Source organism: Pantoea sp. SYBGC1, from assembly GCF_057197005.1.
Genome location: NZ_JBXUNM010000003.1, coordinates 164167 through 362443, shown reverse-complemented (window position 1 = coordinate 362443; position 198277 = coordinate 164167). Strand labels below are relative to the sequence as shown.

At 57.4% G+C, this 198277-nt stretch carries 192 protein-coding genes, 2 tRNA genes, 1 other RNA gene, 3 pseudogenes and 1 other annotated feature; of the genes and pseudogenes, 102 read left to right on the top strand and 96 right to left on the bottom strand.

Going from position 1 to position 198277, the window contains the following annotated elements:
- Positions 1-266: 266 nt before the first annotated feature.
- Both AC2CF9_RS09040 and AC2CF9_RS09035 read right to left on the bottom strand, forming a co-directional pair.
- On the bottom strand, positions 267-1637 hold the full coding sequence (locus tag AC2CF9_RS09040) for an amidohydrolase (RefSeq protein WP_484556798.1): 1371 nt from the start codon (positions 1635-1637) through the stop codon (positions 267-269).
- Positions 1638-1726: 89 nt separating this feature from the next.
- Complete coding sequence (locus tag AC2CF9_RS09035) at positions 1727-2587, bottom strand: LysR family transcriptional regulator (protein ID WP_484556797.1); 861 nt, start codon at positions 2585-2587, stop codon at positions 1727-1729.
- Positions 2588-2674: 87 nt separating this feature from the next.
- On the opposite strand from AC2CF9_RS09035, the gene AC2CF9_RS09030 reads away from it, so the two are divergent.
- From AC2CF9_RS09030 to AC2CF9_RS09010, 5 genes are all read left to right on the top strand, one after another.
- Positions 2675-3847, top strand: coding sequence for a cyanate transporter (locus tag AC2CF9_RS09030; RefSeq protein WP_484556796.1), 1173 nt, complete (start codon positions 2675-2677; stop codon positions 3845-3847).
- A gap of 217 nt (positions 3848-4064) precedes the next feature.
- Positions 4065-5714: an L-lactate permease gene (lldP, locus tag AC2CF9_RS09025; protein ID WP_484556795.1), complete on the top strand. Its 1650-nt coding sequence runs from the start codon at positions 4065-4067 to the stop codon at positions 5712-5714.
- Positions 5711-6475: a transcriptional regulator LldR gene (gene lldR, locus AC2CF9_RS09020; protein ID WP_223810701.1), complete on the top strand. Its 765-nt coding sequence runs from the start codon at positions 5711-5713 to the stop codon at positions 6473-6475. The genes lldP and lldR overlap by 4 nt, the downstream gene beginning before the upstream one ends.
- A complete protein-coding gene (gene lldD, locus AC2CF9_RS09015; protein ID WP_071668602.1) occupies positions 6475-7665 on the top strand; it encodes an FMN-dependent L-lactate dehydrogenase LldD in 1191 nt (396 codons plus the stop codon). Before lldR ends, lldD begins: the two co-directional genes overlap by 1 nt.
- 60 nt (positions 7666-7725) lie before the next feature.
- Positions 7726-8154, top strand: coding sequence for an OsmC family protein (locus AC2CF9_RS09010; RefSeq protein ID WP_150017739.1), 429 nt, complete (start codon positions 7726-7728; stop codon positions 8152-8154).
- A gap of 64 nt (positions 8155-8218) precedes the next feature.
- Here AC2CF9_RS09010 and AC2CF9_RS09005 read toward each other — a convergent pair whose 3' ends face one another.
- Positions 8219-8458, bottom strand: a complete 240-nt coding sequence (locus AC2CF9_RS09005; RefSeq protein WP_039382924.1) for a hypothetical protein — start codon at positions 8456-8458, stop codon at positions 8219-8221.
- Between the two features lie 111 nt (positions 8459-8569).
- Entirely contained in the window at positions 8570-8740 is a 171-nt protein-coding gene (locus AC2CF9_RS09000; protein ID WP_190314986.1) for a hypothetical protein, read from the bottom strand.
- Between the two features lie 213 nt (positions 8741-8953).
- On the opposite strand from AC2CF9_RS09000, the gene AC2CF9_RS08995 reads away from it, so the two are divergent.
- The 5 genes from AC2CF9_RS08995 to AC2CF9_RS08975 all read left to right on the top strand — a co-directional run bounded on the left by AC2CF9_RS08995 (position 8954) and on the right by AC2CF9_RS08975 (position 12862).
- The gene (locus tag AC2CF9_RS08995) at positions 8954-9136 is read left to right on the top strand and encodes a hypothetical protein (protein WP_039382925.1); all 183 of its coding nucleotides are present in this window, start codon (positions 8954-8956) and stop codon (positions 9134-9136) included.
- Between the two features lie 246 nt (positions 9137-9382).
- Positions 9383-9691, top strand: coding sequence for a PTS sugar transporter subunit IIB (locus AC2CF9_RS08990; protein WP_150017737.1), 309 nt, complete (start codon positions 9383-9385; stop codon positions 9689-9691).
- An 88-nt stretch (positions 9692-9779) separates the two neighbouring features.
- A complete protein-coding gene (locus AC2CF9_RS08985; RefSeq protein ID WP_484556794.1) occupies positions 9780-11096 on the top strand; it encodes a PTS sugar transporter subunit IIC in 1317 nt (438 codons plus the stop codon).
- On the top strand, positions 11096-11413 hold the full coding sequence (locus AC2CF9_RS08980) for a PTS lactose/cellobiose transporter subunit IIA (RefSeq protein ID WP_484556793.1): 318 nt from the start codon (positions 11096-11098) through the stop codon (positions 11411-11413). Before AC2CF9_RS08985 ends, AC2CF9_RS08980 begins: the two co-directional genes overlap by 1 nt.
- Before the next feature lie 9 nt (positions 11414-11422).
- Entirely contained in the window at positions 11423-12862 is a 1440-nt protein-coding gene (locus tag AC2CF9_RS08975; protein WP_484556792.1) for a glycoside hydrolase family 1 protein, read from the top strand.
- Here the strand turns inward: AC2CF9_RS08975 and AC2CF9_RS08970 are convergent.
- Complete coding sequence (locus AC2CF9_RS08970) at positions 12856-13878, bottom strand: LacI family DNA-binding transcriptional regulator (protein WP_039382930.1); 1023 nt, start codon at positions 13876-13878, stop codon at positions 12856-12858. The genes AC2CF9_RS08975 and AC2CF9_RS08970 overlap by 7 nt on opposite strands.
- Positions 13879-13969: 91 nt before the next feature.
- Positions 13970-14617: a CPBP family intramembrane glutamic endopeptidase gene (locus AC2CF9_RS08965; RefSeq protein ID WP_150017727.1), complete on the bottom strand. Its 648-nt coding sequence runs from the start codon at positions 14615-14617 to the stop codon at positions 13970-13972.
- A 37-nt stretch (positions 14618-14654) separates the two neighbouring features.
- Between AC2CF9_RS08965 and AC2CF9_RS08960 the strand changes: the two genes are divergently transcribed.
- The 3 genes from AC2CF9_RS08960 to AC2CF9_RS08950 all read left to right on the top strand — a co-directional run bounded on the left by AC2CF9_RS08960 (position 14655) and on the right by AC2CF9_RS08950 (position 15835).
- On the top strand, positions 14655-14957 hold the full coding sequence (locus AC2CF9_RS08960; RefSeq protein ID WP_484556791.1) for a hypothetical protein: 303 nt from the start codon (positions 14655-14657) through the stop codon (positions 14955-14957).
- 94 nt (positions 14958-15051) lie between these two features.
- On the top strand, positions 15052-15351 hold the full coding sequence (locus AC2CF9_RS08955) for an I78 family peptidase inhibitor (protein ID WP_484556790.1): 300 nt from the start codon (positions 15052-15054) through the stop codon (positions 15349-15351).
- A gap of 169 nt (positions 15352-15520) precedes the next feature.
- Complete coding sequence (locus AC2CF9_RS08950; protein WP_150017721.1) at positions 15521-15835, top strand: hypothetical protein; 315 nt, start codon at positions 15521-15523, stop codon at positions 15833-15835.
- Between the two features lie 8 nt (positions 15836-15843).
- Here the strand turns inward: AC2CF9_RS08950 and AC2CF9_RS08945 are convergent, their stop codons facing one another.
- Both AC2CF9_RS08945 and AC2CF9_RS08940 read right to left on the bottom strand, forming a co-directional pair.
- Entirely contained in the window at positions 15844-16098 is a 255-nt protein-coding gene (locus tag AC2CF9_RS08945) for a biofilm development regulator YmgB/AriR family protein (protein ID WP_094112121.1), read from the bottom strand.
- 152 nt (positions 16099-16250) lie between these two features.
- Entirely contained in the window at positions 16251-19343 is a 3093-nt protein-coding gene (locus tag AC2CF9_RS08940) for a beta-galactosidase (RefSeq protein ID WP_484556789.1), read from the bottom strand.
- A gap of 254 nt (positions 19344-19597) precedes the next feature.
- On the opposite strand from AC2CF9_RS08940, the gene iraP reads away from it, so the two are divergent.
- From iraP to AC2CF9_RS08925, 3 genes are all read left to right on the top strand, one after another.
- Complete coding sequence (gene iraP, locus AC2CF9_RS08935; protein WP_094112120.1) at positions 19598-19852, top strand: anti-adapter protein IraP; 255 nt, start codon at positions 19598-19600, stop codon at positions 19850-19852.
- A gap of 79 nt (positions 19853-19931) precedes the next feature.
- Positions 19932-20240 carry a PsiF family protein gene (locus AC2CF9_RS08930; protein WP_484556788.1) on the top strand — a complete coding sequence of 103 codons (309 nt, stop codon included), beginning with the start codon at positions 19932-19934 and terminating at the stop codon, positions 20238-20240.
- Positions 20241-20374: 134 nt separating this feature from the next.
- Positions 20375-21901, top strand: coding sequence for an FAD-dependent oxidoreductase (locus AC2CF9_RS08925; RefSeq protein WP_484556787.1), 1527 nt, complete (start codon positions 20375-20377; stop codon positions 21899-21901).
- 68 nt (positions 21902-21969) lie between these two features.
- Here AC2CF9_RS08925 and proC read toward each other — a convergent pair whose 3' ends face one another.
- The gene (gene proC / locus AC2CF9_RS08920; protein WP_113654941.1) at positions 21970-22782 is read right to left on the bottom strand and encodes a pyrroline-5-carboxylate reductase; all 813 of its coding nucleotides are present in this window, start codon (positions 22780-22782) and stop codon (positions 21970-21972) included.
- A gap of 142 nt (positions 22783-22924) precedes the next feature.
- Here proC and AC2CF9_RS08915 point away from each other — a divergent pair, with 142 nt between their 5' ends.
- Positions 22925-23368: a YaiI/YqxD family protein gene (locus AC2CF9_RS08915; protein ID WP_039382940.1), complete on the top strand. Its 444-nt coding sequence runs from the start codon at positions 22925-22927 to the stop codon at positions 23366-23368.
- Here AC2CF9_RS08915 and AC2CF9_RS08910 read toward each other — a convergent pair whose 3' ends face one another.
- A complete protein-coding gene (locus tag AC2CF9_RS08910; protein WP_150017713.1) occupies positions 23369-24031 on the bottom strand; it encodes a DUF2076 domain-containing protein in 663 nt (220 codons plus the stop codon).
- A gap of 283 nt (positions 24032-24314) precedes the next feature.
- On the opposite strand from AC2CF9_RS08910, the gene aroL reads away from it, so the two are divergent.
- The 3 genes from aroL (at position 24315) to ppnP (ending at position 25570) form a co-directional block, all read left to right on the top strand.
- Complete coding sequence (aroL, locus tag AC2CF9_RS08905; protein ID WP_150017711.1) at positions 24315-24839, top strand: shikimate kinase AroL; 525 nt, start codon at positions 24315-24317, stop codon at positions 24837-24839.
- 111 nt (positions 24840-24950) lie between these two features.
- Positions 24951-25142: a YaiA family protein gene (locus AC2CF9_RS08900; RefSeq protein WP_150017709.1), complete on the top strand. Its 192-nt coding sequence runs from the start codon at positions 24951-24953 to the stop codon at positions 25140-25142.
- A 143-nt stretch (positions 25143-25285) separates the two neighbouring features.
- Positions 25286-25570 carry a pyrimidine/purine nucleoside phosphorylase gene (gene ppnP, locus AC2CF9_RS08895; RefSeq protein ID WP_039382944.1) on the top strand — a complete coding sequence of 95 codons (285 nt, stop codon included), beginning with the start codon at positions 25286-25288 and terminating at the stop codon, positions 25568-25570.
- 56 nt (positions 25571-25626) lie between these two features.
- Here the strand turns inward: ppnP and rdgC are convergent, their stop codons facing one another.
- Complete coding sequence (gene rdgC / locus AC2CF9_RS08890; RefSeq protein WP_150017707.1) at positions 25627-26538, bottom strand: recombination-associated protein RdgC; 912 nt, start codon at positions 26536-26538, stop codon at positions 25627-25629.
- 147 nt (positions 26539-26685) lie between these two features.
- Here rdgC and mak point away from each other — a divergent pair, with 147 nt between their 5' ends.
- Entirely contained in the window at positions 26686-27609 is a 924-nt protein-coding gene (gene mak / locus AC2CF9_RS08885) for a fructokinase (RefSeq protein ID WP_484556786.1), read from the top strand.
- On the opposite strand, the gene AC2CF9_RS08880 is transcribed toward mak, so the two are convergent.
- From AC2CF9_RS08880 to sbcD, 3 genes are all read right to left on the bottom strand, one after another.
- Complete coding sequence (locus AC2CF9_RS08880) at positions 27604-27993, bottom strand: cell envelope integrity TolA C-terminal domain-containing protein (protein WP_484556785.1); 390 nt, start codon at positions 27991-27993, stop codon at positions 27604-27606. The genes mak and AC2CF9_RS08880 overlap by 6 nt on opposite strands.
- 103 nt (positions 27994-28096) lie before the next feature.
- Positions 28097-31774 (bottom strand): AAA family ATPase, encoded by a 3678-nt coding sequence (locus AC2CF9_RS08875; protein WP_484556784.1) that lies wholly within the window; start codon positions 31772-31774, stop codon positions 28097-28099.
- The gene (gene sbcD / locus AC2CF9_RS08870) at positions 31771-32988 is read right to left on the bottom strand and encodes an exonuclease subunit SbcD (RefSeq protein WP_484556783.1); all 1218 of its coding nucleotides are present in this window, start codon (positions 32986-32988) and stop codon (positions 31771-31773) included. Before sbcD ends, AC2CF9_RS08875 begins: the two co-directional genes overlap by 4 nt.
- 192 nt (positions 32989-33180) lie before the next feature.
- On the opposite strand from sbcD, the gene phoB reads away from it, so the two are divergent.
- The 6 genes from phoB (at position 33181) to proY (ending at position 40607) form a co-directional block, all read left to right on the top strand.
- The gene (gene phoB / locus AC2CF9_RS08865) at positions 33181-33870 is read left to right on the top strand and encodes a phosphate response regulator transcription factor PhoB (RefSeq protein ID WP_039382949.1); all 690 of its coding nucleotides are present in this window, start codon (positions 33181-33183) and stop codon (positions 33868-33870) included.
- 15 nt (positions 33871-33885) lie between these two features.
- The gene (gene phoR / locus AC2CF9_RS08860) at positions 33886-35196 is read left to right on the top strand and encodes a phosphate regulon sensor histidine kinase PhoR (RefSeq protein ID WP_150017697.1); all 1311 of its coding nucleotides are present in this window, start codon (positions 33886-33888) and stop codon (positions 35194-35196) included.
- Between the two features lie 68 nt (positions 35197-35264).
- A complete protein-coding gene (locus AC2CF9_RS08855; RefSeq protein ID WP_484556803.1) occupies positions 35265-36185 on the top strand; it encodes a PstS family phosphate ABC transporter substrate-binding protein in 921 nt (306 codons plus the stop codon).
- Positions 36186-36354: 169 nt separating this feature from the next.
- Entirely contained in the window at positions 36355-37461 is a 1107-nt protein-coding gene (locus AC2CF9_RS08850; RefSeq protein WP_150017695.1) for a cobalamin-independent methionine synthase II family protein, read from the top strand.
- A 401-nt stretch (positions 37462-37862) separates the two neighbouring features.
- Entirely contained in the window at positions 37863-39182 is a 1320-nt protein-coding gene (gene brnQ / locus AC2CF9_RS08845) for a branched-chain amino acid transport system II carrier protein (RefSeq protein ID WP_145339265.1), read from the top strand.
- A 69-nt stretch (positions 39183-39251) separates the two neighbouring features.
- Positions 39252-40607, top strand: a complete 1356-nt coding sequence (gene proY, locus AC2CF9_RS08840) for a proline-specific permease ProY (protein WP_150017693.1) — start codon at positions 39252-39254, stop codon at positions 40605-40607.
- A 284-nt stretch (positions 40608-40891) separates the two neighbouring features.
- Here the strand turns inward: proY and AC2CF9_RS08835 are convergent, their stop codons facing one another.
- The 3 genes from AC2CF9_RS08835 to AC2CF9_RS08825 all read right to left on the bottom strand — a co-directional run bounded on the left by AC2CF9_RS08835 (position 40892) and on the right by AC2CF9_RS08825 (position 43668).
- Positions 40892-42121, bottom strand: a complete 1230-nt coding sequence (locus tag AC2CF9_RS08835) for a histidine-type phosphatase (protein WP_484556782.1) — start codon at positions 42119-42121, stop codon at positions 40892-40894.
- A complete protein-coding gene (locus AC2CF9_RS08830; protein ID WP_039382955.1) occupies positions 42118-42924 on the bottom strand; it encodes an inositol monophosphatase family protein in 807 nt (268 codons plus the stop codon). The genes AC2CF9_RS08835 and AC2CF9_RS08830 overlap by 4 nt, the downstream gene beginning before the upstream one ends.
- A gap of 162 nt (positions 42925-43086) precedes the next feature.
- Positions 43087-43668, bottom strand: coding sequence for an ACP phosphodiesterase (locus AC2CF9_RS08825; protein ID WP_484556781.1), 582 nt, complete (start codon positions 43666-43668; stop codon positions 43087-43089).
- 103 nt (positions 43669-43771) lie between these two features.
- On the opposite strand from AC2CF9_RS08825, the gene queA reads away from it, so the two are divergent.
- The 5 genes from queA to secF all read left to right on the top strand — a co-directional run bounded on the left by queA (position 43772) and on the right by secF (position 49257).
- Positions 43772-44851 carry a tRNA preQ1(34) S-adenosylmethionine ribosyltransferase-isomerase QueA gene (queA, locus tag AC2CF9_RS08820; protein ID WP_145339263.1) on the top strand — a complete coding sequence of 360 codons (1080 nt, stop codon included), beginning with the start codon at positions 43772-43774 and terminating at the stop codon, positions 44849-44851.
- A gap of 71 nt (positions 44852-44922) precedes the next feature.
- Entirely contained in the window at positions 44923-46047 is a 1125-nt protein-coding gene (tgt, locus tag AC2CF9_RS08815; RefSeq protein WP_039385736.1) for a tRNA guanosine(34) transglycosylase Tgt, read from the top strand.
- 25 nt (positions 46048-46072) lie between these two features.
- Positions 46073-46405, top strand: a complete 333-nt coding sequence (yajC, locus tag AC2CF9_RS08810) for a preprotein translocase subunit YajC (protein WP_039382958.1) — start codon at positions 46073-46075, stop codon at positions 46403-46405.
- A 25-nt stretch (positions 46406-46430) separates the two neighbouring features.
- Positions 46431-48278, top strand: a complete 1848-nt coding sequence (secD, locus tag AC2CF9_RS08805; protein WP_150017683.1) for a protein translocase subunit SecD — start codon at positions 46431-46433, stop codon at positions 48276-48278.
- 10 nt (positions 48279-48288) lie between these two features.
- On the top strand, positions 48289-49257 hold the full coding sequence (gene secF / locus AC2CF9_RS08800; RefSeq protein ID WP_065649969.1) for a protein translocase subunit SecF: 969 nt from the start codon (positions 48289-48291) through the stop codon (positions 49255-49257).
- Between the two features lie 49 nt (positions 49258-49306).
- On the opposite strand, the gene AC2CF9_RS08795 is transcribed toward secF, so the two are convergent.
- Positions 49307-49858 (bottom strand): SadB/YajI family lipoprotein, encoded by a 552-nt coding sequence (locus AC2CF9_RS08795; RefSeq protein WP_484556780.1) that lies wholly within the window; start codon positions 49856-49858, stop codon positions 49307-49309.
- A gap of 15 nt (positions 49859-49873) precedes the next feature.
- Positions 49874-50311 carry a peptidoglycan-binding protein LysM gene (lysM, locus tag AC2CF9_RS08790; protein WP_039382962.1) on the bottom strand — a complete coding sequence of 146 codons (438 nt, stop codon included), beginning with the start codon at positions 50309-50311 and terminating at the stop codon, positions 49874-49876.
- Positions 50312-50483: 172 nt separating this feature from the next.
- Here lysM and nrdR point away from each other — a divergent pair, with 172 nt between their 5' ends.
- From nrdR to pgpA, 6 genes are all read left to right on the top strand, one after another.
- A complete protein-coding gene (nrdR, locus tag AC2CF9_RS08785) occupies positions 50484-50933 on the top strand; it encodes a transcriptional regulator NrdR (protein ID WP_039382963.1) in 450 nt (149 codons plus the stop codon).
- A gap of 3 nt (positions 50934-50936) precedes the next feature.
- Positions 50937-52040, top strand: coding sequence for a bifunctional diaminohydroxyphosphoribosylaminopyrimidine deaminase/5-amino-6-(5-phosphoribosylamino)uracil reductase RibD (gene ribD / locus AC2CF9_RS08780; protein ID WP_484556779.1), 1104 nt, complete (start codon positions 50937-50939; stop codon positions 52038-52040).
- 94 nt (positions 52041-52134) lie between these two features.
- Positions 52135-52605 carry a 6,7-dimethyl-8-ribityllumazine synthase gene (gene ribH / locus AC2CF9_RS08775; RefSeq protein WP_039382965.1) on the top strand — a complete coding sequence of 157 codons (471 nt, stop codon included), beginning with the start codon at positions 52135-52137 and terminating at the stop codon, positions 52603-52605.
- Between the two features lie 19 nt (positions 52606-52624).
- The gene (nusB, locus tag AC2CF9_RS08770; protein WP_039382966.1) at positions 52625-53044 is read left to right on the top strand and encodes a transcription antitermination factor NusB; all 420 of its coding nucleotides are present in this window, start codon (positions 52625-52627) and stop codon (positions 53042-53044) included.
- A gap of 45 nt (positions 53045-53089) precedes the next feature.
- Positions 53090-54067: a thiamine-phosphate kinase gene (gene thiL, locus AC2CF9_RS08765; protein WP_484556778.1), complete on the top strand. Its 978-nt coding sequence runs from the start codon at positions 53090-53092 to the stop codon at positions 54065-54067.
- A complete protein-coding gene (gene pgpA / locus AC2CF9_RS08760) occupies positions 54054-54545 on the top strand; it encodes a phosphatidylglycerophosphatase A (RefSeq protein WP_065649963.1) in 492 nt (163 codons plus the stop codon). The genes thiL and pgpA overlap by 14 nt, the downstream gene beginning before the upstream one ends.
- A 731-nt stretch (positions 54546-55276) precedes the next feature.
- Here pgpA and AC2CF9_RS08755 read toward each other — a convergent pair.
- From AC2CF9_RS08755 to xseB, 4 genes are all read right to left on the bottom strand, one after another.
- Complete coding sequence (locus AC2CF9_RS08755) at positions 55277-56251, bottom strand: aldo/keto reductase (RefSeq protein WP_484556777.1); 975 nt, start codon at positions 56249-56251, stop codon at positions 55277-55279.
- Between the two features lie 68 nt (positions 56252-56319).
- A complete protein-coding gene (dxs, locus tag AC2CF9_RS08750) occupies positions 56320-58185 on the bottom strand; it encodes a 1-deoxy-D-xylulose-5-phosphate synthase (protein WP_065649961.1) in 1866 nt (621 codons plus the stop codon).
- Positions 58186-58204: 19 nt separating this feature from the next.
- Positions 58205-59104 (bottom strand): (2E,6E)-farnesyl diphosphate synthase, encoded by a 900-nt coding sequence (ispA, locus tag AC2CF9_RS08745; protein WP_484556776.1) that lies wholly within the window; start codon positions 59102-59104, stop codon positions 58205-58207.
- The gene (gene xseB / locus AC2CF9_RS08740) at positions 59104-59346 is read right to left on the bottom strand and encodes an exodeoxyribonuclease VII small subunit (protein ID WP_039382972.1); all 243 of its coding nucleotides are present in this window, start codon (positions 59344-59346) and stop codon (positions 59104-59106) included. Before xseB ends, ispA begins: the two co-directional genes overlap by 1 nt.
- Before the next feature lie 234 nt (positions 59347-59580).
- On the opposite strand from xseB, the gene thiI reads away from it, so the two are divergent.
- On the top strand, positions 59581-61029 hold the full coding sequence (gene thiI / locus AC2CF9_RS08735; RefSeq protein ID WP_150017672.1) for a tRNA uracil 4-sulfurtransferase ThiI: 1449 nt from the start codon (positions 59581-59583) through the stop codon (positions 61027-61029).
- A 527-nt stretch (positions 61030-61556) separates the two neighbouring features.
- On the opposite strand, the gene yajL is transcribed toward thiI, so the two are convergent.
- Together yajL and panE are read right to left on the bottom strand one after the other, a co-directional pair.
- Positions 61557-62168, bottom strand: a complete 612-nt coding sequence (yajL, locus tag AC2CF9_RS08730; RefSeq protein ID WP_150017670.1) for a protein deglycase YajL — start codon at positions 62166-62168, stop codon at positions 61557-61559.
- Positions 62122-63042, bottom strand: coding sequence for a 2-dehydropantoate 2-reductase (gene panE, locus AC2CF9_RS08725; RefSeq protein ID WP_484556775.1), 921 nt, complete (start codon positions 63040-63042; stop codon positions 62122-62124). Before panE ends, yajL begins: the two co-directional genes overlap by 47 nt.
- 124 nt (positions 63043-63166) lie before the next feature.
- Here panE and AC2CF9_RS08720 point away from each other — a divergent pair, with 124 nt between their 5' ends.
- Entirely contained in the window at positions 63167-63658 is a 492-nt protein-coding gene (locus AC2CF9_RS08720) for a YajQ family cyclic di-GMP-binding protein (protein WP_039382976.1), read from the top strand.
- Between the two features lie 97 nt (positions 63659-63755).
- On the opposite strand, the gene AC2CF9_RS08715 is transcribed toward AC2CF9_RS08720, so the two are convergent.
- From AC2CF9_RS08715 to AC2CF9_RS08680, 8 genes are all read right to left on the bottom strand, one after another.
- Complete coding sequence (locus tag AC2CF9_RS08715) at positions 63756-65120, bottom strand: MFS transporter (protein ID WP_150017664.1); 1365 nt, start codon at positions 65118-65120, stop codon at positions 63756-63758.
- A 202-nt stretch (positions 65121-65322) separates the two neighbouring features.
- Positions 65323-66210 carry a heme o synthase gene (cyoE, locus tag AC2CF9_RS08710; protein WP_039382978.1) on the bottom strand — a complete coding sequence of 296 codons (888 nt, stop codon included), beginning with the start codon at positions 66208-66210 and terminating at the stop codon, positions 65323-65325.
- Positions 66211-66223: 13 nt separating this feature from the next.
- Positions 66224-66553 carry a cytochrome o ubiquinol oxidase subunit IV gene (locus tag AC2CF9_RS08705; RefSeq protein ID WP_039382979.1) on the bottom strand — a complete coding sequence of 110 codons (330 nt, stop codon included), beginning with the start codon at positions 66551-66553 and terminating at the stop codon, positions 66224-66226.
- Positions 66553-67167: a cytochrome o ubiquinol oxidase subunit III gene (locus AC2CF9_RS08700; RefSeq protein ID WP_039382980.1), complete on the bottom strand. Its 615-nt coding sequence runs from the start codon at positions 67165-67167 to the stop codon at positions 66553-66555. The genes AC2CF9_RS08705 and AC2CF9_RS08700 overlap by 1 nt, the downstream gene beginning before the upstream one ends.
- Positions 67167-69149 (bottom strand): cytochrome o ubiquinol oxidase subunit I, encoded by a 1983-nt coding sequence (gene cyoB / locus AC2CF9_RS08695; RefSeq protein WP_065649951.1) that lies wholly within the window; start codon positions 69147-69149, stop codon positions 67167-67169. The genes AC2CF9_RS08700 and cyoB overlap by 1 nt, the downstream gene beginning before the upstream one ends.
- A gap of 4 nt (positions 69150-69153) precedes the next feature.
- The gene (cyoA, locus tag AC2CF9_RS08690; protein WP_150017662.1) at positions 69154-70077 is read right to left on the bottom strand and encodes a cytochrome o ubiquinol oxidase subunit II; all 924 of its coding nucleotides are present in this window, start codon (positions 70075-70077) and stop codon (positions 69154-69156) included.
- A gap of 436 nt (positions 70078-70513) precedes the next feature.
- Positions 70514-72001 carry a muropeptide MFS transporter AmpG gene (gene ampG, locus AC2CF9_RS08685; protein ID WP_484556774.1) on the bottom strand — a complete coding sequence of 496 codons (1488 nt, stop codon included), beginning with the start codon at positions 71999-72001 and terminating at the stop codon, positions 70514-70516.
- 55 nt (positions 72002-72056) lie between these two features.
- On the bottom strand, positions 72057-72635 hold the full coding sequence (locus AC2CF9_RS08680) for a lipoprotein (protein ID WP_039382984.1): 579 nt from the start codon (positions 72633-72635) through the stop codon (positions 72057-72059).
- A gap of 265 nt (positions 72636-72900) precedes the next feature.
- Between AC2CF9_RS08680 and bolA the strand changes: the two genes are divergently transcribed.
- The 10 genes from bolA (at position 72901) to AC2CF9_RS08630 (ending at position 83281) form a co-directional block, all read left to right on the top strand.
- A complete protein-coding gene (gene bolA / locus AC2CF9_RS08675; protein WP_039382985.1) occupies positions 72901-73215 on the top strand; it encodes a transcriptional regulator BolA in 315 nt (104 codons plus the stop codon).
- Positions 73215-73421, top strand: coding sequence for a hypothetical protein (locus AC2CF9_RS08670; protein WP_150017658.1), 207 nt, complete (start codon positions 73215-73217; stop codon positions 73419-73421). The genes bolA and AC2CF9_RS08670 overlap by 1 nt, the downstream gene beginning before the upstream one ends.
- Positions 73422-73516: 95 nt before the next feature.
- Positions 73517-74821 carry a trigger factor gene (tig, locus tag AC2CF9_RS08665; protein WP_094111500.1) on the top strand — a complete coding sequence of 435 codons (1305 nt, stop codon included), beginning with the start codon at positions 73517-73519 and terminating at the stop codon, positions 74819-74821.
- Positions 74822-75156: 335 nt separating this feature from the next.
- Positions 75157-75780: an ATP-dependent Clp endopeptidase proteolytic subunit ClpP gene (gene clpP, locus AC2CF9_RS08660; RefSeq protein WP_010616837.1), complete on the top strand. Its 624-nt coding sequence runs from the start codon at positions 75157-75159 to the stop codon at positions 75778-75780.
- A 129-nt stretch (positions 75781-75909) separates the two neighbouring features.
- Positions 75910-77181, top strand: a complete 1272-nt coding sequence (clpX, locus tag AC2CF9_RS08655; protein WP_039382987.1) for an ATP-dependent protease ATP-binding subunit ClpX — start codon at positions 75910-75912, stop codon at positions 77179-77181.
- A 189-nt stretch (positions 77182-77370) separates the two neighbouring features.
- Entirely contained in the window at positions 77371-79725 is a 2355-nt protein-coding gene (gene lon, locus AC2CF9_RS08650; protein WP_039382988.1) for an endopeptidase La, read from the top strand.
- Positions 79726-79935: 210 nt separating this feature from the next.
- Positions 79936-80208, top strand: coding sequence for a nucleoid-associated protein HU-beta (gene hupB / locus AC2CF9_RS08645; protein ID WP_039382989.1), 273 nt, complete (start codon positions 79936-79938; stop codon positions 80206-80208).
- Positions 80209-80443: 235 nt separating this feature from the next.
- A complete protein-coding gene (gene ppiD / locus AC2CF9_RS08640) occupies positions 80444-82312 on the top strand; it encodes a peptidylprolyl isomerase (protein WP_484556773.1) in 1869 nt (622 codons plus the stop codon).
- Positions 82313-82451: 139 nt separating this feature from the next.
- Complete coding sequence (locus AC2CF9_RS08635) at positions 82452-82775, top strand: ComEA family DNA-binding protein (RefSeq protein WP_484556772.1); 324 nt, start codon at positions 82452-82454, stop codon at positions 82773-82775.
- Positions 82776-82876: 101 nt separating this feature from the next.
- Positions 82877-83281, top strand: coding sequence for an acyl-CoA thioesterase (locus AC2CF9_RS08630; protein ID WP_484556771.1), 405 nt, complete (start codon positions 82877-82879; stop codon positions 83279-83281).
- A 42-nt stretch (positions 83282-83323) separates the two neighbouring features.
- Here AC2CF9_RS08630 and queC read toward each other — a convergent pair whose 3' ends face one another.
- Positions 83324-84019 carry a 7-cyano-7-deazaguanine synthase QueC gene (gene queC / locus AC2CF9_RS08625; protein ID WP_039382992.1) on the bottom strand — a complete coding sequence of 232 codons (696 nt, stop codon included), beginning with the start codon at positions 84017-84019 and terminating at the stop codon, positions 83324-83326.
- Positions 84020-84023: 4 nt separating this feature from the next.
- A complete protein-coding gene (locus AC2CF9_RS08620; protein WP_484556770.1) occupies positions 84024-84254 on the bottom strand; it encodes a hypothetical protein in 231 nt (76 codons plus the stop codon).
- A gap of 157 nt (positions 84255-84411) precedes the next feature.
- Here AC2CF9_RS08620 and cof point away from each other — a divergent pair, with 157 nt between their 5' ends.
- Complete coding sequence (gene cof, locus AC2CF9_RS08615; protein ID WP_150017646.1) at positions 84412-85233, top strand: HMP-PP phosphatase; 822 nt, start codon at positions 84412-84414, stop codon at positions 85231-85233.
- A 35-nt stretch (positions 85234-85268) separates the two neighbouring features.
- Here cof and AC2CF9_RS08610 read toward each other — a convergent pair whose 3' ends face one another.
- Positions 85269-86303: a PLP-dependent cysteine synthase family protein gene (locus AC2CF9_RS08610; protein WP_484556769.1), complete on the bottom strand. Its 1035-nt coding sequence runs from the start codon at positions 86301-86303 to the stop codon at positions 85269-85271.
- A gap of 115 nt (positions 86304-86418) precedes the next feature.
- Here AC2CF9_RS08610 and AC2CF9_RS08605 point away from each other — a divergent pair, with 115 nt between their 5' ends.
- From AC2CF9_RS08605 to amtB, 5 genes are all read left to right on the top strand, one after another.
- Positions 86419-86880 carry an Lrp/AsnC family transcriptional regulator gene (locus AC2CF9_RS08605; RefSeq protein ID WP_484556768.1) on the top strand — a complete coding sequence of 154 codons (462 nt, stop codon included), beginning with the start codon at positions 86419-86421 and terminating at the stop codon, positions 86878-86880.
- A 22-nt stretch (positions 86881-86902) separates the two neighbouring features.
- On the top strand, positions 86903-88687 hold the full coding sequence (locus tag AC2CF9_RS08600) for a SmdA family multidrug ABC transporter permease/ATP-binding protein (protein ID WP_484556767.1): 1785 nt from the start codon (positions 86903-86905) through the stop codon (positions 88685-88687).
- Positions 88680-90443 carry a SmdB family multidrug efflux ABC transporter permease/ATP-binding protein gene (locus AC2CF9_RS08595; protein ID WP_484556766.1) on the top strand — a complete coding sequence of 588 codons (1764 nt, stop codon included), beginning with the start codon at positions 88680-88682 and terminating at the stop codon, positions 90441-90443. Before AC2CF9_RS08600 ends, AC2CF9_RS08595 begins: the two co-directional genes overlap by 8 nt.
- A 232-nt stretch (positions 90444-90675) precedes the next feature.
- Entirely contained in the window at positions 90676-91014 is a 339-nt protein-coding gene (gene glnK / locus AC2CF9_RS08590) for a P-II family nitrogen regulator (RefSeq protein ID WP_003850469.1), read from the top strand.
- A 32-nt stretch (positions 91015-91046) separates the two neighbouring features.
- Entirely contained in the window at positions 91047-92336 is a 1290-nt protein-coding gene (gene amtB, locus AC2CF9_RS08585) for an ammonium transporter AmtB (RefSeq protein WP_484556802.1), read from the top strand.
- A 41-nt stretch (positions 92337-92377) separates the two neighbouring features.
- On the opposite strand, the gene tesB is transcribed toward amtB, so the two are convergent.
- Positions 92378-93241, bottom strand: a complete 864-nt coding sequence (gene tesB / locus AC2CF9_RS08580) for an acyl-CoA thioesterase II (RefSeq protein ID WP_039382999.1) — start codon at positions 93239-93241, stop codon at positions 92378-92380.
- 202 nt (positions 93242-93443) lie between these two features.
- Here tesB and AC2CF9_RS08575 point away from each other — a divergent pair, with 202 nt between their 5' ends.
- Positions 93444-94001, top strand: coding sequence for a YbaY family lipoprotein (locus AC2CF9_RS08575; protein WP_484556765.1), 558 nt, complete (start codon positions 93444-93446; stop codon positions 93999-94001).
- Between the two features lie 36 nt (positions 94002-94037).
- Here AC2CF9_RS08575 and AC2CF9_RS08570 read toward each other — a convergent pair whose 3' ends face one another.
- Positions 94038-94349 carry an MGMT family protein gene (locus AC2CF9_RS08570; protein WP_484556764.1) on the bottom strand — a complete coding sequence of 104 codons (312 nt, stop codon included), beginning with the start codon at positions 94347-94349 and terminating at the stop codon, positions 94038-94040.
- A 157-nt stretch (positions 94350-94506) separates the two neighbouring features.
- On the opposite strand from AC2CF9_RS08570, the gene ffs reads away from it, so the two are divergent.
- Positions 94507-94603, top strand: an RNA gene (ffs, locus tag AC2CF9_RS08565) — signal recognition particle sRNA small type.
- A 103-nt stretch (positions 94604-94706) separates the two neighbouring features.
- On the opposite strand, the gene AC2CF9_RS08560 is transcribed toward ffs, so the two are convergent.
- The 3 genes from AC2CF9_RS08560 to AC2CF9_RS08550 form a co-directional block, all read right to left on the bottom strand.
- Positions 94707-94925 (bottom strand): HHA domain-containing protein, encoded by a 219-nt coding sequence (locus AC2CF9_RS08560; RefSeq protein WP_039383002.1) that lies wholly within the window; start codon positions 94923-94925, stop codon positions 94707-94709.
- A gap of 24 nt (positions 94926-94949) precedes the next feature.
- Positions 94950-95327 (bottom strand): Hha toxicity modulator TomB, encoded by a 378-nt coding sequence (tomB, locus tag AC2CF9_RS08555; RefSeq protein ID WP_039383003.1) that lies wholly within the window; start codon positions 95325-95327, stop codon positions 94950-94952.
- Between the two features lie 145 nt (positions 95328-95472).
- Positions 95473-95826, bottom strand: coding sequence for a hypothetical protein (locus AC2CF9_RS08550; RefSeq protein ID WP_150017632.1), 354 nt, complete (start codon positions 95824-95826; stop codon positions 95473-95475).
- Between the two features lie 318 nt (positions 95827-96144).
- Here AC2CF9_RS08550 and AC2CF9_RS08545 point away from each other — a divergent pair, with 318 nt between their 5' ends.
- The 3 genes from AC2CF9_RS08545 to AC2CF9_RS08535 are packed head-to-tail and all read left to right on the top strand — an operon-like array spanning position 96145 to position 98522.
- The gene (locus tag AC2CF9_RS08545) at positions 96145-96786 is read left to right on the top strand and encodes a metal ABC transporter ATP-binding protein (protein WP_484556763.1); all 642 of its coding nucleotides are present in this window, start codon (positions 96145-96147) and stop codon (positions 96784-96786) included.
- Positions 96783-97622, top strand: a complete 840-nt coding sequence (locus tag AC2CF9_RS08540; protein WP_484556762.1) for a metal ABC transporter permease — start codon at positions 96783-96785, stop codon at positions 97620-97622. Before AC2CF9_RS08545 ends, AC2CF9_RS08540 begins: the two co-directional genes overlap by 4 nt.
- 21 nt (positions 97623-97643) lie before the next feature.
- Positions 97644-98522 (top strand): metal ABC transporter substrate-binding protein, encoded by an 879-nt coding sequence (locus AC2CF9_RS08535; RefSeq protein ID WP_484556761.1) that lies wholly within the window; start codon positions 97644-97646, stop codon positions 98520-98522.
- A 219-nt stretch (positions 98523-98741) separates the two neighbouring features.
- On the opposite strand, the gene ykgO is transcribed toward AC2CF9_RS08535, so the two are convergent.
- The 4 genes from ykgO to AC2CF9_RS08515 all read right to left on the bottom strand — a co-directional run bounded on the left by ykgO (position 98742) and on the right by AC2CF9_RS08515 (position 103641).
- Entirely contained in the window at positions 98742-98882 is a 141-nt protein-coding gene (gene ykgO, locus AC2CF9_RS08530) for a type B 50S ribosomal protein L36 (protein ID WP_071668939.1), read from the bottom strand.
- Positions 98883-98894: 12 nt separating this feature from the next.
- Positions 98895-99152 carry a type B 50S ribosomal protein L31 gene (locus tag AC2CF9_RS08525; RefSeq protein ID WP_150017624.1) on the bottom strand — a complete coding sequence of 86 codons (258 nt, stop codon included), beginning with the start codon at positions 99150-99152 and terminating at the stop codon, positions 98895-98897.
- A 123-nt stretch (positions 99153-99275) separates the two neighbouring features.
- Positions 99276-102428 (bottom strand): efflux RND transporter permease subunit, encoded by a 3153-nt coding sequence (locus AC2CF9_RS08520; protein WP_150017622.1) that lies wholly within the window; start codon positions 102426-102428, stop codon positions 99276-99278.
- A gap of 16 nt (positions 102429-102444) precedes the next feature.
- Complete coding sequence (locus AC2CF9_RS08515; protein ID WP_039383010.1) at positions 102445-103641, bottom strand: efflux RND transporter periplasmic adaptor subunit; 1197 nt, start codon at positions 103639-103641, stop codon at positions 102445-102447.
- Between the two features lie 143 nt (positions 103642-103784).
- Between AC2CF9_RS08515 and acrR the strand changes: the two genes are divergently transcribed.
- Positions 103785-104420 (top strand): multidrug efflux transporter transcriptional repressor AcrR, encoded by a 636-nt coding sequence (acrR, locus tag AC2CF9_RS08510; RefSeq protein WP_094111511.1) that lies wholly within the window; start codon positions 103785-103787, stop codon positions 104418-104420.
- On the opposite strand, the gene rsmS is transcribed toward acrR, so the two are convergent.
- Genes rsmS through priC form a run of 3 tightly spaced genes read right to left on the bottom strand, consistent with a single transcriptional unit; the run spans position 104417 to position 105383 of the window.
- Positions 104417-104572: a pleiotropic regulatory protein RsmS gene (gene rsmS / locus AC2CF9_RS08505; RefSeq protein WP_484556760.1), complete on the bottom strand. Its 156-nt coding sequence runs from the start codon at positions 104570-104572 to the stop codon at positions 104417-104419. The two genes, acrR and rsmS, sit on opposite strands and share 4 nt — an antisense overlap.
- Positions 104573-104580: 8 nt before the next feature.
- A complete protein-coding gene (locus tag AC2CF9_RS08500; RefSeq protein ID WP_039383012.1) occupies positions 104581-104826 on the bottom strand; it encodes a GlsB/YeaQ/YmgE family stress response membrane protein in 246 nt (81 codons plus the stop codon).
- A 44-nt stretch (positions 104827-104870) separates the two neighbouring features.
- Complete coding sequence (priC, locus tag AC2CF9_RS08495; RefSeq protein WP_484556759.1) at positions 104871-105383, bottom strand: primosomal replication protein PriC; 513 nt, start codon at positions 105381-105383, stop codon at positions 104871-104873.
- 52 nt (positions 105384-105435) lie between these two features.
- Between priC and AC2CF9_RS08490 the strand changes: the two genes are divergently transcribed.
- The 6 genes from AC2CF9_RS08490 (at position 105436) to htpG (ending at position 111683) form a co-directional block, all read left to right on the top strand.
- On the top strand, positions 105436-105813 hold the full coding sequence (locus AC2CF9_RS08490) for a DUF454 family protein (RefSeq protein ID WP_150017616.1): 378 nt from the start codon (positions 105436-105438) through the stop codon (positions 105811-105813).
- A gap of 153 nt (positions 105814-105966) precedes the next feature.
- Positions 105967-106518 (top strand): adenine phosphoribosyltransferase, encoded by a 552-nt coding sequence (gene apt / locus AC2CF9_RS08485; protein ID WP_150017615.1) that lies wholly within the window; start codon positions 105967-105969, stop codon positions 106516-106518.
- A 225-nt stretch (positions 106519-106743) separates the two neighbouring features.
- On the top strand, positions 106744-108723 hold the full coding sequence (gene dnaX / locus AC2CF9_RS08480; RefSeq protein WP_484556758.1) for a DNA polymerase III subunit gamma/tau: 1980 nt from the start codon (positions 106744-106746) through the stop codon (positions 108721-108723).
- Positions 108068-108129 (top strand) — a sequence feature (DnaX frameshifting element). It overlaps the preceding gene by 62 nt.
- A 50-nt stretch (positions 108724-108773) precedes the next feature.
- A complete protein-coding gene (locus tag AC2CF9_RS08475) occupies positions 108774-109103 on the top strand; it encodes a YbaB/EbfC family nucleoid-associated protein (RefSeq protein ID WP_031377860.1) in 330 nt (109 codons plus the stop codon).
- Positions 109103-109708: a recombination mediator RecR gene (gene recR, locus AC2CF9_RS08470; protein ID WP_039383019.1), complete on the top strand. Its 606-nt coding sequence runs from the start codon at positions 109103-109105 to the stop codon at positions 109706-109708. Before AC2CF9_RS08475 ends, recR begins: the two co-directional genes overlap by 1 nt.
- A gap of 100 nt (positions 109709-109808) precedes the next feature.
- Positions 109809-111683 carry a molecular chaperone HtpG gene (gene htpG, locus AC2CF9_RS08465; RefSeq protein WP_484556757.1) on the top strand — a complete coding sequence of 625 codons (1875 nt, stop codon included), beginning with the start codon at positions 109809-109811 and terminating at the stop codon, positions 111681-111683.
- 59 nt (positions 111684-111742) lie between these two features.
- On the opposite strand, the gene AC2CF9_RS08460 is transcribed toward htpG, so the two are convergent.
- The gene (locus AC2CF9_RS08460; protein ID WP_150017609.1) at positions 111743-112612 is read right to left on the bottom strand and encodes a LysR substrate-binding domain-containing protein; all 870 of its coding nucleotides are present in this window, start codon (positions 112610-112612) and stop codon (positions 111743-111745) included.
- Between the two features lie 185 nt (positions 112613-112797).
- On the opposite strand from AC2CF9_RS08460, the gene AC2CF9_RS08455 reads away from it, so the two are divergent.
- The 4 genes from AC2CF9_RS08455 (at position 112798) to AC2CF9_RS08440 (ending at position 116852) form a co-directional block, all read left to right on the top strand.
- A complete protein-coding gene (locus AC2CF9_RS08455; RefSeq protein WP_484556756.1) occupies positions 112798-113619 on the top strand; it encodes a DUF6024 family protein in 822 nt (273 codons plus the stop codon).
- Positions 113620-113770: 151 nt separating this feature from the next.
- A complete protein-coding gene (gene adk / locus AC2CF9_RS08450; RefSeq protein WP_150017605.1) occupies positions 113771-114415 on the top strand; it encodes an adenylate kinase in 645 nt (214 codons plus the stop codon).
- Between the two features lie 114 nt (positions 114416-114529).
- Entirely contained in the window at positions 114530-115489 is a 960-nt protein-coding gene (hemH, locus tag AC2CF9_RS08445) for a ferrochelatase (protein ID WP_484556755.1), read from the top strand.
- Between the two features lie 61 nt (positions 115490-115550).
- Entirely contained in the window at positions 115551-116852 is a 1302-nt protein-coding gene (locus AC2CF9_RS08440) for an inosine/guanosine kinase (protein WP_039383027.1), read from the top strand.
- Positions 116853-116905: 53 nt separating this feature from the next.
- Here the strand turns inward: AC2CF9_RS08440 and ybaL are convergent, their stop codons facing one another.
- Positions 116906-118594: a YbaL family putative K(+) efflux transporter gene (gene ybaL / locus AC2CF9_RS08435; protein ID WP_039383029.1), complete on the bottom strand. Its 1689-nt coding sequence runs from the start codon at positions 118592-118594 to the stop codon at positions 116906-116908.
- 408 nt (positions 118595-119002) lie between these two features.
- Here ybaL and ushA point away from each other — a divergent pair, with 408 nt between their 5' ends.
- The gene (gene ushA, locus AC2CF9_RS08430) at positions 119003-120697 is read left to right on the top strand and encodes a bifunctional UDP-sugar hydrolase/5'-nucleotidase UshA (protein ID WP_484556801.1); all 1695 of its coding nucleotides are present in this window, start codon (positions 119003-119005) and stop codon (positions 120695-120697) included.
- A 45-nt stretch (positions 120698-120742) separates the two neighbouring features.
- Here the strand turns inward: ushA and AC2CF9_RS08425 are convergent, their stop codons facing one another.
- On the bottom strand, positions 120743-121174 hold the full coding sequence (locus AC2CF9_RS08425) for a multidrug/biocide efflux PACE transporter (protein WP_150017601.1): 432 nt from the start codon (positions 121172-121174) through the stop codon (positions 120743-120745).
- Between the two features lie 90 nt (positions 121175-121264).
- Here AC2CF9_RS08425 and AC2CF9_RS08420 point away from each other — a divergent pair, with 90 nt between their 5' ends.
- A complete protein-coding gene (locus AC2CF9_RS08420; RefSeq protein WP_484556754.1) occupies positions 121265-122137 on the top strand; it encodes a LysR family transcriptional regulator in 873 nt (290 codons plus the stop codon).
- Here AC2CF9_RS08420 and ybaK read toward each other — a convergent pair.
- The 3 genes from ybaK to copA all read right to left on the bottom strand — a co-directional run bounded on the left by ybaK (position 122134) and on the right by copA (position 126209).
- On the bottom strand, positions 122134-122613 hold the full coding sequence (gene ybaK, locus AC2CF9_RS08415; RefSeq protein WP_039383036.1) for a Cys-tRNA(Pro)/Cys-tRNA(Cys) deacylase YbaK: 480 nt from the start codon (positions 122611-122613) through the stop codon (positions 122134-122136). The genes AC2CF9_RS08420 and ybaK overlap by 4 nt on opposite strands.
- Before the next feature lie 207 nt (positions 122614-122820).
- The gene (locus AC2CF9_RS08410) at positions 122821-123630 is read right to left on the bottom strand and encodes a TraB/GumN family protein (RefSeq protein ID WP_150017597.1); all 810 of its coding nucleotides are present in this window, start codon (positions 123628-123630) and stop codon (positions 122821-122823) included.
- Positions 123631-123701: 71 nt separating this feature from the next.
- On the bottom strand, positions 123702-126209 hold the full coding sequence (gene copA, locus AC2CF9_RS08405) for a copper-exporting P-type ATPase CopA (protein WP_484556753.1): 2508 nt from the start codon (positions 126207-126209) through the stop codon (positions 123702-123704).
- Positions 126210-126303: 94 nt separating this feature from the next.
- Between copA and cueR the strand changes: the two genes are divergently transcribed.
- Entirely contained in the window at positions 126304-126720 is a 417-nt protein-coding gene (gene cueR / locus AC2CF9_RS08400) for a Cu(I)-responsive transcriptional regulator (RefSeq protein ID WP_071668947.1), read from the top strand.
- On the opposite strand, the gene AC2CF9_RS08395 is transcribed toward cueR, so the two are convergent.
- From AC2CF9_RS08395 to tesA, 5 genes are all read right to left on the bottom strand, one after another.
- A complete protein-coding gene (locus AC2CF9_RS08395; RefSeq protein WP_071668948.1) occupies positions 126696-127154 on the bottom strand; it encodes an NfeD family protein in 459 nt (152 codons plus the stop codon). The two genes, cueR and AC2CF9_RS08395, sit on opposite strands and share 25 nt — an antisense overlap.
- Positions 127154-128068 carry an SPFH domain-containing protein gene (locus tag AC2CF9_RS08390; RefSeq protein WP_484556752.1) on the bottom strand — a complete coding sequence of 305 codons (915 nt, stop codon included), beginning with the start codon at positions 128066-128068 and terminating at the stop codon, positions 127154-127156. The genes AC2CF9_RS08395 and AC2CF9_RS08390 overlap by 1 nt, the downstream gene beginning before the upstream one ends.
- Positions 128069-128126: 58 nt before the next feature.
- Positions 128127-128981: a co-chaperone YbbN gene (locus AC2CF9_RS08385; RefSeq protein WP_150017589.1), complete on the bottom strand. Its 855-nt coding sequence runs from the start codon at positions 128979-128981 to the stop codon at positions 128127-128129.
- A 79-nt stretch (positions 128982-129060) separates the two neighbouring features.
- Positions 129061-129834: an SDR family oxidoreductase gene (locus tag AC2CF9_RS08380; RefSeq protein WP_150017587.1), complete on the bottom strand. Its 774-nt coding sequence runs from the start codon at positions 129832-129834 to the stop codon at positions 129061-129063.
- A gap of 25 nt (positions 129835-129859) precedes the next feature.
- Positions 129860-130492 (bottom strand): multifunctional acyl-CoA thioesterase I/protease I/lysophospholipase L1, encoded by a 633-nt coding sequence (gene tesA / locus AC2CF9_RS08375; protein ID WP_150017585.1) that lies wholly within the window; start codon positions 130490-130492, stop codon positions 129860-129862.
- Between tesA and ybbA the strand changes: the two genes are divergently transcribed.
- Positions 130460-131146 carry a putative ABC transporter ATP-binding protein YbbA gene (gene ybbA / locus AC2CF9_RS08370; RefSeq protein WP_039383054.1) on the top strand — a complete coding sequence of 229 codons (687 nt, stop codon included), beginning with the start codon at positions 130460-130462 and terminating at the stop codon, positions 131144-131146. The two genes, tesA and ybbA, sit on opposite strands and share 33 nt — an antisense overlap.
- The gene (ybbP, locus tag AC2CF9_RS08365; RefSeq protein ID WP_484556751.1) at positions 131143-133560 is read left to right on the top strand and encodes a putative ABC transporter permease subunit YbbP; all 2418 of its coding nucleotides are present in this window, start codon (positions 131143-131145) and stop codon (positions 133558-133560) included. Before ybbA ends, ybbP begins: the two co-directional genes overlap by 4 nt.
- A gap of 36 nt (positions 133561-133596) precedes the next feature.
- Here the strand turns inward: ybbP and purK are convergent, their stop codons facing one another.
- The 4 genes from purK to ppiB form a co-directional block, all read right to left on the bottom strand.
- Positions 133597-134661 carry a 5-(carboxyamino)imidazole ribonucleotide synthase gene (purK, locus tag AC2CF9_RS08360; protein ID WP_484556750.1) on the bottom strand — a complete coding sequence of 355 codons (1065 nt, stop codon included), beginning with the start codon at positions 134659-134661 and terminating at the stop codon, positions 133597-133599.
- Complete coding sequence (gene purE / locus AC2CF9_RS08355) at positions 134658-135167, bottom strand: 5-(carboxyamino)imidazole ribonucleotide mutase (protein ID WP_039383061.1); 510 nt, start codon at positions 135165-135167, stop codon at positions 134658-134660. The genes purK and purE overlap by 4 nt, the downstream gene beginning before the upstream one ends.
- Before the next feature lie 131 nt (positions 135168-135298).
- The gene (locus AC2CF9_RS08350) at positions 135299-136015 is read right to left on the bottom strand and encodes a UDP-2,3-diacylglucosamine diphosphatase (RefSeq protein ID WP_484556749.1); all 717 of its coding nucleotides are present in this window, start codon (positions 136013-136015) and stop codon (positions 135299-135301) included.
- A complete protein-coding gene (ppiB, locus tag AC2CF9_RS08345) occupies positions 136015-136509 on the bottom strand; it encodes a peptidylprolyl isomerase B (RefSeq protein WP_039383066.1) in 495 nt (164 codons plus the stop codon). The genes AC2CF9_RS08350 and ppiB overlap by 1 nt, the downstream gene beginning before the upstream one ends.
- Before the next feature lie 215 nt (positions 136510-136724).
- On the opposite strand from ppiB, the gene cysS reads away from it, so the two are divergent.
- Entirely contained in the window at positions 136725-138110 is a 1386-nt protein-coding gene (cysS, locus tag AC2CF9_RS08340) for a cysteine--tRNA ligase (RefSeq protein ID WP_484556748.1), read from the top strand.
- A gap of 33 nt (positions 138111-138143) precedes the next feature.
- Here the strand turns inward: cysS and ybcJ are convergent, their stop codons facing one another.
- Together ybcJ and folD are read right to left on the bottom strand one after the other, a co-directional pair.
- Complete coding sequence (ybcJ, locus tag AC2CF9_RS08335) at positions 138144-138356, bottom strand: ribosome-associated protein YbcJ (RefSeq protein ID WP_039383070.1); 213 nt, start codon at positions 138354-138356, stop codon at positions 138144-138146.
- On the bottom strand, positions 138356-139222 hold the full coding sequence (gene folD / locus AC2CF9_RS08330; protein ID WP_484556747.1) for a bifunctional methylenetetrahydrofolate dehydrogenase/methenyltetrahydrofolate cyclohydrolase FolD: 867 nt from the start codon (positions 139220-139222) through the stop codon (positions 138356-138358). The genes ybcJ and folD overlap by 1 nt, the downstream gene beginning before the upstream one ends.
- Positions 139223-139398: 176 nt before the next feature.
- Here folD and AC2CF9_RS08325 point away from each other — a divergent pair, with 176 nt between their 5' ends.
- Positions 139399-139902, top strand: a complete 504-nt coding sequence (locus AC2CF9_RS08325) for a DUF1198 family protein (protein ID WP_039383074.1) — start codon at positions 139399-139401, stop codon at positions 139900-139902.
- 95 nt (positions 139903-139997) lie between these two features.
- Positions 139998-140074: transfer RNA gene (locus tag AC2CF9_RS08320), tRNA-Arg, on the top strand.
- A gap of 193 nt (positions 140075-140267) precedes the next feature.
- Here the strand turns inward: AC2CF9_RS08320 and AC2CF9_RS08315 are convergent.
- From AC2CF9_RS08315 to AC2CF9_RS08295, 5 genes are all read right to left on the bottom strand, one after another.
- Positions 140268-141692: a hypothetical protein gene (locus AC2CF9_RS08315; RefSeq protein ID WP_484556746.1), complete on the bottom strand. Its 1425-nt coding sequence runs from the start codon at positions 141690-141692 to the stop codon at positions 140268-140270.
- Positions 141693-141947: a PAAR domain-containing protein gene (locus AC2CF9_RS08310; protein ID WP_484556745.1), complete on the bottom strand. Its 255-nt coding sequence runs from the start codon at positions 141945-141947 to the stop codon at positions 141693-141695.
- 50 nt (positions 141948-141997) lie between these two features.
- The gene (locus tag AC2CF9_RS08305) at positions 141998-142750 is read right to left on the bottom strand and encodes a T6SS immunity protein Tli3 family protein (RefSeq protein ID WP_484556744.1); all 753 of its coding nucleotides are present in this window, start codon (positions 142748-142750) and stop codon (positions 141998-142000) included.
- Positions 142744-144795, bottom strand: a complete 2052-nt coding sequence (locus tag AC2CF9_RS08300; protein WP_484556743.1) for a T6SS effector phospholipase Tle3 domain-containing protein — start codon at positions 144793-144795, stop codon at positions 142744-142746. The genes AC2CF9_RS08305 and AC2CF9_RS08300 overlap by 7 nt, the downstream gene beginning before the upstream one ends.
- A 90-nt stretch (positions 144796-144885) precedes the next feature.
- Positions 144886-147423 carry a type VI secretion system Vgr family protein gene (locus tag AC2CF9_RS08295; RefSeq protein WP_484556742.1) on the bottom strand — a complete coding sequence of 846 codons (2538 nt, stop codon included), beginning with the start codon at positions 147421-147423 and terminating at the stop codon, positions 144886-144888.
- A gap of 437 nt (positions 147424-147860) precedes the next feature.
- Between AC2CF9_RS08295 and AC2CF9_RS08290 the strand changes: the two genes are divergently transcribed.
- From AC2CF9_RS08290 to AC2CF9_RS08245, 10 genes and pseudogenes are all read left to right on the top strand, one after another.
- Entirely contained in the window at positions 147861-149552 is a 1692-nt protein-coding gene (locus AC2CF9_RS08290; RefSeq protein ID WP_484556741.1) for a ShlB/FhaC/HecB family hemolysin secretion/activation protein, read from the top strand.
- Between the two features lie 2 nt (positions 149553-149554).
- A complete protein-coding gene (locus tag AC2CF9_RS08285) occupies positions 149555-150082 on the top strand; it encodes a toxin-activating lysine-acyltransferase (RefSeq protein ID WP_484556740.1) in 528 nt (175 codons plus the stop codon).
- 12 nt (positions 150083-150094) lie between these two features.
- On the top strand, positions 150095-158773 hold the full coding sequence (locus tag AC2CF9_RS08280) for a two-partner secretion domain-containing protein (protein WP_484556739.1): 8679 nt from the start codon (positions 150095-150097) through the stop codon (positions 158771-158773).
- A 9-nt stretch (positions 158774-158782) separates the two neighbouring features.
- The gene (locus tag AC2CF9_RS08275; protein WP_108569680.1) at positions 158783-159130 is read left to right on the top strand and encodes an immunity 8 family protein; all 348 of its coding nucleotides are present in this window, start codon (positions 158783-158785) and stop codon (positions 159128-159130) included.
- 85 nt (positions 159131-159215) lie between these two features.
- A pseudogene (locus AC2CF9_RS08270) lies at positions 159216-159362 on the top strand (VENN motif pre-toxin domain-containing protein); the annotation flags it as partial.
- Between the two features lie 414 nt (positions 159363-159776).
- A pseudogene (locus tag AC2CF9_RS08265) lies at positions 159777-160097 on the top strand (hypothetical protein); the annotation flags it as partial.
- A 5-nt stretch (positions 160098-160102) separates the two neighbouring features.
- A complete protein-coding gene (locus AC2CF9_RS08260) occupies positions 160103-160486 on the top strand; it encodes a CDI toxin immunity protein (RefSeq protein ID WP_484556738.1) in 384 nt (127 codons plus the stop codon).
- A pseudogene (locus tag AC2CF9_RS08255) lies at positions 160483-160851 on the top strand (VENN motif pre-toxin domain-containing protein); the annotation flags it as partial. The gene AC2CF9_RS08260 and the pseudogene AC2CF9_RS08255, both read left to right, overlap by 4 nt.
- 657 nt (positions 160852-161508) lie before the next feature.
- Positions 161509-161757 carry a hypothetical protein gene (locus AC2CF9_RS08250; RefSeq protein ID WP_484556737.1) on the top strand — a complete coding sequence of 83 codons (249 nt, stop codon included), beginning with the start codon at positions 161509-161511 and terminating at the stop codon, positions 161755-161757.
- A gap of 80 nt (positions 161758-161837) precedes the next feature.
- Positions 161838-162488 carry a hypothetical protein gene (locus AC2CF9_RS08245; RefSeq protein ID WP_484556736.1) on the top strand — a complete coding sequence of 217 codons (651 nt, stop codon included), beginning with the start codon at positions 161838-161840 and terminating at the stop codon, positions 162486-162488.
- 282 nt (positions 162489-162770) lie between these two features.
- On the opposite strand, the gene AC2CF9_RS08240 is transcribed toward AC2CF9_RS08245, so the two are convergent.
- Entirely contained in the window at positions 162771-163874 is a 1104-nt protein-coding gene (locus tag AC2CF9_RS08240) for an AI-2E family transporter (RefSeq protein WP_071668968.1), read from the bottom strand.
- 131 nt (positions 163875-164005) lie between these two features.
- Here AC2CF9_RS08240 and AC2CF9_RS08235 point away from each other — a divergent pair, with 131 nt between their 5' ends.
- From AC2CF9_RS08235 to AC2CF9_RS08225, 3 genes are all read left to right on the top strand, one after another.
- The gene (locus AC2CF9_RS08235) at positions 164006-164236 is read left to right on the top strand and encodes a DUF1272 domain-containing protein (protein WP_484556735.1); all 231 of its coding nucleotides are present in this window, start codon (positions 164006-164008) and stop codon (positions 164234-164236) included.
- 588 nt (positions 164237-164824) lie between these two features.
- Entirely contained in the window at positions 164825-165244 is a 420-nt protein-coding gene (locus tag AC2CF9_RS08230; protein ID WP_484556800.1) for an RcnB family protein, read from the top strand.
- Positions 165245-165347: 103 nt separating this feature from the next.
- Positions 165348-166172, top strand: a complete 825-nt coding sequence (locus AC2CF9_RS08225) for a Cof-type HAD-IIB family hydrolase (protein ID WP_484556734.1) — start codon at positions 165348-165350, stop codon at positions 166170-166172.
- Positions 166173-166191: 19 nt separating this feature from the next.
- Here AC2CF9_RS08225 and AC2CF9_RS08220 read toward each other — a convergent pair whose 3' ends face one another.
- On the bottom strand, positions 166192-167337 hold the full coding sequence (locus AC2CF9_RS08220) for an iron-containing alcohol dehydrogenase (RefSeq protein ID WP_484556733.1): 1146 nt from the start codon (positions 167335-167337) through the stop codon (positions 166192-166194).
- A 275-nt stretch (positions 167338-167612) separates the two neighbouring features.
- Between AC2CF9_RS08220 and gntT the strand changes: the two genes are divergently transcribed.
- The gene (gene gntT, locus AC2CF9_RS08215; protein ID WP_039383106.1) at positions 167613-168929 is read left to right on the top strand and encodes a gluconate transporter; all 1317 of its coding nucleotides are present in this window, start codon (positions 167613-167615) and stop codon (positions 168927-168929) included.
- 39 nt (positions 168930-168968) lie between these two features.
- Here gntT and AC2CF9_RS08210 read toward each other — a convergent pair whose 3' ends face one another.
- On the bottom strand, positions 168969-169214 hold the full coding sequence (locus AC2CF9_RS08210; protein ID WP_039383108.1) for a hypothetical protein: 246 nt from the start codon (positions 169212-169214) through the stop codon (positions 168969-168971).
- Between the two features lie 255 nt (positions 169215-169469).
- On the opposite strand from AC2CF9_RS08210, the gene AC2CF9_RS08205 reads away from it, so the two are divergent.
- The 6 genes from AC2CF9_RS08205 (at position 169470) to tatE (ending at position 172985) form a co-directional block, all read left to right on the top strand.
- Positions 169470-169553: a small membrane protein YohP gene (locus AC2CF9_RS08205; RefSeq protein WP_446676465.1), complete on the top strand. Its 84-nt coding sequence runs from the start codon at positions 169470-169472 to the stop codon at positions 169551-169553.
- A gap of 628 nt (positions 169554-170181) precedes the next feature.
- Positions 170182-170730: a lipid IV(A) palmitoyltransferase PagP gene (pagP, locus tag AC2CF9_RS08200; RefSeq protein ID WP_083429514.1), complete on the top strand. Its 549-nt coding sequence runs from the start codon at positions 170182-170184 to the stop codon at positions 170728-170730.
- A gap of 150 nt (positions 170731-170880) precedes the next feature.
- Positions 170881-171090 (top strand): transcription antiterminator/RNA stability regulator CspE, encoded by a 210-nt coding sequence (gene cspE, locus AC2CF9_RS08195; RefSeq protein ID WP_010615627.1) that lies wholly within the window; start codon positions 170881-170883, stop codon positions 171088-171090.
- 347 nt (positions 171091-171437) lie between these two features.
- Positions 171438-171863 (top strand): GNAT family N-acetyltransferase, encoded by a 426-nt coding sequence (locus AC2CF9_RS08190; RefSeq protein WP_094112225.1) that lies wholly within the window; start codon positions 171438-171440, stop codon positions 171861-171863.
- 24 nt (positions 171864-171887) lie between these two features.
- Positions 171888-172682 (top strand): deaminated glutathione amidase, encoded by a 795-nt coding sequence (locus AC2CF9_RS08185; RefSeq protein WP_484556732.1) that lies wholly within the window; start codon positions 171888-171890, stop codon positions 172680-172682.
- A gap of 99 nt (positions 172683-172781) precedes the next feature.
- Positions 172782-172985, top strand: coding sequence for a twin-arginine translocase subunit TatE (tatE, locus tag AC2CF9_RS08180; protein ID WP_039383119.1), 204 nt, complete (start codon positions 172782-172784; stop codon positions 172983-172985).
- Positions 172986-173083: 98 nt separating this feature from the next.
- Here tatE and lipA read toward each other — a convergent pair whose 3' ends face one another.
- The 13 genes from lipA to leuS form a co-directional block, all read right to left on the bottom strand.
- Positions 173084-174049, bottom strand: a complete 966-nt coding sequence (gene lipA / locus AC2CF9_RS08175) for a lipoyl synthase (RefSeq protein WP_484556731.1) — start codon at positions 174047-174049, stop codon at positions 173084-173086.
- Positions 174050-174225: 176 nt separating this feature from the next.
- On the bottom strand, positions 174226-174876 hold the full coding sequence (gene lipB, locus AC2CF9_RS08170) for a lipoyl(octanoyl) transferase LipB (RefSeq protein ID WP_484556730.1): 651 nt from the start codon (positions 174874-174876) through the stop codon (positions 174226-174228).
- Between the two features lie 69 nt (positions 174877-174945).
- Complete coding sequence (gene ybeD, locus AC2CF9_RS08165; RefSeq protein ID WP_039383125.1) at positions 174946-175209, bottom strand: DUF493 family protein YbeD; 264 nt, start codon at positions 175207-175209, stop codon at positions 174946-174948.
- Between the two features lie 95 nt (positions 175210-175304).
- Positions 175305-176516, bottom strand: coding sequence for a D-alanyl-D-alanine carboxypeptidase DacA (gene dacA / locus AC2CF9_RS08160; protein ID WP_039383127.1), 1212 nt, complete (start codon positions 176514-176516; stop codon positions 175305-175307).
- A 124-nt stretch (positions 176517-176640) separates the two neighbouring features.
- A complete protein-coding gene (rlpA, locus tag AC2CF9_RS08155) occupies positions 176641-177720 on the bottom strand; it encodes an endolytic peptidoglycan transglycosylase RlpA (RefSeq protein ID WP_484556729.1) in 1080 nt (359 codons plus the stop codon).
- A gap of 10 nt (positions 177721-177730) precedes the next feature.
- On the bottom strand, positions 177731-178843 hold the full coding sequence (gene mrdB, locus AC2CF9_RS08150) for a peptidoglycan glycosyltransferase MrdB (RefSeq protein WP_150017751.1): 1113 nt from the start codon (positions 178841-178843) through the stop codon (positions 177731-177733).
- An 8-nt stretch (positions 178844-178851) separates the two neighbouring features.
- Complete coding sequence (gene mrdA, locus AC2CF9_RS08145; RefSeq protein WP_071668977.1) at positions 178852-180756, bottom strand: peptidoglycan DD-transpeptidase MrdA; 1905 nt, start codon at positions 180754-180756, stop codon at positions 178852-178854.
- Positions 180757-180789: 33 nt separating this feature from the next.
- Complete coding sequence (gene rlmH, locus AC2CF9_RS08140) at positions 180790-181260, bottom strand: 23S rRNA (pseudouridine(1915)-N(3))-methyltransferase RlmH (protein ID WP_071668978.1); 471 nt, start codon at positions 181258-181260, stop codon at positions 180790-180792.
- A 3-nt stretch (positions 181261-181263) separates the two neighbouring features.
- Positions 181264-181581, bottom strand: coding sequence for a ribosome silencing factor (gene rsfS / locus AC2CF9_RS08135; protein WP_071668979.1), 318 nt, complete (start codon positions 181579-181581; stop codon positions 181264-181266).
- Between the two features lie 111 nt (positions 181582-181692).
- Complete coding sequence (nadD, locus tag AC2CF9_RS08130; protein ID WP_484556728.1) at positions 181693-182361, bottom strand: nicotinate-nucleotide adenylyltransferase; 669 nt, start codon at positions 182359-182361, stop codon at positions 181693-181695.
- Positions 182354-183385, bottom strand: a complete 1032-nt coding sequence (gene holA, locus AC2CF9_RS08125; protein WP_484556727.1) for a DNA polymerase III subunit delta — start codon at positions 183383-183385, stop codon at positions 182354-182356. The genes nadD and holA overlap by 8 nt, the downstream gene beginning before the upstream one ends.
- Positions 183382-183981: an LPS assembly lipoprotein LptE gene (gene lptE, locus AC2CF9_RS08120; RefSeq protein WP_039383142.1), complete on the bottom strand. Its 600-nt coding sequence runs from the start codon at positions 183979-183981 to the stop codon at positions 183382-183384. Before lptE ends, holA begins: the two co-directional genes overlap by 4 nt.
- A 14-nt stretch (positions 183982-183995) precedes the next feature.
- The gene (gene leuS / locus AC2CF9_RS08115; RefSeq protein WP_484556726.1) at positions 183996-186578 is read right to left on the bottom strand and encodes a leucine--tRNA ligase; all 2583 of its coding nucleotides are present in this window, start codon (positions 186576-186578) and stop codon (positions 183996-183998) included.
- Between the two features lie 301 nt (positions 186579-186879).
- Here leuS and AC2CF9_RS08110 point away from each other — a divergent pair, with 301 nt between their 5' ends.
- Entirely contained in the window at positions 186880-187362 is a 483-nt protein-coding gene (locus AC2CF9_RS08110; protein WP_150017543.1) for a zinc ribbon-containing protein, read from the top strand.
- A gap of 58 nt (positions 187363-187420) precedes the next feature.
- Here AC2CF9_RS08110 and AC2CF9_RS08105 read toward each other — a convergent pair whose 3' ends face one another.
- The 9 genes from AC2CF9_RS08105 to miaB all read right to left on the bottom strand — a co-directional run bounded on the left by AC2CF9_RS08105 (position 187421) and on the right by miaB (position 196690).
- Positions 187421-188146, bottom strand: coding sequence for an amino acid ABC transporter ATP-binding protein (locus tag AC2CF9_RS08105; RefSeq protein ID WP_150017541.1), 726 nt, complete (start codon positions 188144-188146; stop codon positions 187421-187423).
- Positions 188147-188824: a glutamate/aspartate ABC transporter permease GltK gene (gene gltK / locus AC2CF9_RS08100; RefSeq protein WP_039383151.1), complete on the bottom strand. Its 678-nt coding sequence runs from the start codon at positions 188822-188824 to the stop codon at positions 188147-188149.
- The gene (locus AC2CF9_RS08095; protein ID WP_039383152.1) at positions 188824-189564 is read right to left on the bottom strand and encodes an amino acid ABC transporter permease; all 741 of its coding nucleotides are present in this window, start codon (positions 189562-189564) and stop codon (positions 188824-188826) included. The genes gltK and AC2CF9_RS08095 overlap by 1 nt, the downstream gene beginning before the upstream one ends.
- A 160-nt stretch (positions 189565-189724) precedes the next feature.
- Entirely contained in the window at positions 189725-190618 is an 894-nt protein-coding gene (locus AC2CF9_RS08090; RefSeq protein WP_150017539.1) for a glutamate/aspartate ABC transporter substrate-binding protein, read from the bottom strand.
- 404 nt (positions 190619-191022) lie between these two features.
- Positions 191023-192549, bottom strand: coding sequence for an apolipoprotein N-acyltransferase (lnt, locus tag AC2CF9_RS08085; protein WP_150017537.1), 1527 nt, complete (start codon positions 192547-192549; stop codon positions 191023-191025).
- Between the two features lie 4 nt (positions 192550-192553).
- Positions 192554-193435, bottom strand: a complete 882-nt coding sequence (gene corC, locus AC2CF9_RS08080; protein ID WP_484556725.1) for a CNNM family magnesium/cobalt transport protein CorC — start codon at positions 193433-193435, stop codon at positions 192554-192556.
- Positions 193436-193516: 81 nt separating this feature from the next.
- Complete coding sequence (gene ybeY / locus AC2CF9_RS08075; RefSeq protein ID WP_484556724.1) at positions 193517-193990, bottom strand: rRNA maturation RNase YbeY; 474 nt, start codon at positions 193988-193990, stop codon at positions 193517-193519.
- Positions 193987-195060: a PhoH family protein gene (locus AC2CF9_RS08070; protein ID WP_094111648.1), complete on the bottom strand. Its 1074-nt coding sequence runs from the start codon at positions 195058-195060 to the stop codon at positions 193987-193989. The genes ybeY and AC2CF9_RS08070 overlap by 4 nt, the downstream gene beginning before the upstream one ends.
- A gap of 205 nt (positions 195061-195265) precedes the next feature.
- Positions 195266-196690, bottom strand: a complete 1425-nt coding sequence (gene miaB, locus AC2CF9_RS08065; protein WP_484556723.1) for a tRNA (N6-isopentenyl adenosine(37)-C2)-methylthiotransferase MiaB — start codon at positions 196688-196690, stop codon at positions 195266-195268.
- Positions 196691-196929: 239 nt separating this feature from the next.
- Between miaB and ubiF the strand changes: the two genes are divergently transcribed.
- Positions 196930-198102 (top strand): 3-demethoxyubiquinol 3-hydroxylase, encoded by a 1173-nt coding sequence (ubiF, locus tag AC2CF9_RS08060; RefSeq protein WP_484556722.1) that lies wholly within the window; start codon positions 196930-196932, stop codon positions 198100-198102.
- 98 nt (positions 198103-198200) lie between these two features.
- Here ubiF and AC2CF9_RS08055 read toward each other — a convergent pair.
- A tRNA-Gln gene (locus tag AC2CF9_RS08055) sits at positions 198201-198275 on the bottom strand.
- Positions 198276-198277 lie beyond the last annotated feature (2 nt).

Here is a 198277-nt window from a genome sequence, read left to right as displayed (position 1 = left end):
CGCGCAGCGGCGGACGGGGCTGGCGCAGGGCCGGGGAGTGCAGAGGGCGCGGCCAGGCGTCCTCTGCCCGGTCGCCGCGCCGGGACACAGGCTGCTGCCGCAGCTGACGGCGAACGGAACCGGCGCCATACCCCGTGGCGAACGGAACCGGCATCAATGCCAGCCCCGCCGCGCCGGGGCAAAGGCTGCCGCCGCAGCTGACGGCGAACGGAACCGGCGCCATACCCCGTGGCGAACGAAACCGGCGCTTAACCCGTAACCGGCGCTTAACCAGCAAAAAACACCACTTTGCCCCGCTGAAAGGTGGCCTGCACCGGCGCAATCCGCGCCACGGCTTCAGCAGAGCAGCTGGCTGACACCAGCATCATACTGGCTTCATCCTGCAGCGCAGGCCACTGCCGCACGCCCTGATTAGAGAGCGGCAGAATACCCCCGGTTGCAATATGCAGCGCGCGGCTTAGCCCGTACTCATCAGAGCCGCGGTAAAGCTGAGCATAAAGATTCGCTTTTTCCAGCATGCTGCCGGTGCCAAAAGGGGACCAGTGATCGACCACACTGTCAGTGCCGGTCATGACGTTGACGCCTGCTGCCTGCAGCTGCGGCAGCGGCATGTTCAGTCTGCCGATCGGAATGGTGGACGCCAGGCTAATCTGCTGCTCCGCCATGCCCGCAATCATCCGATCCAGCGCACTTCCCTCCAGCGTGGCCAGTGCAAAGCCGTGGCTCAGCGTTACGCGTCCTTTAAGCTGTGGATGACGGGCAACGGTATCAATCATGTACTGAATAGCCGCTACGCCCGCCGCGCTGGTCTCGTGCAGATGAATATCCACGCCGCGCTGAAAGTCGAGCGCTATCTGAAACATTGCATCAAGCGACGCTTCCATTGCGCCATCAACGCTGGTCGGATCGAGGCCGCCCACATGCGTGACGCCTGGCTGCATCGCCTCGCGCATCAGCCGATCAACCTTAGAGTGCAGCAGGCCGTGTTGCGGAAAGGCGACAATCCCGCAGCGGAAATCGGGATGCTGCGCCAGCGCCTGCTGCAGGTGCGCCAGGCTCTGCAGGCCGCTGACCGGATCGATGTTGCAGTGGCTGCGCGCTTCGGTAGTGCCTTTGCTCTGCAGCAGGGCAATCAGTGCTTCGGCCCGCGCCTGTGAAGTGGGGAGCAGCTGCGGGATCAGCACCTCTTCCCGGGCGATCATATCCATAATGGTTTTGCCCTGACGCGGGCGCGGAGCCTGCCACGGGCCGCCATAAAACGTCTTATCGAGATGGATATGCATATCGCGGGTGCGGGGCAGCAGCAGCGCGCCCTGTGCATCCCACTGCGGCAGCGCAGCGTTACGTGGTGTACTGGCTGGCTCAATCGCGACAAACAGCTCCTCTTTAATCGTGAGGTTATAGTACGCGGTGCGGGTGGCAATCACCTCGCCGCCTTCGCGTTCAAACGCCTCTTCAAGGCGCACGTTGCAGAGCTGATAATGGGCAGCGTCAGGCGGGGGTACCGCGGTCTGACAGGCTGGAAAGGCGGGTAACGGCGCGGCGCGACTCATACCGGCAGCCAGCAGGCTTCCGGCGGCGGTCAGACGAACGCCCTGGCTGAGAAAAGAACGACGGCTGGCAGAGGTAACGGGCATAGAAGGCTCCGGATCGCAGGGAAAACCCTAATCTGACAAATCTGCCGCGCCGCCGCTGCGATATTTGCCACTGCCCGGCAGTGGAAAAATCACTGCCACTGCAGATGGCAGAACTCAGCCAGCGCCTGCGCCAGCGTCTGCTGCAGCGCATCCTGCGGCAGTCGGCAGAACAGCGCCAGCTCAAAATGCGTAACCGGCGGCAGGCCCTCGGCGACGCCCAGCACGCGATGGCCGGGAAGACGGCAGCTGGCGGGCAGCAGCGTCAGGCCCAGTCCGGCTTCGCTGGCGCTGGCGAGCGCCGCCAGGCTGGCGCTGCTGTAGCTGATGCGCCAGCTGCGCGCCAGCTGGTCCAGCGCCTGACACATCTCTTCCCGGTAGAGCCCCTGCTGCGGAAACACCACCAGCGGCACCGGCGCGCGGGTAAAACAGGGATGAGCCTGGCTATCGAGCCAGAGCAGCGGTTCAGGACGCGAGGCGAGGGGGCGCTCGCCGCCGGGCTGCTTGATGAGCATGATATCCAGCTCTTCGCGCAGCCATGCACGGTGCAGATCAACATACATGCCGCTCATGACATCAAGACGCAGCTGCGGATGCGCCCGACTGAAATCCGCCAGCAGCCCGGCGGTCGGTGCTGCAAAATCCTCCGGTACACCAAGCCGCAGAACGCCATCTCGCCAGGTATCGCCCATGACATCCCACGCTTCACCGTTGAGCGTAATGATGCGGCGCGCGTAGGCCAGCATCTTTTCACCCTCTTCGGTCAGCGTAACCTGATGTGAGGTGCGTACCAGCAGCGCTTTGCCAAGCATCTCTTCCAGCCGGCGCACCTGCTGGCTGACGGTGGACTGAGAAAGATGAACCCGCCCGGCGGCACGGGTAAAGCTGGCGGTTTCGCATACGGCAACAAAGCTCAGCAGCTGCTGAGGCGTGAACATAGGCTGACGATTCATTTTTCCACTGTTCGCTATGGCATTATTTTATTTCCCAATAGTAATCGCTGCTGCGATGCTGGCAACCTTTTCACACTGAGAGTGTTTATGAACAGAAACTCCCTGTGGCTGACGCTGGCCGCCCTGATCCTGGCCGGGCTGAATATGCGTCCGCTGCTGACGTCAGTCAGCCCGCTGCTCGGTCAGCTGCGCCGGGCGATCGGCCTGTCACCGCTGGTGGCGTCGCTGCTGCCGGCGGTGCCGATGATCATGATGGGCGCGGTGGCGCTGCTGAGCGCATCGCTTTTGCAGCGTATTACGCTGCAGCGCCTGCTGCAGGCAGGATTGCTGCTTCTGCTGCTGGCGCTGCTGGCGCGTGCGGCTACCGGCAGCGGCAGCGGGCTGGTCGCCAGCGCACTGGTTGCGGGTCTCGGTGCTGGCGTGGTGCAGATGGCGATGCCGGGTGTGATTCGCCAGCGTTTTGCACAGCGCAGCGCTGCCGTAACCGGGCTGTGGGCGGGCGCACTGATGGGCGGCGGCGGGGTGGCGGCGGCGCTGACGCCCTGGATCAGCACCAGAATTGGCTGGGCGCTGGCGCTAAGCAGCTGGGCCTTACCGGCACTGCTGGCTCTGCTGCTCTGGCTGCGGGTAAGGCTGCCAGCGACGACGGCGCAGCCGGCTCCGGCGTTGCCCCCGCTGTGGCGCATGCCGCGCGCCTGGTCGCTGGCGCTCAGCTTTGGCCTGGTAAACGGCGGCTACGCCACCTGCGTGGCGTGGCTCCCGGACGCGTATCAGCAGGCCGGCTGGAGTGAACAGGCGGGCGGTTCACTGCTTGGCGTGATGATCCTGTGTCAGGTTATCGGTGCGCTGCTGATGCCGCTGCTGGCCCGCCGCACCGACCGGCGTCCGCCGCTGATTTTCAGCCTGCTCTGTCAGCTGACGGGTATGGCGGGCCTGCTGGTTGCGCCGCAGTTCGCCCCCTGGTGCTGGGCCGCAGTGGCCGGGTTTGGTCTTGGTGCCGCGTTTCCGCTGACGATAGTGCTGGCACTTGATCATCTGCCACACCCGCAGACGGGCGCGCGCCTGGTGGCATTTATGCAGGGCGCCGGGTTTATCATTGCCGGCTGCATGCCGTTTGTCGCCGGCCAGCTGCAGGCGTTCAGCGGCAGCTTCTCCAGCGTCTGGCTGATGCAGAGCACAATTACGCTGGGCCTGATTGCGCTGAACCTGCGTTTTCATCCGCACAGCTATAGCGGAGCATTTACGCATGTCTCACGCTGATTGGTCCTACCAAAAGCGTTAAAACCCTTTTGTCGAGTCACACTGCTGCAAAATTCTCCCGCAATGCGTTGCTTTCAGTTAACAACGCATTAACTATCTGACGCCATAAGCCCGGTTTACTGAATGCGGTCCGACCACTTTCAGCGCGTCACGGGCACTGTCGCACGGTGCATGTTCTGCTGCACCGTGCCGGTCTGGATACTCTGGAGAAAACGGCATGCAGGTATGGCAGCAAAACTATGACCCGCTTAATAATCTGTGGCTATCCAGCCTGGTCGCAGTGGTCCCGATTGTTTTTTTCTTTTTTGCGCTGATTAAACTCAAGCTTAAAGGCTACCAGGCGGGCACAGCGACCGTTGTGCTGGCGTTGCTGGTGGCACTGCTGCTGTATGGCATGCCGGTGGGGCAGGCGCTGGCGTCGGCGGTGTATGGTTTTTTCTATGGCCTGTGGCCGATCGCCTGGATCATCATTGCCGCCGTGTTTGTATATAAGATCTCGGTTAAAACCGGCCAGTTTGACATTATCCGCGCGTCGATCCTGTCGATCACGCCGGATCAGCGTCTGCAGATGCTGATCGTTGGCTTTGCCTTTGGCGCCTTCCTGGAAGGGGCTGCGGGATTTGGTGCCCCGGTGGCGATTACCGCTGCGCTGCTGGTCGGGCTGGGCTTTAAACCGCTCTATGCAGCGGGCCTCTGTTTGATTGTCAATACCGCACCGGTGGCGTTTGGCGCGATGGGGATTCCGATTATTGTGGCCGGTCAGGTTACCGGACTGGACAGCTTTCAGATTGGCCAGATGGCCGGGCGGCAGCTGCCGTTTCTGACGCTGATTGTGCTGTTCTGGATCATGGCGATTATGGATGGCTGGCGCGGGGTGAAAGAGACCTGGCCGGCGGTGATGGTGGCGGGAGGATCGTTCGCCATTGCTCAGTTCCTGAGTTCCAACTTTCTCGGGCCGGAGCTGCCCGATATTATCTCATCGCTCGCTTCATTGATCTGTCTGACACTGTTTTTACGCCGCTGGCAGCCGGTCCGCATATTCCGTTTTGAAGAGCGCGATGCAGCTGACGCCATGCCCGGGGCGCAGCGCTATACGCTGGCGCAGGTTGTGCGCGCCTGGATGCCGTTCCTGTTCCTTACTGCGACGGTGACGCTGTGGAGCATTCCGCCGTTCAAGGCGCTGTTTGCCAAAGGCGGCGCGCTCTATGACTGGGTCTTTACCGTGCCGGTACCGCTGCTGCATGAGCTGGTGGCGCGGATGCCGCCGGTGGTGAGTCAGGCCACGCCGTACGCTGCGCTGTTTAAATTTGATGTGGTTTCAGCAACCGGCACGGCGATTCTGGTTGCGGCGCTGCTGTCGATCCTCTGGCTGCGGATGAAACCGCGCGCGGCGCTGCAGACGTTCGCAGAAACGCTGAAAGAGCTGGCGCTGCCAATCTACTCTATCGGCATGGTTCTGGCGTTTGCCTTTATCTCTAACTACTCCGGTCTTTCCGCTACGCTGGCGCTGGCGCTGGCGCACACCGGGCAGGCGTTTACCTTTTTCTCACCGTTTCTCGGCTGGCTGGGCGTGTTTCTGACCGGATCGGACACCTCCTCTAACGCGCTGTTTGCCGCCCTGCAGGCGACCACGGCTCAGCAGATCGGCGTATCCGATATTCTGCTGGTGGCCGCCAATACCACCGGCGGCGTAACCGGCAAGATGATATCGCCGCAGTCGATTGCGATCGCCTGCGCGGCGGTCGGGCTGGTGGGGAAAGAGTCCGATCTGTTCCGCTTTACCGTGAAACACAGCCTGATATTTACCTGTATGGTCGGGGTGATCACCACGCTGCAGGCCTACGTGCTGACGTGGATGATCCCGTGAGCGCGCCGCTGCGCGAACGTCTTAGCGCCTGGATCAGCGCGCAGCAGCTGACGCCCGGCATGCGGCTGCCGGGCGAGCGCCAGCTGGCGGCGCTGCTGGGCGTTTCGCGATCCTCCCTGCGCGAGGCGATTCAGCAGCTGATTAACAGCGGCGTGCTGATCAGCAAACGCGGCGGCGGCACCTGGCTGTGCCAGCCGCCGGAGCCCTGGTCAGAACAGCGTATCGTCGAGCCGATGCGCCAGCTGCTGGCGGCCGATCCCGACTACCGCTGGGATATTCTGGAGGCGCGTCACGCTATCGAGGCCAGCACCGCCTGGCACGCCGCGCTGCGCGCAACGGAAGCGGATAAAGAAAAACTGCGCTACGCCTTTGATGCGCTGCTGCGGCTGAACGACTGCGGCGATCCCGATCTCGCCGCGCAGGCCGATCTGCGTTTTCATCTCGCCATCGCAGAGGCTTCACACAATCTGGTCTTACTGCAGACCATGCGCGGCTTTTTCGATTTGCTGCAGTCATCGGTACTGCACAGCCGTCAGCGCATGTATACCCAGCCGGTGATTTTTAACCGCCTCAATGAGCAGCATCAGGCGATGTTTGATGCGGTGATGGCAGGCGATGCCGCCGCCGCGCGTCAGGCGGCGATGGATCACCTCGGCTTTGTCCATACCACGATGAAAACGCTGCATGAAGATGAAGCGCGTCAGGCGCGCATCACCCGCCTGCCGGGTGAAACGGCAGCGACCCGTAAGGAGAACACCTGATGATTATTTCTGCTGCCAGTGACTATCGCGCCGCAGCGCAGCGCATTTTGCCTCCGTTCCTGTTTCACTATCTTGATGGTGGTGCTTACGCTGAGCATACGCTGCGGCGCAACGTGGCCGATCTCTCTGACGTCGCGCTGCGTCAGCGGGTGCTGAAAAATATGTCCGCGCTGAGTCTGGAAACCCGGCTGTTTAATGAGACGCTGGCGATGCCGGTGGCGCTGGCGCCGGTGGGGCTGTGCGGCATGTATGCGCGCCGGGGGGAGGTACAGGCGGCGCGGGCGGCGGCACAGAAGGGAATCCCCTTTACCCTCTCTACCGTCTCGCTCTGTCCTATCGAAGAGGTGGCGCCAGCCATCAACCGGCCGATGTGGTTTCAGCTCTATGTACTGCGCGATCGCGGATTTATGCGTAACGCCCTGGAGCGCGCCAAAGCAGCCGGCTGCACCACGCTGGTGTTTACGGTCGATATGCCCACGCCGGGGGCGCGCTATCGCGATGCACACTCCGGCATGAGCGGGCCGCACGCCGCGCTGCGCCGCTACTGGCAGGCAGCAACCCACCCGCAGTGGGCGTGGGACGTCGGGCTGCACGGCCGGCCTCACGATCTGGGCAACATTTCAGCTTATCTCGGCAAGCCCACCGGTCTGGAGGATTACATTGGCTGGCTGGCTAACAACTTCGATCCCTCTATCTCCTGGCAGGATCTGGAGTGGATCCGTGATTTCTGGGAGGGGCCGATGGTGATTAAAGGCATCCTGGATGCGGAGGATGCGCGCGATGCGGTGCGCTTTGGCGCTGACGGCATCGTGGTCTCCAACCACGGCGGACGGCAGCTCGATGGCGTGCTCTCGTCAGCGCGTGCGCTGCCGGCCATCGCCGATGCGGTTAAAGGTGATATCACCATTCTGGCAGACAGCGGCATTCGCAGCGGTCTGGATGTGGTGCGCATGCTGGCGCTCGGTGCCGACAGCGTGCTGCTGGGACGCGCCTTTATCTATGCGCTGGCGACGCACGGGCAGCGCGGCGTGGAGAATCTGCTGACGCTGATTGAAAAAGAGATGCGGGTCGCGATGACGCTGACCGGCGCAAAATCGATCGCGGATATCACACAGGATTCGCTGGTGCAGGCTAACGCCCTGCTGAGCGAGGCGGGTTTACAGCCTGCACGTCCGCGCGCGGTGCGCTGAGCCAGGCAAAACAGAGCGGGTTGTCTATACTCAGTGCTGTCCACTAACAGGAGGAATGACATGACCATTCACAAGAAAGGATCGGCCCATTGGGAAGGTGACATCAAAGGTAAAGGTACCGTCAGCACAGAGAGTGGCGTACTGAATCAGCAGCCGTATGGTTTTAATACGCGCTTTGAAGGCGAGAAAGGAACCAACCCGGAAGAGCTGATTGGTGCCGCACACGCTGCCTGTTTCTCCATGGCGCTGTCGCTGATGCTGGGCAACGCCGGCCATAAGCCGGAGAGCATCGACACCACCGCCGATGTCTCGCTGGACAAAAAAGGCGAAGGCTTTGCCATCACTAAAGTGGCACTGACCAGCACCGTGTCGCTGCCGGGCGTGGATAAAGATGCCTTTGACGAGATTATTCAGAAAGCGAAAGCAGGCTGCCCGGTATCGCAGCTGCTGAATGCGGAAATCACGCTGGATTACACGCTGAATAACTGATTGCGTCACGCGCAACGGTCAATGTTTTAACGATGCGCCTGCGGGCGCATCGTTGTTTCTGCACTCAGGCATACTCTGCATCATGCAGCGCTTCGCGTACGTTACGCAGGCTGCTGCGCGCAATACGATACGCCTTGCGCGGATCGCCCGCCACAAACTCAAACGTGGGTGAATAGTAGAAGGGAAGCCAGCCATCGAAGCCATTTTCCCACTCCCAGCGCACCGGGCAGGGCCAGAGGATACCGTCATACAAAATGTAATAAACCCAGCGTCCGGCAGGACGGCGGGGGCGCGATTTCTTCATGGGATTCACAACGATGATAGTGTAAAACAGCTTATATTTTGAACCTTATTGCCAGCGCTTGCAATGGCGACTGGCTAAAATGTGAGCAGTATAGTAAATCCTGGCCTCAATTCAGCGATGAACCTCGCCACACAGCAAGACCACGTTGGGACGGACTTTATAGATGCGATTGGCCATGGTTTCACAGGCCGCTTTTGTCGGATAAATACGCTCTGATACCGGCAACGCGTCACAGGCATCGTGCCCGCAGGCACTCACTAATAAAACAAAACCAATCAGCATAACCGGGCTCCTTTAACACCTTCGCGCTGGTACGGAATGTGTGGCTGTGTGTTCCCTTTTTTGATCCAGTATAGACAATTGGCTCACAGGTCAATGAACACCCCGAGCGGCTTTTTTATCCGAACGGTCTGCCAGCAGCGCGCTGCGCATCCAAACCCGGCATAATCCAGGCTAAACTGTGCAGCTGACCCCTTTTAAACGAGTGAGAAAAGCATGTCTGATATTGCCCATCCTGCCAGCAGTCCAAAACAGGCTGCTCTGCAGCTGGTTATCGAACTGGTCCGTGCCGGAAAATTAAGCCCTCTGCATGGCGATGCGTCAAATATGATCTCCATTTATGAGCAGTTCAAGAGTCACTTTGAAGCGGATAAACATAAAGATTCTGCTATCTCCTGACAAACTCAGCCGTCCGGCACGTTCTGCTGCAGCGAACCAACGCTGCGGCACCGGCCAGACGGCTGTTTCATACGATTATGCCCCTGGCCCTGTATAATCACTCTCCTGCACTATTTCTCTGCCAGTTAATTTATCCGGATTGAGTTTTGATATTTCTCACACTTTCTGTATCCAGATCTGAAACCGGTTGCAGAAAATCTTCTGGCTGTGTATTCGTTAATTAAACATCATTCAAAGGAAACGATCATGCCAAAGATTTTACTGTGCTGTGCCGCCGGAATGTCCACCAGCATGGTGGTGCAGAAAATGGAAAAAGCGGCAAAAGAGCAGGGTGTTGATGTTGAGATAAAAGCCGTAGGTATAGAGGAGTTTAATGAAGAAATTCAGGGTGTTGATTGCTGCCTGCTGGGCCCGCAGATCAAATATAAACTGGCTGATTTCGCTCCAATAGCCCAGCAGCTTAATAAGCCTATCGCCGTCATAAATAGCATGGATTACGGCATGATGAACGGCGAAAAAATATTAGCCGATTCATTAAAGCTGATTCACGCCTGAAAATAACGCCCGCACTCAAATAATTCTTCCGCCTGCGCAGCTGCTGCGCAGGTTAATTCTCTTGTTGCCTGTCGCAAGGAGCTTGCTCATGAGCAGCATCAGTGAATCTTTATTTGGCGTCATTGAAAACCGTATCAGTCCATTCGCCGGACGCCTCTCCAGCCAGCGTCACGTTATCGCGATCCGCGATGGCTTTATCGCTTCTATGCCGTTTCTGATTGTCGGCTCGTTTATGCTGCTGTTTGCTCATCCGCCATTCTCTGCCGACAGTTCATGGGTTTTCGCACAGTGGTGGCTGGGTATGGTGCAGGCGCATGAAGCGCAGATCATGATGCCCTACAACATGACAATGGGCATTATGGCGCTCTATATCGCCAGCGCTATCGCCTATAACCTGGCCACCAGCTACAAAATGAATGGTTTTATGGCGGCGAGCCTGTCGCTGATGGCTTTTCTGGTGGTGGCCGCTCCCCAGAGTGATAAGACACTGCCGGTAGGCTCGCTCGGCGGGGAAGGGATCTTCACCGCGATTCTGGTGGCGCTGTTCGCCACGGAAATGATGCATTTCCTGCAGAAACACCATATCGGCTTTAAGCTGCCCGAGCAGGTTCCGCCGAAAATCCGCCAGTCGTTCGATCTGCTGATCCCAATTGTCGCCATTTTCCTTACGCTGTTTCCGCTCAGCCTGTGGGTGCAGGCGCAGTTTGGCATGCTGCTGCCACAGGCGATTATGGCCATCTTCGCGCCGGTCATCTCCGCATCTGATTCACTGCCTGCAGTACTGATTGCGGTGCTTTTGTGCCATATGCTGTGGTTTGCCGGCATTCATGGTGCGGTGATCGTAGGAGGCATTCTGCAGGCGTTCTGGCTGACCAATCTCGGGCTGAATCAGCAGGCGCTGAACGCCGGTGAGCCGGTCATGCACGTGTTTATTGAACCTTTCTGGCAGTTTTTCATTGTGATAGGCGGATCGGGTTCCACTATGGGGCTGGTGCTGCTTTATCTGCGCAGCCGTTCAGCGCACCTGCGTTCAATTGGCAAACTGAGCATTGTGCCCAGCATGTTTAACATCAACGAGCCGGTGATATTTGGCTCACCGGTGGTGATGAACCCTATTCTGTTTATTCCGTTTCTGCTTGCGCCGCTGGTTAACGCCGTAATCGCCTGGACCGCCACCAAAACTAATCTGATTAATCATGTTATCTCACTGGCGCCGTGGACCACGCCCGCTCCGATTGGCGCCGCCTGGTCAACCGGCTGGGACTGGCGCGTGATCGTGCTGATTGCCGTGCTGGTGGCGATTGCCACGCTTATTTACTACCCGTTTTTCAGGATGTATGAGCGCCAGCTGCTGCAACAGGAGCAGGAGCAGGCCGCCGCGGCACAACTGGCTAAGGAGTCATAATGGAAATTGATGAAACCACGGTAATGGAGCTGATTATTCAGGCGGGAGAGGCGCGCTCCTGCGCCATGCAGGCGCTGCGTGCGGCGCGTAAGCAGGCGTGGAGTGAAGCGGACGCACAGCTCACGGCCGCTACGCAGGCGGCGAAAGCGGCGCACCGTATCCAGACCGAACTGATTGGTGCTGATGAGGGCTGCGGCAAAATTCCGGTCAATTTAATTATGGTACATGCCCAGGATCATCTGATGAACGCCATGCTCTGTCGCGAACTGGCAGAAGAGATCATTCAGCTGCGTCGTGAACTGGCGGCGCAACACTAAGGAGCAGCTATGCAGCATCATAATCCCGGTGCGTTTCCGGATGGATTTCTCTGGGGCGCATCAACGTCGGCGTATCAGGTTGAGGGCGCATGGAATACGGATGGCAAAGGGCCGTCAGTCATCGACCACGCGCGCTTCAGCGATAACGTCACTGACTTTACCGTCTGCAGCGATCACTATCACCGCTTTAAAGAGGATATTGCGCTGCTGGCTGAAATGGGACTAAAAACCTACCGGTTTTCAATTGCCTGGAGTCGTCTTTATCCCGACGGCGACGGCGAGCTTAATCCGGCCGGCGTGGCGTTTTACCAGCAGCTGATTGATGAAATCTGCCGGCACGGCATTGAACCGCTGGTCACGCTCTACCACTTTGACCTGCCGTGGGCGCTGCAGCAGGCGGGCGGCTGGTCAAACCGGCGCACCGTCGCAGCGTTTGAGCGCTTTGCCGTCACCTGTTTTGAACACTATGGCAAGCAGGTAAAATACTGGCTGACCATCAATGAGCAGAACATGATGATCCTCAAGGGCGAGGTCATCGGCACGCTGGCAGTGGGCACCGAAGATGTGCAGCGCACCCTTTATCAGCAGAATCACCATATGATGCTGGCGCAGGCGCAGGCGATGATCGCCTGTCATCAGCGTCTGCCGGGCGCAAAAATCGGTCCGGCACCGAATATCTCCTGCGTTTACGCCGCCAGCTCACGGCCGGAGGATGTACTGGCCGCCGATAATTTTTCAGCTATTCGTAACTGGCTCTATCTCGATCTTGCGGTGCACGGACGTTACAACGCGGTAGTGTGGGCCTTTTTACAGCAGCGTGGCTGGCTGCCGGAGATTGCGGCGGATGATATGGCGATCATTGCAGCGGGCAAACCCGATTTTATCGCGTTCAACTACTACGCCTCCGCTACCGTCAGCGCTGACCTGCCGGATGCGGCACGCGGTGAACTCAACAGTAAGCAGAAAGCGGATCAGCAGATGGCGGGCATCGACAGCACGGTGTATGTCGGCTGCAATAATCCGCATCTGGCGCAGAATCAGTTTGGCTGGTATATCGATCCGGTCGGCTTTCGCATCACCGCCCGCGAGATCTACGCGCGCTATGCGCTGCCGCTGATTGTCACGGAAAATGGCCTGGGCGCCTTTGATACGCTGGAGGCGGGCAACAAAGTACATGACGATTATCGTATCGCCTACCTGCGCGATCATCTGCGGCAGCTGCGGCTGGCGATTGCGGATGGCGTAGTGCTGTTTGGCTACTGCCCCTGGTCAGCGATCGATCTGGTCAGTACCCATCAGGGGATCGGTAAACGCTACGGCTTTATTTATGTAAACCGCGATGAGCATGACCTGAAAGATCTGGCGCGCTATCGTAAAAAGAGCTTTTTCTGGTATCAGCAGCTTATTGCCAGCAACGGCGCTACGCTCGACGACGCGGTCAGCTACTGATCGCGCCGCGCGGGTCCGTCAGCAACCGACGCGCGTTCAATCAGCCGCCCGCTAAAGGGCGGCAACACGCTGACCGGTTTCCCCTCCAGCATGGCGACCAGCTGCGCCAGCGTGTGCTGGATCATTTCAGCAACCGGCACATGTACCGTGGTCAGCGGCGGCAGAAAAAAGGCGGCCATATTGATGTCATCGAAACCCACCAGAGAGACATCCTGCGGCAGCCGTTTTCCAGCCTCGTGCAGCGCCAGTGCTGCGCCCATCGCCATATCGTCATTACTCGCCATCAGCGCGCTGAACGCGATCTGCGACGCCAGCAGCTGCTGCGTGGCCAGCTGACCGCTGAGCGAGGTCCACGCGCCCTGGATGACCCGGCCAGGCTCAAAAGGCAGCTGATGGGCTGCCAGCGCCTGCTGATAGCCAGCCAGCCGCGCGGCCGCGGTGGGCGAGCCCGGCAGGCCAGTAATAAACGCGATATCCTGATGCCCGCGCTGGATCAGATACCGCACGGCATCAAAGGTATTCTGCTGATGGGTGGCCCAGACGCAGTGTTCTGCATGCTGCGTCAGCTGCCGGTTCACCACCATAATCGGAATGGCGTGCTGCTCAATCAGCGCTTCCAGCGCGGCCGTATCCAGAAAGCGTGGATAGATAATGATCGCGTCGCAGCGCAGATCGAGCAGAAATTCAATGGCCGCCCGCTCATCGTCGGCGCTGGTCTTACCGTCAGCCAGAATCAGCTGCCGCCCGTAGTTATTGGTCAGGGTGGCGGTCTGGTAAAGCAGCTCGCTGAAGTAGGGGCCGTTGAACAGGGAGTGGGTGACAATCAGACCAATATTCTGTGACTTCTGCGTTGCCAGGCTGCGTGCCAGCAGGTTAGGACGATAGCCGGTCTCTTCGATCGCCTGAAACACTTTCTGCTGCGTCGCTTTACTGACGTAGCGCGTCCCCGCCAGCACGCGCGATACGGTGGCTTTAGAGACGCCGGCTTTCCGGGCCACATCCAGCATTGTAATCATTTTTCCGTCCCATCATCCCTTTACGTGTAAGCGTGATAGTAACTGAAAATGCGCGGCGGCAGAGGAGCGCTCAGGTAAACAGTGAAGCCGATCAGGCAAAGAACCAGGCGGGCAGTATCGCAATCAGATTATTCAGCGTATGCAGGAAGATAGGCAGGGCCAGGTTATTACTGCGCAGGCGCGCATAGCAGAGCAGCAGCGAAAAGAGCGTCAGCGCCACCAGCGTTTCCCAGTGCACATATTGCGTATGCAGCGCCGCAAACAGCAGCGACGTCAGCAGCATGCAGGCGAAGCGGCTGCGGGGCGCCCACAGCAGAAACGCCTGCAGCAGGAAGCCGCGAAACAGCACTTCTTCAAATACCGGCGCCAGCAGGACTGCCGTCAGCAGCAGGATCAGCATTGAGTTGCGCCCCTGCTGGCTCTGCTCAATCAGCCAGCCTTCCGGCTGTAAAAACTGCGTCTGAGCCACCATCAGCAGAAACAGGGCACCAATAAACAGCAGCGTCTGCAGAGGGCGCAGGGCTCCCAGCGGAATATCGTTGCGCCGCTGACAATAAAAGCGGTAGAGCGGATAGATCACGGCGAATTCAAACAGGCAGAGCACCGGCACCAGCAGGCCATCATTACGCAACGCACTATAGTTAGGAAAGAGCGTAATCAGCATCGTTACGAGGTAGTAGACAACAAAGCAGCCCGCGTAAAACAGGGTTAAGGTAACTTTGTCGGATTGAGTATCCATAGGCGACTCAGCGGGCAGGGGGAATGGCATAGTAGCAATGGCGCTGGGTGCTGTCGAGGTGCGCGATCTCAGATTTCAGTACCACCTGAGCTTTACAGTGAAAACCAGGCACGGCGGGCAGATACCCGACGGGTGTGCCTGGCAGTCACCAGCCAGCGCGTTAGCGAACGCGCACGGCGACAAACGTCATCAGAATGGCGCAGCCGATAAAAATCATGAGTTCCATAGTAAGCCTCCTCAGATGATTCTTAGAAATGATAGTTTTTTTCTGAGCAAAAGTGAGTCATTTAGTGCGATTAATCCTAAACTGGCCGCGGAAAATAGCCGTTTCCGGCGCTGAAACGGGCATTTTTTTCGGCCGGTAGCGTTCGTTTACGCGCCGTGCTTTGCTACTCTCAGAGGCGACGTTGTTATCTGTTCAGAAGGAGAGAGTTGTGACGCATTGTGGAAAAGTCCTGTTGCTAACGGCTGCCATGGCCTTGAGCGCCTGTCAGTCTGCCGGAAAAACCCGTAGCCAGGCTGCGGCCAGCGTGGACCCGGAAACCGATCAGTGCCGTGCATCGCAGTATCAGCACTTTATCGGCCAGCCGCTGACTGCGATCGGTAGCCAGAAATTTGCGGGTCCGGTACGCGCAATCCCCTGGAACGGTGCCGTCACCATGGACTTCAATCTGCACCGGCTCAATTTTATGGGCGATAAAGAAGGAAATATCACCCGCGTCTACTGCGGCTGACACCAGACGGACACATGACTGTCATCGGGTTGTCATGCCCGACGGCGAGGATACTCTGACAAACAGAGATCGCCTCGTCATATCAGACATGCACTGTTCGTCTTGTTTCTTCCCGCTGCGGCGGGAATTTTTTTAACGGGCAAACGCACGACGGCAACGAGAGGTGATAATGAGAAAAGTTTCAGGTTTTCTGCTGGCTGCGCTGCTCTCCCCGCTGGCGCATGCATCCGGCGAAGCCGCCTGGCAGCAAAATGAGCAGCAGGGCCGCCAGGCGTGTCTGCTGGCCAGTACGCTGGCGCAGGCGAAAATTGTGGGTAAGCCGGTACAGTTTGATGACCGCGCCGGTTATGACGCTCTGCTGCTGCAGGGGCGCTATCCGCAAAAGCACATGAAAAATCGCACCGGACGTGAGCTCTGCCTCTATCATCGTCAGAGTGGCAGAGCCGTGGTCAGTGAGGCCGATCAGCTGCGGATAGCAAAATAAACAGTGGCTCAGGCGCCTGGCTCGCTGCTGCCCAGTAGCTGTGCCAGCAGCGTCCGGTAGCTCTGCAGACGCTGCTCATCGCCCTCAAACTCCAGCTTCTCAATGACCCGCGCCACAACCGCTTTACTGGTCGCAGGCTGCCCTTCGGCCATCAGTTCCCGCATAATAGCTGCCAGCAGATCGCTCTCATGCGGCAGGTGCCAGGCAGGCGTGTTGAAATAGTCGGTAATCGCCCGACTGGCGCTGTCAGGATAGGTTCTCATGGCTGACCTCCGCAGAGACAACATGGCGTGCCGCCAGAAGGCGGCAGCAACAGAACCTGAACGGCATGCCCGCAAACGTGGCCGCGCGTCTGGTTATTTTTTAAACATAGTTGCGCCCCCTGAGCTTGTCAGTAACGCTTCGTCATATTTTTTCACAATTGCCGATTGTCCTGACGCAGCGTCAGCGTCATCTGCCAGCGCTGCTGCGTCAGCAGAAACTCCGGACTGACGCTGGGGCTCCAGGAGTCATCGCCGCCGACTCCCATATGAAAACCATCAAGATGCAGCCAGCAGCCCGCCTCCGGTTGCAGCAGATGACGATGCGACGTATCGCGCAGCTGCTCAAGACTGTAGCGGCTGAGTGAAAAGGCAAAATCACCGCCGATCTGCCAGCTGCCGCTGTCGAGCTGACGGGTGCCGCAGCGCAAACCATTTTCCCCGGGGAAAACATAATGGGTGGTGAGTTCGGCAAGCGGCAGCTGCCAGCGGGAGAACTGCGCTGCCAGCTGGCGATCCGGATAGTTTTCGTGAGGACCCAGACCCAGCCAGCTGACCTGCTCCGGCGAGTGCGCCAGCTGGCAGCGCCAGCCGATACGCGCCGGCGGTGGTAATCCGGCGGCCTGCTCCACCGTCAGGGAAAGCGTAACCTCACCGCGGGCGCTGATAAAGTAGCGCTGGTGCGTGGTAAAGCAGACCTGCTCCTGCGCGCGCCACTGATGCCAGCTTTCAATCTGTACCCCGTGCGACAGGCTGTCGGCCTGCATCGCCAGCAGCTCCGGTTCAAGCTTTTCGTAGCCGGCGCGCCGCCAGCGCTCGACCCAGGCGTTGGGATCCACGCTGGCTGCTTCACTGGTGCCGATATCGTTGTCAATTGGCGCGCGGACAAAGCAGGGCTGCAGCGGTGTCAGCAGGGTCTGCTGCTCACCCACCAGCCACGCAGTCAGTTCACCGCTCAGGCGTGAGAAGCGCCAGCGCTGCTGCGCGATCGCCACTTCAATCTCCTCCGGCTGCATAAGCAGCTGCGGCGCACTGTCGCCGATCGCCGGCAGGCGCAGCGGCAGCGCGGCAGGCAGCTGCCACTGATCCCACGCCACGCGGGCATCAGCGTCGGACCAGGCGGTAGCTTCCGGCTGGTGCACCGCAACATTCAGCCACGCGGCACCCTGAAGGCCTGACGGCAGCGCAATCTCAATCTGCTGACTGCCCTGCGGCGCAATATCGAGCGGCACCGTGCCGGTCGCGACCGGCACGCCATCCTGCTCAATGCACCAGCGCAGCTGCTCGTTATCGCTGTGCCGGAACAGATATTCACTGGTAACGGTGATGCGGCCCGGCTGCGTGACGTCGTGCTCAAAGCGGAAAAACTGCTGCGCGCGCTGCGCCTCAAACAGGGCGGGGTGCGGCGAGCGGTCAGCATAGACCAGACCATTCATGCAGAACTGACGATCGTTAGGGGTGTCGCCAAAATCGCCGCCGTACGCCTGCCAGGCATTACCGCTGCTGTCGTAGCGCGTCAGGCTCTGATCGGCCCAGTCCCAGACAAAGCCGCCCTGCAGACGCGGAAATTCACGAAACGCCTGCCAGTATCTGGCAAAGCCGCCAAAGCTGTTCCCCATCGCGTGCGCATACTCACACAGAATCAGCGGGCGCTGTTCACCCGGCAGGCCAATCCATTTTTTCAGCGACCACTTGGGCACGGCCGGGAAGGGCTGATCCTGATCGACCCGCGCATACATCGGGCAGATAATATCGGTTGCATTGCTGTCTGCGCCGCCTCCCTCATACTGCACCGGACGCGTTGTGTCGCTGCTTTTAACCCAGCGGTAGAGGGCGTCATGCGTGCTGCCATGTCCGGATTCGTTACCCAGCGACCAGATAATAATGCAGGCATGGTTGCGGTCGCGCTGTACCATGCGCGTCACCCGCTCGCTGAAGGCGGCAAACCAGCGCGGATCGTCAGAGAGCCGGTTCATCGGCTGCATACCGTGCGTTTCAATATTTGCCTCATCTACCACATAGAGGCCGTAGCGATCGCACAGGCGATACCAGAGCGGATGGTTAGGGTAGTGGGCGCAGCGCACCGCATTGAAGTTATGCCGCTTCATCAGCACGATATCGCGGCGCATGCTGGCCTCATCCACCACCTGACCGCGTTCCGGATGGTGTTCATGGCGGTTAACGCCGCGAATCAGCAGCGGCTGACCATTCAGGCAGAGCTGGCCCTGCTCAATGCTGACGCGCCGGAACCCGATATCATACGCTTCCGCTTCCAGCACCTGATGCTGCGCATCCAGCAGGGTGACCACCGCGCGGTAAAGGTGGGGCGTCTCCGCGCTCCAGAGCCGTGGCTGACTCACCGGCAGCCGTAGCGTGGCCCGCTCCGGATAGCGTCCGCGCTCATCGATGATGGCGCTGCCGGGCGCCTGCTCCTGCGTGCCGACGCAGGTATCGCCCAGCCACAGCGAGACGCGAATATGGCAGCCTGCCAGCGCGGTCTGACTGGCATCAAGCTTTACGCTGACGCGCAAATCGCCCTGCGAATACTCCGGGCTGAGCGCGGTTTCAAGCTGGATATCCGCGAAGCGGACGTCAGGTTTATGCAGCAGCGTCACATCGCGGAAAATGCCGCTCATGCGCCACATATCCTGATCTTCCAGATAGCTGCCGTCACACCAGCGCAGCACCATCACCGCCAGGCGATTTTCGCCTGCCTGCAGCGCAGCGCTGAGGTCAAACTCCGCCGGCAGACGGCTGTCCTGAGAGTAGCCAAGCCAGTGTCCGTTACACCACACAAAGCAGGCCGAATTAACACCGTCAAAAATAATGCGCGTCTGGCCCCGCTGCAGCCACTGCTCATCAACGGTAAATGTGAGCGAATAGCAGCCGGTAGGGTTGGCCTGCGGCACAAACGGCGGATTAACCGGAATAGGGTACTGCACGTTGGTATAAACTGGCGCATCATAGCCGTACAGCTGCCAGTTAGCCGGTACCGGAAGCGCCGCAGCATCCGACAGATCCTGCTGCAGCCAGCTCTCCGGCACCGCTTCAGGCTGGGTAAAATAGCTGAACTGCCAGTCACCGTTCAGCGACTGCAGGGAGGGCGACGGGCGATCATCGCGGGCGGCCTCTTCATCGCGCCAGCTGGCAAAGGGCGGATGGGTATCGAGACGGTGCAGGCTGGTGATAACCGGATTTTCCCAGTCGCGACGCGCCAGGATAGCCGCTAAAGAGAGCGCAGAAGTCATGATGATATCTCTGAAATTGTAATGCGCTCACATTGATGCAAATAGCATCAGCTGTAAAGCGTTGGTTGCTGAAACCGTGACAAAAAAGCAGAATCTGCAGCAGGCTGCCGGCAGCAGCAAAACGTTTCGCCCTTAGATGTTGAATTGTTACGCTTTTTTAAGGCTTATTTATTCACAAAAGTGAGGAAAAGCGCTTGTTGTTTTCTTCTGCTCAGTGCTAACGTCAGCACTCCTTTCCTTATCGAGTTCATTGCATGAAAAATCTGATTGCAGAACTCCTGCTCAGGCTGGCGGAGAAAGAAGAGGCGTCCAAAGATCTGGTGGTACAGATCGAGGCGCTGGAGATCGTGCTGACTGCCATGCTGCGCCAGCTGGATGCGGAACAGCACCATCAAATCGCCAGCGCGATTAAAAATGCGATGCCGCCCGCCGCGCCGGTTGCTGAGAGCGCTGATGCGGTACTGCTGCGAAATTACATCGAAAAATTACTCAAATATCCTCGCCAGTGAGCCTGCGTAAGCGATTTGCCGCTGTTTCGCTGATTTTCGTGCCAGACTGATAAAGTCCCCCTACATGGAGATCCCGGCAATGAAATATTCGTTACTGACTCTGACTGGCGCTGCTCTGCTGTTTACCGTTAGCAGCGCAGGCGCCGCTGAAAAAACGCCGCAGCAGGAAAAGATGACGCGCTGTAATCAGCTCGCCGCCACGCAAAATCTGAAAGGCGATGAGCGCAAAACCTTTATGAGCGACTGCCTGAAAAAAGAGAGCAAGCTCGGCAATATGACGCCGCAGCAGCTGAAAATGAGAAGCTGTAACAGTGCAGCCGGGGAAAAGGATCTCTCGGGTGATGCGCGCAAAACCTTTATGAGTAGCTGCCTGAAAAAAAGCGCCTGATAATAAAAGCGGCATCTGATTAATGACTTAGCTGCCGCTTGCTTTATTTTTCCTGCCAGTTTCCCACGCTTTGCCACACTTACTCTTTGCAGGGGTTTGTCATCCCGCATCCGAAAATAATAAAGGAGCAAGGTGTGAGCTATCAATCTATCACAGAGCTTAACGCGCTGGCGCAGCAGCAGCCCGTGCCGTTCAGCGTGGGCGAGACCGACATTATTTTGATCCGCGAGGGCGATCAGGTGCAGGCGTTTCAGGCCAAATGCCCGCACGCCGGCGCGCCGCTGGCGGAAGGGGCGGTCTGTGACGGCAAACTGATCTGCCCGTGGCACAAAGCGGTATTTCAGCTGCAGGATGGCAAAATGTGTGAACCGCTGGCGCTGACCAACCTGACGCGTTATCCGGTGCGGATCGAGCAGGGCAAGGTGCTCGTCAGTGAGCAGCCGCTTCCTGAGGCATCCGCACCCGCTGCGGCAGATAGCGAGCCGGTCTATGTCATTCTCGGCAGCGGAGCGGCGGGCGCCGCGGCGATCTGGACGCTGCGCGATGAGGGATTCAGCGGACAGATTATTCGTATCGAGCGCGAGGCCGCGGCCCCGTATGATCGTACCGCGCTCAGCAAGTTTGTGCCGTCGGGCAAAATGGCTATCGATGATGTCCCTGCGCTGCTGCAGCAGGATGTGCTGGGGCCGGTCGAACTGCTGCAGGATGAGGTGGTGCAGCTGCAGGCGCGTGCAAAGACGCTCACGCTGAAAAGCGGAGAGCAGGTGAGGTTTGACCGGCTGCTGGTGGCGACCGGTGGCGTGCCGCAGGCGCCGGATATTCCCGGCCGGGATCTGGCCGGCGTTCACCTGCTGCGTTCGCGCGATCAGGCTGAGGCGCTGCTGAACGATGTTGATGAAACGCAGGAGCTGGTGATTGTCGGCAACAGTTTTATCGGTATGGAAGTTGCCGGAGCGCTGCGCAGTCGTGACGTAAAGGTCACCGTGGTCGCCCGCCAGCGTCTGCCGTTTGTAAAACAGTTTGGCGAAGAGATAGCGGAGCATTTTTATGCGCTGCACCGCAGTAACGGCGTTATCTTTGAGCAGGGCGAGCCGGAGGCGCTGGAGGGAGAGCGTGAAGTCACCGTGCTACGCCTGAAAGGAGGCAAAACATTGCCCGCGCGGCGGGTGCTGCTCGGTACCAGCGTCAGCCCCGCAACCGGGTTTGTGCATGACTTAACGCTGCAGGAGGATGGCAGCCTGCTGACCGATCGCCAGCTGCGGGTGACGGATAGCGTCTGGGTCGCCGGCGATATTGCCACCTATCCCACCGCTGATGGCGAACAGCGCATCGAGCACTATCGTGTGGCTCACCAGCAGGGGCGGATTGCCGCGCTGAATATGCTGGATAAGCAGATTGAGTACGACCGCGTACCTTTTTTCTGGACGGCGCACTACGGCACCCGTTACGAATATCTCGGGCATGCTGAAGAGTGGGATGAATATCGTCTGCTGGGTTCGCTGGATGACCAGAGGTTTATTGCGTTCTACTGCCAGCAAGGGAGAATTGCAGCGGTCTGCTCGGCCGGATTATACACGCTTACCGCTGCGCTAATCGAACAGATGCAGCAGCCGCTGACGCTGGCGCAGGGCGTGGCGCTCTATGAGCAGTATACCGCGTAACTGCCCGGCTTAATTCCGGTCCTCAGTTCAGAAAAGAGGACCGGGACGACGGCAGAAGAGGACTGCGATTACGCTTTGCTCAGCGCCTCTGACTTCGCCATGCAGCGCTGCATGGCGTTCATCACCGCCGCGCGAAAACCATTCTCTTCCAGCGCTTTTACCGCCTCAATCGTCGTGCCACCGGGCGAGCAGACCTGATCTTTCAGCTCAGCAGGATGTGTGCCCGTCTCGATGACCATCTGCGCAGCACCTTTCACCGCCTGCGCGGCAAACTCATACGCCTGCGCGCGCGGCATGCCGCCCAGCACGGCCGCGTCGGCCATCGCTTCAATAAACATAAATACATATGCCGGAGCCGAGCCGCTGACGCCCACAACTGCGTGGATCAGATACTCATTGACCACGGCGGCTTTCCCGAAGCTTTCAAAAATAGCGACGATATCGTCCACTTCCTGCGGCTCCACCAGCACGTTAGGTGTTACCGAGGTCATGCCCTCATTGACCAGCGCCGGCGTATTGGGCATCACCCGCACAATTTTGCGATCGTGACCCAGTACGCCAGCCAGCGAATCCAGCGTCACGCCTGCGGCAATTGAAACTACCAGCGCATCTTTTTTCATCACGCCCGCCAGATCGCTGAGCACTTTCAGAATCACATTAGGTTTGACCGCGCCAAACAGGATATCCGCCTCGCGCGCCAGTGCTTCTGCGCTCTCCGCCGCGCTGATCCCGTACTGCTGCGCCATCTGCTGGTTGGTTTCCGCTTTGCGGTCCCATACCAGAATATTGGCGGGGGCGATAAGCCCGCTGTTGACCAGGCCGCTGATGATCGCCCGGGCCATATTGCCGCAGCCGATAAAGCCGATTTTTTTCTCCAGCATCGCTCTCTCCTTAATCATATTGATTTCGCTGCGGGTTAGCTTACGTCAGCGGTCGTGAATAACAAGTGCCGGTAAAATATCGATTGCCTTTCCTGACCAGCGCGGCAAGATTGCGCCTGTTATTCATTACAGGGAAACCATTATGTCAATCTGGGTCGATGCTGACGCCTGTCCGGTGGTCATTAAAGAGGTACTTTACCGCGCTGCCGAACGGACAAAAGTGACGGTGACCTTTGTCGCTAACCAGCCGCTGCGCGTGCCGCCTTCACCCTTTCTGAAGACGCTGCAGGTCGCGGCCGGTTTTGACGTGGCGGACAATGAAATTGTGAAGCGCGTGCAGCCCGGCGAGCTGGTGATCACCGGCGACATTCCGCTGGCGGCGGAAGTGCTGGAAAAAGGGGCTGCTGCGCTGAATCCGCGTGGTGAGCGTTACTCGCCTGATACTATCCGGCAGCGCCTGACCATGCGCGATTTTATGGAGACGATGCGCGCCAGCGGCATTCAGAGCGGCGGCCCGGCGGCGCTGAGCCCGCGTGACCGCCAGCTGTTTGCCAACGAACTCGACAAGTGGCTGCGTCAGCGCTGATCAGACAAAGCTGTCATCATCATCAAAGCCGCCGTTGTCAAAATCATTCAGATCGCTGTTGTCGGCAAAGCTGTTGTCATTCCAGCTGCTGTTGTCATTGAGAAACGCACTGCTGCTGTCGTTGCCGTTGAACGTATCCAGGTTCTCATCCACCTGCGGCAGCGCCGGTTCGTTGATAATATTCACGATCTCTTCCGGCTGCGAATGATGAAACAGGCTGGTGAGCATATCCGCCATCACCACGCCACCTGCCACGCCTACAGCCGTCTGCAGCGCGCCGCCGAGAAAGCCAGTGCCGCGGGCCGGTGCGGCCGGCTGCTGCGCATATTGCGGGGGCGGGCTGTTCCAGCCAGACTGCTGCTGCTGCGGTTGCTGCTGACGCGAACCGCCGCCAAATAAACCGGAAAGAAAGCCGCCGCTCTGCTGCGGAGCCTGCTGCTGTGCCTGGTTGTTTTCCAGCTCGGTGATGCGGGCATTCAGCTTTTTCAGTGCAGCCTCCTGAATCAGAATCGCCTGGGCCATGTAGTAGGGCGCGTCGGGCTGGTTCTGCAGATGCTGACGGATAAGCTGTTCCGCACCCGCATCGCGCGGGCCACTCTGCTCACCGGCCTGTTTTAACCGGCTAAAGAGATTTTCAATGAGTTGCTGTTCCTGATTTTGCATGGTGAACCTCCGTTGGCGTTAAGGCTATCTATATGCGGGCAGGGCGCGCGAAAGTAAATCACTGACGTGGTAAGCAAATGTTGCCCGCGTACACCGCCCGGGTGATGCACAAAATGCGCATGCTTTTTCGCTGTAAATTCAGTGAGCTAATTATAGCAGCCGCCAGAGTGCGCGTAATTTGTGCTTCGAAACTGGCTGCTGAAATAAAATCCGGATATTATGCGACGCATTATTGACCTGATCGCCTGCCGGCGCGGCAGAGCACGGCGGAGAATAAGCCCGGATGTCATTACCCATCTATCTTATCGGCGCACGCGGATGCGGCAAAACCACTATCGGCCAGGTGCTGGCGCGCATGCTGAATTACACCTTCTGCGATACCGATCACTACCTGCAGCAGGCCGCGCAGCGCAGCGTGGCTGAAATTGTTGCCAGCGAAGGCTGGGAGAGCTTCCGCGCGCGCGAAACCGAGGCGCTGCGCGCCGTCACCACGCCGGCAGCGGTGATTGCCACCGGCGGCGGGATGGTGCTGGCTGAAGTAAACCGCCGCTTTATGCGCGAGCAGGGACATGTGATCTGGCTCAGCGCACCGGCGGAAGCGCTGGCGAACCGGCTGCAGCAGCAGCCTGAAACCGCGCAGCGGCCCACGCTTACCGGCCAGCCAATTGCCGAGGAGATGGATGAGATCCTGCGCCTGCGCGCGCCGCTCTATCAGCAGGCGGCCCACTATCAGGTTGATGCCATGCAGCCGCCGGAGCAGGTTGCAGAACAGATCATACGTTCGCTCGCGCTGGCCCGCGCCAGCTGATTTTTATCAGAAAACTCCCGCTTTGCTGGCATCAATGCATGCTGGTCTATACTCAGTAACAGGCAGCGGATCGCCACTGCCGTGTGGAACACTGATAAGAGAGGGAAAACGATGCCATCCAGACCACCCTATCCGCGTGAAGCCCGTGTCGTGGCCGTCGAAAAAGGGCCAGAAGGTAAAAAAGTTACCTGGTATGAACTGCGTGCCGATCATCCTAAAGAGAACTCCCTGATCAGCGAGCATGAATCTGAGCAGGAAGCACTGGACGCGAAAGATCGCTACGAAGATGTGGAAAAAGAATAAGCCGCACTGGCAGGGACGCCAGTGAATTCTCCGCACTCTCCTGAATTTTCCTGCCGCTGCGCCAGCAGCGATTTATTTGCGTGACACCCTGAGGGCTTCCCTTGTAATCTGCTGATAACCTTCATGTGCTGCGAGGAAAAAGCATGCTCAATGTCAGTGATTATTTCGACGGAAAAGTGAAATCGATCGGGTTCGACAGCGTGACCATCGGCCGCGCCAGCGTAGGCGTTATGGCTGAAGGCGAGTACACCTTTGGCACCGGCCAGCCGGAAGAGATGACGGTGGTGAGCGGCGCACTGAAAGTGCTGCTGCCGGGTGAGGCGGAGTGGAAGTGGTATGAGGCGGGCAGCACATTTAATGTCCCCGGCCACAGTGAGTTTCATCTGCAGGTAGCTGAGCCTACCTCCTATCTCTGCCGCTACCTGTAAACGGCGCAAGAGAGACAGAGCTGCAACCTTCAGGCTGCAGCTTTTTTTATGCCTGATTAACGCGGTGCTTCGCCGCCGAGCGCGTCGGTCAGGCTGGCGATCAGCGCCGCGAGTTCGCCGGTCATCAGCGTAAAGTCAGCGTCAAAGCGCAGAGCGAAATCCTCGCGATCGATATCATCATTCTGTTCACGCAGCGTATCGCTGAATTTCAGGCGCTTTACTGAACCATCATCAGCAATCACAAACTGAATTCGCTCCTGCCAGTCGAGCGCCAGTCTGGTCACCACTTTGCCCGCTTCAATGTGGTTGGCGATCTCATCGGAGATCAGATCCTGCTTTTTGCAGCGGATCACACCGCCATCCTCCAGCAGCGCTTTCAGCTCCGCCTCATCCATCAGGGCGTAGCCTGCAGGCAGGTCGCCGCCGCGCACCCACTCCGTCAGCGTCAGCTCAATCGGCTTCTCCATGGTCAGCGGCACGACCGGCAGCGAGCCGAGACTTTTGCGCAGCAGCGCCAGCGTATCTTCCGCTTTTTTGGCGCTGGCGCAGTCAACAGCGATCAGGTTATTGACCGTATCGATCCACATAAAGGTCTGGCTGAAACGGCTGAAAGCGCGGGGCAGCAGGCTGTGCAGCACTTCATCTTTCAGCGAATCTTTTTCAGTTTTCTTCAGCTTGCGGCTCTGCTCCGCCTCCAGCTTCTCAATTTTGGCATCCAGCGCCTGCTTCACGACCGGTGAAGGCAGAATTTTCTGTTCGGTGCGGGCGCAGATCACTATCTGTCCGTTGACCTCATGGGCCAGCGCTTCCCCGCGGTTACCCATCGGCGATACCCAGCCGGTCTGAGCCATATCCTGACTTCCGCACGGTGAGAACGTAAATGCATCAAGCTGTTTTTCCAGATCGTCTGCGGACAGCGGAAGGTCACGATTCAGACGATAAACCATCATATTTTTAAACCACAACATCGGGATTCCTTACCGTGGGTGCGATCGGGCGCACAAGTCTCAAACAGGGAGCGCGCATGATAGCGAAACCTGCGCCGGGTTTCATTGCCTTTCCCGAATCGCCCCTCTACTGTATCTCCACCCCATGTGAATAATGAGGAATAACCCGTGCGTATCGGTATCGATTTAGGCGGCACCAAGACAGAGGTTATTGCTTTATCGGATGACGGCACGCAGCTGTTCCGCCATCGTGTGAATACCCCGCGCAACGACTACGCTGCCACGGTCGGCGTGATGGCGGATCTGGTTCGTCTGGCCGAAGCGCAGACCGGAGAGCGGGGCAGCGTCGGGGTCGGAATTCCCGGCTCAATTTCGCCCTATGCGCAGCGGGTGAAAAATGCCAACTCCACCTGGCTGAACGGCCAGCCGCTGGATAAGGATCTGGCGCAGGCGCTGAGCCGGGAGGTGCGCATTGCCAATGATGCAAACTGTCTGGCGGTTTCTGAAGCCACGGACGGCGCCGGCGCCGGTCAGCCGCTGGTGTTTGCGGTGATCATCGGCACCGGATCCGGCGCGGGGATCGCCATGAACGGCGTGTCGCGCATCGGGCTCAATGGCAACGCCGGCGAGTGGGGGCACAATCCGCTGCCGTGGATGAATGCCGATGAGCAGCGCTTTCAGCAGGAGGTGCCGTGCTACTGCGGCTTACGGGGATGTATTGAAACCTTTGTCTCCGGAACCGGTTTTGCCACTGATTACCAGCGGTTAAGCGGGCAGACGCTCAGCGGTGCGGAGATTATGCAGCTGATTGCGCAGCAGGATCCGCTGGCGGAGCAGGCGATGAGCCGCTACGAACAGCGGCTGGCGAAAGCGCTGGCGCAGGTGGTGAATCTGCTCGATCCCGACGTGATTGTGCTGGGCGGCGGAATGAGCAATGTGGACCGTCTGTACCAGACGCTGCCCGGCCTGATGCAACCCTGGGTGTTTGGCCGCGAGTGTGAAACGCCGGTGCGTAAAGCGCTGCACGGCGACTCCAGCGGCGTTCGCGGCGCAGCGTGGCTCTGGCCGCTGGAGGGACAGGCGACGTTATGACTTATGCGGCGCAAAGCCAAACCACGCCGGCTGGGTGCGATCGGGCGGCGGCGGCAGCGCGGCGGACTGGCCAACCAGCTGCCAGGCGCGCAGGCACAGCGCCTCATCACCCTGCGTCTGGGTAACGGCAAAGCGCCCGCTGGCCTGCCACTCCAGCCGCAGCCAGCACTGCTGTCCGGCGTAGTGCGCCGCATCGCGAAACTGCTGGTTAAGCTGATGCTGAACGCTGCGCGTCCAGTGGCAGGAGGCGCTTTCCGGTGCCACGTCCGGCTCGCACAGGTTGCTTAATGCGGCTGGCGGGGCGGCAGGCGTACGGGCGCAGCCAGTCAGCGTCAGCGCTGCCAGCAGCAGACCGCCTGCGGCGGCGATAAAATCTATTCTCATAACAGAGCCTGAAAAACGGGAGCCAGCCGCTGAGTCTACCGCGCGCCGGGCGGAAAGCTATGGCATTCCTCTGACTCTCTGCAGAACCAGAATCAGTCGCAGGTTACGCTCCCGGCAGCTGCAGCTTGCTGTATCCCAGGCCATTCATTTTCCGTACCCGGATCTGGACCGGAATACGCTCTTTCATCGCCTCTACGTGGCTGATCACGCCAATGGTTTTCCCGCTGGCGTTAAGCGCATCCAGCGCGTCGAGCGCGGTATCGAGCGTCTCAGCATCCAGCGTGCCAAACCCCTCATCAAGGAACAGAGATTCGATGCGGGTTTTGTGACTGACCAGATCGGAGAGCGCCAGCGCCAGCGCCAGACTCACCAGAAAACTCTCACCGCCCGAAAGCGTTCGGGTATCGCGGGTTGCGTCCGCCTGCCAGGTATCCACCACCTCAAGCTCCAGCTCATCGCTGAGGCGTCGCTGCAGCAGATAGCGTCCATGCAGGCGATCAAGCTGACGATTCGCCAGCCAGACCAGATGATCCAGCGTTAACCCCTGCGCAAACCGGCGGAACTTGTCACCTTTGGCTGAACCGATCAGATCGTTGAGGCGGCTCAGCTGCACCAGCTCAGCCTCATCGGCGGCGATCTCTGCCAGCAGCGCCTGCTGCTGCTGGCGCAGAAGCGCATCACTCTGCAGCTGCTGCTGCGCCTCTCCCTGCTGGCGCGCGTTATCACGCAGCGCCAGGCGTAATGTCTCCAGCTGCTGGCTGAGGGCGGCAGCCTGTTCATTGCTGAAGCCGGCGGGGCGCTGCTGCTGATGCTGCGCCAGCCGCTGGTCCAGCTGTTCATAGCGGGCAATCTGCTGTAAACGCTGCTGCTCCAGCTGCTGCAGCCGGGCGCGCAGCTGCAGCAGCGCCTCTTCCGGCAGCAGCGCCGCGTGCAGTGCCGCTTCATCAGCAAACTCGCTCTGCCGCAGTGCCTGGCTGAACTGCTGTTGCGCCTGCTGCAGGCGCTCCGTCAGGGCGGCCTGCTGGCTGTACGTCTGCGCCAGCTGACCCTGCAGGCTATGCAGTCCGCTTTGCGCCTGCTGCCACTGCTGCAGCCCCCCTGCCAGCGCCTGGTCCAGCTGCTGCAGTAGCGTGTGCTGTTGCCGGCGCGCCTCCGTTACGCTGCGCGTGCCAAACAGCTGGCTGCGCTGCTGCTGCAGATCCTGCTGCTGCTGCTGCATCAGCGTCAGAGCGTGCTGCAGGCTCTCCTGCTGCTGCCGTTCACGCTGCAGCGTCTGCTGCAGGTTATGCTGTTCACTTCCCGCTCTGGCGATCTGCGGCTGCAGAGAAGTCAGTAACTGCTCACTCTCTTGCCAGCGCTGCCAGCGCTGCTGCTGTGCGGCAAACCAGCTGGCGCGTGCGGCGGGTTCCGGCAGGCGAAGCTGATGGGCCGCGAGCTGCTCCGTCAGGCGCGCCGCAGCGTGCTGCAGCGCCTGCTGCTCATCTCTGAGCCGCTGCTCCAGATCGGCCAGCTGCTGCTGTGCGCTCTCCCGCTGCTGCTGTGCAAGCTGCTGCTCCTGCAGATGCTGCTGCCACCGCTGCTGCTGCTGCAGATAGGCATCTTTAGCCTGCTGCAGCACTGCTGCTGCCTCTTCACGCGCCTGCAGCTGCTGTTGCTCCGTCAGCTCCTGCGCCTCCAGCTGCTGCTGCCAGGCGGTGAACTCTGCATGCTGCGCCGGCGTAAAGTTCAGTCCCAGCGGAGTGCACAGCGCCTGCCACCGGGTATCAATGGTGGCCAGCTGGCGATCCAGGTCAGCCAGCTCCTCTTCCAGCGCCTGCTGCTGCTGCAGAGAGAGTTTCTGCTGTTCGCCCTGTGCCGTGCCTGCCTCTTTCAGCTGCGCCACTGCCGTCTCCAGCGCGGTCAGCCGCTGCTGATTCTCATCCGGCCGGAGCTGCTGATAGTCCGCTACCGCCGGGTGCTGACAGGAACCACACAGCGGGCAGGGGGTGTCAGGTTGTAATCTGGCGCGCTCATCAGCCAGCCGGGCAATAGTCCGCTCCAGTTCGCACAGGCGACGCAGATCGAGCAGCGCCTGATGCTCACGCTTCCAGCTGTCGCGCAGCTTCTGCAGCGTCTCTTCACCCTGCCGGTAACTCTGCTGCAGCTGCGTCAGCCTGGCAGCCCGCTGTACGCGCTGCGGTTGCAGCGATTGCCACTGCGCGGCCAGCAGCGTCAGCTGCTGACGCGGGGCGCGCTGCTGCTGGTAGCGGGCAAGGGCATTGCGCAGATCGGCGCTGCGCTGCTGATTTTCCAGAGAGGTCAGCGCCTGCTCAGCCTGTTCGCGCTGCTGGCGGCTCTCCGCCTCCGCCTGCGCTAATGGCTTAGCCGCCTGTTCACGCGCTGCCAGCGTCTGCTGCAGCTGCGCCAGCTGCTGCTGTTGTCGCTGCTGCTGTCCGGCAAGCTGCGCCGCCGCCTGTTCACGCTCCTCAAGGTGTCCGATGTCAGCCTGCCAGCGCGCCAGCTCCGGTCCCCAGCCGGCGGTCGCCGCTTCGCGCGTGCGCCACGCCTGCTGTTCAGCCAGCTGCAGCTGTAAGCGTTCACTCACCTGTTGCTGCTGCTGCAGCGCCTGTTCGCTGCGGCCGACCGCATGCTGCTGCTGCGTCAGCTGCTGCTGCTGTTCACTCAGCTGCTGCGCGGTGCGCGCTATCTGCTGATCGAGCGGCAGCACCTGCTCTGTCAGCAGCGTTTCGAGCTGCTGTCCGGCTTCCACCGCCTCATCACGCCTCTGCAGCGCCTGCTGATAATCGCGTTCCGCCTGCTGCAGCGTGGTTTCAGCCTGTTGCTGCTGCGCCTGCAGCTGCCGGACCAGCTGCTGCTGTGCATCATTGTCCCGCTGCAGCTGTTCACGCAACTGCAGTCCGGCGCGCAGCTTCTCTGCCGGCTCGGCGCGCGCCAGCTGCTGGCGCTCTGCGGACGCCTGCTGCCACGCCTGTTCCGCTGCCTGGCGCGCCGCGTCAGCGTGCTGCTGCTCCTGCGTCAGCTGCTGCGCCTGCGCCAGCCACTGCTGCTGCGTCTGCGCCTGCGTAAGCTGTGCATTCAGCGCGCGCTCCTCCGCGCTTAAAGTCTCCAGCTGCTCTGTGAGCGACGCCCGCTGCGTCTCATCCAGCAGCGTAATGCCGCCGGCGCGGGCGCGCAGCGTCTCAAGCGCGCCGCGCGCCGCGCGCCAGCGTTCAAAAATATGAATGGAGATATCGCCATAAATCTCGGTACCGGTCAGCTCCTCCAGCAGTTCGGCGCGCTCGCCGGGGCGGGCGTTCAGAAATGCGGCAAACTGACCCTGTGACAGCATCATTGAGCGGGTGAAGCGGGCAAAATCGAGCCCGGAGAGCGACTCTATGGCTTTCAGCTTATCGCCGACTTTATCCGCCACGATCTGATTATCAGCGACCCGCGCCAGCTCCACGCGCGGCGCCTGCAGCTTGCCGTCAGCCTGACCGCGCGCCCGGTTCTGGCTCCAGAAGGCGCGCCAGGCTTCACCTTTAATTTCAAACTCAACTTCAGCCAGACACTCGGCGGTGTCGCGCGTCATCAGCTGATTCTCACTCTGCGACAGCCCGCCAAGGCGCGGCGTCTGGTGATAGAGCGCGAGGCAGATCGCATCCAGCAGCGTGGTTTTGCCGGCGCCGGTAGCGCCCGTGATGGCAAACAGACCGTTGCTGGCGAACGGCTCCTGGCGGAAGTCGATCAGCCATTCACCGCGCAGTGCGTTGAGATTTTTAAAACGTAGCGTCAGAATTTTCATGCGGACGGATCCTCCAGGGCGGCCAGCGCGCTGCGAAACAGACGGGTCAGTCCGTCACTCTGCTGCGCATCCAGCTCTGACTCCTGAGCCAGGCGACGGGCAAAAACCTCTTCGACTTTCAGCTCGCTCAGCGTCTCATTTGTCAGCCGTTCCAGGCTGCGCTGACGCAGCGCGCGACTGCGGCGCACCAGCAGCACCTCTACCGGCAGCGTGGCCGTGAGCTGTTCAATACGCCGCTGCAGATCGGTGAGGTACTCCTGCGTGGTGATCTCGATATCCAGCCATACCGGCAGCAATCCCTCATAGCGGGCAAACTGTGCCAGCTGCGCCTCAATCTCTGCCATCGATCCTTTTAGCATCTGCATCGGCTGAAAGGCGGGTATGGTCAGCGCGGTTACGCTCTCCAGCGTGTGGCCAAAATCGAGCAGCCAGACGCTTTTATCACGTCCGCTCTCATCAAAACTGAGCGGGATCGGTGAGCCGCTGTAGCGAATATGTTCCGTGCCGGCAATCCGCTGCGCGCGGTGAATATGGCCGAGTGCAATGTAGTCTGCGGGCGGAAATGCCTGCGCCGGAAACGCATCCAGCGTGCCGATATAGATATCACGTACCGCGTCGCTTTTGGTCACGCCCACGGTAGTGAGGTGGCCGGTAGCGACGATTGGCAGCGGCTTATCCAGCCGCTCTCTTTCTGCCACGGCGGCGCTATAGCAGTGCTGATAATGCTGCTCAATCGCCTGCAGCAGCGATAACTGCTTGTCGCGCCCGGACTGACCGGCCCGGCTGCGCAGAATATCGCGCGGGCGCAGATAGGGAATGGCGCACAGCAGCGCGCCCGGCGATCCGTCACGCTGCGTCAGCGTCAGCACCTGCTGTTCGCCGCCGGGGGTGGCGCTGGTGATCACCCGGGTGTTAAGGCAGGCCAGCAGTTCGCGCGACTCATTCAGCGTGGCGACCGAATCGTGATTGCCCGCCAGCACAATTAGCTGACAGCCGCTGGGCTGCAGCGCGACCACGAACCGGTTAAACATTTCACGGGCGTAACTGGGGGGCGAACCGGTATCAAACAGATCGCCTGCCACGATCAGTGCATCAACCTGATGCTCAGCAATTTGCCGGAGCAGCCAGTCAAGAAAAGCCTGGTGTTCGGCGGCGCGACTCTTGCTGTAAAAAAACTGACCGAGGTGCCAGTCTGCGGTATGAATAATGCGCATGGGGTGTCCTGCCTGAAAGCTGGCGGCCAGTATAACGGCTTCGGGCACAAAGGAAAAAAGACGTTTTTGCCGGTGCGGGGGTGGTTTTTATCTCTTGCTTACCCGCCGGGTTTTTCATAAAAGTGTCATAAAACTGACGCATAATGACGCCGCATATCCCAGTGACATCCCGTCACACTCGCAGGAGCAATAATGGCCAAGCGCATTTTGGTTGTGGAAGATGAAGCGCCCATCCGGGAAATGTTATGTTTTGTGCTGGAACAGAACGACTACCAGCCCATTGAAGCGGAAGATTATGACAGCGCGATTAGCCGGCTGATTGAACCCTGGCCCGATCTGATTCTGCTGGACTGGATGCTGCCCGGCGGCAGCGGCATTCAGTTTATTAAACATCTGAAGCGCGAGGCCATGACGCGCGATATCCCGGTCATGATGCTGACCGCGCGCGGTGAGGAAGAGGATCGCGTGCGCGGGCTGGAAGTGGGCGCAGATGATTACATCACCAAGCCGTTCTCACCGAAAGAGCTGATGGCGCGTATTAAAGCCGTCATGCGGCGCATCTCCCCGATGGCGGTCGAAGAGGTGATTGAGATGCAGGGGCTGAGTCTCGATCCCTCCTCACATCGCGTGATGTCGGAGACCACGCCGCTGGAGATGGGGCCAACCGAATATAAGCTGCTGCATTTCTTTATGACGCATCCGGAGCGGGTCTACAGCCGCGAACAGCTGCTGAACCACGTCTGGGGCACCAACGTCTATGTCGAAGATCGCACCGTAGATGTGCATATTCGTCGCCTGCGTAAAGCACTGGAAATCTCCGGCCACGATCGTATGGTGCAAACCGTACGCGGAACAGGGTATCGTTTCTCTGCCCGCTACTAAACGGAGCCTGCTACCGTGCTGGAACGCCTCTCCTGGAAGCGATTACTGACCGAGCTGGCGCTGGCCTGTCTGCCTGCGCTGCTGCTCGGCCTGCTGTTTGGTTATCTGTCGTGGTGGCTGCTGGCAGCCGTCTCAGGCGTTCTGGCCTGGCACTTTACTAATCTGATGCGGCTCTCCCACTGGCTGTGGGTCGACCGATCAATGACGCCGCCCACCGGGCGCGGCAGCTGGGAACCGCTGTTTTATGGCCTCTACCAGATGCAGCTGCGTAACCGCCGCCGCCGCCGCGAGCTGGGAAACCTGATCAGGCGCTTTCGCAGCGGTGCGGAGTCGCTGCCGGATGCCGTGGTGCTGACCACTGAAGAGGGAACCATTTTCTGGTGCAACGGCCTCGCCCAGCAGCATCTGGGGCTGCGCTGGCCGGAGGATAACGGCCAGAATATTCTCAACCTGCTGCGCTATCCCGAATTCTCCCGCTATATCCGCCAGCGCGACTTTGCCCGGCCGCTGACGGTAGTGCTGAATAATCAGCGGCACATGGAGTTCCGCGTGATGCCTTACAGCGAGGGGCAGTGGCTGATGGTGGCGCGCGATGTGACCCAGATGCATCAGCTGGAGGGCGCCCGCCGCAACTTTTTTGCCAACGTCAGTCATGAACTGCGTACGCCGCTCACGGTGCTGCAGGGCTATCTGGAGATGATGGACGATGAGGCGATGAATGCGCGAACGCGCAGCAAAGCGCTGGGCACGATGCAGGAGCAGACCCGGCGCATGGACAGCCTGGTCAGGCAGCTGCTGACGCTGTCGCGTATCGAGGCGGCTCCGGCGCTCGATCTTAAAGAGCGGGTTGATGTACCGGCCATGCTGCATCTGCTGCAGCGCGAAGCGGAAACGCTGAGCCAGGGGCGCCATGTTATTCACTTCCATACCGATCCTCACTTACGCGTACTGGGAAATGACGAGCAGCTGCGCAGCGCTATCTCTAACCTGGTCTATAACGCGGTTAACCACACGCCGGAAGGCACGCATATCCATATCAGCTGGCTGCGCACGCGGCAGGGAGCGGAGCTTAAAGTCTGCGATAACGGTCCCGGCATCAGCGAAGAGCATCTGCCGCGCCTGACGGAGCGCTTTTACCGCGTTGATAAAGCGCGGTCGCGTGCCACCGGGGGCAGCGGACTGGGGCTGGCGATCGTCAAGCATGCGCTGAGCCATCACGGTGCACGGCTGGAGATCAGCAGCCGGCCGCATCAGGAGACCTGCTTTCGCTTTCTGCTGCCGTCGCGTCTGATTGTGGAAGAGGCCGCGCAGGAGCGGGCGGGGTAATCTGCGTTGCGCCGTTTTCGCAGGCTTGCCACAATAGCGCTCTTCTTCTCTCTGACGGCGGCTCCATGCTGAAATCTCTGCTGTTCACACTTCTGCTGCTCTTCTCTGTGCTGGCGCAGGCGCAAAAAGCGATGCTGACCGGCAACCTCAGCAGCGCCGGGTCAGATACGCTGGGCTACCTGATGACGCTGTGGGGGGAAGATTTCAGCCTGCAGGCGCCCGGCGTCAACGTTCAGGTACAGGCGGCGGGCTCTTCAACCGCGCCAACGGCGCTGGCTGCGGGTGCCGCACAGCTGGGCGCGATGAGCCGGCCGATGCAGAACGATGAACGACAGCTGTTCATTGCCCGCTACGGCTATCCGCCGCTCGCCGTACCGGTCGCCATGGATGCGCTGGTCGTGGTGGTGAACCAGGCTAATCCGCTGCAGCGTATCAGCCAGCCGCAGCTTGATGCGCTCTATTCTGTTACCCGCCTGTGCGGCGGCACGCAGGTTCCGCAGCGCTGGGGCGATACGGGCGTGACAGACGATAACTGGGCGCAGCGGCGCATTCAGCGCTTTGGCCGCAACTCCGCCTCCGGCACCTGGGGGTTCTTCAAACAGCAGGCGCTCTGTCGCGGCGATTTTCGCGCTGACGTGGCGGAGTTTCCCGGTTCAGCTGCCGTAGTGCAGGCGGTTGCGACCACGCCAGAGAGTATCGGCTACGCCAGCTTTGGCTTTCATCTCAGCGGCGTAAAGATAGTGCCGATTGTGACGCGAACCGGCGAAAGCATCATGCCGGATGCCGATACCATCCGCAGCGGCCGCTATCCCTGGTCCCGGCCACTCTATATCTACGTGAATAAACCGCCGGGCAAGCCGCTGCCGCTGCTGGTGGCGGCGTTTCTGCATCAGGTACTGTCGTCGCAGGGCCAGCGGCGAGTGGCGGAAGCGGGCTATTTACCTCTCTCCGATGCGCAAATCTCCGCTGCGCGGGCGGCCATTGAGTAAGCAGGAAGCAGGGACACAGGAAAATGAATTTTCTTCATGCCTGCTGAAAATTCTTCCGTTGCCCCGCGCGCGGAAGCGTGGCACTCTTTGGACATATAGCCATCCAGATGGCTGAAATAACCAGAAGAAATTATACCTGACCGCAACTACCGGTCTGCAAGGAGAATCTATGCCCGCTCAGCACGCCCCGTTCCGCGCCGATACCGTCGGCAGTTTTCTGCGTCCCGCTGCGATCAAACAGGCGCGCGAACAGCACGCCCGTGGTGAGATTGGCGCGGAGCAGCTGCGCGAAGTGGAAGACCAGGCTATTCGCGATGTTGTCGCGCAGCAGCGTGCCAATGGCCTGCAGGTTGTCACCGACGGCGAGTTCCGTCGCGCCTGGTGGCACTTCGATTTCTTTGGCGATTTGAATGGCGTAGAGCTGTTTGAAGCGGAGCAGGGGATCCAGTTCAACGGCGTGCAGACCAAAGCGCACGGTGTAAAAGTCACCGGTAAAGTCTCGTTTAATCCGGCGCATCCGATGCTGGACCACTTCCGCTTTCTGCAGAGTATCGCCGGCGACGCGGTCGCTAAAATGACGATTCCCAGCCCGAGCGTGCTGCATTTCCGCGGCGGTCGCAAGGTTATCGACGCCACGGTTTACCCCGATCTGGATGCCTACTTTGCCGATCTGGCGCAGACCTATAAAGACGCCATTGCCGCATTTTATGCTGCCGGCTGCCGCTATCTGCAGCTCGACGATACCGTCTGGGCCTATCTCTGCTCCGGGGAGCAGCAGGAACAGATCCGCGCACGCGGCGACGATCCGCAGGCGCTGGCCCGCACTTATGCGCAGGTGCTGAACGCGGCGCTGGCAGATAAACCGGCCGATCTCACCGTCGGGCTGCACGTGTGCCGCGGTAACTTCCGTTCTACCTGGATATCAGAAGGCGGCTATGAGCCGGTAGCGGAGATCCTGTTTGGCGGCGTGAATATCGACGCCTTTTTCCTGGAGTATGACAACGAACGCTCCGGCGGATTTGAGCCGCTGCGCTTTATTAAGCCAGGTCATCAGAAAGCGGTACTGGGTCTTATCACGACCAAAACCGGCGCGCTGGAAGATCCTGAACAGGTCAAAGCGCGGCTGCAGGAAGCGGCGCAGTATGTCAGCCTCGATCAGATCTGCCTCAGCCCACAGTGCGGCTTTGCTTCCACCGAAGAGGGTAATAGCCTGAGCGAAGCGGAGCAGTGGCAGAAGATCCGTCTGGTGGTGGATATCGCTAAACAGGTGTGGTGAGAGTGTAAAGTTGTGCAGACAGGCGCGTAAATCGCGCCTTTTGTGCATCCGGAACCGCACTTATGCAAGAACAACTTTCGCTTTGTCTGAATTTTAAACAAATCATCTGGGGCGTTTAGCGGCTATTTCGCCCATATTCACTGCCTGCATACGCTTATGCGCGATATCCTTCTGGTTTTTCGATCCTGTATTGTCTTTCTCCGCTATAAACGTTTTAATTTGCGCCGTTGTCGATTCATCCCTCTGTGAACAGAAGAAAAGCAGATTAAATCACCTGCGCTGTCTCGATTCGGCCCGCATTTCGCACTGGATAATCCAGCTAAGCCATTGTTATCGCGCAATCAGGGGACAACACAAACTCAACTTCCACCGCAACATCAGCTACAGGCACGACAGAAGTTATGACATACCGTTTAACCTCGAGGGACATCCTTGCGCTGGGCTTTATGACCTTTGCCCTGTTCGTTGGCGCAGGCAACATTATCTTTCCACCAATGGTGGGAATTCAGTCTGGTGAACACGTCTGGGTCGCCGCACTCGGCTTCCTCGCGACCGCGGTCGGCCTGCCGGTCATGACCGTGATCGCGCTGGCGCGCGTTGGCGGCGGCATCGATGCGCTCAGTTCGCCAATCGGTAAAGCAGCGGGTCTGCTGCTGGCAACGGTCTGCTATCTGGCCGTGGGCCCACTGTTTGCGACGCCGCGTACCGCGACCGTTTCGTTTGAAGTCGGTATCGCTCCGCTGACCGGTGACGGCCCGCTGCCGCTGTTTATCTATAGCCTCATCTACTTTGCGCTGGTGATCGGGATCTCCCTCTATCCGGGCAAGCTGCTGGATACCGTCGGGCACGTGCTGGCGCCGCTGAAAATTGTCGCGCTGACCATACTCGGCGTTGCCGCGCTGGTCTGGCCGGCGGGCGGTATTGCGCCTGCGACGGCAGACTATCAGCGCGCGGCGTTCTCTACCGGTTTTGTAAATGGCTATCTCACCATGGATACGCTGGGCGCACTGGTGTTTGGTATCGTGATTGTGAATGCGGCGCGTTCCCGCGGCGTTGAAGATGCGAAACTGCTGACGCGCTACACCATGCTGGCTGGCCTGATCGCCGGTGTCGGACTGACGCTGGTCTATCTCAGCCTGTTCAAGCTCGGCTCCGGCAGTGCCGGCCTGGTTGACCAGAATGCCAACGGCGCCGCCATTCTGCACGCTTACGTACAGCAGACGTTTGGCAGCATGGGCAGCTTCTTCCTCGCTGCGCTGATCTTTATCGCCTGCATGGTAACGGCCGTTGGCCTGACCTGCGCCTGCGCTGAGTTCTTTGCACAGTATCTGCCGCTCTCGTACAAAGCGCTGGTGTTTATCCTGGGCCTGTTCTCGATGGTGGTGTCAAATCTGGGGCTGAGCCATCTGATTCAGATCTCCATCCCGGTGCTGACAGCAATTTATCCGCCCTGTATCGTGCTGATAGTGCTAAGCTTCACCCTCAACTGGTGGAACCGCAGCTCGCGTATTATTGCGCCAACCATGCTGGTCAGCCTGCTGTTTGGCATTGTGGATGCAATCAAAACCACCAGCTTTAAAGAGATACTGCCGCTGTTCAGCCAGCATCTGCCGCTGGCCGACCAGGGACTCGCCTGGCTGCCGCCTTCGCTGGCAATGATGGTGATTGCTGCCGTGGTAGATCGCGTTAAAGGACCACAGCAGGTCGTTGTCCGGCAGTAAACGACACGGCTGTTCATTCCGACCACGGGCTTGCCCGTGGTTTTTTCATTTTCACAGGACCTGTTTGTTATGCAAGAAACCAACACGCTCAAACGCGGACTGAGCACGCGCCATATTCGCTTTATGGCGCTGGGATCGGCAATCGGCACCGGGCTGTTTTACGGCTCGGCGGATGCTATCAGGATGGCGGGACCCAGCGTTTTGCTGGCCTATATTATTGGTGGCGCGGTGGCCTATATCATCATGCGCGCGCTGGGGGAGATGTCGGTTAACAATCCGCAATCCAGCTCCTTTTCGCGCTATGCGCAGGATTATCTCGGTCCGCTGGCGGGCTACATCACCGGCTGGACCTACTGCTTTGAGATCCTGATTGTGGCGATCGCGGACGTCACCGCGTTTGGCATCTATATGGGCGTCTGGTTTCCGGATGTGCCGCACTGGATCTGGGTGCTGTCGGTAGTGCTGATTATCGGCGCCATCAACCTGATGAGCGTGAAGGTGTTTGGCGAAGTAGAGTTCTGGTTCTCCTTCTTTAAGGTCGCCACCATTATCATCATGATTGTGGCGGGCTTTGGCATGATTTTCTGGGGCATCGGCAACGGCGGAACGCCGACCGGGATCCATAATCTCTGGAGCAACGGTGGCTTCTTCGCTCACGGTATTGTGGGTATGCTGCTCTCGCTGCAGATGGTGATGTTTGCCTATGGCGGTATCGAAATCATCGGTATCACCGCCGGTGAAGCGGATGAGCCCGCCAAATCGATTCCGCGCGCGATCAATTCGGTGCCGCTGCGTATCCTGGTGTTTTATGTGGGTACGCTGTTTGTCATTATGTCGATCTATCCGTGGAATCAGGTCGGTACCGAGGGCAGCCCCTTTGTGCTGACGTTCCAGCACCTGGGTATTGCAGCGGCGGCGTCAATTCTTAACTTTGTCGTGCTGACCGCTTCGCTATCTGCCATCAACAGCGATGTCTTTGGCGTGGGGCGTATGCTGCACGGTATGGCGCAACAGGGCCATGCGCCTAAAGTGTTCCAGAAAGTCTCTTCGCGCGGCATCCCGTGGGTGACGGTGGTGGTGATGATGTTTGCGATGCTTATCGCCGTCTATCTGAACTACCTGATGCCGGAAAAAGTCTTCCTGGTGATCGCCTCGCTGGCGACCTTTGCCACGGTCTGGGTATGGATCATGATCCTGCTGTCGCAGATTGCATTCCGGCGCAAAATTGGCAAGGCGCAGGCGGCGCAGCTGCAGTTTGCCGTACCGGGCGGCAGTGCCACCACCTGGGCAGGCGTGCTGTTTCTCGCCTTTATCATTGCGCTGATTGGCTATTTCCCTGATACGCGAATTTCACTCTACGTGGGCTTTGCCTGGATTGTGCTGCTGCTGCTGGCGTGGCCGCTGGTGAAAAGGCAGAAACGCTGAGCGTCAGGCTAAAAAGAAAAGAGTCGCCCTGTGTGGCGACTTTTTTTATGGGAAAAAAAGTATTCGGCGCATCCTGTCGCCGAAAAATAGAACCAAAACGGAAAAATAGGTCAAAACTAAGGGATGATTGACGCACTCAGAATACGCTAAATTTCATAGCGTTATGTCACAGCGGACAAATATAGAATTATCGCAGTTCAGCCCTAAAAACGCTTCAGCAGAACGAAGAGACGGCCGGGAAACTGATAAGCCCGCATGGCGGGCTGAACAAAGGTGCAACTGATTCAGGGAGCCCACGTGACGGGGGCGAGGGCGCTGCTGTCGATTTCTTTTCTGAGCTGAGCCAGCGTCGATTGATAAGGACAGAGCGTGCCGATAGCGCTGTCGTGACAGTCTGGCTGATGCCACTCTGCCTGCAGTAAAGGGTGCTGGCGATCCACCGGCGCGAGCTGGCGCAGCGCATCCAGGCTCTGCGCCTGAAAATAAATGCGCAGCCGGCGGCTGTTATCACGCGTATTGCGCCAGCGCTCAAACACCAGGCTGCTGCCCGGCGGGATATTACCGCGCGCGTAGCCCGGCAGCTGCCAGCTGAAATGCATCAGGGTGCGCACCATCGCGATATTGGTATCGTGGGCCACCAGCAGCAGCCAGCGGGTATCGGGCGAGCCGGGGCGATCTTCGAGCGCCGCAATCGCCGCATCGAGCAATAGTGAGCCGCGCTTTTGTGCCAGATAAGGGACATCGTTACTCAGATCGTAATTGGCGGTGAGCAGCGGTAGCAGCGCCGTAATCTGCTGCGCGCTGTTCAGGCGCCCCTGCGCCAGCGCCTCCGGCGGCAGATTTTCACTCCAGCCGAGACGCAGCGTTTCCACCATGCTCGCCATCACGCTTAATCCCTGAATATAGCTGTGGCCGCTCCGGGTCTGCTTCAGCTGCCACGGGCGCGAAAAAAAGCGGCAATCGCCGTCGCAGACCGCCGCATTCAGCTGCCGGATCGCCGGCTGCAGCCGCTGCTGCAGCGCAGCAAGGTCGCCAGCCCGTGCGGCAATCGCTGCCTGCTCGCGGGCAGGATCGGTCCGGGCAAACGGAAATTTATCGCTCTGAAACAGAGGGTCCGGCCCATCAGCGACAACGTGCACCGGCACACCGCAGCCGGGAAACGCGCCGTCAGTCAGCGCCTGAGCCGTGGCCCGCGTGCGCTGCAGCGGGCTGGCGCGCACATAAATTTGCCGGCTGTCAGGGCAGCCCGCGTGGAGCAGGCCCGCCTGACGGTAATAGTTACCCTGCCAGCGTCCTTTATTCACTACCGCGCTGTAGCCGTGACCGGTAAGTTCACCATCTGCCGTGCTCCAGCGCGGCCAGGGGCGCTGCGTGGCCGCTTCAATCTCTGCCCGGTTAGCCGCCGTCGGAGGACGTACGCTGTGCCGGCCGATCTCCACCACCTTTTCCAGCTGCCAGGGATCGGCTGCGGTGGCGAGCAGCGGCAGCAGCAGCAATATCAGCAGCGATTTCACGTCAGCGGCTCCGCCAGCAGCGCATTGATCTGCGGCCAGAGCGTGGCGTTAGCCAGCAGTACCGGATTGCCCTGCGTCAGGCCATTGTTCTGCTCATAACGGTTGGTCTCTCCACCCGCTTCCCGCATCAGTACGATGCCAGGCAGACCGTCCCACGGCTGCATACGCGCTTCGTAATAGCCGGTCAGCCGCCCGGCGGCCGCCCACGCGCTCATCAGCGCACCGGAACCGTTGCGGATAAACATGCCGCCCTGCTGCAGCAGCGCGCTGATAAAGTCGAGCAGCGGAGCCGCAGGCTGACTGGTGGAGCAGCCCAGACCAAACAGCCCCTGGCTCAGCTGGCCGGCGCTGTGTGCCCGGATACGCTGCTCATTCATCCATGCGCCCTTGCCCCGGCAGGCGTGAAAGATCTCCTGATGATTGGGATCGCAGACCACGCCAATAACCGGTTCGCCTTCACACACAATCGCCAGCGCCACGCACCAGTTGTGCAGCCCGCTGAGAAAGTTGCTGGTGCCATCAATCGGGTCAACAACCCAGATAAAGCGTGCCTGTCCGGCGTCTCCGCCGCTCTCCTCACCGATAACCGCGTCTTCAGGAAAGCGTTCAAGGATAAGGTGCCGGATTAACTCCTCAACGTTGCGGTCAGCTTCACTGACCAGATCCTGTAAATCCTTCTTATATTCTGCAACCAGCTGGTTACGCTGCTGATACCACGACATGGCGCGACTGCCAGCGGCTCTGGCGACCTCGCAGGCAAACTGATAGCGCGCCTCTAATTCAGTTAACGTAGCTGATGACATGTTTCCCTCTTATCATTTTCTGGCTGGTGTAGTAACCAGACGTGCCTGAACAGGCGGAATGGTGGTGTGGCCGGGTCTGGTAAAGTTAAGAAAGGCTTCATTAAGCCGCAGATATATGCGGCTGGCAAGAGGGGAGAAGAGGTATTGGCGCGGATTACGGATTCAGAGGCGCTGCGCGCGAGCATCCGCCATCAGACGCGGATAGAAAGCAAAAAACAGCGCTTCCAGCGCGTCGTAGTGTTCAACAAAATCCTGATAGGAGTCGCGCAGTGCCGCAAGACGGGGACGGCGATATGCCATGCCGCGCAGCACCCGCTCCAGCCGCGCCGGTTCTGCATAGTGTTCAAACCAGCGTTCGCGCCACATCACCGCGTTGAGCTCAATAAAGCTTTCTGGCGTTCCCGCCAGCTGCGGCACAATGTGCTGCTGCGCGGCCTCGCTAAAGGCGGCGAGTGAGATATCGGGCTGGAACTGCTGCCAGTGGCGCGCAAGAAAATGATCCCAGATCACATCAAGCGTAATCGGGGCTACGCGCCGCGTTTCCGGACGAAACCACTGCCGGGCGGTACGTACTTCAGGCAGGTTGTCCGTCAGCACATCGATACGGCGGTGCAGAGCGATCCCCGCTGCGACCGGTGCCGGCCACTGCGCCTGAACGTTGCCGCGCACAAAGTCGGCCAGCAGGTTGCCCAGCAGCGAGCTTTCTGCCAGCGTGGCAAGATGAAGGTGAGCAAGAAAATTCATGCGCTATTATAGGCAGAATCGCGTCTCTGCAGCCAGTTGTTCAGAATTTCCCACTTTTCCGCTAAACTATGCCGCCTGTTTTTGAGTCCGGAAAAAGTTATACATGCGTGTCGCCGATTTTAGCTTTGAGTTGCCCGAATCCCTGATTGCCCACTATCCCCAGGCGCAGCGCAGCGGATGCCGTCTGCTATCCCTTGATGGCCCGAGCGGCGCCCTGACGCACGGTGTCTTTACCGATGTGCTGGAGAAGCTTAATCCCGGCGATCTGCTGGTGTTCAATAATACGCGGGTGATCCCGGCGCGCGTCTATGGACGTAAAGCCAGCGGCGGCCGGATTGAGATGCTGGTAGAGCGTATGCTGGATGACAAGCGGGTGCTGGCGCACGTGCGCGCCTCAAAGGCGCCAAAGCCGGGCGCTGAGCTGCTGCTGGGCGATGATGAGAGCGTAAAAGCGACCATGGTGGCGCGGCACGACGCGCTGTTTGAGATCGCCTTTACCGATGAACGCGCGGTGCTCGATATTCTCAATAGCGTAGGCCATATGCCGCTGCCGCCCTATATCGATCGCCCGGATGAAGAGGCCGATCGCGAGCTTTACCAGACGGTATACAGCGCCCGTCCTGGCGCGGTGGCTGCGCCAACCGCCGGGCTGCACTTTGATGAACCGCTGCTGGAGGCGCTGAAAGCCAAAGGGGTGGAGATGGCGTTTGTGACGCTGCACGTTGGGGCGGGGACCTTCCAGCCGGTGCGCGTTGAAAATATCAATGACCATATCATGCACTCGGAATATGCAGAGGTGCCGCAGGATGTGGTTGACGCGGTGCTGGCCTGTAAAGCACGCGGTAATAAAGTTGTCGCGGTGGGGACCACATCGGTACGCTCGCTGGAGAGCGCCGCGCAGGCGAGTCAGGATGCGCCACTGGCGCCTTTCTTTGATGATACGCAGATCTTTATCTATCCGGGCTATCGCTACCAGATTATCGATGCGCTCATTACCAACTTCCATCTGCCGGAATCGACGCTGATCATGCTGGTTTCTGCGTTTGCCGGTTATAAAAACACCATGGCGGCGTACCAGAGCGCGGTGGCCGAGCAGTACCGTTTCTTTAGCTACGGGGATGCGATGTACATCACCCGTAATCCGCACGCTCCTGACGAACCTGTCGGAAGCACACACCCTTAATGTTCCGGTGCCGCCTGCGGGTGGCGCGGGTTCAGCCGGGTAAATCAGACTGTTTCTCTGATGAGGTTAATGTGAAATTTGAATTAGATACCACAGACGGACGCGCGCGTCGCGGACGTCTGGTTTTCGATCGCGGCGTGGTTGAAACCCCGGCATTTATGCCGGTGGGCACGTATGGCACCGTTAAAGGCATGACGCCGGAAGAGGTGAAAGAGACCGGTGCGCAGATCCTGCTGGGCAACACCTTCCACCTCTGGCTGCGTCCGGGTCAGGAGATCATGAAGCTGCACGGCGATCTGCATGACTTTATGAACTGGCAGGGGCCGATTCTGACCGATTCGGGCGGCTTCCAGGTATTTAGCCTGGGTGATATCCGTAAAATCACCGAAGCGGGCGTGCATTTCCGCAACCCCATCAACGGCGATCCGATCTTCCTCGATCCGGAAAAATCGATGGAGATCCAGTACGATCTCGGCTCCGATATCGTGATGATTTTCGACGAGTGCACGCCATATCCGGCTGACTGGGATTATGCAAAACGTTCGATGGAGATGTCGCTGCGCTGGGCACAACGCAGCCGCGATCGCTTTGATTCGCTCGGTAATAAAAATGCGCTGTTCGGGATTATCCAGGGCGGTGTTTACGAAGATTTACGAGATGTCTCCGTCAAAGGTCTGGTAGAGATTGGCTTTGATGGGTACGCTGTGGGCGGCCTCGCGGTGGGTGAGCCTAAAGAGGATATGCACCGTATTCTGGAACATGTCTGCCCGCAAATTCCGCAGGATAAACCGCGCTATCTGATGGGCGTCGGAAAGCCAGAAGATCTGGTGGAAGGCGTACGCCGCGGTATCGATATGTTTGACTGCGTTATGCCTACCCGCAACGCGCGCAACGGTCATCTGTTTGTTACCGACGGCGTGGTGAAAATCCGCAACGCGAAGTATAAAGATGACACCGCACCGCTGGATGCGGAGTGTGATTGTTACACCTGTCGCAATTACAGCCGCGCCTACTTGCATCATCTTGATCGCTGTAACGAAATACTGGGCGCACGCCTGAATACGATTCACAATCTGCGCTATTACCAGCGTCTGATGGCGGGTTTACGCCAGGCCATCGAAGAGGGTAAATTAGAGCACTTTGTTAGCGAGTTCTACCTACGGACGGGCAAAGCGGTTCCACCGTTAAACGTCTGATTATTCTATCAATGAGGGAAATTAAATGAGCTTTTTCATTTCTGACGCCGTCGCAGCAGCGGGCGCTCCGTCACAGGGAAGTCCGTATTCTCTGGTGATCATGCTGGTGGTTTTTGGTCTGATTTTCTACTTCATGATCCTGCGTCCGCAGCAGAAGCGCGCCAAAGATCATAAAAAGCTGATGGACTCCATCTCGAAAGGGGATGAAGTGCTGACCAACGGCGGCCTGGTGGGTCGTGTCACTAAAGTTGCTGATACCGGTTATATCGCTATCGCCCTGAACGACACCACTGAAGTAGTGATTAAACGTGATTTCGTGGCCGCCGTCCTGCCGAAAGGGTCGATGAAGGCGCTGTAATTTTATTTTCCCGAAGGGAACTGCCGTGTTAAACCGTTATCCTTTGTGGAAGTACATCATGCTGGTCGTCGTTATTCTCATCGGCCTGCTGTATGCGCTTCCTAACCTTTATGGTGAGGATCCGGCCGTTCAGATCACTGGTGCGCGCGGAAGCGCCGCCAGTGAGCAGACGTTGGATCAGATCCAGAACGTACTCAAACAAGACAACATTCAGAGCAAATCCCTCGCACTGGAAAATGGCGCTATTCTGGCGCGTTTCGATAACACCGATGTGCAGCTGCGCGCGCGCGAAGCGCTTACGACTGCGCTGGGTGACGATTTCGTGGTAGCCCTCAACCTCGCTCCGGCCACGCCGCGCTGGCTCACCCTGCTGGCAGCGGAACCGATGAAACTCGGCCTGGACCTGCGGGGCGGGGTGCACTTCCTGATGGAAGTGGATATGGATACCGCACTGGGCAAGCTGCAGGAGCAGAATGCAGACGGCCTGCGCAGCGATCTGCGTGAAAAGAATATTCCTTACACCAACGTCAGCAAACTCGCTAACTACGGTGTGGAAGTGCGTTTCCGCGACGCCAAAAGCCGCGATGACGCGATCGGCTACCTGACGCCACGCCACCGCGATATGGTATTCACCAGTGCGGGCAGCGATGCAATGCGCGCGGTGATGACCGATGCGCGCCTGAGCGAAGCGCGGGAATATGCGGTACAGCAGAATATTAATATCCTGCGTAATCGTGTTAACCAGTTGGGCGTTGCCGAGCCGCTGGTACAGCGTCAGGGTGCCGACCGCATCGTGGTTGAGCTGCCGGGGATCCAGGATACCGCGCGGGCGAAAGAGATCCTTGGTGCCACCGCGACGCTGGAGTTCCGTCTGGTTAACACCAGCGTGGATCCGGGTGCTGCGGCAAATGGACGCGTACCGGGTGACTCAGAAGTGAAGAAAACGCGGGAAGGGCAGCCGGTTGTGCTCTATAAGCGCGTCATTCTTACCGGCGATCACATCACCGATTCCACGTCCAGCATGGATGAGTACAACCAGCCGCAGGTGAATATTTCACTGGATGGCGCGGGCGGTAACATCATGTCGAACTTCACCAAGGACAACATCGGCAAGCCGATGGCGACCCTGTTTGTGGAGTACAAGGACAGCGGTAAGAAAGATGCCAACGGCAGAGCGATTCTGGCGAAGCAGGAAGAAGTGATCAACGTGGCGAACATTCAGTCACGGCTGGGTAACAGCTTCCGCATCACTGGTATCAGCAACCCGAACGAAGCGCGTCAGCTGTCGCTGCTGCTGCGTGCCGGTGCGCTGATTGCGCCGATTCAGATTGTCGAAGAGCGTACCATTGGCCCGACCATGGGTCAGCAGAACATCACCCAGGGTCTGGAAGCCTGCCTGTGGGGTCTGATCGCCTCGATCATCTTTATGGTGGTGTTCTACAAAAAGTTTGGTCTGATCGCGACCAGCGCGCTGCTGTGTAACCTGGTGCTGATTGTCGGCATCATGTCGCTGCTGCCAGGCGCCACGCTCACCATGCCGGGCATTGCCGGTATCGTGCTGACGCTGGCGGTTGCCGTAGATGCCAACGTGTTGATTAACGAACGTATCAAAGAAGAGCTGCGTAACGGACGCTCGGTACAGCAGGCGATTCATGAGGGCTACAAAGGCGCCTTCTCCAGTATCGTCGACGCCAACGTCACCACGCTGATTAAAGTCATCATTCTTTATGCGGTTGGTACCGGCTCCATCAAAGGCTTTGCAATCACCACCGCTATCGGTATTGCAACCTCGATGTTTACCGCTATCGTCGGCACCCGTGCCATCGTTAACCTGGTGTACGGCGGCAAACGCATCAACAAGCTGTCTATCTGAGGAGTGCGTTGTGGCACAGGAATATAGTATTGAACAGCTGAACCACGGGCGTAAGGTCGTAGACTTTATGCGCTGGGATACGCTGGCGTTTATCATCTCGGGTCTGCTGATCGTGGCGTCCATCGCCATTATCGGCGTGCGCGGGTTTAACTGGGGACTCGATTTCACCGGCGGTACGGTGATTGAGATTAACCTGGAGAAGCCTGCAGACCTCGATGCGCTGCGCGAAGGGCTGGTAAAAGCGGGCTTTGACGAGCCGCTGGTGCAGAACTTTGGCAGCAGCCGCGACGTGATGGTGCGGATGCCACCTGCGACTGGCAATGCGGGTCAGGAGCTGGGCAACAAGGTGTTGTCCTCTATCAACCAGACCACGCAGCAGAACGCAACGGTAAAACGCATTGAGTTTGTCGGACCAAGCGTAGGTAGCGACCTGGCGCAGGCGGGGGCGATGGCGCTGCTCTCTGCGCTGATCGCCATTCTGATTTACATCGGGTTTCGCTTTGAATGGCGTCTGGCGCTGGGCACCGTACTGGCGCTGGCGCATGACGTTATCATCACCTGCGGCCTGCTGGCGCTGTTCAGCATCGAAATCGATCTGACCATCGTTGCCTCGCTGATGTCGGTAATTGGTTACTCGCTTAACGATAAGATTGTGGTTTCTGACCGTATTCGTGAGAACTTCCGTAAGATCCGTCGCGGTTCTTCTTACGATATCACCAACGTGTCGCTGACCCAGACGCTGAGCCGTACCCTGATCACCTCTATCACCACGCTGGCGATGATCCTGATCCTGTTCATCTTTGGCGGCGCGCTGCTGAAAGGCTTCTCGCTCACGATGCTGATTGGTGTGACCATCGGTACGATCTCATCCATCTACGTCTCTTCAGCGCTGGCGCTGAAGCTGGGGATGAAGCGTGAGCACATGCTGGTGCAGAAAGTGGAAAAAGAGGGCGCCGATCAGCCTTCTATTCTGCCGTAAGCCCGGCGCTGACCGATGCAAAAAGGCCCTTCTCCGGAAGGGCCTTTTTTTATGGCGCGGCGTCTGCCGTTACCTCATGTACGCGCACATAGCCGAGCCGATCCGGTGTCAGATCGCTCAGGCGCAGCGGCACCGTTACCGTGCTGCGCGGCACCAGGCTGGCGGGCACGCTGATGCGCTGACTCAGGCTGTCGGCGGCCAGCGGCTGACCGCTGGCGGGATCGCTTTCACCCCACACCACGGTCGCGCTCAGCGCCGGTAGCGACTTGTCATCAGCAGAGCGGATAACCAGGCTGGCCTGGCTGCCATTAGCTTCTGCACTCACCTTCAGCAGTGAGAGACGCAGCGTACCCAGCTGCGTCTCCAGATCAACCGGCGTTGCGGAACCGGGCACCAGCCATGCGCCCTGAGTGGAGCGGCTGTTAAGCTGGCCCTGCTGCTCCAGCGCGCTGGCGCGGCGGGTGAGATGACGCATCTGCTGATTGAGCTGGCTCACCTCCTGATGCAGCTCTCTGACCTGCGGGGCAGGAGGCGGGGTGCTGCAGCCGCTCAGCAGCAGCAGCGACAGCACTGCCGGAACCGGTAAGCTCCTGAGTCTCATGCTCTCTCCCGCACCTTATTCCGGAATACGCAGTACCTGGCCCGGATAGATTTTGTCCGGATGGCTCAGCATCGGCTTGTTAGCTTCAAAGATTTTGTTGTACTGATTCGGATCGCCGTAGACCTGTTTGGAAATAGCGCTCAGGGTGTCGCCTTTCTTCACTGTGTAGAGGTTGGCTTCGCGTGCGGTATCGCTGACGGTAACTTTATCATCCACTTTAGTGATGCCGGCAACGTTACCCGCTGCCACCAGAATCTTCTCTTTAAGCTCCTGTGAAATGCCGTCGCCGCTGACGGTCACGGTATCACCCTGCACATTGACGTTGACTTTATCGCTGTCTGGCAGGCCGAGCTTGTTAATGTGGTCCTGCAGCTTTTTGCTGGAGTCATCACCGCCTGTCACGCTGTCCCACAGTTTCTCTCCTGCTTCTTTGACGAAGTTAAACAGACCCATAGTTCCTCCTGTGATTGTGCCGGATTGGCTCTTTAAGCGTAGTGCGTTTTTAAAATTTTCCGGCAGAAGCGGTTATGAGCGCTGAAAAAATCGCCAGGCAGGCGGCCTCTGTTTTGTTAAATGTGAGTTCGCGTTACACTGTGTGGCCCAAAATCTCGCGACAGGAAACGTCATGCATTGCCCATTCTGTTCCGCTGTGGATACCAAAGTGATCGACTCACGCCTGGTCAGTGAAGGTTCCTCGGTGCGCCGCCGCCGTCAGTGTCTGGTTTGCCATGAGCGCTTTACCACATTTGAGATGGCGGAGCTGGTGATGCCGCGTGTGGTAAAAAGCAACGACGTGCGTGAGCCTTTTAACGAAGATAAGCTGACCAGCGGCATGATGAAGGCGCTGGAGAAGCGTCCCGTCAGTGCTGATGCGGTCGATAGCGCAGTCAATCACATTAAAACCCAGCTGCGTGCGACCGGCGAACGTGAGATTGCCAGCAAGCTGATTGGCAACCTGGTGATGGAAGAGCTAAAAAAACTGGATAAGGTCGCCTATATCCGCTTCGCCTCGGTCTACCGCAGCTTTGAAGATATTCGCGACTTTGGCGAAGAGATCGCCCGCTTACAGGACTGAATCATGACCGATGCTCGCTATATGGCGCGCGCGCTGGAACTGGCGCGACGCGGTCGTTTCACTACCACGCCAAACCCCAATGTCGGCTGCGTGATCGTGCGTGACGGCACAATTGTCGGCGAAGGCTGGCATCAGCGCGCGGGTGAACCGCATGCTGAAGTGCATGCGCTGCGCATGGCCGGAGAGCAGGCGCGCGGCGCAACCGCCTACGTTACGCTGGAGCCGTGCAGCCATCATGGCCGGACGCCACCCTGCTGCGATGCGCTGATTGCCGCTGGCGTCAGCCGCGTGGTAGCCGCCATGCAGGATCCTAACCCGCAGGTTGCAGGACGCGGTCTCTGGCGCCTGCAGCAGGCGGGAATTGAGGTGAGTCACGGGCTGATGATGGCGGAAGCAGAAGCGCTCAATCGCGGTTTTCTCAAGCGTATGCGCACCGGGTTTCCCTGGATTCAGCTCAAGCTTGGCGCTTCACTGGATGGGCGCACAGCGATGGCGAGCGGTGAGAGCAAGTGGATCACCTCGGCGGCCGCCCGCCGGGATGTGCAGCAGTTCCGCGCGCAGAGTTCCGCCATTCTTACCAGCAGCGCCACCGTGCTGGCCGACGATCCATCACTCACGGTACGCGTGGATGAACTCAGCGACAGCGTTCGCCGGCAGCTGGATACGCAGACTCTGCGGCAGCCGGTGCGGGTGGTGGTTGACAGCCAGCAGCGCGTGACGCCGCAGCACCGGCTGATTCATCAGCCGGGTGAGAGCTGGCTGATGCGTACCGCTCCTGATGACGCCGCGTGGCCGGAGGGCGTAACGCAGATTGCGGTGCCGCCGCGCGGCGAACAGCTTGATCTGGTTGCCATGATGATGCTGCTTGGTCAGCGCCAGATTAACAGTGTCTGGGTCGAGGCGGGAGCGGGCCTGGCGGGTGCGCTGATTCAGGCCGGACTGGTAGATGAACTGATTGTTTATATCGCACCGGTGCTGCTTGGCGACGCCGGACGCGGGCTCTGTACGCTGCCCGGGCTGGAGGCGCTGAGCGCTGCGCCGCGCCTCGATTTTCGTGATGTGCGCAAAGTGGGTGACGATCTGCGTCTTACCCTGACCCTGCGTTAAGCATGCACGGAAAAGCCTGAGCGCCGGGCTAAAGAGTATGATAGAATCCGCCCCCTTCTGCGGGGGCTATAAAACACACACCCAAAGGATATGTATGAACGTTATCGAAGCTGCTGTTGCCACGCCTGATGCTAAAATTGCCATCGTGATTGCGCGTTTTAACAACTTTATCAATGACAGTCTGCTGGATGGCGCGGTAGATGCGCTGAAGCGTATCGGTCAGGTTAAAGCTGAAAACATTACTGTGGTCTGGGTGCCGGGCGCCTATGAGCTGCCGCTGGCCGCACGCGCGCTGGCGAATACCGGTAAGCACGACGCGATTGTTGCGCTGGGCACGGTGATCCGTGGCGGCACTGCCCACTTCGAATATGTGGCAGGTGAAGCGAGCTCCGGTATCGCTAACGTGGCAATGAGCTGCGAAATCCCGGTCACCTTCGGCGTTCTGACCACCGAAAATATCGAGCAGGCGATTGAACGCGCCGGCACGAAAGCGGGTAACAAAGGCGCAGAAGCCGCGCTGACCGCACTTGAAATGATCAACGTATTGAAAGCCATTAAAGCCTGATTTTTGTAAGGGGAATTTTGTGAAACCTGCTGCTCGTCGTCGCGCCCGTGAGTGCGCTGTCCAGGCGCTCTACTCCTGGCAGTTGTCCAACAACGACATTGCCGATGTGGAATACCAGTTTCTGGCGGAACAAGACGTCAAAGACGTCGATATTAGCTATTTCCGCGAACTGCTGGCCGGTGTGGCGACCAACAGCGCGTACCTGGATGGCCTGATGAAACCCTGGCTGTCGCGCCAGCTTGAAGAGCTGGGTCAGGTAGAAAAAGCGATCCTGCGCCTCTCGCTCTATGAGCTGAGCAAGCGTGCGGATGTGCCCTATAAAGTCGCCATCAACGAAGGTATTGAGCTGGCAAAAGTGTTTGGCGCTGAAGACAGCCATAAGTTTGTCAACGGCGTGCTGGATAAAGCCGCTCCGCAAATACGACCAAACAGAAAGTAGTGCAGAAGGCCGGGTGACCGGCCTTTTTTCATTGAGACCTGATTTATGTCCTGTGGTGAATTTGAACTGATCGCACGCTATTTCAACCGTGTAACCAGCTCCCGTCGCGACGTGGAGAAGGGCATTGGTGATGACTGTGCGTTACTGAACGTTCCTGACAAACAGACCCTCGCTATCAGCACCGATACGCTGGTAGCGGGCGTCCATTTCTTACGCGATATCCATCCGGCCGACCTCGGCTATAAGGCGCTGGCGGTAAACCTCAGCGATTTAGCTGCGATGGGCGCCGATCCGGCATGGCTGACGCTGGCGCTGACGCTGCCTGAGGTCGATGAGACCTGGCTGGCGGGCTTCAGCGACAGCCTGTTTGAGCTGCTCGACTACTACGATATGCAGCTGATTGGGGGCGACACTACGCGTGGTCCGCTCAGCCTGACGCTGGGTATTCACGGGCTGGTGCCTGTCGGGCGCGCGCTGAAGCGCTCCGGTGCAAAGCCGGGTGACTGGATCTACGTTACCGGCACGCTGGGTGACAGCGCGGCGGGACTGTCGCTGCTGCAGCATCATCATCGTCTTGACGATCCGGCGGTGCATGAGGTGCTGATCAAGCGTCATCTGCGTCCAATGCCGCGCGTGCTGCAGGGCCAGGCGCTGCGCAACCTTGCGACATCGGCAATCGATATCTCTGATGGCCTGATTTCCGATCTTGGCCATATTCTGACGGCCAGCCGGGTTGGCGCACGCCTGAATCTCGACGCGCTGCCGCTCTCCGCTACGCTGCGCGATCACTTTGCGCCAGAGCAGGTGCTGCGCTGGGCGCTGAGCGGCGGTGAAGATTATGAACTCTGCTTCACAGTGCCTGAAGTAAACCGCGGCGCGCTGGATGTGGCGCTGGGCCGGCTTGGCGCACCTTATACCTGTATCGGGCAGATTGCCCCGGAAGCGGAAGGGTTAACGCTGCTGGAGCACGGTAAGCCGCGCCGCTTTAACCATAAAGGATTTGACCATTTTGACGCGCGATAAAGATGTAGCGAAAAGTCGCCTGCGGATGCGCAATCCCTGGCATCTGCTGGCAACCGGTTTTGGCAGCGGATTAAGCCCTTTTATGCCAGGCACCGTAGGCTCGGTGGCCGCGATCCCGTTCTGGTGGCTGATGACGTTTCTGCCGCTGCAGCTCTATTCACTGGTGGTGCTGGTGGGTATCAGCGTGGGCGTCTATCTCTGTCATCGCACCGCGCGTGACATGGGCGTACACGATCACGGCAGCATCGTCTGGGATGAGTTTATCGGCATGTGGATCACGCTCATGGCGATCCCGGTGCTCAACGGCTGGTGGGTGCTGGCTGGCTTTGTCATCTTCCGGATTTTTGATATCTGGAAACCGTGGCCTATTCGCTGGTTCGACAAGAACGTTCATGGCGGAATGGGCATTATGGTCGACGATATCATCGCCGGCGTGGTCTCCGCAGCCGTATTATACGGCGCCGGCCTGCTGCTGTAGGGGTGGCCAGGGGCGCATGATGCGCCCCCTACGTTATGTTTTTGTAGGGGCGGCATTTATGCCGCCCTGGTTTCAGGCGCATCGATACGTATAACTGCGATATATGATTCGGCCAGGGGCGCATTAATGCGCCCCCTACGTCATGTTTTTGCAGGGGCGGCATTTATGCCGCCCTGGGTTCAGGCGCATCGATACGTATAACTGCGATACATGATTCGGCCAGGGACGCATGAATGCGCCCCCTACGTCATGTTTTTGCAGGGGCGGCATTTATGCCGCCCTGGTTTCAGGCGCATTGATACGTATAACTGCGATACATGATTCGGCCAGGGGCGCATGAATGCGCTCCCTACGTCATGTTTTTGCAGGGGCGGCATTTATGCCGCCCTGGTTTCAGGCACATAAATGCGTATAACCGCGATATATGATTCGGCCAGGGACGCATGAATGCGCCCCCTATGTTATGTTTTTGTAGGGGTGGCATTTATGCCGCCCTGGTTTCAGGCGCATGAATGCGTATAACCGCGGTATATGATTCGGCCAGGGGCGCATGAATGCGCCCCCTACGTTATGTTTTTGTAGGGGCGGCATTTATGCCGCCCTGGTTTCAGGCGCATAAATGCGTATAACCGCGGTATATGACGCGGCCAGGGGCGCATGAATGCGCCCCCTACAAATTATGATGTAGGGGCGGCATTTATGCCGCCCTGGTTTATGCGGATATCAATTGCTTACTCATACCCTACAGCCGGATGCGGCTGATAGACCATCTCCAGCTCGGCGATATCTTCCGCACTCAATTCAACGTCAACTGCTTTGACCAGCTCGGCAAACTGCTGCTCACGTGAAGCGCCGATGATAGGGGCAGTCACGACGGGTTTATGCAGCAGCCATGCCAGCGCGACCTGCGCGCGCGTCACCTTTTTCTCCGCAGCAATGGTAGCCAGTCGCTCTGCAATCGCGGCGTCGTTCTCTTCGGTGCCGGTATAAAGCTTCTCCATCACATTATCAGAGACCGATCGCGCGGTGGTTTCCCCCCAGGGGCGCGTCAGTTTGCCGCGCGCCAGCGGGCTCCACGGCAGCACGGCGATGCCCTCACGCTGACAGAGCGGGTGCATCTCTTTCTCCTCTTCGCGCTGGATCAGATTGTACTGATCCTGCATGCTGACAAAGCGCGCCCAGCCATGATCTTGCTGCAGCTGCAGTGCCTGAGCAAACTGGGAGGCGTGCATGGAAGAGGCGCCGATATAGCGCGCCTTACCCGCTTTCACGACCTCATCCAGCGCCTGCAGCGTCTCTTCAACGGGCGTGGCATAGTCCCAGCGGTGGATCTGCAGCAGATCCACATGATCCATGCCGAGTCGCATCAGGCTGTCATCGATCGACTGCAGAATATTCTGCCGCGACAGGCCCTGCGACAGGTTGCTGAGCGGGAAGTAAACTTTGGTCGCGACCACCACGTCATCGCGCCGCGCGAAATCTTTCAGCGCGCGTCCGAGGATCTCTTCGCTGCTGCCGTCAGAATAGCTGTTGGCGGTATCAAAAAAGTTGATCCCCGCGTCCAGCGCCTGTTTGATCAGCGGCTGGCTGCTCTCTTCCGGCAGCGTCCAGGCGTGGTTGCCGCGCATCGGATCGCCATAAGTCATGCAGCCTAAGCAGAGTCGGGATACCTGGAGATCGGTCTGGCCTAAACGAACGGTTTTCATTGAGAGCTCCTGCTCTTATGCGTGGGAAAATGATTCCGTAAGCATAGCAGCAGGAGCGAAGAGGGGAGTTACTGCGCGAGCCAGGCCGCGATTTGCTGCTGAATGCCGGCAGCATCCAGCTGATAGTCGTGACGCACCTCTTCCTGAGTACCCTGCGGAATAAACTCATCCGGCAGGCCAAGGTTGAGCACCGGCACGGCCAGGCGTTTCGCCATCACAAACTCATTTACGCCGCTGCCGGCCCCACCCATGATGGCACCTTCTTCCAGCGTTACCAGCGCCTCATGGCTCTGCGCCAGCTCGCGAATCAGGGTTTCATCCAGCGGTTTCACAAAGCGCATATCTACCAGCGTGGCGTTTAGTGCTTCGGCCGCGGCCTGCGCATCCGGCAGCAGCGTGCCGAAGTTGAGGATCGCCAGTTTTTCACCCTGACGCTTCACCACCCCTTTGCCCAGTGGCAGACTGGTGAGCGGCTCAAGCGTGGCACCGGTACCGGTACCGCGCGGATAGCGCACCGCGCTCGGGCCCGCCTGATAGTGATAACCGGTATAGAGCATCAGGCGACACTCATTCTCGTCGCTTGGCGTCATAATCACCATGCCGGGCACGCAGCGCAGATAGGCGATATCAAATGCGCCCTGATGCGTCTGACCATCCGCGCCGACAATACCGCCGCGGTCGATAGCAAACAGCACCGGCAGCTGCTGAATCGCCACATCGTGGATCACCTGATCGTAAGCGCGCTGCAGGAAGGTGGAGTAAATCGCCACGACCGGCTTGTAGCCGCCAATCGCCATGCCGGCAGCAAAAGTCACAGCGTGCTGTTCAGCAATCGCCACGTCAAAATATTGCTGCGGATAGGCGCGCGAGTAGCTCACCATGCCGGATCCTTCACGCATTGCCGGCGTGACCGCCATCATGCGCGGATCGTCAGCGGCGATCTCGCTCAGCCAGTCGCCAAAAATCTTCGAGTAGCTCGGCAGACCGGGCACGCTTTTTGGCAGCGCACCGCTGGCCGGATCAAACTTCGGTACGGCATGCCAGGCGATGGGATCCTGCTCGGCAGGGGCATAGCCTTTGCCTTTTTTGGTCATGATATGCAGGAACTGCGGACCTTTAAGATCGCGCATATTCTTTAGCGTGCTGACCAGCGTCAGCACATCATGTCCGTCAACCGGACCGATGTAGTTAAAGCCCAGCTCCTCGAACAGCGTGCCGGGTACCACCATGCCTTTCAGATGCTCTTCGGTGCGCTTCACCAGCTCTTTGATAGGCGGCAGACCGTCCAGCACGCGCTTGCTGCCTTCGCGCAGGCGCGAATAGGTTTTACCGGAGAGGATCTGCGCCAGGCGGTTATTCAGCGCGCCAACGTTCTCCGAGATCGACATCTCATTGTCGTTGAGGATCACCAGCATATCGGGCTTGATATCGCCGGCATGGTTCATCGCCTCAAACGCCATTCCGGCGGTAATGGCGCCGTCGCCGATGATACAGGCGGTGCGGCGACCTTTGCCTTCCCGTTCAGCGGCCACCGCCATGCCGAGACCGGCGCTGATAGAGGTAGAAGAGTGTCCAACGCTCAGGACGTCATATTCGCTCTCACCGCGCCATGGAAACGGATGCAGGCCGTTTTTCTGCCGGATGGTGCCGATGCGATCGCGGCGTCCGGTCAGAATTTTATGCGGATAAGCCTGATGGCCTACGTCCCAGACCAGATGGTCAAACGGGGTGTTGTAGACGTAATGCAATGCGACGGTCAGCTCGACAACGCCCAGACCCGACGCAAAGTGGCCGGATGAGCGGCTGACGCTATCCAGCAGATACTGACGCAGCTCGTCGCACAGGGCCGGAAGTTTCTCTTTCGGCAGTAAACGTAATTCCTGCACCGTGCCTGCTAACGCCAGTGTCGGGTATTTTGCAATATCAAAACTCATCAGAGACTCATTATGAAAGTTATTTATCGCGTTCAATTATGAAGCTTGCCAGCGCTTGTAATACGCTTGTGTCATAGCCCTGACCGGCGAGGATCTCCAGCGCCCCCAAAGCTTCCTGATAGAGCGCCTGCGCTTTTATACGCGCGCCCTCAAGCCCTAACAGGGCCGGGTAGGTACTTTTGCCCAGCGCCTGATCGGCGCCCTGGGTTTTGCCCAGCACGGCGGTGTCGCCGGTGACATCCAGAATGTCATCCTGCACCTGAAACGCCAGGCCGATAGCATCAGCATAGGTGTCCAGCAGCGGCAGCGCCAGGCGAGCCGGCTCGCCTGCAGCCAGCGCGCCCAGACGCACGGCAAGACGGATCAGCGCGCCGGTTTTGTGGCGATGGATCTGCTCAAGCTGCGTCAGATCGATCTGTTTGCCTTCGGCCGCTAAATCCAGCGCCTGGCCGCCGCACATACCGGCAACGCCGCTGGCCTGCGCCAGTTCAGAGATCATTCTCACGCGCGTCGCCGCGCTGACGCCCGGCATTGGTTCATCAGCCAGAATAGAGAAGGCCAGCGTTTGCAGCGCATCGCCCGCCAGAATGGCCGTATCTTCACCATAACGAATATGACAGGTAGGCTGTCCGCGGCGCAGCGCGTCATCATCCATCGCCGGCAGATCGTCATGAATCAGCGAATAGGCGTGGATACACTCTGTGGCGGCGGCAGGCGCATCAAGGCTGGCTGCGTCGGCGTTAAGCATTTCACCGGTGGCATAGACCAGAAAAGGACGCAGACGCTTACCTCCTAATAGTGCCCCATAATGCATGGCATTCACCAGCGGGGAACTCTGAAAAGGCAGTGGATCTATTAAACGTGTCAGCGCCTGATTTACGCGCTCATAATAGGTTTGCTGTAGCTGGACAAAATCCATTAGTCGTTATCCGGCGTAAAAGGGGTAAGGTCGGCCGTTTTATCATCGCTCAGCAGGATCTGTACGCGCTGTTCAGCCTGCTGCAGCGTCTGCTGACCACTGCGCGCCAGCTGCACACCGCGCTCAAACTCATTCAGCGCCTCTTCCAGCGGCAGTTCGCCGCTTTCCAGCCGGCTCACAATCTGTTCCAGCTGCTGCAGGGCGGTTTCAAAACTCACAGGCGCTTCGGCTTTTTTCGGCATAATCAGTGTCGACTCACAGTTTGGGACATCTTCGTGCAATCGGTCATGGTAGCCGACAGGGAATAATAAGCAAAATGTTGAATGTGATTGCGGTAGCAGAAGCAGTCACGCGGTAAAGGTGGTATACTTTTGCGCCTCGGATGCGGACGCTCTCGCGATCCCCGCAATATTATGATCTTACCAGCTAAGTGCTGATGATTTTAGCACTTATTTGCCCAACGAAGCTGTGTCGCCATGAAGTTTATCATCAAGCTCTTCCCTGAAATCACCATCAAAAGTCAGTCGGTGCGGCTGCGCTTTATCAAAATTCTTACCGGCAATATCCGCAATACCCTGCGTTCTCTGAATGAGGATATCAAGGTGGTGCGTCACTGGGATCACATTGAAGTACGCGCTAAAAATGAAGCGCTGCGTGAAATCATTGTGGATGAGCTGACGCGTATTCCCGGTATTCATCATGTGCTCGCCGTTGAAGATCGTGCTTACACCGATATGCACGATATCTTTGAGCAGACGCTGGCGCTGAATCGTGAGCGCCTGGAAAATAAAAGCTTTAGCGTGCGCGTAAAACGTCGCGGCACCCACAGCTTCAGTTCGCAGGATGTGGAACGCTATGTAGGCGGCGGCCTGAATCAGCATATCGCCAGCGCGCGCGTACAGCTGAAGCAGCCGGATGAGACGGTTAATCTGGAGATTGAAGACGACCGTCTGCTGCTGATTACCGGTCGTTTTGAGGGGCTGGGTGGCTTTCCAATCGGCACGCAGGAAGATGTGATGTCGCTGATCTCCGGTGGTTTTGATTCCGGTGTTTCCAGTTACATGCTGATGCGACGCGGCTGCCGCGTGCACTACTGCTTCTTTAATCTTGGCGGTGCGGCACATGAGATTGGCGTGCGTCAGGTGGCACACTATCTGTGGAATCGTTTTGGCCGCTCACACCGCGTGCGCTTTGTTGCCATCAATTTTGAGCCGGTCGTCGGTGAGATTCTGGAAAACGTTGATGACGGACAGATGGGCGTAGTGCTGAAGCGCATGATGGTTCGCGCCGCGTCAATGATTGCTGAGCGCTACGGTGTACAGGCGCTGGTGACCGGCGAAGCGCTGGGCCAGGTATCGAGCCAGACGCTGACCAACCTGCGCCTGATCGATAATGCATCCGATACGCTGATCCTGCGTCCGCTGATTTCACACGATAAAGAGCACATTATTAACGTGGCGCGGCAGATCGGTACGGAAGATTTCGCCCGCACCATGCCGGAATACTGCGGCGTGATCTCAAAGAGCCCGACGGTTAAAGCGGTGAAAGGCAAAATTGAAGCGGAAGAGCAGAATTTCAACTTCGATATTCTCCATCGCGTGGTGCAGGAAGCGACTAATCTCGATATCCGTGAGATTGCTGAACAGACCGAAGAGGAAGTGGTGGAAGTTGAGACCGTGGACTCTTTTGGCGCTAATGATGTGGTGCTCGATATCCGTGCCGCTGACGAGCAGGATGCCTCCCCGCTGGATCTCAGCGGCGTGGAAGTGAAATCGCTGCCGTTCTATAAGCTCAGCACGCAGTTTGGCGATCTGGATCAGAACCGGACCTGGCTGCTCTATTGCGATCGTGGCGTGATGAGCAAACTGCAGGCGCTCTATCTGCATGAGCAGGGTTTTACAAACGTAAAAGTTTATCGCCCATAGTACGTCAGGGGCGCCACCGGGATTATCCGCAGGGATATCACCGGAATTTATTGGGGCGCCATTTATGGCGCCCTGGTTTATGTGCGGTACCTGATTTGACTGAGGGGCGCATTAATGCGCCCCCTACGTCTGGCTCCGTAGGGGCGCCATTTATGGCGTCCGGGTTTATGCGCGGTATCTGATTCGGCCCAAGGGCGCATTAATGCGCCCCCTACGTCTGGTTCCGTAGGGGCGCCATTAATGGCGCCCGGGTTTATGCGCGGTACCTGATTTGACTGAGGGCGCATTAATGCGCCCCCTGCGTCTGGTTCCGTAGGGGCGCCATTAATGGCGCCCGGGTTTATGCGCGGTACCTGATTTGACTGAGGGGCGCATTAATGCGCCCCCTGCGTCTGGTTCCGTAGGGGCGCCATTTATGGCGCCCCTGGTTTATGTGCGGTACCTGATTTGACTGAGGGGCGCATTGATGCGCCCTCTACGGTGAAACCGGAATTAATTTCGCACAACGGAATTCGCAGGGGCGTACTTTATTCGCGCTCATCGAACTCCTGATAATTATAAATGCCTGCCGCCAGCACCAGCTGTGAAGCGACTTCGCGTGCAGTCTCTCTATCCTGCAGCAGGTCCACCAGCTTTAATGCAAAATCAAACGCTGTACCCGGCCCCTGGCTGGTGAGCAGGTTTACGCGCGGATCCCATACCACGCGGCGCTCCATCCATTTCGCATCCGGGATTGTCTCTTTCAGGCCCGGAAAGCCGGTCATATTCCCGACCGGAAAGAGATCGTGCGGCACCAGTACCGTGCCTGGCGCTGCACAAATAGCCGCCACAATTTTTCCTGTCAGATGAAACTGGCGCACCGTTTCCACCAGCAGCGGGCTGTCGCGGAACGTCTCTGCACCTTTCAGACCACCCGGCAGAACAACGGCGTCAAAATCGTTATCTGCCACTTCTGCCAGGGGGGCATCAGCCAGCAGGCGCACGCCACGCGAGCATATAATTTCCCGCGTGCCGTCACTCTCTGCGCTGGCAGTGGTAACAGTAATGCCGCCGCGCACCAGCACGTCGATGGTGGTGACCGCTTCGGTCTCTTCACTGCCATGAGCGAGGCATACCAGTACGGATGGGCTGGCGTTCATATTGTGACTCCTTGCGTTTTACCAGATCATAAAGGCGGCTATTCTCCGGCAGCGTAATGCCCTGACTGCGCGCGCGGCGCAGCAGATAGCCGGTAATATAATCGATTTCAGTTTGTCGCTGCATACGGATATCCTGCAGCATAGAAGAGACGTTGGCGGCAGTCGTGTCGATAACGTCATAAATGATGGCACGTAACGTCTCTGCGTCCATATGCTGACCTTCACGCGTCAGCAGCAGCGCCAGCTCGTCGCACAGCGTATTAATCTGCTCCGGCCAGGCGCGCAGCGCGCCGTTCAGGCACTCATGCTCTACCGTTAGCGGATTAATAACGCAGTTCACCGCCAGCTTGCGCCAGCAGGCGGAGGCGATATCATCATGCCAGGCAACGTCAGGTAATGCCCGGTGCAGCAGATCCGCGAGATGGCTCAACGGCGCGGCGTCACGGCTGACCGGTCCGATATGCGTAATGCCAGCCGCCACATGGCGGATCACCGTCCCGTCATGCATCGCCGCATGGGTGGTGATGCCGCGCAGCAGCGGCTGCGTCAAATCGCGCAGCTCCTCCAGCGTTCCCATACCGTTGTGCAGCAGCAAAACCGGCATCTCCGCGCGCAGCACGCTCTGAAGATTTTTAATCGCCGGCGAAACCTGCGGCGCTTTCAGGGTAACCAGTAACAGGTCGCTGCGCGCCAGAAACAGCGGATCGTTGGCGATAAAAGTGTGATTGCTCACTTCGCCCTGCAGATCGGTGACGTTAACGGAACAGTAGGGCTGCGGCACGCGCAGCCAGCCCTGTACGTCGTGACCCTGACGGGCCAGCGCAGTCAGCCAGACCTGCCCCAGCGCGCCGCAACCCAGCACGGTAATTTTCATTCTGCCTCCTGCTGGCGGGGTATTTTCACATCACATACTCAGTATAGCTTTGAGCTGCCGCGTGTTTTATTAGCGCAGCAAGACGCGTATTATGCATGTCACTTTAGTATCAGGAGAAGAAAAGATGCCATCTTTCGATATCGTTTCCGAAGTCGAGCTGCAGGAAGTCCGCAACGCGGTAGAAAACACCAACCGTGAACTCTCAACCCGCTTCGACTTTCGTAATGTCACCGCCAGCGTTGAGCTGAATGAGAAGAACGAGACAATTAAAATCACCACCGAGTCCGATTTTCAGGTGAAGCAGATTGTCGATATTCTGCGTGAAAAGCTGCTGAAGCGCGGTATTGAAAACGCTGCGATTGAAGTACCGGAAGAGATTGAACACAGCGGTAAAAGCTGGAGCGTAGAAGCCAAACTGAAGAAAGGCATTGAAAGCGACGTTGCCAAAAAGCTGGTGAAGCTGATTAAAGACAGCAAGCTTAAGGTGCAGACGCAGATTCAGGGCGACGAACTGCGCGTGACCGGCAAATCGCGCGATGATCTGCAGGGCGCGATGGCGCTGGTGCGCGGTGGCAACCTCGGACAGCCATTCCAGTTCAAAAACTTCCGCGATTAATCCTCTCTGGCGCACGCCGTACAGCGATAGATCGACAGCGCCTCATGCCGGATAGATCGCTGTAAAAAAAGCCCGACGCAGCGGTCGGGCTTCTGATTCAGCAGCTGGCGAGCAGCGCCTCTATCTCAACGCGGCTCGTGACTTTGCTGTCGATTTTGATATACGCGCTTTTCTCTTCCGGCACGATAAATACCGATGCCACGCCAGGCTGAGCCTTCAGACGTTTTTCCAGATTCGGCACGGCCAGTACGGCGTCGCTCAGTACCAGCCGCAGGCTGCTGACGTAAGGCGGTTCCTGCATCGACATGGCGACAAACAGCCAGGCCGCAGCGATAATTGCTCCGACGAGAAATACCGTCTGCGCATCAATATGACCAAAAATCCAGCCGCCAAGACTGCCGCCAATCGCCACCCCAAGAAACTGGCTGGTGGAGTAGATACCCATGGCGGTGCCCTTATAACCAGCCGGTGACTCTTTGCTGATCAGCGAGGGCAGAATAGCCTCCATTACGTTAAACGCGAGGAAAAAGAGCTGAACGCCAGCCACCAGCGTCCAGAAGTGACCCTCTGCTCCCCAGAGAACGATTTCCGCAATGATAATCAGCGCCACGCAGCTGACAAAAACCCGCTTCATACGACGCTTTACTTCGGCATAGATAATGACCGGCACTACGGCGACAAAGGCAACCAGCATGGTCACCAGATAGATTTTCCAGTGCTCCGCTGCCGGGAGGCCTGCCAGTTCAAACTGGCCGGGCAGGGCGACAAAGCTCGACATCAGCAGCACGTGCAGACAGAGAATGCCGGTATTAAGCTTCAGCAGTCTGGGATTGGCCAGCACGGCGCGAATGCTGCCTTTTACCATCCCGGACTCGCGGTTCAGCACGTGACCGCGCGCGTTCGGCACGACCAGCAGCGTGATAACGATACCCAGCGTTGCCAGCAGCGCAATCATCCAGAACAGCGCATGCAGCCCCAGCGCGTGCGTGACAATGGGTCCGGCCACCATGGCAATCGCAAAGGTCACGCCAAAACTGATACCGATAAACGCCATCGCTTTAGTGCGGTTCTGCTCACGGGTGAGATCGGACAGCAGCGCCATTACGGCAGCGGCAATAGCGCCGGAGCCCTGTAACGCGCGACCAAGAATAATGCCCCAGATTGAGGTGGTCGTGGCGGCAATCACGCTGCCAAGGACAAACAGCAGCAGGCCGCCGACGATCAGCGGCTTGCGTCCGATACGATCGGAGAGCAGCCCGAACGGGATCTGAAAAATGGCCTGTGCCAGGCCATAAATACCAATTGCCAGACCAATCAGGGTTTCGCTGGCACCCTGTAACGCCATGCCGTAAGTGGTAAGTACCGGCAGAACCATAAACATTCCGAGCATACGCAGGGAAAAAACGGTACCTAAACCCCATGTAGCGCGCAGCTCTACCGGCGTCATTTTATTGTCGTTCATTCCAACCTCTGTAAGTGTCTGCCTGTCATGCACCATGCTGCAGCAGCCAGTAACACTCTGTTGCTGCAAACTGATTTATTTCGGGCATTTAGCGCCCATTTTAGGGAGCAGGGGAGGGCGGGTAAAACATTTGTTTTTAAGCAGTGGTAACAAAAAGAAAGGGCGCGAAAATCGCGCCCTTTCTCAGAGTGACGGTGCCCGCTTACCAGACGTAAGTGAGCAGGTCTTTGGATGCGGGAGCCATGAAGTCAACTGACATCATGACGCTCAGCGCGGTGATGGCGATGATAGAGAACACAAACAGTTTACGCGCCCAGACTTTATCGTTTGAGGTTTTGTAACCTGAGAGTGCCATACCCAGCCACCAGACGCTGACCGCCGCAGCCACGATCAGATATTTGTAGCCCGCATAACCACCCAGCGAGAGCATCAGCGTGGCAATCATAAACGCCAGAATGTAGAGCGTAATATGGTTTTTCGCCACAGAGATGCCTTTCACCACCGGCAGAACCGGAATGTTGGCGGCCTGGTAATCTTTAAAGCGGAAGATGGCAATCGCGTAGGAGTGCGGCATCTGCCACAGGCTAAAGATAGCCAGTAAAATTAATGCGCCAGCATCAAACTCATTGGTGACTGCGCAGTAGCCAATCACCGGTGGCGCAGCACCGGAGAGGCTGCCGATCAGCGTTCCGTAGACCGAATGACGCTTCATATAGAGGCTGTAAACGCCAACATAGACCACGAAGCCCATGACCGCCAGCCACATGGCCAGCGGGTTGGCGCCGAAATACAGCAACGCAAAGCCAGCAATACCCAACGCAGTGGCATAAACCAGGCTTACTTTCGCCGAGATCAGGCCTTTGACCAGAACCCGGTTCCGCGTTCTCTCCATTTTGATGTCGATATCACGGTCAATCACATTGTTGAATACACAACCTGATGCGACCACCAGCGACACGCCAGCCAGCGCGGTGAGAAACAGGGGATAATCGATGCTGCCTTTAGAGGCCAGCAGAAATCCACCGATGACAGAAATTAAATTTCCGAAAATAATTCCTGGTTTTGTTACTTGCAGGTATTGCTTAATCATTACGCGTGACTCTTTAGTGGGCCATCATGTTGTAGTTGAGGTTCCACATAATCCACAGTGAACCGATCACAACAATCAGAATGATGATTGCTGAGAAGACAATGGCCACCATGTTCCAGCCACCCTCTGACTTGCTGTCCAGATGCAGGAAGTAGACCAGGTGCACCAGCACCTGAACCACTGCACACACCAGAACCACACCCAGGATGGTGCCGTGTGAGGCACTGCCATCCATTACCATCCAGAACGGGATTGCCGTCAGAATGATAGAGAGGATGAAGCCGATCATGTAAGACTTCACGCTACCGTGTGATGCACCATGTTCGTTTACAGAATGACTCATTACATGGCCCCCATCAGATAGACAACGGTGAATACGCAGATCCACACCACATCCAGGAAGTGCCAGAACAGGCTCAGGCACATGATACGGGTACGGTTGCTCTCAGTCAGACCACGTTTAGCGATCTGGAACATCAGAACCGCCATCCAGATCAGACCAGAGGTAACGTGCAGACCGTGCGTACCAACCAGAGTAAAGAAGCCAGAAAGGAAGCCGCTACGGTTTGGACCGAAGCCTTCCGCGATCAGGTGATGGAATTCATAGATTTCCATCCCGATAAATCCGGCACCGAACAGGAAGGTCAGGGCCAGCCAGCCAATGACCGAACCTTTGTTCTGGTTGTTCATCGCAATCACTGCCATTCCATAAGTGATGGAGCTCAGCAGCAGCAGCGCGGTTTCAACCAGCACAAACGGCAGTTCGAAAATATCTTTACCTGCCGGGCCACCGGCAGTGTTGTTGACCATTACTGCATAGGTCGCAAACAGCGTTGCGAAGATAATGCAGTCACTCATCAGGTAGATCCAGAAGCCAAAGACTTTATTGGCTCCTGCATCGTGATGCCCATGCTCCGCATGGGCGTCGTGGTGGTGTTTTACGGTTTGAGTCGACATTATTTCAGACCTGCTTTGCTGATGTCATCAAAGTGCTTCTTCTCGATCTGCTCGATTTCAGCAACCGGAACGTAGTAATCCACGTCCTCATCGAAGCTCTTCACGATCCAGGTCACGATGGTGCCCAGGAAAGTGAGACCCGCCAGCCACCAGATATGCCAGATCATGGCGAAACCGAAGACTGTTACGAATGCAGCGATAACAATGGCCGCGCCGCTGTTTTTCGGCATATGAATTTCTTCATATTTTTCTGGCTGCTTGTACGCTTCGCCTTTCTCTTTCATTTCCCAGAACGCATCACGCTCGTGGATATGAGGGATAACAGCAAAGTTGTAGAACGGTGGTGGTGAAGAGGTTGCCCACTCCAGCGTACGACCGCCCCACGGGTCACCAGTCAGATCGCGGTTCTGATCGCGGTCACGTACCGATACCCAGAACTGAACCAGCTGGCACAGAATACCGCAGGCAATCAGCGCCGCACCGCCAGCTGCAACAACCAGCAGCGAGTGGAACTGTGGATCGATATCCTGGCTCAGACGACGGGTCATACCCATGAAGCCCAGTGCGTACAGCGGCATAAAGGCAACAAAGAAGCCGATGATCCAGAACCAGAAGGCGCGTTTACCCCAGGTTTCGTTCAGCGTGAAGCCAAATGCTTTCGGGAACCAGTAGGTCACACCGGCCATGCAACCGAAGACAACACCACCGATAATAACGTTATGGAAGTGTGCAATCAGGAACAGGCTGTTGTGCAGGACAAAGTCTGCGCCCGGTACGGCCAGCAGTACGCCGGTCATACCACCGACTGAGAAGGTCACCAGGAAGCCGATGGTCCACAGCATCGCTGAGTTAAACTCAATACGACCCTGATACATGGTGAACAGCCAGTTAAAGATTTTCACCCCGGTCGGAATCGCGATGATCATCGTCATGATACCGAAGAAGGCGTTAACGTTAGCGCCCGCACCCATGGTGAAGAAGTGGTGCAGCCAGACGATGAACGACAGTACGGTAATGGCGATGGTTGCCCACACCAGTGAGGTGTAACCAAACAGACGCTTTTTCGAGAACGTCGCGGTAACTTCAGAGAAGACACCAAAGACCGGCAGAACGAGGATGTACACTTCCGGGTGACCCCAGACCCAGATCAGGTTGACGTACATCATCATGTTACCGCCCATATCATTAGTAAAGAAATGGAAGTCGAGGTAACGATCAAGCGTCAACAGTGCCAGCGTCACGGTCAGAACCGGGAACGCAGCGATGATCAGGACGTTGGTGCAGAGTGATGCCCAGGTAAAGACCGGCATTTTGAACAGGTCCATGCCCGGCGCACGCATCTTCAGAATGGTCACGAAGAAGTTGATACCAGTCAGCGTGGTCCCGATCCCTGAAAGCTGGAGACTCCAGATCCAGTAGTCGACCCCGACGCCAGGACTATATTCCGCGCCAGAAAGCGGCGGATAAGCCAGCCAGCCAGTCTGCGCGAACTCGCCCACACCCAGAGAGATGTTCACCAGGATCACACCGACCGCGGTAAACCAGAAGCTCAGGTTGTTCAGGAACGGGAACGCAACGTCACGGGCACCGATTTGCAGCGGAACCGCGATGTTCATCAGACCTACAACAAATGGCATTGCCACGAAGAAGATCATAATCACGCCGTGAGCGGTGAAGATCTGATCGTAGTGGTGCGGAGGCAGAATACCCGCCTCACCGGCAGAAGCCATAACCTGTTGGGTACGCATCATTACTGCATCGGCAAAGCCGCGCAGCAGCATGACGAATGCCATGATGATATACATGATACCCAGTTTTTTGTGGTCAACGGAGGTAAGCCATTCTGACCACAGATACTTCCACTTACCAAAATAGGTGAGGGCGGCAACCAGCGCCAGACCACCAATGATGATAGCGGCGACCGTAACCATGATAATAGGCTCATGGTACGGCACTGCATCCAGTGTTAATTTTCCGAACATCGTATTATTCCCCGGTTCCCGCAGCAGCGGCGTGATTCATGTCCATGCCTTCGTGTGACATGTCCATTTTCCCGTGGCTCATCTTGAACTTATCAATAACCTGCTTGAAGAGTTCAGGATTCGCAGTTGAGAAATATTCCACCGGATGATTCTCACTTGGCGAAGCCAGTTTCTCAAACTCATCCATGGTGGTCAGCGTGTTAGGTGCCGCTTTAACTTTGGCAACCCACTGCTGGAATTCCGCATCATCTTTAGTTGCAATGGCCTTGAACTTCATGCCAGAGAAACCGCGACCACTGAAGTTTGATGAGATACCGTCAAACGTTCCTGGCTCATTGGCGATCAGGTGCAGTTTGGTCTGCATGCCCGCCATGGCGTAGATCTGGCTGCCGAGCGTAGGAATGAAGAACGAGTTCATCACGGAGTTAGAGGTGATTTTGAAGTTAACTGGCGTATTTGCCGGGAAGGCAATCTGGTTAACGGTGGCAATACCCTGTTCCGGGTAAATGAACAGCCATTTCCAGTCCAGTGCAACCACATCGATCTCAACAGGCTTGACGTCAGAGACCAGCGGCTTAGCCGGCTCCAGCGCATGCGTTGATTTCCAGGTCAGCACGCCGAGGAAGATGATGATCAGGATCGGAATGGTCCAGACCACGGCTTCCACTTTGTTAGAGTGTGACCAGTTAGGGCTGTACTTCGCTTCGGTATTGGTCGCCCGATATTTCCAGGCAAACACAACAGCCATTAAGACTGCCGGAATAACGACAATCATCATCAAGCCAAAGGCTGTCAGAATCAGTGAACGTTGCTCCATTGCAATCTGTCCCTTGGGATTTAACAACGCACTATCGCAGCCGCTGAGTAATACAGCGCCTGCGATTAATGACAAAATCCCCAAACATTTATTGTATTTCATGAGTCTCATTTAACGACCTCAATGACAAGGGCTCTATTGTCGTTTAAGTGTGCGCGCATTTTACGGTAAGGTTTATGCAGTGTAAACCAGCTTAAGGATGTGTCAGAAGGGTGTTGACACCTTTTGCTAAGGGAGTCACAGATGTTACGCAGAGTGACAAATTATTAACCGCGACAAGCAGTTGGCGGCAATATAACAAAAAGCAATGACAGAAACCGCAGAAAAAACAGGGAAAGCATAAACCGTACTTTTAATGCTCACTTATTTAACAATTATGCATCATTTGAGCGATAATTTTTCCACAAACTGATTGCTCACCGGATTTAAATATCGCCCAATGTTGTTAAATTAATGTTTTTATTTCGCGATGAAAAAAATGCTATTTGCGCGAATTCGCAGGCGCTATTTTTAAACAAAATAAATAGCGCCTGCAAATAGTGTCTGGCTATCGTTCAGTGAGCCGGTGGGTTTTCCTCAGCGCCAGGCAGTCGAGTACCACGCCCAGCATAACGGCCAGAACGGCAACGCTGATGCCCGCCTCAAACAGCGGCGTCAGCAGTGCAGTCAGCGATTCTGCGCCTGCAGCCGTTAGCGCCAGCGTCAGCAGCCAGCAGGCCAGTAACGCACAGCCTGCGGTAAACAGGCGGACAATCCAGCGATAGCCCACAGGCCAGCGGGTGCGCGTAATAAACGTGCCGCTCTGCTGCATCTGAAGAAGCGTGGTGCGGCTAAGCCACAGCAGCAGCAGTCCCGGCAGCGCAGCCACAACGGTAAACGCATAGAAAGCGGACCAGCCCCATAGTTCAACCAGCCAGCCGGCGGCCGGGCCCACGTAAACGCGGCCAACAGCAGCCAGCGCTGAGAGCAGAGCGAACTGGGTGGCCGAGAACGCTTTATTACACATGGTCATCAGCAGCGCCACAAAGGCCGCTGTTCCCATGCCACCACACAGATTTTCAATAAACACCGCGCTGGCCATGCTCCAGAGGTGGGGCGGAGTGACCGCCAGCAGCCAGTAAGCGGCGTTCGACACGGCCTGCAGAATGCCAAACAGCATCAGGGCGCGAAACAGGCTCAGACGCTGCATCAGCACGCCGCCATAGAGTGCGCCGATAATTGTCGCCAGTAGCCCCAGCGTTTTATTCACCAGGCCAACATCGCCCGCGCTGAAGCCGACGCCGCGGATAAGAAAGGTTGTCGTCAGCGACGCCGCGAAGGCATCTCCCAGCTTATAAAGGATGATCAGGGTGATGAGCAGCCAGGCATTGTTACGCTGAAAAAAGTCCGCCAGAGGAAACGTAACGGCCTGGCGCAGCGTATGCGGCTCGCGTTTAGCCGCAGCGGGCTCGCGAGCCAGCAGCGTGGCGATCAGCCCCGGAATCATCAGCAGCGCCATCAGCCAGTAGGTTGCGCGCCAGCCCAGATAGCGATCGGCAAGCCAGAGTGCCAGCCCGCCGGAGATAAGCATTGCCAGACGATAGCCCAGCACCGTAATCGCTGCGCCGCTGCCGCGCTCTTCCGGCGGCAGGATATCCGTTTTCCACGCATCAAAGACGATATCCTGAGAGGCGGAGCAGAAGGCGACCAGCACGGCGATGGCCGCCAGCAGCGTTAAATCCTGAGCCGGATGCATAAAACCGAGCGCGACAATACCGGCAATCAGCGCCAGCTGAGTCAGCAGTAACCAGCCCCGGCGACGTCCCAGAAACGGCGGCGTATAGCGGTCCATTACCGGCGACCAGAGAAACTTGAAAACGTAAGCCTGTCCTACCAGAGAAAAGAAACCAATGGTTTTGAGATCGACATTCTCTACGGTCATCCATGCCTGCAGCGTGCCCGCGGTCAGCGCCAGCGGCAAGCCGGAAGCGAAGCCAAGCAGCAGCAGTACCGCCGCGTTACGTTGGGTAAATATTCGCAGATAGTGAGAGGTCATAGCCAGCCTGAGGTAGTGCCCGGCACAGACGGCCGGGCAGATGACAGCGGAGCGGTTAGCGTGCGTTCTGTTTAATGAAGTTGTTTACGCTGGTGTCCTGCGCCATATCGGCGATCACATCGCTCAGCGTCGCATTCACAGCGTTGGTGATTTTGTCGTTAGTGGCATTGAAAGCGCCTTCAATGCTGTAGGTCTGACGGTAGTTTTTCACCTGCTTATTGCCGTTTTTCGCCGTGGCAATAATAGAGATATCCGCTTTTGTGGTGATGCTGTAGCGCACGTTGCCCTGCGTGACGTCAGCGTAAAGGCCGTTCACCACAATCTGCAGATCCACGGCGCCGTTCGGGCCGATCATATATCCGCGGGAGGTCATCTGCTTCTCCAGCACTTCCTGCAGCAGGAAACGCAGGTCGCGTGACGGCGTCAGCGTAACCAGCTGTCCATCGCGGTTCACCTTCGCCAGCGCCTGATCGCTGCGCTGATCGGCACCGTTTACGCTGACGGTAACGCCCATCAGGCTCGGATCCTGCTGTGGCAGCTGGATTTTTGGCTGAATGTTTAGGGTTGTACTGTTGCTGGCACAGCCGGCTAAAACAAAAGCAGCCAGCAGAGGGAATAACAGTTTCTTCAACATACTCATTCTCGTTAGCGTTAGGTTAGGAGATAAATCCGGCATCATCATAGCATTGCAGCGAGGTGAAAAAAGCCCCAGCCATCGGGAAATTGATTGTAAAGGCTTTTTTCAGCCCGGAGGAAAACCCGCAGGTTGACCCGCCCGGATTGCCGGTTATGATGCGCTGCAGAGCGGGAATATTTTCTGATTTTTACCGGGCAGTAATGCAAAACCTACTAATATTTAAACAGATGGGGCACAGCGCTCGCCGGAGAGGGTGTAAACAATGATTCGCGAACAAATAGAAGAAAAGCTGCGCAACGCTTTCACACCTGCACACCTCGAAGTGCATGATGAAAGCTATCGTCATAACGTGCCTGCCGGTTCTGAAAGTCACTTTAAAGTGGTGATTGTCAGCGATCACTTTACCGGCCAGCGTTTTTTACAGCGGCATCGCGCCATCTATGGCGAACTGTCTGCGGAACTGGCAGGCAGCGTACACGCGCTGGCGCTGCATACTTACACGCAAAAAGAGTGGCACGGGCTGCAGGATACGGTCCTGGCTTCGCCTAACTGCCGGGGTGCCGGTACGCTTGCCTGATGCTGGCATCTTTAACCTTTCCTGAAACGGCCTGCGGGCCGTTTTTTCGTTTCTCAGACGCTAAACGCGATCTGCGGCGCAAAAAAGCAGCAAAGTCGTTAAAAAGTGGTGAGTTTGCAGCCTCGACTCATTCCGGCGATGCCGCTATAATGCGGCGTCTATTTTTCCGGAATGTCTTCGGGACGCTTCTGGTGACAGGGATGTGATTCTGCCCGCAGAGGCCGTCCCGGTTATTGGATACGGCGCATTAATTGTGTGGTGTCTGAAGTTGACCGAGCACGTGATTTTTTGAGGTAACAAAATGACAGTTTCAGTAGAAACCACCCAGGGTCTGGGCCGCCGCATTTCGATTACTATTCCAGCTGACAGCATTGACGCTGCAGTTAAGAAAGAACTGATTGAAGTGGCTAAGAAAGTCCGTATCGATGGTTTCCGTAAAGGGAAAGTGCCATCGCATATCATCAATCAGCGCTACGGCGCCTCTGTTCGCCAGGATGTGCTGGGTGAGCTGATGACGCGTAACTTCGTTGACGCCATCATCAAAGAGAAAATCAATCCAGCGGGCGCGCCTGACTATGTGCCGGGTGAGTACAAAGAAGGCGAAGACTTTACCTATGCGGTTGAGTTTGAAGTCTATCCGGAAGTGGAATTGCAGGGTCTGGACGCAATCGAAGTTGAAAAACCGGTTGTTGAAGTGACCGATGCAGACGTTGATGCGATGCTGGATACTCTGCAGAAGCAGCAGGCTACCTGGAAAGAGACTGACGCAGCGGCTACCGCTGAAGATCGCGCTACCATCGATTTCAACGGTTCTGTTGATGGCGAAGAGTTTGAAGGCGGTAAAGCGTCTGACTTCGTTCTGGCGATGGGTCAGGGTCGTATGATCCCTGGTTTTGAAGAGGGCATCACCGGTAAGAAAGCGGGTGACACCTTCACTATCGACGTTAAATTCCCGGACGATTACCACGCAGAAAACCTGAAAGGGAAAGATGCGAAGTTTGATATCGTTCTGAAGAAAGTTGAAACCCGTGAGCTGCCAGAACTGACCGCTGATTTCATCAAGCGTTTCGGCGTAGAAGATGGTTCAGTTGATGGCCTGCGTGCAGAAGTGCGTAAAAACATGGAGCGCGAGCTCAAAGGCGCTATCCGTAACCGCGTGAAGTCTCAGGTTCTGGATGGTCTGGTTGAAGCGAACAACATCGACGTACCGGCCGCTCTGATTGATGGCGAAATCGACGTGCTGCGTCGTCAGGCTGCTCAGCGCTTTGGTGGCAATGAGAAGCAGGCGCTGGAACTGCCACGTGAGCTGTTCGAAGAGCAGGCAAAACGTCGCGTGGTTGTCGGTCTGCTGCTGGGCGAAGTGATCCGCATCAACGAGCTGAAAGCTGACGAAGATCGCGTTAAGACGCTGATCGAAGAGATGGCTTCTGCGTATGAAGATCCGCAGGAAGTTATCGAGTTCTACAGCAAGAACAGCGAGCTGATGAACAACATGCGCAACGTTGCACTGGAAGAGCAGGCGGTCGAGGCTCTGCTGGCGAAAGCCAAAGTCGCCGACAAAGCGACCTCTTTCCAGGAGCTGATGAACCAGACCTCTGCGGCCTGATTAATCACTTAACGGAATGTGCTCAGCCCGCGACCTCCTGTCGCGGGCTTTTTTATAGTTATGATAAAACCCCCCTTCCTGCACCGCTATTTGACTAATTAAGCGGCAAATTATCCGTTATGCTCTTTTTCCAGGTTAGCGAATAGAGAAAAGGTTGTTATGCTTGAAACAACCGGGCAGCATCCCCAGATAGAGGAAGAATGCGAGAGAACCGTGAGGCTGGCTGATTAACCGTCCTGAAATGTCGGAACGAGGCGGCTGTGCATAGTTTTCGCAGCGCGTCTCACGTAGAATCGGTACAGAATGTTGCCAATGAAATTTATCAGGAGACGGTAATGTCATACAGTGGCGATCGTGAATTTACTGCACCAACTAATGCGCTGGTGCCAATGGTGGTCGAACAAACCTCGCGCGGCGAGCGTTCTTACGACATCTATTCCCGCCTGCTTAAAGAGCGCGTTATCTTTCTGACCGGTCAGGTTGAAGATCACATGGCGAACCTGATTGTGGCGCAGATGCTGTTTCTGGAAGCAGAGAATCCGGAAAAAGATATCTATCTCTACATCAACTCACCGGGTGGCGTGATTACGGCTGGTATGTCGATCTATGACACCATGAAATTCATCAAGCCGGACGTCAGCACCATCTGTATGGGTCAGGCGTGCTCAATGGGCGCGTTTTTGCTGACGGCAGGAACCAAAGGTAAACGTTTCTGCCTGCCTAACTCCCGCGTGATGATTCACCAGCCGCTGGGCGGCTATCAGGGACAGGCAACGGATATTGAAATTCACGCGCGTGAAATTCTGAAAGTAAAACAGCGCATGAATGAGCTGATGGCTGAGCATACCGGCAAATCACTGGAGCAGATTGAGCGCGATACCGAACGCGATCGTTTCCTCTCTGCCAGCGAAGCGGTAGAGTATGGTCTGGTTGACTCTATCCTGACACACCGTCAATAAGACGCACCTGCCTGGCCCTTACGCTATAGTTAACGGGGGGCAGGCAGGTGAGTTGCATGCATACCGGCCGTTGTTGTACGGCCAGTGCCGTACACCAGAGTAGGTCTGAGAACGAAAAGAGGTTAGCTGATGACAGATAAGCGCAAAGACGGTTCAGGTAAGTTGCTGTACTGCTCTTTCTGCGGCAAAAGCCAGCATGAAGTCCGTAAGCTGATTGCCGGGCCGTCAGTCTATATTTGCGACGAATGTGTCGATTTATGTAATGACATCATTCGTGAAGAGATTAAAGAGGTTGCGCCCCATCGCGAGCGTAGCGCTCTGCCAACGCCACATGAAATTCGTCACCATCTCGATGACTATGTTATTGGTCAGGAAAAGGCGAAAAAAGTGCTGGCGGTTGCCGTTTACAACCACTACAAACGCCTGCGCAATGGCGATACCAGCAACGGTATCGAGCTGGGCAAAAGTAACATTCTGCTGATCGGCCCAACCGGTAGCGGTAAGACACTGCTGGCAGAAACGCTGGCGCGCCTGCTGGATGTGCCTTTTACCATGGCGGACGCCACCACGCTGACCGAAGCGGGTTATGTGGGCGAAGATGTGGAAAACATCATTCAGAAGCTGCTGCAGAAGTGCGACTATGATGTGCAGAAGGCGCAGCGCGGGATTGTCTACATCGATGAGATTGATAAAATCTCCCGTAAGTCTGATAACCCTTCTATTACGCGTGATGTGTCAGGCGAAGGCGTGCAGCAGGCGCTGCTGAAGCTGATCGAAGGCACCGTTGCCGCTGTCCCGCCTCAGGGTGGTCGCAAACATCCGCAGCAGGAGTTTCTGCAGGTTGATACATCGAAAATCCTGTTTATCTGCGGCGGTGCATTTGCCGGCCTTGATAAGGTGATTTCGCAGCGTGTAGAAACCGGATCGGGTATCGGCTTTGGCGCGACAGTAAAAGGCAAATCGCAAAAAGCCAGCGAAGGCGAACTGCTGTCACAGGTAGAGCCGGAAGATTTGATCAAGTTTGGTCTGATTCCGGAATTTATCGGTCGTCTGCCAGTGGTCGCCACGCTGAACGAGCTGAGCGAAGAAGCCCTGATCCAGATCCTGCGCGAGCCGAAAAATGCGCTCACCAAGCAGTATCAGGCGCTGTTCAACCTGGAAGGCGTTGAGCTGGAGTTCCGCGACGAAGCGCTGACGGCTATCGCTAAAAAGGCGATGTCGCGCAAAACCGGTGCGCGCGGTCTGCGTTCTATCGTTGAGGCAGCCCTGCTGGAAACCATGTATGACCTGCCTTCAATGGAAGATGTTGAGAAAGTGGTTATCGATGATTCGGTGATTGATGGCGAGTCCGATCCAATGCTGATTTACGGAAAGCATGAAGCACAAGCTTCTGGCGAATAAATAAGCAGCCAAATCACGTTGTTATCTTAAAAAAGGGGAATTCTATTCCCCTTTTACTTTTCTCACTCCTGTGACATTGAATGTCGGACAAGCATCCCCATATACTCATAATCCTGTGGGTTTAACTGCATACAGCCTGTATTACGCGGTACCCATCACCTGGCGGACATTAAACTAAGAGAGAGCTCTATGAATCCTGAGCGTTCTGAACGCATTGAAATCCCCGTGTTGCCGCTGCGCGACGTGGTGGTTTATCCGCACATGGTAATTCCGTTGTTTGTTGGTCGGGAAAAATCGATTCGTTGCCTGGAAGCAGCAATGGATCATGACAAGAAGATCATGCTGGTTGCCCAGAAAGAGGCTTCAACGGATGAACCTGGAATTAACGATCTCTTTGCCGTAGGGACAGTGGCGTCCGTACTGCAGATGCTGAAGCTGCCTGATGGCACAGTTAAGGTGCTGGTGGAGGGCCTGCAGCGTGCCCGCATTACCACGCTATCTGACAATGGCGATCACTTTGTCGCTCAGGCTGAATATCTGACTTCGCCAGAAATTGAAGAGCGCGAGCAGGAAGTGCTGGTGCGCACCGCGATTAATCAGTTTGAAGGCTATATCAAGCTGAACAAAAAGATCCCGCCTGAAGTGCTGACGTCGCTGAACAGCATTGATGATGCGGCGCGCCTGGCCGATACCGTGGCGGCGCATATGCCTCTGAAGCTGGCGGATAAACAGTCCGTGCTTGAGATGTCCGACGTTAACGAGCGTCTGGAATATCTGATGGCGATGATGGAATCGGAAATTGACCTGCTGCAGGTTGAAAAACGTATTCGCAATCGCGTCAAAAAGCAGATGGAAAAAAGCCAGCGCGAATATTATCTGAACGAACAGATGAAGGCGATTCAGAAAGAGCTGGGCGAGATGGATGACGCACCAGACGAGTATGAAGCGCTGAAGCGTAAAATCGACGCGGCTAAAATGCCGGCTGAAGCGCGTGAAAAAGCGGAAGCTGAGCTGCAGAAACTGAAGATGATGTCGCCGATGTCGGCAGAAGCGACGGTGGTACGCGGCTACATCGACTGGATGGTGCAGGTTCCATGGAACGCGCGCAGTAAGGTGAAGAAGGATCTGCGCAAAGCGCAGGAGACGCTTGATACCGATCACTTTGGTCTTGAGCGCGTCAAAGATCGCATCCTTGAGTATCTTGCGGTGCAGAGTCGCGTCAGCAAAATCAAAGGCCCAATCCTCTGTCTGGTTGGCCCGCCGGGTGTGGGTAAAACCTCTCTGGGACAGTCGATTGCGAAAGCGACCGGACGTAAATATGTGCGTATGGCGCTGGGCGGCGTGCGTGATGAAGCAGAAATCCGCGGACATCGTCGCACCTATATCGGTTCAATGCCGGGCAAACTGATCCAGAAAATGGCGAAAGTGGGCGTGAAAAACCCGCTGTTCCTGCTGGATGAGATTGATAAAATGTCGTCTGATATGCGCGGCGATCCCGCTTCGGCACTGCTGGAAGTGCTGGATCCGGAACAGAACATCGCGTTTAACGATCACTACCTGGAAGTCGACTACGATCTGTCTGACGTAATGTTTGTCGCGACCTCCAACTCCATGAATATTCCGGCACCGCTGCTGGATCGTATGGAAGTGATCCGCCTGTCGGGCTATACCGAAGATGAAAAACTCAATATTGCAAAGCAGCATCTGCTGCCAAAACAGATTGAGCGCAATGCGCTGAAAGAGAAAGAGATCAGCGTTGACGATAGCGCAATCATCGGCATCATTCGCTATTACACGCGTGAAGCAGGCGTACGTAGCCTGGAACGTGAACTCTCTAAGTTATGCCGTAAAGCGGTTAAAGCGCTGCTGATGGATAAAACTCAGAAGAGCATCACAATTAATGGCGACAACCTGAAAGATTTCCTCGGCGTACAGCGTTTTGATTACGGTCGCGCTGACAGCGAAAACCGCGTAGGGCAGGTGACCGGCCTGGCGTGGACCGAAGTGGGCGGCGATCTGCTGACCATCGAAACCGCATGTGTACCGGGTAAAGGCAAGCTGACCTATACCGGTTCTCTCGGCGAGGTCATGCAGGAGTCGATTCAGGCTGCATTAACCGTGGTTCGCGCCCGGGCAGAGAAACTGGGTATTAACGGCGACTTCTATGAGAAGCGTGATATCCACGTGCATGTGCCGGAAGGGGCTACACCGAAGGATGGTCCGAGTGCCGGTATTGCGATGTGTACGGCGCTGGTCTCCTGTCTGACCGGTAACCCGGTCCGTTCCGATGTGGCGATGACCGGCGAGATCACGCTGCGTGGTCAGGTACTGCCTATCGGTGGTCTGAAAGAGAAACTGTTGGCAGCACATCGTGGCGGGATTAAAACTGTACTGATCCCGGATGAAAACAAACGCGATCTGGAAGAGATCCCGGCAAACGTGATTGCCGATCTCAGCATTCATCCGGTTAAACGCATTGAAGAGGTGCTGAATCTGGCCCTGGAAAATGCGCCATCCGGTATGCAGGTTGTGACGGCAAAATAGCGCTAAGCAGCAAACGCGGCTAAAAAGCGAAGCTGGCAGGTCAAATCAGGCTTGCCAGCTTTTTTTTGCCTGTTAAGTTAGAGGGCTGCTGGATCTGCGATTAAGATGAATACCGTTGTTTCAGCACCACAGGCTTGTTATAACTGGCAGCGCGTTTGCTCCGGCATCAAGAGCGGGGCAAAGTGAATAATAAAAGAGGGGATGAAGAGAGTGAATAAGTCACAGTTGATCGACAAAATCGCTGCAGAAGCGGATATTTCAAAAGCAGCAGCCGGACGTGTACTGGAAGCATTTACCGAATCTGTTTCTGGCGCGCTGAAAGAGGGCGATGAAGTAGCCCTGGTGGGTTTCGGTACTTTCTCTGTGCGCGAGCGCGCTGAGCGTGCCGGCCGTAATCCACAAACCGGTAAAGAGATCACTATCCCGGCTGGCAAAGTACCGGGATTCCGCGCGGGTAAAGCGCTGAAAGACGCCGTTAATTAAGCCAGTCAGGATTAACCAGTGAAGCATTTTCTTCTCTGGATTGAGGACGAAAAAGCCGTTCTCATGTAACATACGGGCACATCATTACTGATGTGCCTTTTTTATTTGATGCGTAGCTTAAGCCAGTGGCTTCAGTCTCCGCATGGTTGCCAGCTGCCAGCCTGAACTGCAGCTGCACGATGATGGCATCGTGTCTGAGCTTTACATTCACACTACAGCGGAGTGTTGTCATACCATGATGGACAATTTACGCGCGGCGTCGAATCATGTCGTGCTCAAGGTTATTCTGGGATTGATTATCCTGTCCTTTGTGCTTACCGGGGTGGGCAACTACCTGATAGGTGGCAATGGCGATTACGCTGCGAAAGTTAACGGCCACGAAATCAGCCGGGCTGAGCTGGAGCAGGCGTTTAACAGCGAGCGCAACCGTCAGCAGCAGATGCTGGGCGATCAGTTCTCGCAGCTGGCGAGCAATGATGGATATATCCAGCAGATGCGCCAGCAGGCGCTGTCACAGCTGGTGGATCAGGCGCTGCTGGATCAGTACATCAGCGAGCTGCATCTCGGCATCAGTGATGAGCAGGTAAAGCAGGCCATTTTCAACCAGAAAGCGTTTCAGACCAACGGCAAATTTGATAATGCCAAATATAACGGTCTGATCACCAGCATGGGCTTCTCAGCCGATCAATATGCAGAAGCGCTGCGCAAGCAGTTGCTTAATCAGCAGCTGATCAACGCTATCGCTAACACTGATTTTATGCTGAAAGATGAGACCACGAAGCTGACAGATTTAGTCTCACAGCAGCGGGAAATTCGTCAGGCGGTGATTAACGTGGATGCGCTGGCAGCGAAGCAGACGGTTAATGACGACGAGATCGCGCAGTATTATCAGCAGCATCAGAACAGCTTTATGGCCCCGGAGCAGTTCCGCGTCAGCTACATCAAAATGGATGCAGCAGCGATGCAGCAGCCGGTCAGCGAAGCGGACATTCAGAGCTGGTATGATCAACACAAAGCGGACTATTCACAGCCGCAGCGCAGCCGTTACAGCATCATTCAGACCAAAACCGAGGCGGAAGCCCGGTCAGTACTGGATGCGCTGAAGCAGGGCGGCGATTTTGCCAGCCTGGCGAAAAGCAAATCTGCCGATCCTATCTCCGCGCGTAAAGGCGGTGATATGGGCTGGCTGGAGCCTGCAACCACGCCGGATGAGCTGAAAAATGCCGGCCTGACGCAGAAGGGCCAGCTTTCAGACGTCATCAAATCCTCCGTAGGTTTCCTGGTGGTACGTCTGGACGATATCCAGCCGGAGCAGGTGAAGCCGCTGGCGCAGGTGCACGACGTTATCGCGGATAAAGTTAAGCAGGAGAAAGCGCTCGACGCGTTCTACAAGCTGCAGCAGAAAGTCAGCGAGGCCGCCAGCAACGACAATGAGTCGCTGGCGGGTGCAGCCCAGGCATCGGGTCTTAAGGTCAGTGAAACAGGCTGGTTTACCCGCGATGATATGCCTGCCGACCTCGACTTTGACGCGGTTAAACAGGCGGTCTTCAGCGGTAGCTTAATCGGGCAGAACGGCGCGCCGGGTAGCAACTCCGATATTATCAGCGTGGATGGCGATCGCGCATTTGTACTGCGCATCAGCGCACACAAACCGGAAGCGGTAAAACCGCTTGACCAGGTGAAAGCACAGGTTACCGATCGCATCAAACACGATAAGGCGACGCAGCAGGCTAAAGCGCAGGCAGATAAACTGCTGGCCGAGCTGAAAGCGGGCAAGAGTGAGGCGCTTAGCGCGGCAGGACTGACGCTGAGCAGCAGCAAAGTGGTTGATCGTAACGCACAGGATCCGGTCGCCCGGACCGCATTTTCACTGCCGCAGCCCGCAGAGAATAAATCGTCCTGGGGCATAAGCGAAGATATGCAGGGCAACGTTGTGCTGGTCGCACTGGATAAAGTCTCTGCCGGCAGCCTGCCGCAGAACCAGGTCGATGAGATGATCAAAGGCGTGACGCAGAATAATGCGCAGATCGCGTTTGAAGCGCTGCTGGAGAATCTGCGCAAAGAGGCGAAGATCAAATACGGGGCAGCGGCACAAACCCAGTAAGCCTCACAAAATCAGGTAATATTCTGCAACAATCAAAGGCCGCTTCTGCGGCCTTTTCCATCTCTGCGCTTCGCCTTTTGCTGGACATCCCCTGCTGTGACACGCTGCTGATGCTGTCAAACACAAGGAGAAAAACAGCATGAACAAATCTACTTTTCACGCATTTTGTCTGACACTGGCGCTGGGCGGCGCACTCTGCAGCAGCAGCCTTGCGCTTGCGGCGGCAGAGCCTGCGGAAGCGCAGTCGAAGCCGCTATCGCTGACGGCCGGGCCGGTCAGCATCAACGACGCTACTGCGGAGCAGCTGGCGAGCGCCATGAATGGCATCGGGCTGAAAAAAGCGCAGGCGATTGTCAGCTATCGCGATGAGTACGGGCGCTTTACCGCGCTGGATCAGCTCAAAGAGGTGCCGGGTATTGGCAGCGCGCTGGTAGAACGCAACAGCGATCGGCTCAAACTGTGAAGCACTTCGCGACGCTGAAGAATCCGTGAAGACCGGCAACAGGCTGTGCTATGCTCAACAGGTCCAACCAGTTAGTAATTTCAGCCTGTTCAGGAGCGTTGATGCAAACCACAATAAAAGTGCGCGGTTATCATCTGGATGTTTATCAGCACGTTAACAACGCGCGCTATCTCGAATTTCTGGAGGAGGCGCGCTGGCAATGGCTGGAAGAAGCGGACGCCTTTAACTGGCTGATGGCGCAAAAACTGGCGTTCGTGGTGGTAAACATCAATATCAACTATCGCCGGCCTGCGGTTCTGGGCGATTGTCTGGTCATTGAGAGCGATGTGTCACAGCTCAGCAGCCGCAGCGGGATCATCGCACAGCGTGTGCTGCTTGCAGAAGATCGCACTGTGGTGGCTGACGCTCTGCTGACGTTTGTCTGTATCGACTTACGGACGCAAAAAGCGGTGCCGCTGGAGGGAGAACTGCGCGAACGCCTGGCCGCTCTCATGACCGGACGGTAAACCGTGGCGTCACCGCTGACGCCACGCCAGCGGCATGCTGACTTAGCGCAGGCCGCTTTTTTGCTTCATTGCCGTCATTATCGCGGCGGCATTGTCCTGATACTCCGCCAGCCCGCGGGCACGTAAATGACAGGCGGCGCAGGTTCCGCAGCCATCCCCTTTGATGCCGTTATAGCAGGTCAGCGTTTCCGTCCGCACCAGCGGCAGCTGCTGCCAGTAATCCGCGAGCGCCCAGGTCTCTGCTTTGTTCAGCCACATCAGCGGCGTCTCAAAGCGAATTTCGCGAGCCATGCCAAGGCTGACCGCGTGATTTAACGCTTTAACAAACTCATCGCGGCAGTCGGGATAGCCGGAGAAGTCGGTCTCGCAGACGCCGGTGATAACGGCTTCAGCTTCTACCTGATACGCGTAGACAGAGGCGAGCGTCAGAAACAGAATATTACGGCCCGGAACAAAGGTGCTGGGTAATCCGCTGGCATCAGCCTCATAGGCCGGTACCGGGATGTTATCGCGCGTCAGGCTGCTTATCGCCAGTTCGTTAAGCAGGGTAACATCCAGTACTTTATGCGCGCGCGCGCCCAGTTTGTGCGCCAGCTCCGCTGCCACTTCGATCTCTTCTCGGTGGCGCTGGCCATAATCGAAGGTGACGCAGTGAACTTCATCATAGTGCTGCAGAGCCTGAATCAGGCAGGTGGTGGAGTCTTGTCCACCACTGAAAACGACAACGGCGCGTTTCATTAACTTATCTCTCCTGGTGTGGTGCCTTATGGTACTGCGTCAGCGCCAGAGTGAACAGGGCAGGTGGCGGGATCCATGCCCGGGTAAAGCCAGACCAGCCCGGTGAAGTCAGCCGCACACCTTCAACGCCCGCGGGCGCCCATACCTGATAACGCCAGTGGAACAGTGGCAGCAGATAACTTTTGCTCACTGGCGTATGGAAAAGTTGCTGAGCGGCGGACGATCCTGCGCTCACGGGCGATCTGCTGAAAGCTGCCGCGCAGCCGCTAAAACTGGCTGACACGATGAAGTTCACGCATAGTTAAACCGGGAACCGTTTTCAAAAAGTATTCACTTTTTGTTCCGCAATGACCAGGCGATAGTAAAAGGCATCCCCCGACAGGAGAACAGGCATGGCTCGTCTTGCAGCATTTGATATGGACGGCACGCTGCTGCTGCCCACGCATCAGTTAGGTAAAGAGACGCTGGAAACCCTGCACGCGCTGCAGCAGCGCAATGTGATTCTGGCCTTTGCCACCGGCCGCCATCTGCTGGATATGCAGGTGATCCGTACACAGATCACGCTGCCTGCGTGGCTGATAACCGGTAACGGCACGCGGATTCACGACCCGCAGGGCAACCAGCTGTATGGCTGCGATCTGCCGGCGGACGTCGCAGAGCAGGTCATGCGAACCCGCTGGGAAACGCCAGCCTCCATTCATCTGTTTACCGACGAGGGCTGGTTCACTGATAAGCCGCTGCCTGGCGCGCTGGAGGCGCACTCGCTCAGCGGGTTTAGCTATCAGCTGTGCGATTTGCAGCGGATGTCAGGAAATAACATCACCAAAATCTGTTTTATCGCACCCCACGAGATGCTGCTGGCGCTGCAGGAAGAGCTGCAGCAGGCGCTGGGCGCGCGTGCCACTATCTGTTTTTCCGCCTGGGACTGTCTTGAGGTTCTGCCGACAGGTTGCCATAAAGGCGCGGCGCTGGCGCGACTGTGCGAACATCTCGATCTGCCGCTGGCGGAGTGTATGGCCTTTGGCGATGCGATGAACGATCGCGAGATGCTGGAGCAGGTAGGTAAAGGCTTTGTTATGGGCAACGCGATGCATCAGCTTAAAGCCGCGCTGCCGCATTTGCCGGTTATCGGCCATTGCGAGACACAGGCGGTGTCTCACTATTTAAATCACTGGCTGACCACGCCCCACCTTGATTACTCCCCCCGGGGCTGAGTCTTGCCGTGAGCCGGACCGGATGTCCGGTTTTTTTATTGCAGCGCCTGCAGCCAGGGCTGAATATCGCCAATCTGCGCCGCAACCCACGCCGGGTTGTAATAAGTGTCAGGATAGCGTTCGCCGCTGTCACAGAGTAGCGTAACCAGCGCGCCCCGTTCACCGCTGGCGCGCATGCGTTTCGCCACCTGCATCATGCCCCAGAAGTTGGTGCCGGTTGAAGCGCCGGGGCGCCGCCCGAGGATCTGTTCCAGCCGCAGCATAGCCGCCAGCGTGGCGCCATCGGGGACTTTGATCATCTCATCAATCACGTCGGGCATAAAAGAGGGTTCGACGCGCGGGCGGCCGATTCCTTCAATCAGGCTGCCGCGTGCATTGCGCAAACTGCTGTCCCGGCTGTGCCAGTAGTCAAAAAATACCGAATGCTGCGGGTCAGTAACCAGCAGGCGGGTGGAGTAGCCCTGATAGCGGATATAGCGGCCCAGCGTGGCGGAAGTGCCGCCGGTGCCGGCGCTCATGATCAGCGTATGCGGCACCGGAAACGGCTCATGCGCCATCTGCCGGAAAATGCTTTCCGCAATATTATTATTGCCGCGCCAGTCCGTCGCGCGCTCGGCATAGGTAAACTGATCCATAAAGTGGCCATTGAGTTCACGCGCCAGGCGCTCAGACTCCGCGTAGAGCTGGCACGGGTCAGCCACAAAATGGCACTCTCCGCCGTAAAAACGGATCATCTCAATTTTGCGCTTTGCGGTGCTGACCGGCATAACCGCAATAAATGGCAGGCCGAGCAGCCGGGCAAAGTAGGCTTCCGACACGGCGGTACTGCCAGATGACGCTTCGATAATTGGGGTCTTTTCACCGATCCAGCCATTAGCCAGCCCATACAGAAACAGCGAACGTGCGAGGCGATGTTTCAGGCTGCCGCTGGGGTGCGTGCTCTCATCTTTGAGGTAAAAAAAGATGCCCGGAAAATCGTCCAGCGTAAAGCGGATCAGGTGTGTGTCAGCCGAGCGCTGGATATCAGCGTTGATCTCATTAATGGCGTAGCGGATCCAGGGGGTTTGCATGGCGATTCTCTCCGGTTTTCATTGTCGCCAGTGTACGGCACGGGCAGGAAAAAGAGGTTGCTAAAACCAGGGTATAATCGGTTATTCAGAGAAAAATATTCTCCGGTGAGGCGTGATGATAGATAAAATTGACCGCAAGCTGCTCGCCCTTCTGCAGAAGGATTGCACGCTATCGCTGCAGGCGCTGGCAGAGTCGGTCAATCTGACCACCACGCCCTGCTGGAAGCGCCTGAAAAAGCTTGAAGATGATGGCATCATCCGGGCGCGCGTAGCGCTGCTGGATGGTGAAAAACTCGGTCTGTCCCTGACCGCGTTTATGCTGATCAAAACGCAGCAGCACAGCAGCGAATGGTTCAGGCAGTTTGTCGCCGTGGTTGAGCCAATGCCGGAAGTTATGGCGTTCTACCGTATGGCCGGTGAGTATGACTATCTGCTGCGAATACAGGTTGCGGATATGAAGAGCTACGACGCGTTTTATAAGCGGCTGGTTAATGGCGTGCCGGGTCTGATAGATGTCACCTCCAGCTTTGCGATGGAAGAGATTAAATATTCAACCGCGCTGCCCGTTGTGCCCTGAAGCGTAAATAAAGAGAGAGATTGTGCGATTATTCAGCCAGCTTAGTTGGTATTTCCTGCGTGAGTGGCGCCGCTATGCCGGTGCTGTCTGCCTGCTTATTATCATCGCCTTACTGCAGCTGATCCCGCCGCATCTGGTCGGCGTAATTGTCGATGGCGTCACGCAGCAGCGGCTCTCTGCCGGGCAGATTATGATGTGGATCGGCGTTATGTTGCTGACCGCCATTATCGTTTATCTGCTGCGCTATGTCTGGCGCGTGCTGCTGTTTGGCGCCTCATATCAGCTGGCGGTAGAGCTGCGCGAGGACTTTTATCGTCAGCTGAGCCGGCAGCATCCTGCGTTCTATCTGCGCCATCGCACCGGCGATCTCATCGCACGCGCAACGAATGATGTCGACCGCGTTGTGTTTGCGGCGGGGGAGGGAGTGCTGACGCTGGTGGACTCCCTGGTCATGGGGCTGGTGGTCCTGGCGGTCATGAGTACGCAGATAAGCTGGCAGCTGACGCTGCTGGCGCTGATCCCGATGCCCTTTATGGCGCTGGCGATCCAGCGGGATGGTTCCCGGCTGCATCAGCGTTTTAAAGTTGCGCAGGCGGCGTTCTCCAGTCTTAACGATCAGACGCAGGAGAGCCTGACCAGCATCCGTATGATCAAAGCATTTGGACTGGAAGATCACCAGTCGCAGCAGTTTGCTGACATCGCCAGCGATACCGGACGTAAAAATCTGCATGTTGCGCGGGTAGATGCGCGATTTGATCCCATTATTTACGTCGCCGTTGGCTTCTCCAACCTGCTGGCGATCGCAGGCGGCGGCTGGATGGTATGGCACGGTATCCTGACGCTGGGCCAGCTCACCAGCTTTGTGATGTATCTGGGGCTGATGATCTGGCCGATGCTGGCGCTGGCGTGGATGATCAACATCGTGGAGCGCGGCAGTGCGGCCTGGAGCCGTATTCGCGCGCTGCTGGCTGAAGCGCCGGCAGTGGCTGACGGCACCCTGACGTTACCGCCTGAGCCGGCTGTGCTGCAGCTCGCCATCGACGCCTTTCACTACCCGGGGACAGAAAATGCCGTACTGCAGGATATCCATGCGAAGCTGCAGCCAGGGCAGATGCTGGGATTATGTGGCCCGACCGGCTGTGGTAAAAGCACGCTGCTCAGTCTCATCCAGCGCCACTTCGATATCGATCGGGGAGAGATCCGCTACGGCGAGCTGCCGCTGGCGCAGCTGCAGCTGGACAGCTGGCGCAGCCGCCTGGCGGTAGTGAGTCAGACGCCGTTTCTGTTTTCTGACAGCGTGGCAAACAATCTGGCGCTGGGACGTCCCGACGCCACGCAGCAGCAAATTGAGCAGGCGGCAAGAATGGCCTGCGTGCATGAGGATATTCTGCGCCTGCCGCAGGGCTATGAGACAGAGGTTGGAGAGCGTGGGGTCATGCTTTCGGGCGGGCAGAAGCAGCGCATCGCGATTGCCCGCGCGCTGCTGCTGGAGGCGGAGATCCTGATTCTGGACGATGCGCTCTCCGCGGTAGATGGACGTACCGAACATGACATCCTGCATAACCTGCGCATCTGGGGGCAGAACCGTACGCTGATTATCAGCGCGCACCGTCTCTCGGCGTTAACGGAAGCGAGTGAAATTCTGGTGCTGCAGCAGGGGCGCGTTGCGCAGCGTGGCGAGCATGACCAGCTGGCGGCGCAGCCGGGCTGGTATCGCGATATGTACCGCTATCAGCAGCTGGAAGCGGCGCTGGATGATGAGAGTGAAAACAAAGATGAAACCGCAACAGGAGCGCAGCATGGCTAAGTCGCAGCGGCTGTGGCCGACGCTGAAACGGCTGCTGGCATACGGAAAACCCTGGCGCCGCTCGCTGTGGCTGGCAACCGGTATGCTCTGGCTGGCGGCGGCGGCCGAGGTGACCGGCCCGGTGCTGGTCAGCTATTTTATCGATCGCCTGATCGCCAGACATCAGATGCCGTGGGGCATCGTGGCGGGATTACTGGTGAGTTTTATCCTGCTGCAGCTCATGGCGGCGGCGCTGCACTATTTTCAGGCGCTGCTGTTTAACCGTGCGGCAATCGGAGTGGTGCAGCAGCTGCGCGTTGATGTCATGAACGCGGCGCTGCGCCAGCCGCTGAGCGCGTTCGACACCCAGCCGGTAGGGCAGATTATTTCGCGCGTCACTAATGACACCGAGGTTATTAAAGATCTCTATGTCACCGTAGTCGCCACCGTGCTGCGCAGCGCCGCGCTGATTGGCGCGATGCTGGTCGCCATGTTTTCGCTTGACTGGCGTATGGCGCTGGTGGCGCTGGTTATTTTCCCGCTGGTGCTGACCGTGATGCTGATTTATCAGCGCTACAGTACCCCGATTGCCCGCCGGGTTCGCAGCTATCTGGCGGATATCAACAACGGCTTTAACGAAGTGATCAACGGCATGAGCGTGATCCAGCAGTTCAGGCAGCAGGCGCGTTTCGGGGCCCGCATGAGCGAAGCGAGCCGCGCCCACTATATGGCGCGCATGCAGACGCTGCGGCTGGACGGATTTCTGCTGCGCCCGCTGCTTAGCCTCTTTTCTGCACTGATTTTGTGCGGCCTGTTACTGCTATTCAGTTTTGCTTCACCCGGCGCATTTGAAGTCGGCGTGCTTTATGCCTTTATCACCTACCTGGGCCGGCTGAATGAGCCGCTGATCGAACTGACGACGCAGCAGTCGATGCTGCAGCAGGCGGTGGTATCGGGTGAACGCATCTTTGAACTGGTTGATGCGCATCAGCAGGGGTATGGCAGCGAAAGTGCTCCGCTGCGTTCCGGCGAAATTGCGCTGCACGACGTCAGTTTCGCCTATCGCGACGATCGCGACGTGCTGACCAATATCTCCTTTACCGTGCCGTCACGGGGCTTCGTTGCGCTGGTCGGGCATACCGGCAGCGGCAAGAGCACGCTGGCAAACCTGCTGATGGGTTACTATCCGGTAAAGCACGGGTCGATTGTGCTGGACGGGCGTCCGGTCTCTTCGCTCTCGCACGATGCGCTGCGCACCGGCATTGCCATGGTGCAGCAGGATCCAGTGGTGCTGGCCGATACGCTGCTGGCTAACGTACAGCTGGGGCGGGCGATCCCTGAAGAGCGGGTGTGGCAGGCGCTGGATAGCGTGCAGCTCGCTACGCTGGCCCGTGCGCTGCCGGAGGGTATTCATACGCGGCTGGGAGAGCAGGGCAATACGCTGTCGGTCGGGCAGAAACAGCTGCTGGCGCTGGCTCGTGTGCTGGTCGCGCCGCCGCAGATCCTGATCCTCGATGAAGCTACCGCAAACATCGATTCCGGCACCGAGCAGGCGATTCAGCAGGCGCTGCGCACCCTGCGCCAGCACAGCACGCTGGTGGTCATTGCGCACCGGCTCTCGACGATTATGGAGGCGGAACAGATCCTGGTGTTACATCGCGGCCATATTGCCGAGCGTGGTACGCATGCAGAGCTACTGGCGCAGCAGGGGCGCTACTGGCAGATGTATCAGCTGCAGCAGGCTGGCGAGCAGCTGGCGGCCGGCGCATCCGCCTGAGGTGCACCTTTTTTGTTCATGCTGACCCGTTCCTTTCTCACTTCTGCACCTCTTTGACGCCCTGAGCACCAAAGAGGTGCAGACCTCCGCACCGTTCTTTCTCTCCGGCGATGCCGCCCCGCGCTGAGCCTGTACCGCCGCCGCGTTAAAACGCGTTTTGCACTTCTGGCACACCCTTTGCTTCAGCCACTGCGTATACATCGCGCAGTTGTGTTTAATCCGGAGGGGACGTATGAAGCTGGTTACCGTGGTAATCAAACCATTCAAGCTGGAGGATGTCCGTGAGGCACTATCCTCCATTGGCATTCAGGGGCTGACGGTATCTGAAGTTAAAGGGTTTGGCCGTCAGAAAGGACATGCCGAACTCTATCGCGGGGCCGAGTACAGCGTTAACTTCCTGCCAAAAGTAAAAATTGATATCGCGATTGCAGATGACCAGCTGGATGAAGTGGTTGATGTCATCAGTAAAGCGGCTTACACCGGCAAAATCGGCGACGGCAAAATCTTCGTTGCTGAGCTGCAGCGGGTGATCCGTATCCGTACCGGTGAAACTGACGAAGCGGCGCTCTGATCCGGGTTCTGACTTGAGATGGGATGAATAAAATGAAAAAAATGATGATGAAACTGGGCCTTGCCAGCCTGGCGCTGTTACCCACTCTGACGCTGGCTGCTGCCCCTGCGGTCGCAGATAAAGCGGACAACGCCTTTATGATGATTTGTACCGCACTGGTACTTTTTATGACAATTCCCGGCATCGCGCTGTTTTATGGCGGCCTGATCCGCGGTAAAAATGTCTTGTCCATGCTCACACAGGTTGCCGTAACCTTTGCCCTAGTCTGCGTATTGTGGGTTGTATATGGCTACTCGCTGGCCTTCAGCGAAGGCAACGCCTTTTTCGGCAACTTCCAGTGGGTGATGCTGAAAAACATTGAGCTGAAAGCCGTCATGGGCAGCTTCTATCAATATATTCACGTCGCGTTCCAGGCGTCGTTTGCCTGTATTACCGTCGGATTGATCGTAGGCGCGCTGGCTGAACGTATTCGCTTCTCAGCGGTGCTGATTTTCGTCGGCGTCTGGCTGACACTCTCCTATCTGCCGATTGCGCATATGGTGTGGGGCGGCGGTTATCTGGCGCAGGATGGCGCGCTGGACTTTGCCGGCGGTACCGTGGTGCATATCAACGCCGCTGTCGCGGGGCTGGTAGGCGCGTATCTGGTCGGAAAGCGTGCCGGTTTTGGCAAAGAGGCGTTTAAACCGCATAACCTGCCGATGGTGTTTCTCGGCACGGCCATTCTCTACGTCGGCTGGTTTGGCTTTAACGCCGGTTCAGCGTCATCGGCGAACGAAATTGCTGCGCTGGCGTTTGTAAACACCGTTGTCGCTACCGCAGGTGCAGTGCTCTCCTGGGTCTTTGGTGAGTGGGCGCTGCGCGGTAAGCCTTCGCTGCTGGGTGCCTGCTCCGGCTTTATCGCCGGCCTGGTCGCCATTACGCCAGCCTGTGGCTACGTGGGCGTTGGCGGCGCACTGATCATCGGTCTGGCGGGCGGACTCGCGGGCATCTGGGGCGTTACGACGCTGAAAAGATGGCTGCGCGTCGATGACCCCTGCGATGTGTTTGGCGTGCACGGCGTGTGCGGTATCCTCGGCTGCATCCTGACCGGCGTCTTCGCCTCCAGCTCGCTGGGTGGCGTTGGCTATGCGGAAGGCGTCACTATGGGGCATCAGGTCTGGATCCAGATATTCAGCTGTATCGTCACCGTGGTCTGGTCCGGTGTGGTGGCCTTTATCGGCTTCAAGCTGGCGGATGTGATTGTCGGCCTGCGCGTACCGGAAGAGCAGGAGCGTGAAGGCCTGGATGTAAACAGCCACGGCGAAAACGCGTATAACCAGTAAGCTAAAAACGAAGAGAAGGGGCGACCAGGTCGCCCCTTTTTTTATGCGTCGCGCTGACGCATAACACCTTCCTGTACCGTGGTCGCTACCAGCGTACCCTCCTGCGTATAGAACTCGCCGCGTACAAAGCCGCGCGCACCAGAGGCAGACGTACTCACCACGCTGTAAAGCAGCCATTCTGAGAGATCAAACGGGCGGTGAAACCACATCGAGTGATCGATCGTGGCCACCTGCATATCCGCCTCCAGAAACCCTTTACCGTGCGGCTGCAGCGCCACCGGCAAAAAGTTAAGGTCGGAGGCGTAGCCCAGCACATATTGATGGATGCGGCGATCGGCAGGCATCTGGCCATTAGCGCGCACCCAGACCTGGCGAACAGGCTCAGCCACGTGGCCCTTAAGCGGATTGTGGATCTGAACCGGACGGATATCCAGCGGCCGCTCAGCGAGAAACTTCTCTTTAAGCTTCAGCGGCAGATGCGCGGCGAGTTTTTGCGCCAGATCGCGTTCAGAAGGCAGCTCATCCGGCCCCGGCACCGGGGGCATACTGTTCTGATGCTCAAACCCGGTTTCAGGCGCCTGAAAGGAGGCGGTCATATAGAAAATAGGCTGGCCATTCTGGACAGCGCTGACGCGGCGCGCGCTGAAGCTTTTGCCGTCGCGCAGCGTTTCGACATCGTAAATAATCGCTTTATGGCTGTCGCCGGGACGCAGAAAATAGCTATGAAATGAATGAATAATGCGATCTTCCGGCACCGTCTGTTTAGCGGCATAGAGCGCCTGGCCCACCACCTGACCGCCAAACACCTGACGCAGACCGAGATCTTCACTCTGCCCGCGGAACAGGCCTTCTTCCAGTTTTTCCAGATTTAATAGCGTAAGCAGGTTAGTCAGCGCCTGGCTCATAATCATGTCCTCATCAGCAGATATGGCGCAAGTGTGAAAGATCCGACCAGTTTGCGCAACGGATTTGCGCTGATTTCTGATGACGGGTGAGGCTCCAGGCGCAATGCGGATTTCTGTGCCAGAATTAAGAGCAATCGGCGGTTGAAATGCCAGCTAAAAATTAACCGCCGACAATCATAGTGTTCATAAGGAGACGACATCGATGAAACTCTGGCAGGTTATTAGCGGTATGACACTGGCGGCGGCGATTACAGGGTGTGCTGACCACAGCAAACCGGTTCCGACGCCTACGCTTGGCTCGGCGGTTGCCGGCCAGCAGTCGGCCATCAAGCAGCCTAACGTAAGCGGTTCTGTTTATATCCGTCAGCGCATCGCGCTGCCGCCGGATGCAGTACTGACCGTTACGCTGGCAGATGCGTCGCTGGCGGACGCGCCTTCTAAAGTGCTGGCACAGCGTGCCGTGCGTACCGAAGGCAAACAGTCACCGTTCCAGTTTATTCTGCCCTTTAACCCGGCAGACATTAAGCCAGACGCGCGCATTCTGCTGAGCGCAGCCATCACTATGGATGGCAAACTGGCGTTTGTTACGGACACGGTGAAGCCAGTGATCAATCAGGGTGGCACCAAAGCTGAATTGCTGCTGGTGCCGGTTGCCAATCGCGCAATGTCGACGCAGCCAGGTGCCGCGACCACGGTTCCGTCGACGTCACCTACTCAGGTAACGCCATCGGCTTCCGTACCGGCGCCGACCAGTCTGTAATCTGCAGCATCAGCAGGCCCGTTGCGGGCCTGCTGATTAAATCTCCCAGCGATAGCGTGCCATATCAATCCCGCCTTCCTCACTGACAATGACCCCTTCAGCCTCCAGCGCATCACGCTGACGCAGCAGATCGTCACCCTGCAGGGAAATCTGTCCGTAACGGTTGACAACGCGATGCCAGGGCAGCGTACTTTCCGGCGGCAGGCGACGCAGTACACCGCCTACCTGACGCGCAGCGCGCGGTGAACCGGCGAGTAAAGCGATATCACCGTAGGTGGTTACCTGACCGCGCGGTATTGCGGCTACAATGTGCCAGACGCGTGCGGCAAAATTCAGAGAATCATTCATTATCGGGAGTAAGAAACAGAGGGAAACCTGAAGCAGGGTAGCTGACAGAGTACGCCTGTTCAAGAAAACAACGGTTGTCTGGCTCACCCTTGCAATTGCACAGGCGTTCGCTGATAATGCCCCCGCTCTCTGATAAGAGAGCACTCAATGGAGGCCCTGTTGGTTCTCCCGCAACGCTAACTTGTGAACTCGGTCAGGTCCGGAAGGAAGCAGCCGCAGCAGGCGACGCGTGTGCCGGGATGTAGCTGGCAGGGCCTCCACCCATTTTGGGCCAGCAACCAGCCGCGCCTCTTCAGAGTTTTACGGCACTCCCTTGCCTTTTTCCGCTTCAGTCACTCAACAGCACTGCACGCTGTATCAGCGAACATATTTCCACACAGAGCCTGGCACTTTATCGTAAAGCTTGTTCATGGTCAGTTCAGCAAGGCGATGATCTGCTGCTGAATAGAATACTGCCAGTTCGCTATCCGGTAATTCATACTTATTTTTTTCGATGACCCGTTCAAGGGTATCAATTGAACGACAACGACGCAGACGCATCAAATAGTCGGTCTTGGTCAGGGTTTGATTGCTCATGAAAAAAATTTTCTCACTCTGATGCTAAAAGGAATGGCTCGGTTGCTGAAGATAAGCACACTCTTCGGCGAAAATATTAAATAAGCGTTTAGCGGATCGCTGCCAGCGCTGAAGATCCTTTGCATTGATACTGTAACTGCTAAAAAGCATAAAGGTATCATCAAGATATTCATCAATTTGAGAAATCAGCGACTCATCTTCCGTATGCTTAATTTTGTAATTCATTGTGAAAGAGGCTATATGCTCAATAAAATCGTTGAGCTGTAAATTAGCAGAGGAGGCAGGGTCATTAACCCAGTCGCGATGATTTTCACTCAGGGTAGCCATACTCTCGTCATACAGGTTTTCACATAAGAATTTAAGCTGGGCAATATCATGCCGTTTCGGTGAGTATTCGTCCATCTTTTTCCCTCCATAGCGAGCACAGGAGCCGCAGCGCGGCGAGATTTAAAAGAGCTACCAGGGAGCGATCACGAATAAAAATAATTCAGCGACCTGTTAAATGTAATCCACAATCATTAGTTTTGCTCACCTCAATTACCAAATATTACAATTCATCAGCAGGGGAGAGGCGCGTATTGTCAATCACATCAAACACCAGCGCGCCGGGCTTTACGTGGAACATAACTTCTTCATGTCGGGTAAATGTTTCGTTCAAATCGAGGCAGGGATTAAATAAATCCCAGGAAAATTCATAAAGCATTTTAAAACTATCTGGATTAATGGTTTTAATAGATAGTACCTGAAAACTTTCAGGAACTAATTGAGCACTCTGCGAATACCAGTCTAACTCTCCGGCCAGCGCTTCAGCTATTTTAAGAATATTCCCCTGAATGACGCTGCGAAGTTTGTCACAGTCATGTTCATCTGCCGCAACGTCCACATTAATAATAGCCTGCATAGCGTATTCCGTAAAAAAAGATCGTACCGCTATCATTGAGTCTTGCTGGTTGTAATGCAAGCAGGTGATTGACGCTACCAGCGATTATTGCGATGGGTAATGCCACTGGCGATCTGCCCGGGGGCACGGACGATCAATTTTTGAAACACTTCTCTGCACGCGCTTTGCCGTTAAATTCGTTAGTGTATTGTTATGTTATAACATAATGGTGAATGCGATGCGCAACAGCGATCTGTTACTTTCCGTCGGCAGTCGTCTGATGGTTATCATGATACTTATTACTCTGCTGATGCTCTGCGTCTTCTGGGGCACCTCGGCATGATCCACTTTAATCGGCTCCTGGTCGGCTATCGCGGGCAGGCGATAACCGCGATCCCCGACGGAAAACTGGCTGCCGGCAGTATGACCGCGCTGACCGGCGCAAACGGCAGCGGCAAGTCAACGCTGCTGAAAACGCTGGCTGGCGTGATTGCGCCGGTCTCCGGCTCCTGCCCGATCGGCGTGCCCGCCCGTGCTATTGGCTGGCTGCCACAGCGTAGCGAACTGGAGACGCGTTTTCCGCTTACGGTATATGAGCTGGTTGCTACCGGCTGCTGGCCGCGCTGCGGCTGGTTTGGCGGTATTAACCGGGCGCTGCACAGAGAGATCGACGCCGCGCTGGACGCCGTACAGATGCGGGCATTTGCCGATGCGCAGCCCGCTACGCTCTCTGGCGGCCAGCTGCAGCGGGTCCTTTTTGCCCGGCTTCTGATGCAGCAGAGCCGGGTCTGGCTGCTGGATGAACCTTTCAGCGCTATCGATGCATCCACCACTACTCTGCTGATGGCGCTGCTCCGGCAGCAGCATCAGCAGGGCACGACGCTGCTGGTGGTCCTGCACGACAGGCCGCTGGTCAGCCGCTACTTCAGCGCAGAATTATCGCTGGATCACTCACCAGAGAGCGTGCAGGTGACGTCATGACGCTGCTGCAGCCTTTTATCGAATTTGGCTTTATGCGCCGCGCGCTGGTGGCCTGTATTGCGCTGGCGCTGAGCGCCACTCCGTTAGGCGTGTTTTTGTCACTGCGCCGGATGAGTCTGATAGGCGACGCGCTATCGCATGCGATATTGCCGGGTGCAGCGGTTGGCTATCTGCTCTCAGGTCTGTCGCTGGTGGCAATGGGGGCAGGCGGACTGCTGGCGGGGCTGGTGGTGGCGCTGCTCTCCGGCGCTGTCAGTCGCTATACCCCGTTAAAAGAGGATGCCAGTTTTTCCGGATTTTATCTTGGCTCGCTGGCGCTGGGGGTCACGCTGGTTTCGCTGCGCGGCTCCAGTGTGGATCTGCTGCACGTGCTGTTTGGTTCACTGCTGGCAGTCGACACTCGTGCGCTGGTTCTGGTTGCCGCTATCGCCGCGTTCACGCTGCTGACGCTGGCGCTGATTTTCCGCCCGCTGGTCATTGACGCCTTCGATCCCGACTTTTTGCGGGTGCAGAACCGCTGGAGCGCACCGCTGGTACAGGGGCTTTTTCTGCTGTTGGTCGTACTGAACCTGGTTGCTGGCTTTCAGATTCTGGGAACGCTGATGTCCGTCGGGCTGATGATGCTGCCCGCTACCAGCGCCCGCTTCTGGAGCCGTCGGCTCACCCCATTGCTGTTTATCGCTATGCTGCTGGCAATCGCTGCTGCGCTAAGCGGTCTGTTGCTCTCCTGGTACTACTCACTGCCTGCCGGACCCGTCGTGGTGCTGAGTGCTGCCGGGCTGTTTCTGCTCTCTGTTCTGACAGGGCCATGCGGCGGCGTGCTGCGTCGTCGTTAATATACTGATAAGGGGATACAAATGAAGTTTATTGCACTGAGCCTGATAACCAGCGCGATGCTGGTCAGCCCGTTTACGCAGGCCGGTACTATCAACACGGTAGCCAGTTTTACCGTGCTGGCCGATATCGTAAAACAGGTTGGCGGCGATCATGTGCGTGTCACCTCGCTGGTCGGGCCGGATGGCGATCCGCATACCTTTGAGCCTACGCCACAGGACAGCCAGGCGCTGGCGCAGGCCAGCGTGGTGTTTGTCAGCGGTCTCGGTCTGGAAGGGTGGATGGATCGGCTGATTAGGGCTTCAGGCTATCGCGGCGATGTGGTGGTGGCGTCCAGCGGCATCAGCACGCGTACTATGGAAGAGGAGGGCAGTACCGTCACCGATCCGCACGCCTGGAACAATCTGCAGAACGGTGAAATTTATGCGCGTAACGTAATGCAGGCGTTGATAAAAGCCGATCCGCAGGACGCCGCCGACATCCGGCGCAGCGGCGAGCGTTATATTCAGCAGCTGCAGCAGCTCGACAGTTGGGCTAAATCTGCATTTAACGCCGTGCCGCGCAGCGCACGCAAAGTGCTGACCAGCCACGATGCTTTTGGCTACTTCGGACAGCGTTATGGCGTTACCTTCCTGGCTCCGGTCGGCTTTTCTACCGAAGCAGAAGCCAGCGCCAGTGACGTTGCGCAGATTATCAAGCAGCTCAGGCGTGAGCATATTCACCGCTACTTTATTGAAAATCAGACCGACCCGCGCCTGGTTAAACAGATAGCCAGTGAATCGGGGGCGCAGCCCGGCGGCGAACTCTATCCGGAGGCGCTCTCCGCTGCTGGCGGTCCGGCTGCGACCTATACGGCAGCATTCCGGCATAACGCGGAAGCGATGCTGAAAAGCATGCATTGACTGCTCCCCGCCCTAAAGGGCGAGGATTCCCACTTCAACGCAACCTACCTGAGCCGCATTACGCGGCTTTAGGGTTTACAGTCGCTCCGTGGGCTAACGCGGTCAGCCCGGCCGCTTTTATATGTTACCGCGCTTATATCCCCGCCCGATTGGGCGAGGTCTTACGCGCAAATTGATAAAAAAGGCCGGGGAGCATCCCGGCCAGACTCTCACAACGCATTAACGCTTTTTCTTTCTTCCCTGAACCGCTTTGAAACGTGGATTGGATTTGCAAATCACATAAATACGGCCTTTACGTCGTACCACTTTGCAATCCCGGTGGCGGGTTTTAGCCGACCGAAGTGAACTCACGACCTGCATCGTACTGCTCCTTTATCTGGTGCGCGTCAGGAAGCTGCCAAAGCGCTTGTTGAAGCGCGCCGCGCTGCCCTCTTTGGCAAACTCTTTTTGTTTGCCGGTATAATAAACGTGCGATTTGGAGGAGACATCCAGCGTCACGTAAGGCAGAACCTCGCCTTCAAACTCGATGGTGCGTTCAGTCTTAATGGTTGATCCCACTTTAAAATACTCATCAGCGGTGGTGTCATGGAACAGAACCGGACGATAGTGCGGGTGGATATCAGGCTTCATATGAAGGCTCCTATGTAATGTTATAATATTACATTATTATGCGCCCGTTATGGCGCGATTGCAACTGTCATCAGGCACCATAAAAAAAGGCCGCATCTGCGGCCTTTTTCATTAAGGAGTCAATCAGTGTTTCGCGTGTTCAGCCGGATGGCTGCCTTCAAGCTCCGCTTTATGCTTACTGAAGCGGCGACGCACCACGACGAAGAAGACCGGTACAAAGAAGATCGCCAGCGCGGTAGCAGTGACCATTCCTCCCATTACGCCGGTGCCTACTGCGTTCTGAGCGCCGGAGCCGGCACCGCTGCTGATCGCCAGCGGCAGTACGCCGAGGATAAACGCCAGTGAGGTCATCAGAATCGGGCGCAGACGCATACGTACCGCTTCCAGCGTCGCTTCCACCAGGCCTTTGCCCTCTTTATCCATCAAATCTTTCGCAAATTCGACGATCAGAATGGCATTCTTAGCGGAAAGCCCAATCGTGGTCAGCAGCCCGACGACAAAGTAGACGTCGTTACTGAGCCCGCGCAGGGTGGTGAAGATCAGCGCGCCAATAACGCCGAGCGGCACGACCAGCATTACCGAGAACGGAATAGACCAGCTCTCATAGAGTGCCGCCAGGCAGAGGAAAACGACAATCAGCGAGATCGCATAGAGCGCCGGGGCCTGGTTACCTGACAGACGTTCCTGATAGGACATGCCGGTCCAGTCGTAGCCAATACCGGTTGGCAGTTTCGACGCCAGCTCCTCCATCATATCCATCGCATCACCCGAGCTTTTGCCCGGTGCAGCCTGACCGAGGATCTCCATGGAAGGCAGACCGTTGTAACGCTCCAGGCGCGGTGAGCCATACTGCCATTTCGCAGAGGAGAAGGCGGAGAAGGGCACCATATTGCCGGCGCTGTTACGCACATACCATTTGCCAATGTCATCCGGCAGCATGCGCGCATCCGCTTTACCCATAACGTACACTTTCTTCACGCGACCGCGATCGATAAAGTCGTTGACGTAGGATCCACCCCAGGCGGCGCCCAGCGTAGTGTTGATATCAGAGAGCGATACCCCCAGCGCCTGCGCTTTTTCCTGATCGATAATCAGCTTGTACTGCGGCGTATCTTCCAGGCCGTTCGGACGTACGCCAACCAGCGTATCTGAATGCTGGGCGATCATGCCAAACAGCTGATTTCGCGCTTCGGTCAGCTTTTCATGGCCCAGGTTGCCCTGATCAATCAGCTGGAAGTCAAAACCGGTGGCGTTACCCAGTTCGATAATGGCCGGCAGGTTGAACGGGAAGACCATGGCATCTTTAATCTGACCCAGTGCGCCCATGGCGCGTCCGGCGATAGCGGGTACTTTCAGATCGGCGCTGCCACGCTCATCCCACGGCTTCAGGCTGACAAACGCGATACCGGTGTTCTGACCACGACCGGCAAAGCCAAAGCCGTTAACGGTGAACACGGAATTGACGCTATCTTTCTCTTTGGTCAGGAAGTAATCCGTTACCTGATCCAGCACTTTCTGAGTACGTTCCTGGGTTGCACCGGCTGGCAGCTGCGCCTGCGCCAGTAACAGCCCCTGATCTTCTTCCGGCAGGAAGGAGGTCGGCAGTTTCAGGAACAGCCACGCCATGCCAAGAACAATGACCAGATAGATTACCAGATAGCGGCCGGTACTGCGGATAATATGGCTGACGCTGTCGACATAGTGATTGGTGCTTTTGTCGAACATGCGGTTGAACCAGCCAAAGAAGCCGGTGGTTTTACCATGCTCACCTTTTTTAATCGGTTTGAGCATGGTGGCACAGAGGGCAGGGGTGAGGATCAGCGCGACCAGCACCGACAGCGCCATCGCTGAAACGATGGTAATCGAGAACTGACGGTAGATAACCCCGGTCGAACCGCCAAAGAACGCCATGGGAATAAATACCGCAGAGAGCACCAGCGCAATACCGACCAGCGCGCCCTGAATCTGCTCCATGGAGCGTTTGGTCGCCTCTTTCGGCGGCAGTCCCTCTTCTGCCATAACGCGCTCAACGTTCTCGACGACCACGATGGCGTCATCAACCAGCAGGCCGATGGCGAGCACCATACCAAACATCGTAAGCGTGTTAATGGAGTAGCCAAAACCATTGATGATAGCGAAGGTACCCAGCAGCACCACCGGTACGGCGATGGTGGGGATCAGCGTGGCGCGGAAGTTCTGCAGGAACAGATACATAACCAGGAACACCAGCACAATCGCTTCGAACAGCGTTTTAACCACTTCGAAAATGGAGATTTTTACAAACGGAGTCGTGTCATACGGGTAGACGGTCTTCATGCCTGACGGGAAGAACGGCTCCAGTTTACCCAGCTCTGCTTTAACCGCTTCTGCGGTATCCAGTGCGTTAGCCCCGGTCGCCAGCTTGATACCGATACCGGATGCAGGCTTGCCGTTGTAACGGGCAATAACTTCGTAGTTTTCACCACCCAGTTCAATTTTTGCCACGTCGCGCAGACGCACCTGCGAGCCATCCTGGTTCACCTTGAGCATGATGTTGCCAAACTCATCGGTTGAGGTCAGGCGGGTCTGAGCAATAATAGAGGCGTTAAGCTGCTGGCCTGGCACCGGCGGTGTACCGCCTAGCTGACCGGCGGCGACCTGGGTATTCTGCGTCTGCAGCGCACTGATCACGTCAACCGGCGTCAGCTGATAGTTGTTCAGCTTGTGCGGATCGAGCCAGATACGCATCGCATACTGTGCACCAAACACCTGGGTATCACCTACGCCTGTGGTACGGCTGATAGGATCTTTGATATTAGAGGCGACATAGTCCGCAATGTCGTTCTGCGTCATGCTGCCATCATCACTGACAAAACCGGCTACCATCAGGAAGCTGCTGGAGGATTTTTTAACCTGAATCCCCTGCTGCTGTACTTCCTGCGGCAGCAGCGGCATCGCCAGCTGCAGCTTGTTCTGCACCTGTACCTGCGCGATATCCGCGTCGGTACCGGACTGGAAGGTCAGCGTCAGCGTTAGCGTACCGGATGAGTCACTGCTCGAGGACATATACATCAGCCCGTCGATGCCGTTCATATTCTGTTCAATAACCTGCGTAACAGAATCCTGCAGCGTTTTTGCATCCGCACCCGGATAAGATGCCTGGATCTCAACCGCCGGTGGCGCAACATTGGGATATTGCTCAATCGGCAGGCTGATGATCGACAGCGCACCCGCCATCATAATGATGATGGCAAGCACCCATGCAAAAATGGGGCGATCGATAAAGAACTTAGCCATGTATCAACGGCTCCTGTTATGACGACGATTTAGCAGACTGAGATTCCTGGGCTGCTTTAGCATCATCTGAGACCTCTTTTGGCGTAACCTGCGCACCCGCTTTCGCGCGCTGAATACCGACGGTAATCACGCGGTCGCCCTCTTTCAGACCATCGGTAACCAGCCATTTGTCACCAAATGCCTGATTTGCAGTGATCTTACGTACTTCTACTTTGTTATCTGCGCCAACAACCATCGCGCTGGCATCGCCGGTTGGCGTACGGGTCACGCCGGTTTGCGGCACCAGCAGCGCGGTTGGGTTCACGCCTTCATCCAGACGCGCACGCACAAACATACCCGGCAGCAGACGGTTATCCGGGTTTGGGAAGATAGCGCGCAGCGTAATCGAACCGGTGGTTTCATCAACGGTGACATCGGAAAATTCCAGTGTTCCCGACTGCTTGTAAGGGCTACCATCCTGCATCAGCAGCGTAACGTTAGCTTTACCATCGGTCTGTTTCAGCTGACCCGCTTCCAGCTCGGCGCGCAGGCGCAGAAAATCGTCACTGGACTGCGTTACATCGACGTACATAGGATCCAGCTGCTGCACGGTCGCGAGCGCGTTAGTCTGACCATTGGAGACCAGGGCACCTTCTGTCACAGAGGATTTGCCGATACGGCCGCTGATAGGCGAGGTAACTTTGGTGTAGGCGAGGTTGATACGGGCAGTTTCAACGTTAGCCTGGGCGGCCTGTACAGCAGCCGCGGTCTGAGCCGCAGTGGCCGCTGCGTTGTCGTAATCCTGCTGACTGATATATTTGGTGCCGAGCAGCGGTTTATAACGTTTGATGGTGAGCTGCGCTACGCGGGCATTAGCCTGCGCCTGCGCTAAATCCCCTTTAGCACTGTCGTAAGCTGCCTGATAGGTGGCAGGATCGATCTGATAAAGCGACTGACCCGCTTTAATATCACTGCCTTCAACAAAATTACGCTTCAGAATGATACCCGACACCTGAGGGCGGACTTCTGCTACGCGAAACGCGGAAGTGCGACCGGGCAGTTCAGTCGTGACCTTCAGGGGTTCAGCTTTTAATGTGACCACCCCGACTTCCGGCGGTTGCTGCTGCTGCTGGCCGGCTTGCTGAGATTTATCATCATCACATCCTGTTAACAAAAAGCTGCCTGAAAGCATCACGGCGGCCGCCAGAGGCACTAACCCTCTGTTTTTATTCATAAATAAAACCTCTAGTGTCCGATATCAAATGATCAATGGATCACAAACCGATAAACCCATTGCTGCGTTAAAACACGGGTCATGCTATGGTACATACATTCACAAATGTATGTAAACTTGCCAGTTTGTAAAAACAGCTCCCTATGGCACGAAAAACCAAAGCGCAAGCACTTGAAACGCGTAATCAAATTCTTGATGCCGCATTAGCACACTTTTCTGAACAGGGTGTGGCCGCCACGTCGCTGGCTGATATCGCCGCAGCGGCTGGTGTCACGCGCGGTGCCATTTACTGGCACTTTAAAAATAAAGCCGATTTGTTACAGGAAATCTGGCTGCGCTGCGACGCCGGGCTGGACGATGTGGAACTTGAGTATCAGACAAAATATCCGGACGATCCACTTTCTGTAATGCGTTCGATGCTGATCTATATCCTTGACGCCACGGCAAAGGATGCGCAAAGACGCGCACTTATGGAGATTATCTTCCATAAATGTGAGTTTGTGGGCGAAATGTCGACGCTGGTAGCGATGCAGCAGGGTTTACTGCAGGCGTGTTATGACCGCATTGAAACCGTGCTGCGCAGCTGTATTGAGGCGGGGCAGCTGCCCGGTGCGCTGAATACTCGCCAGGCGGCGCTGCTGATGCGCGGCTATATCAATGGCATGATGGAGAGCTGGCTGTTTAATCCGCACAGTTTTGACCTGGCAGCGGAAGCGCCGCAGATCGTTGATGCGTTTCTCGATATGCTGCGGCTGAGCCCGACCCTGAGCGCGCGTTAATCTGTATGCGCGGCGGCCAGCTTCTGTTCATAGTCGCGCCGGACGATCGCCAGCGCGGCCAGCACCGTCGCGGGCGGCACCCGGTTCTCCTCCAGCAGCTGAATCAAGTCTACCGCCAGCTTAATCTCATCCGGTGCGCTCTCAAGCGACATACTCTCTCCTAAATCCGTAGTTTTATTGCAACCAGCAGCATCAGCACTGCGCCCGCCAGGGCGGCAGCCACGCCGGCGATATGCAGCGTGCCGATTTCGCCATTCATAAAGTAAGTGGCAATATAGCCGCCAATCAGCGCGCCAATCGCGGCCAGTACCAGCCCGGGGATCATCCCGCCGGGCCTGCCGGGCAGCAGCAGGCGCCTGAGCCAGCCCGCGGCCAGGCCCGTTACTATCCAGATAATCAGCGTCACCGTTTCCTCCTTCTGGCTTATGCGTTGAGTATAGAAGTGCGGCGCTACGCCTGCGCGGCGGGCAGTTCGAGCTGATAAAGCGCCGCGCGACAGCGGCTTAATCGCGCCTGCAGCTGTTCTACTTCCCGCATCAGCTGCTGCTGCACGCTCAGCGTTTCTGCCTGCGCAAGATGCGCCTCACGCTGGCGCAGCATAGCGAGTAGCCGCGTCTCATATCCCTGATACTCAACACGCTTCTGCTGGCGGGTATCCCGCCGCGGCTGCTCCCGCCACGGCCGCAGCTGCTGGCTTTCGCATTCGCGCTGAAGCGCCGCCAGCTGATCCAGCACCCGCTGCGCCAGCCACTGCTGCTGCACGGCGCTGTGCTGTTTTTGCTGCAGATGGTGCAGATTTCGCTCCAGCTCCTGCAAATAGTCGCTCAGGCGGGTGCCTTTAGTCTGAAACAGGGCGGCATCAAAGCGCGGCACTCTGCAGGCGCCGTCCGGCTGCTGTGCTATACGCTGGCGCAGCGTTTCAACGATTTTTTGCAGCCGCTCAGGCGCGGAAAGGAGAGGCATCACTTCGGTTCCATGTTAACGTAAGAGCATATTCAGTATTCAGGCATCTGGCATGCAGCGTTTTTTACTGTTGAGCCTTGGCTGGCTGGCGATAGTGCTGGGCACGCTGGGCATTGTATTACCTTTACTCCCGACAACGCCATTTGTGTTGCTGGCCGCCTGGTGTTTTGCCCGTTCATCGCCGCGCTTTCACCACTGGCTGCTGTGGCGCTCGCCGTTTGGCCGCTATCTGCGTCACTGGCAGCGTCATCGGGCCATGCCGCCAGGCGCTAAGGGGCGGGCAATAGTGCTGATTATCATCACCTTTGCGTTTTCGCTCTGGCTGGTAAAGCTGTTCTGGCTGCGTCTGCTGCTGCTGGTGTTGTTAGCAATACTGCTGCTCTTTATGTGGCGTATTCCGGTAGTAGAAGAAGAGACAACGCAACATTAACCGCGTCAGGGTTGCATTTAGGCTGCTGTTTGCTTAGATTTGGGCATCTTCGTGCGTGGCTTCCCTCTGTGAAACGACTTCGCTTAACCCGGTCTCCGGGTATTGGCGCTGTTGAAGCGGCGCGTTTTAGATATTTTTCCAGGCGTAACCTTTATGACCGCAACTGCGCAGCAGCTTGAACTGATCAAAAACAGCATCAAAAGTATTCACGACTATCCGAAGCCGGGCATTCTGTTCCGCGACGTAACCAGCCTTATGGAAGATCCGCAGGCCTATGCGGCGGCAATCTCCATTCTGGTTGAGCGCTATCGTGACAAAGGCATCACCAAAGTAGTGGGTACAGAAGCGCGCGGCTTCCTGTTTGGTGCACCCGTAGCGCTGGGGCTGGGCGTAGGGTTTGTACCGGTGCGTAAACCGGGCAAGCTGCCGCGTGAAACCTGGCAGGAGCGCTATGAGCTGGAGTACGGTACGGATGCGCTGGAGCTGCATAAAGATGCGATTAAACCTGGCGATATCGTGCTGGTCATCGACGATCTGCTGGCAACCGGTGGCACCATTGAGGCGACGGTAAAACTGATCCGCCGCGCGGGTGGCGAAGTCAATGATGCCGCTTTTGTGATTAATCTGTTTGATCTCAGCGGCGAAGCGCGCCTGACCGCGCTGGGCGTTAACTGCTACAGCCTCGTCAGCTTCCCCGGCCACTAAGGCCTGCTGCGCTCTGCTGTTTTGCGGAGCGCAGTGCTTACCCCTTACGTTACTCTGCCTGCGCCTGCCCGAGACGGGTATAGGCATATTTCGCTGTGGCTGGTAAACTACTGCCCAAATACACAGGGTTTGCGAAGCTGCATTTTTTCCCTTTTTCTGACGGTGGCTGCCGGCTGATTGCCGCGCTGCTGTGCCAACTCAATACAATCCAGTGACCACATCCACATGAGCTATCAGGTACTTGCGCGAAAATGGCGTCCCCAGGCCTTCGCAGACGTAGTGGGTCAGGAACATGTGCTGACTGCGCTCGCCAACGGGTTATCACTGGGACGTATTCATCATGCCTATCTTTTCTCCGGCACCCGTGGCGTAGGGAAAACCTCTATTGCCCGCCTGCTGGCGAAAGGGTTGAACTGCGAAACCGGTATTACCGCTACGCCCTGTGGCAAGTGCGACAACTGCCGGGAAATTGAGCAGGGCCGCTTTGTTGACTTAATTGAGATCGATGCGGCTTCCCGTACCAAAGTGGAAGACACGCGCGATCTGCTGGATAACGTGCAGTACGCGCCGGCGCGTGGTCGCTTTAAGGTCTATCTGATTGATGAAGTGCACATGCTGTCGCGCCACAGCTTTAACGCATTGCTGAAAACGCTGGAAGAGCCGCCGTCCCACGTTAAGTTTTTGCTGGCCACTACCGATCCGCAGAAGCTGCCGATCACTATCCTGTCGCGCTGCCTGCAGTTCCATCTGAAGGCGCTGGACGTTGAACAGATTCAGCAGCAGCTGAGCTATGTGCTCGAGCAGGAGCAGATTGCCGCGGAGCCACGTGCGCTGCATCTGCTGGCGCGTGCTGCCGATGGCAGTATGCGTGATGCGCTGAGCCTGACCGATCAGGCGATCGCCAGCGGGCTGGGCAGCGTCACGCGCGACACCGTCGCGCAGATGCTCGGTACGCTGGATGACGAACAGCCGCTGGCGCTGATTGAAGCGCTGGCAGAAGGCAGCGGCGAACAGGTAATGGCGCGCCTGAATCAGGCCGCTTCGCGCGGTGTAGAGTGGGAAGCGCTGCTGGTTGAGATGCTGCGGCTGCTGCATCGCATCGCAATGGTGCAGCTGCTGCCTGGCTCCCTGAATGATGAAGAGTTCAGTGAAGCGCAGCGCCTGCGTGAGCTGGCGCGTACCCTGCCGCCCGCTGACGTGCAGCTCTACTATCAGACGCTGCTGATGGGACGCAAAGATCTGCCGCTGGCGCCCGATCGGCGCCTGGGCGTGGAAATGACGCTGCTGCGCGCGCTGGCTTTCCATCCACAGGCTACACTTGCTGAACCGGTGGCGCGTCCGTCGCTGGCACCGCAGGCGGCGCCGCAGGTACCTGCCGCCGCCCCGGCTGAGCAGCCCGCTGCGGCTACGCAACCGCAGATGGCGCCGGCTACGCAACCGCAGATGGCGCCGCCCGCTGCGCCGGCTCCGGCAGAACCGCAGGCACCGCCTGCCGGCAATCTGCCGGACACCACCAGCCAGCTGCTGCAGGCGCGTACGCAACTGCTGCGTCAGGGGGCAGGTAAAGTAAAAAAGAGTGAGCCGGCAGCGCGTCCCGCGCGGCCGGCAAATCAGGCGCTGGAGCGTCTGGCTACGGTGACGGAGCGCGTTCAGCAGCGCGCACCCGAAGCCGTGAGCGCGCCGGTAAAACCGGAGGCGTACCGCTGGAAAGCGCAGCAGCAGAGTGAGGAGAAAGCGGAGCCGGTCGCAACGCCAAAAGCCTTGCGTTCAGCGCTGGAGCATGAGAAAACGCCGGAGCTGGCTGCGCGGCTGGCCGAGGAAGCACAGCAGCGTGATGCCTGGACCGCTGAAATTGCCCGGCTGACGCTGCCAAAGCTGGTGCAGCAGGTGGCACTCAACGCGTGGAAAGAGCAGCATGAACAGAGCGTGACGCTGCATCTGCGCAGCAGCCAGCGACACCTCAATTCTGCGGCAGCCCGGCAGGCCATTCAGGCTGCGCTAAGCCAGGCGGCGGGTCAGGAAGTTGAACTGACCATCGTGGAAGATGATAATCCGGCGGTGCTGACGCCGCTGGAGTGGCGACAGGCCATCTATGAAGAGAAGCTGGCGCAGGCGCGCCAGTCGCTCGCAAGTGATACCCACATTCAGATGCTGCAGCAGTTTTTTGATGCCGATCTGGATGAAGAGAGTATCCGACCCGTATGATCACGCTGTCGCGCAGAGGTTGCGCGCAGCCCCAGCAGAGAGAGAAAACTATGTTTGGTAAAGGCGGATTGGGCAACCTGATGAAACAGGCCCAGCAGATGCAGGATAAAATGGCCAAGGTCCAGGAAGAGATCGCCGCGCTGGAAGTTACGGGCGAATCGGGTGCGGGTCTGGTTAAAGTCACCATCAACGGCGCGCACAACTGCCGTCGCGTGGAAGTCGATCCCAGCCTGCTGGAAGATGACAAAGATATGCTGGAAGATCTGATTGCTGCAGCCTTTAACGATGCGGCGCGTCGCATCGATGAGACGCAGAAAGAGAAGATGGCTTCTGTCTCTTCCGGTATGCAGCTGCCGCCCGGCTTCAAGATGCCGTTCTGATGCAGACCAGTCCACTGCTTGAAACCTTAATGGAGTCACTGCGCTGTCTGCCGGGTGTAGGCCCGAAGTCAGCGCAGCGCATGGCGTTTCACCTGTTGCAACGCGATCGCAGCGGTGGAATGCGTCTGGCTCAGGCGCTGACGCGCGCGATGTCGGAAATCGGCCACTGTGCCGATTGCCGTACCTTCACCGAACAGGAGATCTGCACCATCTGCGCTAACGCCCGTCGGCAGCAGAACGGGCAGATTTGCGTGGTGGAAAGCCCGGCAGATATTCACGCCATTGAGCAGACCGGCCAGTTTGGCGGGCGCTACTTTGTGCTGATGGGACATCTGTCGCCGCTGGATGGGATTGGTCCGCAGGATATCGGGCTCGATCGCCTGGAGCAGCGTCTGGAACATGAGACGCTGCAGGAGGTAATCCTGGCGACCAACCCCACGGTAGAGGGTGAAGCGACCGCCAACTATATCGCTGAGCTGTGCGGTCAGTATGGCGTTGACGCCAGCCGTATCGCGCACGGTGTGCCGGTAGGTGGCGAGCTGGAGATGGTTGATGGCACCACGCTGTCGCACTCTCTTGCCGGGCGTCATAAGATTAAATTCTAAGCACTCGCCGGTTTCATTCACTGAAACCGGCTTGAAAATTTTCCCGCCATCCCCATCTCTTCCTCAACGTTCGATCAACCCCGATTCTGTTGAGGTAGCAATGACCATGAAAGGACAAGAGACGCGTGGCTTCCAGTCAGAGGTAAAACAACTTCTGCACCTGATGATCCATTCCCTCTATTCAAACAAAGAGATTTTCCTGCGTGAACTGATCTCCAACGCCTCTGATGCCGCTGATAAGCTGCGCTTCCGCGCGCTTTCCACGCCGGATCTCTATGAAGGCGACGGCGAGCTGCGCGTACGTATCTCGGTCGACAAGGAGAAACGGACGCTGACGCTGAGCGACAACGGTATCGGTATGCGTCGCGATGAGGTGATTGAAAACCTCGGCACTATCGCTAAATCAGGCACCAAAGCGTTTCTGGAGTCTATGGGCTCTGACCAGGCGAAAGACAGCCAGCTGATTGGCCAGTTTGGTGTGGGTTTCTACTCCGCCTTTATCGTTGCTGACAAAGTGACCGTGCGCACCCGCGCTGCCGGCGCACAGGCCAGTGAGGGCGTGTTCTGGGAGTCAGAAGGCGAAGGCGAATATACCCTGGCAGAGATCGAAAAAGCCGATCGCGGTACCGAGATCACGCTGCATTTCCGCGCCGGTGAAGATGATTTCCTTGACGCCTGGCGCGTGCGTAACGTCATCAGCAAATATTCCGATCACATCGCACTGCCGGTAGAGATCGAAACCAAAGATGAAGAGAACGACACCGTAACCTGGGAGAAGGTCAACAAAGCCCAGGCGCTGTGGACGCGTAACAAAGCGGAGATCAGCGACGACGAGTACAACGAGTTCTACAAGCACATTGCGCATGACTTCAGCGATCCGGCTATCTGGAGCCATAATCGCGTGGAAGGCAAGCAGGAGTACACCAGCCTGCTCTACATCCCGCAGCGTGCTCCGTTCGATATGTGGAACCGCGACAGCAAGCATGGCCTCAAGCTTTATGTACAGCGCGTGTTTATCATGGATGACGCTGAGCAGTTCATGCCGAACTACCTGCGCTTTGTGCGCGGCCTGATTGACTCTAACGATCTGCCGCTCAACGTCTCACGTGAAATTCTGCAGGATAGCCGTGTAACCCAGAGCCTGCGCGCCGCGCTGACCAAGCGCAGCCTGCAGATGCTGGAAAAACTGGCAAAAGATGATGCAGAGAAGTATCAGCAGTTCTGGAAAGAGTTTGGTCTGGTACTGAAAGAGGGGCCGGCGGAAGATAGCGCCAATCAGCAGGCGATTGCTAAACTGCTGCGTTTTGCCACCACGCAGAGCGAAGGCAGCGAGCAGAGCGTATCGCTGGATGACTACCTGAGCCGCATGGTTGAAGGGCAGGAGAAGATCTACTACATCACGGCGGACAGCTACGCCGCGGCGAAAAGCAGCCCGCATCTGGAGCTGTTCCGCAAAAAAGGCATTGAGGTACTGCTGCTCTCCGATCGCATCGATGAGTGGATGATGAGCTATCTCACCGAGTTCGACGGTAAAACGTTCCAGTCAGTAAGCAAAGCCGATGAGTCGCTGAGCAAGCTGGCGGATGAAGAGACCGAAGAGCAGAAAGAAGCGGAAAAAGCGCTGGAGCCGTTTGTTGAGCGCGTGAAAACGCTGCTGGGCGAGCGCGTAAAAGAGGTGCGACTGACGCATCGTCTGACCGATACACCTGCCATCGTCACCACTGACGCTAACGAAATGACCACCCAGATGGCGAAACTGTTTGCCGCCGCCGGTCAGGATGTTCCGGAAGTGAAATATATCTTTGAGATCAATCCGGAGCATGGCCTGGTGAAACGCGTAGCGGATACCCAGGATGAGGCGCGCTTTGCCGAGTGGGTTGAGCTGCTGCTGGATCAGGCGCTGCTGGCTGAGCGCGGTACGCTGGACGATCCTAACCAGTTTATCCGCCGCATGAACCAGCTGCTGACGGCATAACGCCGCGCAGCGCGAAGCGAATAAAAAGGGCGCCATCGATGGCGCCCTTTCTTATGGCGTCAGCACTGCGCCTGCTCGCTAAGCCATGTGCGAAACAGACGGATCTCTGTATTCTGCTCGCGCGAGCGTTTGGCCATCATCCAGGTCGCGCGATCGATGCGCACAAAGCCCAGCGGCGCAATCAGCGCGCCCGCCTCCAGCTCCTGCTGCACCAGCAGTCGCGGTGCCATAATGATTCCCAGACCGCTTCTGGCGGCCTGGATAGCCAGCATCAGATTATCAAAGTGTTTGCCTCGCCAGAAATCACCGCGTACCCCGCTGTTTTTTGCCCACTCTGCCCAGGCGTGCAGCCGGGTATCCGCATGCAGCAGCGGCAGCGTGTGCAGATCGCGCGCGCTCTGCAGGCGTTCGGCGTAGTGGGGCGCGCAGAGCGGCCCAATCGCGTCATCGCTGATAAGCGTGGCTTCAATATCATCATCGGGCTGCTGCTCATAGCTCAGGATCAGCACATCGGTGTGTTCGCTGCGCAGCTGGTCGATCTCAACCAGTGACTGAAACTGCACGTCAATATCCGGGTAGCGCTGATAGAAACTGCTGATACGCGGGATCAGCCACTGAGAGAGAAAGCTGGGCGCACAGGAAACAGAGAGATGATGCCGCATACCGGTGCGTATGCTTTCGCAGCTGGTGGCAAGTTCGCTGAACGCTTTCTGACAGCTGACCAGCAGGCGTTCGCCATGCGAGGTGAGTTTGACGCGTCCGTTAGTGCGTACAAACAGCGGCTTGCCCATCCAGCTCTCCAGCTGGCGCACCTGATGGCTGACGGCACTGTGGGTGACATGCAGGGTTTCCGCTGCCGTACTGAAACTGCTGTGCAGCGCTGCCTGATGAAAATAGCGCAGCGCCCGTAGTGACGGAAGCGCGGTCATACTCGTCCCTTGTGTAAAAACCTAACAGGGATTGTCAGTTTATATCATTTTAATGTCCAGCCGCATTGCCCTAACCTTTGCTCCAGATTCTGGCAGGTTGACGGGACGGGCAGGCTATGTATCAGCCACGCGTTTTATCTGCCGGAAAGCACCACTTCGCAGCTAATACAGGGAAACGTTACGCGATGGCCTCACAAAACGCCTCTGCCAGGGCGGCGATATGCGATAGGCTGCGCAGCCAGCTATCCCGCTACTACCGGCTGGAAAATTACGATCTCTTCTTCGCGCCCACGCTGCATATTGCGCGGGTGGTGCTCTCTCAGCTTTTTTTACGCCAGGAGCAGGCGCGCAATCAGACGCGCTACGCCTCGCACCATCCGGTCAGCGAGCTGAGCGTGCTGCCCGCCGTCCCGATGATGGCGGGAAATATCGCCCTGATAGAGCATGTGGATCTGGCGGAGGGACGAGTGCGAGCGCTCGACGCCTGCCAGAGTCAGGGCGTGATCGACGCTTCCGGGTCGTTTGCCAGCGCGCTGCACAAAACGCTGATTGCCGGCTCTCATCTGTTTGTCGCGCACCTGAACCGCCACGCAGCGCTGAGCGACGATCTGGTACTGATTGCGCTGCGCACGACAAAATTCAGCACCCTGGTGCGCAGCGAACTGCGGCTTATTGAGCAGGGGCTGGCGCTGGGAAGCGCGCCGCAGCAGGCGCTAACGATGATGGAGAGCGCTGAGTGGAAGCCGTTTAATATCGCCATGGTTGATCGGTTTGCGCTCGAAACGCCGCTACCGGTCGCCTCACTGCAGCAGCCCGGTTTGCCGTTTGCCCTGATCGATCTGCCGCCGGCGCTGTATAATGTTACCCTGCCGCCGGAGATCCGGCGGCTGCCCGGGCGTTTGCTGATCCCAGCCAGCCTGCGCGGCAGCGGCAGCAAACATACAAATGTCACCGCGACGCTGAAAAAGCAGCTGAAAGCGTTGCTGCTGCGTAGCCTGAATTCCTAAAATCAATCCCTCATCTGGCGCTTCATCCCAAAGCAGGTCACAGTAGGCGGGCCAGTGATAGCGTGCCCGTTGCCTTGTGGCTGGCGGGTCATAATGGTATGTTCTTGGCCTTCATAGATTGATCAATGCGATTCGCAAGGGGAATTACGCAATGCGTATTATTCTGCTCGGGGCACCGGGCGCAGGTAAAGGCACTCAGGCTCAGTATATTATGGAGAACTACGGTATTCCGCAGATCTCTACCGGTGACATGCTGCGCGCCGCAGTAAAAGCAGGCACTGAACTGGGCCAGCAGGCGAAAGCCATCATGGATGCCGGTAAACTGGTGACTGATGAACTGGTGATTGCGCTGGTTAAAGAGCGTATCGCGCAGGAAGACTGCAAAAACGGCTTCCTGCTCGATGGCTTCCCACGCACCATCCCGCAGGCTGACGCGATGAAAGAAGCGGGCATCAAAGTCGATTATGTGCTGGAATTTGCCGTGCCGGACGAGCTGATCGTCGATCGCATTGTGGGCCGCCGCGTACATGCGCCTTCTGGCCGCGTGTATCACATCAAAAACAAGCCACCAAAAGTGGAAGGTAAAGATGATGTGACCGGTGAAGAGCTGACCACGCGCAAAGACGATCAGGAAGAGACCGTGCGTAAGCGTCTGGTTGAGTATCATGATCTGACAGCGCCCCTGATCGCTTATTACAGCAAAGAAGCGGAAGCGGGTAACACCGCCTATCACAAAATTGACGGCACCCGTCCGGTGGCTGACGTCAGTGAAGAACTGCGCCGTATCCTCGGTTAAGTACCAAAAGGGCCGGACGCCTGGCCCTTTTACAGCAATTGCTTTTCCCGCCCGTGATTTCCGCTACAATTTCCCCCGATTCACCACTCTTCGTTGCGACATCAAGGAAATACAATGAGGCAAGATAAGCCCGGTGTTCTGCTGGTTAACCTAGGCACACCTGAAGCACCTACCACCCCGGCGGTGAAACGCTATCTGAAGCAGTTCCTCGGCGATCCGCGCGTGGTTGATACGCCGCGCTGGCTATGGTGGCCCATTCTTAATTTTATTATTCTGCCGTTTCGCTCGCCGCGCGTGTCGAAACTCTACGCCTCCGTCTGGATGGACGAGGGATCGCCGCTGATGGTATTCAGCAAGCGGCAGCGTGCCGCGCTGGCGCAGCGCGTGGACATGCCGGTCGAGCTGGGCATGAGCTATGGCCAGCCGAGCCTGGACGGAGCGGTACATCGCCTGCTGGATCAGGGCGTCACGCACCTGATTGTGCTGCCGCTCTATCCGCAGTTCTCCTGTTCTACCGTTGCCGCCGTGTGGGATGGCCTGGCCAGCAGCTTTAAACCGCTGCGCTCGCTGCCGCAGGTCTCCTTTATTCGCGACTATGCTGAGCATCCGGCCTATATTGCCGCGCTGAAAGCCTCCGTAGAGCGTTCGTTTGCCCGCCACGGCGAGCCGGATCTGCTGGTACTCTCTTACCACGGCATCCCGCAGCGTTTCGCCAATGAAGGTGATGATTATCCGCAGCGCTGTAAAGATACCACCGCCGCGCTGGCGGCGGCGCTGAACATTGCCCCTGAAAAAATCATGATGACTTTCCAGTCGCGCTTCGGGCGTGAGCCGTGGCTGATGCCCTACACTGATGAGACCATGAAAAGTCTGCCGGCCAAAGGCATTAAGCACGTGCAGGTCATGAGCCCCGGCTTTGCGGCGGACTGTCTTGAAACGCTGGAGGAGATCAGCGGTGAAAACTGCGAAATTTTCCTGCATGCAGGCGGCGAGAAATTTGAATATATTCCCGCGCTTAACGCCGATGACGAGCACATTGAGATGATGGTACAGCTGGTCAACGCGCGCCGCTAAGCGCATCAGGCAGAGAGTATGATATGCTTCTTTGCCTGATTTTCCCTGATGACTGCTTTTCATGAAATTTCCCGGCAAACGTAAATCCAAACACTATTTTCCCGTCAACGCGCGCGATCCGCTGCTGCAGGCTATTCAGCAGGAGCAGGAGGAGGGCAGCTGGGTGGTGGGTATCGACCAGACGCTGGTGGATATCGAAGCCAAAGTTGATGATGCGTTCCTGCAGCGCTACGGCCTGAGCGCCGGGCATTCGCTGGTGATTGACGACGCGACGGCGGAAGCGCTCTATAACGAGCTGATGCGCGAGCAGCTGATCAGCCACCAGTTTGCCGGCGGCACCATTGGCAACACGTTGCACAACTACTCGGTGCTGGCTGACGATCGTTCCGTGCTGCTGGGCGTCATGTGCAATAACATCCAGATTGGCGGCTACGCCTATCGCTATCTCTGCAACACCTCCAGCCGTATGGATCTGAACTTCCTGCAGGGCGTGGACGGCGCGATTGGCCGCTGCTTTACCCTGATTGGCGAGCACGGTGAACGGACCTTCGCGATCAGTCCGGGGCTGATGAACCGGCTGCAGGCGGAGAGTATCCCGGAAGAGGTGATTGCCGGGGCGTCAGCGCTGGTGCTGACCTCCTATCTGGTACGCTGCCAGCCTGGTGAACCGATGCCGGACGCCACGCTGCGCGCCATTGCGTATGCGAAAAAGCATAATGTGCCAGTGGTGTTAACGCTGGGTACAAAATATGTCATTCAGGATAATCCGCAGTTCTGGCGCGATTTCCTGCGCGATCACGTCTCTATTGTCGCGATGAACGAAGAAGAAGCGTTTGCGCTGACCGGTGAACAGGATCCGCTGCTGGCAGCCGATATGGCGCTGGAGTGGGTCGATCTGGTGCTCTGCACCGCCGGTCCGACCGGGCTCTACATGGCGGGCTTTACCGAAGATGAATTTAAGCGCAAAACAAATCACCCGCTGCTGCCGGGCGCGATTGCGGAATTCAACCAGTATGAGTTCAGCCGGGCGATGCGCCAGCAGGATTGCCAGCAGCCGCTGCGCATCTTCTCGCATATCGCACCTTACATGGGCGGACCGGAAAAGATCATGAATACCAACGGGGCGGGGGACGGGGCGCTGGCAGCGCTGCTGCACGATATCACAGCGAACAACTTCCATCGCCTCAAAGTCCCCAACTCCAGCAAACATGCGCGTGAATATCTGACCTACTCCTCGCTGGCGCAGGTGTGCAAATATGCTAACCGCGTGAGTTATCAGGTGCTGAATCAGCATTCACCGCGCCTGACGCGCGGCCTGCCGGAGCGGGAAGATAGCCTGGAAGAGTCCTACTGGGACAGATAAGGGCGCAGTAAAAAGGGGCGCATCAGTGCGCCCCTGCAGTCAGCGTTCCACGATCAAATCGGGCATTCGCGGGAGATCGGCTCAACGGCGATCTCCTTTTTCAGCACATTGAGCATGCTGCTGGCAATTTCACGCTCGCCCATCACGACCTGATTAGCGCCGCGATCCATGATATAGGCGACTTCGTCGTCATAATGCGCACGGGCGATAATCTCAATATCCTTGCGTTTCTCACGTGCGGCCACCACCACTTCACCCGCTTCATAGCCATTCGGAATGGTCAGCAGCAGCCAGCGGGCGCAGTCAAGCCGCGCCAGCTCCATGGTCTCTGCGCGTGCTGCATTGCCCAGCACCGCTCTGATACCCTGTTCACGCAGCGCCTCAACGCGCGGGCGGGAGTTTTCCACCACCACCAGCGGGATATCTGCTTCCAGCAGCTGCTGCCCCAGCAGGCTGCCGACGCGTCCATAACCCACAATCACTGCGTGATTACAGATATCCACCGGGATCTGTTTCTCTTCCGCCATCGCCTCTTCCAGCGTCTGCTCTTCAGCGGTTTCAGTTTTATCCAGATAGCGCTCCAGCAGCGAGAAGAGAATAGGATTCAGCATAATGGAGAGAATAGCCGCCGCCAGCACCAGGTTGCGTCCCTCTTCGCTGAGCAGATCGAGTGAAATGCCGAGGCCGGCGAGAATAAAGGCAAACTCACCAATCTGCGCCAGACTGACCGAAATGGTCAGGGCGGTACGGCGTGAGTGTCCCAGCAGAGTGACCAGCGCCCAGGCGGCGATTGATTTACCCAGCACCACGATGGCGAGCGCGCCCAGTACCGCCAGCGGCTGTTCAATCAGGATCATCGGGTTAAACAGCATGCCGACCGATACAAAGAACAATACGGCAAAGGCGTCGCGCAGCGGCAGCGTGTCGCGCGCCGCGCGGTGGCTCAGCTCAGATTCGTTCAGCACCATGCCGGCGAAGAAGGCGCCAAGGGCAAAGGAGACATCAAAGAACTCTACGGCACCAAAGGCGATGCCGAGCGCCAGCGCCAGCACCGACAGGGTAAAAAGTTCACGCGAGCCGGTAGCCGCGCTTTTTGCCAGGATCCACGGGATAACACGGCGGCCTACCACCATCATCAGCACCATAAAGGCGGCCACTTTACCGATGGTCAGCAGCAGATCCCATGCCAGCAGGGTCGGGCTGGCGTTGCCCTGCTCCAGCATGCCGGCGATGGCAGGCAGCAGCACCAGCGTCAGCACCATCACCAGGTCTTCCACAATCAGCCAGCCGATCGCAATCTGGCCGCGCTGGCTGTCAATCAGCTGTCGCTCCTCCAGCGCCCGCAGCAGCACTACGGTACTGGCCGTAGAGAGGCACAGGCCAAACACCAGGCCAGTCATCCATGACCAGCCCATGGTCCAGGAGAGCCCCATTCCCAGCAGCGTCGCCACCGCAATTTGCGCTACGGCGCCGGGAATGGCGATCGACTTTACCGCCATCAGATCTTTTAGTGAGAAGTGCAGTCCGACGCCAAACATCAGCAGAATGACACCCAGCTCTGCCAGTTCAGGTGCCAGATTCGTATCCGCCACAAAGCCCGGCGTAAAAGGGCCCGCGACCACGCCGGCGACCAGATAGCCCACCAGCGGAGAGATGCGCAGGCGATTAGCCAGCATGCCAAGGAGAAACGCGAGGACCAGGCCCCCGACAATAGTGGTGATCAACGGTGTGGTGTGATGCATGCCTGTCTCCTTGTGTGCAAATGTGTCCGCTTGTAACAACCAAGTGTAATGCAAATCCTGCTGCAGCGTTTAGACATTTGCGGGATGAAAGCTGAATAAACTGAAAAAATGCGATAAAAAACCTGCCGAAGCGCTATTTTCAGCAGTTATCCTGGCGTGCAGATAGTGATAATGCATTACGGCAGCGTTAAAAAACGCAGCATCCCCCGGCGGGCGAAGCCGGGGAGAGCAGATGAAAATAGCAGCGAATATTGCCTTTCAACTTGAGTTAAGCAGGGAACTGTGCGACACAGAGGGCAGAAATCTGTCAGGTCCACGATGCAGTGGAAAAAAACGAACAAGGAGAGCGTTGTGTTGTTACTTACCCCGAAAAAGCGCTGGCTGGCGCTGCTGGTTTTGCTGGTGCCGATGCTGGCACAGGCGTGGCAAACCGATCGCAGCTATCGCTTCAGCATCCTGCATACCAACGATCATCATGGCCATTTCTGGAGTAACGCGCAGGGTGAGTATGGGCTGGCAGCACAAAAGAGCCTGATGGACCAGCAGCGTTATGATGTCCAGGCGCGCGGAGGAGGTGCCCTCATCCTTTCCGCCGGGGATATCAACACCGGCGTGCCGGAGTCAGATGTGCTGAACGCAGAGCCTGACATTCGCGGCATGAATCTGGTGGGTTATGACGCTATGGCGCTGGGAAACCACGAATTTGACAAGCCTCTGAGCGTGCTGGAACAGCAGCAAAAGTGGGCGCGTTTTCCCTTTCTCGCGGCAAATATCTATCAAAAAGGCAGCGATCGGCGGCTGTTTTCGCCCTGGGCCATATTTAACCGTATGGGCCTGAAAATAGCGGTTATCGGGCTGACCACGACGGATACGCTGCGTATTACCAACCCGGAAAATGTCGCAGAGCTTGAGATCCGCGATCCGGTAAAAGAGACGCTAAAAGCGGTAGCGGAGCTGCGCGCCACGGAAAAGCCTGATGTGATCATCGCGCTGACGCATATGGGGCATTATGACGACGGTCAGCACGGCAGTAATGCACCGGGCGACGTTGAGCTGGCGCGCAGCCTGCCGCCCGGCACCCTGAGTGTTATCGTGGGCGGCCACTCGCACGATGCCGTCTGTATGGCGCAGGCTAACCGCAGCGTGCCCGATTATCAGCCAGGCCAGCCCTGCCAGCCCGATCGGCAGAATGGCGTCTGGATCATGCAGGCTAAAGAGTGGGGCAAATATGTGGGTCGCGGCGACTTTACCTTTCGCAACGGTGAGCTGACGCTGGAAAATTATCAGCTTATCCCGGTTAACCTGAAGCATAAAGTCACGAACCAGGATGGCAGCGAAACCTGGCTGCCTTACCAGGAGCCGATTGTACCCAATACCGCAATGATGAAGCTGCTGACCCCTTTCCAGCTGCGCGCCGGTAAACAGCTGGATGTCGCCGTTGGCCGCAGTGACGGGCTGTTTGTGGGCGAGCGCAATAAAGTCCGCTTTGAGCAGACCAATCTGGCGCAGCTGATCCTGCGTGCGCAGATGGCCGCGACCAAAGCGGATGTGGCGGTGATCAGCGGCGGCGGCATCCGCACGTCGCTCCCGGCAGGCGAGCTGCGCCTGCGCGATCTGCTGCAGGTGCAGCCGTTTGGCAATCAGGTGGTATCGGTTACGCTGAGCGGAGAGGAACTGCAGGCATATCTTGCCCGCATCGCCAATATCAAAGCTAACTCCGGCGGTTTTGCGCAGCTGGCCGGCATCAGCCTGGTGGCCGATGGCACCTCAGTGAGTGATGTCAAAATCAACGGTAAGCCGCTGGAGAAAGCAAAAACCTATCGCCTTGCCACTAACAGCTTTAACGCCAGCGGCGGCGACGGCTATCCGTCGCTGACGGCGCATGCGGGCTACCGCAACAGCGGTTTGCGCGATGCTGATGTGCTGCGCGACTATATTACCCAGCATTCGCCGCTAAAAATCGCTGATTTTGTGCCGCCAGCCGTTGTGCACCTGACCGACGAGCAGGTACGCGAACGCGACAAAGCGCTGGAAAAGCAGCGTAAGCGCAGCTATCCACGAATGTTCCTGGCGTGGATCTGGCCGCGCGCGGCGCAGGATTAAACGTTGCCGGCGCGCTGCTTCCGGCCGGAGGCAGCGCGCCCGGCATCAGGCGCGGCAGGATGCCTGCGCAAACCAGCGCAGGCGCAGCTTATCCCATACCCAGTTGTAAACCATGGTGTAGGGCAGGAAAAACAGAAAGAATCCTACCTCTAATAAAAAGGCGTTAAGCAGCGAAATATGCAACATACCGGCGGCGATCGGCAGGCCAATCAGGATAAATCCCCCTTCAAAACAGAGCGCGTGCAGGGCACGTAGCCCCAGCCCGCGCTTCTGATGCGGCGGCCAGATGCGATCGAACAGGGTGTTATAGATCATGTTCCACAGCATCGCGACGGTAGAAAGGGCAATCGCCAGCGTGCCCATCTGGAACAGCGGCTTGTCCATAATCCATGCTGCCAGCGGCGCGATAGTCACAATAGCCAGGCCCTCAAAGCCCACGGCGTGCAGAATGCGTTCTTTCAGCGAACGGGTACGCATAAATACCTCCGGTTACGTAATAACGCGCATTTTCGCACTGCACGCATCTGAGATAAAATGAGTGTCTATCGAAAAAAACGATGGTAAACCATGAAATACTCTCCGGAATCCCTTGAGGCATTTGTCCAGACCGTTGCAAGCGGCTCTTTCTCTGCTGCTGCCCGCGCGCTGGCAAAAAGCCAGTCCACCATCAGTGCTGCCATCGCTAACCTTGAAATCGATTTAGGCTTTGCGCTGTTTGACCGTCGCGGCCGTCAGCCGGTGCTGACACCGCAGGGTGAACGCGCACTGGCTCAGGTGCAGCAGATCCTGGCCGCCAGTCAGCGGCTGGATGAACTGGCGCTGCGCCTGTCGCAGGGCGTTGAGCCGCGCCTGAGTCTGGCTATTTCCGATTTCTGGCAGGCCGATCACCATGAACATCTGCTGACGCGGTTTGATGCCCGCTACCCTGATATCGATTTTGAATGCATGATTGCAGAGGATGAGGATGTACTGGATCTGCTGCAGGCGGGGCGGGTGCATCTGGGCGTGATCCGCACTCAGCCTGCGCTGCCGCCCGATCTGGCGGTAGCCCGGCTGCAGGTGGAGGCGCAGATGGCGATTTTTCTGCATCAGGATCACGCGCTGTCGCAGCTGGCTCAGGTGAGTGAGGCGCAGCTCAGCGAGCTGCGGCAGCTGCGGCTGAACACCTGGGTACAGACGCGCGGACCGCTGCCGGCTGCCGGACGAACCTGGTCAGCGCCGACGTATCTGCTGCTGCTGGAGATGGCGGAGCAGGGGTTTGGCTGGAGCGTATTGCCGCGCTGGCTGGTGGATCAGTTTGGTCATCAGGTCCTGAAAGAGCTGTGCGTGCCCGGCTGGCCGCAGCATATTGCGGTAGATGTGGTCTGGTCGCGACGCAATCCGCCCGGCCCGGCCGGGCGCTGGATGATCGATCAGCTTTGCGCGCAGCAGCCCGATTAATCGCAGCGTGCCACGTCGGCCAGTGTGGCATTCAGCAGTCGCGCCAGATCTTCTGCAGCCAGCTCAATGTCGAGGCCGCGTTTACCGCCGGAGATAAAAATGGTGGCAAACTCTGCGGCCTGCCGATCGATCACCGTTGGCAGGCGCTTTTTCTGACCCAGCGGACTGATGCCGCCCAGCAGGTAGCCGGTGACGCGCTGCGCCAGCTGCGGATCGGCCATTTCTGCTCGCCTGGCGCCCAGCGCTTTCGCCACTTTTTTCAGATCGAGCTGGGATGCAACCGGCGTAACCGCCACCGCCAGCGCTTTCGCATCGCCGTTCAGCGCGACCAGCAGCGTTTTAAAGACCTGGCGCGCATCAAGGTTGAGCTTGCGCACCGCTTCATCACCAAAATGCGTTTCATGGCTGTCATGCTCATAGGGGTGCAGCGTAAACGCCACGCCGTTTTTTTCCAGAAGTTTGACTGCAGGGGTCATCGTTAATCCTTACGACAAAAATTCTTCTCAAAGATTGCGCTAATATCAGTGGCGAAAATCTGAACTTTGCGCGAGAATTGTCCCGCGCCACTCACCCTGGCGATAACCAAAATCATAAACAAATTCCTCTTTGACAGGTCGATAGTGATATCGGCCTTCTTTTTTTGTCTTATCCTTCGGCCACTCCTGAGCAGCGCAGGCGACGCGTTACGGCTGCTTCTGTTTTAGCAGGCCGGGCAGATTATCATCGCCATAGAGGTGCAGCGCGCCGACGGCCACCAGATAGCGACCCGATGGCAGTGCCAGCAGCTGTTCGCGCCATTGCTGGTTACGGTTACGCATCAGCGTATCGCTCAGCTCGCTGCCAAAGGTCGCGGGCAGCGCCACCGGCTGCTGCGCGGGCGGCGCTTCAAGCCACCAGCTGATCATCGTCTGCAGCAGCCGCGCATTGGTATGCCAGTGCTCAAGCGTATCTACCAGCAACGCCCGACCCTCCTGCGGCAGGGATTTCAGCAGCGCGATTTGCGTCTCCGGCCCCTCCAGCTCAATGATCGGCTTGCCCGCTGCCTTTGCGGCCTGCAGCAGCTGATAATCGATACCATACTCCGGACGCAGTCCGAGCCGCTGCGCCTGGTGCGCCTGCAGCATCAGCGCTATCTGCCAGCAGGGCAGGGTATCAAAGAGGTCACTCTCCAGCCCCAGATCCTGACAGAGCGCCTGCAGCCGCGTCAGCGTGGCGCTCTCCAGCCGGGTGTGCAGCGGCGGCAAATCTGCGGTATCCGCAAAAGGAGAGCCGCCGCGCGTGATGTCCGCTTCAACAATCAGCGCATCCGCTTTCTGCAGCTGACGCAGCAGGCCGGCTGGCAGAGGCTGCATGTTGCGTGTGCCCATATGAATACTGCCGGTCAGATGCAGCAGCCGGTCGCCCAGACGCATATCCATCGCCGGCCAGCGATAGGCAGACGGAAAAAGCGCGGCGATCCGCTGCCAGAGACGTTGCCAGATAGGGCTGTTCATGTCCGCTCCTGTTACGGTCAAACCGTTATGCTAACGATTTATTTCGGTTAAAAACAGCGCACTGGCTGCTATTACCGGTCGGGCGGAGTGAAACGCAGCAGGCGGTTTGCATTGCTGACGACGGTGATGGAAGAGAGGGCCATCGCTGCCCCCGCGACAATCGGGCTCAGCAGCAGGCCGGTAAAGGGATAGAGCACGCCCGCCGCAATCGGAATACCCAGGCTGTTATACACAAATGCGCCCAGCAGATTCTGGCGCATATTGCGCAGCGTGGCCTGCGAAATCGCCAGAGCATCCGCTACCCCATGCAGGTCGTTACGCATCAGCGTCAGCGGCGCCGTTTCGACCGCGACATCGCTGCCGCTGCCCATCGCAATACCGGTATCCGCCTGCGCTAACGCCGGCGCATCGTTAATGCCATCTCCTATCATCATCACCCGGCGCCCCTGCTGCTGCAGGCGGCTTATGGCTTCTGCTTTACCCTCTGGCAGCACGCCGGCGATCACTTCATCAATTCCCGCTTCAGCAGCGATAGCGCGGGCAGTGACCTGATGATCGCCCGTCAGCATCACCAGCCGGTAGCCAGCCTGATGCAGCCGCTGCAGCGCCGCTTTACTCTCCGGCCGCAGATTATCGCGCAGCGCAATCAGGCCCAGCAGCTGGTGCGCGTTGGCCAGCAGCACTGGCGTAGCACCGCTTGCCGCGATGCGTTCGATATCCGCCCGCGCGGCGTCATAATCAATCTGCTGCTCATCAAGCAGGGCCGTGTTGCCCAGCAGCAGGGTCTGACCTGCCACCTGTGCGCTTACGCCCCTGCCGCGCAGCGTGCGGAAGTGAGCGATCTCTGCTGCCGGCGGCTGCGGCGCGGCAGCGAGGATCGCGCTGGCGAGCGGATGCGTGGATCCCTGCTCCAGCTCTGCTGCGGCCTGCAGGATTTGCTGTTGATCCTGGTCAGCATAGCAGCAGATCTCGCCGATCTGCGGCGATCCCTGCGTCAGCGTACCGGTTTTATCAAACACCAGCGTGTCAGTTTCGCTGGCGTGCTGCAGCGCGTCGGCATCGCGCACCAGGATACCCAGCTCTGCCGCACGGCCGGTGCCGGCGATGATCGACATCGGTGTGGCCAGCCCCAGCGCACAGGGACAGGCGATAATCAGGACGGTAGTGATGATCACCAGCGCATAGGCGAGCTGCGGCTGTGGCCCGATCAGATACCAGGTGAGGCCGCTCAGCAGCGCAATCGCTACCACAACCGGTACAAAGACGGCAGAGATGCGATCGGCGAGGCGGCCAATCTCCGGCTTGCTGCTTTGCGCCTGACGCACCAGATTAATAATACGCGCCAGCGTGGTGTGGCTGCCGGTAGCGCTGGCGATAAAGCGCAGCGTGCCATCCTGCACCACCGTGCCGGCATAGACTTTGCTGCCAGGCGCTTTTTCCTGCGGCACGGCTTCGCCGGTCAGCATCGCTTCATCGCACCAGGCCTCGCCCTGCGTCACGTCGCCATCCACCGGCACCCGATCGCCGGTGACCAGCTTCAGAGTCATACCGGCGGTGACGGCGCTCAGCGGCAGTTGCTGCTCACCCTGTTCGGTGACCACGCACGCCTGAGCCGGCGTCAGATCCAGCAGCCGCTCCAGCGCGCGCGAGGCGCGCTGACGGGCACGCTGCTCCAGCGCGTGCCCGAGGTTAATCAGGCCGATTATCATGACGCTGGCTTCAAAGTAGAGATGGCGTGCCTGCAGCGGAAAAAATTCCGGCCACAGCGCCACGCTCATCGAATAGAGCCAGGCAGCGCCGGTGCCGAGCGCCACCAGCGTATCCATGGTGGCTGTGGCTAATCGCAGGCTGCGCCAGGCGCTGCGGTAAAAGTGGCCGCCGGCAATGATCATGACCAGCAGCGTGACAACGCCCAACGTACGCCACAGCGTCTGATTCGCCGGCGTCAGCATCATGTGATCGCCCGCCATGCCCCAGAACATCATCGGCACGCCAAACCCCAGCGCCAGCGCCGACTGCCAGCTGAAGCGGCGCATCGCCTGCCGCGCGTTCGCCTGCTGACGCTCGCGCCGGCGCTGTTCATCTTCAATCACTTCAGCGCTGTAGCCTGCCTTCTCTACGGCGGCAATCAGCGCCGGTGCATTAACCTCACCCAGCACCAGCGCGCTGCGTTCACCGAGGTTAACGCGTGCTTCCGTGACGCCGGATACCGCGCGCAGCGCGTTCTCTACCCGGCTGACGCAGCTGGCGCAGCTCATGCCATCAATCAGCAGATGCTGTACCGGCAGCGCCGCTTCTGCCGGCTGAGAGGCCGTTGTCAGCGCCTCCGGCGGCGGCTCCTGAGCTGTCAACGGGTCAGACTTTGGGGATGTTGCCTCAGGCTGCAGCGTGGCGTGGTAGCCAGCCTGCTCTACGGTTGCGATCAGATCGCTGGCGCTGGCCATTCCGGTCACGCGTGCCTCCTGCTGAGTGACCTCCGCCTGCTCCACGTCGCCGCGCTGTTCCAGCGCCTCTTTAACCCGTTTGACACAGTGGCCGCAGGAAAGCCCCTCCAGCGCCAGCGTTTGTCTGTCTGACATGATAGTCTCCTTAGTGAACAGAGTTGACCGGCTGCACCGGTTACAGTAGTTATAAGCGTAAACCTTCCATTCGGGGGAAGGTCAAGGAGCCAGCATGAATATCAGCGACGTTGCCAGAAAAACCGGGCTGACCAGTAAAGCGATCCGCTTTTATGAAGAGAAAGGGATCGTGACGCCGCCGCTGCGTAGCGGAAATGGCTACCGGCACTATGACGAACGCCATCTGGAAGAGCTGCATCTGCTGCGCCAGGCGCGCCAGGTTGGCTTTACGCTGGATGAGTGCCGCGAGCTGGTGGCGCTGTTCAACGATCCTGCGCGGCACAGCGCAGATGTCAAAGCGCGCACGCTGCAGAAGGCTGAAGAGATTGCAGCGCATATTGAGGAGCTGCACGCCATGCGGGCGCGCCTGCTCTCACTGGCAGAGGCGTGTCCCGGCGACGAGGGCGCCGAGTGCCCGATAATGAATCAGCTGGCGGGCTGCTGCGGTCACTCCGGCGGTAAGCGCGGCTGAATCAGCAGCGTGATCCCTTCAACCGCCGTGACCGTCACCCGCGTGCCCGCGGGCAGATCGTCTGTTGCCTGTACGCGCCAGCTGCTGTCACCAATCTGTACATGACCGATACCGCTTTTAAGCGGCGTCTCCAGCGTCAGCTGCCGGCCTATCAGCTCTTTACCGCGCTGGTTTAGCGTGTTGGGTTGCTGCGTTGCAGCCTGATGGCGCATCCAGCCATACCAGCCCAGTGCGCTCAGCAGCGTCAGCGCGGCAAACAGCAGCCCCTGACCAGCCCACGAGAAGGGCCACAGCCACTCGGCCAGGCCAACCAGCAGCGCCGCCATACCGCACCAGAGCAGATAGCCGCTGGTGCCCAGCATTTCGGCTGCCAGCAGCAGCCCGCCCAGCGTCAGCCAGAACCAGTGCGGATGGGCAATCAGCTCCATCAGCATCACGGTCTCCGCTCCGGATGACGCTCTTTCAGCAGTTCACTGATGCCCGCTACCGAGCCGATCAGGCTGCTGGCATCGAGCGGCATCATCACCACTTTACTGTTGCCGGCTTCGCCAATTTTCTGCAGCGCATCAGTATATTTCTGCGCAACAAAGTAGTTAATGGCCTGGATATCACCGGCGGCGATCGCCTCAGACACCATGCGCGTGGCGTTCGCTTCCGCCTCTGCCTGCCGCTCACGCGCCTCGGCCTGTAAAAAAGCGGAGGTGCGCTCGCCTTCCGCTTTCAGAATCTGTGACTGCTTGTCGCCTTCAGCGCGCAGTATGGCGGCCTGACGCACGCCTTCAGCAGCCAGAATATCGGCGCGTTTGGTACGCTCAGCTTTCATTTGCGCATTCATGGCAGCGATCAGCTCCTGCGGTGGCCGCACATCGCGGATCTCAATACGGGTAATTTTGACGCCCCAGGGGTTTGTCGCTTCATCAACGATATGCAGCAGGCGGGTGTTGATGTTGTCACGCTGCGACAGCATCTCATCCAGCTCCATGCCGCCAAGGACCGTGCGAATGTTAGTCATCGTGAGGTTGATTATCGCCAGCTCCAGATTGCTGACCTCATAGGCGGCACGCGCCGGGTCGACAACCTGGATAAAGCAGACGGCATCAATGGTGACGTTGGCGTTGTCTTTGGAGATGATCTCCTGAGAGGGGATATCGAGCACCTGCTCCATCATATTGATACGGCGACCCACGCGATCCATAAACGGCACCACCAGATTAAGTCCCGGCGAGAGCGTACGGGTGTAGCGTCCGAAGCGCTCTACCGTCCACTGATAGCCCTGCGGAACAATCTTGATTCCGGCCCATACAATCACCAGCACCAGCACGATGAGAACAGGAATAGCGGTCAGCATATAACCTCCTGGCTGTCAGATTACCGGGCCGAGTCGCTTCGGCCCGTCTGCGTATCCGTCAGTAGAGCAGCGAATAGAGCTGGCGGCGATAGCGCGAGGCGAGGGCGTCGCCGGTGCCAAGCGCGGCCAGGATCTCCTGGAACATTTTGCGCACTTCACCGTCACCGGCGGCGAGATCGCTTTTCAGAAAGCCCAGCAGCAGCTCCAGCGCCTCTTCATTACGTCCAACCTGATGCAGCTGTAACGCAAGTTTAGCAGCCAGGGGCGCGTTCTGCGGCTCGGCGTTCAGCTGCTCCTGCAGCAGCTGGATCTCAGGCGTATCCGCCGCCTGCTTCAGCAGGTCGATCTGTGAGACCAGGCTCTGATAGCGTGTATCCTGATCCTGCAGCGGCACCACATCCAGCACCGCTTCCGCTTCATCACTGCGGTTCAGGGCGATCAACACTTCTGCCAGCAGAAAGCCGATCTCACTGTTTTTATTGCTCAGCTGCCAAGCATCTTTCAGCAGCGGCAGCGCCTCCAGCGGCTTGTTCTGCTGCATCAGCTCCATGGCCTGCTGCGCTTTCAGCTCCTCTTCGCGCGGCAGAACTTTTTCCAGCAGCGCGCGGATCGCCTCTTCCGGCTGCGGACCCTGGAAACCATCTACCGGCTGTCCGTTCTGAAACAGATAAACCGTGGGCAGCGAGCGCAGACCGAACTGTGATGCCACCGCGGGCTCGTTGTCGCAATCGAGTTTTGCCAGCAGGAACTGGCCGGCATACTCCTGTGCCAGACGCTCCAGCACCGGGGTAAGCTGCAGGCAGTGCTGGCTGCGTTCAGACCAGAAATAGAACAGAACCGGCAGCTGCATGGATTGCTCCAGCGTCTGCTGCAAATTGGACTCATTGATGTCGGTGATCAAAGCGTGTGACATGAAAAACGCTCCTGGCAGAAAGTGTAAAGAGAATATGGGGATAAAGTGTCCCGCTTCAAGCGCTGGCTGATGTTACCGCTCAGTTGCTGCGCAAAATGCGATCCAGCATCCAGCCCGGCAGCAGTCGTTTCAGAAAACTCATGCCCCAGGCCACCAGCGTAACCGGATAGCGCAGCCGCGGGTGACGGCTCTCCAGCGCATGGCGCAGTTTGGGTAAAATCGCCTCCGGCGGCAGGGTAAAACGCGCCGCGATGCCGGGATTCTGCACCGGCTTCTCCTGCTCACCCTGCTGCACGTTATCGGTGAAGCGCGTGGCAATCGGCCCCGGCTCTATCAGGCTGACGCGCACGCCGCTGGCGCGCACTTCCATACGCAGCGCATCGCTCCACGCCTCCAGCGCCCACTTGCTGGCGGCATAGGCGCCACGCCCCGGGGTGGAGATCAGTCCCAGCACCGAGCTGGTGTTGATAATGCGGCCGTCACCGCTGTTCTGCAGCGCCGGCAGCAGCCGCATCGTCAGCTGATGAGTGCCAAAGAGGTTGGTGGAGAACTGCTTTTCAAGCTGCTGGCGGCTGACGCTGCTCAGCGGCCCATACTGACCAAAGCCGCCGTTATTAAATAGCCCGTGCAGGCAATGTCCGGTGAGCGCCAGCACCTGCTCTGCCGCGGCATCCACACTTTCGGCATCATCAAGGTCGAGCGGGATGCCGGTATATCCCAGAGCGGTCATCCGCGCGACATCCTCGGCGCGGCGGCAGGCGGCAAGCACGTGATAGCCGCGCGCCTGCAAATCGCTGGCGGCTGCCAGCCCGATACCGCTGGAGCAGCCGGTGATTAAAACCGATTTTTGCATTTCTTTACCTGTCAAATAGCACGACTCAGCGCGAGTCATGCTTAACTAGCGGAGCCAGCGCGTCAGCCATAATGCCGGCAATAAACGGCTGCGCATCCGGATTAGGGTGAATACCATCCTGCTGCATCCACTCCGGCTTCAGATAGACCTGCTCCATAAAAAAGGGCACCAGCGGCAGGCTGTACTCTTCCGCCAGGCGCGGATAGATGGCGCTGAACGCTTCAGTGTATCGTCGTCCATAATTAGCGGGCAGCCGGATCTGCATCAGCAGCGGCTGCGCGTCAGCGGCTTTTACCGCACGGATAATCGCACGCAGATCCTGCGCGATAGCCTGCGGCGGAAAACCGCGTAAACCATCATTACCGCCCAGTTCGATTAACACCCAGCGCGGCTGATGCTGTTTTAATAGTGCAGGCAGCCGTGCCAGACCCTGTCCGGCAGTATCACCGCTGATGCTGGCATTGACGACGTTGGGCTGCTGCTGCCAGCGCGTGCTGAGCAGGGCAGGCCAGGCGGCGCTGGCAGACATCCGGTAGCCGGCGCTCAGGCTGTCACCTAATACCATCAGCGTATCGGCTGCAGCGATGCGCGATACCAGCAGCAGCACCACACACAGGAAGGGATAATGCCAGCGGAAAACATTGTTGCGGTTCATCATCTTACTAAGTCCGTCGGTCAGGGTGAGCATCAGCTCTCAATCCTTACCGGAGTTGAGCTGGTTGTCAAACCAGCCGAGACGCTCGCGCTGATTGGCGAATCGGGATCGGGAAAGTCGACGCTGCTGGGGATCCTCGCCGGGCTGGATGATGGCAGCAGCGGCGAGGTGCATCTGCTGGGTCAGCCGCTGCACCGCATGAACGAAGAGCAGCGCGCGGCGCTGCGCGCACGCGAAGTCGGTTTTGTGTTTCAGTCATTTATGCTGGTGCCCACGCTAAACGCGCTGGAGAACGTGCAGCTGCCGGCGCTGCTGCGCGGCGAGAGCGATCGCGACAGCCGCGCACAGGCCAGCGAGCTGCTGGCGCAGCTTGGCCTGAAAGCGCGCCTGCATCATCTTCCTGCACAGCTTTCAGGAGGCGAACAGCAGCGGGTGGCGCTGGCGCGTGCATTTAGCGGGCGTCCCGGCCTGCTGTTTGCGGATGAGCCCACCGGTAATCTCGATCGTCAGACCGGGGAGCGCATTGCCGATCTGCTGTTCTCGCTCAACCGTGATTACGCCACGACGCTGATCCTGGTGACCCATGATGAGCAGCTGGCCGCGCGCTGCGATCGGCGGCTGCGGCTGCGTGACGGCAAGCTGTGGGAGGAGGCATGATCTGGCGCTGGTTCTGGCGCGAATGGCGCTCGCCTTCGCTGCTGATTGTCTGGCTGGCGCTGACGCTGGCGGTGGCCTGCGTGCTGGCTTTGGGTTCTATCAGCGATCGCATGGAGAAAGGACTCAGCCAGCAGAGCCGCGACTTTATGGCGGGCGATCGTACGCTGCGCAGCAGCCGGCCGGTGCCGGAAGCCTGGCTGACGCAGGCGCATGAGGAGGGATTAGCGATCAGCCGTCAGCTCAGCTTCACCACCATGACCTTTGCGCGGGAGACGCCGCAGCTGGCAGATGTTAAAGCGGTGGATGACGCCTATCCGATGTTTGGTACGTTGCAGACCGAGCCACCGGGCCTGCGTCCGGCGGCAGGCAGCGTGCTGGTCGCCGCGCGTCTGCTGGCGCTGCTGGATCTGCGCGTCGGCGATCCGATAGAGGTCGGGGACGCCACGCTTCGCATTGCCGGTACGGTAATCCAGGAGCCGGACAGCGGATTTAATCCCTTCCAGACGGCGCCTCGTCTATTAATGAACCTGGCGGACGTTGAAAAAACCGGCGCCGTTCAGCCCGGCAGCCGCCTGAGCTGGCGCTATAAGTTTTCCGGCGACGCCGCACCGCTGGCACGCTACGATCGCTGGATCGAGCCGCGCCTTAAAGCGGGCGAACGCTGGATAAGCACCGAAAATTCAGAGGATGCGCTGGGCCGTTCCATGCAGCGCGCGCAGCAGTTTCTGCTGCTGTCGGCATTACTGACGCTGCTGCTGGCCATCGCGGCCGTGGCGGTAGCCATGAGCCACTACTGCCGCAGCCGTTACGATCTGGTGGCGGTGCTGAAAACGCTGGGGGCCACGCGACGTGCGCTGCAGCGGCTGATTATCGGCCAGTGGCTGGCGGTGCTGCTGCTAGCGGGCGTGACCGGCAGCGCGCTGGGGCAGGGGATCGAACTACTGCTGCTTACCCTGCTGAAGCCGGTGCTGCCCGCCTCGCTGCCTGCCGCCAGCCTCTGGCCATGGCTCTGGGCGCTCGGCACTATGTTTATTATCTCCCTGCTGGTGGGGCTGCGTCCTTATCGTCTGCTGATGGCGACCCAGCCGCTGCGCGTACTGCGGCGCGATGCGGTGGCGCGCGTCTGGCCGCTGCGCCTCTATCTGCCGGTGATGGCGCTGGTGGTGGTGCTGCTGCTGGCGCTGCTGCTGGGGGGCAGCAAAATGCTCTGGGCGCTGCTCACCGGCGTCGTACTGCTGGCGCTGCTGCTCGCCGTGCTAGGCTGGGGTACGCTGCTGCTGCTGCGCCGGCTGGTTGTGCGTAACCTGGCGCTGCGGCTGGCCATTAACCGTCTGCTGCGACAGCCGGCAATGACGCTGAGCCAGCTCGCCGCGTTCTCGCTCTCTTTTATGCTGCTGGCGCTGCTGCTGGTTATGCGCGGCGATCTGCTCGATCGCTGGCAGCAGCAGCTGCCGCCGGATGCCCCAAACTATTTTCTGCTGAATATTACGCAGGCGCAGGTGCCGCAGGTGCGTGACTTTTTGCAGCAGCATCAGATCAAACCGGAAACCTTTTATCCCGTCGTGCGCGCGCGTCTGGTTGAGCTGAACGGCAAAGCGGCCGATCCGCGGCAGGATAATGCGCTGAACCGCGAGCTCAATCTGACCTGGCAGGCGCAGCGGCCGGATCACAACCCGCTGCTTGCCGGCAGCTGGCCCCCGCGGCCAGGGGAGGTTTCGATTGAAGCCGAACTGGCGCAGCGGCTGGGCGTTAAGCCGGGGGATGAGCTGACCTTTAGCGGCGATACGCAGACGTTCAGCGCGCGCATCAGCAGTCTGCGTAAGGTGGACTGGGAGAGCCTGCGGCCTAACTTCTTTTTTATCTTCCCGCCCGGCGCGCTGGAGCAGCAGCCGCAGACATGGCTGACCAGCTTCCGCATGGCGAACAACCCGGCGCTGCTGGCGCAGCTGAACCGGACGTTCCCGACGCTGAGCCTGCTCGATATTGGCAGCATCATGAAACAGATTGGCCAGGTGCTGGCGCAGGTGAGCCAGGCGCTGGAAATCATGGTGGTGCTGGTGACGCTGTGCGGCGTGCTGCTGCTGCTGGCGCAGATCCAGATCGGCATGCGCCAGCGTCGTCAGGAGCTGGTGGTGTATCGCACGCTGGGCGCGAGCAAACGTCTGCTGCGCGGCACGCTGTGGTGTGAGTTTGCTCTGCTCGGCGTGGTTTCCGGAATAGCGGCTGCGCTGGGGGCAGAAGCCGCGCTGTGGGAACTGCAGCGTAAAATTTTCGATTTTCCCTGGCAGCCCGACTGGACGCTGTGGTTTGCGCTACCGCTGTGCGGAGCGCTTCTGCTGTCGCTGTGCGGCGGCTGGCTGGGCGTGCGACTGCTGAAGGGCAAAGCGCTGTTCCGGCGCTTTGACGCGGCGTAATCAGGATCCCTCTGTCTGAGGGATCCCGTCAGCAACTCAGAGCTTCGCCTGCGCCCAGGCGAGGCCCGAAGCGTATTCCGGCGGCAGCAGCGGCTGCAGCGCGTGCAGGGCGGCGGCAAGACGTGACGGCTCACTGTCAGTGAGATTCAGGTGTCCCACCTTGCGGCCAGGCCGGACCTCTTTGCCATACCAGTGCAGATGCACCAGCGGCTGCGCCAGCCAGGCGTGGTTTACGTCGCTGCCGATCAGGTTCACCATCACCGAGGGAGCGAACACCGCCGGCTGCGGCAGCGGCAGCCCAAGGATGGCGCGCAGATGCAGCTCAAACTGGCTGATGGACGCGCCGTTCTGCGTCCAATGACCGCTGTTGTGCACGCGCGGTGCCAGCTCATTGATCAGCAGTCCCTGCGGCGTGATAAAGCACTCCATCGCCATGACGCCCACGTAATCCAGCGCCTGCATAATGGCGCGCAGCATGGTTTCCGCCTGCTGCTGCTGTGCACTATCCGCCTGCGGGAACGCCACGCTGGTGCGCAGAATGCCCTCTTCGTGCAGGTTATGTGTCAGCGGGTAGAACACCATGCTGCCATCCTGACCGCGTGCGCCTACCAGCGAAACCTCACCGCTAAAATTAATGCCCTGTTCCACAATGCACTCGCCATAGCACTCAGCGGGTAACGTCTCTGTTTCATCCGCCCGCAGCCGCCACTGGCCACGACCGTCATAACCGCCGGTGCGGCGTTTAACAATTGCCAGTTCGCCCAGCTTCTCAAATACCGCCGGCCACTCATCAGGTGCGGCCAGCAGCTGCCAGGGTGCGGTAGCCAGATCAAGCTCATCCAGCAGCTGCTTCTGCGTCAGACGATCGGCAAGGCGCGGGAAGATATCGCGGTTCACAAAGGCGGTGTGGCGGGCGAGCTCGCGCGTCAGGGCGGTTTCCGGCCAGCGTTCAATTTCGGCGGTGATCACGCTCTCTGCAATGGGCAGCGAGGCGGGCTCCGCATCCAGTCCCACCGGATAGACCGCAATGCCCAGCGGCTCAGCCGCCTGGCGCAGCATACGGCCCAGCTGACCGTTACCCAGTACGCATACCGGCTTCATGCCTCACCCCGCGGATCCGGATTCTCCAGCACCTCATCGGTCTGCGCCTGGCGCCACGCAGTGAGACGCGACGCCAGTGCCGCATCGTGGGTGGCCAGAATCTGCGCGGCCAGCAGCGCCGCGTTGGCTGCGCCCGCTTTGCCAATGGCCAGCGTACCCACCGGAATGCCGCGCGGCATCTGTACAATCGAGTAGAGGCTGTCAACACCGCTCAGCGCAGCGCTCTGCACCGGTACGCCCAGCACCGGCACCAGCGTTTTTGCTGCGATCATGCCGGGCAGATGCGCAGCACCGCCGGCGCCCGCAATAATCACCTGGTAGCCATGCGCAGCGGCGCCTTCAGCAAAACTGAACAGCTTGTCCGGGGTGCGGTGGGCAGAAACCACCTCTACGTGAAAGGGAACGTCCAGGCTGTTGAGAATTTCCTCGGCGAACTGCATGGTAGCCCAGTCACTTCTGGAACCCATGACGATAGCGATACGGGCCGGGGCGGCAGTGGATGACATGCGGTCAACTCCTGTGAATAGACAAACGAACCTGGCCGGTGAGGCAGGTAAGAAGGGCACAGAGGATAGCATGAGATAGCAGCAAGGAAAACGGTTGCGCGGCCAGAAAACGGGCAATTGCACCCGCGAAATTAGAAGGGGAAGGCGATCAGTTTTACGCCGCTGGCGTCCAGCTGGATCATCGAGCCTGCGTCGTGCCATGCCCCAAGAACAGCGCGCTGCGCGGGAAGGCCATTCAGAGAGAGCGTGTGGATTTCCGGCCGGTGCGTATGGCCGTGGATCAGCAGCGGAGCCTGCTGGCGCTGCATGGCTGCTGTCACCGCCTGCGGGTTCACATCCATAATGGCCAACGATTTATGCTGGTTCGCCTGCTGGCTGCCGGCGCGCATTCTGGCCGCAATGCGCAACCGCAGACGCAGTGGCAGCGCCAGAAACAGCCGCTGCAGCCAGCGCTGGTGGACCTTTGCGCGAAAACGCTGATAGCCAGCATCATCCGTGCAGAGCGTGTCGCCGTGCATAATCAGCACGCGCTGACCATACAGCTCCAGCACCTGCTCCTCTGGCAATAGCGTCATGCCGCTGGCGCGGGCAAAGCGCTTGCCCAGCAGGAAATCGCGGTTGCCGTGAATAAAATAGACCGGCACCGACAGGGCGCGCAGGGCGGCGGCGATCTGCTGATGCAGCGGATTAGGATCGTCATCGCCAATCCAGGCTTCAAACAGATCGCCCAGGATGTAAAGCGCCTCGCACTGCCGCGCTTCACCCTGCAAAAAATGCAGAAAACCGGCAGTAATTGCCGGTTCTTCCTGACACAGATGGAGATCTGCGATAAACAGCGTGCGCGACATTACTCGCTGACGGTCACTTTCTGGATGACAACGTCTTCGGTCGGCACGTCCTGATGCATACCGCTGCGGCCGGTTTTCACCGCTTTGATTTTTTCGACGACATCCATACCTTCAACCACTTCAGCAAACACGCAGTAACCCCAGCCCTGCAGGCTTTCGTCGCGGAAGTTCAGGAAGTCGTTGTCAGCAACGTTGATAAAGAACTGTGCGGTTGCCGAGTGCGGAGCCTGAGTGCGCGCCATCGCCAGCGTGCCTTTGGTGTTTTTCAGGCCGTTGTTCGCTTCGTTGCGGATTTCAGCTTTGGTGGCTTTCTGCTTCATGCCCGGTTCGAAACCGCCGCCCTGAACCATAAAGCCATTGATGACACGGTGGAAAATAGTGTTGTCATAAAAACCTTCACGGCAGTAGTCCAGGAAGTTCTGTACGGTGGCCGGCGCTTTATCATCAAAGGTTTTGATTACGATATCGCCATGGTTCGTCTGGAAAGTGACCATTATATTCGTCCTGTGGAGGTTGTATTCAGTATCAGTTGCCGCGTTCGCGTGCGGACGGGCATTTTGTCGACGCCTCTTATAACATAATTTCCCGGAACGCGTCAGCAAGGCAACGGCATCTGGTATCTCAGCGATGCACAAGTCAGAAAAATACGGCACAATATCAGGCTACCAAAGAAGGCGTCTCCCGCACACGATAAAAACGGAACCGTTCAATGCTAAAGATCTATAACACCCTGAGTCGACAGAAAGAGGAATTTAAACCTATTCATGCTGGTGAAATCGGCATGTACGTGTGTGGTATTACGGTTTACGACCTCTGTCATATCGGCCACGGGCGTACGTTTGTGGCATTTGACGTAGTGGCGCGTTACCTGCGCTATATTGGCTATCAGCTGAAGTATGTGCGTAATATCACTGATATTGATGACAAAATTATTCGCCGCGCTAACGAAAATGGCGAAACCATTGAGACGCTGACCAACCGCATGATTGCGGAGATGCACCAGGATTTTGCCGCGCTGGGCATCCTGCCGCCGGATCTGGAACCACGCGCCACGCGCCATATCGCGGAAATTATTGAGCTGGTGGAGCGGCTGATTGAACGCGGTCACGCCTACGTAGCGGAGAACGGCGATGTGATGTTTGATGTGCTGAGCGATACCGATTATGGCGCGCTGTCGCGTCAGGATCTGAAGCAGCTGCAGGCGGGCGCCCGCGTGGAAGTGGCAGAGGTAAAACGCAACCCGATGGATTTCGTGCTGTGGAAGATGTCCAAAGCCGATGAGCCGTCATGGGAGTCGCCGTGGGGCAACGGTCGTCCGGGCTGGCACATCGAGTGCTCCGCCATGAACTGCAAGCAGCTTGGCAGCCACTTTGATATTCACGGCGGCGGCTCTGACCTGATGTTTCCGCACCATGAAAATGAAGTGGCGCAGTCCACCTGCGCGCACGACGGTCCCTATGTCAATTACTGGATGCACTCCGGCATGGTGATGGTTGACCGTGAGAAGATGTCAAAATCACTCGGCAACTTCTTCACCGTGCGCGATGTGCTGCAGCACTACGACGCCGAAACCGTACGCTATTTCCTGATGTCAGGACACTATCGCAGCCAGCTTAACTACGGCGAAGATAACCTCAACCAGGCACGTGCGGCGCTGGAGCGTCTGTATACCGCACTGCGGCATACCGATACCGGCGCGCAGCCTGCCGGTGGCGAAGCTTTTGAAGCGCGTTTCCGGGCGGCGATGGATGATGACTTCAACACGCCGGAAGCCTACTCGGTGCTATTTGATATGGCGCGCGACGTGAACCGTCTGAAGAGTGAAGATAAAGCGGCGGCTGACGGGCTGGCGGCCAGATTGCGCGAGCTGGCGAATGTGCTGGGGATCCTGCAGCAGGATCCGGAGCTGTTCCTGCAGAGCGGAGCGCAGACGAATAATGATGAAGTCGCAGAGATTGAGCAGCTGATCAAAATGCGCAACGACGCGCGTCAGGCGAAAGACTGGGCGCAGGCGGATGTGGCGCGTGACCGGCTTAACGCACTCGGCATTGTGCTGGAAGATGGTCCGCAGGGCACCACCTGGCGACGTAAATAAGAAAAAAGGGCGAACCCGGGTTCGCCCTTTTTGTTATGCGACCACCGTTATGCGCTGGCCGGCAAACTCTACCGTCTGTCCGGCGACGATTTTACAGCGCTTGCGCGTTTCAATCGCCCCGTTCACGCGCACTTCACCTTCATCAATCACCGCTTTGGCCTGCGCGCCGCTCTCTACCCAGCCTTCCAGCTTCAGCAGATCGCACAGATCAACGTGCTGATGTTTACCCAGTGAGAAACTCGCCATTATGCTTCCTCCACGTCGTGATACGCTTCGCACGCCAGCAGCGTGTTTTCAATTAAAGTGGCTACCGTCATCGGCCCGACCCCGCCCGGGACTGGCGTAATGTAAGAGGCGCGCTCAGCGGCAGCGGCAAAATCAACGTCGCCCACCACTTTACCGCTCTCCAGCCGGTTGATGCCGACGTCAATCACCACCGCGCCTGGTTTGATCCAGTCACCCGGAATAAAACCGGGCTTGCCCACGGCCACGACCAGCAGATCGGCGTGCTCCACGTGATGGCGCAGATCGCGGGTGAAGCGGTGAGTAACCGTCGTGGTACAGCCTGCCAGCAGCAGCTCCATGCTCATCGGGCGGCCAACGATGTTAGAGGCGCCGACCACAACGGCGTTCAGGCCATAGGTATCGATGTTATAACGCTCCAGCAGCGTGATGATACCGCGCGGCGTGCAGGGACGCAGTTTCGGCGCACGCTGGCAGAGGCGACCCACGTTATAGGGATGGAAACCATCCACATCTTTATCCGGTGTGATGCGCTCCAGCACCTTGACGTTGTCGATCCCGGCCGGCAGCGGCAGCTGCACCAGAATGCCGTCAATCGCCGGATCACTGTTCAGCTTATCAATCAGCGTCAGCAGCTCGCTTTCGCCGGTGGAGTCGGGCAGGTTATAAGCACGGGAGACAAAGCCCACCTCTTCGCAGGCGCGACGTTTGTGCGTGACGTAGATCTGCGAAGCGGGATTTTCGCCCACCAGGATCACGGCCAGACCCGGCGCACGTTTGCCCGCCGCCAGGCGCTGCTGCACTTTTTCCGCAACTTCGCTACGCACCTGCTGCGCAATCGTTTTACCGTCAATAATTTTTGCTGCCATCAGAGAGGAAATCCATCTGTAGAGAGTTAAATCGGGGATGGTGCCTATTCTGGCAGAAGCGCGGGCGGCTGTCAGTCACAGTTTCAGCAGCCTGCGCGCTTTCAGGCTTTTTTTCGTGGTGACGCGTGCCAGCCTGCATGGGTATGATATCTGCAGGACACTCTGGGAACGATGTAATGATCTGGATAATGCTTGCCACTCTGGCAGTAGTGTTTGTGGCTGGATTTCAGCTGATCACCGCCGCCTCGCGTCACGCTGCCCAGCGGCTCAGCAAGCGGCTGCAGCTGCCGCCGGTACAGGTGGAGTCAATGCTCTCGATGATGGGGAAAGAGGCGGCGAAAGAGTTCACCGACTACCTCAGCCGCGATAACGAAACGCACCTGCATAATGGCGCAGCGGTACTGCTGATCTGGCAGGTACTGATTGTTGACGGCAGCGAGGAGAACAGCCAGCGCTGGCATGCGATCCTCAGCCGCGCCGGTTTCCCGGCACTCATCAGCCGCCAGCAGCTGCTGCTCGCGCTGGGCTTTCTGCGCCAGCTGGAGCCGGACAGCCAGGAGCTGCACGCGCGGCGTGAGCAATATAATGCGCGCTTTACGCCACAAGGGATTGAGCTGGAAGGGGAATCCACCGGCACCAGTAATCTCGTGTCGCTCAGCGAATGGCGCAAACGCCATTGATGCAAATTGGTTATTCCCGCAGCACTCCGCTGCACAGAAACGGCAAAAACGTTGACGTACCCGCTTCCAGACGTATAATCCGACCCAACTCCTCAGCGCCCTTAGCTCAGCTGGATAGAGCACCGGCCTTCTAAGCCGTAGGTCACAGGTTCGAATCCTGTAGGGCGCGCCAAGTCAAATCAAGCAGTTACGCTACTCCGCCAGCTTTCATATTTTCAGCATGGGACAGATTTGGGACACGACTGCCTGAGGGTCGCCGTCGCAGTTTTTCGCCGCTCTGTTAACAATAGCGGCTCAGCTATCTGAATTAACAATACAGCGACATAAGGGTTTCAGACGCGGTTGCTGAAACCGTACAGTATGTTTTATTCATAATCATAATATCTGTTCAGCTCAGCTTCTTTTTTATAACTTTTCCCGAGCATAAACCCGATAGATAAAAGCGTTAAGATTATCGGCATGATAAATACTGCGCTGCGGGTAAAGAAATCTTTTTCAAGGCTCCATCCTGCCTCAATACTGATTGTCATAAGCAGCAGAGAGGTGGCAAGTATAAAACTGCAGCCAAGCAGACTGCCGCTCTTTTTGAGACTTTTGATGTAGGCAGGGCTGTAATTGTCCTCGGGCCGGGCAAGTTTCCCGTTCATTTGAAGAAACGTGATTTGCTCGCCTCTCTTCTCCCTTGCTGCCAGCAGCTGAGCACGCTCTCCGTTACGAACTGCCATGGCTGCCCAGTCCATCATCAGCCACTGATAGCCCGTCGTCCAGGTATCGGCTATCCGCATATTTTGCCAGCTCCGGACGTTAATTCCTGCATTGTTCTCCGCCAGGGAATTTTTCAGCAAATTAAGACTTTCTCCCTGCAGATCGCTGGTCCAGACGTGCCGCAGGTCAGCGGGCCTGACTTGCCCGGCAGACAGCAGTGCATCAATCCTGCGCTCAAGGTTATAAATTTGAGCGCTCATTCCTTTAAAACAGCAGACCGGCACTCTGTTTCCGCTTATTTGCCGGTAGCGGGAAAAGAGCAGTGCACAGGCATATTCACAAAAGTTACGATTATCGCCATCATGCAGTTCGGCAATTAACAGCAGACGAAATCCGTTAAACGGCCCGTCTGTCCACTGCTGAACCAGTGATAGTTCAGGCATGTCGTCAAAATAGTGAAAGCTGGCATGGCGGAATGCGGCATGGAGAGAGCGGACCAGCGAAGTGATGTCATCGCGCACAGATCCTGCTGTATTACCCATGTAGAGAAATAGTTCAGGACGTTCGGTGATGGCGTCAATCTGTGTCAGATCCAGCTGTTCCAGCAGGCGCTGCACTGTGACCAGCATCCGTCCCATGCCTGACCTTTCATCATCCTCAACGGAAAGCCTGAGGGGAATATCGCCATCCACCGGCATTTTCCCCTCAAGTCCGAGCATTTTCAGGGCTGCGTTATCAACCGGAAAGATTGAGGTGTGTTCAGCCAGCAGTGTCCATTCAGAAGCCCGTGATTGCCAGTCTGATTCAACACCGCAGTACGCAAGCTGCATCAAAAGACGCCAGCAACAGAGAAGGTTGAAAAAAACAAAGCATAGCGAAACAACCGTCATGCAGACCGCAACAGGGAGCGCCAGTAATCGCCAGATAAGCATGCTGAGCGTTAGCTGCGCATTCTCAAGCGTCAGGGCACTGAACATCAGCATCAATATAAGGGCCACAATACCTGCAGCTATCGTAAACAGACGGGGAAAGCGTATTTCCGTTTTCTCCGGACAAGAGAGCAACGGCTTCCAGAAATATTGCATTTACCGCACTCCTGCTTCGGGCAAAGAGCTTAACAGCAGGCATCCGCACGCCACTTTGCAACCATGGGTCACAACGTGACGGCCGTTCATGATCCAGGCAGGATGCCCTTCAGCAGCAGCGGTTTCACCATGCTGACTGCACCGCGCTTTGTCGCCTGCCAGCATTACCGGCTTACCGTCGAATACCTCTCCTGAAGCTTCAGTAACATAGCCTCCCGCCGACAGGCGGTCTCCCAGTCGAATAACGCCATCCATGAAATATCCTTACTCTCTGTCCTGTTAAATTTATTTTTGTGCAAATGAAATCACATTCCCGCCTTCATATCGCACTGCATGCGGGTCCAGCCCGTATAGCCTTTTACCTCCGGCACGCGGGTCGGCAAGTTCTGAAAGTTGGCGTAATACTGCTCCATTCTTACTGGCAGGATGCGGGGATCGATATAAAGGAGACCCCAGCGTGAAACGTTTTCACCTTTGCCAGGACGAATAGCGTCCAGCCGGTCATAGTAAACTTTGCCTTTAAATGTATAGCTGTAATCAATCCCTTCTCCGCCCGGCATGATGCGCGGATCGTCAAAAGGGTGAGAGGACATATAGAGGTGCCCCTGCTTCGTCAGCAGAAACCCCTGGTCATTGACCACGGTCAGGGAAGCGATGTTTTCGTATGCAGGAGAATCAGAACCCGCCTCGTCATCTTCACGGCCTTTTACGGTTGAAGACATCCATGTGCGACCATAATCCCGTGAAATTGTCATGCCGGAAGAGTTCCACCATGGAACAGCGATGTACCGCTCAGAGGCATTGATGTAAGGATGTGTGAAGATGCGATAAAACTGCGACGATACCTCACTGCGGATATCGCGCTTCTCATCCACAAACCACAGGGCACCCTCGCAGGCGACCCCGTGCAGCTCCAGCCAGCGGTGGTCGTCAAAGCGGTACACCACCTGCACCGGCGTCTGCCGTTTCTTCAGCGGCTTGCTGCTGCAGCCGCTGGCAGTCAGCACAATCAGCGCTGCCAGCGCTGTAATTACAGTGTGTTTCCTTAACGTTACCATCCTGTTCCCTCCGTTTTTTTCTTTGCCGGCACATCGCGATAGCCTGCCGGCTCCGGCATGTCCCACTGATGCACAGGCACTTCCTTATGATGCACCTCCGGATGCCGGGCGGGCTCTACGCGCGTTTTCGGGCCGAAATCATTCACTACGCCAAACTCACCGGCCGGCAAAGTTTGATCCGGTTTATTCATAAATTGTTTAGTTTCTTCCAAATCCAGAATGCCGGTTTTATGATAATTTTTTGTTTTTGCATCCGGATTAAACTCGTGCCGCCAGTCTGCGCGCTTGCGCAGATTGAGCCAGAAGGCGGGATCTTCAAAGGCCATGCAGTTACCGATGGCGAGGTCGTAGGCAACAGCCTTTTCCTGCACGTTCTGATCCATCACTATTGAAGAGTGCTGGCTGAACCTCACCGGATCGCCATATTTTTCCATCTCGTTAATTTCCTCGAATGTTTTACGCCGCTTCAGCTGATAGCGCTGCGTGCTGCTGCCGACCACGCGACCGGAGACAAACGCGGTGCCGTAATAACGGTTGACCGCAGCCAGCTCGGTTTCAGACAGCAGCTGACCGGAGCGATGCGGATAAACAAATCCGATCGCCGGACGAAACTCAGTCACCTGCCAGGCGTTTTCATACTCGCGGGCGGAGTAGTCGATATAGCGATCCTCGCCTCCGACGCCCGTTTTGTATTTCATGTCCCCGCTGCGATCGTGTCCCATCAGGGTCAGCTCCATCACTTCAGGCAGGGCCTCGGCGTTTTCAGTCACGCCGCTTTCCATTGGGTAGGCCGCGTTAGTGGGCCAGCCGTCATACGTAAAATCTCCGGGCCGGAAAGCCGGCTTTTTGAAAGGCGCACCGGACGCGTTGCCGCCCGTGCTGTGGTGCTGACAGAACGCGCGCTGATAGAGATTGGGTATGCCGCCGGCGAGCGTATCAGGAATACCGCGCCAGCCGATGCCCTGCACACTGGACAGCGACACCGTGCCGTCATTCGGGCAGAAATAGTTATAAACCCGGCCATAGTTATTGCGGCTGTAGCGGGGATCGCTGCTCCAGCGGTGTTTGCGCCACAGCGTGGTATCGTGGTACATGGCTGTGACAAACTCCGGCCGGTAGCGACCCGTGGCGTCATACTTTGGATTTGTGGCCATCAGCCGGCAGAAATTACGCAGCGTCTCCTGACGCCCGTGCGACGTCTGCTGCTTGCCGGGCAGCATATTTTCCATGGGCCGCGGATCAAGTGAGTAGGGGGAGTGGCAGAGGATGACGCAGTCGGCAACCGGATAATCAGCTACCTGTTGCCTGACCAGCATATTCGCCAGCATGGTAATGATGGTGCCCTGGCTGTGCGCCACTATATTGATGGTGTCGTGACGTGTACTGGGGTTCTTCCTGATTTCCAGAATCAGATCCGCCAACCGCTGAGCAGCAAAAAACTGATAAATGCGGTGCGGATTGCCGTAAATCGGGTGGGTAAAGTCCCCGCCGTTAAGTTTGCGGCTGTAGATCCCCGCCATCCAGATGGCCCCACCGTTCGCGCCGGGCCCCAGCATGTCAGGAATGCAGGTGGTTGCGTTAGCAAAGGTGCCGCCATTCTTCGCTGCTGCCAGGTTCAGTACGTTGCCGTAGTTATCGTTGCAGAAGCCGCGTCCCTCAGCGTTCAGCTTTTTCAGCCGTACCGGGTCATCTTCCTGAAACGCATCGTAGGGGAGAACTGTTTCCAGCCCGAGGCGGGCGACCTCATCACGGTAGCGCCGCTGGTCTGCGTTATAGGTTTCACGATCGACGGGGCGATAGCCCCAGTAGAACGGAATCACCGGTGACCGCCCGCTGGCCGTCACGCGCTTTGGCGCATCTTTCAGATCGGTTAATCCCTCAATTTCACTCCACTGGTGCGGATACATGTCGTCGCGCGCCAGTCGGGTGTTCAGCCCGGCAATAATCCCTTTTTCCTGCGTTTCGTAAGCTTCACCGATGTCGTTGACGCCGTGTACGAGAATAACAATACAGGGCAGGGGGCTGTTTACAGGAAACTCCTGCATCAGCATACCGCCGGCGGTATCGCGATTAAGGCCGATGAAGCTGCCCAGTTCCGGATCGTTAAAGGCGCTGTTTTTTTGAGGTGTGATGAGTCATCGCTTTGCCTCCCTGATAAGCGTAACAACCAGCTGTTCGGTCTCTGCAAGATCCAGCAGCGGAGAGTGTCCGGCAGCATCGGTGATACCCTCCACCGTGCTGCCGTCCGGCCGGGTAACGCGGAAGGGCTGGCTGACCAGCGGGTGTTTCCGGTCGCCGTTTCGGTAGAGGCGTACACCGCGCGCCAGCGGGTTATCTTTAAACAGCGGATCGACAATTTTTGCCGGTTCCCCCTTCTGATAAACAAGAGTCGGCGCTTTCTGCTCAATGTGCGCCGGCGAAAATATCTCTACGCCGCCGTTCGGGTGCAGGCGGATCCCGCCGCCGCCGCAGTGCAGATACAGGCCTTTTTTGGCGCTTATCTGAAGCTCGCCGTTGACGCTGGCGATCTGCATGTTCCGATCGGCAAGCGCCGCCAGCTGGCCGCGCTGCGCCTGAAGCGTGATATCGCCAGACGCGGCAATCAGTTTGATGCCGAGCCTGCGCACAAAGGCGGAAATTCCCTGGCCCGCCGCGACAGAAAGACGTTTGAACACGCTGACGCTGCCGTTACTGCCGGCGGTGATCACCGTATCTTTACCGGCGGCGAGATGGAGACTTTCAGGTGTTGCCTGTGCAATACCCGCTTTACCCCAGGAGAGAATGCCCGGCTGCGCCAGCCCGGAAACGGCCTGCTGCAGCGCCTGCTGTGGGGCAGTGTCAACGCCGTCAGCGCCGGCCCCGGCGGCCGACGACTGCAGGCTGTAAGCTATGCTGAGCGCCTGCTCCAGATGCGCGATCGTGTCAGTCATCTCCAGCAGCGATCCGCGCGCACCGGTCTGCGCGGCGGTCGTCAGGTAGATACCCTCTGCGGCACGCACGGTGGCGTGATGATCGGTGCGCAACTCTGCGCCTTTACCGCGTGCTTTGCGGCCGGTATCGACCATATGACCGAGGTTAAGCTGCGTTTTGCCAAACTCGGTTGATAGCTTGATGTGCTCATTGCCTGCCGCATCTTCCAGCCGGATTTTGTTCTTCCCCTTTGTCCGGATAACGTTGCGCGTGCTGTTAAGATCGTTAACGACGTCCGGATTTAGCGCGTCATGCAATACATGGGCAATGTAAGGCCGCTCGGGATCGCCACCTTCAAATGCGATTGCCACCTCCGTGTTGTCCAGCAGCGGAAAGTGCACGCCATACTTATCGCCTGCGTAGATGCGGGCCAGACGCACAGGCATGCTTTCCCTGCCTTTCTCCCAGCTGGCGAGATCAAAACTGAATTTCACCCGATAGCGCCCCTGGTTATCGGGACGGGCAAGGCTATCGTTCATGACGCTGCCGGAGACGCGGGCGGGAATCGTTCCTGAGATAACCGGCCGTGGCAGGCGCTCTGGCCGGAAAGCGGCGCGCTCACTACAGGGAATACCGCTGAGTGCCGTCTGATAGCCTGTTGCCCGGCTTGCGCGGCAGACGCTCTCAACGATAAGAAAGCCGGACATAAATGCATCAGGCTGCTCGCCTTCGATTTCAGCCACCATGCCCGGCTGCAGTGCGGGATCGTCAGTGATGGCTTCCAGACACGTCCGGCCAGATAGATGGCGCTCATGGCGAATGCGGGCATAGTGCCAGGCTGTTTCAGCTTCTCCGCCCTGTATGCTGCTCCACCGATCGCCCGCGCTGTGCTGGATATCAGCGTAATGGTGATCGCTGCCTGTGGTGTAGGGGGCCTCACCGCTCATGTCCGCCTCATGTTCCGGCGGAATAAGCCGGCTTTGCCGGTAGTCGTAATTGCGCGTACGTACCGATGCAGGCACCACCGCCGAGTGGCAGCGCATCTGCCATATTGTCAGGGTATCGCCTGTTAACCCTGCTCCGGGCAGCGACTGAATTTTCGTGCCAGATACGTAGCCTGCCTGCTGATCGGCAAATACGATGACGGTGATCTCTTCAGCGGTTTCATGTTTGCAGAAGCGGAACCAGATCCCGACTTCAGAAAGCAGACGCCGGATAAAACTCAGGTCACTCTCTCCCCACTGAACGATCATCTCCCGTCTGGGGTAACGCCACTGCAGCAGGCTCATGTCAATCTCATAATCCCTGAAGCCGTGCGACTTCAGGACAGAATTGACGAGCTCGGGAACAGACGTCCGCTGATAGATAGCGTACCGGTGCGTGCTGGACATCAGCGCCAGAGGATGTTCGAGTGTGACTTCATACGTTGATTCGTCAACGCTGGTTGATATATGGGAAAGGCGGGTGATAACCCCATAAATTTTGCGTAATGTGTGCCAGCGATCCTTAGCAGGCCGAAAGAGGGAACACGCCGTGGAACAGGCCCGCATCATAAAAACTGCCGGCTGCATCATCACTTTCTCAGGTGGTATATCCTGAACGGATGAAGTAAAGCGGATGATAAATCGATAGGGCTGGCTGAGGGACTCTTGCCCTTCGAAAGATTTAACGTCTGCAACGATCTCGCAGCTTTCAAAGGCGAGCAGATAGTGATTGAGCGAATCCGCAACGGCGAATGAGCCCGAACGTCCTGTCAGGGGCATAGATATCCTTATTTAGTTTGGCATTACAAACTATAAGGACAAGTGTAAATAATTACATAGAGTTAGTATATCGTAAAATTTGATTTAATTCTGGCTCTGATTCCGACAGGGCAGAAGCATTGAACCCTGCAGGGCAACGGACTCTGGTCATGGTTTTTTCCGTTTTCCGCCACTATTCTGACTCAGCAGACGGATGCGCTTTTGCCAGCAGTCCGGCTTTTCAGTAAATAATGGTCCTTTTTTTCACCTCTCTCTTCTCCTGCCACTGCATAACTTACATCCCGGCAAAGTTAGCGGAATGATTAATCAGTCTGAATTATCTGGCTTAAAAAAAAGCAGACTGGCGTTGTTATCAGGTCATTTTCGTGAATAATATGCGGCAATATTTATATTAATTAACAAGATTTGCGTTTAGTTTACGTGACAAGGATTGTCTGATGGTTTCATTTAACACATCAATTACGCTCTGTTTTTCTTTTCTGGTTGCTGCTTTTATAACCAGAGAGGCCACTGCGGAGCCCTTGCCTGATGCAGGTGAACAGGTCCGGCAGCAGCAACAGCGCCAGCGGGCGCTGGAGCAGCAGATAGAGCCGAAAGCGCCTGATGTGCGACTTTCACCGCCCGCTTCTGGTTTTGGCCGCCTCTCTTTTCCTGCAGAAAAACCCTGCTTTCCTCTCACGCATATCGTGCTTGAGGGGCAGCAGGCGCTGCCGCACTGGCTGCCGCTTAACGCTATTGCCAGCCAGGCGCAGGGAAAGTGCCTGGGCGGGCGCGGCATTAATCTGCTGATGAGTACGCTGCAAAACCGGCTGGTTGATCATGGCTATGTGACTACGCGGGTGCTGGCACCTTCGCAGGATCTCAACAGCGGCACGCTACGGCTGGTGATCCTGCCCGGTTACGTGCGGGAGGCCAGGCTGACGCCGGATAGCGATCGTTATCTGTGGCTCTACAGCGCCTTTCCCGCCCGTGACGGTAATCTGCTGGATTTGCGTGATATCGAACAGGGACTGGAAAACCTGCAGCGGCTGCCGACCGTGGTAGCCGATATGTCGGTCGTGCCCGGAGAACAGCCGGGCGAGAGCGATGTAGAGGTACACTGGAAGCAGAAAAAGATGTGGCGCGTCGGTCTCTCGCTGGATGATTCCGGTACGCGCAGCACCGGACGCTATCTGGGTGGCGTCACGCTGTCGCTCGATAACCCTTTTGCGCTGAGCGACCTTTTTTATCTGTCGGCCACGCACGATTTACAGGGCAAAGGCGGTAAAGGCAGCAAAAACGTCATCGGCCACTACTCGGTGCCGTTTGGATACTGGATGTTCTCCGCAACGGCCAGCAACTATGACTATCACCAGACGGTCGCCGGAACCCATCAGGACTACCGCTATAGCGGAAAAAGTCAGAGCCTCGATTTACAGCTTAGCCGGGTACTGCATCGCAGCGGCTCGCAAAAAACCTCGCTGACCTATGACGTCCTGACGCGCGAAACCCGCAACTATATCAACGACACCGAAGTTCAGGTGCAGCATCGCCAGACGGCGGCGTGGCGTATCGGTCTGCAACATCGGCACTATATCCGCCAGGCGACGCTGGATGCGGGCATCAGCTATCAGCGCGGCACGCGCTGGTTCGGTGCCGAGCCCGCGCCCGAGGAGTACTTCGGCGAGGCGACGGCGCTGAGCAAAATCGTTCAGCTCAATGCGCAGTTCAGCCTGCCGTTCAGCATCGGCAGCCAGCGTTTTCGCTACGGTGCGCAATACCTGCGTCAGATGAGTAATACGCCGCTCACGCCGCAGGAGCAGTTTTCGATAGGTAACCGCTGGACCGTGCGCGGTTTCGACGGCGAACGCACGCTGAACGCGAGCCGCGGCTGGTTCGTCCGCAATGACATCGCCTGGAGTACGCCGCTGCCTGCACAGGAGTTCTACCTGGGCGCGGACTATGGCGAGGTGGGCGGTGCGGGCAGTGAGTTGCTGACCGGCCAGCATCTGGCGGGCGGGGTAGCAGGGCTGCGCGGTCAGGCCTGGAATACCGGCTATGACCTGTTTATCGGGACGCCGCTGTCGAAGCCTGATGGTTTACGCACCAGCAGCGTCACGCTCGGCTTCAATCTCAACTGGAGCTACTGAGAATGCGCGCAGGCAAGTATGAGGTTAAATCGCCGCTTATTCTGGGCGGTGAAGAGAGTGAAGCGGAAATACTGGGATCGGCGGTGTGGCTCTGGATGCACTCGCCGCTGCATCGTGATGCGCCGCTGCACGCCCTGCCGACGCTGCTGCTGCCGATCATCAAACAGCAACAATATGTACTGGTGGCTGAAGCGGGTACGCCGGTTTTTTTCTTCAGCTGGGCCTGGCTGAACGAAGAAGCCGAAGCGCTTTATCTTACACGGCCCGCTATCCATTTCCCGCCTGACGCGTGGAACAGCGGCAAGCGCATGTGGTGCTGCGACTGGATCGCGCCATTTGGCCATACCGCCGCGATGAGTCGCCTGATCCGGCGCGATCTCTTTCCTCATGCCTGCTGGCGGGCATTGGATCACCGCGGTGAGCAGCGCGGCAGGCGCGTATTCAACTTTCATGGCAGTCGCGTGACCCATGAAGCGGCAAAAAGGTGGCGTCAGCAGCATCCGCTCACCGCCGCGTTACCGCAAATCTGATAAGGATATTAGATGAACAGAAATCGCTACCGCGTCATTTTTAACACAGTCCGCGGCATGCTGATGGTGGTGCCGGATATTGCTAAATCAGGCCGGGCCGGCAGCGCACGCGCTTCAGGTCTCAGCCACACGCTTAGCAGCCTCACTGGCAGAGTCGGCGCATTATGTTTTAGTCTCTGGCTGGCGATGGGCGTGATACAGCCTGCCTGCGCCGCCATTGTGGCAGATGCACAGGCGCCTGGCGGCCAGCGGCCCACGATAATAAACAGCGCCAGCGGTACGCCGCAGATCAATATCCAGACGCCCTCCGCAGGCGGTGTTTCCCGCAATACGTATAGTCAGTTTGATGTCGGAAAGCGGGGAGCGATCCTCAACAACTCCCACAAAAATGTTCAGACCGGACTCGGCGGGATGGTAAGCGGCAATCCCTGGCTGGCCCGGGGCGAAGCCAAAGTGATCCTGAATGAGGTTAACTCGCGCAATCCCAGCCGCCTCAACGGCTTTGTTGAAGTCGCGGGTCAGAAAGCCCAGGTCGTCATCGCCAACCCGTCCGGGATCACCTGCAACGGCTGCGGATTCATCAATGCCAGTCGCGGCACCCTGACCACCGGACAGGCGCAGCTCAACAATGGCAACCTGACCGGCTTTAACGTTGAACGTGGTGAAGTGGTGGTCGAAGGGGCGGGGATGGACAGCTCACGCCAGGACTATACCGACATTATTGCCCGCTCGGTGAAGGTCAATGCCAGCGTCTGGGCCAGGGATCTTCGCGTCACCACCGGACGAAACAAGGTGGATGCCGCACACCAGCAGGTCACGAAGCAGAGCGACGAGCGCGCTACAGAACCCCGGATGGCGCTTGATGTCTCCAGCCTGGGCGGCATGTATGCCGGAAAAATCCGTCTGGTCGGCACGGAGAGGGGCGTCGGCGTTCGCAATGCGGGCAATATTGGCGCGCAGGCGGGTTCGGTGGTCATCACCGCTGATGGCCGCATTGAGAACAGCGGCGCTATTCAGAGCCGTAGCGATCTGCAGCTCGCCGCGCGGCAAGGGGTCAGCAACAGCGGTACGATCTTTTCTGGCGGAAAAGCGTCGGTAACCAGTGCGGCAGATGTGCAGAACCGCGGCTCTGTTGTGGCACGCAATGACGTTACGCTGCAGGCTGGCAGCCTCAACAGCACGGCTCCAGGCGTTCTCGCGGCAGGTGTGCAGGATGACGGCAGACCCGGTGAATCGGGCAATCTGACCCTGACGACAACGGGCCAGCTTCGCGCGCAGGGGAAAAACCTGGCCGGCGGCAGCCTGAGCGCACGCGGGCAGACTATTGACCTCAGCGGCAGCCGTACCGAGGGTAAAAACCTGACGCTCGACGCCCGCGAGGGCGATATCGTGACGCGCAGCGGCACCCTGACCGCGCAGCAGCAGCTCACCGCGCGCACCGGAAAAATGCTGAACAACGATGGCGCCACGCTGACAGCCAGCAAGCTCAACCTGCAGGCGCGCGATCTCTCCAGCCAGCAGGGTCAAATCCTGCAAACCGGGCGTGACGATCTCACGCTCAGTTTCGCGGGCAGCCTGAATAATCAGGGCGGCCGTATCGCGACTAACAGTGACAACCTGACGCTCAATGCGGCTGCGATCGATAACCAGTCGGGTGACATCACCCATACAGGCCGCGGCACACTGTCGATCACCACCGGTAATCTGCGCGGCAGTAAGGGATCGCTGCGCTCAAATGGTCAGCTCACCCTGCGCGGTGGCGATGTCGATATTGATAGGGGCACCACCTCGGCCCGGCAGATTGATATCAACGCGGACAGCCTGGCGAACCGGCAGGGCTTGATCGCGAGTGAAGGCGATCTCAGCCTGCGAGGCGCGCAGCTGGCTAATCAGCAGGGCGTTGTGAGGGCGGGTAAGACGCTGCGCGTCACGGCGGATGTGCTGCAGAATGCTCAGGGCAGGATAGTCAGTAGCGACACCGGGCATGTGGATGCCCGCTTACTGGATAACCGTGACGGCCAGCTGGTGGCGCAGCAGGCGCTGACGCTGCGCGGCGATACGCTCGATAACCGGGACGGCGGCCTTATCCAAAGCGGTGCGCAGCTTGATATCGGCGCAGAGACGCTGCTTAATCAGAACAGCGGCGAAAAAGGCGGCGTGATCAGCCAGGGCGACATGCTTATCTGCGCCGGACAGATAAACAATACGCAGGGTCTGACGCTGAGCGGAAAAGTGTTGCAACTGGCGGCTGACGGCCTGAATAATGCCGCTGGCGCGCTGGTGGCACAGGAGCAGCTCAGCCTCGACACGCACTCCACGTTCAATAACCGGGCAGGTCTGCTGCAGGGCGGTAGCGTGCTTATCGACAGCCACGGCCAGGCGATCGATAGCCAGAGCGGCACCCTCTACAGCCTTAGCGATCTTCATCTGCACAGCGGCGCGATCGACAATCAGGCCGGAACCGTGGGCGCGAAAGGCGAACTTACGCTGCAGAGTGGCGGAGTGGATAACCGCAGCGGCGGGCGCATCGTCAGCGAGCAGGCGGCTTCGCTGGAAATGACTCATCTGGATAACCGTGGCGGAGAGATCCAGAGCATTGGCGATCTGCTGGTGAGTGCGCAGAGCACGGTAGACAATGCGGGCGGCCTGATTCGCAGCGGCGCGAACGCCGTGCTGAACGCATTGCAGCTGAACAATCAGGATACTCAGGGTGATCAGCAGGGTATTGAAGCGGCCAGCCTGCGGATTAACAGCGACGATGTGTTCAATCAGCGCGGCATGTTACTGGCCGATCGGCAACTGATCATCAACAGCCGTGGCTCGGTCGATAACCGGCAGGGTGCGATTTCGGCCGGAGAAGATCTGCTGCTGCAGAGCAATGACCTGATGCCGGAGAGTCGCCTGCGCAGCTTCAGAGTGGCGCAGCCTCAGAGCAATAGTCTGACGCTGGAAAATCGGGAGGGCGTTCTCAAAGCGGGCCGATCGCTGACGATCCGTGCCGATCGCCTGGAGGGTGACGGACAGATCCTCTCCCTGGGTGACATCACGCTGGTCAGCCAGCAGAGCCTGAACAACCGCGGCGAGATGATTGCCAACGGCAATTTCAACTTCACAACCGCAGGCGACGTTGATAACAGCGGTAAACTGCTGGCGGGCGGCAAGCTCGATCTGCGCGCCACCCACCTGCTGAACGCTGCCACCGGCGAGATCAATGCCGGACAGAACTGGCTGACGCTGAGCGGACAGCTGACCAACTATGGGCTGATCGACGGTAAACAGACGCTGCTGAAGGCGTCGACGCTGACCAATATCGGCAGTGGCCGGATCTATGGCGACAGCGTTGGCGTGCAGGCTGATATTTTCAACAACCTGGCGGAAAACGGCACTGCCGCCACGCTGGCGGGACGTGAGCGGGTGGATATCGGCGTGCAGACGCTGAATAATCGTGACCACGGCCTGATCTACAGTGCCGGCGATATGGCGCTGGGCGGCGAGCTGAATGCTGACGGCCTGGCAACCGGCAGAGCAGCTACCCTCAATAATCACAGCTCCACCATCGAGTCAGCGGGCAACATGCAGATGGCTGCCGGTGAAATCAATAACGTCAACGATCGTTTCAGCACCGGGCTGGTAACCGTCTCTTCGGAGGCGATTACCGGGTATCAGCACTCGGGCGATACCGTCCGCTGGAAAGCCGGCGAGCCGGGCGTCTTTGTTGACCGCAACTCAGCCGACTCACTGCTTAATCTCAACACGCCAGGCAACACCGGCAGCAATAACGATAACTTCTACCAGTATGACTACACGCGTACGGTGCAGGAGACGCAGATCGCCGAAAGCGATCCGGCGAAGATTATCGCGGGCGGTGATTTGACGATAAACGCTGACCGCGTGCTGAACGATAAGAGCCAGATTATCGCGGGCAATACGCTGACAATAAACGCGCGCGATCTCAATAACGTCGAGGTGGCGGGCCAGCGAATCACGACTGACGTCGGTAAGGTGACTCACTACAAGCGCATCCGTCATAAAGGTGGCGACGAGCAGGGCGACAGCACATCGGATTACACGCCGCCGGATGTGATTGAGACGATTGCCCTGAAGCCGGGAAAGCTGGTCGATCACGGTGAACTGAGCGGCAACCCCCTTTCGCTCGCCCCGCAGAGCACAGAGGGTACCGACGCCACGACGGGCCGCGCGGGCGGCGTGAATGCCCATATCACAGGCAGCATGCCTGACATTGCCGCTCTGCTTAAACCCGGCCAGCATTTTGATGTGCCCGGCAGCCAGGGGGAGAACGCGAGCGTGATCCGCATCGTCGGGCCCGATACGCGCCTGCCGGACAACAGCCTGTTCAGAACCAACCCCTCTCCCGGCGGTAAATATCTGGTAGAGACCGATCCGCGCTTTACGCAGGAGAAGCAGTGGCTGAGCAGCGACTATATGCAGGACGCCCTGACGCAGAACAGCGATAACGTACTGAAGCGTCTGGGTGACGGCTATTACGAGCAGCGGCTGATCCGGGAACAGGTTATGAACCTGACAGGGCAGCGCTACCTGGGCGGCTTCAGCAACGACGAAGATCAGTACAAGGCGCTGATGAACAACGCTATCGCCTTTAGTCAGCGCTATCACCTGACGCCAGGCGTGGCGCTGACGCCTGAGCAGATGGCGCAGCTGACAAAAGATATTGTCTGGCTGGTTAACGCGCAGGTCAGACTGCCGGATGGCTCCAGCCAGACGGTGCTGGTACCGCAGGTGTATGCGCGCATTCAGCCAGGCGATGTCGATGGCAGCGGTGCGCTGATTGCGGGCCGCAACCTCAACCTGAACCTGGGTAGTGGCCTGTTTAACAGCGGTACGCTGGCCGGGCGCGAAGTGGTGAAGCTGAGCGCCGGTAATATCACCAACATGGCGGGAACGATTAAAGGCGCCAGTGTCGATCTTCTCGCCCGCGCAGATATCAATAATATCGGCGGCGTGATTGAGGCAACCGACTCGCTGCTCGCCAGAGCCGGACGGGATATCAATACCGTCAGCACAACCCGCAGCGTGAGCAGCCGGAACGGTGAGAACCAGTTCGACCGGACCACGGTGGATAGCGTGGCAGGCATGTACGTGCAGGGCGACGACGGCCGGCTGATACTGCAGGCCGGACGTGATATCACTCTCACGGCGGCGCAGGTGGTTAACAGCGGCGACAATAGCCAGACGGTGATTAAGGCCGGACGCGATCTGACGCTTAATACCGTCAGTACGGCGAGCCGGGACGCGCTTGTCTGGGATAGCGATAACAGCCTGAAGCAGGGCAATGCGCAGGAGATCGGCAGCGAAGTCGTCAGCAAGGGCGATCTCTCGCTGCTGGCAGGCAACGATCTTCATACCCGCGCGGCCACCCTGTCGGCAGATGTTGCGCTGGCGCTGACCGCCGGACATGACGTCACACTGACAAACGGCGAGAACACCCGGGATCTGGACGAGCGGCAAAAGACGACGGGCAGCAGCGGCTGGCTGTCGAAGAGCACGACAACCACACGCGACCAGATTTCGCGTCAGACGGCGCAGGGGAGTTCGCTGAATGGCGACACTATTTCCGTGGCGGCGGGCAACGATCTGCGCGTACAGGGCAGCCAGATAGCGAGTACCGGCGATCTCTCCCTGCAGGCGGGGCACGATCTCAGCGTTACCGGAGCGACTGAACGCAACAGCGAACAGCATCTGGCGCAGGAGAAAAAGAGCGGGTTTTCCGGCACCGGCGGTATCGGCTTCAGTTACGGCAAACAGAGCCTGAAAACCACCGACACCGCGCAGGAGACGACCAGCCAGGGCAGCACCGTGGGCAGCGTGAACGGCAGCGTATCCCTGACGGCGGGCAACCGGCTGGATATCAACGGCTCCGATCTTATCGCGGGCAAAAATCTGACGCTGGACGGTCGCGAGGTGAGCATCACCGCAGCGGAAAACCAGAGCAGCCAGACGCACCGGGTGGAGCAGAAAACCTCGGGTCTGACGCTGGCGCTTTCCGGCACGGCAGGCAGCGCGCTGAACACGGCGGCGCAGACGGTGCAGGAGGCGAAGTCTGCCGACAGCGGACGGCTGGCGGCGCTGCAGGGGACCAAAGCGGCGCTCAGCGGCGTGCAGGCGGTGCAGGCCGGCCGGCTGGCAGAAGCGCAGGGCGACAGCCCGGAGAACAACAACGCCATCGGCGTCAGCCTCTCCTACGGCAGCCAGTCTTCCACCTCCACGCAGCACAGCGAGCAGCGCACCGCGCAGGGCAGCAGCCTGACGGCGGGCGATAATCTGAGCGTGGTGGCGCGCGGCAGCGGCGTGAAAGGCGACAGCGGCGACCTGACGGTGCAGGGCAGCCAGCTGCAGGCGGGCAGAGACCTGCTGCTGTCGGCGAACCGGGACCTGAATCTGCTTTCGGCCGCGAACACCTCGTCGCTGGAGGGTAAAAACGAGAGCCACGGCGGCACGGCGGGCGTGGGCATCGGCGCGGGTCAGGGCGGCTGGGGCATCAGCGTCTCCGCCAGCGCGAATAAGGCAAAAGGCAGCGAGCAGGCCAGCGGCGTCACCCACACGGAAACGCAGGTGAGCGCGGGCCGTGAGGTGACGCTGATAAGCGGGCGCGACACCACGCTTCAGGGCGCGCAGGTGAGCGGCGAAAAAATCAGGGCGGACGTGGCGCGCAACCTGACGCTGACGAGCGAGCAGGACAGTGACCGCTACGACTCGAAGCAGCAGAGCGCCAGCGCCGGGGGCAGCTTCACCTTCGGGTCGATGACCGGCTCGGCGAACGTGAACCTGAGCCGGGATAAGATGCACAGCACCTGGCAGAGCGTGGAGGAGCAGACCGGCCTGTTCGCGGGGAAAGGCGGCTTTGACGTGACGGTAGGAGGGCACACGCAGCTGAACGGCGCAGTTATCGGCTCGACGGCGACGGCGGATAAAAACCGTCTGGAGACGGGCACGCTGGGCTGGCGCGACATCGAAAACCGGGCGGACTATAAGGTGGAGCATCAGAGCGCGGGCGTGAGCACCGGGGGCAGCATCGGCGGCCAGTTTGCGGGGAACATGGCGAACGGGCTGCTGACGGGGGCGAACCACAGCGACAGCGCCAGCTCGCTGACGAAGGCGGCGGTGAGCGGGGGCGCGCTGGTTATCCGCAACGGGGACAAGCAGTCGCAGGACGTGAGCGGGCTGAGCCGCGACGCCGCGCACGCGAACCAGACGCTGTCGCCGATATTCGATAAAGAGAGGGAGCAGAACCGGCTGCAGGCGGCGCAGCTGATAGGGGAAATCGGCAACCAGGCGGCGGACATCGCGCGCACGGAGGGGCAGATAAGGGCCACGAATGCCGGTAAGGCGGAGCTGGCCTCAAAGGATATCAGAGAGCCGGGCAAAGGCGCGCCGAAGGCGAAGTGGGCTGACTACAACAAAGCGCTGGCCGCAACGGACAGCTATAAAGCGGCCGCAGCGCCTTTTGGCACCGGCAGCGCCCTTCAGCAGGGTATTCAGGCAGCGACGGCGGCGGTGCAGGGCCTGGCGGGGGGCAGCCTGGCGCAGGCGGTAACGGGCGCGGCGGCACCGTATCTGGCAGAGGTTATTCATAACCAGACGCTGAACGCGGACGGTTCGGTGAACGTGCAGGCGAACCTGATGGCGCACGCGGTGGTGGGTGCGGTGACGGCTTACGCGGCGGGAAACAGCGCGCTGTCGAGGGCGTCGGGCGCGGCGATGGGCGAGTACATCGCACAGCAGATGTATCCGGGCACTGACCGCAGCGACCTGACGGAGACGCAGCGCCAGACCATCAGCGCGCTGGGGACGCTGGCGGCGGGCCTCGCGGGCGGGGTAGCGGGCGACAGCACGGCGGGCGTAGTGGCGGGCGCGCAGGCGGGGAGGAATGCGGTTGAGAATAATTCTCTCGCTGATATCGCTCAGGCGCAGTCTGAAGGCAAGACGCTTGAGCAGAAGGCCGGTGAGTACGTTGAGGCCGAAAACGAGCGCTATAAGAAGGCCAACTGTGGCGGCATGAGCGCCGAAACCTGCTCAGTGAAAATGTACAACGAGCGGCGTGAAGCGCTGAAAGCAACGGCTTCGCTGAGCGTTGATTTTGTACCGATTGTGAGCGATATCAAAGGTTTTGCGGAGGCGCAGTCGGCTATTGACTATCTGGCAGCGGTGGTGGGTATTATACCGGGTGCAGGTGATGTTGCCGGTAAGGCCATTAAAGCGGCAGAAGTAGCACTGAAGAAAGGCGATATAGCGGAGGCATCGAAGCTGATCAATAAGGCCAGCGATGAAGTCTCTGCTTATAACATTGCAAACTATCCAAAGTTAAAAGATGAACTCAGGCAGCAGAATCTGAATAATATTGCGAAGCAGGATACGAGACTGGCAGCCATTATTAAAGGTGATAATGGCAAGCTAAATTATGGTATTGGCTCAGGAACATCAGCAGAAGCCGATCAGTTAGGTAAAATCTGGGTTGGCGATGGAGCAAGACTTACCAGTGATAAATCTGGATTAATGAGTGCTGATGGTACTCGTGTATATCGTTTTCCTGCTTCAAAAGATAATAGTTCATATGCAACAACTGGTACTCAGGCTAATTTTGAAACGTTTAAAATAGATCCTGCTACCGGCGACAAAACTAAGATCGGTAATGGCCATCTGGATATCAAATAGGAAATAAAAATGAAGGCTATTTTAAAAAGCATTTCAAATGACGACGTTGAGTTGGATACATTTCATCCAGAAGATGAACTTAATTTTTCTCTCCGTTTATTATTGCGAATTGGATGTGAAGATAGCTCTGGTGCAGACAACTTCGATCTTCGTATATACACACCCGAATGGCTCTGTAAACATCATTGGGTGCCAGAGTTGATGCGGCATACGCTCCTTGTACGTAAATATGACCTGGAAGAGATAACCAAAACTATCACTGATTATATCGATCAATGCGAAGGCAAAAACTGGATTGAGATAGCACAAAAATTATCCCGAGTTTTCGCCTGGGAATATGAAGACTACCAGCCATAGACATTGAGACTCCCGGATATTATGCCGGGAGTCTTATCACTGGTAAGTAGCAACAGCATTCCGCTATCCGGGGATTGAACGTAAAAACCTGAGTGAAGATCAGAAGCAGACCATCAGCGCACTGGCCACGCTGGCGGCAGGTCTAGCGGGCGGCGTAGCCGGAAACAGCACGGCAGATGCGGTGGCGGGCGCACAGGCCGGGAGGAATGCGGTTGAGAATAACTCACTGTCCGGTGACCAGGCGCGTGCCACGGTGAAACAGGCAGCTGAATCGCTGAAAGAACAGGTCAGGGACAAGCTGTGTAATGGTACGACCTCTGCCATCGCAAACACCATCATTGGTACTATAGCAAATACCAGTGAGTCGGCATTAGGTGGCGTGGATTACGTAGCGGATGCTGCAATGGCCCTGGCGGCCTGTGCAACCGGAGACAGCTACTGTAGTAAAGCGTTAAGCGACCTGACCGGGAAGAACCAGGCGGTAGCCGACAGCGTGAAAGCGCTGCTGAAAAGTGAAACCTGGTCGGCAGTGGCAGACACGGTAAAACAGGCAGCGGACGGGAATCAGCTTGCACTGGAAGCGACGGGCGGGATGCTGGCCGGGATTATATTGCCGGGTAAGAAAGTTCCGGGAGTCGGAAACCGTATTGAAACGGTGCTTAAAGCTGAAAAGAATTGGGAAATAGCTAGAAATAAAGCCATAAATATGGTCGGTGATTTAGGTCTTGATTCAAAGCCTGTTATTGGTCGGTTAGAAGTGAGTGCTGGCAATGGAAAAGTTATTGGTCGTCAATCCAGTAATGGCAAGTTAGGTTGGCGTGTTGATTATGACCCAGAGAAAGGGACTCACATTAATACATGGGATTATTCGAAAGGTAAAGGACCTGGTAAAGCAGTTAAAACAGTCATACCTTTTGAAGGTAATGAAAAGGTTTTTGAAACTATATTGAAACAATTAAATAGGTAGAAATAATGACTTTATTTGATGAGTGTAAAGAAGCATTGTTTTCTGATTTTCATTTGGTTATCGGCGATGAGGAGAATAAAGCTATTGACTTACTTAATAAATACCCTATTGCCCCAGGGGGGGTTGTATGGAATGAGATAGAACATAGTGATTATGATAATTTGTATGATGTATTGAACGTAAGCATAGTAAAAAATAAAGACGTATTTGTCTTGGCAGATGATGCTGGTATACCGATATTTAGGACGAATATTAAGCTGATTGCTGAAAATGTCTATGATGTTACGGCATTGTCACCAAAATTATTTATTTATAATAATGAAATTATAATACAACCTTTATTCCCATCCGAGAGGTTTCGTGTTGGGTCAAGACCTGGACGTTCGTGACGGGAGGCAGCCTGACGCAGGCGGTAACGGGCGCGGCGGCACCGTATCTGGCAGAGGTTATTCATAACCAGACGCTGAACGCGGACGGTTCGGTAAACGTGCAGGCGAACCTGATGGCGCACGCGGTGGTGGGTGCGGTGACGGCTTACGCGGCGGGAAACAGCGCGCTGTCGGGGGCGTCGGGCGCAGTGATGGGCGAGTACATCGCACAGCAGATGTATCCGGGCACTGACCGCAGCGACCTGACGGAGACGCAGCGCCAGACCATAAGCGCGCTGGGGACGCTGGCGGCGGGCCTCGCGGGCGGAGTAGCGGGCGCGCAGGCGGGGCGGAACGCGGTTGAGAATAACAACCTGAGCGGCCTGGACGGGTTCGGCAGCGGCTTCTGGAATAATGTTCAGGCTCAGGGTTCACTGGTAAACAATACCAACCTTACGGTTGAAACGGGCAAAGTGTTGAATCCGGCATCACCAGAGCAAATTAAGTATGCCTCTGACAAGCTGGTGACGGGTGATTTGCCTGTCGGACAGAATGCGGCAACCGGCTTATTAACGGCATGGGGTGCAGGCGCAGCGACGATTGTGGCACCTGTTCTGTTACCTGCTGCAGCAACGGCGGGAAATGTTATTGGTGCAGGTGCAATCGGTGGTTCGGCGAATGTTTTTAATCAGCTGAACAGCGGGGGACCATTCAGTGCCACTGATGCGCTCATTGCTACTGGTGTCAGTGCATTAACACAGGGCAAAGGTTTTTTGTTCACAGAAGCAGCGAGTATTACCGGAGCGTATGTGGGAGCTAGCTTGCAGGGGAAAGATGCTGCAGCTCCTATGATCGGAGCAGGTTTAGGAACCCTTGGTGGTACAACTATAGGTAAAGGTGTAGATAAGCTGCAAACCATAATTCCTCAATCTACTATACCAAAAATAACAGAGCAGTAGCTGAATCTGCTGGTTCTGAATATCTTGGAAATTCCGCACAGAATTTGGCTGAAAAAATTCAGCAGAAAATGGAGAAAGACAGTAATGCAAAATAGTAAGCTTAAGCTCTTATTATTATTAATTTCCTCATGGACAGTGGGTATTTTCATTATTCTTGTCGGTGGCCGAGTGCTTATATCTCTGGCATCCTATTTTTTAGTGGGTGATTTTTATTTTTATAGAACTGATTTAATTAAAGGTGCTGAAATATCAATCGGATGCGGGGTTATCATTGGTTTAGGGCAATGTCTCATGTCGAAAGAGAAACCTGCCTCGTCTTCAAATTCTAAGTGACCTATGAAAATCCCGGCCTTGATGCTGGGATCTCTTTTAACATGCCGATCCCCCTTCAGCCAGCTGGATAATCAATTGCTTTGCAGTCGCACCACGATCTTAGTCCTACCGGGGCGACTGAACGCAACAACGAACAGCATCTGGCGCAGGAGAAAAGAGCGGGTTTTCCGGCACCAGCGGTATCTGCTTTTAGTTACGGCAAACAGAGTCTGAAAACTACCGACGCCGCGCACGCGGACCAGACGCTGTCGCCGATATCCGATAAAGAGAGGGAGCAGAACCGGCTGCAGGCGGCGCAGCTGATAGGGGAAATCGGCAACCAGGCGGCGGACATCGCGCGCACGGAGGGGCAGATAAGGGCCACGAATGCCGGTAAGGCGGAGCTGGCCTCAAAGGATATCAGAGAGCCGGGCGAAGGCGCGCCGAAGGCGGAGTGGGCTGACTACAACAAAGCGCTGGCCGCAACGGACAGCTATAAAGCCGCCGCGGCGCCTTTCGGCACCGGCAGCGCCCTCCAGCAGGGTATACAGGCAGCGACGGCGGCGGTGCAGGGCCTGGCGGGGGGCAGCCTGGCGCGGGCGGTAACGGGCGCGGCGGCACCGTATCTGGCAGAGGTTATTCATAACCAGACGCTGAACGCGGACGATTCGGTGAACGTGCAGGCGAACCTGATGGTGCACGCGGTGGTGGGGGCGGTGACGGCTTACGCGGCAGGTCTCGCGGGCAAATAGCGGGCGAGACGGACCCGGCCGCGCTGGCCGAAAAAGGCTATCGTTGCATCTCTGGCTGATGCATCTGGGCTGAAGCGTGTGGCAGAGAAAGCAGTGGGAATGCGGCGGCTGAATAGCCTTCAACATCTGAAAGAGTATCAGCCCTGGTACTGGCTTATCCGGCAGTTTGCGCCAGCAGAAATCGGGCCAGAGTCTGGATCGGTTATAGGATTTACTTTGTTCGCAGCCGCCGTCATAAAAAAACCGCCCGCAGGCGGTTTTTAGTCAGCTCAGCGCATAGCGCTACTCGCGCGTTTTGCCCTCTTCAATAAACTCTTCATCAATCTCTTCGGCGTTGTCGCGGTTATCGCGACCGGAGAGGAGGTTCCAGCAGGCGATGAACAGAGCGGCAATCAGCGGGCCAATCACAAAGCCGTTGATGCCGTAGATTTCCATGCCGCCCAGCGTGGCGATCAGGATCATATAGTCCGGCATCTTGGTGTCTTTGCCTACCAGCAGCGGGCGCAGAATGTTATCTACCAGGCCGACAATCACCACAAAGAAACCGACCAGGAAGAGGCCTTTCCACAGCGCGCCGGTGGCAAAGAAAAAGATCGCTGCCGGCACCCAGACGATGGCGGATCCGACCGCCGGGATAAGCGACAGGAACGCCATCAGCGCGCCCCACAGCAGGCTGCCGTCGATGTCAGTGATCCAGAAAGCAAAGCCGCCCAGAACACCCTGAACAATCGCCACCACCACGGTCCCTTTCACCGTTGCGCGCGACACCGCAGCAAACTTCATCAGCAGATGATGCTTCACATAGGTGGAGAGTGGTAGCGCTTCGAGGATCAGCCCCACCAGCCAGGCACCATCTTTCAGCAGGAAGAACAGTAAATAGAGCATCACGCCAAAGCTTACGGTAAAGGTAAACGTGCCTTTACCAATCAGCAGCACGCTGCCCGCCATATACTGGCCACCTTTCAGCGCGAACTCAGAGAGCTTTTGCTGAATCTGGGCAGAGTTGTTGAGATCGTGGTCGGCCAGATAGCGCTGCGCCCAGCCCGGCAGATGCTGCAGCAGCTCAGCAAACACTGTCGGAAACTGCGCTGAATTATTCTGCAGCTTGACGTAAACGGTATTGATCTCCACCACCAGCGATGAGGTGATGATCGCCAGCGGCGTAAATACAATCAGACAGATAATCATCAGCGTAACAAAAGAGGCAAGCCCGTTACGGTCGCCCATTTTACGCCGCAGCAGCACCTTCAGCGGGGCAAAAATCACCGCCAGGATAGCCGCCCAGAGAATGGCAGAAAAATAAGGTGACAGCACATCAAAAAAGGCGATGGTGACAATCGCCAGGATAAGAATAAAGAAACCGATATTTAAGCCTTTAACACGCATTCCATAGCCTCGCAAATAACCGTAGCGAAAGAACTATAGAACGGCTGGCGCAGAATGTAATCTGTTTCACATGATTGAATGCAGTAACGGATAAAAATCTGTCCTGAGCCTGCGCCAAACCGGAGAACCCTATGCTTGAACTGCGACCTAACTGTGAGTGGTGCGATGCCGATTTACCGCCGGAAAGCGCGGAGGCACGTATCTGCTCATTTGAATGCACATTCTGCTCAACCTGCGCTGAGCATGTTTTGCTGCAGCGCTGTCCGAACTGCAGCGGCGAACTGGTTCGTCGCCCGATACGACCTGCCGCAGCGCTGGTGCGGCATCCGGCTTCTCTGCTGCGGCACATCCGGCAGCCGTAATTCCGGCGCGCGCAATGAGTGACCAGTAGATAATTAATTAAGCTGCTTATAATGTTATCCGCAGTGAAACCACAGATCAGAAAGGGCAGTTATTTTCCTGTTGCCAGCCCCAAAAGGTAATTATTTTAATTTTATGTTTTTTATGAGATTTTAATTCCGCCACTGGCGTGAGGTCAGAGCACTGACCTTATTTATAAGCAGTGTTAATCTGCCCGGCAGCGTTAAGTAATATTCCTAAATCCGATTAATTTTATTTATTGTTTTGGCGGTGAAGTGTTATTCTGCGCGCGCAATGCTGGTGATGTGGCGTTGTGTGCTTCAGTTTTACCCTCTGATTTGCAGGGTTTCCCTGTTTCTGAATAATGAAACATTTTTATTTACCCGATCCCTGCGGTCGGGTTTTTTTATGTTTTTTTCTCTGCGGTACTTATTTGTATCCGGCCAGACATCTTCGTTAAGAAAGCGCTAAGGCAGTGTAATTTACTGTAATAATGGAGTTTTTAAGAATGAAAGAACTATTATTCGCTGCGTGACTGGTTAATAGTCTCTGCCGGCAGCGCACTTATTGCTGCTGTGATGGAGACCATGATGAAAAAAATTAAAACGCAGATCGCTATTTCCCTTATTGCATGCAGCACGCTGTTTTCTGCGCTGAGTCAGGCAGAAGGCCCTGGCGGTCCCCGCTGGAATACACATGAAAGCCAGCACGCATCCGGGCGGGAAGCCGATCGCCGTGGACCAGGTAATGAGCGTCACGGCGAGCGGGGCGGGCCGGAAGGGCATCATCACGCTGACCGCTTTGCCTGGCAGGGGCACGAGTTCCGGCGCGGCCAGCCGATGCCACCCGCCTATCGCGGTGCCGGATACCGCGTGGATAACTGGCGCGATCGCGGCCTTACCGCACCGCCGCGCGGTGAGCACTGGGCCTTTATCGACGGCAATTATGTGCTGGTAGCGGCTGCAACCGGCATCATCACCGCCATATTACTCAACGGCGCCTTCGATTAATCTCTTGCCGGGAGGAACCACGCCTCCCGCTGCGCTTCTGCTTTCACCCTTTGCCAGGCTATTCTGTGAGCTACCGCTAATACACATGTGCTAAGGAGTGATGATGGCCGCAGTAAAAATGGTAGCAGTGGATATGGATGGCACCTTTCTGGATGACCGTAAGCAGTATGACCGTCCGCGGTTCATGGCCTGCTACCAAAAGATGAAACAGCGCGGTATCCGGTTTGTCGTCGCCAGCGGCAATCAGTATTACCAGCTGAAATCCTTTTTTCCGGAAATAGCCCATGAGATCGCGTTTGTTGCGGAGAACGGTGCGTGGATCCTCGATAGCGAAGAGGAGCTTTTCTGCGGCGCGTTCAGCCGTGAGGCGGTGAACGCCGTGCTGGATACGCTGCAGCAGGGTAACTATCCCGGCCTGCGCTTTCTTATCTGTGGTCGCAACAGCGCCTACTACTTTGCCGGTGCGGACGCGCAGTGGCTGCAGAAGATGCGGCATTATTGTCATCGCCTGCGGCCCATTGAGACGCTGGATGAGATTGCCGACGATCGATTGTTTAAATTTGCCCTGAACCTCTCTGATGACTATGTGCCGGTTTTAATGGCAGACATTGAGCGGCTGCACCAGGGATCGGCTGCGGCCACCTCCAGTGGCCACGGCTCAGTGGATTTGATTGTGCCTGGCCTCCACAAGGCCAACGGGCTGCGTCTGCTGCAGCAGCGCTGGGGGATTGAGAGCAGCGAAGTCCTGGCATTCGGCGATGGTGGCAACGATCTGGAAATGCTGGCGCAGTCGGGGTTTAGCTTTGCGATGCAGAACGCGCCGGCGCGGGTGAAAGCCGCGGCGCGCTATGTCACCGCGGATAATAATCATGCTGGCGTGCTGCAGGTCATCGAGCAGATGCTGGTGGGTGAGGGCCCGTTCGCCTGAGCAGAGCGCGCCAGCAGGCTCAGAGCACGCGCCACGCCTGAACAAGCATGTCGGTCATCTGCGCGCTGTTATAGGTTACCCAGCTGTTTTTACTGTTGGCGCGTGCGACAATCCAGTCCACCTCTGTGGCAGAGAGCGCAGGTCCCTCCTGCCAGAACGGGACAATAGCGTGCTGCTGTAGCCAGGCTTTCAGCGCCAGCGGGGCAGGCGCGGAGACGCCGGGCATCAGCTGCGCCGCAAACGTGCTCATCAGGCGCTGCTGTTCAGGGTGGTCGCTTTCTGCCAGCTGATCCAGAAACGGAAACAGCAGACGGCCGCAGGCTTCACCATGGTGAATCGCTTTGATCGCTCCCAGCTCGCCTGCGATGCCATGGATCACTCCCAGGCCGGCGCTGCTCAGGCAGAGGCCGCCCAGCCAGGACGCCATCATCATTGCCTCGCGCGCCTCGTCACCCTGCCTGTCAGCGCGGTTCAGGTACGGCCAGGCCTGAAAAAATAGCCGCAGGCCGCTGAGCGCCATCTGCTGAGTAAATACGTTGCCTTTCTTCGACAGGTACGCTTCGAACAGATGCGTAAAGGCGTCAATTGCGCAGGTGGCGAGGAGGCTATCAGGTGCGCCGCGCAGCAGGTCGGGATCGAGAATCGCGACGGAAGGAACAAAGTTCGGATGGCGCAGCGACGCTTTTATTTTGATGTGCTGCTGATCGGTGACCACAGCGTTTTGCGTGACTTCACTGCCGGTGCCGGCGGTAGTGGGGATGGCGATCAGCTGCAGCGTGTCGCCCTGCACCGGCGTATCCCCCACTTTTTCCAGGTAGCGCGCCGTCGGCAGCGGATGCTCTGTCATGGCGCAGAACGCTTTTGCCGCATCCAGCACGCTGCCGCCGCCAATCGCCACTACCCGCTTAACCCGTCCGCGCCAGCGCGCAACCCAGACGTCAATCTCTTCCGGAGAAGCCTCATGACTGACTATTTCATAGTCCTGGATAGCGTGTTGCAGCTCACCCTTCAGCTGCTGCCACGTCTCGCTATTGAGAAATGAGCGGCCGCAAAACAGCAGCGCAGGCTGCGGCTCCTCAGCCAGCAGCGCGGGCAGCGTGCGAATGCTGCCGCGTCCGCACAGGGTTCGCTGGTTACTGTAAAGTGCAATCAGATTCTCACTCACCTGTCTATCCTTTCAAATGATTTCAGGCAGCCAGTGTAGCGAAAAGCGCTGCTGACGCAGGTATAAACGCCGCCAGCTTAATGAGCAAAAGTTGATCGCCTTCGCAAAAACGAAATTCAGCCCGCCGCTCTGATGTTACCGGCCCGGTGTTGCCCTTAACATGATACCGGTAACAGTATGACGCATTTCGCAACATCCGGCCGCATCTGGCCGATCCGGTAGTACAACGCAACCCGCTGGCAACTGACGCCGCGCGTAAAAAGTGGAGAATAACCATGCCATTACTCTATGTGGCCATCGGTGTAGCGCTACTGCTGCTGCTGATGATTCGCTTCAAACTTAACGGCTTTATCGCACTGATTCTGGTGGCGCTGGCGGTGGGCATGATGCAGGGCATGCCGGTCAATAAAGTGATCGGCTCAATCAAAACCGGCGTAGGCGGGACACTTGGCAGCCTGGCGCTGATTATGGGCTTTGGAGCCATGCTGGGCAAACTGCTGGCTGACTGCGGCGGCGCGCAGCGTATCGCCACCACCCTGATTGCAAAATTTGGTGAGAAGCATATCCAGTGGGCGCTGGTGCTGACCGGTTTTACCGTGGGCTTTGCGCTGTTTTATGAGGTGGGGTTTGTACTGATGCTGCCGCTGGTATTCAGTATCGCTGCCTCAGCGCGCGTGCCGCTGCTTTACGTCGGCGTTCCCATGGCAGCCGCGCTCTCGGTAACGCACGGCTTTCTGCCGCCGCATCCGGGTCCAACCGCGATCGCGACGCTGTTTAACGCTGATATGGGTAAAACGCTGCTTTACGGCACGCTACTGGGGATCCCTACCGTAATTCTGGCTGGCCCGGTGTATGCGCGTTTTCTGAAAGGCATCGATAAGCCGATTCCGGAAGGGCTGTGGAATCCAAAAACCTTTACAGAAGCAGAGATGCCAGGATTTGGCGTCAGCGTCTGGACCGCGCTGGTGCCAGTGATCCTGATGGCATTGCGTGCGGTGGCTGAGATGCTGTTGCCGAAAGGACACGTGCTGCTGCCTTACGCTGAATTCTTTGGCGACCCGATTATGGCAACGCTGATCGCCGTGCTTATCGCTATTTTTACCTTCGGTCTGAATCGCGGACGCAGCATGGATGAGGTGATGGGCACCATCACCGACTCTATCAAGATCATTGCAATGATGCTGCTGATTATTGGCGGTGGCGGAGCCTTTAAACAGGTGCTGGTAGACAGCGGCGTGGATAAATATATTGCGGGCATGATGCATGCGACCAATCTGTCGCCTATTTTTATGGCCTGGTCGATTGCGGCGATCCTGCGTATTGCGCTGGGTTCAGCCACGGTTGCCGCCATTACGGCGGGCGGGATTGTGGCACCGCTGATCGTGACCAGTGGTGCCAGCCCTGAGCTGATGGTGATAGCGGTAGGCTCCGGCAGCGTTATCTTCTCGCACGTTAACGATCCCGGCTTCTGGCTGTTTAAAGAGTATTTTAATCTCACCATCGGTGAGACGATCCGATCGTGGTCGGCGCTGGAGACGATTATTTCCGTATGCGGTCTGGCAGGCTGTCTGCTGCTTTCTGCTGCGCTGTAATCAGCTTATAACGGGCCACAGAATTGTGGCCCGACAGCCTTAATGTGGCTGCTCAAACCCCGCTTTTACCATCTGCTCGCGCAGTGCGCGGGTAATTTCACGATTGCCTCCCGTTACCGGGTAGATGACATTGTTTACCACATCATCCAGATAGTGTTCATCAAACTCCTGCATGGTCAGCTGCGTACCGCCTTCGTCGTTAATAGCGATACTCCCTTTAATATGGCTGCCGACCTCCTTCGCCTTCAGGCTATAACGTCCCATGCTGGTATTAATCGTACTCATAATTTCTCCTCGTTTCGCTAACAGAGATAACCATTGAGGCCCGTCACAGGCGCTTTAAGTTTAGCGCGTCGAAATCTGCAAAGAGCGCCTGCAGGACCAGTTAATGGCTGAGCTGCGACCCTGCTCGCAGAAATAGCACGGGCTTATTCACCTGGCCGGTGAAGCGAAACGCGTACCGGCAGCGTGCGGCGCGTTCAGGATATTCAGCTATACTCATCGGCGGATGCATAAATTTTCAAACTGAAGGAGCGAATAATGAAAATATTTCTGTGGATTATTGCGATTGTCTTTATTGTCGGGCTGCTGACTATTACGGGTGTATTCAAGCTGATTTTCTGACGTGTTCAGGCACCTGCGGGTGCCTGAAATTGTTATCGCGCATAGCGTACAATAGTCTCTCTGACGGCTATTTCAGGCGGTTTAATATCCGAACTGTTTAGCGGCTTTCTGCATACGGCACAGCGTGCGCCGTGATGAGCTGCCGGCTCTGAAGCTTCACTCCGCTGGCATGTATAAAAGAATTTTTTACTGCCGCACTGGCTGCAACAAATCGTCACCGTTTCTCTCCCTGTTCCCTCCCGGAAAATAAGAAATATCGCAATCAGACCCTGGCTTCAAATGATTAATTCTGTTTACCTGTATGGTGACAGGAAAAATTTACGTTATTTTATGATAAATAACATTTTTTTGCTTTTAGCCGATTATCAAAACTGCACTTTATGTCACAAAAGCACTTTTTCTGATTCGTTTAACTCCGGTTTTATTCGTAACCGCTCTCGCAGGTACAATAGGCCCCTTGCATGCGCGTTATTTCAGGCTATATCTGAAAAGGATTACCGCTACTTTTGGCAATTTCAGACGCAAAAATGCAGCAATCACTTTTGCAGAGCAGGCTACAGAGGTTCTGCATGCTATCAAATTTTGCAATAACAGGGTTTTATCCGTGAATCGACACGTTTCAGCAGCCATGTCGGGCTGCGTGTTGACCTTACTGGTCTCATTTTCTGCCTCAGCCGCTACGGCAGGCGCCGCGCTTAAGGCGGGATGGAATAGTTTCAGCGACAATGTGGCCCAGACATGGTCTGCGCCGCAGCATTACGATCTTTATGTACCTGCCATCACCTGGCACAACCGCTGGACGTATGATGATGCGCACATCAGAAAATATAACGAACGGCCGTGGGGGGCAGGGGGCGGCATCTCGCGCTGGGATGATAAGGGGAACTGGAACGGGCTCTACGTGATGGCGTTTAAAGACTCCTTCAACAAGTGGGAACCGATTGCCGGCTATGGCTGGGAAGCGACGTGGCGTCCGCTGCAGGATCAGCGTTTTCATCTGGGGGCTGGCTATACGGCTGGCTTCACCGCGCGCGATAACTGGAAATATATTCCGGTGCCGCTGGTGCTGCCGCTGGCATCCGTAGGCTACGGACCCGCCACGTTTCAAATGACTTACATTCCCGGTACTTATAACAACGGCAACGTCTATTTTGCCTGGCTCAGATTCCAGTTTTAAGCGAGCAGATAAGTGCAAAAGTGTGATGCAAAGACAAAAATCCGATATTTATCACTTTTTCATCAATTCGGACTGGACAAATGCCACTGCAATTGCTGTACTAGATGACGACACAGTTTAGTGTCCATTTTTCATGTAAAGGTAATATAGATGTCCAAGATCAAAGGTAACGTTAAGTGGTTTAATGAGTCCAAAGGATTCGGTTTCATTACTCCAGAAGATGGCAGCAAAGATGTATTCGTACACTTCTCTGCTATCCAGAGCAACGGCTTCAAAACTCTGGCTGAAGGTCAGCGTGTAGAGTTTGAAATCACCGACGGCGCTAAAGGCCCATCTGCTGCTAACGTTACCGCTCTGTAAGTTAACAGTCAGAATTTTAAAAACCCGCCATCAGGCGGGTTTTTTTTATTCTTTTTTCAGTTCTGCCACCAGGTGATCAGCCAGGCGGCGACCACTGTCGCAGTAAAAGCCAGTGCCAGCATCTCTTCCGAAGAACGTGGGATCCAGTTTTTCATTCTACTCGCCTCAGATGTGATTTCCCTCAGCATGCCAAAGCAAGATTAAGTCAGCCTTAAGCTCAGATGACAGAAATATGACGCCGCAGAGTGCGCTCAATGCTTCACAAACCAGAGTTTTAACCACTGCCGCTTGCAGCTTTTCCCGTTCACAGGCTATATAAACATCAGCCCGATACAAGGAGAAGCACTATGCATATACGTGAGGCGCGGCCTGATGACTGTTTCGCCCTGAGCGCGCTGCTGGCTGAGCTTGGCTATAGCGGCACCGAGCACTTTATTGAAGCGCGGCTGGCGCAGCTTTGTACTCATCAGGATGAGATCCTGCTGGTGGCTGAACACGGAACGCAGGTACTGGGATTTTTGTCGCTGCATTTTATTCCGCAGCTGGCGCTGGCAGGTGATTTTGCCCGCATCAGCTACTTTTGCATTGCTGAAGGTGAACGCAGTAAAGGCAGCGGCCAGCAGCTGCTGTCCCACGCTGAGCAGCTGGCGCGGCAGCGAGGTTGCGATCGTATGGAGGTGCACTGTCACGCCTCGCGGCTTAAAGCTAATCAGTTTTACGCACGTGAAGGCTATGTGGAGTCACCGCGCTACCATACAAAAGATCTCTGTTAGCGCACCGGTATCGGAGGAGAGACAATGAGAGCGGCAATGGGGCAGTTCGCCGTCAGCAGCGAATGGCAGGAGAATATCGTCACCTGTCGCAATTTGATGCAGCGTGCGCGGGCAGGAGGAGCCGATCTGCTAGTGCTGCCGGAAGCGGTACTGATGCAAGACAGAGAGCGTCCCGATCGTATTCTGCAGGCGGCCCAGCCGCTTGATGGGCCGTTTGTCAGCGCGCTGCTGGCTGAGAGCGCAGAGAACAGCCTCACCACCATTATGAGCGTGCACGTACCGGCTGCCGCAGGAAAAACGCAGAATGTGCTGATCGCCCTGCGTAACGGCAGGATCATTGCGCACTACGCCAAGCTGCACCTCTATGACGCCTTTGCGATGCAGGAATCACAGCGCGTTACGGCAGGCAGCACTATCCCGCCGCTGATTGAGGTCGCCGGCATGAAGGTCGGGCTGATGACCTGCTACGATATCCGTTTTCCTGAGCTGGCGCGACGCCTGGCGCTGGATGGGGCAGAGGTACTGGTGCTGCCCGCTGCGTGGGTCAGAGGCCCGCAGAAAGAGCGTCACTGGGCGCTACTGACGGCGACCCGGGCGCTGGAAAACACCTGTTATCTGGTTGCCACTGGTGAATGCGGGCCGCGTAATATTGGCAACAGCATGACGATCGATCCGCTGGGGGTGACGATCGCACAGGCCGCTGAATCTGCCACGCTGATCATCGCCGATCTGGAGGCGGAGCGACTCGCTTACGCACGCCGCATTTTGCCGGTGCTGGAGAATCGCCGCTTTGCCACGCCGCAGCTGCGTCAGGAGTGACCGGTCCGATCTTACTCTGTTACAGAATTGTGTTGAGCGCCAGCGCAGAGTGCGCGTTAATAAGGACTGTCCGTTATACGTGAGAGCTGAAGGTAGAGTATGGAAGGTATCAGTATTGCCAAGCTGCTGATTATCGGTGCACTTATTGTTCTGTTATTTGGTACCAATAAGCTGCGTTCGCTGGGCGGTGATTTAGGATCGGCGATCAAGGGCTTTAAAAAAGCCATGAAAGACGACGACAGCACCGTTGCAAAGAGCAGTGCAGATGAGATCCCGGCAGAGCGCGTCAGCCATAAAGAGTAAAGGCGCGCCCGGGCCGCACAACTGTAACAAGTTGTGATGAAAAAAAACCAGACTCACAGAGGCTGGTTTTTTTGTATCAGGAGGATATCAGCAGAGGATTATTTTACTTCCAGTCCTTTAGCCTGCATATCCGCATGATAAGAAGAGCGCACAAACGGGCCGCAGGCGGCGTGAGTGAAGCCCATCGCCATCGCTTCTTCTTTCATCTCATCAAATTCCGCCGGGCTGACATAGCGCTGTACCGGCAGATGATGACGGCTCGGCTGCAGATATTGCCCCAGCGTCAGCATGGTCACACCGTGACGGCGCAAATCGCGCATCACTTCCACGATCTCCGCGTTGGTCTCGCCCAGGCCCACCATCAGGCCCGATTTGGTTGGGATATCGGGATGCGCCTCTTTAAAGCGCTCCAGCAGCTTAAGCGACCACTCATAGTTAGCGCCGGGACGCACCTGACGGTAGACGCGCGGCACGTTTTCCAGGTTGTGGTTAAACACGTCAGGCGGCGTGGCGGTGAGGATCTCCAGCGCACGATCCATACGCCCGCGGAAGTCAGGGACCAGCGTTTCAATTTTGATGCTGGGACTCTTATCACGAATAGCCGTGATGCAGTCAGCAAAGTGCTGTGCGCCGCCGTCACGCAGATCGTCACGATCGACAGAGGTGATAACCACGTACCGCAGCGCCATATCGGCAATGGTCTGCGCCAGCTTCAGCGGCTCGTTCGCATCAGGGGCGTTAGGACGACCGTGTGCCACGTCGCAGAACGGGCAGCGGCGGGTACAGATGGCGCCAAGGATCATAAAGGTGGCGGTGCCGTGGTTGAAACACTCTGCCAGGTTAGGGCAGGACGCTTCTTCGCAAACAGAGTGCAGGCCATTTTTGCGCATCGCAGCTTTAATGCCCTGGATGCGGCTGGAGTCAGCCGGCAGCTTGATCTTCATCCACTCCGGCTTACGCAGAATTTCGTCGCGCTCGGTGACCACGGTTTTCACCGGAATCAGCGCCATTTTGTCGGCATCGCGATACTTGACGCCGCGTTCCATCTGAATTGGTTTACTCATAAATCTGCAGGTTCCGATCGGGATTGCGATTTGAAAGCTTCCTCACTCAAACTGAGAACCAGGCTTTCAACTTTTTTTGAAAAATTTGCAAAAATTATATCATCTCGCCGCTGCAGAAGCAGCCGCTATGCGGTGAGAAAGGTTACAATTTTGTAAATACGCACGCACAGACAAGGTCAGTCCGCGCTTTCATCCTGCCACGCCATCTCTTCAAATCCCGTCAGACGTGCGAAGTGTGCCACCAGACGCGGACGCACATCAGCTGGCATAGCGTCAGGCCGGAACTGGCTCAGCTGCGTCATCTGCATCCCGGCATAGCCGCATGGATTGATACGCAGAAACGGAGCCAGATCCATTGCGATATTCAGCGCCAGCCCGTGGAATGAACAGCCTTTACGGATCCGCAGTCCGAGTGAACAGATTTTGTCATCACCCACATAGACGCCGGGCGCATCTGCGCGCGCGCGCGCCGTCACGCCGTACTCTGCCAGGGTGGCAATCACGGTCTCTTCCAGCGCCGTAACCAGCTCGCGCACGCCCAGCCTGCGCCGCTTAATATCCACCAGCACATACATGATCTGCTGCCCCGGGCCGTGATACGTCACCTGGCCGCCGCGATCGCTCTGCACCACCGGAATATCGCCCGGCATCAGCAGATGTTCAGCTTTACCAGCCTGTCCCTGCGTAAAGACCGGCGCGTGCTCAACCAGCCAGAGCTCATCAGGCGTTTCCGCATCGCGGGTATCGGTGAAGTGATGCATGGCATCGGAGACGGGCTGCCAGTCGCGCAGGCCGAGGTTGCGTACAAGAAGCGTATTTGCAGACACAGCGGAGGTCCGGTAAAGAGGGAAAGCCTGAGTATAACGCTGGCAAAGCGGGCTTTGCCAGCGCCGGTATTACAGTACCATGCGCACGATATCGATGTTACCCAGCTCTTCATAGAGCGTTTCAACCTGCTCAATATGGGTCGCGTTAATGGTAATGGATACAGAGTGGTAGTTGCCTTTGCTGCTGGGCTTTACATCAGGTGTATAGTCGCCAGGCGCATGCCGCTGCACCACTTCAACCACTTGATCAACCAGCTCTGGCTGCGCCAGTCCCATAACTTTATAGGTAAACGGGGTAGGGAATTCGAGCAGTTCATTCAGTTTGGTTTTCATATTGGCTCCGGTGCTTAAAAAAACAGGCTCCCGCCTGGGCGAGAGCCTTGATCATATCTTATTTATGGGCGAGCTGGTGGTTTTTCAACCGTAAATCAGCCAAACCAGTGATGGAACATCAGTTTGATGTAATCGATGATACGGCCAAAGAAACCGCCTTCCTCAACTTCATTCAGTACCACCAGCGGACGCTGTTCAACCGTTTTACCATCCAGCTGGAAGTTGATGCTGCCAACCACCTGGTTTTTCTTCAGCGGCGCGTGCAGTTCGGTGTTGTTCAGCACATAGCTCGCTTTCAGATCTTTCATCCGGCCGCGCGGGATAGTCAGATAGGCATCTTTCTCCACGCCCAGCTGAACGCGATCGGTATTACCAAACCAGACCGGTTCAGACGCAAACTCTTTACCCGCTTTCAGGGGGGCCACGGTTTCAAAGAAGCGGAAGCCCCAGGTCAGCAGCTTTTTACTTTCGGTCTCGCGTCCTTTGAAGGTGTGACCGCCCATTACGGCGGAGATCAGGCGCATCTGGCCTTCGGTGGCAGAGGCCACCAGATTGTAGCCCGCGGCTTCAGTATGGCCGGTCTTGATGCCGTCCACCGCCAGGCTGCTGTCCCACAACAGGCCGTTGCGGTTCATCTGACGAATATTGTTAAAGGTGAACTCTTTTTCACGATAGATAGCATACTCATCCGGCACGTCGCGGATCAGCGCCTGACCAATCAGCGCCATATCGCGCGCGGAGCTGTACTGGCCGTCAGCATCCAGCCCATGTACCGTCTGGAAATGGGTGTTTTTCAGACCCAGCGCCCCGACATAGTTATTCATCAGGTTGACGAACGCATCCTGGCTGCCAGCCACGTAATCCGCCATTGCGACACAGGCGTCGTTACCGGACTGCAGCACGATGCCGCGTGTCAGCTGAGAGACCGGCACGCGATCGCCAGGCTTGAGGAACATCAGCGATGAGCCTCTGAATACCGGGTTGCCGGTAGCCCAGGCGTCTTTACCCACGGTAACAATGTCATCCTGATGAATTTTACCGGCTTTAACCGCCTGACCTATGACGTAGCTGGTCATCATTTTCGTCAGGCTGGCGGGATCGCGGCGCGCATCGGCGTTCTTTTCAGCCAGCACCTTACCGGAGTTATAGTCGATTAGTACATAAGCCTCAGCATCAATGTCCGGCACGCCCGGAATCATGGTTTTGAGATTGATATCATCAGCAAAGGCAACATGGCTGAGAGAGAGGGCGACCAGTGATCCCACTGTCAGGCGTTTCAGCAAACGAGAAGGTTTCAGCGTATTCATGTTAAGGACTACAACATCCGTGGGGTTAGGGTGAAAAAAAGTGCCTTACTATAGCAAATGCGGGATCGGGCAGCATCCCGCATTGCCGGTCAGTTTTAGCCGTAAATGTTACTGTCCGTCACTATCAGGGACGGGCTGTGGTAATAAAGGCGTTAATCTGCGCTTCGGTACTGAGGCGCTGCTGCAGCGCTGCCGCGTCAGCCCGACGGGCAAAGCTGCCAAGCTGAACGCGGTAGACATTACCGCTGGTCTCAACCTTACCCGGCACGCCGAAGCGCTTACCGAGCGTACTGGCCAGCTGCTGCGCGCGGCCCGCATCGTTCAGCGCGCCAGCCTGAACAACATAGCTGCCGCTGGCCGGTGCGCCCGGGCTGGCCGCGGCGGCGGTAACAGCAGGTGCTGCTGGTGCTGGTGCTGGTGCAGGGGCCGGCGACGGCTCGCTGCCCTCCAGCACGCCGTTTGCTAACGGCTGCGGCGCGCCCAGAAAGCCGCTGCTCTGTACCGGCGCACCCAGGCTGTCGTCGCCCTGCAGCGAACGGTTATCAATCTCGCGTACGTCTGATTCTGTCGGCTGTGGCGCACTGCCGCCGTTCATTACATTGCCGCCGCTGAGATCGGGGCGGGCTGGCAGCGCATAGCTCTGCTTCGCCACTCTGGTGCCAATTGTACCAGGGCCGGAGAGAGAGCCATCAGGCGCAACGTTGATAAAATCGACCCGCACACGGGTGTTATTAGAGATGTTCAGACGATCGCCGGCGGCGCGTGACAGATCGATAATGCGCCCGGGCATGTAGGGACCGCGATCGTTAACGCGCACGACTATCTGCCGGCCATTCGCCATGTTGGTAACGCGTACGTAGCTCGGCAGTGGCAGGGTAGGGTGCGCAGCGGTCAGGGCATCAGGATCGTAGGTTTCACCGATAGCGGTACGGTTGCCTTTAGCCTCATCACCATACCAGGTTGCCAGACCCACTTCGCTGAAGTTTGACGGGTTTTTGACCACGCGCCAGGTTTTGCCATTCACGCTGTAATCCTGGCTGGTAGCCGGATTAACTGGTTCATAGCGCGGCTCAACGCCCGGGATCTCTACTACCGGACCGTTATAAGCCGGCTGTGGTGGCGGCGTATTTGTTTGCGGTTCCTGTGTGGTACAGGCACTCAATATCAGTGACGCCAGTGCAACCCCAAGCCAGTCCTTACGCATGTGCAGCCTCTTAAACGCTTTTAGACAACATTTTTCGATGAGTGTGGATCGACATGACAATGCCGAACCCCGCCATTAACACGATCAGCGCCGACCCGCCGTAACTGACCAGCGGCAGCGGTACGCCAACCACCGGTAAGATACCACTTACCATGCCGATATTAACGAAAACATAAACAAACAGAATCAGCATTAATCCGCCTGACATCACGCGACCAAACGTGGTTTGCGCCCGGGCGGCGATGATCAGGCCGCGCATAATCAGCAGCAGATAGAGCAGCAGCAGCAGCAGCACGCCGACCAGGCCCAGCTCCTCTGCCAGCACGGCAAAGATAAAGTCGGTATGGCGCTCCGGCAGAAACTCCAGCTGTGACTGCGTGCCGTGCAGCCAGCCTTTACCGCGCAGGCCACCTGAACCGATGGCTATTTTGGACTGAATAATGTGGTACCCCGCGCCGAGCGGGTCGCTTTCGGGATCGAGCAGCATCATCACGCGATCGCGCTGGTAGTCATGCATCAGGAAAAACCACAGCACCGGAATAAACGCTGCAACCAGCAGCACCGCAACACCAATCAGTTTCCAGCTCATGCCGGACAGAAAGAGCACAAACAGGCCGGAAGCGGCGATCAGAATAGAGGTACCGAGGTCGGGCTGTGCAGCTACCAGCAGCGTGGGCATAAAGATCAGCACCAGCGCAATGCCGGTATTTTTCAGCGTGGGCGGACAGACGTCGCGGTTAATAAAGCGCGCGACCATCAGCGGCACGGCAATTTTGGCGATCTCTGACGGCTGAAAGCGGACGAATCCAAGATCCAGCCAGCGCTGCGCGCCTTTACTGATATGACCAAAGGCATCAACGGCTATCAGCAAAATTACGCAGACAATATAGAGATAGGGCGCCCAGCTCTCATAAACGCGCGGCGGCACCTGCGCCATGACCAGCATGATCACCGTACCCATGGCAATCTGACCCAGCTTACGCTCCATCATGCCCGGATCCTGCCCGCTGGCGCTCCAGATCACAATGGCGCTGTAGGTCAGCAGCGCAAAAATAATTAACATAAATAGCGGGTCGATATGGATACGCGTCCAGATCGTCCTTTTCTGCGGACTATCGTTCATCGACATGATTATTCACCTTCGTAGCCGGGCGGCGTCGGGGCAGCTTCAGGCAGCACCGTATTATTGTCACCCAGCATTATGTGATCGAGGATCTGGCGCATTACGGTTCCCACCGCCGGACCAGCACCGCCGTTCTCCAGAATGATGGTCACGGCCACCCGCGGTTTGTCGTACGGCGCAAACGCGGTCATAAGTTTGTGGTCGCGCAGGCGCTCGGCAATTTTATGGGCGTTGTAGGTCTCATTCTCTTTCAGACCAAATACCTGGGCGGTACCTGATTTAGCAGCAATCTTATAAGGCGCATCAGCAAAGCTTTTGTGCGCAGTCCCGTTAGGCCGGTTGGCGACGCCATACATGCCATCTTTGGCAATCTCCCAGTAGCCGGAGTGAATATCGCCAATCGGCGCATCTGGCGGCTGACGGTAAGGCACCATGGCGCTGCCCTCACGCGTAGCGCGCAGCAGATGCGGCACTTTGATGACGCCGTCATTAATCAGGATCATCATCGCTTTGTTCATCTGTACCGGCGTAGCGGTCCAGTAACCCTGTCCGATGCCGACCGGAATGGTGTCACCCTGATACCAGGGCTTTTTAAAACGCTTCATTTTCCAGTCGCGCGTCGGCATGTTACCGGCGCTCTCCTGCGGCAGGTCGATACCGGTGCGATGACCATAGCCAAATTTAGTCATCCACTCGGAGAGGCGATCGATGCCCATATCGTAGGCGACCTGATAGAAGAACGTATCGGCTGACTCTTCCAGCGATTTGGTCACGTTAAGACGGCCGTGGCCCCACTTTTTCCAGTCGCGATAACGCTTTTCAGAGCCGGGCAGCTGCCACCAGCCAGGATCAAACAGGCTGGTATTACGATTAATAACGCCCGCGCTCAGCGCTGATACCGCGACGTAAGGTTTTACCGTTGAGGCGGGCGGATAGGCGGCCTGCAGCGCACGGTTATAGAGCGGCCGGTTTTCATCACTGAGCAGCGCCTTATAATCTTTACTGGAGATCCCATCAACAAACAGGTTGGGGTCGTAGCTTGGCGTGGAGACCAGCGCGAGGATCTCACCGGTGCGCGGATCGCTGACCACTACCGCCGCCCGGCTGCCGGTCAGCAGCGTTTCAATGTACTGCTGCAGCCGCAGGTCAACGGTCAGCCAGATATCGCGGCCCGCCTGCGGGGATTGCTCATGCAGCTGGCGTATCACGCGTCCGCGGTTATTGACCTCAACCTCTTCATAGCCGGTTTTGCCATGCAGCACATCTTCGTAGTAGTTTTCGATACCGAGCTTGCCAATATCATGCGTGGCGGCATAGTTAGGCCACTTGCCCTCTTCATCAAGGCGTTTTACGTCGCGATCGTTGATTTTCGATACGTATCCCACAACGTGGGTCAGCGTCTGGCCATACGGGTAATAGCGGCGCTGGTAGCCTTTAACTTCCACGCCGGGAAAGCGGTATTGATTCACGGCAAAACGTGCGACCTGTACTTCATTCAGGCCGGTTTTTACCGGAATAGAGGTAAAGCGACGCGAGCGCTTGCGCTCTTTTTCAAAAGCGTCGATATCGTCGTCGGTCAGATCCAGCACTGGTCGCAGCGCCTGCAGCGTCTGCTTAAGGTCGTCGACTTTTTCCGGCACCAGTTCAGCCTGGTAAATCGTGCGGTTCAGCGCCAGCGGAACGCCGTTGCGATCGTAGATAATGCCGCGACTCGGGGCGACCGGCACCAGCTTGATACGGTTTTCATTTGAGCGGGTGCTGTAATCATCAAAGCGCAGGATCTGCAGATGATAGAGGTTGAAAACCAGCACGCAGGAGAGCAGCAGAATGCCGATGAACGCCACAAGGGCGCGGCGGACAAACAGTTTTTGTTCGGCAGTGTAATCGCGAAAAGCGTTGCTCTGTAGTTTCATCCGCTGCGTTTTTATCTGGAGGTTGTCGGGCGTTTATTCACGATGATAAGGGTGATTCGTGGTGATACTCCAGGCGCGGTAAAGGCTCTCAGCAACCAGCACGCGTACCAGCGGATGAGGCAGCGTCAGCGCCGACAGCGACCAGCTCTGTTCAGCAGCGGCTTTACACGCCGGAGCCAGGCCTTCAGGACCACCAATCAGCAGGCTGACATCACGACCATCCAGCTTCCAGCGCTCCAGCTGCTGCGCCAGCTGCGGGGTCTCCCACGGCTGTCCGGGAATGTCGAGCGTGACAATACGGTTGCCTTTGCCTGTTGCCGCCAGCATCGCTTCGCCTTCTTTTTCCAGAATGCGTTTGATATCAGCGTTTTTGCCGCGTTTCCCGGCCGGAACTTCAGTCAGCTCAAACGGCATATCTTTCGGAAAGCGCCGCAGATACTCCATAAAACCGGTCTGAACCCAGTCGGGCATTTTGGTGCCAACGGCTACAAGTTGCAGTTTCACTGCTTAGCTCCAGAGCTTTTCCAGCTCATAAAGCTGACGGCTCTCTTCCTGCATTACATGCACAATGACGTCACCGAGATCGACGACAACCCAGTCTGCCGCTGCTTTACCTTCCACGCCCAGCGGAGTCAGGCCAGCTACGCGGGACTCCTGCATAACGTGATCGGCAATAGCGGAGACGTGGCGGGTTGAAGTGCCGGTGCAGATGATCATGTAATCGGTGATGCTGGATTTGCCCTGGACATCAATCGCAATGATATCCTGGCCTTTAAGATCATCAATCTTATCAATAACGAACTCTTGGAGTGCTTTGCCTTGCAAAAGGTTCCCCTTAAAAACAGGTAATGCGGGCTGGCTGAATGCCCGGAAATGCAGCCAAAAATTAAGCGGCGCAGTATAGCATGCTACAACCGGAGGAGATATATATCCGGGTTATTTACCCGCGCCGGCGGGCGGAACATCCAGATAGAGGCCGGCGCGATCGATATAGTCGATCACCGCTGCCGGCAGCAGCGTGCTGCAGGATTCACCCTGATGGCGCCGCTGGCGGATCTCGGTAGCTGAAATAGCATAAAGCGGCGTCTCCGCCAGCCAGATATGGCCCGCCGGTGCCTGATGCAGCGCCGCACTGTCCTGCGTCTGATGCTGCTCCAGCCACCGCTGCATCTCAGGCGAACCCATTTCCGTCGCATAGCCCGGCCGTTTGCAAACCAGCAGATGGGAGAGTGACAGCAACTCCTGCCAGCGATGCCATTTATGCAGCGACAGCAGCGAATCCTGACCGATGATAAAGCCCAGCGGCTGCCGCGGGCCGCGCTCCTGGCGCAGCGCTTCCAGCGTGGTCACCGTCCAGGAGGGGGTCTGACGCTGCAGTTCGCGCGTGTCGATATCAAACAGCGGCCGGTCGGCAATCGCACACTGCAGCATCGCCACCCGCTGTGCGGCACTCGCTTCCGGCTGTGGCCGGTGGGGGGGAACATTGTTGGGCATCAGCGTGACTTTTTTCAGTCCGATCTGCTGCGCCAGCGCCTCTGCCGGACGCAGATGACCATAATGCACCGGATCAAACGTGCCGCCAAACAGGGCGCAGAGTTCAGACATAATGTAATCCTGACGGAAAGTGACGCTGACAGAGCAGCAGCGAGAGCGTCTCCAGCTGCGGCCAGAGATTCTGGCCATAATCCTGCTTCATGGTGAGCTCCAGCTCAGCCAGCAGATGTACCGCCTGATGCAGTCGTCCGGCGTCCAGCCGCTGCAGCGCCCCGGTGAAGAGCGCGCGCCGGTTTTGCCAGATGCGCTGCTGATCCATCAGCGTGCGCAGAGGCTGCTTAGCCTGATTGCGCTGCAGATGCAGCAGCGTCAGCAGATCGCGCTGCAGGGTGCGCAGGAGGATCACCGGTTCGCTCTCCTCTTTCTGCAGCTGATGCAGGATATGCAGCGCCCGCTTGCCTTTCCCCGCCAGCAGCGCATCCACCCAGTGAAATGGCGTAAAATGGGCCGCATCGTTGACTGCGGCTTCCACGCGCGGCAGCGTCAGTTTGCCGTCAGGCCAGAGCAGCGACAGCCGCTCCAGCGCCTGGGCCAGCGCCAGCAGATTACCTTCATAGCAGTAGCACAGCAGCTGAGCCGCTGCCTCATCGACGCTGAGCTGCATCGCTTTGGCCCGGGCGGCAACCCAGCGCGGCAGCTGTGCCTGTTCCGGCGTCTGACACGGCACCAGCACCGCCTGCGGACTCAGCGCTTTGTACCAGGCGCTGTTTTCCTGCGCTTTGGTCAGCTTTGTCATACGCAGCACCAGCAGGATATCGCTATGCAGCAGGGCAGAGAGGGTAACCAGCTGCTCAGCCATCGCAGCATTCGGGCCGTTTTCCGGCAGCGTCAGCGTCAGCGTCTGGCGCAGGGTGAACAGGCTCAGCGCCTGACAGCTGGCAAAAAGCGCCTGCCAGTCAGTCTGGGCATCCAGCGTGACCGAAAAGTGCTCTTCAAATCCCTGACTGTCGGCAGCCGCGCGGATAGCATCCGCACTCTCCTGAATCAGCAGAGGTTCATTACCGGCGAGAAAATAGCAGGCGCGCAGCCCCTCACGAAGCTGCGCGCGCAGTTGCTCAGGATAAATCCTGATCATTGCAGACTGGTGGCGGAAGAGGAGGGCACTTCCGGTGAATCAGAACCCGGGGCGATAATCTCCGGCTCCGGCAGCGTCTCTTTATTATTGAGCTGCGCGGCATGGACCGTCAGCAGTTTACGCACCAGCTGCTCGGCTCCACGCTGACGCATCTCCTGCAGGATCATATCCTGTTCCGCATCCTTTGCCAGCGCAGCGTTGGGGTTGTCGAAGAACGAGCGATAAACCGTGGTGCTGATAGGGTAAATCCCTTTGCCTGGCAGCACGACCTGCGCAGTCAGCGTCATCACCAGCGAATATTCCGCCGTGGTACCGCTGATAAACACTGAAGCCGTGTCACGCGCCTGCCGTACGCCTCCCAGACGCAGCGTCGGGTAGGTTGCGCTGGCCTCTTTGCTGTCCTCAATGATGTTTACATCGTTGATGCGCAGCTGCTGACGCACGGTGCGCGCCAGCGGGCCGTAGGGATCGCCACTCTGTACAATCAGCGTTTTCATCTCCGGTGGCACCTGAGTGGTGCCGCGCGGATGAAATCCACAGCCTGCGGTGACCAGCACCGCAAACAGGACAAACAGCCTGATAACTAGTTGTCGCACAGTTCCTCCTGAACTTAACCCACGACCAGGTTAAGCAGTTTGCCAGGGACATAAATCACTTTTCGCAGGGTGACGCCGTCCAGATATTTTGCCACCAGTGGCTCCTGTGCGGCTCGCGCCTGCACCTGCTCCTGAGTGGCATCTGCTGCCACGGTGACTTTACCGCGTACTTTACCGTTAACCTGAACGACAACCAGCATTGAATCCTCGACCATTGCGGCTTCATCCGCTACCGGCCATGGCGCATTATCAATGCTGCCTTCGCCACCCAGCGCCTGCCACAGGACATAGCTGGCGTGCGGCGTGAACGGATAGAGCAGGCGCGTAACGGCGACCAGCGCTTCCTGCATCAGTGCACGATCCTGTTCGCTCTCCTGCGGCGCGCGCAGCAGCTTGTTCATCAGCTCCATGATAGCAGCGATAGCGGTGTTAAAGGTCTGGCGACGACCAATATCATCCGCGACTTTCGCAATGGTTTTGTGCAGATCGCGACGCAGCGCTTTCTGTTCATCATTCAGTGCGCTGACATCCAGCGCGACAGTTGCGCCTTTCGCGACGTGATCGTAAGCCAGTTTCCAGACGCGTTTCAGGAAGCGGTTAGCGCCTTCCACACCCGACTCCTGCCACTCCAGGGTCATATCTGCCGGCGATGCAAACATCATAAACAGGCGTACGGTATCGGCGCCGTAACGCTCAACCATCAGCTGTGGATCGATGCCGTTGTTTTTCGACTTCGACATTTTGCTCATGCCGGCGTAGATAACGTCGCGGCCCTGATTGTCCACTGCTTTGGTAATACGTCCTTTATCATCGCGCTCAACGGTAACATCAACCGGAGAGACCCAGTTGCGCTCGCCGTTAACGCCAACATAGTAGAACGCATCCGCCAGCACCATGCCCTGACACAGCAGGCGTTTCGCTGGCTCATCGGAGTTAACCAGGCCTGCGTCACGCAGCAGCTTGTGATAGAAGCGGAAGTACATCAGGTGCATGATAGCGTGTTCGATACCGCCCACGTACTGGTCTACCGGCAGCCAGTAGTTGGCCGCAGCCGGATCCAGCATGCCTTCGTTGTAGTTAGCGCAGGTATAGCGCGCGTAGTACCAGGAGGACTCCATGAAGGTGTCAAAGGTATCCGTTTCGCGCAGCGCCGGCTGACCATTCACGGTGGTTTTAGCCCACTCCGGGTCCGCTTTGATCGGGCTGGTGATACCATCCATGACCACATCTTCCGGCAGGATAACCGGCAGCTGATCTTCTGGCGCAGGAACGACCGTGCCATCTTCCAGCGTGACCATCGGAATAGGTGCACCCCAGTAGCGCTGACGCGAAACGCCCCAGTCGCGCAGACGGTAGTTAACTTTGCGTACGCCAACGCCTTTCGCCGTCAGCGCGTCGGCGATGGCATTAAAGCCCGCCTGGTGATCCAGACCGTCAAATTCACCGGAATTAAACAGCGTGCCTTTTTCGGTCATGGCGCCGCTGCTCAGATCGGGCTCTGTGCCATCGAGGTTGCGGATAACAGGCTTGATATTCAGGCCATATTTAGTCGCAAACTCCCAGTCGCGCTGATCATGGCCAGGCACCGCCATCACCGCACCGGTGCCATATTCCATCAGCACAAAGTTCGCGACCCACACCGGAATCGCTTCACCGGTCAGCGGATGGATAGCAGACAGGCCGGTCGCCATGCCTTTTTTCTCCATCGTCGCCATATCCGCTTCTGCGACCTTAGTCGTACTGCACTCGGCAATGAAATCGGCCAGCACCGGATTGCCTGCGGCAGCCTGTCGCGCCAGCGGATGACCCGCCGCCACAGCGACGTAGGTCGCGCCCATAAAGGTATCGGGACGGGTGGTGTAAACCGTGACCTTTTCGTCGCTGTGCGCAACGTCAAAGGTGATTTCAACCCCTTCAGAACGGCCGATCCAGTTGCGCTGCATGGTTTTAACCTGCTCCGGCCACTCATCCAGCTTGTCGAGGTCGTTAAGCAGTTCTTCAGCGTAGTCGGTGATTTTGATAAACCACTGCGGGATCTCTTTACGCTCAACTTTGGTGTCGCAGCGCCAGCAGCAGCCGTCGATTACCTGCTCATTAGCCAGCACCGTCTGATCGTTCGGGCACCAGTTCACCGCCGAGGTCTTTTTGTACACCAGACCTTTTTCGTAGAGTTTGGTGAAGAACCACTGTTCCCAGCGGTAGTACTCTGGCTGACAGGTCGCCAGTTCACGGCTCCAGTCGTAGCCAAAGCCCAGCAGCTTCAGCTGGTTCTTCATATAGTCGATGTTGTCGTAGGTCCATGGCGCCGGCGCAGTATTATTTTTTACCGCAGCGCCTTCAGCTGGCAGACCGAAAGCGTCCCAGCCAATCGGCTGCAGGACGTTTTTGCCCAGCATGCGCTGATAGCGGGCAATAACATCGCCAATGGTGTAGTTACGCACGTGGCCCATATGCAGGCGGCCAGAAGGATAGGGCAGCATCGACAGGCAGTAATATTTCTCTTTGCCTTCCTGCTCGGTGACTTTGAAGGTTTCATTTTCGTCCCAGTGCTGCTGGACGCGGGATTCTATCTCTTCCGGGCGGTATTGCTCTTGCATGGCTGCCTGTGATCCTTAGTAAAAATCGTTTTCCCGGACCGTCTGGTGCAGCAGCAGAGCCGCTGACATCGTCGCCTGATGGCTTGACCGCCGCATCGGACAGGCCGGGTTTGTCTACTTATGATCCGCATAGCATACCCATAAGCCCCGCCCTCAACAACATTTCACCGTCCCTCTCCGCTGCTTTTCTGCGGAATGCGTTGCGGCTTCCGCGCTTTTGCAATTTCCGCGATGACCGTCAGAGCTTTTGCGATAAAGCGGCTAAACTTACAGCAGCCCTCACAGCAGAAAGGAGAATAAAATGAATAACGTGGCGCAGGCGTATCGGACCACGGTAGCAACGTTAACCCAGCGACTGGAGCGCGGTGAACGCGATATCGACGCGCTGGTCGCGGAAGCGCGTCAGGATCTGCTGACCGACGAGAGTCTCTCATCTTCCGAAGTGGATGAAGTGATGCGGGCGGTGCGGCGCGATCTTTATGAATTTTCCCGCAGCTATCCCGAAGCGGAAAGCGCGCTGGAAGATTCGGTCTTTTTACGTGTGATCCGTGAGAGCCTGTGGAAAGAGCTGGCAGATATTACAGATAAGAGTCAGCTGGAGTGGCGTGAGGTGTTTAAAGACCTGCATCATCACGGCGTTTATCAGAGCGGTGAGGTGGTGGGGCTGGGCAATCTGGTGTGCGAAAACTGCGGCTTCACGCGCGCTATCTATACGCCTGAAAGCCTGACGCGCTGCCCGGAGTGCAATCACGATCAGTTTCAGCGTCAGCCGTTTGAACCCTGACTGATTGCGTTAACAGCGCGCCGCTGCGTGTGTGCAGGCGGCGCGCATGGTTCAGCGGTTAGTGCAGAATTTTTGCCAGGAACTCTTTCGCGCGCCCGGACTGCGGATTATTAAAGAAGTCCTCTTTGCGGGTATCTTCGACAATTTTTCCTTCATCCATAAAGATGACGCGATTAGCCACCTTGCGCGCAAAGCCCATTTCGTGCGTCACCACCATCATCGTCATGCCTTCATTTGCCAGTTCAACCATGACATCCAGCACTTCATTGATCATCTCCGGATCGAGCGCGGAGGTGGGCTCATCAAACAGCATGGCGATCGGGTCCATGCAGAGCGCACGGGCGATAGCCACACGCTGTTGCTGGCCTCCTGAAAGCTGTCCCGGAAACTTCTCCGCGTGGGCAGAGAGCCCCACGCGCTTCAGCAAGGCTTGTCCTTTATCGCGCGCCGCCGTTTTGTCGCGCTTCAGCACTTTTACCTGCGCCAGCACCAGGTTATCGATAATGCTCAGATGAGGAAACAGCTCAAAGTGCTGAAACACCATGCCGACCTGACTGCGCAGTTTGGCCAGATTAGTCTTTTTATTGTTCACTTCAGTGCCGTTGACCTGAATGCTGCCCTGCTGAACCGGCTCCAGTCCGTTGACGGTTTTAATCAGCGTGGATTTGCCCGAGCCCGAGGGCCCGCAGACCACCACCACTTCTCCTTTTTTTACCTCGGTTGAGCAGTCGGTCAGCACCTGAAAGTGCCCATACCACTTAGAAACATTTTTCAGGCTAATCATTTAAACTGTCCTTTTTCTTTTCAGATAGCTAACCAGCAACGACGCGCTCAGGCTGATCGCGAAATAGACCAGACCGGCAAACAGGACCATTTCTACCTGGGTACCATCGCGCTCGCCAATGGTAGAGGCGGTGCGGAAAAAATCAGCCAGGCTCAGTACATAGACCAGTGAGGTATCCTGGAACAGCACAATGCCCTGAGTAAGCAGCAGCGGCACCATGGCGCGAAACGCCTGCGGCAGAATAATCAGCTTCATTGATTGCCACTGCGTCATGCCGAGCGCCAGTGCGGCGTTTGATTGTCCGCGAGAGATGCTCTGGATACCGGCGCGAATAATCTCCGAATAATAAGCAGCCTCAAACAGCGCAAAGGCCACCATGGCAGAGATAAGACGAATATCCGTCTGCGGCGACAGGCCCAGCACCTGCTGCAGAAAACTCGGTACGACCAGATAGAACCACAGCAGTACCATCACCAAGGGGACTGAACGGAACAGGTTGACGTAGAGTTTTGCAAACCAGCGTACCGGGGCAAACGTGGAGAGGCGCATAACGGCCAGAATGGTGCCCCAGATAATGCCGAACACCACCGCGACGGCGGTAATTTTAAGCGTAATCACCATGCCGTTAAGCAGGTAGGGCAGGCTGGGCGGAATAGAGCTCCAGTCAAAATCGTACATTATTTCCCTCCCAGGTTGCCGGGCAGGCGAATTTTGCGCTCTACCAGACCCATGACCAGCATAATCACCAGATTGATGCCGACATAGGCGAGCGTAATCGCGGTAAAGGACTCATAGGCGTGCGCCGAATAGTCGAGCAGCTTGCCCGCCTGGGCAGCCAGGTCGACGAGGCCAATCGTGGAGGCGATGGCGGAGTTCTTGACCAGGTTCAGCATTTCCGAGGTCATCGGCGGCACAATGACACGGTAGGCGTTAGGCAGCAGCACATAACGATAGGTCTGTGGCAGCGTCAGCCCCATAGCCAGTCCGGCATTTTTCTGTCCGCGCGGCAGCGACTGAATCGCCGCCCGCACCTGCTCGCAGACGCGCGCTGCGGTAAAAAGTCCGAGACAGATCATGGAGGAGAGGAAGAACTGAATGTTGGGATCAAGCTCCGCCTTAAACCACATGCCGAGCTTCTCACCAACCAGTTCCGGCGCCACCAGATACCAGAAGAAAAACTGCACAATCAGCGGGATATTACGAAACAGCTCTACATAGCAGGTGCCAATCGCAGCCAGCAGGCGATTCGGTACGGTACGCAGAATGCCAAACAGCGATCCCACCAGGAAGGCGATAATCCAGGCGCAGCAGGAGACCGCGACGGTCACCTGAAATCCGGACCACAGCCAGCCAAGGTAGGTCGTATTGCCGAACGGAGCCTGCTGTAAAAAGATGCCCCAGTTCCAGTCGATACCCATAACGAGCTCCGGTAAAAAAGGGTAGCCAGGCTACCCATAAGATTGTTGAGCGGTCTCTTTTTTCCTGCCGCAGGGGAACGACCCGCAGCAGTCTGTCTGTCCGTACCGCATGTTCAGCAATCAGGAGGGCAGCCTGGCCGCCCTTGTTATCGTTGTTACGTTACAGCGCCTTGTCGTTAGGTGATTTAAACAGGGCCTGCATATCGGAGGAGAGTTCAAAATTCAGATTGAGGTTTTTTGGCGGAATAGGCTGTTTAAACCATTTATCAAACCATTTGGTCGCTTCACCGGAGGTCTGTGCCTTAGCAATGGTTTCATCCAGCAGCTGTTTGAACTGTGGATCGTCTTTACGCAGCATGCAGCCGTAAGCCTCTTTGGATTGCGGGGTACCCGTAATCTCCCAGTTATCAGGCTTTTTCGCCTTGGCGCGCTCACCGGCCAGCAGGGCATCATCCATCATAAAGGCGACAGCACGTCCGGTTTCCAGCGTGCGGAACGAATCGCCATGATCTTTAGCGCTGATAATGCGCATATCGAGCTTTTTCTCATCGTTCAGCTTGCGCAGCAGAATTTCAGAGGTGGTACCGGAGGTGACCACAACCGTTTTGCCTTTCAGATCGGTGAAATCTTTAATATCACCGCCTTTTTTCACCAGTAAACGGGTGCCGATGATAAAGATGGTGTCTGAGAAGGCCGCCTGCTGCTGACGCTCAACGTTGTTTGTCGTGGAACCACATTCAAAATCGTAAGTGCCGTTCTGCAGCAGAGGAATACGGTTCTGCGAGGTAATTGGCAGCATCTTGATCTGCAGATCGGGTTTATTCAGTTTGGCTTTGATCGCTGCCACAATGGCGCTGGAGTAGTCCTGCGAATAGCCGACGACTTTTTGCTGGTTGTCATAATAAGAAAAGGGAACGGATGACTCACGATGGCCGACGACAATAACGCCGCTGTCGTTAATCTTTTTCAGCGTGCCGGTGAAATCTTCTGCCTGAGCCGCGCCCGCTGCTGCTCCCAACAGCAGAAGTGATAAAGCCACTTTGCGCATTTGCATGTTCCAACTCCTTCGTGTGAATGGCGCGCAGAATAAAACTGCGCAGAGCGTGATGTTATGTCTGTGTCCTGCTGCTTTTTTAATAATCCTTTAGCGCAACTGCGCGCAGGATAGGGGACTAACATAGCGAAATGTTAACGCAATGAAACAAAAAAGTTTGTTTTTTGCGAGCCGCTCCGCACCATTACAAGGCAATGTAGCTGCCTTGCGCTGTTTCAGTGCGCAATCATGCCCGTTAACAGTGCGTGAAATTCATCACAGCAAGCCTGCTGCCGGCATTCGCCCTTGTCGTTATGGTTAGCAGCAAGCTTCGTGCCACATTACGCAGCATTGCAGGAGAATGTTTCAGCGGAAAGACAAAAAAAAAGCGAAGCCGTGGCTTCGCTTTCAGGGAGACGCGGTCGTCAGACGCGCCGGCGTGCAATGGCGGCGGTGATCGCTGCCAGCGTCAGTAACCAGACCGGCCAGATACCGCTGCGCGCATAGGGCGTTTCGCCTGCAGCAGGCGTTACGCGCGCCTCCAGTACCCGGCGGGTAAACTGCGGGATCATCTTTTCAACGTCACCGTCGGCGTTGACCACGGCCGTAACGCCATTGTTTGTCGAGCGCAGCAGCGGGCGTCCCAGCTCAAGCGCACGCATGCGCGCCATCTGAAAATGCTGCCACGGGCCGATCGAGTGGCCGAACCAGGCGTCATTTGAAACCGTCAGCAGGAAGTTGGTATCTGGCCGGAAGTTGGCACGTACCTGTTCGCCCAGAACGATTTCATAGCAGATGGCGCTGGTGAGGTTATAACCCGCCACGTTCAGCTGTGGCTGGATGTACGCACCGCGGCTGAAAGAGGACATGGGCAGATCGAAGAACGGCGCCAGCGGACGAAGCAGGCTCTCCAGCGGCACAAACTCGCCGAACGGCACCAGGTGATTTTTCTGATAGCGGTTACGGCTCTGGTAGCTATAAGGCTGTTTGCCACCGAGCACGATGACGGAGTTATAGTCGTGATAGCGGTTATCACCCTCAATGCGTGAGTCAACGATGCCGGTGATCAAACTGCTGCCGCGCGCGCGCAGTTCCGCGTCCAGCGCCTGTAAAAAGGGCTGCTGGTTACTTTCAAGATCGGTAATAGCCGATTCAGGCCAGATAATCAGCGGCGCACTGCCGATATAGGGCTGACTGTAGCTGGTATAGACGCGCAGCGTGTCGCGCAGCTGCTGTGGATCCCACTTCATCGATTGCGGGATATTACCCTGTACCATCGCCACATCCACGCTGCGTGCCGGCAGCGGCTGATACCAGTGCAGCATACGCAGCGGCCACGGCAGCAGCAGCAGGGCTGCGGCAACAATCAGGCTTTTCAGACTGCGCTGATGCAGGGCAAAGACCAGCAGGCCGGCAATCATCATCAGCAGGAAAGTAATGGTCTCTACGCCCGCAAGCGGCGCAATACCTTTCAGCGGACCGTCAATCTGACTGTAGCCAAACTGCAGCCAGGGGAAACCCGTCAGGACCCAGCCGCGCAGAAACTCGCTGATTTGCCATAATGCCGGCGCCGCCAGCGCCAGCCGCCATAGGGTAGCGCGCGGCCAGAAGCGGTTGAGCACCACGGCAAACAGCAGTGGATAGAGCGCCAGATATGCTGCCAGCAGCAGCACCAGAAAAACGTTTACCGGCCCGGGCATACCGCCAAAGGTAGCGATGCTGACATAGACCCAGTTAATGCCGCTGCCAAACAGGCCAAAGCCCCATGTAAAGCCAAGCGCTGCAGCCTGTGCAGGGCGACGGTTTAGCAGTAATACCTGCAAACCCGCCAGGGAGATAAGCGCCGCAGGCCAGAAATCGTAAGGAGAAAAGGCGAGGGTGCCGGTGGCACCCGCTATCAGCGCCAGCAGCAGACGCACCCGCTGGCGGGAAAAAAGAGAGGCAGATGCCATAAAGTTATTCGTCTTCGAGTTGCGGTTGTGGAGAATCTTCCGGAATTTTCACATGCACCTGAATAATACGACGGCTGTCCGCCATAGCGACTTTGAAGTGGTAACCATCAATAGCGATACTCTCGCCGCGAGCCGGAAGGTGGCCAAAGCCCTGCATAACCAGACCGCCAATCGTATCCACTTCGTCATCGCTGAAATCGGTGCCGAACGCCTCGTTGAAATCTTCAATCGGCGTCAGCGCACGTACCGTGTAGGTATGGCGATTCAGCTGACGGATGTCGCGATCTTCTTCGTCGTCATACTCATCTTCGATTTCGCCGACAATCAGCTCCAGAATATCTTCGATGGTCACCAGGCCAGATACGCCACCAAACTCATCAATAACAATCGCCATATGATAGCGCTGCGAGCGAAACTCTTTCAGCATGCGGTCAACGCGCTTGCTTTCCGGTACCACTACCGCAGGACGCAGCACCTTTTCCATACTGAAGGGCTCAGCGCTGCTGCTCATAAACGGCAGCAGATCTTTCGCCATCAGAATGCCTTCAACGTGGTCTTTATCTTCGCTGATAACCGGAAAACGGGAGTGCGCAGATTCAATAATCACGGCCAGGCACTCTTCCAGACTCTGATTGCGCTTCAGGGTGATCATCTGTGAGCGTGGGATCATGATATCGCGTACGCGCTGCTCAGCGATGTCGAGCACCCCTTCCAGCATGTCGCGGGTATCCTGGTCAATCAGCTCTTTTTGTTCAGAATCACGGATCAGACCCAGCAGTTCATTACGATTTTTAGGTTCACCGTGAAACAGCTGGCTAAGCAGCAGGGAAAAGAAGCCCTTTTTACTACTGGGGGCGTCGTTGTTTTGAGAATGGTCGTCGCTCATGGCGTTTTAATTACGATCTCGCTGTTAGATAAGGATAGCTGCCCGCGTCCCGCCGGCAGCACAGTAGCCTGAACCCACGGCTCAGGCGTCTTCTTTCTCCGAAATGTACGGGTCAGGATAACCAAGAGCAAGCATTATCTCAGTCTCCAGCGCCTCCATCTCTTCGGCTTCACTGTCTTCAATATGGTCATAGCCCAGCAGATGCAGCGTGCCGTGTACAACCATGTGTGCCCAGTGTGCTTCAGTGCTTTTACCCTGTTCAGCCGCTTCCTGCTCAACCACCTGGCGACAGATAATTAAATCACCCAGCAGCGGCAGCTCAATGCCCGGCGGCGCTTCAAAAGGAAAAGAGAGCACGTTGGTCGGCTTGTCTTTGCCGCGATAAGTCAGGTTTAGCTCGTGACTCTCCGCTTCATCAACCAGGCGAATCGTGACCTCACTTTCTGGCTGAAAGGGGGTAACGGCCGCTTCCAGCCAGCGCTGAAAAGCGGTTCCTTCCGGCAGGCCGTGCGCGTCGGCGCAGGCCTGCTGTAAATCCAGTACTACCGTACTCATGACGGCTCCTGTGGTGGTGTGGAGTGCACAGCCTGAGCGGCCAGCGACTCCCGTTTACGCTCTTCCGCCAGTTTATCACGACGCTTCTGATCCGCCTCTTCCCAGGCTTCATAAGCGTTCACAATACGTGCCACTACCGGATGGCGTACCACATCTTCGCTGTGGAAGAAGTTAAAGCTGATCTCTTCGACGTCAGCCAGCACTTCAATCGCGTGGCGCAGACCCGATTTAGTGCTGCGCGGCAGGTCAATCTGCGTTACGTCACCGGTGATCACCGCTTTGGAGTTAAAGCCAATGCGCGTCAGGAACATCTTCATCTGTTCAATGGTGGTGTTCTGGCTCTCATCGAGGATCACAAACGCATCATTCAGCGTACGACCGCGCATATAGGCGAGCGGTGCCACCTCAATCACGTTACGCTCCATCAGCTTTTCAACCCGTTCAAAGCCGAGCATCTCAAACAGCGCGTCATAAAGCGGGCGCAGATAGGGATCAACCTTCTGGCTCAGATCGCCAGGCAGAAAGCCCAGCTTTTCACCTGCCTCTACCGCCGGGCGGGTCAGCAGGATACGACGAATCTCCTGGCGCTCCAGGGCATCAACCGCGGCGGCAACCGCAAGATAGGTTTTACCGGTACCCGCCGGGCCGATACCAAAGGTGATATCGTGGTCGAGAATGTTGGCGATGTATTGCGCCTGATTCGGCGTGCGCGGCTTAATCACACCGCGTTTGGTTTTAATGTTTACCGCTTTGCCATACTCCGGCACGCTTTCGGCGGTCTGCTCCAGCACCCGGCTCTCTTTAATGGCCAGATGAATGTGATCCGGTTCGATATCCGGAATATGGCCGCGAACCGGGGCAGTATCCACGTACAGCGTACGCAGGATATGCGCGGCGGCCTCCACGCTGAGCGCGCGGCCCACCAGCTTAAAATGGTTGTCGCGGCGGTTGATTTCGATGCCCAGACGGCGTTCCAGCTGCTTCACATTGTCATCAAACGGACCGCACAGGCTCATCAGACGCTGGTTGTCGGCGGGTTCCAGGGCGATTTCACGAGTTTCGATATTCAATTGAATCCTTTGGGTCACACAGGGCCAGTTGAAAAGATGTATGGATGCCACGCGTGCGCGTCATAAGCGTATGACAAAATTATTTATGGGACAGCATCAGGACGCAAGCGCAGGGAAAGATATTTGGGCGACCGCTGCAGAATGCAAGGGGTGGCGAATGAAACAGGCGGCAGCACGCTGCGTGCTGCCGCACAGTGATTAACTGTCAGGGTTGATACAGGCCGACGCCGGTTTCATCCTCTTTGCGGGTACGGGCAATGACGGCCGCCGGACTCTGCGCCACGCGCAGCCCCATGCGATCTTCAGTGCGTACGACCACGCCGCGCAGTGAGTTGGCATAGACGTCAACGATTTCAACATCGACAAATTTGCCAATCATGTTCACTGAGCCTTCAAAGTTCACCACGCGGTTATTTTCAGTACGGCCGGTCAGTTCCATCACATTTTTACGTGATGTGCCCTCAACCAGAATACGCTGAACGGTACCCACCATACGGCGGCTGATCGCCATCGCCTGCTGCTGGATACGATCCTGCAGAATATAGAGGCGCTGCTTTTTCTCCTCTTCCGGCACGTCGTCTGGCAGGTCAGCCGCAGGCGTACCCGGACGGGCGGAGTAGATAAAGCTGTAGCTGGTGTCAAAGTTAACGTCGTGAATCAGCTTCATGGTCTGTTCGAAGTCGTGCTGAGTTTCACCCGGGAAACCGATGATAAAATCAGAGCTGATTTCAATATCAGGACGTGCTGCACGCAGCTTGCGAATAATTGCTTTGTACTCCAGGGCAGTGTGCGCCCGCTTCATCAGCGTCAGAATACGGTCAGCGCCGCTCTGAACCGGCAGATGCAGAAAGCTCACCAGCTCTGGCGTATCGCGATAGACATCAATGATGTCATCGGTGAACTCAATCGGATGGCTGGTGGTGAAGCGGATGCGGTCGATACCATCAATGGCGGCGACGAGGCGCAGCAGCTCAGCAAACGTGCAGATCTGGTCATCAAAGGTCGCGCCGCGATAGGCGTTGACGTTCTGACCCAGCAGGTTGACCTCGCGCACACCCTGAGCGGCCAGCTGGGCGATTTCCAGCAGGATATCGTCGCAGGGACGGCTGACTTCTTCGCCGCGGGTATAAGGCACCACGCAGAAAGTGCAATATTTATTGCAGCCTTCCATGATAGAGACAAAAGCCGTCGGGCCTTCAGCGCGCGGTTCCGGCAGGCGGTCAAATTTTTCAATTTCCGGGAAGCTGACGTCAACTATCGGGCTTTTATTACCGCGTACCTGATTGATCATTTCCGGCAGGCGATGCAGCGTCTGCGGTCCAAAGACGATATCAACACACTGCGCACGCTGGCGCAGTTTATCGCCTTCCTGCGACGCCACGCAGCCGCCCACGCCGATGATAAGATCGGGATTGACCGCTTTGAGCTTTTTCCAGCGCCCCAGCAGGTGAAAGACTTTTTCCTGCGCTTTCTCACGGATAGAGCAGGTATTAAGCAGCAGAACATCTGCGTCTTCGGCTTCCTCCGTCAGGGTGTAGCCGTGCGTGCTGTTCAGCAGGTCAGCCATCTTGGATGAATCATACTCATTCATCTGACAGCCCCAGGTTTTGATATGCAGTTTTTTGGTCATTGAACCAGCCATTGAATCTGAGCAGGGAAGTGCAGGGGGCATAGTGTAATGCTTTGGGGAGGATGTGACCAGCGTACCCGTCATACTTCGCGCACCAGCGTGACAGCCAGGCTGCTGCGGGCCGCGCAGGCACAAAAAGATGTGGCAGCGGGTCAGCCCCCATTACGGATGATTTCCGGTACACTTTGTTTATCAGCAAACGCCGTGGGGCGTCAGGGCAACAGGAAAGGTGAGGATCGATGCAGGAGAGACAGTATGACGTGGTCATCGTCGGAGGTGGCATGGTGGGGGCGGCGCTGGCGTGCGGGCTGGCGCAGCAGCAGTTCCGCGTCGCTGTCATTGAGCGTGCAGAGCCTGAGGCGTTTGATAACAGCGACGAGCCTGATATCCGCATCTCCGCGATTGGTGCTTCTTCAGTTGCGCTACTGCAGCAGCTGGGTGCCTGGACGCGCGTAGAGGCGATGCGCAGTGCGCCCTATCGCAAACTGGAAACCTGGGAGTGGCAGAGCGCGCACGTCACGTTTGATGCAGCATCGCTGGGGCTGCCGGTGCTTGGCTATATGGTGGAAAACCGCGTGTTGCAGCGGGCGCTGTGGGAGCAGATGCAGCAGGATGGCGTCGCGCTGCTGTGCCCGGCAACGCTTCAGGATCTGCAGCCGCATAGCGGCGGCTGGCACATCACTCTGGATCAGGGCGCACCGCTTGATGCCCGGCTGGTGGTTGGCGCGGATGGCGCTAACTCGCGGGTGCGGCAGCTGGCAGGCATTGGCGTGCACGGCTGGAACTATGCGCAATCCTGCATGCTTATCAGTACTGAGTGTGAGCATCCGGCGGGTGATGCTACCTGGCAGCAGTTTACGCCGCAGGGGCCGCGAGCTTTTCTGCCGCTTTTTGACCAGCATGCATCGCTGGTGTGGTATGACGCACCCGCGCGTATCCGTCAGCTGCAGGCGCTGCCGCTGAGCCAGCTGGAGAAAGAGGTAAAGCTGAATTTCCCGGCCCGTCTCGGCCGCTTTCAGATAAAGAGTGCGGCGTCGTTCCCGCTGGTGCGGCGTCATGCCACGCGCTACGTCATGCCGGGGCTGGCGCTGGTGGGAGATGCTGCGCATACGATCAATCCGCTGGCAGGGCAGGGTGTCAACCTGGGCTATCGCGACGTGGATGCGCTGATTAATGTGCTCACTGAGGCGCGCAGTCAGGCGCAGACGTGGTCAGCAATGGCGGTGCTGCAGCGCTATCAGCGTGAACGCTATCGCGATAATCTGCTGATGCAGGGTGGTATGGATCTGTTCTATTTTGCGTTCAGTAACTCACTGCCGCCGCTGCGCCTGGCGCGTAATCTGGGGTTGATGGCGGCAGAACGCGCCGGCGGCCTGAAGCGTCGTGCGCTGCGCTACGCGCTGGGACTCTGACCTGACTCACGCTTACTGCTGGCGCGCCGGCAGTAAGCCCTGTCGTTTCAGAACGTCAGAAACAACAAAGCCCGCAAAAGCGGGCCTGTTGTGCAATTTGGCTGGGGTGCAGGGATTCGAACCCCGGAATGCTGGTATCAGAAACCAGTGCCTTACCGCTTGGCGACACCCCAAT

What these genes read in the sequence shown, in the direction of transcription:
- tomB (WP_039383003.1), bottom strand. Translation starts at nt 95,327, where the DNA reads ATGGACGAATACTCACCGAAACGGCATGATATTGCCCAGCTTAAATTC.
- ampG (WP_484556774.1), bottom strand. Translation starts at nt 72,001, where the DNA reads ATGACCTCTCACTATCTGCGAATATTTACCCAACGTAACGCGGCGGTA.
- miaB (WP_484556723.1), bottom strand. Translation starts at nt 196,690, where the DNA reads ATGACCAAAAAACTGCATATCAAAACCTGGGGCTGTCAGATGAATGAG.
- purE (WP_039383061.1), bottom strand. Translation starts at nt 135,167, where the DNA reads ATGTCATCCACTGCCGCCCCGGCCCGTATCGCTATCGTCATGGGTTCC.
- purK (WP_484556750.1), bottom strand. Translation starts at nt 134,661, where the DNA reads ATGAAGCCGGTATGCGTACTGGGTAACGGTCAGCTGGGCCGTATGCTG.
- AC2CF9_RS08880 (WP_484556785.1), bottom strand. Translation starts at nt 27,993, where the DNA reads ATGAGAATAGATTTTATCGCCGCCGCAGGCGGTCTGCTGCTGGCAGCG.
- AC2CF9_RS08910 (WP_150017713.1), bottom strand. Translation starts at nt 24,031, where the DNA reads ATGCAAAATCAGGAACAGCAACTCATTGAAAATCTCTTTAGCCGGTTA.
- AC2CF9_RS08410 (WP_150017597.1), bottom strand. Translation starts at nt 123,630, where the DNA reads ATGAACAGCCCTATCTGGCAACGTCTCTGGCAGCGGATCGCCGCGCTT.
- AC2CF9_RS08310 (WP_484556745.1), bottom strand. Translation starts at nt 141,947, where the DNA reads ATGGATGGCGTTATTCGACTGGGAGACCGCCTGTCGGCGGGAGGCTAT.
- AC2CF9_RS08795 (WP_484556780.1), bottom strand. Translation starts at nt 49,858, where the DNA reads ATGAGACTCAGGAGCTTACCGGTTCCGGCAGTGCTGTCGCTGCTGCTG.
- AC2CF9_RS08475 (WP_031377860.1), top strand. Translation starts at nt 108,774, where the DNA reads ATGTTTGGTAAAGGCGGATTGGGCAACCTGATGAAACAGGCCCAGCAG.
- ushA (WP_484556801.1), top strand. Translation starts at nt 119,003, where the DNA reads ATGCTGGCACAGGCGTGGCAAACCGATCGCAGCTATCGCTTCAGCATC.
- rsmS (WP_484556760.1), bottom strand. Translation starts at nt 104,572, where the DNA reads ATGTCGCTTGAGAGCGCACCGGATGAGATTAAGCTGGCGGTAGACTTG.
- acrR (WP_094111511.1), top strand. Translation starts at nt 103,785, where the DNA reads ATGGCACGAAAAACCAAAGCGCAAGCACTTGAAACGCGTAATCAAATT.
- AC2CF9_RS08090 (WP_150017539.1), bottom strand. Translation starts at nt 190,618, where the DNA reads ATGCAAATGCGCAAAGTGGCTTTATCACTTCTGCTGTTGGGAGCAGCA.
- AC2CF9_RS08190 (WP_094112225.1), top strand. Translation starts at nt 171,438, where the DNA reads ATGCATATACGTGAGGCGCGGCCTGATGACTGTTTCGCCCTGAGCGCG.
- cueR (WP_071668947.1), top strand. Translation starts at nt 126,304, where the DNA reads ATGAATATCAGCGACGTTGCCAGAAAAACCGGGCTGACCAGTAAAGCG.
- AC2CF9_RS08990 (WP_150017737.1), top strand. Translation starts at nt 9,383, where the DNA reads ATGCCAAAGATTTTACTGTGCTGTGCCGCCGGAATGTCCACCAGCATG.
- clpX (WP_039382987.1), top strand. Translation starts at nt 75,910, where the DNA reads ATGACAGATAAGCGCAAAGACGGTTCAGGTAAGTTGCTGTACTGCTCT.
- AC2CF9_RS08540 (WP_484556762.1), top strand. Translation starts at nt 96,783, where the DNA reads ATGACGCTGCTGCAGCCTTTTATCGAATTTGGCTTTATGCGCCGCGCG.
- AC2CF9_RS09000 (WP_190314986.1), bottom strand. Translation starts at nt 8,740, where the DNA reads ATGCTGATTGGTTTTGTTTTATTAGTGAGTGCCTGCGGGCACGATGCC.
- AC2CF9_RS08575 (WP_484556765.1), top strand. Translation starts at nt 93,444, where the DNA reads ATGAAACTCTGGCAGGTTATTAGCGGTATGACACTGGCGGCGGCGATT.
- AC2CF9_RS08535 (WP_484556761.1), top strand. Translation starts at nt 97,644, where the DNA reads ATGAAGTTTATTGCACTGAGCCTGATAACCAGCGCGATGCTGGTCAGC.
- AC2CF9_RS08995 (WP_039382925.1), top strand. Translation starts at nt 8,954, where the DNA reads ATGTCTGATATTGCCCATCCTGCCAGCAGTCCAAAACAGGCTGCTCTG.
- AC2CF9_RS08380 (WP_150017587.1), bottom strand. Translation starts at nt 129,834, where the DNA reads ATGCAAAAATCGGTTTTAATCACCGGCTGCTCCAGCGGTATCGGGCTG.
- AC2CF9_RS08960 (WP_484556791.1), top strand. Translation starts at nt 14,655, where the DNA reads ATGGCGCTGGGTGCTGTCGAGGTGCGCGATCTCAGATTTCAGTACCAC.
- cyoE (WP_039382978.1), bottom strand. Translation starts at nt 66,210, where the DNA reads ATGATTAAGCAATACCTGCAAGTAACAAAACCAGGAATTATTTTCGGA.
- yajL (WP_150017670.1), bottom strand. Translation starts at nt 62,168, where the DNA reads ATGAACGCCAGCCCATCCGTACTGGTATGCCTCGCTCATGGCAGTGAA.
- ppiD (WP_484556773.1), top strand. Translation starts at nt 80,444, where the DNA reads ATGATGGACAATTTACGCGCGGCGTCGAATCATGTCGTGCTCAAGGTT.
- lon (WP_039382988.1), top strand. Translation starts at nt 77,371, where the DNA reads ATGAATCCTGAGCGTTCTGAACGCATTGAAATCCCCGTGTTGCCGCTG.
- AC2CF9_RS08350 (WP_484556749.1), bottom strand. Translation starts at nt 136,015, where the DNA reads ATGTCGCGCACGCTGTTTATCGCAGATCTCCATCTGTGTCAGGAAGAA.
- ubiF (WP_484556722.1), top strand. Translation starts at nt 196,930, where the DNA reads ATGCAGGAGAGACAGTATGACGTGGTCATCGTCGGAGGTGGCATGGTG.
- proC (WP_113654941.1), bottom strand. Translation starts at nt 22,782, where the DNA reads ATGCTGGAGAAAAAAATCGGCTTTATCGGCTGCGGCAATATGGCCCGG.
- queA (WP_145339263.1), top strand. Translation starts at nt 43,772, where the DNA reads ATGCGTGTCGCCGATTTTAGCTTTGAGTTGCCCGAATCCCTGATTGCC.
- dnaX (WP_484556758.1), top strand. Translation starts at nt 106,744, where the DNA reads ATGAGCTATCAGGTACTTGCGCGAAAATGGCGTCCCCAGGCCTTCGCA.
- AC2CF9_RS08630 (WP_484556771.1), top strand. Translation starts at nt 82,877, where the DNA reads ATGCAAACCACAATAAAAGTGCGCGGTTATCATCTGGATGTTTATCAG.
- AC2CF9_RS08290 (WP_484556741.1), top strand. Translation starts at nt 147,861, where the DNA reads ATGGTTTCATTTAACACATCAATTACGCTCTGTTTTTCTTTTCTGGTT.
- tig (WP_094111500.1), top strand. Translation starts at nt 73,517, where the DNA reads ATGACAGTTTCAGTAGAAACCACCCAGGGTCTGGGCCGCCGCATTTCG.
- AC2CF9_RS08945 (WP_094112121.1), bottom strand. Translation starts at nt 16,098, where the DNA reads ATGAGAACCTATCCTGACAGCGCCAGTCGGGCGATTACCGACTATTTC.
- ybbA (WP_039383054.1), top strand. Translation starts at nt 130,460, where the DNA reads ATGCCAGCGGAAAACATTGTTGCGGTTCATCATCTTACTAAGTCCGTC.
- holA (WP_484556727.1), bottom strand. Translation starts at nt 183,385, where the DNA reads ATGATCAGGATTTATCCTGAGCAACTGCGCGCGCAGCTTCGTGAGGGG.
- ybcJ (WP_039383070.1), bottom strand. Translation starts at nt 138,356, where the DNA reads ATGGCGAGTTTCTCACTGGGTAAACATCAGCACGTTGATCTGTGCGAT.
- gltK (WP_039383151.1), bottom strand. Translation starts at nt 188,824, where the DNA reads ATGTACGATTTTGACTGGAGCTCTATTCCGCCCAGCCTGCCCTACCTG.
- AC2CF9_RS08440 (WP_039383027.1), top strand. Translation starts at nt 115,551, where the DNA reads ATGAAATTTCCCGGCAAACGTAAATCCAAACACTATTTTCCCGTCAAC.
- AC2CF9_RS08280 (WP_484556739.1), top strand. Translation starts at nt 150,095, where the DNA reads ATGAACAGAAATCGCTACCGCGTCATTTTTAACACAGTCCGCGGCATG.
- ispA (WP_484556776.1), bottom strand. Translation starts at nt 59,104, where the DNA reads ATGGATTTTGTCCAGCTACAGCAAACCTATTATGAGCGCGTAAATCAG.
- AC2CF9_RS08185 (WP_484556732.1), top strand. Translation starts at nt 171,888, where the DNA reads ATGAGAGCGGCAATGGGGCAGTTCGCCGTCAGCAGCGAATGGCAGGAG.
- AC2CF9_RS08425 (WP_150017601.1), bottom strand. Translation starts at nt 121,174, where the DNA reads ATGCGTACCCGTTCGCTGAAAGAACGCATTCTGCACGCCGTGGGCTTT.
- AC2CF9_RS08285 (WP_484556740.1), top strand. Translation starts at nt 149,555, where the DNA reads ATGCGCGCAGGCAAGTATGAGGTTAAATCGCCGCTTATTCTGGGCGGT.
- gntT (WP_039383106.1), top strand. Translation starts at nt 167,613, where the DNA reads ATGCCATTACTCTATGTGGCCATCGGTGTAGCGCTACTGCTGCTGCTG.
- AC2CF9_RS08975 (WP_484556792.1), top strand. Translation starts at nt 11,423, where the DNA reads ATGCAGCATCATAATCCCGGTGCGTTTCCGGATGGATTTCTCTGGGGC.
- AC2CF9_RS08300 (WP_484556743.1), bottom strand. Translation starts at nt 144,795, where the DNA reads ATGCAGGAGTTTCCTGTAAACAGCCCCCTGCCCTGTATTGTTATTCTC.
- AC2CF9_RS08825 (WP_484556781.1), bottom strand. Translation starts at nt 43,668, where the DNA reads ATGAATTTTCTTGCTCACCTTCATCTTGCCACGCTGGCAGAAAGCTCG.
- AC2CF9_RS08570 (WP_484556764.1), bottom strand. Translation starts at nt 94,349, where the DNA reads ATGAATGATTCTCTGAATTTTGCCGCACGCGTCTGGCACATTGTAGCC.
- AC2CF9_RS08095 (WP_039383152.1), bottom strand. Translation starts at nt 189,564, where the DNA reads ATGGGTATCGACTGGAACTGGGGCATCTTTTTACAGCAGGCTCCGTTC.
- AC2CF9_RS08550 (WP_150017632.1), bottom strand. Translation starts at nt 95,826, where the DNA reads ATGCAGGCTATTATTAATGTGGACGTTGCGGCAGATGAACATGACTGT.
- ppnP (WP_039382944.1), top strand. Translation starts at nt 25,286, where the DNA reads ATGCTCAATGTCAGTGATTATTTCGACGGAAAAGTGAAATCGATCGGG.
- AC2CF9_RS08560 (WP_039383002.1), bottom strand. Translation starts at nt 94,925, where the DNA reads ATGAGCAATCAAACCCTGACCAAGACCGACTATTTGATGCGTCTGCGT.
- nadD (WP_484556728.1), bottom strand. Translation starts at nt 182,361, where the DNA reads ATGTCTGAACTCTGCGCCCTGTTTGGCGGCACGTTTGATCCGGTGCAT.
- cyoA (WP_150017662.1), bottom strand. Translation starts at nt 70,077, where the DNA reads ATGAGACTCATGAAATACAATAAATGTTTGGGGATTTTGTCATTAATC.
- AC2CF9_RS08830 (WP_039382955.1), bottom strand. Translation starts at nt 42,924, where the DNA reads ATGTCATCAGCTACGTTAACTGAATTAGAGGCGCGCTATCAGTTTGCC.
- AC2CF9_RS09035 (WP_484556797.1), bottom strand. Translation starts at nt 2,587, where the DNA reads ATGAATCGTCAGCCTATGTTCACGCCTCAGCAGCTGCTGAGCTTTGTT.
- AC2CF9_RS08325 (WP_039383074.1), top strand. Translation starts at nt 139,399, where the DNA reads ATGATCTGGATAATGCTTGCCACTCTGGCAGTAGTGTTTGTGGCTGGA.
- AC2CF9_RS08235 (WP_484556735.1), top strand. Translation starts at nt 164,006, where the DNA reads ATGCTTGAACTGCGACCTAACTGTGAGTGGTGCGATGCCGATTTACCG.
- AC2CF9_RS08110 (WP_150017543.1), top strand. Translation starts at nt 186,880, where the DNA reads ATGAATAACGTGGCGCAGGCGTATCGGACCACGGTAGCAACGTTAACC.
- thiI (WP_150017672.1), top strand. Translation starts at nt 59,581, where the DNA reads ATGAAGTTTATCATCAAGCTCTTCCCTGAAATCACCATCAAAAGTCAG.
- AC2CF9_RS09005 (WP_039382924.1), bottom strand. Translation starts at nt 8,458, where the DNA reads ATGAAGAAATCGCGCCCCCGCCGTCCTGCCGGACGCTGGGTTTATTAC.
- apt (WP_150017615.1), top strand. Translation starts at nt 105,967, where the DNA reads ATGACCGCAACTGCGCAGCAGCTTGAACTGATCAAAAACAGCATCAAA.
- AC2CF9_RS08275 (WP_108569680.1), top strand. Translation starts at nt 158,783, where the DNA reads ATGAAGGCTATTTTAAAAAGCATTTCAAATGACGACGTTGAGTTGGAT.
- ybeD (WP_039383125.1), bottom strand. Translation starts at nt 175,209, where the DNA reads ATGAAAACCAAACTGAATGAACTGCTCGAATTCCCTACCCCGTTTACC.
- dxs (WP_065649961.1), bottom strand. Translation starts at nt 58,185, where the DNA reads ATGAGTTTTGATATTGCAAAATACCCGACACTGGCGTTAGCAGGCACG.
- cspE (WP_010615627.1), top strand. Translation starts at nt 170,881, where the DNA reads ATGTCCAAGATCAAAGGTAACGTTAAGTGGTTTAATGAGTCCAAAGGA.
- AC2CF9_RS08720 (WP_039382976.1), top strand. Translation starts at nt 63,167, where the DNA reads ATGCCATCTTTCGATATCGTTTCCGAAGTCGAGCTGCAGGAAGTCCGC.
- AC2CF9_RS08900 (WP_150017709.1), top strand. Translation starts at nt 24,951, where the DNA reads ATGCCATCCAGACCACCCTATCCGCGTGAAGCCCGTGTCGTGGCCGTC.
- AC2CF9_RS08210 (WP_039383108.1), bottom strand. Translation starts at nt 169,214, where the DNA reads ATGAGTACGATTAATACCAGCATGGGACGTTATAGCCTGAAGGCGAAG.
- AC2CF9_RS08490 (WP_150017616.1), top strand. Translation starts at nt 105,436, where the DNA reads ATGCAGCGTTTTTTACTGTTGAGCCTTGGCTGGCTGGCGATAGTGCTG.
- ybbP (WP_484556751.1), top strand. Translation starts at nt 131,143, where the DNA reads ATGATCTGGCGCTGGTTCTGGCGCGAATGGCGCTCGCCTTCGCTGCTG.
- AC2CF9_RS08390 (WP_484556752.1), bottom strand. Translation starts at nt 128,068, where the DNA reads ATGCTGACCGCTATTCCTGTTCTCATCGTGCTGGTGCTGGTGATTGTA.
- corC (WP_484556725.1), bottom strand. Translation starts at nt 193,435, where the DNA reads ATGAGCGACGACCATTCTCAAAACAACGACGCCCCCAGTAGTAAAAAG.
- AC2CF9_RS08635 (WP_484556772.1), top strand. Translation starts at nt 82,452, where the DNA reads ATGAACAAATCTACTTTTCACGCATTTTGTCTGACACTGGCGCTGGGC.
- AC2CF9_RS08520 (WP_150017622.1), bottom strand. Translation starts at nt 102,428, where the DNA reads ATGGCTAAGTTCTTTATCGATCGCCCCATTTTTGCATGGGTGCTTGCC.
- nrdR (WP_039382963.1), top strand. Translation starts at nt 50,484, where the DNA reads ATGCATTGCCCATTCTGTTCCGCTGTGGATACCAAAGTGATCGACTCA.
- tatE (WP_039383119.1), top strand. Translation starts at nt 172,782, where the DNA reads ATGGAAGGTATCAGTATTGCCAAGCTGCTGATTATCGGTGCACTTATT.
- tesB (WP_039382999.1), bottom strand. Translation starts at nt 93,241, where the DNA reads ATGAGCCAGGCGCTGACTAACCTGCTTACGCTATTAAATCTGGAAAAA.
- AC2CF9_RS08950 (WP_150017721.1), top strand. Translation starts at nt 15,521, where the DNA reads ATGAGAAAAGTTTCAGGTTTTCTGCTGGCTGCGCTGCTCTCCCCGCTG.
- lldD (WP_071668602.1), top strand. Translation starts at nt 6,475, where the DNA reads ATGATTATTTCTGCTGCCAGTGACTATCGCGCCGCAGCGCAGCGCATT.
- AC2CF9_RS08205 (WP_446676465.1), top strand. Translation starts at nt 169,470, where the DNA reads ATGAAAATATTTCTGTGGATTATTGCGATTGTCTTTATTGTCGGGCTG.
- AC2CF9_RS08105 (WP_150017541.1), bottom strand. Translation starts at nt 188,146, where the DNA reads ATGATTAGCCTGAAAAATGTTTCTAAGTGGTATGGGCACTTTCAGGTG.
- ybaK (WP_039383036.1), bottom strand. Translation starts at nt 122,613, where the DNA reads ATGACCCCTGCAGTCAAACTTCTGGAAAAAAACGGCGTGGCGTTTACG.
- lysM (WP_039382962.1), bottom strand. Translation starts at nt 50,311, where the DNA reads ATGGGTCTGTTTAACTTCGTCAAAGAAGCAGGAGAGAAACTGTGGGAC.
- brnQ (WP_145339265.1), top strand. Translation starts at nt 37,863, where the DNA reads ATGACATACCGTTTAACCTCGAGGGACATCCTTGCGCTGGGCTTTATG.
- leuS (WP_484556726.1), bottom strand. Translation starts at nt 186,578, where the DNA reads ATGCAAGAGCAATACCGCCCGGAAGAGATAGAATCCCGCGTCCAGCAG.
- glnK (WP_003850469.1), top strand. Translation starts at nt 90,676, where the DNA reads ATGAAGCTGGTTACCGTGGTAATCAAACCATTCAAGCTGGAGGATGTC.
- proY (WP_150017693.1), top strand. Translation starts at nt 39,252, where the DNA reads ATGCAAGAAACCAACACGCTCAAACGCGGACTGAGCACGCGCCATATT.
- AC2CF9_RS08680 (WP_039382984.1), bottom strand. Translation starts at nt 72,635, where the DNA reads ATGTTGAAGAAACTGTTATTCCCTCTGCTGGCTGCTTTTGTTTTAGCC.
- AC2CF9_RS09030 (WP_484556796.1), top strand. Translation starts at nt 2,675, where the DNA reads ATGAACAGAAACTCCCTGTGGCTGACGCTGGCCGCCCTGATCCTGGCC.
- AC2CF9_RS08260 (WP_484556738.1), top strand. Translation starts at nt 160,103, where the DNA reads ATGACTTTATTTGATGAGTGTAAAGAAGCATTGTTTTCTGATTTTCAT.
- AC2CF9_RS09040 (WP_484556798.1), bottom strand. Translation starts at nt 1,637, where the DNA reads ATGCCCGTTACCTCTGCCAGCCGTCGTTCTTTTCTCAGCCAGGGCGTT.
- adk (WP_150017605.1), top strand. Translation starts at nt 113,771, where the DNA reads ATGCGTATTATTCTGCTCGGGGCACCGGGCGCAGGTAAAGGCACTCAG.
- htpG (WP_484556757.1), top strand. Translation starts at nt 109,809, where the DNA reads ATGACCATGAAAGGACAAGAGACGCGTGGCTTCCAGTCAGAGGTAAAA.
- copA (WP_484556753.1), bottom strand. Translation starts at nt 126,209, where the DNA reads ATGTCAGACAGACAAACGCTGGCGCTGGAGGGGCTTTCCTGCGGCCAC.
- ppiB (WP_039383066.1), bottom strand. Translation starts at nt 136,509, where the DNA reads ATGGTCACTTTCCAGACGAACCATGGCGATATCGTAATCAAAACCTTT.
- priC (WP_484556759.1), bottom strand. Translation starts at nt 105,383, where the DNA reads ATGCCTCTCCTTTCCGCGCCTGAGCGGCTGCAAAAAATCGTTGAAACG.
- AC2CF9_RS08395 (WP_071668948.1), bottom strand. Translation starts at nt 127,154, where the DNA reads ATGCTGATGGAGCTGATTGCCCATCCGCACTGGTTCTGGCTGACGCTG.
- AC2CF9_RS08605 (WP_484556768.1), top strand. Translation starts at nt 86,419, where the DNA reads ATGATAGATAAAATTGACCGCAAGCTGCTCGCCCTTCTGCAGAAGGAT.
- AC2CF9_RS08545 (WP_484556763.1), top strand. Translation starts at nt 96,145, where the DNA reads ATGATCCACTTTAATCGGCTCCTGGTCGGCTATCGCGGGCAGGCGATA.
- AC2CF9_RS08715 (WP_150017664.1), bottom strand. Translation starts at nt 65,120, where the DNA reads ATGAACGACAATAAAATGACGCCGGTAGAGCTGCGCGCTACATGGGGT.
- AC2CF9_RS08515 (WP_039383010.1), bottom strand. Translation starts at nt 103,641, where the DNA reads ATGAATAAAAACAGAGGGTTAGTGCCTCTGGCGGCCGCCGTGATGCTT.
- lipA (WP_484556731.1), bottom strand. Translation starts at nt 174,049, where the DNA reads ATGAGTAAACCAATTCAGATGGAACGCGGCGTCAAGTATCGCGATGCC.
- AC2CF9_RS08930 (WP_484556788.1), top strand. Translation starts at nt 19,932, where the DNA reads ATGAAATATTCGTTACTGACTCTGACTGGCGCTGCTCTGCTGTTTACC.
- ybeY (WP_484556724.1), bottom strand. Translation starts at nt 193,990, where the DNA reads ATGAGTACGGTAGTACTGGATTTACAGCAGGCCTGCGCCGACGCGCAC.
- ykgO (WP_071668939.1), bottom strand. Translation starts at nt 98,882, where the DNA reads ATGCAGGTCGTGAGTTCACTTCGGTCGGCTAAAACCCGCCACCGGGAT.
- dacA (WP_039383127.1), bottom strand. Translation starts at nt 176,516, where the DNA reads ATGAATACGCTGAAACCTTCTCGTTTGCTGAAACGCCTGACAGTGGGA.
- AC2CF9_RS08420 (WP_484556754.1), top strand. Translation starts at nt 121,265, where the DNA reads ATGAAATACTCTCCGGAATCCCTTGAGGCATTTGTCCAGACCGTTGCA.
- cysS (WP_484556748.1), top strand. Translation starts at nt 136,725, where the DNA reads ATGCTAAAGATCTATAACACCCTGAGTCGACAGAAAGAGGAATTTAAA.
- sbcD (WP_484556783.1), bottom strand. Translation starts at nt 32,988, where the DNA reads ATGCGCATTATTCATACCGCAGACTGGCACCTCGGTCAGTTTTTTTAC.
- bolA (WP_039382985.1), top strand. Translation starts at nt 72,901, where the DNA reads ATGATTCGCGAACAAATAGAAGAAAAGCTGCGCAACGCTTTCACACCT.
- amtB (WP_484556802.1), top strand. Translation starts at nt 91,047, where the DNA reads ATGAAAAAAATGATGATGAAACTGGGCCTTGCCAGCCTGGCGCTGTTA.
- tesA (WP_150017585.1), bottom strand. Translation starts at nt 130,492, where the DNA reads ATGATGAACCGCAACAATGTTTTCCGCTGGCATTATCCCTTCCTGTGT.
- folD (WP_484556747.1), bottom strand. Translation starts at nt 139,222, where the DNA reads ATGGCAGCAAAAATTATTGACGGTAAAACGATTGCGCAGCAGGTGCGT.
- iraP (WP_094112120.1), top strand. Translation starts at nt 19,598, where the DNA reads ATGAAAAATCTGATTGCAGAACTCCTGCTCAGGCTGGCGGAGAAAGAA.
- AC2CF9_RS08705 (WP_039382979.1), bottom strand. Translation starts at nt 66,553, where the DNA reads ATGAGTCATTCTGTAAACGAACATGGTGCATCACACGGTAGCGTGAAG.
- panE (WP_484556775.1), bottom strand. Translation starts at nt 63,042, where the DNA reads ATGAAAATTACCGTGCTGGGTTGCGGCGCGCTGGGGCAGGTCTGGCTG.
- AC2CF9_RS08455 (WP_484556756.1), top strand. Translation starts at nt 112,798, where the DNA reads ATGGCCTCACAAAACGCCTCTGCCAGGGCGGCGATATGCGATAGGCTG.
- mrdB (WP_150017751.1), bottom strand. Translation starts at nt 178,843, where the DNA reads ATGAACGATAGTCCGCAGAAAAGGACGATCTGGACGCGTATCCATATC.
- clpP (WP_010616837.1), top strand. Translation starts at nt 75,157, where the DNA reads ATGTCATACAGTGGCGATCGTGAATTTACTGCACCAACTAATGCGCTG.
- yajC (WP_039382958.1), top strand. Translation starts at nt 46,073, where the DNA reads ATGAGCTTTTTCATTTCTGACGCCGTCGCAGCAGCGGGCGCTCCGTCA.
- AC2CF9_RS08230 (WP_484556800.1), top strand. Translation starts at nt 164,825, where the DNA reads ATGAAAAAAATTAAAACGCAGATCGCTATTTCCCTTATTGCATGCAGC.
- rdgC (WP_150017707.1), bottom strand. Translation starts at nt 26,538, where the DNA reads ATGTTGTGGTTTAAAAATATGATGGTTTATCGTCTGAATCGTGACCTT.
- xseB (WP_039382972.1), bottom strand. Translation starts at nt 59,346, where the DNA reads ATGCCGAAAAAAGCCGAAGCGCCTGTGAGTTTTGAAACCGCCCTGCAG.
- lnt (WP_150017537.1), bottom strand. Translation starts at nt 192,549, where the DNA reads ATGGCATCTGCCTCTCTTTTTTCCCGCCAGCGGGTGCGTCTGCTGCTG.
- aroL (WP_150017711.1), top strand. Translation starts at nt 24,315, where the DNA reads ATGTCATTACCCATCTATCTTATCGGCGCACGCGGATGCGGCAAAACC.
- AC2CF9_RS08250 (WP_484556737.1), top strand. Translation starts at nt 161,509, where the DNA reads ATGCAAAATAGTAAGCTTAAGCTCTTATTATTATTAATTTCCTCATGG.
- recR (WP_039383019.1), top strand. Translation starts at nt 109,103, where the DNA reads ATGCAGACCAGTCCACTGCTTGAAACCTTAATGGAGTCACTGCGCTGT.
- mrdA (WP_071668977.1), bottom strand. Translation starts at nt 180,756, where the DNA reads ATGAAACTACAGAGCAACGCTTTTCGCGATTACACTGCCGAACAAAAA.
- AC2CF9_RS08915 (WP_039382940.1), top strand. Translation starts at nt 22,925, where the DNA reads ATGTCAATCTGGGTCGATGCTGACGCCTGTCCGGTGGTCATTAAAGAG.
- AC2CF9_RS08315 (WP_484556746.1), bottom strand. Translation starts at nt 141,692, where the DNA reads ATGCAATATTTCTGGAAGCCGTTGCTCTCTTGTCCGGAGAAAACGGAA.
- AC2CF9_RS08295 (WP_484556742.1), bottom strand. Translation starts at nt 147,423, where the DNA reads ATGCCCCTGACAGGACGTTCGGGCTCATTCGCCGTTGCGGATTCGCTC.
- AC2CF9_RS08670 (WP_150017658.1), top strand. Translation starts at nt 73,215, where the DNA reads ATGCTGGCATCTTTAACCTTTCCTGAAACGGCCTGCGGGCCGTTTTTT.
- hemH (WP_484556755.1), top strand. Translation starts at nt 114,530, where the DNA reads ATGAGGCAAGATAAGCCCGGTGTTCTGCTGGTTAACCTAGGCACACCT.
- thiL (WP_484556778.1), top strand. Translation starts at nt 53,090, where the DNA reads ATGTCCTGTGGTGAATTTGAACTGATCGCACGCTATTTCAACCGTGTA.
- cyoB (WP_065649951.1), bottom strand. Translation starts at nt 69,149, where the DNA reads ATGTTCGGAAAATTAACACTGGATGCAGTGCCGTACCATGAGCCTATT.
- cof (WP_150017646.1), top strand. Translation starts at nt 84,412, where the DNA reads ATGGCTCGTCTTGCAGCATTTGATATGGACGGCACGCTGCTGCTGCCC.
- AC2CF9_RS08700 (WP_039382980.1), bottom strand. Translation starts at nt 67,167, where the DNA reads ATGTCGACTCAAACCGTAAAACACCACCACGACGCCCATGCGGAGCAT.
- queC (WP_039382992.1), bottom strand. Translation starts at nt 84,019, where the DNA reads ATGAAACGCGCCGTTGTCGTTTTCAGTGGTGGACAAGACTCCACCACC.
- AC2CF9_RS09010 (WP_150017739.1), top strand. Translation starts at nt 7,726, where the DNA reads ATGACCATTCACAAGAAAGGATCGGCCCATTGGGAAGGTGACATCAAA.
- AC2CF9_RS08755 (WP_484556777.1), bottom strand. Translation starts at nt 56,251, where the DNA reads ATGAAAACCGTTCGTTTAGGCCAGACCGATCTCCAGGTATCCCGACTC.
- ybaL (WP_039383029.1), bottom strand. Translation starts at nt 118,594, where the DNA reads ATGCATCACACCACACCGTTGATCACCACTATTGTCGGGGGCCTGGTC.
- phoB (WP_039382949.1), top strand. Translation starts at nt 33,181, where the DNA reads ATGGCCAAGCGCATTTTGGTTGTGGAAGATGAAGCGCCCATCCGGGAA.
- AC2CF9_RS08610 (WP_484556769.1), bottom strand. Translation starts at nt 86,303, where the DNA reads ATGCAAACCCCCTGGATCCGCTACGCCATTAATGAGATCAACGCTGAT.
- AC2CF9_RS08525 (WP_150017624.1), bottom strand. Translation starts at nt 99,152, where the DNA reads ATGAAGCCTGATATCCACCCGCACTATCGTCCGGTTCTGTTCCATGAC.
- AC2CF9_RS08940 (WP_484556789.1), bottom strand. Translation starts at nt 19,343, where the DNA reads ATGACTTCTGCGCTCTCTTTAGCGGCTATCCTGGCGCGTCGCGACTGG.
- AC2CF9_RS08970 (WP_039382930.1), bottom strand. Translation starts at nt 13,878, where the DNA reads ATGATTACAATGCTGGATGTGGCCCGGAAAGCCGGCGTCTCTAAAGCC.
- AC2CF9_RS08240 (WP_071668968.1), bottom strand. Translation starts at nt 163,874, where the DNA reads ATGCGTGTTAAAGGCTTAAATATCGGTTTCTTTATTCTTATCCTGGCG.
- AC2CF9_RS08965 (WP_150017727.1), bottom strand. Translation starts at nt 14,617, where the DNA reads ATGGATACTCAATCCGACAAAGTTACCTTAACCCTGTTTTACGCGGGC.
- AC2CF9_RS08460 (WP_150017609.1), bottom strand. Translation starts at nt 112,612, where the DNA reads ATGACCGCGCTTCCGTCACTACGGGCGCTGCGCTATTTTCATCAGGCA.
- lldP (WP_484556795.1), top strand. Translation starts at nt 4,065, where the DNA reads ATGCAGGTATGGCAGCAAAACTATGACCCGCTTAATAATCTGTGGCTA.
- AC2CF9_RS08385 (WP_150017589.1), bottom strand. Translation starts at nt 128,981, where the DNA reads ATGTCACACGCTTTGATCACCGACATCAATGAGTCCAATTTGCAGCAG.
- AC2CF9_RS08305 (WP_484556744.1), bottom strand. Translation starts at nt 142,750, where the DNA reads ATGGTAACGTTAAGGAAACACACTGTAATTACAGCGCTGGCAGCGCTG.
- AC2CF9_RS08875 (WP_484556784.1), bottom strand. Translation starts at nt 31,774, where the DNA reads ATGAAAATTCTGACGCTACGTTTTAAAAATCTCAACGCACTGCGCGGT.
- AC2CF9_RS08225 (WP_484556734.1), top strand. Translation starts at nt 165,348, where the DNA reads ATGGCCGCAGTAAAAATGGTAGCAGTGGATATGGATGGCACCTTTCTG.
- AC2CF9_RS08985 (WP_484556794.1), top strand. Translation starts at nt 9,780, where the DNA reads ATGAGCAGCATCAGTGAATCTTTATTTGGCGTCATTGAAAACCGTATC.
- AC2CF9_RS08850 (WP_150017695.1), top strand. Translation starts at nt 36,355, where the DNA reads ATGCCCGCTCAGCACGCCCCGTTCCGCGCCGATACCGTCGGCAGTTTT.
- AC2CF9_RS08595 (WP_484556766.1), top strand. Translation starts at nt 88,680, where the DNA reads ATGGCTAAGTCGCAGCGGCTGTGGCCGACGCTGAAACGGCTGCTGGCA.
- rlpA (WP_484556729.1), bottom strand. Translation starts at nt 177,720, where the DNA reads ATGCGTAAGGACTGGCTTGGGGTTGCACTGGCGTCACTGATATTGAGT.
- pagP (WP_083429514.1), top strand. Translation starts at nt 170,182, where the DNA reads ATGTCGGGCTGCGTGTTGACCTTACTGGTCTCATTTTCTGCCTCAGCC.
- ribD (WP_484556779.1), top strand. Translation starts at nt 50,937, where the DNA reads ATGACCGATGCTCGCTATATGGCGCGCGCGCTGGAACTGGCGCGACGC.
- AC2CF9_RS08980 (WP_484556793.1), top strand. Translation starts at nt 11,096, where the DNA reads ATGGAAATTGATGAAACCACGGTAATGGAGCTGATTATTCAGGCGGGA.
- ribH (WP_039382965.1), top strand. Translation starts at nt 52,135, where the DNA reads ATGAACGTTATCGAAGCTGCTGTTGCCACGCCTGATGCTAAAATTGCC.